The 222,300-nt window shown below is 73.9% G+C and carries 205 protein-coding genes, 3 pseudogenes and 1 riboswitch (1 of these 209 only partly in view); of the genes and pseudogenes, 99 read left to right on the top strand and 109 right to left on the bottom strand.

Annotated elements, in window-relative coordinates; translation table 11 throughout:
- Positions 1 to 188 precede the first annotated feature (188 nt).
- Genes amaB through ACZ4M8_RS14075 form a run of 3 tightly spaced genes read right to left on the bottom strand, consistent with a single transcriptional unit; the run spans position 189 to position 4,462 of the window.
- Positions 189 to 1,730: an L-piperidine-6-carboxylate dehydrogenase gene (amaB, locus tag ACZ4M8_RS14065; RefSeq protein ID WP_467606780.1), complete on the bottom strand. Its 1,542-nt coding sequence runs from the start codon at positions 1,728 to 1,730 to the stop codon at positions 189 to 191.
- A complete protein-coding gene (gene hglS / locus ACZ4M8_RS14070; protein WP_467606782.1) occupies positions 1,727 to 3,127 on the bottom strand; it encodes a 2-oxoadipate dioxygenase/decarboxylase in 1,401 nt (466 codons plus the stop codon). The genes amaB and hglS overlap by 4 nt, the downstream gene beginning before the upstream one ends.
- A gap of 21 nt (positions 3,128 to 3,148) precedes the next feature.
- Complete coding sequence (locus ACZ4M8_RS14075) at positions 3,149 to 4,462, bottom strand: NAD(P)/FAD-dependent oxidoreductase (protein ID WP_467606785.1); 1,314 nt, start codon at positions 4,460 to 4,462, stop codon at positions 3,149 to 3,151.
- Positions 4,463 to 4,809: 347 nt separating this feature from the next.
- Here ACZ4M8_RS14075 and ACZ4M8_RS14080 point away from each other — a divergent pair, with 347 nt between their 5' ends.
- Complete coding sequence (locus ACZ4M8_RS14080) at positions 4,810 to 5,772, top strand: LysR family transcriptional regulator (RefSeq protein WP_467606787.1); 963 nt, start codon at positions 4,810 to 4,812, stop codon at positions 5,770 to 5,772.
- A gap of 53 nt (positions 5,773 to 5,825) precedes the next feature.
- Here ACZ4M8_RS14080 and ACZ4M8_RS14085 read toward each other — a convergent pair whose 3' ends face one another.
- Both ACZ4M8_RS14085 and ACZ4M8_RS14090 read right to left on the bottom strand, forming a co-directional pair.
- Positions 5,826 to 6,551, bottom strand: a complete 726-nt coding sequence (locus ACZ4M8_RS14085) for a FadR/GntR family transcriptional regulator (RefSeq protein ID WP_467608005.1) — start codon at positions 6,549 to 6,551, stop codon at positions 5,826 to 5,828.
- 97 nt (positions 6,552 to 6,648) lie between these two features.
- Positions 6,649 to 7,077 carry an STAS domain-containing protein gene (locus ACZ4M8_RS14090; RefSeq protein WP_467606789.1) on the bottom strand — a complete coding sequence of 143 codons (429 nt, stop codon included), beginning with the start codon at positions 7,075 to 7,077 and terminating at the stop codon, positions 6,649 to 6,651.
- A 496-nt stretch (positions 7,078 to 7,573) separates the two neighbouring features.
- Here ACZ4M8_RS14090 and ACZ4M8_RS14095 point away from each other — a divergent pair, with 496 nt between their 5' ends.
- The 4 genes from ACZ4M8_RS14095 to ACZ4M8_RS14110 all read left to right on the top strand — a co-directional run bounded on the left by ACZ4M8_RS14095 (position 7,574) and on the right by ACZ4M8_RS14110 (position 11,639).
- Positions 7,574 to 8,335 carry a DeoR/GlpR family DNA-binding transcription regulator gene (locus ACZ4M8_RS14095; RefSeq protein WP_467606790.1) on the top strand — a complete coding sequence of 254 codons (762 nt, stop codon included), beginning with the start codon at positions 7,574 to 7,576 and terminating at the stop codon, positions 8,333 to 8,335.
- A gap of 115 nt (positions 8,336 to 8,450) precedes the next feature.
- Positions 8,451 to 9,830: an ABC transporter substrate-binding protein gene (locus ACZ4M8_RS14100; protein ID WP_467606792.1), complete on the top strand. Its 1,380-nt coding sequence runs from the start codon at positions 8,451 to 8,453 to the stop codon at positions 9,828 to 9,830.
- Positions 9,811 to 10,782: a carbohydrate ABC transporter permease gene (locus ACZ4M8_RS14105; RefSeq protein ID WP_467606794.1), complete on the top strand. Its 972-nt coding sequence runs from the start codon at positions 9,811 to 9,813 to the stop codon at positions 10,780 to 10,782. The genes ACZ4M8_RS14100 and ACZ4M8_RS14105 overlap by 20 nt, the downstream gene beginning before the upstream one ends.
- Positions 10,779 to 11,639 (top strand): carbohydrate ABC transporter permease, encoded by an 861-nt coding sequence (locus ACZ4M8_RS14110; protein ID WP_467606797.1) that lies wholly within the window; start codon positions 10,779 to 10,781, stop codon positions 11,637 to 11,639. Before ACZ4M8_RS14105 ends, ACZ4M8_RS14110 begins: the two co-directional genes overlap by 4 nt.
- Before the next feature lie 18 nt (positions 11,640 to 11,657).
- On the opposite strand, the gene ACZ4M8_RS14115 is transcribed toward ACZ4M8_RS14110, so the two are convergent.
- Positions 11,658 to 13,748 (bottom strand): SpoIIE family protein phosphatase, encoded by a 2,091-nt coding sequence (locus ACZ4M8_RS14115; protein WP_467606798.1) that lies wholly within the window; start codon positions 13,746 to 13,748, stop codon positions 11,658 to 11,660.
- Positions 13,749 to 14,071: 323 nt separating this feature from the next.
- On the opposite strand from ACZ4M8_RS14115, the gene ACZ4M8_RS14120 reads away from it, so the two are divergent.
- The 3 genes from ACZ4M8_RS14120 to proP all read left to right on the top strand — a co-directional run bounded on the left by ACZ4M8_RS14120 (position 14,072) and on the right by proP (position 17,772).
- The gene (locus ACZ4M8_RS14120; RefSeq protein WP_467606799.1) at positions 14,072 to 15,610 is read left to right on the top strand and encodes an AMP-binding protein; all 1,539 of its coding nucleotides are present in this window, start codon (positions 14,072 to 14,074) and stop codon (positions 15,608 to 15,610) included.
- A gap of 121 nt (positions 15,611 to 15,731) precedes the next feature.
- Complete coding sequence (locus ACZ4M8_RS14125) at positions 15,732 to 15,971, top strand: hypothetical protein (RefSeq protein ID WP_467606801.1); 240 nt, start codon at positions 15,732 to 15,734, stop codon at positions 15,969 to 15,971.
- Positions 15,972 to 16,263: 292 nt separating this feature from the next.
- On the top strand, positions 16,264 to 17,772 hold the full coding sequence (gene proP, locus ACZ4M8_RS14130) for a glycine betaine/L-proline transporter ProP (protein WP_467608008.1): 1,509 nt from the start codon (positions 16,264 to 16,266) through the stop codon (positions 17,770 to 17,772).
- 72 nt (positions 17,773 to 17,844) lie between these two features.
- Here proP and ACZ4M8_RS14135 read toward each other — a convergent pair whose 3' ends face one another.
- Both ACZ4M8_RS14135 and ACZ4M8_RS14140 read right to left on the bottom strand, forming a co-directional pair.
- Positions 17,845 to 18,039, bottom strand: a complete 195-nt coding sequence (locus ACZ4M8_RS14135) for a CsbD family protein (RefSeq protein ID WP_467606802.1) — start codon at positions 18,037 to 18,039, stop codon at positions 17,845 to 17,847.
- A gap of 86 nt (positions 18,040 to 18,125) precedes the next feature.
- Entirely contained in the window at positions 18,126 to 18,920 is a 795-nt protein-coding gene (locus tag ACZ4M8_RS14140) for a 3-hydroxybutyrate dehydrogenase (RefSeq protein ID WP_467606803.1), read from the bottom strand.
- A gap of 265 nt (positions 18,921 to 19,185) precedes the next feature.
- Here ACZ4M8_RS14140 and ACZ4M8_RS14145 point away from each other — a divergent pair, with 265 nt between their 5' ends.
- Positions 19,186 to 19,737: a hypothetical protein gene (locus ACZ4M8_RS14145; protein ID WP_467606805.1), complete on the top strand. Its 552-nt coding sequence runs from the start codon at positions 19,186 to 19,188 to the stop codon at positions 19,735 to 19,737.
- 60 nt (positions 19,738 to 19,797) lie between these two features.
- Here ACZ4M8_RS14145 and ACZ4M8_RS14150 read toward each other — a convergent pair whose 3' ends face one another.
- A complete protein-coding gene (locus ACZ4M8_RS14150; RefSeq protein WP_467606806.1) occupies positions 19,798 to 21,036 on the bottom strand; it encodes a glycoside hydrolase family 43 protein in 1,239 nt (412 codons plus the stop codon).
- A 346-nt stretch (positions 21,037 to 21,382) separates the two neighbouring features.
- On the opposite strand from ACZ4M8_RS14150, the gene ACZ4M8_RS14155 reads away from it, so the two are divergent.
- Positions 21,383 to 21,817: a VOC family protein gene (locus ACZ4M8_RS14155; RefSeq protein ID WP_467606808.1), complete on the top strand. Its 435-nt coding sequence runs from the start codon at positions 21,383 to 21,385 to the stop codon at positions 21,815 to 21,817.
- A gap of 108 nt (positions 21,818 to 21,925) precedes the next feature.
- Here the strand turns inward: ACZ4M8_RS14155 and ACZ4M8_RS14160 are convergent, their stop codons facing one another.
- The 3 genes from ACZ4M8_RS14160 to ACZ4M8_RS14170 all read right to left on the bottom strand — a co-directional run bounded on the left by ACZ4M8_RS14160 (position 21,926) and on the right by ACZ4M8_RS14170 (position 23,975).
- Positions 21,926 to 22,417: an NUDIX hydrolase gene (locus ACZ4M8_RS14160; protein ID WP_467606809.1), complete on the bottom strand. Its 492-nt coding sequence runs from the start codon at positions 22,415 to 22,417 to the stop codon at positions 21,926 to 21,928.
- Between the two features lie 64 nt (positions 22,418 to 22,481).
- Positions 22,482 to 23,087, bottom strand: coding sequence for a hypothetical protein (locus ACZ4M8_RS14165; protein WP_467606812.1), 606 nt, complete (start codon positions 23,085 to 23,087; stop codon positions 22,482 to 22,484).
- 90 nt (positions 23,088 to 23,177) lie between these two features.
- Complete coding sequence (locus tag ACZ4M8_RS14170; RefSeq protein ID WP_467606814.1) at positions 23,178 to 23,975, bottom strand: glutamate racemase; 798 nt, start codon at positions 23,973 to 23,975, stop codon at positions 23,178 to 23,180.
- Between the two features lie 137 nt (positions 23,976 to 24,112).
- Here ACZ4M8_RS14170 and ACZ4M8_RS14175 point away from each other — a divergent pair, with 137 nt between their 5' ends.
- Complete coding sequence (locus ACZ4M8_RS14175) at positions 24,113 to 25,261, top strand: glycosyltransferase (protein WP_467608011.1); 1,149 nt, start codon at positions 24,113 to 24,115, stop codon at positions 25,259 to 25,261.
- Positions 25,262 to 25,276: 15 nt separating this feature from the next.
- Here the strand turns inward: ACZ4M8_RS14175 and ACZ4M8_RS14180 are convergent, their stop codons facing one another.
- A complete protein-coding gene (locus ACZ4M8_RS14180) occupies positions 25,277 to 26,665 on the bottom strand; it encodes a TerD family protein (RefSeq protein WP_467608014.1) in 1,389 nt (462 codons plus the stop codon).
- A 285-nt stretch (positions 26,666 to 26,950) separates the two neighbouring features.
- Here ACZ4M8_RS14180 and ACZ4M8_RS14185 point away from each other — a divergent pair, with 285 nt between their 5' ends.
- The 4 genes from ACZ4M8_RS14185 to ACZ4M8_RS14200 all read left to right on the top strand — a co-directional run bounded on the left by ACZ4M8_RS14185 (position 26,951) and on the right by ACZ4M8_RS14200 (position 31,816).
- Complete coding sequence (locus tag ACZ4M8_RS14185; protein ID WP_399094508.1) at positions 26,951 to 27,394, top strand: DUF6643 family protein; 444 nt, start codon at positions 26,951 to 26,953, stop codon at positions 27,392 to 27,394.
- A 66-nt stretch (positions 27,395 to 27,460) separates the two neighbouring features.
- Positions 27,461 to 28,285 carry an MOSC domain-containing protein gene (locus ACZ4M8_RS14190; protein ID WP_467606817.1) on the top strand — a complete coding sequence of 275 codons (825 nt, stop codon included), beginning with the start codon at positions 27,461 to 27,463 and terminating at the stop codon, positions 28,283 to 28,285.
- 258 nt (positions 28,286 to 28,543) lie between these two features.
- The gene (locus ACZ4M8_RS14195) at positions 28,544 to 29,146 is read left to right on the top strand and encodes an Rv1733c family protein (protein ID WP_467606818.1); all 603 of its coding nucleotides are present in this window, start codon (positions 28,544 to 28,546) and stop codon (positions 29,144 to 29,146) included.
- A gap of 231 nt (positions 29,147 to 29,377) precedes the next feature.
- On the top strand, positions 29,378 to 31,816 hold the full coding sequence (locus tag ACZ4M8_RS14200; protein WP_467606819.1) for a right-handed parallel beta-helix repeat-containing protein: 2,439 nt from the start codon (positions 29,378 to 29,380) through the stop codon (positions 31,814 to 31,816).
- Here ACZ4M8_RS14200 and ACZ4M8_RS14205 read toward each other — a convergent pair.
- Entirely contained in the window at positions 31,786 to 34,230 is a 2,445-nt protein-coding gene (locus ACZ4M8_RS14205) for a hypothetical protein (protein WP_467608015.1), read from the bottom strand. The genes ACZ4M8_RS14200 and ACZ4M8_RS14205 overlap by 31 nt on opposite strands.
- A 264-nt stretch (positions 34,231 to 34,494) precedes the next feature.
- On the opposite strand from ACZ4M8_RS14205, the gene ACZ4M8_RS14210 reads away from it, so the two are divergent.
- The 3 genes from ACZ4M8_RS14210 (at position 34,495) to ACZ4M8_RS14220 (ending at position 36,972) form a co-directional block, all read left to right on the top strand.
- On the top strand, positions 34,495 to 35,127 hold the full coding sequence (locus tag ACZ4M8_RS14210) for an AAA family ATPase (RefSeq protein WP_467606821.1): 633 nt from the start codon (positions 34,495 to 34,497) through the stop codon (positions 35,125 to 35,127).
- Positions 35,128 to 35,309: 182 nt separating this feature from the next.
- The gene (locus ACZ4M8_RS14215; RefSeq protein ID WP_467606823.1) at positions 35,310 to 36,155 is read left to right on the top strand and encodes a DeoR/GlpR family DNA-binding transcription regulator; all 846 of its coding nucleotides are present in this window, start codon (positions 35,310 to 35,312) and stop codon (positions 36,153 to 36,155) included.
- A 334-nt stretch (positions 36,156 to 36,489) separates the two neighbouring features.
- Positions 36,490 to 36,972, top strand: a complete 483-nt coding sequence (locus tag ACZ4M8_RS14220) for an SRPBCC family protein (protein ID WP_467606825.1) — start codon at positions 36,490 to 36,492, stop codon at positions 36,970 to 36,972.
- Positions 36,973 to 37,156: 184 nt separating this feature from the next.
- Here ACZ4M8_RS14220 and ACZ4M8_RS14225 read toward each other — a convergent pair whose 3' ends face one another.
- Positions 37,157 to 38,332, bottom strand: coding sequence for a PLP-dependent cysteine synthase family protein (locus tag ACZ4M8_RS14225; protein ID WP_467606827.1), 1,176 nt, complete (start codon positions 38,330 to 38,332; stop codon positions 37,157 to 37,159).
- A gap of 241 nt (positions 38,333 to 38,573) precedes the next feature.
- Here ACZ4M8_RS14225 and ACZ4M8_RS14230 point away from each other — a divergent pair, with 241 nt between their 5' ends.
- From ACZ4M8_RS14230 to ACZ4M8_RS14250, 5 genes are all read left to right on the top strand, one after another.
- Positions 38,574 to 38,861, top strand: a complete 288-nt coding sequence (locus ACZ4M8_RS14230; protein WP_399097325.1) for a hypothetical protein — start codon at positions 38,574 to 38,576, stop codon at positions 38,859 to 38,861.
- A gap of 347 nt (positions 38,862 to 39,208) precedes the next feature.
- Positions 39,209 to 39,715 carry an ATP-binding protein gene (locus ACZ4M8_RS14235; protein ID WP_467606829.1) on the top strand — a complete coding sequence of 169 codons (507 nt, stop codon included), beginning with the start codon at positions 39,209 to 39,211 and terminating at the stop codon, positions 39,713 to 39,715.
- Positions 39,716 to 39,830: 115 nt separating this feature from the next.
- Complete coding sequence (locus ACZ4M8_RS14240; RefSeq protein WP_467606830.1) at positions 39,831 to 40,475, top strand: TetR family transcriptional regulator C-terminal domain-containing protein; 645 nt, start codon at positions 39,831 to 39,833, stop codon at positions 40,473 to 40,475.
- Positions 40,476 to 40,509: 34 nt separating this feature from the next.
- A complete protein-coding gene (locus ACZ4M8_RS14245) occupies positions 40,510 to 41,094 on the top strand; it encodes a DUF4865 family protein (RefSeq protein WP_467606831.1) in 585 nt (194 codons plus the stop codon).
- On the top strand, positions 41,091 to 42,065 hold the full coding sequence (locus tag ACZ4M8_RS14250) for a phosphotriesterase family protein (RefSeq protein ID WP_467606833.1): 975 nt from the start codon (positions 41,091 to 41,093) through the stop codon (positions 42,063 to 42,065). Before ACZ4M8_RS14245 ends, ACZ4M8_RS14250 begins: the two co-directional genes overlap by 4 nt.
- 65 nt (positions 42,066 to 42,130) lie before the next feature.
- Here the strand turns inward: ACZ4M8_RS14250 and ACZ4M8_RS14255 are convergent, their stop codons facing one another.
- Together ACZ4M8_RS14255 and ACZ4M8_RS14260 are read right to left on the bottom strand one after the other, a co-directional pair.
- Positions 42,131 to 42,520 (bottom strand): PPOX class F420-dependent oxidoreductase, encoded by a 390-nt coding sequence (locus tag ACZ4M8_RS14255; protein ID WP_467606835.1) that lies wholly within the window; start codon positions 42,518 to 42,520, stop codon positions 42,131 to 42,133.
- A 533-nt stretch (positions 42,521 to 43,053) separates the two neighbouring features.
- Positions 43,054 to 44,289 (bottom strand): ROK family protein, encoded by a 1,236-nt coding sequence (locus ACZ4M8_RS14260; protein ID WP_467606836.1) that lies wholly within the window; start codon positions 44,287 to 44,289, stop codon positions 43,054 to 43,056.
- Positions 44,290 to 44,692: 403 nt separating this feature from the next.
- Here ACZ4M8_RS14260 and ACZ4M8_RS14265 point away from each other — a divergent pair, with 403 nt between their 5' ends.
- Together ACZ4M8_RS14265 and ACZ4M8_RS14270 are read left to right on the top strand one after the other, a co-directional pair.
- Positions 44,693 to 45,454 (top strand): maleylpyruvate isomerase family mycothiol-dependent enzyme, encoded by a 762-nt coding sequence (locus ACZ4M8_RS14265; protein ID WP_467606839.1) that lies wholly within the window; start codon positions 44,693 to 44,695, stop codon positions 45,452 to 45,454.
- A 459-nt stretch (positions 45,455 to 45,913) separates the two neighbouring features.
- On the top strand, positions 45,914 to 46,564 hold the full coding sequence (locus ACZ4M8_RS14270; RefSeq protein ID WP_467606840.1) for a LysE family translocator: 651 nt from the start codon (positions 45,914 to 45,916) through the stop codon (positions 46,562 to 46,564).
- 94 nt (positions 46,565 to 46,658) lie between these two features.
- Here ACZ4M8_RS14270 and ACZ4M8_RS14275 read toward each other — a convergent pair whose 3' ends face one another.
- Positions 46,659 to 47,402 (bottom strand): TetR/AcrR family transcriptional regulator, encoded by a 744-nt coding sequence (locus ACZ4M8_RS14275; RefSeq protein WP_467606842.1) that lies wholly within the window; start codon positions 47,400 to 47,402, stop codon positions 46,659 to 46,661.
- Positions 47,403 to 47,654: 252 nt separating this feature from the next.
- On the opposite strand from ACZ4M8_RS14275, the gene ACZ4M8_RS14280 reads away from it, so the two are divergent.
- Positions 47,655 to 48,095 carry a nitroreductase family deazaflavin-dependent oxidoreductase gene (locus ACZ4M8_RS14280; RefSeq protein ID WP_467608017.1) on the top strand — a complete coding sequence of 147 codons (441 nt, stop codon included), beginning with the start codon at positions 47,655 to 47,657 and terminating at the stop codon, positions 48,093 to 48,095.
- A gap of 294 nt (positions 48,096 to 48,389) precedes the next feature.
- Here ACZ4M8_RS14280 and ACZ4M8_RS14285 read toward each other — a convergent pair whose 3' ends face one another.
- Positions 48,390 to 49,610, bottom strand: coding sequence for a geranylgeranyl reductase family protein (locus ACZ4M8_RS14285; RefSeq protein WP_399094451.1), 1,221 nt, complete (start codon positions 49,608 to 49,610; stop codon positions 48,390 to 48,392).
- Positions 49,611 to 49,793: 183 nt separating this feature from the next.
- Here ACZ4M8_RS14285 and ACZ4M8_RS14290 point away from each other — a divergent pair, with 183 nt between their 5' ends.
- Complete coding sequence (locus ACZ4M8_RS14290; RefSeq protein WP_467606845.1) at positions 49,794 to 51,155, top strand: M20/M25/M40 family metallo-hydrolase; 1,362 nt, start codon at positions 49,794 to 49,796, stop codon at positions 51,153 to 51,155.
- Positions 51,156 to 51,319: 164 nt separating this feature from the next.
- Here ACZ4M8_RS14290 and ACZ4M8_RS14295 read toward each other — a convergent pair whose 3' ends face one another.
- Positions 51,320 to 52,357, bottom strand: a complete 1,038-nt coding sequence (locus ACZ4M8_RS14295; RefSeq protein ID WP_467606847.1) for an NUDIX hydrolase — start codon at positions 52,355 to 52,357, stop codon at positions 51,320 to 51,322.
- Between the two features lie 549 nt (positions 52,358 to 52,906).
- Between ACZ4M8_RS14295 and ACZ4M8_RS14300 the strand changes: the two are divergent.
- A pseudogene (locus ACZ4M8_RS14300) lies at positions 52,907 to 54,056 on the top strand (glycoside hydrolase family 27 protein); the annotation flags it as partial.
- Positions 54,057 to 54,113: 57 nt separating this feature from the next.
- Here the strand turns inward: ACZ4M8_RS14300 and ACZ4M8_RS14305 are convergent.
- Together ACZ4M8_RS14305 and ACZ4M8_RS14310 are read right to left on the bottom strand one after the other, a co-directional pair.
- The gene (locus ACZ4M8_RS14305) at positions 54,114 to 56,117 is read right to left on the bottom strand and encodes a serine/threonine-protein kinase (RefSeq protein WP_467606849.1); all 2,004 of its coding nucleotides are present in this window, start codon (positions 56,115 to 56,117) and stop codon (positions 54,114 to 54,116) included.
- 246 nt (positions 56,118 to 56,363) lie between these two features.
- Entirely contained in the window at positions 56,364 to 57,332 is a 969-nt protein-coding gene (locus ACZ4M8_RS14310) for an ROK family protein (protein WP_467606851.1), read from the bottom strand.
- Positions 57,333 to 57,476: 144 nt separating this feature from the next.
- Here ACZ4M8_RS14310 and ACZ4M8_RS14315 point away from each other — a divergent pair, with 144 nt between their 5' ends.
- Positions 57,477 to 58,520, top strand: coding sequence for a LacI family DNA-binding transcriptional regulator (locus ACZ4M8_RS14315; RefSeq protein WP_467606853.1), 1,044 nt, complete (start codon positions 57,477 to 57,479; stop codon positions 58,518 to 58,520).
- Between the two features lie 3 nt (positions 58,521 to 58,523).
- On the opposite strand, the gene ACZ4M8_RS14320 is transcribed toward ACZ4M8_RS14315, so the two are convergent.
- Positions 58,524 to 58,967 (bottom strand): tautomerase family protein, encoded by a 444-nt coding sequence (locus ACZ4M8_RS14320; protein WP_467606855.1) that lies wholly within the window; start codon positions 58,965 to 58,967, stop codon positions 58,524 to 58,526.
- A gap of 165 nt (positions 58,968 to 59,132) precedes the next feature.
- Between ACZ4M8_RS14320 and ACZ4M8_RS14325 the strand changes: the two genes are divergently transcribed.
- A complete protein-coding gene (locus ACZ4M8_RS14325; protein WP_467606858.1) occupies positions 59,133 to 60,077 on the top strand; it encodes a LysR family transcriptional regulator in 945 nt (314 codons plus the stop codon).
- 215 nt (positions 60,078 to 60,292) lie between these two features.
- Here ACZ4M8_RS14325 and ACZ4M8_RS14330 read toward each other — a convergent pair whose 3' ends face one another.
- On the bottom strand, positions 60,293 to 61,576 hold the full coding sequence (locus tag ACZ4M8_RS14330) for a DUF6986 family protein (RefSeq protein ID WP_467606860.1): 1,284 nt from the start codon (positions 61,574 to 61,576) through the stop codon (positions 60,293 to 60,295).
- Between the two features lie 270 nt (positions 61,577 to 61,846).
- Here ACZ4M8_RS14330 and ACZ4M8_RS14335 point away from each other — a divergent pair, with 270 nt between their 5' ends.
- Positions 61,847 to 62,368, top strand: a complete 522-nt coding sequence (locus ACZ4M8_RS14335; protein WP_467606861.1) for a DinB family protein — start codon at positions 61,847 to 61,849, stop codon at positions 62,366 to 62,368.
- A gap of 80 nt (positions 62,369 to 62,448) precedes the next feature.
- Here the strand turns inward: ACZ4M8_RS14335 and ACZ4M8_RS14340 are convergent, their stop codons facing one another.
- From ACZ4M8_RS14340 to ACZ4M8_RS14355, 4 genes are all read right to left on the bottom strand, one after another.
- Positions 62,449 to 63,411, bottom strand: a complete 963-nt coding sequence (locus ACZ4M8_RS14340; RefSeq protein ID WP_467606862.1) for an electron transfer flavoprotein subunit alpha/FixB family protein — start codon at positions 63,409 to 63,411, stop codon at positions 62,449 to 62,451.
- 69 nt (positions 63,412 to 63,480) lie between these two features.
- On the bottom strand, positions 63,481 to 64,266 hold the full coding sequence (locus tag ACZ4M8_RS14345; protein WP_467606864.1) for an electron transfer flavoprotein subunit beta/FixA family protein: 786 nt from the start codon (positions 64,264 to 64,266) through the stop codon (positions 63,481 to 63,483).
- A 212-nt stretch (positions 64,267 to 64,478) separates the two neighbouring features.
- Entirely contained in the window at positions 64,479 to 64,985 is a 507-nt protein-coding gene (locus tag ACZ4M8_RS14350; protein WP_467606867.1) for a flavin reductase family protein, read from the bottom strand.
- A 225-nt stretch (positions 64,986 to 65,210) separates the two neighbouring features.
- Positions 65,211 to 65,543: a TlpA family protein disulfide reductase gene (locus tag ACZ4M8_RS14355; protein WP_467606869.1), complete on the bottom strand. Its 333-nt coding sequence runs from the start codon at positions 65,541 to 65,543 to the stop codon at positions 65,211 to 65,213.
- Between the two features lie 312 nt (positions 65,544 to 65,855).
- Between ACZ4M8_RS14355 and ACZ4M8_RS14360 the strand changes: the two genes are divergently transcribed.
- Complete coding sequence (locus ACZ4M8_RS14360) at positions 65,856 to 66,572, top strand: lysophospholipid acyltransferase family protein (protein ID WP_467606872.1); 717 nt, start codon at positions 65,856 to 65,858, stop codon at positions 66,570 to 66,572.
- 42 nt (positions 66,573 to 66,614) lie between these two features.
- Here the strand turns inward: ACZ4M8_RS14360 and ACZ4M8_RS14365 are convergent, their stop codons facing one another.
- From ACZ4M8_RS14365 to ACZ4M8_RS14380, 4 genes are all read right to left on the bottom strand, one after another.
- Positions 66,615 to 67,190: a transglutaminase-like domain-containing protein gene (locus ACZ4M8_RS14365; RefSeq protein ID WP_467606874.1), complete on the bottom strand. Its 576-nt coding sequence runs from the start codon at positions 67,188 to 67,190 to the stop codon at positions 66,615 to 66,617.
- Between the two features lie 79 nt (positions 67,191 to 67,269).
- Positions 67,270 to 68,361, bottom strand: a complete 1,092-nt coding sequence (locus ACZ4M8_RS14370) for a threonine aldolase family protein (RefSeq protein ID WP_399094412.1) — start codon at positions 68,359 to 68,361, stop codon at positions 67,270 to 67,272.
- Positions 68,340 to 69,101, bottom strand: coding sequence for an SDR family NAD(P)-dependent oxidoreductase (locus ACZ4M8_RS14375; protein WP_467606876.1), 762 nt, complete (start codon positions 69,099 to 69,101; stop codon positions 68,340 to 68,342). Before ACZ4M8_RS14375 ends, ACZ4M8_RS14370 begins: the two co-directional genes overlap by 22 nt.
- 68 nt (positions 69,102 to 69,169) lie before the next feature.
- Positions 69,170 to 70,567 carry a DUF6421 family protein gene (locus ACZ4M8_RS14380; RefSeq protein WP_467606878.1) on the bottom strand — a complete coding sequence of 466 codons (1,398 nt, stop codon included), beginning with the start codon at positions 70,565 to 70,567 and terminating at the stop codon, positions 69,170 to 69,172.
- A 599-nt stretch (positions 70,568 to 71,166) separates the two neighbouring features.
- On the opposite strand from ACZ4M8_RS14380, the gene ACZ4M8_RS14385 reads away from it, so the two are divergent.
- From ACZ4M8_RS14385 to ACZ4M8_RS14400, 4 genes are all read left to right on the top strand, one after another.
- Positions 71,167 to 71,850, top strand: coding sequence for a glycerophosphodiester phosphodiesterase (locus ACZ4M8_RS14385; RefSeq protein ID WP_467606880.1), 684 nt, complete (start codon positions 71,167 to 71,169; stop codon positions 71,848 to 71,850).
- 287 nt (positions 71,851 to 72,137) lie between these two features.
- Positions 72,138 to 72,995, top strand: a complete 858-nt coding sequence (locus tag ACZ4M8_RS14390; protein WP_467606883.1) for an ABC transporter substrate-binding protein — start codon at positions 72,138 to 72,140, stop codon at positions 72,993 to 72,995.
- The gene (locus ACZ4M8_RS14395; RefSeq protein ID WP_467606884.1) at positions 72,992 to 73,882 is read left to right on the top strand and encodes an amino acid ABC transporter permease; all 891 of its coding nucleotides are present in this window, start codon (positions 72,992 to 72,994) and stop codon (positions 73,880 to 73,882) included. The genes ACZ4M8_RS14390 and ACZ4M8_RS14395 overlap by 4 nt, the downstream gene beginning before the upstream one ends.
- Entirely contained in the window at positions 73,879 to 74,643 is a 765-nt protein-coding gene (locus ACZ4M8_RS14400; protein ID WP_467606887.1) for an amino acid ABC transporter ATP-binding protein, read from the top strand. The genes ACZ4M8_RS14395 and ACZ4M8_RS14400 overlap by 4 nt, the downstream gene beginning before the upstream one ends.
- 168 nt (positions 74,644 to 74,811) lie before the next feature.
- On the opposite strand, the gene ACZ4M8_RS14405 is transcribed toward ACZ4M8_RS14400, so the two are convergent.
- Complete coding sequence (locus ACZ4M8_RS14405; protein ID WP_467606889.1) at positions 74,812 to 75,345, bottom strand: GNAT family N-acetyltransferase; 534 nt, start codon at positions 75,343 to 75,345, stop codon at positions 74,812 to 74,814.
- 264 nt (positions 75,346 to 75,609) lie between these two features.
- On the opposite strand from ACZ4M8_RS14405, the gene ACZ4M8_RS14410 reads away from it, so the two are divergent.
- From ACZ4M8_RS14410 to ACZ4M8_RS14425, 4 genes and pseudogenes are all read left to right on the top strand, one after another.
- Positions 75,610 to 75,996 (top strand): VOC family protein, encoded by a 387-nt coding sequence (locus ACZ4M8_RS14410; protein ID WP_467606890.1) that lies wholly within the window; start codon positions 75,610 to 75,612, stop codon positions 75,994 to 75,996.
- A gap of 225 nt (positions 75,997 to 76,221) precedes the next feature.
- Positions 76,222 to 76,965: a DUF5134 domain-containing protein gene (locus ACZ4M8_RS14415; RefSeq protein WP_467606892.1), complete on the top strand. Its 744-nt coding sequence runs from the start codon at positions 76,222 to 76,224 to the stop codon at positions 76,963 to 76,965.
- A 242-nt stretch (positions 76,966 to 77,207) separates the two neighbouring features.
- A complete protein-coding gene (locus ACZ4M8_RS14420; RefSeq protein WP_467606894.1) occupies positions 77,208 to 78,143 on the top strand; it encodes a M56 family metallopeptidase in 936 nt (311 codons plus the stop codon).
- Between the two features lie 406 nt (positions 78,144 to 78,549).
- Positions 78,550 to 78,957, top strand: a pseudogene (locus ACZ4M8_RS14425) (phosphatase PAP2 family protein); the annotation flags it as partial.
- A 331-nt stretch (positions 78,958 to 79,288) separates the two neighbouring features.
- On the opposite strand, the gene ACZ4M8_RS14430 reads toward ACZ4M8_RS14425, so the two are convergent.
- The gene (locus ACZ4M8_RS14430) at positions 79,289 to 79,801 is read right to left on the bottom strand and encodes an HAD domain-containing protein (RefSeq protein ID WP_467606896.1); all 513 of its coding nucleotides are present in this window, start codon (positions 79,799 to 79,801) and stop codon (positions 79,289 to 79,291) included.
- 545 nt (positions 79,802 to 80,346) lie between these two features.
- Here ACZ4M8_RS14430 and ACZ4M8_RS14435 point away from each other — a divergent pair.
- Genes ACZ4M8_RS14435 through ACZ4M8_RS14445 form a run of 3 tightly spaced genes read left to right on the top strand, consistent with a single transcriptional unit; the run spans position 80,347 to position 83,814 of the window.
- Positions 80,347 to 81,012 carry a helix-turn-helix transcriptional regulator gene (locus ACZ4M8_RS14435; protein ID WP_399094374.1) on the top strand — a complete coding sequence of 222 codons (666 nt, stop codon included), beginning with the start codon at positions 80,347 to 80,349 and terminating at the stop codon, positions 81,010 to 81,012.
- Between the two features lie 32 nt (positions 81,013 to 81,044).
- Positions 81,045 to 81,764 (top strand): Pvc16 family protein, encoded by a 720-nt coding sequence (locus tag ACZ4M8_RS14440; protein WP_467606898.1) that lies wholly within the window; start codon positions 81,045 to 81,047, stop codon positions 81,762 to 81,764.
- A complete protein-coding gene (locus ACZ4M8_RS14445; protein ID WP_467606901.1) occupies positions 81,754 to 83,814 on the top strand; it encodes an ATP-binding protein in 2,061 nt (686 codons plus the stop codon). Before ACZ4M8_RS14440 ends, ACZ4M8_RS14445 begins: the two co-directional genes overlap by 11 nt.
- A 68-nt stretch (positions 83,815 to 83,882) precedes the next feature.
- Here the strand turns inward: ACZ4M8_RS14445 and ACZ4M8_RS14450 are convergent, their stop codons facing one another.
- The gene (locus ACZ4M8_RS14450) at positions 83,883 to 85,271 is read right to left on the bottom strand and encodes an RICIN domain-containing protein (RefSeq protein WP_467606903.1); all 1,389 of its coding nucleotides are present in this window, start codon (positions 85,269 to 85,271) and stop codon (positions 83,883 to 83,885) included.
- 322 nt (positions 85,272 to 85,593) lie between these two features.
- On the opposite strand from ACZ4M8_RS14450, the gene ACZ4M8_RS14455 reads away from it, so the two are divergent.
- The 13 genes from ACZ4M8_RS14455 (at position 85,594) to ACZ4M8_RS14515 (ending at position 100,411) form a co-directional block, all read left to right on the top strand.
- Positions 85,594 to 87,198, top strand: a complete 1,605-nt coding sequence (locus tag ACZ4M8_RS14455) for a phage tail sheath family protein (RefSeq protein WP_467608020.1) — start codon at positions 85,594 to 85,596, stop codon at positions 87,196 to 87,198.
- A gap of 121 nt (positions 87,199 to 87,319) precedes the next feature.
- Positions 87,320 to 87,763 (top strand): phage tail protein, encoded by a 444-nt coding sequence (locus tag ACZ4M8_RS14460; protein ID WP_143944641.1) that lies wholly within the window; start codon positions 87,320 to 87,322, stop codon positions 87,761 to 87,763.
- Positions 87,763 to 88,263, top strand: coding sequence for a hypothetical protein (locus ACZ4M8_RS14465; RefSeq protein ID WP_467606906.1), 501 nt, complete (start codon positions 87,763 to 87,765; stop codon positions 88,261 to 88,263). The genes ACZ4M8_RS14460 and ACZ4M8_RS14465 overlap by 1 nt, the downstream gene beginning before the upstream one ends.
- Entirely contained in the window at positions 88,260 to 88,418 is a 159-nt protein-coding gene (locus ACZ4M8_RS14470; RefSeq protein WP_345091290.1) for a DUF6760 family protein, read from the top strand. Before ACZ4M8_RS14465 ends, ACZ4M8_RS14470 begins: the two co-directional genes overlap by 4 nt.
- A 1,985-nt stretch (positions 88,419 to 90,403) precedes the next feature.
- Entirely contained in the window at positions 90,404 to 92,131 is a 1,728-nt protein-coding gene (locus ACZ4M8_RS14475) for a hypothetical protein (RefSeq protein ID WP_467606909.1), read from the top strand.
- A gap of 51 nt (positions 92,132 to 92,182) precedes the next feature.
- Positions 92,183 to 92,620: a phage tail protein gene (locus ACZ4M8_RS14480; RefSeq protein WP_467606912.1), complete on the top strand. Its 438-nt coding sequence runs from the start codon at positions 92,183 to 92,185 to the stop codon at positions 92,618 to 92,620.
- Positions 92,620 to 93,351, top strand: coding sequence for a CIS tube protein (locus ACZ4M8_RS14485; RefSeq protein ID WP_467606915.1), 732 nt, complete (start codon positions 92,620 to 92,622; stop codon positions 93,349 to 93,351). The genes ACZ4M8_RS14480 and ACZ4M8_RS14485 overlap by 1 nt, the downstream gene beginning before the upstream one ends.
- Positions 93,348 to 95,285: a VgrG-related protein gene (locus ACZ4M8_RS14490; RefSeq protein ID WP_467606917.1), complete on the top strand. Its 1,938-nt coding sequence runs from the start codon at positions 93,348 to 93,350 to the stop codon at positions 95,283 to 95,285. The genes ACZ4M8_RS14485 and ACZ4M8_RS14490 overlap by 4 nt, the downstream gene beginning before the upstream one ends.
- Positions 95,285 to 95,743, top strand: coding sequence for a GPW/gp25 family protein (locus tag ACZ4M8_RS14495; RefSeq protein WP_467606920.1), 459 nt, complete (start codon positions 95,285 to 95,287; stop codon positions 95,741 to 95,743). The genes ACZ4M8_RS14490 and ACZ4M8_RS14495 overlap by 1 nt, the downstream gene beginning before the upstream one ends.
- On the top strand, positions 95,743 to 97,701 hold the full coding sequence (locus ACZ4M8_RS14500; protein ID WP_467606922.1) for a putative baseplate assembly protein: 1,959 nt from the start codon (positions 95,743 to 95,745) through the stop codon (positions 97,699 to 97,701). Before ACZ4M8_RS14495 ends, ACZ4M8_RS14500 begins: the two co-directional genes overlap by 1 nt.
- The gene (locus ACZ4M8_RS14505) at positions 97,698 to 98,270 is read left to right on the top strand and encodes a phage tail protein (protein WP_467606924.1); all 573 of its coding nucleotides are present in this window, start codon (positions 97,698 to 97,700) and stop codon (positions 98,268 to 98,270) included. The genes ACZ4M8_RS14500 and ACZ4M8_RS14505 overlap by 4 nt, the downstream gene beginning before the upstream one ends.
- Complete coding sequence (locus ACZ4M8_RS14510; protein WP_467606926.1) at positions 98,267 to 99,634, top strand: NADase-type glycan-binding domain-containing protein; 1,368 nt, start codon at positions 98,267 to 98,269, stop codon at positions 99,632 to 99,634. Before ACZ4M8_RS14505 ends, ACZ4M8_RS14510 begins: the two co-directional genes overlap by 4 nt.
- Before the next feature lie 195 nt (positions 99,635 to 99,829).
- Entirely contained in the window at positions 99,830 to 100,411 is a 582-nt protein-coding gene (locus tag ACZ4M8_RS14515; RefSeq protein WP_467606927.1) for a TerD family protein, read from the top strand.
- A gap of 67 nt (positions 100,412 to 100,478) precedes the next feature.
- On the opposite strand, the gene crcB is transcribed toward ACZ4M8_RS14515, so the two are convergent.
- The 3 genes from crcB to ACZ4M8_RS14530 are packed head-to-tail and all read right to left on the bottom strand — an operon-like array spanning position 100,479 to position 101,679.
- Positions 100,479 to 100,856: a fluoride efflux transporter CrcB gene (gene crcB, locus ACZ4M8_RS14520; RefSeq protein WP_467606928.1), complete on the bottom strand. Its 378-nt coding sequence runs from the start codon at positions 100,854 to 100,856 to the stop codon at positions 100,479 to 100,481.
- Entirely contained in the window at positions 100,853 to 101,197 is a 345-nt protein-coding gene (locus tag ACZ4M8_RS14525) for a DUF190 domain-containing protein (protein ID WP_467606931.1), read from the bottom strand. The genes crcB and ACZ4M8_RS14525 overlap by 4 nt, the downstream gene beginning before the upstream one ends.
- The gene (locus ACZ4M8_RS14530; RefSeq protein WP_467606933.1) at positions 101,194 to 101,679 is read right to left on the bottom strand and encodes a fluoride efflux transporter FluC; all 486 of its coding nucleotides are present in this window, start codon (positions 101,677 to 101,679) and stop codon (positions 101,194 to 101,196) included. Before ACZ4M8_RS14530 ends, ACZ4M8_RS14525 begins: the two co-directional genes overlap by 4 nt.
- A gap of 780 nt (positions 101,680 to 102,459) precedes the next feature.
- Between ACZ4M8_RS14530 and ACZ4M8_RS14535 the strand changes: the two genes are divergently transcribed.
- A complete protein-coding gene (locus ACZ4M8_RS14535) occupies positions 102,460 to 103,917 on the top strand; it encodes an APC family permease (RefSeq protein ID WP_467606935.1) in 1,458 nt (485 codons plus the stop codon).
- 111 nt (positions 103,918 to 104,028) lie between these two features.
- Here the strand turns inward: ACZ4M8_RS14535 and ACZ4M8_RS14540 are convergent, their stop codons facing one another.
- Positions 104,029 to 104,949, bottom strand: a complete 921-nt coding sequence (locus tag ACZ4M8_RS14540; protein WP_467606938.1) for a M56 family metallopeptidase — start codon at positions 104,947 to 104,949, stop codon at positions 104,029 to 104,031.
- Positions 104,949 to 105,332: a BlaI/MecI/CopY family transcriptional regulator gene (locus ACZ4M8_RS14545; RefSeq protein WP_467606940.1), complete on the bottom strand. Its 384-nt coding sequence runs from the start codon at positions 105,330 to 105,332 to the stop codon at positions 104,949 to 104,951. The genes ACZ4M8_RS14540 and ACZ4M8_RS14545 overlap by 1 nt, the downstream gene beginning before the upstream one ends.
- 219 nt (positions 105,333 to 105,551) lie before the next feature.
- Here ACZ4M8_RS14545 and ACZ4M8_RS14550 point away from each other — a divergent pair, with 219 nt between their 5' ends.
- Positions 105,552 to 106,166 carry a phosphatase PAP2 family protein gene (locus ACZ4M8_RS14550; protein ID WP_467606942.1) on the top strand — a complete coding sequence of 205 codons (615 nt, stop codon included), beginning with the start codon at positions 105,552 to 105,554 and terminating at the stop codon, positions 106,164 to 106,166.
- 48 nt (positions 106,167 to 106,214) lie between these two features.
- On the opposite strand, the gene ACZ4M8_RS14555 is transcribed toward ACZ4M8_RS14550, so the two are convergent.
- From ACZ4M8_RS14555 to ACZ4M8_RS14565, 3 genes are all read right to left on the bottom strand, one after another.
- On the bottom strand, positions 106,215 to 106,985 hold the full coding sequence (locus tag ACZ4M8_RS14555; protein ID WP_467606944.1) for a DUF6197 family protein: 771 nt from the start codon (positions 106,983 to 106,985) through the stop codon (positions 106,215 to 106,217).
- Between the two features lie 200 nt (positions 106,986 to 107,185).
- A complete protein-coding gene (locus ACZ4M8_RS14560) occupies positions 107,186 to 107,920 on the bottom strand; it encodes an aspartate/glutamate racemase family protein (RefSeq protein WP_467606946.1) in 735 nt (244 codons plus the stop codon).
- 110 nt (positions 107,921 to 108,030) lie between these two features.
- Entirely contained in the window at positions 108,031 to 109,548 is a 1,518-nt protein-coding gene (locus ACZ4M8_RS14565) for an NCS1 family nucleobase:cation symporter-1 (protein ID WP_467606949.1), read from the bottom strand.
- A gap of 433 nt (positions 109,549 to 109,981) precedes the next feature.
- Here ACZ4M8_RS14565 and ACZ4M8_RS14570 point away from each other — a divergent pair, with 433 nt between their 5' ends.
- The 5 genes from ACZ4M8_RS14570 (at position 109,982) to ACZ4M8_RS14590 (ending at position 113,891) form a co-directional block, all read left to right on the top strand.
- On the top strand, positions 109,982 to 111,058 hold the full coding sequence (locus ACZ4M8_RS14570; protein WP_467606950.1) for a TerD family protein: 1,077 nt from the start codon (positions 109,982 to 109,984) through the stop codon (positions 111,056 to 111,058).
- A 223-nt stretch (positions 111,059 to 111,281) separates the two neighbouring features.
- Entirely contained in the window at positions 111,282 to 112,157 is an 876-nt protein-coding gene (locus ACZ4M8_RS14575) for an ATP-grasp domain-containing protein (RefSeq protein ID WP_467606951.1), read from the top strand.
- 119 nt (positions 112,158 to 112,276) lie between these two features.
- The gene (locus tag ACZ4M8_RS14580; RefSeq protein ID WP_467606954.1) at positions 112,277 to 112,726 is read left to right on the top strand and encodes an ATP-binding protein; all 450 of its coding nucleotides are present in this window, start codon (positions 112,277 to 112,279) and stop codon (positions 112,724 to 112,726) included.
- 253 nt (positions 112,727 to 112,979) lie between these two features.
- Positions 112,980 to 113,327 (top strand): ArsR/SmtB family transcription factor, encoded by a 348-nt coding sequence (locus tag ACZ4M8_RS14585; protein WP_467606957.1) that lies wholly within the window; start codon positions 112,980 to 112,982, stop codon positions 113,325 to 113,327.
- A gap of 69 nt (positions 113,328 to 113,396) precedes the next feature.
- Entirely contained in the window at positions 113,397 to 113,891 is a 495-nt protein-coding gene (locus tag ACZ4M8_RS14590) for a peptidylprolyl isomerase (RefSeq protein WP_450958094.1), read from the top strand.
- Positions 113,892 to 114,022: 131 nt separating this feature from the next.
- Here ACZ4M8_RS14590 and ACZ4M8_RS14595 read toward each other — a convergent pair whose 3' ends face one another.
- Both ACZ4M8_RS14595 and ACZ4M8_RS14600 read right to left on the bottom strand, forming a co-directional pair.
- Positions 114,023 to 115,018, bottom strand: coding sequence for an SDR family NAD(P)-dependent oxidoreductase (locus tag ACZ4M8_RS14595; protein WP_467606958.1), 996 nt, complete (start codon positions 115,016 to 115,018; stop codon positions 114,023 to 114,025).
- Between the two features lie 63 nt (positions 115,019 to 115,081).
- On the bottom strand, positions 115,082 to 116,593 hold the full coding sequence (locus ACZ4M8_RS14600; RefSeq protein WP_467606961.1) for an aminotransferase class I/II-fold pyridoxal phosphate-dependent enzyme: 1,512 nt from the start codon (positions 116,591 to 116,593) through the stop codon (positions 115,082 to 115,084).
- A gap of 331 nt (positions 116,594 to 116,924) precedes the next feature.
- On the opposite strand from ACZ4M8_RS14600, the gene ACZ4M8_RS14605 reads away from it, so the two are divergent.
- A complete protein-coding gene (locus ACZ4M8_RS14605; protein WP_467606964.1) occupies positions 116,925 to 117,344 on the top strand; it encodes a PPOX class F420-dependent oxidoreductase in 420 nt (139 codons plus the stop codon).
- Between the two features lie 114 nt (positions 117,345 to 117,458).
- Here ACZ4M8_RS14605 and ACZ4M8_RS14610 read toward each other — a convergent pair whose 3' ends face one another.
- The 3 genes from ACZ4M8_RS14610 to ACZ4M8_RS14620 all read right to left on the bottom strand — a co-directional run bounded on the left by ACZ4M8_RS14610 (position 117,459) and on the right by ACZ4M8_RS14620 (position 120,254).
- The gene (locus ACZ4M8_RS14610) at positions 117,459 to 118,100 is read right to left on the bottom strand and encodes a CBS domain-containing protein (protein ID WP_467606965.1); all 642 of its coding nucleotides are present in this window, start codon (positions 118,098 to 118,100) and stop codon (positions 117,459 to 117,461) included.
- Between the two features lie 114 nt (positions 118,101 to 118,214).
- A complete protein-coding gene (locus tag ACZ4M8_RS14615; protein WP_467606967.1) occupies positions 118,215 to 119,213 on the bottom strand; it encodes a YdcF family protein in 999 nt (332 codons plus the stop codon).
- A 198-nt stretch (positions 119,214 to 119,411) separates the two neighbouring features.
- Complete coding sequence (locus tag ACZ4M8_RS14620; protein ID WP_467606968.1) at positions 119,412 to 120,254, bottom strand: dienelactone hydrolase family protein; 843 nt, start codon at positions 120,252 to 120,254, stop codon at positions 119,412 to 119,414.
- A 376-nt stretch (positions 120,255 to 120,630) separates the two neighbouring features.
- Here ACZ4M8_RS14620 and ACZ4M8_RS14625 point away from each other — a divergent pair, with 376 nt between their 5' ends.
- Both ACZ4M8_RS14625 and ACZ4M8_RS14630 read left to right on the top strand, forming a co-directional pair.
- On the top strand, positions 120,631 to 121,866 hold the full coding sequence (locus ACZ4M8_RS14625; protein WP_467606970.1) for an MFS transporter: 1,236 nt from the start codon (positions 120,631 to 120,633) through the stop codon (positions 121,864 to 121,866).
- A 49-nt stretch (positions 121,867 to 121,915) separates the two neighbouring features.
- Entirely contained in the window at positions 121,916 to 122,587 is a 672-nt protein-coding gene (locus ACZ4M8_RS14630) for an NIPSNAP family protein (protein WP_467606971.1), read from the top strand.
- A 48-nt stretch (positions 122,588 to 122,635) separates the two neighbouring features.
- On the opposite strand, the gene ACZ4M8_RS14635 is transcribed toward ACZ4M8_RS14630, so the two are convergent.
- Positions 122,636 to 123,151, bottom strand: coding sequence for a 2,4'-dihydroxyacetophenone dioxygenase family protein (locus tag ACZ4M8_RS14635; protein WP_467606973.1), 516 nt, complete (start codon positions 123,149 to 123,151; stop codon positions 122,636 to 122,638).
- Between the two features lie 96 nt (positions 123,152 to 123,247).
- Positions 123,248 to 123,937 carry an NTP transferase domain-containing protein gene (locus ACZ4M8_RS14640; protein ID WP_467606976.1) on the bottom strand — a complete coding sequence of 230 codons (690 nt, stop codon included), beginning with the start codon at positions 123,935 to 123,937 and terminating at the stop codon, positions 123,248 to 123,250.
- 381 nt (positions 123,938 to 124,318) lie between these two features.
- Between ACZ4M8_RS14640 and ACZ4M8_RS14645 the strand changes: the two genes are divergently transcribed.
- Entirely contained in the window at positions 124,319 to 125,581 is a 1,263-nt protein-coding gene (locus ACZ4M8_RS14645; protein ID WP_467606979.1) for a glycosyltransferase, read from the top strand.
- Positions 125,582 to 125,794: 213 nt separating this feature from the next.
- Here the strand turns inward: ACZ4M8_RS14645 and ACZ4M8_RS14650 are convergent, their stop codons facing one another.
- Complete coding sequence (locus ACZ4M8_RS14650) at positions 125,795 to 126,700, bottom strand: helix-turn-helix transcriptional regulator (protein WP_467606981.1); 906 nt, start codon at positions 126,698 to 126,700, stop codon at positions 125,795 to 125,797.
- Between the two features lie 106 nt (positions 126,701 to 126,806).
- Between ACZ4M8_RS14650 and ACZ4M8_RS14655 the strand changes: the two genes are divergently transcribed.
- On the top strand, positions 126,807 to 127,367 hold the full coding sequence (locus ACZ4M8_RS14655; protein ID WP_467606982.1) for a quercetin 2,3-dioxygenase: 561 nt from the start codon (positions 126,807 to 126,809) through the stop codon (positions 127,365 to 127,367).
- A gap of 267 nt (positions 127,368 to 127,634) precedes the next feature.
- Here ACZ4M8_RS14655 and ACZ4M8_RS14660 read toward each other — a convergent pair whose 3' ends face one another.
- Entirely contained in the window at positions 127,635 to 128,777 is a 1,143-nt protein-coding gene (locus ACZ4M8_RS14660; RefSeq protein ID WP_467606983.1) for an FAD-dependent monooxygenase, read from the bottom strand.
- Positions 128,778 to 128,952: 175 nt separating this feature from the next.
- Between ACZ4M8_RS14660 and ACZ4M8_RS14665 the strand changes: the two genes are divergently transcribed.
- Both ACZ4M8_RS14665 and ACZ4M8_RS14670 read left to right on the top strand, forming a co-directional pair.
- Positions 128,953 to 129,288 carry an ArsR/SmtB family transcription factor gene (locus tag ACZ4M8_RS14665; protein ID WP_467606986.1) on the top strand — a complete coding sequence of 112 codons (336 nt, stop codon included), beginning with the start codon at positions 128,953 to 128,955 and terminating at the stop codon, positions 129,286 to 129,288.
- A gap of 17 nt (positions 129,289 to 129,305) precedes the next feature.
- Positions 129,306 to 129,519, top strand: a pseudogene (locus ACZ4M8_RS14670) (IS5/IS1182 family transposase); the annotation flags it as partial.
- A gap of 563 nt (positions 129,520 to 130,082) precedes the next feature.
- On the opposite strand, the gene ACZ4M8_RS14675 reads toward ACZ4M8_RS14670, so the two are convergent.
- From ACZ4M8_RS14675 to ACZ4M8_RS14695, 5 genes are all read right to left on the bottom strand, one after another.
- Positions 130,083 to 130,331 carry a response regulator transcription factor gene (locus tag ACZ4M8_RS14675; RefSeq protein WP_467606988.1) on the bottom strand — a complete coding sequence of 83 codons (249 nt, stop codon included), beginning with the start codon at positions 130,329 to 130,331 and terminating at the stop codon, positions 130,083 to 130,085.
- Between the two features lie 416 nt (positions 130,332 to 130,747).
- On the bottom strand, positions 130,748 to 131,647 hold the full coding sequence (gene dapA / locus ACZ4M8_RS14680; protein ID WP_467606990.1) for a 4-hydroxy-tetrahydrodipicolinate synthase: 900 nt from the start codon (positions 131,645 to 131,647) through the stop codon (positions 130,748 to 130,750).
- Between the two features lie 276 nt (positions 131,648 to 131,923).
- On the bottom strand, positions 131,924 to 132,730 hold the full coding sequence (locus ACZ4M8_RS14685) for an alpha/beta fold hydrolase (RefSeq protein ID WP_467606992.1): 807 nt from the start codon (positions 132,728 to 132,730) through the stop codon (positions 131,924 to 131,926).
- Positions 132,731 to 133,474 carry a thioesterase II family protein gene (locus ACZ4M8_RS14690; RefSeq protein WP_467606995.1) on the bottom strand — a complete coding sequence of 248 codons (744 nt, stop codon included), beginning with the start codon at positions 133,472 to 133,474 and terminating at the stop codon, positions 132,731 to 132,733.
- Between the two features lies 1 nt (position 133,475).
- A complete protein-coding gene (locus tag ACZ4M8_RS14695; RefSeq protein ID WP_467606996.1) occupies positions 133,476 to 134,672 on the bottom strand; it encodes an MFS transporter in 1,197 nt (398 codons plus the stop codon).
- Between the two features lie 229 nt (positions 134,673 to 134,901).
- Here ACZ4M8_RS14695 and ACZ4M8_RS14700 point away from each other — a divergent pair, with 229 nt between their 5' ends.
- The 12 genes from ACZ4M8_RS14700 (at position 134,902) to ACZ4M8_RS14755 (ending at position 146,386) form a co-directional block, all read left to right on the top strand.
- The gene (locus ACZ4M8_RS14700) at positions 134,902 to 137,649 is read left to right on the top strand and encodes an AMP-binding protein (RefSeq protein ID WP_467606998.1); all 2,748 of its coding nucleotides are present in this window, start codon (positions 134,902 to 134,904) and stop codon (positions 137,647 to 137,649) included.
- A gap of 19 nt (positions 137,650 to 137,668) precedes the next feature.
- Positions 137,669 to 137,932: a phosphopantetheine-binding protein gene (locus ACZ4M8_RS14705; RefSeq protein ID WP_399094238.1), complete on the top strand. Its 264-nt coding sequence runs from the start codon at positions 137,669 to 137,671 to the stop codon at positions 137,930 to 137,932.
- A gap of 26 nt (positions 137,933 to 137,958) precedes the next feature.
- On the top strand, positions 137,959 to 138,981 hold the full coding sequence (locus ACZ4M8_RS14710) for a hypothetical protein (RefSeq protein WP_467607001.1): 1,023 nt from the start codon (positions 137,959 to 137,961) through the stop codon (positions 138,979 to 138,981).
- Positions 138,978 to 139,913 (top strand): diiron oxygenase, encoded by a 936-nt coding sequence (locus ACZ4M8_RS14715; RefSeq protein ID WP_467607003.1) that lies wholly within the window; start codon positions 138,978 to 138,980, stop codon positions 139,911 to 139,913. The genes ACZ4M8_RS14710 and ACZ4M8_RS14715 overlap by 4 nt, the downstream gene beginning before the upstream one ends.
- Positions 139,910 to 140,179 carry an acyl carrier protein gene (locus ACZ4M8_RS14720; RefSeq protein WP_467607005.1) on the top strand — a complete coding sequence of 90 codons (270 nt, stop codon included), beginning with the start codon at positions 139,910 to 139,912 and terminating at the stop codon, positions 140,177 to 140,179. Before ACZ4M8_RS14715 ends, ACZ4M8_RS14720 begins: the two co-directional genes overlap by 4 nt.
- Complete coding sequence (locus tag ACZ4M8_RS14725) at positions 140,163 to 141,017, top strand: class-II aminoacyl-tRNA synthetase family protein (RefSeq protein ID WP_467607008.1); 855 nt, start codon at positions 140,163 to 140,165, stop codon at positions 141,015 to 141,017. Before ACZ4M8_RS14720 ends, ACZ4M8_RS14725 begins: the two co-directional genes overlap by 17 nt.
- Positions 141,011 to 141,724, top strand: a complete 714-nt coding sequence (locus tag ACZ4M8_RS14730) for a 4'-phosphopantetheinyl transferase family protein (RefSeq protein WP_467607010.1) — start codon at positions 141,011 to 141,013, stop codon at positions 141,722 to 141,724. The genes ACZ4M8_RS14725 and ACZ4M8_RS14730 overlap by 7 nt, the downstream gene beginning before the upstream one ends.
- A complete protein-coding gene (locus ACZ4M8_RS14735) occupies positions 141,721 to 143,142 on the top strand; it encodes an NAD(P)/FAD-dependent oxidoreductase (RefSeq protein ID WP_467607013.1) in 1,422 nt (473 codons plus the stop codon). Before ACZ4M8_RS14730 ends, ACZ4M8_RS14735 begins: the two co-directional genes overlap by 4 nt.
- Before the next feature lie 12 nt (positions 143,143 to 143,154).
- Complete coding sequence (locus tag ACZ4M8_RS14740; RefSeq protein WP_467607015.1) at positions 143,155 to 143,745, top strand: pyridoxamine 5'-phosphate oxidase family protein; 591 nt, start codon at positions 143,155 to 143,157, stop codon at positions 143,743 to 143,745.
- Positions 143,742 to 144,542 carry an SAM-dependent methyltransferase gene (locus tag ACZ4M8_RS14745; RefSeq protein ID WP_467607018.1) on the top strand — a complete coding sequence of 267 codons (801 nt, stop codon included), beginning with the start codon at positions 143,742 to 143,744 and terminating at the stop codon, positions 144,540 to 144,542. The genes ACZ4M8_RS14740 and ACZ4M8_RS14745 overlap by 4 nt, the downstream gene beginning before the upstream one ends.
- 9 nt (positions 144,543 to 144,551) lie before the next feature.
- Entirely contained in the window at positions 144,552 to 145,847 is a 1,296-nt protein-coding gene (locus tag ACZ4M8_RS14750; RefSeq protein ID WP_467607019.1) for a cation:proton antiporter, read from the top strand.
- Between the two features lie 206 nt (positions 145,848 to 146,053).
- Positions 146,054 to 146,386, top strand: a complete 333-nt coding sequence (locus tag ACZ4M8_RS14755) for a hypothetical protein (RefSeq protein ID WP_467607022.1) — start codon at positions 146,054 to 146,056, stop codon at positions 146,384 to 146,386.
- 348 nt (positions 146,387 to 146,734) lie between these two features.
- Here ACZ4M8_RS14755 and ACZ4M8_RS14760 read toward each other — a convergent pair whose 3' ends face one another.
- Positions 146,735 to 147,229 carry a MarR family winged helix-turn-helix transcriptional regulator gene (locus ACZ4M8_RS14760; RefSeq protein ID WP_467607024.1) on the bottom strand — a complete coding sequence of 165 codons (495 nt, stop codon included), beginning with the start codon at positions 147,227 to 147,229 and terminating at the stop codon, positions 146,735 to 146,737.
- 101 nt (positions 147,230 to 147,330) lie between these two features.
- On the opposite strand from ACZ4M8_RS14760, the gene ACZ4M8_RS14765 reads away from it, so the two are divergent.
- Both ACZ4M8_RS14765 and ACZ4M8_RS14770 read left to right on the top strand, forming a co-directional pair.
- Complete coding sequence (locus ACZ4M8_RS14765; RefSeq protein WP_467607026.1) at positions 147,331 to 147,651, top strand: DMT family transporter; 321 nt, start codon at positions 147,331 to 147,333, stop codon at positions 147,649 to 147,651.
- Positions 147,652 to 147,720: 69 nt separating this feature from the next.
- Positions 147,721 to 148,143 carry a DMT family transporter gene (locus ACZ4M8_RS14770; protein WP_467607028.1) on the top strand — a complete coding sequence of 141 codons (423 nt, stop codon included), beginning with the start codon at positions 147,721 to 147,723 and terminating at the stop codon, positions 148,141 to 148,143.
- A gap of 316 nt (positions 148,144 to 148,459) precedes the next feature.
- On the opposite strand, the gene ACZ4M8_RS14775 is transcribed toward ACZ4M8_RS14770, so the two are convergent.
- On the bottom strand, positions 148,460 to 149,833 hold the full coding sequence (locus ACZ4M8_RS14775) for a peptidase C39 family protein (protein ID WP_467607031.1): 1,374 nt from the start codon (positions 149,831 to 149,833) through the stop codon (positions 148,460 to 148,462).
- A gap of 246 nt (positions 149,834 to 150,079) precedes the next feature.
- Here ACZ4M8_RS14775 and ACZ4M8_RS14780 point away from each other — a divergent pair, with 246 nt between their 5' ends.
- Together ACZ4M8_RS14780 and ACZ4M8_RS14785 are read left to right on the top strand one after the other, a co-directional pair.
- The gene (locus tag ACZ4M8_RS14780) at positions 150,080 to 150,664 is read left to right on the top strand and encodes a uridine kinase family protein (protein ID WP_467607033.1); all 585 of its coding nucleotides are present in this window, start codon (positions 150,080 to 150,082) and stop codon (positions 150,662 to 150,664) included.
- Positions 150,665 to 151,143: 479 nt separating this feature from the next.
- Positions 151,144 to 153,021: an AAA family ATPase gene (locus ACZ4M8_RS14785; protein WP_467607036.1), complete on the top strand. Its 1,878-nt coding sequence runs from the start codon at positions 151,144 to 151,146 to the stop codon at positions 153,019 to 153,021.
- Positions 153,022 to 153,071: 50 nt separating this feature from the next.
- Here the strand turns inward: ACZ4M8_RS14785 and ACZ4M8_RS14790 are convergent, their stop codons facing one another.
- The 10 genes from ACZ4M8_RS14790 to ribD form a co-directional block, all read right to left on the bottom strand.
- Complete coding sequence (locus tag ACZ4M8_RS14790) at positions 153,072 to 154,223, bottom strand: hemolysin family protein (protein WP_467607037.1); 1,152 nt, start codon at positions 154,221 to 154,223, stop codon at positions 153,072 to 153,074.
- Positions 154,220 to 155,575, bottom strand: a complete 1,356-nt coding sequence (locus ACZ4M8_RS14795) for a hemolysin family protein (protein ID WP_467607039.1) — start codon at positions 155,573 to 155,575, stop codon at positions 154,220 to 154,222. The genes ACZ4M8_RS14790 and ACZ4M8_RS14795 overlap by 4 nt, the downstream gene beginning before the upstream one ends.
- Before the next feature lie 265 nt (positions 155,576 to 155,840).
- On the bottom strand, positions 155,841 to 156,293 hold the full coding sequence (locus tag ACZ4M8_RS14800; protein ID WP_467607041.1) for a PH domain-containing protein: 453 nt from the start codon (positions 156,291 to 156,293) through the stop codon (positions 155,841 to 155,843).
- A gap of 44 nt (positions 156,294 to 156,337) precedes the next feature.
- Positions 156,338 to 157,186 (bottom strand): ATP phosphoribosyltransferase, encoded by an 849-nt coding sequence (hisG, locus tag ACZ4M8_RS14805; protein WP_143943901.1) that lies wholly within the window; start codon positions 157,184 to 157,186, stop codon positions 156,338 to 156,340.
- Between the two features lie 51 nt (positions 157,187 to 157,237).
- A complete protein-coding gene (locus ACZ4M8_RS14810) occupies positions 157,238 to 157,510 on the bottom strand; it encodes a phosphoribosyl-ATP diphosphatase (RefSeq protein WP_399093985.1) in 273 nt (90 codons plus the stop codon).
- A gap of 228 nt (positions 157,511 to 157,738) precedes the next feature.
- Positions 157,739 to 158,224, bottom strand: coding sequence for a 6,7-dimethyl-8-ribityllumazine synthase (gene ribH / locus ACZ4M8_RS14815; RefSeq protein WP_467607044.1), 486 nt, complete (start codon positions 158,222 to 158,224; stop codon positions 157,739 to 157,741).
- A 49-nt stretch (positions 158,225 to 158,273) separates the two neighbouring features.
- Positions 158,274 to 159,560 (bottom strand): bifunctional 3,4-dihydroxy-2-butanone-4-phosphate synthase/GTP cyclohydrolase II, encoded by a 1,287-nt coding sequence (locus tag ACZ4M8_RS14820; protein WP_467607045.1) that lies wholly within the window; start codon positions 159,558 to 159,560, stop codon positions 158,274 to 158,276.
- On the bottom strand, positions 159,557 to 160,210 hold the full coding sequence (locus tag ACZ4M8_RS14825; protein WP_467607047.1) for a nicotinamide mononucleotide transporter family protein: 654 nt from the start codon (positions 160,208 to 160,210) through the stop codon (positions 159,557 to 159,559). Before ACZ4M8_RS14825 ends, ACZ4M8_RS14820 begins: the two co-directional genes overlap by 4 nt.
- A complete protein-coding gene (locus ACZ4M8_RS14830) occupies positions 160,207 to 160,824 on the bottom strand; it encodes a riboflavin synthase (protein WP_467607048.1) in 618 nt (205 codons plus the stop codon). Before ACZ4M8_RS14830 ends, ACZ4M8_RS14825 begins: the two co-directional genes overlap by 4 nt.
- Position 160,825: 1 nt before the next feature.
- A complete protein-coding gene (gene ribD / locus ACZ4M8_RS14835) occupies positions 160,826 to 161,920 on the bottom strand; it encodes a bifunctional diaminohydroxyphosphoribosylaminopyrimidine deaminase/5-amino-6-(5-phosphoribosylamino)uracil reductase RibD (RefSeq protein ID WP_467608022.1) in 1,095 nt (364 codons plus the stop codon).
- A gap of 180 nt (positions 161,921 to 162,100) precedes the next feature.
- A riboswitch (FMN riboswitch) is annotated at positions 162,101 to 162,231 on the bottom strand.
- Between the two features lie 205 nt (positions 162,232 to 162,436).
- On the opposite strand from ribD, the gene ACZ4M8_RS14840 reads away from it, so the two are divergent.
- Entirely contained in the window at positions 162,437 to 163,243 is an 807-nt protein-coding gene (locus ACZ4M8_RS14840; RefSeq protein WP_467607049.1) for an SDR family oxidoreductase, read from the top strand.
- 90 nt (positions 163,244 to 163,333) lie between these two features.
- Here the strand turns inward: ACZ4M8_RS14840 and ACZ4M8_RS14845 are convergent, their stop codons facing one another.
- Positions 163,334 to 164,695: an ROK family transcriptional regulator gene (locus tag ACZ4M8_RS14845; RefSeq protein ID WP_467607051.1), complete on the bottom strand. Its 1,362-nt coding sequence runs from the start codon at positions 164,693 to 164,695 to the stop codon at positions 163,334 to 163,336.
- Positions 164,696 to 164,998: 303 nt separating this feature from the next.
- Between ACZ4M8_RS14845 and ACZ4M8_RS14850 the strand changes: the two genes are divergently transcribed.
- Positions 164,999 to 166,273: an MFS transporter gene (locus tag ACZ4M8_RS14850; protein ID WP_467607052.1), complete on the top strand. Its 1,275-nt coding sequence runs from the start codon at positions 164,999 to 165,001 to the stop codon at positions 166,271 to 166,273.
- A gap of 60 nt (positions 166,274 to 166,333) precedes the next feature.
- Here the strand turns inward: ACZ4M8_RS14850 and ACZ4M8_RS14855 are convergent, their stop codons facing one another.
- Positions 166,334 to 166,822 (bottom strand): acyl-CoA thioesterase, encoded by a 489-nt coding sequence (locus tag ACZ4M8_RS14855; RefSeq protein ID WP_467607054.1) that lies wholly within the window; start codon positions 166,820 to 166,822, stop codon positions 166,334 to 166,336.
- Between the two features lie 356 nt (positions 166,823 to 167,178).
- On the opposite strand from ACZ4M8_RS14855, the gene ACZ4M8_RS14860 reads away from it, so the two are divergent.
- The 4 genes from ACZ4M8_RS14860 (at position 167,179) to ACZ4M8_RS14875 (ending at position 170,890) form a co-directional block, all read left to right on the top strand.
- Positions 167,179 to 167,607 carry a hypothetical protein gene (locus ACZ4M8_RS14860; protein ID WP_467607056.1) on the top strand — a complete coding sequence of 143 codons (429 nt, stop codon included), beginning with the start codon at positions 167,179 to 167,181 and terminating at the stop codon, positions 167,605 to 167,607.
- A 4-nt stretch (positions 167,608 to 167,611) separates the two neighbouring features.
- Positions 167,612 to 168,292, top strand: coding sequence for a response regulator transcription factor (locus ACZ4M8_RS14865; protein WP_467607058.1), 681 nt, complete (start codon positions 167,612 to 167,614; stop codon positions 168,290 to 168,292).
- A 2-nt stretch (positions 168,293 to 168,294) separates the two neighbouring features.
- Positions 168,295 to 169,599 (top strand): sensor histidine kinase, encoded by a 1,305-nt coding sequence (locus tag ACZ4M8_RS14870; protein ID WP_467607061.1) that lies wholly within the window; start codon positions 168,295 to 168,297, stop codon positions 169,597 to 169,599.
- A gap of 388 nt (positions 169,600 to 169,987) precedes the next feature.
- Positions 169,988 to 170,890, top strand: a complete 903-nt coding sequence (locus ACZ4M8_RS14875) for a serine hydrolase (protein WP_467607062.1) — start codon at positions 169,988 to 169,990, stop codon at positions 170,888 to 170,890.
- Here the strand turns inward: ACZ4M8_RS14875 and ACZ4M8_RS14880 are convergent.
- From ACZ4M8_RS14880 to ACZ4M8_RS14905, 6 genes are all read right to left on the bottom strand, one after another.
- A complete protein-coding gene (locus ACZ4M8_RS14880) occupies positions 170,856 to 171,605 on the bottom strand; it encodes a 4'-phosphopantetheinyl transferase family protein (protein WP_467607063.1) in 750 nt (249 codons plus the stop codon). The two genes, ACZ4M8_RS14875 and ACZ4M8_RS14880, sit on opposite strands and share 35 nt — an antisense overlap.
- On the bottom strand, positions 171,602 to 172,528 hold the full coding sequence (locus ACZ4M8_RS14885; RefSeq protein WP_467607066.1) for an aspartate kinase: 927 nt from the start codon (positions 172,526 to 172,528) through the stop codon (positions 171,602 to 171,604). The genes ACZ4M8_RS14880 and ACZ4M8_RS14885 overlap by 4 nt, the downstream gene beginning before the upstream one ends.
- Before the next feature lie 22 nt (positions 172,529 to 172,550).
- Positions 172,551 to 173,960 carry an aspartate aminotransferase family protein gene (locus tag ACZ4M8_RS14890; protein ID WP_467607067.1) on the bottom strand — a complete coding sequence of 470 codons (1,410 nt, stop codon included), beginning with the start codon at positions 173,958 to 173,960 and terminating at the stop codon, positions 172,551 to 172,553.
- Positions 173,957 to 178,060 carry a Pls/PosA family non-ribosomal peptide synthetase gene (locus ACZ4M8_RS14895; RefSeq protein WP_467607070.1) on the bottom strand — a complete coding sequence of 1,368 codons (4,104 nt, stop codon included), beginning with the start codon at positions 178,058 to 178,060 and terminating at the stop codon, positions 173,957 to 173,959. Before ACZ4M8_RS14895 ends, ACZ4M8_RS14890 begins: the two co-directional genes overlap by 4 nt.
- A gap of 462 nt (positions 178,061 to 178,522) precedes the next feature.
- The gene (locus tag ACZ4M8_RS14900) at positions 178,523 to 179,911 is read right to left on the bottom strand and encodes a uracil-xanthine permease family protein (RefSeq protein WP_467607071.1); all 1,389 of its coding nucleotides are present in this window, start codon (positions 179,909 to 179,911) and stop codon (positions 178,523 to 178,525) included.
- A 165-nt stretch (positions 179,912 to 180,076) separates the two neighbouring features.
- The gene (locus ACZ4M8_RS14905) at positions 180,077 to 180,532 is read right to left on the bottom strand and encodes a phospholipase (RefSeq protein ID WP_467607073.1); all 456 of its coding nucleotides are present in this window, start codon (positions 180,530 to 180,532) and stop codon (positions 180,077 to 180,079) included.
- Positions 180,533 to 180,727: 195 nt separating this feature from the next.
- On the opposite strand from ACZ4M8_RS14905, the gene ACZ4M8_RS14910 reads away from it, so the two are divergent.
- Positions 180,728 to 181,429: a DUF5995 family protein gene (locus tag ACZ4M8_RS14910; RefSeq protein WP_467607074.1), complete on the top strand. Its 702-nt coding sequence runs from the start codon at positions 180,728 to 180,730 to the stop codon at positions 181,427 to 181,429.
- A gap of 101 nt (positions 181,430 to 181,530) precedes the next feature.
- Here the strand turns inward: ACZ4M8_RS14910 and ACZ4M8_RS14915 are convergent, their stop codons facing one another.
- From ACZ4M8_RS14915 to rpe, 9 genes are all read right to left on the bottom strand, one after another.
- A complete protein-coding gene (locus tag ACZ4M8_RS14915; protein WP_467607075.1) occupies positions 181,531 to 183,222 on the bottom strand; it encodes a flavin monoamine oxidase family protein in 1,692 nt (563 codons plus the stop codon).
- 86 nt (positions 183,223 to 183,308) lie between these two features.
- Positions 183,309 to 184,112, bottom strand: a complete 804-nt coding sequence (locus tag ACZ4M8_RS14920; protein ID WP_467607077.1) for a carbon-nitrogen hydrolase family protein — start codon at positions 184,110 to 184,112, stop codon at positions 183,309 to 183,311.
- A 275-nt stretch (positions 184,113 to 184,387) separates the two neighbouring features.
- Positions 184,388 to 184,843, bottom strand: a complete 456-nt coding sequence (locus ACZ4M8_RS14925; protein ID WP_399093924.1) for an Lrp/AsnC family transcriptional regulator — start codon at positions 184,841 to 184,843, stop codon at positions 184,388 to 184,390.
- Between the two features lie 10 nt (positions 184,844 to 184,853).
- Positions 184,854 to 186,320, bottom strand: coding sequence for an amino acid permease (locus ACZ4M8_RS14930; RefSeq protein WP_467607079.1), 1,467 nt, complete (start codon positions 186,318 to 186,320; stop codon positions 184,854 to 184,856).
- A gap of 358 nt (positions 186,321 to 186,678) precedes the next feature.
- Positions 186,679 to 188,142, bottom strand: coding sequence for a GuaB1 family IMP dehydrogenase-related protein (locus ACZ4M8_RS14935; protein WP_467607082.1), 1,464 nt, complete (start codon positions 188,140 to 188,142; stop codon positions 186,679 to 186,681).
- Between the two features lie 90 nt (positions 188,143 to 188,232).
- On the bottom strand, positions 188,233 to 188,679 hold the full coding sequence (locus ACZ4M8_RS14940; protein ID WP_467607084.1) for a barstar family protein: 447 nt from the start codon (positions 188,677 to 188,679) through the stop codon (positions 188,233 to 188,235).
- Positions 188,676 to 189,131, bottom strand: coding sequence for a guanyl-specific ribonuclease (locus ACZ4M8_RS14945; RefSeq protein WP_467607085.1), 456 nt, complete (start codon positions 189,129 to 189,131; stop codon positions 188,676 to 188,678). The genes ACZ4M8_RS14940 and ACZ4M8_RS14945 overlap by 4 nt, the downstream gene beginning before the upstream one ends.
- A 189-nt stretch (positions 189,132 to 189,320) precedes the next feature.
- Complete coding sequence (locus tag ACZ4M8_RS14950; RefSeq protein WP_467608025.1) at positions 189,321 to 190,310, bottom strand: sugar-binding transcriptional regulator; 990 nt, start codon at positions 190,308 to 190,310, stop codon at positions 189,321 to 189,323.
- 204 nt (positions 190,311 to 190,514) lie between these two features.
- Complete coding sequence (rpe, locus tag ACZ4M8_RS14955; RefSeq protein WP_467607087.1) at positions 190,515 to 191,195, bottom strand: ribulose-phosphate 3-epimerase; 681 nt, start codon at positions 191,193 to 191,195, stop codon at positions 190,515 to 190,517.
- Positions 191,196 to 191,389: 194 nt separating this feature from the next.
- Between rpe and ACZ4M8_RS14960 the strand changes: the two genes are divergently transcribed.
- On the top strand, positions 191,390 to 192,835 hold the full coding sequence (locus ACZ4M8_RS14960; RefSeq protein ID WP_467607089.1) for a glyceraldehyde-3-phosphate dehydrogenase: 1,446 nt from the start codon (positions 191,390 to 191,392) through the stop codon (positions 192,833 to 192,835).
- A gap of 175 nt (positions 192,836 to 193,010) precedes the next feature.
- Here the strand turns inward: ACZ4M8_RS14960 and ACZ4M8_RS14965 are convergent, their stop codons facing one another.
- The gene (locus ACZ4M8_RS14965; protein ID WP_467607092.1) at positions 193,011 to 194,444 is read right to left on the bottom strand and encodes an RsmB/NOP family class I SAM-dependent RNA methyltransferase; all 1,434 of its coding nucleotides are present in this window, start codon (positions 194,442 to 194,444) and stop codon (positions 193,011 to 193,013) included.
- Positions 194,445 to 194,601: 157 nt separating this feature from the next.
- Positions 194,602 to 195,540, bottom strand: coding sequence for a methionyl-tRNA formyltransferase (gene fmt, locus ACZ4M8_RS14970; RefSeq protein ID WP_467607095.1), 939 nt, complete (start codon positions 195,538 to 195,540; stop codon positions 194,602 to 194,604).
- 377 nt (positions 195,541 to 195,917) lie between these two features.
- Here fmt and ACZ4M8_RS14975 point away from each other — a divergent pair, with 377 nt between their 5' ends.
- On the top strand, positions 195,918 to 196,460 hold the full coding sequence (locus ACZ4M8_RS14975; RefSeq protein ID WP_467607097.1) for a hypothetical protein: 543 nt from the start codon (positions 195,918 to 195,920) through the stop codon (positions 196,458 to 196,460).
- A 135-nt stretch (positions 196,461 to 196,595) separates the two neighbouring features.
- Here ACZ4M8_RS14975 and ACZ4M8_RS14980 read toward each other — a convergent pair whose 3' ends face one another.
- Together ACZ4M8_RS14980 and ACZ4M8_RS14985 are read right to left on the bottom strand one after the other, a co-directional pair.
- A complete protein-coding gene (locus ACZ4M8_RS14980) occupies positions 196,596 to 198,725 on the bottom strand; it encodes a primosomal protein N' (protein WP_467607099.1) in 2,130 nt (709 codons plus the stop codon).
- A 342-nt stretch (positions 198,726 to 199,067) separates the two neighbouring features.
- The gene (locus tag ACZ4M8_RS14985; RefSeq protein ID WP_467607101.1) at positions 199,068 to 199,325 is read right to left on the bottom strand and encodes a hypothetical protein; all 258 of its coding nucleotides are present in this window, start codon (positions 199,323 to 199,325) and stop codon (positions 199,068 to 199,070) included.
- 477 nt (positions 199,326 to 199,802) lie between these two features.
- Here ACZ4M8_RS14985 and ACZ4M8_RS14990 point away from each other — a divergent pair, with 477 nt between their 5' ends.
- The 3 genes from ACZ4M8_RS14990 (at position 199,803) to ACZ4M8_RS15000 (ending at position 201,832) form a co-directional block, all read left to right on the top strand.
- Positions 199,803 to 199,931, top strand: a complete 129-nt coding sequence (locus ACZ4M8_RS14990; RefSeq protein ID WP_467607103.1) for a hypothetical protein — start codon at positions 199,803 to 199,805, stop codon at positions 199,929 to 199,931.
- Complete coding sequence (locus tag ACZ4M8_RS14995) at positions 199,928 to 200,575, top strand: maleylpyruvate isomerase family mycothiol-dependent enzyme (RefSeq protein WP_467607105.1); 648 nt, start codon at positions 199,928 to 199,930, stop codon at positions 200,573 to 200,575. The genes ACZ4M8_RS14990 and ACZ4M8_RS14995 overlap by 4 nt, the downstream gene beginning before the upstream one ends.
- A 219-nt stretch (positions 200,576 to 200,794) precedes the next feature.
- Positions 200,795 to 201,832 (top strand): EamA family transporter, encoded by a 1,038-nt coding sequence (locus ACZ4M8_RS15000; RefSeq protein WP_467607108.1) that lies wholly within the window; start codon positions 200,795 to 200,797, stop codon positions 201,830 to 201,832.
- Here ACZ4M8_RS15000 and metK read toward each other — a convergent pair.
- From metK to pyrR, 13 genes are all read right to left on the bottom strand, one after another.
- Complete coding sequence (metK, locus tag ACZ4M8_RS15005; protein WP_467607110.1) at positions 201,829 to 203,037, bottom strand: methionine adenosyltransferase; 1,209 nt, start codon at positions 203,035 to 203,037, stop codon at positions 201,829 to 201,831. The two genes, ACZ4M8_RS15000 and metK, sit on opposite strands and share 4 nt — an antisense overlap.
- Positions 203,038 to 203,282: 245 nt before the next feature.
- A complete protein-coding gene (gene coaBC, locus ACZ4M8_RS15010) occupies positions 203,283 to 204,524 on the bottom strand; it encodes a bifunctional phosphopantothenoylcysteine decarboxylase/phosphopantothenate--cysteine ligase CoaBC (protein ID WP_467607111.1) in 1,242 nt (413 codons plus the stop codon).
- Between the two features lie 139 nt (positions 204,525 to 204,663).
- Entirely contained in the window at positions 204,664 to 204,936 is a 273-nt protein-coding gene (rpoZ, locus tag ACZ4M8_RS15015) for a DNA-directed RNA polymerase subunit omega (RefSeq protein WP_005319902.1), read from the bottom strand.
- Positions 204,937 to 205,008: 72 nt separating this feature from the next.
- Positions 205,009 to 205,626 carry a guanylate kinase gene (gene gmk / locus ACZ4M8_RS15020; RefSeq protein WP_399093877.1) on the bottom strand — a complete coding sequence of 206 codons (618 nt, stop codon included), beginning with the start codon at positions 205,624 to 205,626 and terminating at the stop codon, positions 205,009 to 205,011.
- A 37-nt stretch (positions 205,627 to 205,663) separates the two neighbouring features.
- Positions 205,664 to 205,987: an integration host factor, actinobacterial type gene (gene mihF, locus ACZ4M8_RS15025; protein ID WP_399093874.1), complete on the bottom strand. Its 324-nt coding sequence runs from the start codon at positions 205,985 to 205,987 to the stop codon at positions 205,664 to 205,666.
- Positions 205,988 to 206,185: 198 nt separating this feature from the next.
- Positions 206,186 to 207,046: an orotidine-5'-phosphate decarboxylase gene (gene pyrF / locus ACZ4M8_RS15030; RefSeq protein WP_467607114.1), complete on the bottom strand. Its 861-nt coding sequence runs from the start codon at positions 207,044 to 207,046 to the stop codon at positions 206,186 to 206,188.
- The gene (locus tag ACZ4M8_RS15035; RefSeq protein WP_467607116.1) at positions 207,043 to 208,149 is read right to left on the bottom strand and encodes a quinone-dependent dihydroorotate dehydrogenase; all 1,107 of its coding nucleotides are present in this window, start codon (positions 208,147 to 208,149) and stop codon (positions 207,043 to 207,045) included. Before ACZ4M8_RS15035 ends, pyrF begins: the two co-directional genes overlap by 4 nt.
- 85 nt (positions 208,150 to 208,234) lie before the next feature.
- Positions 208,235 to 211,543 (bottom strand): carbamoyl-phosphate synthase large subunit, encoded by a 3,309-nt coding sequence (carB, locus tag ACZ4M8_RS15040; protein WP_467607117.1) that lies wholly within the window; start codon positions 211,541 to 211,543, stop codon positions 208,235 to 208,237.
- Positions 211,536 to 212,675, bottom strand: coding sequence for a glutamine-hydrolyzing carbamoyl-phosphate synthase small subunit (gene carA, locus ACZ4M8_RS15045; protein ID WP_467607119.1), 1,140 nt, complete (start codon positions 212,673 to 212,675; stop codon positions 211,536 to 211,538). The genes carB and carA overlap by 8 nt, the downstream gene beginning before the upstream one ends.
- Entirely contained in the window at positions 212,672 to 213,265 is a 594-nt protein-coding gene (locus ACZ4M8_RS15050) for a PH-like domain-containing protein (RefSeq protein WP_467607120.1), read from the bottom strand. Before ACZ4M8_RS15050 ends, carA begins: the two co-directional genes overlap by 4 nt.
- Positions 213,262 to 214,548 carry a dihydroorotase gene (locus ACZ4M8_RS15055; protein WP_467607122.1) on the bottom strand — a complete coding sequence of 429 codons (1,287 nt, stop codon included), beginning with the start codon at positions 214,546 to 214,548 and terminating at the stop codon, positions 213,262 to 213,264. The genes ACZ4M8_RS15050 and ACZ4M8_RS15055 overlap by 4 nt, the downstream gene beginning before the upstream one ends.
- 2 nt (positions 214,549 to 214,550) lie before the next feature.
- Positions 214,551 to 215,534 (bottom strand): aspartate carbamoyltransferase catalytic subunit, encoded by a 984-nt coding sequence (locus ACZ4M8_RS15060; RefSeq protein ID WP_467607125.1) that lies wholly within the window; start codon positions 215,532 to 215,534, stop codon positions 214,551 to 214,553.
- 98 nt (positions 215,535 to 215,632) lie between these two features.
- The gene (pyrR, locus tag ACZ4M8_RS15065; protein WP_467607127.1) at positions 215,633 to 216,277 is read right to left on the bottom strand and encodes a bifunctional pyr operon transcriptional regulator/uracil phosphoribosyltransferase PyrR; all 645 of its coding nucleotides are present in this window, start codon (positions 216,275 to 216,277) and stop codon (positions 215,633 to 215,635) included.
- Positions 216,278 to 216,504: 227 nt separating this feature from the next.
- On the opposite strand from pyrR, the gene bldD reads away from it, so the two are divergent.
- Positions 216,505 to 217,005 carry a transcriptional regulator BldD gene (bldD, locus tag ACZ4M8_RS15070; protein ID WP_030278578.1) on the top strand — a complete coding sequence of 167 codons (501 nt, stop codon included), beginning with the start codon at positions 216,505 to 216,507 and terminating at the stop codon, positions 217,003 to 217,005.
- 216 nt (positions 217,006 to 217,221) lie between these two features.
- Here bldD and nusB read toward each other — a convergent pair whose 3' ends face one another.
- From nusB to aroB, 6 genes are all read right to left on the bottom strand, one after another.
- On the bottom strand, positions 217,222 to 217,656 hold the full coding sequence (gene nusB / locus ACZ4M8_RS15075) for a transcription antitermination factor NusB (protein WP_467607130.1): 435 nt from the start codon (positions 217,654 to 217,656) through the stop codon (positions 217,222 to 217,224).
- Between the two features lie 2 nt (positions 217,657 to 217,658).
- A complete protein-coding gene (gene efp, locus ACZ4M8_RS15080; protein ID WP_399093844.1) occupies positions 217,659 to 218,225 on the bottom strand; it encodes an elongation factor P in 567 nt (188 codons plus the stop codon).
- A gap of 63 nt (positions 218,226 to 218,288) precedes the next feature.
- Positions 218,289 to 219,395 carry an aminopeptidase P family protein gene (locus ACZ4M8_RS15085; protein ID WP_467607132.1) on the bottom strand — a complete coding sequence of 369 codons (1,107 nt, stop codon included), beginning with the start codon at positions 219,393 to 219,395 and terminating at the stop codon, positions 218,289 to 218,291.
- Between the two features lie 107 nt (positions 219,396 to 219,502).
- Positions 219,503 to 220,432, bottom strand: a complete 930-nt coding sequence (locus ACZ4M8_RS15090) for a Pro-rich N-terminal domain-containing protein (protein ID WP_467607134.1) — start codon at positions 220,430 to 220,432, stop codon at positions 219,503 to 219,505.
- 306 nt (positions 220,433 to 220,738) lie between these two features.
- Entirely contained in the window at positions 220,739 to 221,179 is a 441-nt protein-coding gene (aroQ, locus tag ACZ4M8_RS15095) for a type II 3-dehydroquinate dehydratase (protein WP_467607136.1), read from the bottom strand.
- A gap of 73 nt (positions 221,180 to 221,252) precedes the next feature.
- Positions 221,253 to 222,300, bottom strand: the 3' portion of a protein-coding gene (gene aroB, locus ACZ4M8_RS15100) for a 3-dehydroquinate synthase (RefSeq protein ID WP_467607138.1). 44 nt of this gene lie beyond the right edge of the window; the window shows 1,048 of its 1,092 coding nt (coding positions 45-1,092); its start codon lies off the right edge, out of view — the gene reads right to left on this strand; the stop codon is at positions 221,253 to 221,255.

The following is a 222,300-nucleotide window of genomic DNA, read 5'->3' on the forward strand; positions in this document are numbered from 1 at the left end:
CGGCCCGGGGTCCGGGGCGGGCCGAGCGCCCCGGGCCCGCTGAACGCCGCGTACCCCGGGTCCGCCGCCGTGCGGGCGGCCGTACGGCGGCGGGCCCGGCGTGTCCCGCGGCCCCGGGGCGGGCCGCCGCGCGCCGGGCGGGCCGCCGCGCGCCGGGCGGGTCCCCGCCCGCCCGGTGCGCGGGGCCGTCACAGGAAGGTGACGCCCTGGGCGAGCGGGAGCGCGTCGGAGTAGTTGACGGTGGTGGTGGCGCGGCGCATGTAGCCGCGCCAGGCGTCGGAGCCCGATTCGCGGCCGCCGCCGGTCTCCTTCTCGCCGCCGAACGCGCCGCCGACCTCGGCGCCCGAGGTGCCGAGGTTGACGTTGGTGATGCCGCAGTCGGAACCGTCGGCGGCGAGAAAGCGCTCGGCCTCCCGCTGGTCGCGGGTGAAGATCGCGGCCGACAGGCCCTGCGGGACGGCATTGTTGAGGGCGATGGCCTCGTCCAGGGTGCGGTAGGTCAGCGCGTAGAGGACGGGGGCGAAGGTCTCGGTGCGGACGATGCCGGTCTGCCGGTCCATCCGTACCAGCGCCGGGCGGACGTACGCGGCGTCCGGTGCCTCGCGGGTCAGGCACGGCTCGCCGCCGGCGAGGACGGTGCCGCCGTCGCGGCGGGCGGCGGCCAGCGCCGCGTCCATGGCGTCGCGGGCGGCGCGGTGGACGAGCGGTCCGACGAGGGTGCCCTCGGCGAACGGGTCGCCGACGGTCAGCCCGCGGTAGGCGTCGGCGATCCGCGGCAGCAGGCTGTCCGCGACGTCCTCGTGGACGATCAGGCGGCGCAGGGTGGTGCAGCGCTGTCCCGCGGTGCCGGCGGCGGCGAAGACGATGCCGCGGACGGCGAGGTCGAGGTCGGCGGAGGGGGCGACGACGGCGGCGTTGTTGCCGCCCAGCTCCAGCAGGGCCCGGCCGAAGCGGGCGGCGACGCGGGGTGCCACGGCGCGGCCCATCCGGACCGAGCCGGTCGCGCTGAGCAGCGCCACCCGGGGGTCGTCGGCGAGGAGCGCGCCGAGGTCCGGGCCGCCGAGCAGCAGCTGGTGCAGGCCGTCCGGCGCGCCGGTGTCGGCGGCGGCCCGCTCCAGCAGGGCGGTGCAGGCCAGGGCGGTGAGCGGGGTGAGTTCGGAGGGTTTCCAGACGACGGGGTCGCCGCAGACGAGGGCGAGCGCGACGTTCCAGGACCAGACGGCGACGGGGAAGTTGAAGGCGGAGATGACGCCGGTGACGCCGAGCGGGTGCCAGGTCTCGGCGAGGCGGTGGCCGGGCCGTTCCCCGGCGATGGTGCGGCCGTGGAGCTGGCGGGAGAGGCCCACCGCGAAATCGCAGATGTCGGTCATCTCGCGGACCTCGCCCAGCGCCTCGGAGCGGATCTTGCCCGCTTCGACGGTGACCAGGTCGGCGAGGTCGTCCCGGTGGGCTTCGAGCAGCGCGCCGAGCCGTTTGACGAGTGCGCCGCGGCGGGGCGCGGGGACGGTGCGCCAGGTGTGGAAGGCGCGGGTGGCGGCGGCGAGCGCGGCCTCGGCCTCGTCGGCCGAGGTGGCGGGCAGCGTTCCCAGGGTGTGGCCGGTCAGCGGGGTGCGGGCGGTGAGCGCGGCGCCGGGCACGGCGGCGGCCGGGTCGAGGGCGGTGGGGGCGCCGCAGCGGGCGAGGGCCGCGGCGGCCCGGTCGCGGAGGGCGTCGGTGGTGGGGTGGCTCATACCAGCTCCTCGGGGGTCGGGGCGAGGCCCAGGGCCCGGCGGGCCCGGCGCAGAGTGGTGAGGCTGCGGTCGGCGTAGCGGGCGAACGGGTCGTGGACGGGGCGGTCGAGGGCGGCGGCGAGACGGCCGGCGTCGTAGGGGGCGGCGGCCCTCTCGGCGGTGCGGGTGGTGTCGCGGGTGAGGTTGGAGCGGAAGATCCCGGCGGCGGAGCGCGGCAGGAAGTCCTCGTAGACGATCGGGCGGGCGGTCAGCCAGCCCTGGTCGAGGAGGGCGGCGAGACCGTCGGGCGGGCGGCGGCCGTCGCGGGGGCGGGTGAGGGCGGGGGCGTAGGTGAAGAACGCGAGGCCGTCGGCGGCGAGTTGGCGTTCGGTGCGGGGGAAGCCGGCCTCCCAGACGGCGCGGGCGGTGGCGGCGTGGTCGGCGGCGGTGCCGCCCGCCTCGGCGGTGCGGCGGTCGGTCTCGGCGGTGAGGGCGTCGTAGCGGGCGCGTCCGGTGCGGGTGAGGGCGATGCCGCGGGCCTCGACCTCGCCGAAGCGGACGCGGAGGGTGCCGTCGGTGACGCGGCCGTCGATCTCGCGGAAGGCGCGGGGTTCGGCGAGCGCCCGGAAGGACGTCTGGCGGAGCAGGACGTCGGGGCCGTCCCAGCGGGGCGGGCCCTGGATGCGGTCGATCATGGTGATGCCGTGGGCGGTCATCCGGCGGTAGAGCGCGTCGATGTCCAACACGCGCGGGGTGAGGTGGTTGAGGTGGGTGGTGGTGACCCCGCCGATGTCCGCGGCGACGGCGCTGACCTCGGACAGCTCCTCGTACCAGGCGCGGTCGACGGGCTCGGCGGAGAGCGCGAACGCGTCGGTGGCGAGGGTCAGGAAGCGGTCGGCGTCCGTGTCGGGCAGGCCGCCGGCGTCCTCGGCGCGGGCGGCGAGGGTGAGGAGTTCGGGCGGGAAGAGGGTGCGGCGGCCGAGGAAGGCGGCGAGGCGGCGGGCGAGATCGTCGTCGAAGAAGCGGCGGTCGTCGGGGGTGAGCAGGGAGGTGAAGACGCGGAACGGGTTGCGCTCCAGCTCCTCGGCGTCGAGGGGCCGGAAGGCGGTGGAGACGACGGGGACGGCGCCGGGCCCGTCGCGCAGGTCGTAGAAGCCGACGGGGTGCATGCCGAACGCGGCGAAGATCCGGGCCGCCTGGCGGAGTTCGTCCGGGGTGCCGACGCGGATGGCGCCGTGCCGTTCGGCGGTGACGCGGTCGAGTCCGCCGAGGTGTCCGGGGTGCCCGTCGCGGTGCACGGTCTCCTCGTTGATCCGCGCGGTCACGTCGAGGAGCGTGGTGTACGCGGGGACCTCCGCGCCGTACACGGCGGACAGGCGGCGGGCGAAGGCGGCGCGGAGCCGCCAGGTGGGGACCATACGGGAGCCTCCAGGGGACGGTCAGATGATGTGGGCCTCGGGGCGGGCGGGCGCGGCGCCGTCGAAGCGGGCGGCGGAGAGCGGGGTGACGTCGAGGAACGGGGTGCGGCGCAGGTACAGGTCGCGGACGATCTCGCCGACGGCGGGTGCCTGGAGGAAGCCGTGGCCGGAGAAGCCGGTGGCGTAGAGGAACCGTCCCTGGTGGCCGCAGGCCCGTTCGGCCTCGCCGATCAGGGCGTTGCGGTCCGGCGTCATCTCGTAGAGCCCGGCCCAGCCGTCGCGGACCGGGAGGGAGGCGAGGGCGGGGGCGCGGCGGGCCGCGGCGGCGCGGAAGGGGGTGAGCCATTCGCGGGTGAAGGCGCGGTCGAAGCCCGGAGGCTGGGCCGGGTCGGAGAGGCCGAGGAGGAGGCCGCCGGCGGTGTCGTTGTGGAAGTAGAGGGTGGAGCCGAAGTCGAGGGTGAAGGGGATACGGGGCGGGGCCGGGTCGAGCGGTCCGGTGAGGGCGATCTGACGGCGCAGCGGGGTGACGGGCAGAGGTGCCCCGGCCATCTCGCCGACGGCGGCGGACCAGGCGCCGGCGCAGCAGATCAGGACGGGGGTGCGGACGGTGCCGTGCGGGGTGTGGACCGCCTGGAGGCCGGGGCCGGCGGCGGTGTCGACGGCGGTGACCGGGCAGTGGGTGCGCACGCGGGCGCCGAGGCGGCGGGCGGCGCGCAGATAGCCGGTGACAGCGGCCTCGGGGCGGGCGTAGCCGTCGGCGGGCGAGTAGGCGGCGGCGACGAGGGTGTCCGGGTCGGCGTACGGGCACAGGGCGTGGGCCTCGCGCGGGGTGATCAGGCGGCTGGGGACGCCGAGGGAGTTCTGGAGGGCGATCCCCTCGGCGAAGAGGTCGCGTTCGGCGGCGCTGCCGAGGAGGAAGAGGTAGCCGGAGTGTTCCAGTCCGATGTCGGCGCCGGGGCGGCGGGCGAAGTCGCGCCAGGCGTCGAGGCTGCGCTGCCCGAGGCGGATGTTGAGCGGGTCGGAGAACTGCGCACGGACGCCGCCGAGGGGTTTGCCGGAGGAGCCTGCGGCGGGGCGGTCGCGTTCGAGGAGGAGGACGTACCCGGCGCCCGCCTCGGCGAGGTGGAAGGCGATGGCCGCGCCGATGACGCCGCCGCCGACGATGACGACGTCGGCCTGGTCGGGGAGCGGCCCGGCGGGTCCGGGGAGCGGGGCGGCCGGGTGGCGGGCAGGAGCGGCGGGGCCGTGGGCCTCCGGTCCTTGGCTGTGTGTCGGTTCGTGCCGCCGGTCCGGTTCCTGATCCGGGGTCCGGGGCAGGTCTGCGGTGGGAGCCATCGGGTCGCCTTCCCGTCGTCCGGTACCTGAGAGGGGTGCGGTGGTGCGGGAGCGGTGCGCCGCCGGGTGGCGCCGCCCGGCGGACCCGGGGCGGCGCCGTGGCGCTCCCGGGTGCCTCGATGGTGGCGCCCCGGGCGGCCGTACGTCCATGGAGAGTTGCTCCAGGTGATCTTTGAGCGGTGCTGTGCGGTCGGCCGGGCGGTACGTGGTCCGTGTGGCCCTCGCGCCGTGCCGGGCGGTCGGCCGGACGGCGGCCACGTGGTCGTCGAAACCGTGCCGCGCGGCCGGTGCGTGGTGGCGTCCGCGCCCTCTCCCCCGGCGGGGCGCGCGCCCGTAGATTTGGCGCCATGGAACTTCCGGGCCCGCAGCTCAGAACGCTTCTGGAGCTGGCCCGCGGCGCCACGATGACGGCGGCCGCCGCGGCGCTGGGGTACACGCCCGGGGCGGTGTCGCAGCACATCGCCGCGCTGGAGCGGGCCACCGGCTCCCGGCTGGTGCGGCGGGCGGGCCGCCGGGTGGAGCTGACCGACGCCGGGCGGACCCTCGCGGTGCACGCCGGGCGGATCCTCGCGGCACAGGCGGAGGCGCTGGCGGCGCTGGAGCGCGGCCGGGGCGAGGTGGCCGGGCGGCTGGTCCTGGGGGTCTTCGGCAGCGCCGCGGCGGCGCTGCTGCCCCCGGCGCTGCACCGGCTGCGCGCCCGCCACCCGGCGGTACGGGTGGTGAGCCGCGAGGTGGACGTGGACCAGGCGTACGCGGAGGTGGGCGCGGGCCGGGTCGATCTGGCGCTGGGACTGGACTATCCGGACGCGCCGCTGCCGCGCGACGGCAAGGTGGAGCTGGTACGGCTGCGCACCGAGCGGTTCGCGCTGGCGGTGCCGTCCCGGTGCCCGCCCCCGGAGGCGGCGCAGGGCACGCTGCGGCTGGCGCGGACGGCGGAGCTGGCGTGGATCCTGCCGGCGCCCGCGTCGCACTACGGGCGGGCGGTGCGCACCGCGTGCCGCCGCGCCGGTTTCGAGCCGCGGGTGGCGCACGAGGTGACCGATACGGCGGTATCCCTGGCGATGGTCGCGGCGGGGCTGGGGGTGGCGCCGGTGACGGAGCTGATGCTGCGGCTGCGGTCGGCGGGGGTCACCGTGGTGCCGCTGGCGGACGCCCTGGAGCGGCACCTCGTGGTCGCCGTGGACGCGGTGGCCCGGCACCGCCCGCCGGTCGCCGCGCTGATCACGGCGTTGGGCGACCGCACGTCACCGCCGGACGGGCCGGGGCCGCGGGAGGCGGAAGCGGAGGGGGCGGGCGGCGCACCCGGGTGAGGACCGGGACCGGCCACCACGGCCACCGGCCGTCAGCCGACCGCCGTCAGCCCCTAGGCCCGCCCCGCCGCCGCCCGCGCCGCGGCGACCCGTCCCCGTACCGGCGCGTAGTGGGCTCCGATCGCCGTGGCGAAGGCGCCCGCGTCGCCGGAGCGGGCGGCGTCGGCGATGGCGCGGTGGGCGGCGAGGGTCCGGCGTTCGTCGTCGAGGGCGGCCATGCCGAGCTGCGGGCCGACGGTGGCGTAGCTGTCCCAGAGCACCTGGGTGAGCTGGCTGATGAGGTCGTTGCCGAGGGGCTCGACGAGGAGGGCGTGGAAGGCGCGGTCGGCGGCGGCGAAGCCGTCGCTGCCGGCGGGGTGGCGGGCCATCTCCGCGACCAGACCGTCCAGTGTGTCGAGGTGGGCGGGGGTCAGGGCGGTGACGATTCCGTCGGCGTTGCCGCGTTCGAAGAGTTCCCGGACGTCGACGAGGTCGGCGTAGGCGCGGAAGGCGTCGTCCGGGCTGAGCAGTCCGCGGAAGGTCATGCTCTCGGCCAGCGCCGACAGGCCCAGCCCGCCGACGTACGTGCCGTGACCGTGGCGGACCTCGACGAGGTCGAGCGCGGCGAGCGACTTGACCGCCTCGCGGACGCTGGAGCGGCTGGCGCCGAGGGTGGCGCAGAGTTCGGACTCGGTGGGCAGCGGGTCGCCGGGGCGCATCCGGTGGGTGAGCATGTGCCGTTTGATCCCGTCCGCGACCTGCTGGCGGAGCGACGACCGTCCGCGGCGCGGCTGCGCCACCTCAGCACCCGGCACCTGATGCCCCTCTCCCCGTTGCGGCCCGGCGCAGCGTATCAACCGCGGATGACGTGGCCGGGGCCGTGCGCCGGGGGCCCGGTCAGGCGGGGGCCGGGGCCCCGGGGTGCTGCGGGCCCTCCGGCTCCGGGGGCCAGACGGGGCGGCTGGCCTGCGGGACGGCCGCGAGGGCGTGGCCGACGGTCGGGTAGCAGGAGAAGACGCCGAGTGACTGGGTGCCCACCAGCAGGCGCAGCATCCGCATGCCGAGGGAGGCGAGGAGGAGGCGGCCTTCCAGACGGCGGCAGAGCCATTCCAGGGCCAGCAGGCAGCTCAGGCCACGGGAGTCGCAGAAGCGCAGCGCGGTCAGGTCGAGCACGAGGAAGCGGTGTCCGGCGGAGACGACGGACCGGGCCTCGGCGAGAAATGCCTGTTCGGTGCGGAGGTCCAGCTCCCCCGTGACACGCAGCACCGCGCACTCGTCCGCCTGGACGAGCGCCGTGACCGCCAGCGACCGCATCTCCGCACTCATGCCGTCCAGCGTAAGCGGCCCGGCCGCGGGCCCCGCCGCCGCGGCCGGACGGGCGCCCGGGGCGTACCCCGGCGGGCGGGCCGGGGTGCGGCGGTGCGGGCGGGTGTTCCGCCGCCGCTCAGAGCCGGTCCCGGGGCGTACCGAACCCTTGACATGAGTGATCATTCAGCGCCTTCGATGATCTTTTACGTTCATTCGGGAGCGATTCGGTCAGCCGGTCCGGCCGGAATCCATCGGGGTCCGTGCACCCGCAGATGCCCGCGGACCGTCCGGAGCGGCCAAACGGGCAGCGACCGGCCGACACCGCCGCCGACAGGCGGAACAGCACGGGCAGAAACGGGCAACTTTTGTCACCCTGCGGGCAGTCAGGGGCCCCGGAACGGTTGCTATAAACCTCGGGCGGGCAGAAACGGGCAGGTCCATGACCGAACGGATCGGCCGCGCGCCCCCCCTGATCCGTGCCCGAGCGGGCCGACGTACAGCGCAGGAGTGAGCCATGAGGGCCGAGGAACGCCAGCACCGGATCCTCGTGCTCGCCCGGCAGACCGGCCGGGTGGAGGTCGCCGACGCGGCCGAGGAGTTCGGCGTCGCCCGGGAGACCGTCCGGCGGGACCTGAGCGAGCTGGAGCGGCGCGGCCTGGTGCGGCGCACCCACGGCGCCGCCTACCCGGTCGAGAGCGCCGGGTTCGAGACGACGCTGGCGCGGCGGGAGACCCAGCAGGTCCCCGAGAAGCGCCGGATCGCGGCGGCCGCGGCCCAGCTGCTCGGCGAGGCGGAGACGGTCTTCGTCGACGAGGGGTACACCCCGGAGCTGGTCGCCGGACTCCTCCCGGCCGACCGGCCGCTGACCGTGATCACCCCGTCGCTGCGCACCGCCTCCCTGGTGTCGGCGAACGAGTCCGCGACCGTCCTGCTGGCCGGCGGCCGGGTCCGCGCCGGGACGCAGGCGACCGTCGGCTCCTGGGCGCGGGACATGCTCGCCCGCTTCGTCATCGACCTGGCCTTCCTCGGTGCCAACGGCATCTCCCGTGAGCACGGTCTGACCACGCCCGATCCGGCGGTCGCCGAGGTCAAGGAGCAGGCCGTGCGGTCCTCGCGGCGGCGGGTGCTGGTGGGGGTGCACAGCAAGTTCGGGGCGAGCAGCTTCTGCCGGTTCGCGCGCATCGGGGACGTGCACACCGTCGTCACCGACGCCGGGCTGTCCGCGCCGGAGGCCCACCGCTACTCCCTTCTGGGGCCGCAGGTGCTGCGGGTCTGACCCCCGAGCGCCCGGCCTCACCCCGTCCCGCCGCGGCCCGCCGGCCGCCCCTCCCCCCGTGCGGGCCGTCGCGTCCCCGGGCGCGGCCGCCCGGACACGTCCAGAAAGGTACGACGTGAGAGCACGCTCCCCCGGAATCCGCCGGCTCCGCACGGCGGCGGCACCGGCCGCCGTCGCCCTGGCGCTGGCGGTCACCACCACCGGCTGCTACCGCGGCGCCGGTGACACCGGCAACGACGACCGCGACACGATCAACGTCCTGATGGTCAACAACCCGCAGATGGTCGATCTCCAGCGGCTGACCGCCCGGCACTTCACCGCCAAGACCGGCATCACGGTGCACTTCACCCTGCTGCCGGAGGACGACCTGCGCGACAAGATGAGCCAGGACTTCTCCAGCCAGGCCGGCCAGTACGACGTCGCCAGCCTCAGCAACTACGAGACGCCGATCTACGCCCGCAACGGCTGGCTGACCCCGCTGGGCGAACGCGCCGCGAAAGACCCGGAGTTCGACCAGGACGACATCCTGGAGCCGGTCCGCTCCTCGCTGACCGCGGCCGACGGAAAGATCTACGCCGAGCCGTTCTACGGCGAGTCGTCGTTCCTGATGTACCGCAAGGACGTCCTCGCGGCCGAGGGGCTGACGATGCCCGCGCACCCGACGTGGCGTCAGGTCGCCGCACTCGCCGCGAAGCTGGACGGCGCACGCAAGGGGATGAAGGGCATCTGCCTGCGCGGTCAGCCCGGTTGGGGCCAGCTGGCCGCGCCGCTGACCACCATCGTCAACACCTTCGGCGGCACCTGGTTCGACAAGGACTGGAAACCGCGCGTCGACTCCCCCGAGTTCACCCGCGCCGCACAGTTCTACGTCGACCTGGTACGCGAGCACGGCGAGGCGGGAGCCCCGCAGGCCGGCTACACCGAGTGCCTCAACGACATGCAGCAGGGCAAGGTCGCCATGTGGTACGACGCGACGGCCGGCGCCGGGTCGCTGGAGAGCGACGGCTCCAAGGTCGCCGGGAAGATCGGCTACGTACCGGCGCCGGTGGAGAGGACGAAGAGTTCCGGGTGGCTCTACACCTGGGCCTGGGGTGTGCAGAAGGCGAGCCGCCATCAGGACGCCGCCTGGAAGTTCGTCTCCTGGGCGTCCGGCAAGGGCTACGAGCGGCTGGTGGGCAAGGAGTTGGGCTGGTCGCGGACGCCGGGCGGCAAACGCGCCTCGCTCTACCGCGACCCGGCCTACCGCGAGGAGTCCGGTGCCTTCGCCGCCGCGACGGAGGAGGCGATCCGTACCGCGCGGCCCGACGATCCGGGGGTGCAGCCGCGGCCGGCGCCCGGTATCCAGTTCGTCGGCATACCCGAGTTCTCCGACCTGGGCACGAAGGTGTCCCAGGAGATCAGCGCGGCCATCGCGGGCAAGCGGAGCGTGGCCGCCGCCCTCGCCGAGAGCCGGCGGCTCGCCCAGGAGGTGTCCGATGCCTACACCGACCGCTGAGACCGTGCGGCCGACCGCCGCGTCCGGGGGCGGGGCGCCCGTACGGGGCCCGGCCGTCCGGCGGGCGAAGGAGTGGGCGCGGCGCGCGCCGCTGCTGCCCGCGCTGGTCTTCCTGATCATCGTCACCCAGCTGCCGTTCGTGGCGACGGTGGTCCTCTCCTTCACCCGCTGGAACGCGCTCGCCCCCGACCGCCGCGGCTTCGCCGCCTTCGACAACTACGCCGCGGTCTTCACCGATCCCGCGCTGCGCGCCTCGGTCCTGACCACCGTGCTGCTGACGGTGACGGTGGTCCTGGTCAGCCTGGTGCTGGGGCTGGGTCTGGCGCTGCTGCTGGACCGGAAGTTCTTCGGCCGCGGGCTGGTCCGCACGCTGCTGATCACACCGTTCCTGGTGGTGCCGGTGGCCGCCGCGCTGCTGTGGAAACACGCGCTGTACAACGCGTCGTACGGCCTGTTCAACGGGGTACTGACCGCCGTGTGGCGGTTGTTCGGCAGTGACGGCGCGCCGCAGCCGGACTGGATGACGTCCTCGCCGCTGGCCGCCGTCGAGACGGCGCTGATCTGGCAGTGGACGCCGTTCATGATGCTGATCCTGCTGGCCGGGCTGCAGTCCCGGCCGGCGGACGCGATCGAGGCGGCGCGGATGGACGGCGCCGGGGCGTTCGCGATCTTCCGTCATCTGACGCTGCCACATCTGCGCCGCTATCTGGAACTGGCGGCGCTGCTGGGCACGGTGTACGTGGTGCAGAACTTCGACGCGGTGTTCACCATCACCTCGGGCGGGCTGGGCACCGCCAACCTGCCGTACACCCTCTACCAGACCTTCTACCAGGCCCACGACTACGGCCGGGCGTCCGCGCAAGGGGTGGTGGTCGTGGTGTGTTCGCTGCTGGTCGCGACCTTCGCGCTGCGTACCGTGTCGTCCCTGCTCCGCGAGGAGATCACCCGATGACCACGTCCACCGTGCCCGTCCCCCTGCGGCGCCGGCGCCGCGTCAACGGTCTGCTGGGGCTGGTGGCGTGGCTCGCGGGGATCGCGTTCTTCCTGCCGGTCGCCTGGATGGTGCTCACCTCCCTCCACGGTGAGCAGGACGCGGCGACCAACCCGCCGTCGCTCACCGCCCCGCTGACGCTCCACGGCTACCGCGAGTTCTTCGGCGCGGGCGGCGGCGGGCTCAGCCCCTGGCCGCCGCTGCTCAACTCGCTGACCGCGTCGGTGCTGTCCACCCTGCTGGTGCTGGCGCTCGCCGTCCCGGCGGCGTACGCGCTGTCGATCCGGCCGGTGCGCAAGTGGAGCGATGTGCTGTTCTTCTTCCTGTCGACGAAGATGCTGCCGCTGGTCGCCGGGTTGCTGCCGGTCTACCTCGTCGCGCAGCACACCGGGACGCTGGACGACATCTGGCTGCTGGTCCTCCTCTACACCTCGATGAACCTGCCGATCGCGGTGTGGATGATGCGGTCGTTCCTGGCGGAGGTGCCGGTGGAGATGCTGGAGGCGGCGTCGCTGGACGGCGCGGGGCTCACCACCACGCTGCTGCGGATCGTCGGGCCGGTCGCGATGCCCGGGATGGCGGCGACCGCGCTGATCTCGTTCATCTTCAGCTGGAACGAACTGCTCTTCGCGCGGGTGCTGACCGGGGTGGTGGCGGGTACCTCGCCGGTCTTCCTGACCGGCTTCGTCACCAGCCAGGGACTGTTCCTGGCGAAGGTCTGCGCGGCGGCCACGGTGATCTCGCTGCCGGTGCTGGCGGCCGGTTTCGCCGCCCAGGACAAGCTGGTCCAGGGCCTGTCCCTGGGCGCGGTCAAGTAGGGCGGTGCCCCCGCGCGGTCAGGCGCGCGGGGGCAGCCCGGTGGCGTGGGCGACGAGCAGGGCGACGTCGTCGTGGTCGTGCGGATGACGCAGCCGGGCCAGCAGCTGGTCGCACAGCTCCTCCAGGTCCTCGTACGGGGTGGTGAGCAGTTCGGTGAGGCGGCCGATGCGGGAGTCGATGGCGGTGTCGCGGGTCTCGACCAGTCCGTCGGTGTAGAGCACCAGACGGTCGCCGGGGCGCAGCGGGACGGTGGTCTGCTCGAAGGGGACGCCGCCGACGCCGAGCGGGGCGCCGGTCGGCAGCTCGATGAGGACGGGCCGCGGCCCGGGGCGGACGACGACCGGCGGCAGATGCCCGGCGCTCGCCATCCGGCACTCCCCGGCGTGCGGGTCGTAGACGGCGTAGACGCAGGTGGCGAAGGCGGGATCGAGTCCGGCGGCGGCGTGGTCGAGGTGGCGCAGCACCTCGGCGGGCTCCAGGTCGAGGTCGGCGAGGGCGCGGGTGGTGGTGCGCAGCTGGCCCATGGTGGCCGCCGCGTTGATGCCGCTGCCCATGACGTCGCCGACGACGAGAGCGGTCTTGTCGCCGGCGACCGTGATGGCGTCGAACCAGTCGCCGCCGACCTCCCCGGCGGCGTGGGCCGGCTGGTAGCGGTGGGCGAGGGTCATCCCCGCGGGCCGTGCGGGTGCCTGGCTCATCAGATGCCGCTGGAGGGTCAGCGCGGTGCGGCGTTCGCTCTGGTAGGAGCGGGCGTTGTCGATGCAGACGGCGGCGCGGGCGGCGAGTTCGACGGCGAGCACCACATCGTCCTCGTCGAACGGAAGGTCGTTGCGGACGCGGTAGAGCGACAGAGCGCCGAGGACGTCGCCGCGGGCGATCAACGGGACGCCGAGGTAGGAGCGGAGTCCGCCGCGCGCCAGGGCGGCGGCGCCGCGGGCGTCGGCGGCGATCCGCGGCAGGTCGGCGGGGCGTACGCGGGCCAGGAGCACCGGGCGGCCGGTGGTCACGCACCGGGTGATGACGCGCTCGGCGTCATAGGCGGCGAGCTGTCCGGCCGGGTCGAGCGCCTGCTCCGCCTCGGTGGGGCGGGCGCTGGCGACGGCGAGCGCGCGGAAGCGTACGGGGCCGTCGGGGACGGGCGGGAGGGGGCGGCGGCCGTCGAGGACGGAGTCGAGGACGTCGACGGCGGCGAGGTCGGCCAGTTCGGGGACGACGACGTCGGCGAGTTCCCGGGCGGTGCGGTCGACGTCGAGGGTGGTGCCGACGGTGGCGGAGGCGTCGGCGATGACGGCGAGGCGGCGGCGGGCTCGGGCGGCTTCGGTGGCGGCGCGGTGGTGGTCGGTGACGTCGAGGACCGAGGAGGCCACGCCCAGGACCTGTCCGCCGGGGCCCTCCAGCCGGTAGTGGGAGACGGACCAGGCGTGCTCGGTGCCCGGGTCGTCGGGCGGGCGGCCGACGGTGACCTGGTCCAGGCGCGGGACGCCGGTGGCGAGGACCTCACGCATGCTGGTCATGAGCATGCCGGTGTCCAGGAAGCGCAGGCAGGCGTCGGGGCGCAGGCCGAGCTGGGCGCCGGCGGGCTGGCCGTTGAGACGTTCCAGCGCCGGGTTGACCATGACGTACCGCAGGTCGGTGTCGAGGACGGCGAGGCCGATCGGGGACTGGGCGACGAGGCGGACGGAGAGCGCGAGGTCGCGTTCGGTGCGGCGCAGCAGCTCGCGGTCGCAGGCCATGCCGAGGGCGTAGGAGCGGCCCTCGGCGTCGGTGAGGCGCATGTTGCGGAATTCGACGAGGCGGGTGCTGCCGTCCTTGTGCCGGACGGGGAAGGAGCCGGCCCAGGGGGTGCCCTCGGTCATGACCTGGGCGAAGAGGTTCAGGACCAGTTCGGTGTGTTCGGGCGGCACCAGCAGCTGGGCGGCGGGGCGGCCCAGCGCCTCCGCGGCGCTCCAGCCGAAGAGGGTTTCCGCCTGGGGACTCCACAGCGTGATGCGGCCCCGGTCGTCGAGCACCACCGCGGCCACGCCCAGCGCGTCGAGAAGGCCGCCCGCGTCCGCCGGTACCTCCCCGGCGGGGCCCGTGCCGCCGGGGAACGCGTCGGTCTCCCCCATCCAGGCACTCCTTCCGCCGGGCACGGGCGGCGCCCGGGGCACCGTCCGTTTTCCGCCGTGCTGCGCTGCGCACCATCATCCCTCGCGGGCACCGAGTCGGCCATGGCCAGGCGGTGGCGGCGGCCCGGTGAAGCTGTGCGGCGGGCTCGGGGCGCCCCGTCGGCCGGGGTCGGGGCGCCGCGGAAAGCGTCCGAATCTTGCCCCTCGGATTGGGAGGCGGGGCGGGCGAACCACTACTCTCTTTTTAGTTGCCTCTAGCAACTAATTATCCGCCTTCGCCACCCGCCCGCGCACTCCGCGCCGGCCCCAGGAGGATCCCCCCCATGTCCGCAGCCGCCCCGCCGTTCCGCACCCACGTCGAGGAGAACCTCGACGTCCTCGCCGCCGACCCGGGCCGCGAAATCCTGATCCACCAAGGCCGCCGGATCACCGGCGGTGAGCTGCGCGACCTCGTACACCGCCTGGCCCGCGCCCTGCGCGCCCGGGGCGTGACCCGCGGCGAGACGGTCACCATGCTCAGCGGCAACATCCCCGAGGTCATCGCCGCCCGCTACGCCGCCGGCCTCCTCGGCTGCCGCGTCAACCACCTCTACAACAAGCTCTCCGCCGCCGCCCAGGCCGCCATCATCCGCGACGTCGAGACCCGGGCACTGATCGTCGACCCGCGCCTGACCGAACGCGCCGCCGAGCTGACGGAGCTGGCGCCGGGCCCGGACGTCCTGGTGCTCGGCCCCGCCAAGACCGGCAGCGACCTGCTGGAACTGGCCGCCGCGCAGAGCGCCGAGCCGGTCGCCAGCCAGGCCCGCCCCGACGACATCTGCGCCATCCGCCACACCGGCGGCACCACCGGCCACCCCAAGGGCATCTGCAGCACGTTCGACCAGGGCCGCTGGTCCCGCGACGCCTTCTTCGGCGAGACCACCCCCCGCCAGCTCGTCTGCACCACCCTCGCGCACGCCGCCGGACACCTGGCGGACGCCGTCCTCAACGCGGGCGGCGCCGTCGTCCTCCTCGACGACTTCGACCCCGCCGAGGCCCTCGCCGCCATCGAACGCGAGCGGATCACCCACCTCTTCCTGCTGCCGCCGCTGCTCTACCAGCTGATCGACGACCCCGCCGCGGCGACCACCGACACCAGCAGCCTGACCCACCTGACGTACGGCGGCTGCCAGGCGTCGCCCGCCCGCCTCGCGGACGCCATCGAGCACTTCGGCCCCGTCCTGATGCAGGTCTACGGCCAGAACGAGGCCGGCGGCGTCAGCGTCCTCACCCCCGAGGACCACGACCCGGCCCGGCCCGAGCGGCTCCGCTCGGCCGGGAAGATCATCCCCGGCGTGGAGGTCGCCGTCCGCGACGAACACGGCCGTGACCTGCCCACCGGCGAGCAGGGCGAGCTGTGCGTGCGCTCCGGTATGACCATGCAGGGCTACTGGAAGCAGCCGGAGCTGACCGCCGAGGTCATGCGGGACGGCTGGGTGCGCACCGGCGACGTCGGCTACGTCGACGCCGACGGCTACGTCACCATCGTCGACCGGATCAAGGACATGATCGTCGTGGTCGGCGGCCATGTGTACACCACCGAGCTGGAGGACCTGCTCAACACCCACCCGCAGGTCCTGCAGAGCGCGGTCTTCGGCGTCCGCGACAGCGACCGGATGGAGCGGGTGCACGCCGCCGTCGTCCGGGCGCCCGGTGCGGATGTCGACGAGGCGCAGCTGCGCGCCCTGGTCCGCGACACCCGCGGCGCGATGTACGAACCGGCCCGGATCACGTTCCTGGACGCACTGCCGCTGACCGACGCGGGCAAGCCCGACAAGAAGCTGCTGCGGGCGATGGCGGAGGACACCGCGGCAACGCGCTGACCTCGCCGGGGGAATCGGCCACGCGATCGGCCGAGCAAGGGGTGCCCTCACGTTTCGGGTGCGGTGGCCCGGGGTGATCTGTGAAGCGATCGCATCCACCGCACTCTCGCGAGGAGTCTTCATGCGCATGCGCGCCGCCCTCTCCGCCACCGCTCTCGCCGCCGCTCTCGTCCTCGGTGGCGCCGGTTCCGCCATGGCCGGTGGCGGGGACGACGACCACCACTCCAGCCACTCCACCCACTCCAGCGGCGAGGCCGGGTTCGGCGCCTGCGGCCTCCGCGCCGCCATCGTCAACGGCAACCCGCTCTTCGGCGAGGGCTGCTTCGGCGGCGGCATCGCCTGGAAGGACGAGTGGAAGTAACCCACCGCCCGGACTCCTGAGCGCACCGGGTACACAGGCCGGCCGCCACCCCCGCGGGTGGCGGCCGGTTCGCACGGGCCCACCGGCGGCCGGCCCACGTACGCCGCCCCTCCGACGGGCGACACGCTGCGCCGATGAGACCACTCCGGAATAGGGCATTGCGGGCAATAATCCGTCGTAATGATCCTCTCGACATCGTCATGGACGGGGTGACATGACCCCTGGACGCCGTGCACCGCAGCCCCGGCGGGAGCGGAGCGCCTCCCGCGGCGGCAGTGCCACCAACGACCGTCTGCTCCGCATCCTGCTGCGCCGCCGCAAGAACGCGCTGAGTGCGGCGGACGTCACCGTCGCCGACCGCCCCCAGGTCCGCCGCGCGGTCTCCGCCGCCGCGCTCGGCAACACCATGGAGTGGTTCGACTTCGGCGTCTACGCCTACCTCGCCGGGACGCTGGGCAAGGTCTTCTTCCCCGCCAGCTCCCCCGGCGCGCAGGTGGTCTCCGCGTTCGCGACCTTCGCCGCCGCTTTCCTCGTCCGGCCGCTGGGCGGGCTGGTCTTCGGGCCGCTCGGCGACCGGATCGGCCGCAAACGCGTCCTCGCCGCGACCATGATCATGATGGCGATCAGCACCTTCGCGGTGGGCTTCCTCCCCACCTACGGCGCCATCGGCTTCGCCGCCCCGCTCCTGCTGCTGGTCTGCCGTCTCGTCCAGGGGTTCTCCACCGGCGGCGAGTACGCGGGTGCCACGACGTACATCGCCGAGTACGCGCCCGACAAGCGGCGCGGTTTCCTCGGCAGCTGGCTCGACTTCGGCACCTTCGTCGGCTACTCCCTCGGCTCCGGGCTGGTCACCGTGCTCACCGCGCTGCTCGGCGACGACGGGATGACCGACTGGGGCTGGCGGCTGCCGTTCCTGGTCGCCGGGCCGCTCGGGCTGATCGGCCTGTACATGCGGCTGCACCTGGAGGAGACGCCCGCGTTCCGGAAGGAGGCGGAGGCGGCGCACGAGGAGGCGGAGAAGATCCGCGACGAGGGCGGCGACGACCCCGTCGAGGTGGCCCGGCAGTCCGGCCACGGCCGGCTGAAGGAGATCTTCACCGGCCACTGGCAGGCGGTCCTCATCTGCATGGGCCTGGTGCTGCTCTACAACGTCACCAACTACATGGTCACGTCGTACCTGCCGACCTTCATGTCCGAGACGCTGCACCAGGACGACCTCACCGCGCAGCTGCTGGTGCTCGGCACCATGATCGTGGTGGTCCTCTCCATCACCACCGTCGGCCGCACCTCGGACCGCTGGGGACGGCGACCGGTCTTCATGGCGGGCAGCATCGCCCTGATCCTGCTGGCGGCGCCGTCGATCTTGCTGATCCGCGCCGGCGGCATCCTGCTGCCCGCCTTCGGCTGCCTGATCCTGGGCCTGCTGCTGGTCTGCTTCGCCGGGACCTCGGCCGCCACCCTGCCCGCGCTGTTCCCGACCCGGCTGCGGTACGGCGCCCTGTCGATCGCCTTCAACATCTCCGTCTCGCTCTTCGGCGGTACGACCCCGCTGGTCGCCTCCGCGCTCGTCCAGGCGACCGGCGACACGATGGTCCCGGCGTACTACCTGATGGTGGCGGGGCTCATCGGGCTGGTGGCGACGTTCTTCCTGCACGAGACGGCGGGCAAACCGCTGCGCGGCTCCGGCCCGATGGTCGAGACCCAGGAGCAGGCGCAGCAGCTCGTCGCCCGCAGCCGGACCCAGGCAGGGCGCCGTGCCCGCGACATCTGGATCCGGCTGCGCCATCCCTGGGCGCGCTGACGCCCCGCCCCCGGAAACCGGGGAGCGGGGCTCGGGGGCGGTGCCCGGCGGGCCCGGTCCGCACCCGCGCGGTCAGGAGTCGCCGCGGTCCTTCAGGGCGTCCTTCATTCCCTCCGCCTTCTCCTTGGCGCCGCCCATCGCCTTCTTGGCCTCGCCCTTGGCCTGGTCGGTACGGCCCTCGGCGGCCATCCGGTCGTTGCCCGTGGCCTTCCCGGCGGCCTCCTTGGCCTTGCCCTTCATCTTGTCCATGGCGCCCTTGTCACCCATGCCGCACTCCTCGGATAGCGGGGACACAACGCTCTCCACCGTCCCGCAGGCGGCGGCGGACCGCACCCGGAGAGCGCCGGGCCCGGTCAGTGCGCCGTCCAGCCGCCGTCCAGCGACAGCGACGCGCCGGTGATGAACGCCGCGCCCGGCGAGCAGAGGTACGCCACCGCCTCGGCCACCTCCACCGGCTCCACCAGCCGCTTCACCGCGGACCGCACCAGCAGCACCTCCTCGATCACCCGCTCCTCGGGGATACCGTGCGCCGCCGCCTGATCGGCGACCTGCCCCTCCACCAGCGGGGTGCGGACATAGCCGGGGTTGACACAGTTGGAGGTGACGCCGTGTGCGGCGCCCTCCAGCGCCGCGGTCTTCGACAGCCCCTCCAGCCCGTGCTTGGCCGCCACGTACGCGGACTTGTACGGCGAGGCGCGCAGCCCGTGGACGGAGGAGATGTTGACGACGCGGCCCCAGCCTTCCGCGTACATGTGCGGCAGCGCGCCGCGCAGCAGCCGGAACGGCGCCTCCAGCATCACCGTCAGCACGTCACGGAACGCCTCGGGCGGGAACTCCTCGATGGGGCGGACGAGTTGGACACCGGCGTTGTTGACGAGGACGTCGCAGCCGGCGGCGGACCGCTCGGCCGCGTCGAGGTCGGTCAGATCGAGGGTGCGGGGTTCGACGGTGCCGGGGAGATCTCCGGGGAGCCCGTCGAGGAGGCGGGCCAGGCCCGCCTCGTCACGGTCGACGGCGCGCACGGTGGCACCGGCGGCGGCGAGCCGCAGTGTGCAGGCGCGCCCGATGCCGCCGGCCGCGCCGGTGACCAGCGCCGTCCGGCCACCGAGGTCGAGGGATACCTGTCCGGGTGTACCCATCATGGTCATGGCGGCACTGTACGGTCCGGGCCCGCCGCCCCCCAGGGCGCACCGTCCCCGCCCACGGCCGGGCACCCGTGAACCGGCCACGGTCCGGCGGACGACGTCCCAGGCTCCCCGGTCGCCCGGGGCGTCGCCCGGTACCCGGCCCGGCGCCGTACCTACGGGCCGCCCGGCCCGCACTCACCCGGACGCTCGCCCCGGATGGCCGCGCCGCGCCCGGACTCCTACCGTCCGAAGGTGCAGCACGCCACCGACACCAGGGGGTTCGACCATGCGCCGACTGCTCGCCGTGCCGACCGTGCTGCTCGCCCTCGCCGCCGCGGCGTGCTCCGGCGGCGAGCGGTCCGCGGACACCGCGGCGGCCCGCACCCGCGCGCCGGGCCAGGCGCCGTCCCCGTCCGGCACCGCGCCGACCGTCCCGGGTCAACCGGTGGAGTGCGGGCAGATCCGCGACGCGCTCGGCACCGCGCACGACGTGGCCCTCTACGCGGACCCCGGCGCCGACGGCACGGTGGGCTGCGAGGAGGCCCACGACGTGATGGCCGATTTCTTCCGCCGCGCACCCCAGGACGGCGAGGACACCGCCGCGTCCCTCGCGGTCCGCGGCTGGCTCTGCCGCTACGAGGGCGGCCCGACCGGCACCTGGGTCAGCAGCTGCCGCAAGGACCGCCTGGAGATGCACACCGAGGAGCCCGACAGCCCGCCGTCCGACGAGCCGGGCTCCCCGTCCGACGAACCCGGCTCCCCCGACGAATCCCGGCTCCCGCCGCTGCCCGACGAGTCGAGCACCCCGGTGGACGAGCCATCGACCGAGGAGCTGTGAGCCGGGGCACTCCGCGCCCCCGGCGCTCGGGAAACACGGCCTCGGGCGCGCCGCCGCACCTCACTCGAAGAATTTGAGGCCGAACCCCTTATCCGTATGCGGCCCGGGAACATGGGCGCGCCGGTAGGTGGTGTTGCCCCACCAGACGAACGATCCGGTGTACCAGAAGCGGTTGGCCCACTTGTACTCCATTCCCTTGGGCACCGCGTGGAACATCATCGGGAATTTCCTGCCCGCCGGCGGACTGGTGTTGATATCGCCGTTGAGCAGGACGAAGGTGTGGTGCCCCGGCCCGTCGACGTGCAGTGTCGGATCCCAGCCGGACATCATCGTCTCGCGGTGCGACCCGAAGAGGCAGCCGTTCGACTTGTACCAGTCCCAGACGTACGTCGGGTTGCCGCCCGCCCGCAGCCGCAGATCGGCCAGGCAGTACTGATTGCTCCAGCTGCCGTTGGCGGAATAGACGATGTGCAGCTGCCCCTTCGGATCCTTGATGGCCTCCGGCGCCTCGTTGATGTAGGGATTGCCGACTTTGCGTTCCCATTTCTCGCGGGGCTGCGAGATGACGTACCGCTTACCGGTCGGCGTCACCGGATCCTTCATCCGGGCGATGTAGAGATTCTGCTCGTTGTTGGTACCGCCGGACCAGCCCGACCAGACGAACCAGCGCTTTCCCCCGAAGGTGAACAGCGTGCCGTCGATGGCCCATTTGTCGTCCGGCAGAGCCAGTTTCCTCTCGGCGCCGTATCCGCCGTCCGCGCGGGCGGAGCTGATGACGTACATCCGGTGGGCCGCACTGTGCCCGGCGGTGAAATAGATGTAATAGCGGCCGCCGTCCCGGACGATTTCCGGTGCCCATACGTCCCGCAGGCCGTTCGGGTTCGACCAGACCTTCCTGGCGGGCGCCGAGGCGAGCTTCTCCAGGGAGGTGGACTGCCGGACGACGATGCCCCCGCCCACCGCTTTGACCCCGATATAGGTGCTGCCGACCCGCAACACGCTGGGGTCGGCGCCCCGGACGGCGCCCTGCGCCCGCGTCGTCCTCCCGGGCGCCGCCCCCGGCCCTTCCGCCTCCGCCCCCTGACGGGATTTCCCCTCGGACTTCTCCTCCGTATTCCCCTGGGATTTCTCCTGTGCGGCGGGTGCGCCGGCTTCCTCCTGCGCGGGAGCGGCTTCCGTTTCCCCTTGTGCGACGGGAGCGCTCTGCGTGGTGCCGGACGAGACGGAGGAGAGGGAGAAGGCGGTCGCACCTGCCAGCGCCACGGCGACGATTCCGGCGGAGAGATGTAAAGGCTTCATGGGCTCTTTCCTGGTATGCCCCCGCTTCGGCGTCACACGGCCGAGGAACGCCGGCGAACGTACGGTGCCGGATCAGGGCGCGGCGACGGGAGGCTGTGGAGGTGGGACCTCGGCATACGTGTCCGCCACCGCACCGGCGTACCGGCCGCCTCGGTGGCGGAACGTCTCACCAGAGTCCCGGGGGCCCACGCCCGTGTCAACGTCCGCCTTCCGCACGGAACTTGCTCCGACGCGATGCGGACCGTCCCGTAACCGGTGTGTGACGGAAAGAAGGTTGACCGGCGCCGCCCGCCCATCCCACCGGCCGCGCCGGGAAGAAAGGGACGCGCCCTGTTACTGTGCGCCGATGTCATCGGCCAAGCAGTTCCAAGTCACCTTCGACTGCGCGGACCCCGAGCGCGTCGCCCGCTTCTGGTGCGAGGTATTGGGGTACGTCGTCCCGCCCCCACCGGCCGGATTCGCCACCTGGGGCGCATTCGACCGCTCTCTCCCGCCCGAACGCCAGGGCTCCGCATTCGCCTGCGTCGACCCCGCCGGCGGGGGCCCGCGCCTGTTCTTCCAGCGCGTCCCCGAGGGCAAAACCGTCAAGAACCGGCTGCATCTCGACGTACGGGTCGGCACCGGACTCGTAGGAGAGGAACGGCTCGCCGCCCTCGAAGCCGAATGCGCCCGGCTGACCGCACTCGGCGCGACCCGCGTACGCCTGCTCCGCGCCGACGGATTCAACGAGTCGTGCCTGGTCATGCAGGACGTCGAGGGGAATGAGTTCTGCCTCGACTGAGCGGCGGCGGGGGGCGGGGCCCCGCCCGGCCCCACGGTCGGCGCACACGTCCGGTGTCGCGCCCGCGGTCTCCCGCCGATACGACACCGGACACAGTGTGTGAAACCCCTACGACAGCGCCCGCACCTCGTCCTTCCCCTCGAACCACGCCTCGCCGTCCTCCGCCGCCCGCCGGATGCGGGTCAACGCGAACTCCTCCAGCTCCGGCAGGGCGTCCAGGGCGAACCAGGCCACGTCCAGCGACTCGTCGTCGTTGACCCGTGCCTCGCCGCCGATCGCCCGGCAGCGCAGCGTGGTGTCCATGAACTGGCACACGTCGCCGTTCGGGTACGTCAGCGACGGCAGCGCCTCGACCAGGACGACGCGCTCGGGGACGACCCGGACCGCCGTCTCCTCGAAGACCTCGCGGACCGCGACCTCGGCCGGCTGCTCGCCCGGCTCGGCGATACCGCCGATCACCGACCAGCGGCCGGTGTCCGCGCGGCGGCCCAGCAGCACCCGTCCGTCGTCGTCGAAGACCACGGCGGTCACCCCGGGCAGCCACAGCAGCTGATGGCCGACGGAGGAGCGCAGATCACGGATGAAGTCGGGGGTTGCCATGCCTGAACTGTAGAGGAAGGCCCGCAGCGGGAACGGACGCGCCGCCGCCGGGGGACCGCGTCCGCTAGAGCGTCGCCGTGGGGGCCGGGATGCGGCTGCGGACACAGCGGGCGGCGCCCTCGGCGTCGTCGACGGTGACCGTGAACGTCCGGCCGTCGCGGAGGGTGAGAACCACCGCCTCACCGCGGCGGACCACGATCGCCATGCCCTGCTCGGGACGCCAGCGGTAGCCCCAGCCGCCCCAGTGACGCGGTGTGACCCAGGGCGCCGTCTCGACGCCGACGACGGCGGAGAGCGGGATACGGCGGCGCGGCACCCCGATGTGCCCGCACCGCACCTCCATCTGCTCACGGTCCACCCGCACCGCGACATGGACGAAGGCGAGCGTGCCGAAGAGGACCAGCAGACCGGCCGCGACGCAGCCGACCACCGCCATCACCAGCGGCACCACCGACGACGTCCACCGGCTGTCGACGGCCAGGTGGACACCGAGCGCCAGACAGGCCAGGCCGATCGCCGCCAGCAGCCACTGGACGTGGTTGGTGGCGCTGCCGTGCCACACCTCGGGGATCTCGGCGTGCGCACCGGAGCGCGAGGCGTCGTCGCCGGAGCCGGAGGGGCGGGAGTGCGCGTCGGGGGCGGCTGCCCCGTCGTGGGGGTGGTCCCTCATGCCACGCAGCGTACGCGCCTTCCCGCCCGGGAGCAGCGTGTCGCCCGCCACGTCAGCGGGTCCGGCGGACGGCGCCGTGCGGCGGTGCGGTCAGCGGCGTCCGGCCGGCGCGGCGGCTTCCGGGGCCAGCAGCCGGCCGGCGGGATACGCCAGGGCGACGGGCGGCAGCGCGCCGGGGCGGCCGCTCTCGATCACGTGCAGGGAGCCGGTCGGCGCGGCGTCCGGCGCGGGCCCGGCGCCGATCCGCCGCAGCGCCTGGGCGGCGACCGCGTCGGCCGAGCCGTACAGCGCGAGGGCGGGCGCGCCGGGCTGCTGGAGGGCGTCGCGGATGGCGTCGGCGACCAGCTCGTAGTGGGTGCAGCCCAGGACGACGGCGCGGACGTCGCGCGGGGTGCGGGCGGCGGCGGCCGCGACCGCGTCGGCGACGGCCCGCTCGTCGGCCGCCTCGACGGCGTCGGCGAGACCGGGGCAGGGCACGCCGGTGACGTCCACGCCCGCGGCGAATCGCTCGATCAGTCCGCGCTGGTACGGGCTGCCGGTGGTGGCAGGCGTCGCCCAGATGGCGACCGGGCCGCCGAAGGCCGCGGCGGGCTTGACCGCGGGGACGGTGCCGATGACCGGGATGCCGGGCTCCAGCTCCGCGCGCAGCGCCGGGAGGGCGTGCACGGAGGCGGTGTTGCAGGCGACGATCAGCGCGTCCGGACGGTGCGCGGCGGCGGCGCGGGCGCAGGCCAGGGCGTGCGCGGTGACGTCGTCGGGGGTACGCGGGCCCCACGGCATGCCGTCGGGGTCGGTGGAGAGGACGAGATCGGCGTCCGGCCGGAGCCGGCGCACCGCGGCGGCCGCGGGAAGCAGGCCGGTACCGGAGTCCATCAGCGCGATCTTCACCCGGGCACCCTACTCGGCGGGTGCCCGACTTGTCATACCGGACCGGGCGCTCCGGAGGGGCGCGCCGCCGCCCCGCCGGGCGCCCGCGGCACCCCGCCACGGGGCGCCCCGTGCGGCAGACTGCGGCCGTGGGAGCGATGGAGTGGATCGGTGCCGGATCGCTGGCGGTCTGGCTGTGGCTGCTGCTGGGCCAGGGCTTCTTCTGGCGTACGGACGTGAGGCTGCCCGCCCGTACGGAACCGGAGCGGTGGCCTTCGGTGGCCGTGGTGGTGCCCGCGCGGGACGAGGCGGCGGTGTTGCCGGCGAGCCTGCCGTCGCTGCTGGCGCAGAAGTACCCGGGCCGCGCCGAGATCTTCCTCGTCGACGACGGCAGTACGGACGGCACCGGCGCGCTGGCCCGCGCGCTCGCCGCCGAACGCGGCGGACTGCCCCTGACGGTCGCCTCGCCGGGCCCGGTGGAGCCCGGCTGGACCGGCAAGCTCTGGGCCGTGCGCCACGGCATCGCGCTGGCCCGGGAGCGGACGGACGCGGAGTACCTGCTGCTGACGGACGCGGACATCGCCCATGAGCCGGAGAGTCTGCGGGAGTTGGTGGCGGCGGCGCGGTCGGCGGGGCTGGATCTGGTCTCGCAGATGGCACGGCTGCGGGTGGCCACGTTCTGGGAGCGGCTGATCGTCCCGGCGTTCGTGTACTTCTTCGCGCAGCTCTATCCGTTCCGGTGGGTGAACCGGCCGGGCGCGAGGACCGCGGCGGCGGCCGGCGGCTGCGTCCTGCTCCGCGCGGACGCGGCCGAGCGGGCGGGCGTCCCGGAGTCGATCCGGCACGCGCTGATCGACGACGTGACGCTGGCCCGTGCGGTCAAGGCGTCCGGCGGGCGGATCTGGCTGGGGCTGGCGGAGCGGGTGGACAGCGTGCGGCCGTACCCGCGGCTGGCCGAGCTGTGGCAGATGGTCGCCCGCAGCGCCTACGCCCAGCTGCGCCACCGCCCGTCGCTGCTGCTCGGGACGGTGGGCGGCCTCGCGCTGGTGTATCTGGCGCCGCCCGTGACGCTGCTGGCCGGCGCGGCGGGGGGCAGCGCCGTGGCCGCGGGGTGCGGCGGCGCCGCGTGGGCGGTGATGTGCGGGACGTTCCGGCCGATGGTGCGGTACTACCGGCAGCCGTGGTGGACGGTGCCGCTGCTGCCGTTCACCGCGCTGCTGTACCTGCTGATGACGGTGGACTCGGCGGCGCGCCACCACCGGGGCCGCGGCGCGGCGTGGAAGGGCCGGACGTACGGCGCGCCGTGAGGGCCGCGCCGCCCGTCACTTCTTGGCGGGCGACCACGTCAGTCCCCAGCCGTACGCCTGGTCGACGGTGCGCTGCGGGCTGACGCCCGGCTCCTGGACGAGGTAGCGGGCCTCGCGGCGGACGACGAGTTCACCGCCGGTGTGGGTGATCAGGGCCAGTGCGCAGACCTTCGACGGCACGGTGCAGGCGTCGAGGGTGAACTCGACGGGCGCGCCGTACTGCGGCCGGAGGGTGACGGACGCGGTCAGCCCCTCGAAGCTGCGGGCGCCGGCGTAGACGGTGACGAAGAGCAGGATGCGGCGGATGCGGCTCTGGTGGTCGAGGTTGATGGTGAGGTTCTCGCCGGTGGCCACGGCGCCGGTGCGGTCGTCGCCGTCGAGCTGGATGTAGGGCGGGGCGTGCAGCGCGCCGAAGCTGTCGCCGAGCGGGTGGACCACTCCGGAGCGGCCGTCGGCCAGTTCGTAGAGGGCGCACAGGTCGAGGTCGAGGTCGCCGTCGGGCGGCAGCAGCGCGCCGCGCGCCCCGAGTGCCTCCATCGCCTTGCGGCCGAGCTTCCTGCCGAACCTCTTGGCCGCCCCGGCGCCGGTCCAGTTGAGGTTGACCCGCATCACCCCGCCGGTACCGCCCTGTTCGGTGAGCGAGACGGACGGTGCCTCCTTGGTCAAGGTGACCTTGGTGAGGCTGACGGGCACGGGCGGCGCCGCCGGCGCGGGGCCCGGCTGCGGAGCGGGGGCGGCGGGCGGCGGGGGCGGCGTCCCGGGGGGAGCGGGCGGGGCCGTCGGCGGCGCGCCGAAGGAGGCGGGCGGCGGGGAGACGGGAGCCGGCGGCGCGGGGGCTGCGGGCGCGGGGTTCGCGGGCGCCGGGGCCGCCGGGACGGGCTCCGCCTCGACGCTGATGCCGAAGTCGGTGGCGAGGCCCGCGAGGCCGGTGGCGTACCCCTGGCCCACGGCGCGGAACTTCCATCCGCCCTGGCGGCGGTAGAACTCGCCGAGGACGAAGGCGGTCTCGGTGGTGGCGTCGGCGCAGTCGAAGCGGGCCAGTTCGGCGCCGCCCGCCGCGTCCAGCACCCGGATGTACAGGCCGGGCACCTGCCCGAAGGTGCCGCCGTCGGCCGAGGCGGCGAGCACCACCGTGTCCACCGCGCCCTCCACCGCCGTGAGATCGGCGGCGAGCGTGTCCGTCAGCACCTCACCGGCCCGGCTCTTCCCCTCGTACCGGACGGCCCCCGAGGCGTGGACCGGCTGGTTGTAGAAGACGAAGTCGCCGTCGTCACGGACGCGTCCGGACGCGAGGAGGAGGGCGGAGGCGTCCACGTCCGGTGTCCCCGGCGCGGGGTGCCGGCCCAGCTCGATCCGGACGGCCCCCGCCGTCACCGGAACGTTCCCGCCCTTGAGCATCGCCATCTCGGCACCCTTCTCGCACTTCCGCGTCCCACCGACCTCACCGGACACTCCCGCCCCGCCGGTCACCCCGTCAGTCACAGTTGTTCCCAACCTACTTGGCCGGAAGGAGGTGTGAACGTCCCTCTTCATGTACGAGAAGCGAGGTCTTTACGTCTTTTCTACGGGTGATCTCAACCGATTTTTACGGTTTCTTCCGCATTACGGGCAGGAGGCCGTCACCACCCCGCGAAACAACCCGCATTCCAGGCTCCCCAATCGGCACATCGTGGGCTTAACTTAAGAGGCATGACCTCCCCCCGCTCTACCTACGGCGGCGGCTACTACGCTTCGCCGTCCTTCCCGGACACCCCCATCTACGACAGTCTCGTCGCCGAACGCGGGACGCCGCAGATCGCCCCGATCCGGGTCAACCCGGCGCCGTACGACACCGGATCGTCGTACCTCCCGGCGCTCCCGGCGGCGCTCCCCGCCGCCCCCTCCCATCCTTCGGCCGGGCAGGGCCATCCCGGAGCCGCGGCGCCGGTCGCCCCGCTCCAGCACACGCCCGCGCCGTACATCCCGCAGCAGGCGTTCACCCGCCCGCATCCGGCCGCCCCGCAGCCGCCGCGCCCGCCCATGGGCACCGGCTACGAGGCGATGCGCCCGGCGGCCCCCGTGGCCCCGGCACCGCAGCGCCCGTCGCCGTACGACGACCCGTACGGCCGCCCCTACCAGTCCCGGGGCTACTGACCGGGGCGGGGCACGGGAGCAGCGGTCTCCCTCCCGGCTGTCGGTGGTGGCTGGCAGGATGGGCCCATGCCCGAGCCAACGCTGCGTGCCCTCCATCTGTACCCGGTCAAATCCCTTGCGGGGGCCGGTCCCGGCGAAGCGGTCGTCGAACCGTGGGGGCTCGCCGGGGACCGGCGCTGGATGCTGGTCGACGCCGAGCGGCGGCTGGTCTCCCAGCGGCCGCACCCGAGGCTGGCACTGGCCGCCGCCGAAGGGCTGCCGGGCGGCGCGGTGCGGCTCACCGCGCCCGGGATGGAGCCGCTGACCGTCGAGGTGCCCGAGCCCGGCCGGACCGTCACGGTCGGGATCTGGCGGGACGAGGTCGAGGCGGTCCCGGCGGGCCCCGCCGCGGCCGCGTGGTGCAGCCGGTACCTGGGGACGCCGGTGGAGCTGGTCCACCTCGACGCGCCCGCCGAGCGGCGCCCGGTCGATCCGCAGTTCTCCCGGCCGGGCGACACCGTCTCCTTCGCCGACGGCTATCCGCTGCTGCTCACCACCACCGCGTCCCTCGACGCCCTCAACTCCCTCATCGCCCAGGGCGATCACCCCGACGAGGGCCCCTTGCCGATGGACCGCTTCCGTCCCAACGCGGTCATCGACGGCACCGCCCCGTGGGCCGAGGACACCTGGCGCACGGTCCGGATCGGCTCCGTGGTCCTCGACGTCGCCAAGCCCAGCGGCCGGTGCGTCGTCACCACCACCGACCAGCGCACCGCCGAGCGCGGCAAGGAGCCGCTGCGCACCCTGGCCCGCCACCACCGCGTCAGGGAACGCCCGGTCTTCGGCCAGAACCTCATCCCGCGCACCACTGGCACCATCCGCGTCGGCGACCCCTTCGAGATACTCGCCTGACCTCCGGGCCCCGGCGGCGCGCGGCCGTCCCGCCGTGCGGACGCCCGGCGGCCCGTACGGACGTGTGCCGGTGCGCAGGAGCGGCGCGGCGGCGCTCCGGGGCGGGAGCCGCCGAGTCGGTGCGCGCCCGCGCGTGGTCCGGTCCCCGGCGCCCGGAAGGGCCTCGGGGACGCGCCGGGACGCCGGTCGCAGTTGCCCGAAGTCGCGCACGAGCGGCGCCGGATGGGGTATTCAAGGAGTCGGAGAGGGGGCCCGGTGATGCGATTCAAGCCCGGTCTGCGAGCGCGGTGGCGCAATCCCCTGTGCCGCCGCACCGACCGTATCGAGTCCCTGCTGACCGTCCTCACCGTGCTGCTGATCTGTCTCGGCGCCCCGGTGGCCGGCGCGCAGGTGGGCGCGGCGGTGCACGACACGTTGCTGGTGACGGTCCGGACCCAGGCCGCCCACCGCCATCTGGTGTGGGCCACCGTCGACCGTCTCGCCACCCGCACCCCGATGGACCCCGATCCGGAGACGTCCTCGCGGCGCGACTCCCATCTGCGGGTCATCGCCCGGTGGACGGCGTGGGACGGCAGTCCGCGTACGGGGCGGATCGGGGCGCCCCGGCCCGTCGAGCCGGGCGACCGCTTCCGGATCTGGACCGACGACCGGGGGCTGGTCATCCCCCGCCCGATGGACGAGTCCACCGCCGCCACCCACGCGGCGCTGGCGGGCCTCGGTGTCGCCGCCGGCGCCGGCGGGTTGGCCGAGGGGGCCCGGCGGCTGGCGGTACGGCGGCTGATGGCGCGCCGCTACCGCCGCTGGGACGAAGCCTGGGCGCGGGCGGGCCAGACCTGGGGCCGCGCGGACGCCGGGAACTGACCGCTCACCGCGGCCCGCGGCGCACGGACCGGACGTCCGCGCCGGGCCCGCGCGCTCGCGCCTCCCCCTGCCCGGACGGTGCCCTCCGACCACGTCAACTACCGCCCGCCGGGCGCGCTACGGTGGTGCAGCCAGCCACTCGGCTGGAGCCCCGGCACCCGTATGCGGACATCAGCGGACGGAACCTGCCGGGCCGTCAACAGCCGCACGAGGTGGGGGCACGACAGCACCATGGCACAGGGCTCGGTCCAGGTGACGCACTCCGGAACATCCCGCTGGCGACGCCGCACCGGCGAGTACAGCTCGCTCTCCGCAGCGCTGGAGGCCGCGGGGGACGGTGATGTGCTGACCGTGCCGGCGGGGACGTACCGCGAGAATCTGGTGCTGCAGCGCGCGGTGACGCTGCGCGGTCCCGACGGGGCACGCGGTTCGGTGCGGATCGTGCCGGCCGACGGCGTCGCGCTGACGGTACGGGCCTCCGCGATCATCCACGACCTGCACCTGGAGGCGACGGATTCGGCGTCGCCCGCCGTGCTGGTGGAGGACTGCGCGCCGGAGCTGGTGGGGCTGCGGGTGGTGACCCGTTCCGCGGCCGGGGTCGAGGTACGCGGCGGGGCCCGGCCGACGGTGCGGCGGTGCACGATCGACAACGCCGGAGGCGTCGGCCTGAGCGTGCTGGACGGCGCGGGCGGCGTCTTCGAGGAGTGCGAGGTGGTGGCCGCGGGGCAGGCGGGCGTCGCGGTGCGCGGCGGTGCGCACCCCCGGCTGGAGAACTGCCGGATCCACCACGCCTCCGGTGCCGGTCTGTCGCTGCACGGCGAGGGCAGCGCCCTGGAGGCGGTGGGGTGCGAGATCTACGAGATCAAGGGCACCGGTGTGCAGGTGGCCTCGCGCGCGACCGGGCATCTGACGGACTGCACCGTGCACCGCACCTCCGCCGACGGCGTCACCCTCGACACCGACGCCGTCCTCACCCTCGCCGACTGCGACATCCACGACATCCCGGAGAACGCCGTCGATCTGCGCTCCCGGTCGGTCCTCACCCTGACCCGCTCCACCGTGCGGCACTTCGGACGCAACGGCCTGTCGGTGTGGGACCCGGGCACCCGCGTGGACGCCAACCAGTGCGAGATCCACGACAGTACGGGCGACTACCCCGCGGTCTGGGTGAGCGACGGCGCGACGGCCGTGCTGGACGCCACCCGGGTGCACGATGTGCCCGACGCGCTGTTCGTCCTCGACCGCGGCTCGCGCGCCGATGTCGTCGACTGCGATCTGTCGCAGGTGCGCAACACCGCGGTGTCGGTCAGCGACGGCGCGACGGTGCAGCTGGACGACTGCCGGATACGCGAGGCCGCGACGGGCGCGTGGTTCCGCGACCACGGCAGCGGCGGCACCCTCGCCAACTGCGTCATCGAGGGCGCGCAGACCGGCGTCATCGTCACCAAGGGCGCCGACCCCACCATCGAGGGCTGCACGGTCGGTTCGCCCACCGAGGCCGGGTTCTACGTCTCGGCCGAGGGCCGCGGTACGTTCCAGGGCTGCCGGGTCACCGGCAGCTCCGGCTTCGGCTTCCACATCATCGACGGCTGCCGGACGACGCTGACCCGCTGCCGCACGGAGCGGTGCGCGCGCGGCGGCTACGAGTTCGCCGACGGGGCGGCGGGGGACGGCGCCGGCGGTCCGACCGTCACGGACTGCACGAGCGACGAGAGCCGGACCACGGCGCCCGCGCCGTCCGCCGGGGCCACGCCCACGGTGCAGCAGGCGACGCAGACCACCGGACTGCTGAGCGGGGTTCCCGCGCAGGCCACGGCGGGTACGGCGGCGGCCGCGGAGGCGGCGGAGGAGGCCCCGCGGCGGCCGTCGGAGGAGGTGCTCGGCGAACTCGACACCCTGGTGGGGCTGGAGAGCGTCAAGCGGGAGGTCCGCAGCCTGATCAACATGATCGAGGTCGGGCGGCGGCGGCAGCAGGCCGGTCTGAAGGCCGCCTCCGCCCGCCGCCATCTGGTGTTCACCGGCTCCCCCGGCACCGGTAAGACGACCGTCGCCCGGCTGTACGGCGAGATCCTGGCCTCCCTCGGGGTGCTGGAGCGCGGGCATCTGGTCGAGGTGTCGCGGGTGGATCTGGTGGGCGAGCACATCGGCTCGACGGCGATCCGTACCCAGGAGGCGTTCGACCGGGCGCGCGGCGGGGTGCTGTTCATCGACGAGGCGTACGCCCTCTCCCCCGAGGACTCCGGGCGGGACTTCGGGCGGGAGGCCATCGACACGCTGGTGAAGCTGATGGAGGACCACCGGGACGCCGTGGTGGTGATCGTCGCCGGCTACACCGCCGAGATGGAGCGTTTCCTGGCCGTCAACCCCGGTGTGGCGTCCCGCTTCTCGCGGACGATCACCTTCGGTGACTACGGCGCGGAGGAGCTGCTGCGGATCGTCGAGCAGCAGGGCGAGGAGCACGAGTACCAGTTGGGCGAGGGGTCCGACGAGGCGCTGCTGAAGTACTTCACGGCGCTGCCGAAGGGGCCGTCGTTCGGCAACGGCCGGACAGCCCGGCAGACGTTCGAGGCGATGGTCGAGCGGCACGCGGGCCGGGTCGCGCGGCTCACCGACCCGAGCACCGACGACCTCACCCTGCTCTACCCCGAGGATCTCCCCGAACTTCCCTGACCTTTTGGGGAGTTGTCCTCCTCCGGGATGCCGGTCGGGTCCGGCACCCCGGGCGCCGTGGCGCGTTGCCCCGGCAGGGACGAGGCGAGTCGGGCGAGGAGTTCGCCGCGGACCCGGTCGAAGACGGGATCGGCCTGGTAGTCGCCGTGACCGAGGATCTGGGCGGGCAGCGGGTGCTGAAGGGTGCGCCCCAGGGTCAGCGGGTCGCGCAGCGGTCCCTCGTCGATCCGCTTCGCTTCCTCACCGGTCAGGCGGATCGGGCCGCCGATGGGGTCGGTGAAGCGCCAGAGGTTACGCCAGTCGTCCATCTCGCGGTGCAGCCCGGTGAGGAACGGCGGGCCGAAGAAGGCGGGGAACCAGCGGCCGTACAGGCGCTCCAGCGGTGAGCCGTACGTGAGCAGGGCGACGCGGCTGCGGGTGACGAGGTCGAGCTGCCAGACGGCCGCCGCGGCGAGCACGCTGCCCTGGGAGTGGCCCGAGATCACCAGCCGTCCGTCGTACCGCTCGGTCCAGGTGGCCATCCGCCAGGTGAGGTCGGGGACGGCGCGCTCGGCGTAGCAGGGGGGCGCGAAGGGGTGGGCGGCGCGCGGCCAGAAGGTGCCGACGTCCCAGAGGATGCCGATGGTGCGGCGGGCGGAGCGGTCGCGGTAGGCCCGCCGTCCGGTGGCGAGGAGGAGTACTACCCCGGCCCCCATCAGCCAGGAGCCGAGGGCGGACGCGGTCTCGGCGGCGGCGTGGACGGCGGGCGGGGCGCCTTGGGTGGCGGGGCCGGGCGCGAGGTCGGTGTACCAGGCGCCGAGGACCGCGCCGGCGCCCAGGAGCAGGGTGACGGCGGCGGTGGCGGCGACCAGGACGGGCGCGGAGTCGGTGAGTCCGGCGCGGGCGATGGTCCCGGCGATCTTCCCGGTGAGCCAGGCGTCGGGCTTGGCCCGCGCGTCGTAGAGACCGGGTACGTCGGCGGCGACGCGGCGGCTGACGGAGCGCACCCTAAGCGCGGCGAGCAGGGCGACGGCGATCACGACGAGCAGCAGGACGGGGATGACCGACGCCTGCCAGGAGAGCAGCACCGGCGGCCCGGCCATGGGGGCTCCGATGTCGCCCGGGGTGGCGTCGCCGTCGATCCAGTCGGCGAACCGCTGGGCCGCTCCCCCGGACAGCACGCCGCCGACCGCGCAGGCGAGCAGGGCGACGGCGGGCCCGCCCATGCCGTTCAGTGCGGCGCGGGCGTCGTCGCGGGCGGTGCGGTGCAGGACCCGGGCGGTGAGCACCAGGGCGAGGACCAAGGCGCCCTGGAGGACGGTGAGGGCGCCGAAGGCGGCGGCGCCGGGCAGCGGTCCTGAGGTCGCGGTCATGGGGCGCTGCCAGGCGGCGTACACGGCGGTCAGGGCGAAGGCGCCGAGAGCGGCGTAGGGCAGGGCGCGGACGACGGCGCGGTCCCGGGTGTCGTCGGGCGCCGCCTCGCTGCGGGCGGTGCGGCCGACGACGACGAGGGTGGCGGCGGCGAGCAGGACGAGCAGGACGGCGAGGGCGTCACCGATGGCGGTGAGGGCAGGGGCACCGCCCCGGGCGTCGGTGGTGCGGACGGCGCCGAGCACGGCGGCGGCGACGGTCAGCACGCCCGCCGTGGTGTGGGCGGTGCGCAGCCGGGCCACGACGCGGCGGCCGTACCAGAAGCCGTCGAGGCTGAGGGTGGTGCGCTCGTCGGGCGGGGTGTTGCGGGAGGTGCCGGGGCGGCGGGGAGGCGGGGAGGCCGATTCGTAGGCGCTCCAGGTGCGGTGGGAGAGCCAGGTCAGCAGGGCGATGACGAGGAGCGGCAGGGCGGTGGCGAGGACCAGGCGGCGGCCGGGCAGGCTCCACCAGCCGCCCTGGGCCGGGCTGACGAAGCCCATCCAGGACTTGCCGGCGACGCAGGAGGCCGTTCCCGCGCACTGCCAGGCGGTGAGGTCGAGGGCGACCTCGCAGGCGGCGGCCGCCAGGAGGACGGTGAGGCTGAGGGCGAGGGCGCGGACGAGGACGTCGTAGACGCGCTGGGCGGGGTGGCCGGGCGGGCCCGCGGGGCGCATCCAGTGGGCGAGGTTGGCGACCATGAAGGGGAGCAGGACGAGCCAGAGGGCGCGGGCGCCGTTGCCGGAGGTGAGGTTGGACCAGCAGTACGCCTCGCGTACGGGTGCGTCGCGGTAGTCCTCGGGGCGCTCCTCCGCGTCGGCGTCCTCGCTGCGGCGGTAGCAGGCGGCGGTGTCGTCGCCGGTGATCAGTGTGGTGCGGGGCTCGCCGAGCATGGCCTGTGGTGTGGTGCCGCCGACGCCGTGCACCAGCAGTTCCAGGGCGAGCTGCGGTGGGCGGTCGCCGGTGGTCTTGGTGGCGGTGCGGGTGTGCGGCGGATGGGCGTGTGGTGTGGTGTCCGCGGTCTCCATGGTGTCCCCCCGTAGTCCGAGCGGCGCCGGCGGCGCCAGGTCCTGGTACAAGGATCACCTTTCCCGGCCCCGGAGTTGTGTTCCCTTCCCGAAAGAGTGGAGTTCGTCCGGGTAAATACCCCCGTGGCCCCGGGGAGGCTCGGTTCGGGGCCGTTCACGCGTCACGATCGCCGCGCGGGAGCCGCCTTCCCGGCCGTTCCGCGAGGCGGCCGGTCCGCTCGTCCGCGGCGGACGCGGCGGCGCACGGCGCTCTAAGGTCACCCCATGCTTCTGTGGCTCAACGGCCCTTTCGGGGGCGGCAAAACACAAACGGCGTTCGAGATGAAGCGGCGGCTGCCCGGCAGTGTGGTCTGCGATCCGGAGGAGGTGGGGTTCGGCCTGCACCGGATGACGCCACCGGGCGTGCGGGGCGACTTCCAGGACTTCCCGGCCTGGCGGCAGGGGGTGTACGAGGTGCTCGACCTGGTGCTCTCGCGTCATCCGGGGCCGGTGATCGCCCCGATGACGGTCGTCGAACCGGCGTACTTCGCGGAGACGGTGGGCCGGTTGCGCGAACGCGGCCACGAGGTACGGCACTTCGCGCTGCTGGCGGAGCGCCGGACGGTGCTGCGGCGCCTGCGGGAGCGGGGTGCGGGGCAGGTCCTGCGGTTCGTGACCAGCAGGGAACGGCAGCTGACGCGGGAGAGCTTCGCGGTGCGGAAGCTCGATCTCTGTCTGGAGCGGCTGCGGGGACCGGAGTTCGCCGAGCAGGTGTGGACCGACCGGCTCACCGTCCCGCAGGTCGCCGAGCACGTCGCCGCGTCGGCGGGCCTGCGCCTGGCGCCGAACACCGACGGCCCGGTACGGGGCGGGCTGCGCCGGGCGTGGACGGGGGTGCGGCACATCCGGCTGTACTGAAAGGGCGGCGGTGGCACGTCCGGCCGGGGTGTGCGCGGGCCGTGCCCGCCCCGGCGCCGGAGGGGTGCGGCCGCGGTCCGGCAGCGTTGTCGGTGGCGCGTGCGAGGATGAGGAAAACGGTAGGGACGGACGGCGCCGCGCGGGTGGCGCGCCGGTGAGCTGGGCGGAAGGGACGGGCCGGGGTGAGTGACAACCAGAATCTGCTGGCCGAGCAGCGGCGGGCCCTGATCCTCGAAGAGGTCAGGCGGCGCGGCGGCGCGCGGGTCAACGAGCTCACCCGCAGACTCAGCGTCTCGGACATGACCGTCCGCCGCGATCTGGACGCGCTGGCCCGGCAGGGCATGGTGGAGAAGGTGCACGGCGGCGCGGTCCCGGTCGGCGAGCCCAGTGCGCACGAGCCGGGGTTCGAGGCGAAGTCGGCGCTGGAGCTGAGCGCCAAGGAGGACATCGCGGTGGCGGCGGCCCAGATGGCCGCGCCCGGCAGCGCCATCGCGCTGGCGGGCGGCACCACCGCGTACGCCCTGGCCCAGCAGCTGGTGGACGTGCCGGATCTGACGGTGGTGACCAACTCCGTGCGGGTCGCCGATGTCTTCTACACCGCGCAGCGGGCGACGGCGAGCGGCGGCGCCGGGCCGCGGGCCGGTGCGGCGACGGTGGTGCTGACGGGCGGGGTGCGCACCCCGTCGGACACGCTGGTGGGCCCGGTCGCCGATGCCGCGATCCGGTCCCTCCATTTCGATGTGCTCTTCCTCGGGGTGCACGGCATATCCGTGGAGGCGGGGCTGTCCACCCCGAATCTCGCGGAGGCGGAGACCAACCGGCACTTCGTGCGTTCGGCGCGGCGGGTCGTGGTGGTCGCCGACCACACCAAGTGGGGCACGGTGGCGCTGAGTTCGTTCGCGACACTGGAGGAGGTCGATGTCCTGGTGACCGATGGCGGTCTCGCTCCCGAGGCGCGGGAGCGGTTCGCGGAGCTGCCCTTGGAACTGGTGGTGGCGGGCGAGCCGTGGCCGGACCTCGACGCATGAGGGCGACGTGCGGCCGTGGGCGCAGGTAGCCGGGGCGCGGCAGACGGACGGCGGTGACCGCAGGTCGACCAGGAGCGGGCGCCGTCCCGTTCGTCTCGGCCGCCCCGGCGGTCATGCGCCGCCGGCCCCGGCGGGCACCGTCCGACCGGACCCGGCGGCAGGCGCACACCCGGCTCGCGGGCCAGGGCCTGACCGACCGACCCGCTGCGGCACCGCAGACATCTGCGGCCGGGGCCTTTAGGATCCGCGACGCCGGTCCGTCCGAGGGCCGGCGCGCGCGGGCGCCCGTGGTGTCCGTGCGGCCGCACCGCTCCGTCCGCCGGGAGGCTGCTCCATGCGTCGGCTCCGCCCCGTAGAACTGGACTTCGCCCGGTCCGCGCCGCTGCGGCTGGTCTTCGCCGCCCGGCTCGACGCACCGCCCGCGGCGGTGTACACGGCGCTGGCGGACGACACAGAAGGGTGGGCCCGCTGGTTCACCGGGGTCGCGCGGGCCGCACCGGCGGGCGGGGGCGCGGGCCGGGACGTACGGCTGGCGGGCGGCACCCGCTTCGTCGAAACGGTGCTGGCCGCCCGGCCGGAGGAGCGGTACGCCTACCGCGTGGACCGCACCAACGCCCCGGGGCTCCGGGCCCTGCTGGAGGAGTGGCGGCTCACCCCCGACGGCGGCGGCACCCGGCTGAGCTGGACGTTCGCCGCCGACGGCCCGGCACCGCTGCGCCTGGCCCTGCTGCTGGCACGGCCGGGGCTGGGCCGGGCCTTCCGGGCGTCGGCGCGCGCCCTCGACCACCGGCTCGCCGGGGCGGAGAGCGACAGCTGACGGCCCCGGCCGGGGCCCATCGGGGCTGTCCCTGAGGGGCTGTTTCCCGCCGGGGCCGTCCGGGACTCGCTCGGCGTCGGCCCTCCGGCACCGGGCCGGGACCCGATCCGACCGGTGCCGCGTCCCGGCGTCGAGGCACGTCAAGCCCGTCCCGCCCGCCGCCCGTCACCGGACGGCGGCGCGCTCACGCGGGCCAGGTGCCGGTGGTCAGGAAGGTGTCGAGGGTGCGGGCGTACGGCGCGATGTCCAGGCCCTGGGCGGCGAGCCAGTCGTCCGAGTAGTACTTGTCGAGGTAGCGGTCGCCCGGGTCGCACAGCAGGGTGACGACGGAGCCGGTGCGTCCGGCGGCGTGCATCTCGCCGACGATCCGCAGGGCGCTCCACAGTCCTGTGCCGGTCGAGCCGCCCGCCTTGCGGCCGATGGCCGTTTCCAGGGCGCGGACGGCGGCGATGCTGGCCGCGTCGGGGACCTTCATCATCCGGTCGATCGCGCCGGGTACGAAGCTCGGCTCCATCCGGGGGCGGCCGACACCCTCGATCCGGGAGGGGGTCGTGCAGTGCGCCGTGGCGTCACCGGTGAGCCAGCCGTCGAAGAAGCAGGAGTTCTCCGGGTCGGGGACACAGATGCGGGTGTCGTACTGCATGTAGTGGACGTAGCGGGCGATGGTCGCGGAGGTGCCGCCGGTGCCGGCGGTCGCGACGATCCAGGCCGGTTCCGGGTAGCGCTCCAGGCGCAGTTGCTCGTAGATCGACTCGGCGATGTTGTTGTTGCCGCGCCAGTCCGTCGCCCGCTCGGCATAGGTGAACTGGTCCATGTAGTGGCCACCGGACTCCGCCGCGAGCTGCGCGGAGACCTCGTACACCGTGCGCGGGTCCTGTACGAGGTGGCAGGTGCCGCCGTGGAATTCGATCAGCCGGGTCTTCTCGCGGCTGGTGGTCGCCGGCATCACCGCGATGAAGGGCACCCCGATCAGCGACGCGAAGTACGCCTCGGAGACGGCGGTGGAGCCGCTGGACGATTCGATGACGGGTTTCCCCGGGCGGACCCAGCCGTTGCACAGCCCGTAGAGGAAGAGCGAGCGGGCGAGGCGGTGTTTGAGGCTGCCGGTGGGGTGGGTGGACTCGTCCTTGAGGTAGAGGTCGATGCCCCACTCCTCGGGGAGCGGGAAGCGCAGCAGGTGGGTGTCGGCGGTGCGGTTGGCGTCCGCCTGGACCTTGCGGACGGCTTCCTTGAGCCACTCCCGGTAGTCCGGGTCCGTGTGGTCGACGTCGACGGTCGGCATCGGGGCGTGGGCGGCCTCGTGCGGTGCGCCGTCGGCGCCGGCGTGGTGGGGTGTGTGCGGCTGCTGTGCAGTGCTCACCGGAGCGCTCCTCAGGGGTTGTGAGCCCGGACGAAAAGGCGGGCCGGATTCGACTATAACCACCCCTCATACGCTTCCCACCTGCATAAACGCATCTTTGAGAGGCTCCAAGGAGAGCCTGGACCACAGGTGTTCGGGCGGTCCGGCCCCGAGGGCACTGGTGCGCGGCGCGAAGGCCGTGCACACTGCCCCCATAGGGGGCGGTGAGGGGCACCTGCCCATGGCGAGAAGGTGGTGGGGCATGGCCGAGCCCGAGTTCAACGCGACGGGTGTGCACATCGAACGGTCGCTGCGATCCCTGACCCGGGCCGGGCAGGTGGTGATCCGCGACGGCAGGCTCGCGTTGCTGACGAGTTACGGCAAGGAGATCGACAGTGCGCCGCTCCGGGCCGTCCAGGCGCACAAGCCGCTGTTCGCCGCCCGCGACCGGGCGCTGGCCCGGCTGAACGGCAACCGTTACTCCCTGACCCTGGGCGCGCCCGACCGCTTCCTCGACGCGGTGCAGGCCGCACACGCGCCGCGCGCCTGACACCGCGGGCGACCGGCCCGTCCGCCACGGCGCCGCTGCCGGCCCGGCCGTCCACCGAGCCCGGTCCGGGTGAGAGCCCGCCTCCGGCCGACGACTGCGCCGTTCGGGGTACGGGGTGGCCACAGCGGGCACGGGAGACGGGGCATGCGCCCCATCAGGGGCGCGCCGGGGCGGGTACGGGCGGCGCCCGCGCGAGGTGGCTGCGGTTGCGGGCGGACGACTCCGGGCCGAACCTGGACCTGTATCACTGAGGGTTCACCGGCGATGACGCTGCGGTGTACGGGCATCGCCGGGTTCGGTCTTCGCCCCGCCCCGCGGGACGCCCGGCCTCGTCAGGGAGTCGCGTCGTGATCAGGCAGCCCAGCAGACACTGCACGGTGGAGCTCCAGGCCCTCCCGGCCCGCATCGGACAGGTGCGCCACGTCATCTCGGCCCAACTGCGGTACTGGCACCTCGATCCGCTCATCGATCCGGCCGCGCTCGGCCTCACCGAACTCCTGGCGAACGTGCACCGGCACGCCCGCCCCAGCAAGCGGTGCACCGTCCAACTCTGCGCCCTTGTCGACCAGTTGACGGTCGCCGTGCACGACCACGATCCACGGCTGCCCCAGTTGCGGACCGCGGACACCTGGGAGACCTGCGGCCGCGGTCTCGCCCTGATCGCCGCGCTCAGCGAGAGCTGGGGCGTCCGCCCGGACGGTACGGGCAAGGTCGTGTGGTTCACGCTGCCCGCGCTGCCTCCCGCACTCCAGGAGCCGCCCGTGGACCCACCCCGCTGGAGCCGCACGCCCCTGGAACACACCTGGACGGCAGCCGGCCCACGCACCCGGATACGGGGCGCGGGGGTCGGCTGATCGCTTTCCGGGTACGGGGCGATCCCGAGGCCCCCGGCCACACCGCCGGGCGGTACGGGCAGGAGCCGCCGGCCCCGCGCTTGCTTCTGTAACTACTGGTATGTACATTCGTGGTATGAGGAACTCCGGTACCGGCGACCGCGCCGTCAGCGCCCGCGAGCGGCTCGTACGCAGCACCCAGGAACTGCTGTGGGAGCGCGGCTACGTGGGCACCAGCCCGAAGGCCATCCTGGAGCGCGCCGGCGTCGGTCAGGGGAGCATGTACCACCACTTCGACGGCAAGGCGGACCTGGCGCTGGCCGCCGTCGAGCGGAGCGCCGAGGAGCTGTGGGCGTCGGCCGACGCCTGTCTGTCCGGCCCCGGCACGGCCTACGACCGGATCGCCGCCTACCTGCTGCGCGAACGGCAGGTGCTGCGCGGATGTCCGATCGGCCGGCTGACGCAGGACCGTGACGTGGTGGACAGCACCGAACTGCGCCGCCCGCTCGACGCGCTCTTCGACCGGCTGCGCGCCCGGATCGCCGAGGTGGTCGCCGAGGGCGTACGGGCCGGTGAACTGGCCGCCGGGACCGACCCGTCAGCCGTCGCGGCGACCGTCGCGGCCACCGTCCAGGGCGGCTATGTCCTGGCTCGCGCCGCCGACGACCCGGCTCGCTTCGACGCCTCCGTACAGGGCCTCCTCTCCCTCCTCTCCGCGCGGGTCACCACAGCACCGGCCGCCTCTTCGACCCGCGCCGCCGGGGACCGGTCCGCCCGCTGACACCGCCTTCCCCTTCCAGCTCCGGGAGCCCGCCATGTATGCCATGCAGTACGTCCGTACCCTCCCCGCCGACTACGACATGGAGATCATCCGGCACCGGGTGCGTACGCGGGGCCACCTGCTGGACGACCTCCCGGGGCTCGGCCTGAAGGCGTACGGGATGCGGGTGCGGGGCAGCGGCGGCTCACCGGTGAACGCGTACGCGCCGTTCTACCTCTGGGTGGACCCCCGGGCGATGAATACTTTCCTGACCGGCGACGGATTCCGCGGGGTGATCCGGGACTTCGGGCGGCCGCCGGTGCGGCACTGGCAGGGGCTCTTCCACCGCGCGGGGCCGGCGGCGGGCACCGCACCGCGCTCCTACACGCTGCGGACCGTCCCGCTGTCCGAGGACGCCGATCCCGGCACGTCCTTCGCCGAGGCGCTGGCCGGGCACGAGAGGCTGGCGCGGACCGCAGGGGTGCACACGACGGCGATGGCGTACTCCCCCGCGAGCTGGGAGGTCGCGCACTTCACCCTCTGGGCGGGCGAAGCACCGGACGGTGCGGGCGACCGCTACCAGGTACTGCACCTCTCCGCGCCGGATATCGGCGCGCTGGGCGAGGGGCGGCTGTGGTGACGCGGCCGGCTTCCGGGGCCACGGGGCACACCGCCGCGGTCCGTACGGTGCTGGGCGACATCGCGCCCGAGGCTCTGGGGGTGTGCGACGCGCACGACCATCTCTTCCTCCGCAGCCCGCAGCTGCCGGGGCAGGAGCTCTCCGATCCGGGCGCGGCGGCGGCCGAGCTCGCGGCGTTCCGGGCGGCGGGCGGTGCGGCGGTGGTCCAGTGGACGCCGTACGGCATGGGGCGCGGGATCACCGCACTGCCGCGTCTGGCGCGGGAGTGCGGGGTGCACATCGTGGCGGCGACGGGGCTGCATCAGGCCGTGCACTACGGGCCGGAGCTGCCGGCGAGGGCGGGGACGGACCCCGCGGGACTGTTCGTCACCGAGCTGACCGAGGGCATCGGGGACACCGGGGTACGCGCCGGGATGATCAAGGTGGCGGGCGGTTTCCACGGGTTGGACGCGCACGCCCGCCGCACGATGACCGCGGCGGCCGAGGCGCATCACGCGACCGGCGCCGTGATCGGCGTCCATCTGGAGGCGGGCACCGCGGCGCAGGACGTCGTCGAACTGCTCTGCGACGGGCGGGGCGTCCCGCCGGGGCGGGTGATTCTGGGGCACCTCAACCGCTTTCCCGATCCCGGCGCTCTGCGCCGGGCCGCTCGGACAGGTGCCTTCCTGGCGTTCGACGGGCCCTCGCGTGCCCACCACGCGACCGACTGGCGGCTGCCCGAGGCACTCCGGGAACTGGCCGACGCGGGGTACGGCGATCAGCTCCTGCTGGGCGGCGACACCACGACGGCCGGTGCCCGGTCGGTGAACGGCGGGCCCGGGATGCCGCATCTGCTGCGGCGCCAGCGCCCGTGGCTGGCAGAGGTGTTGGGGACGGAGCTGGTGACGCGGATGCTGACCGGCAACCCGGCTCGCGCCTTCGCCGCGGAGTGGCCGGCGGAGGGTGACGGGCGCGGGGCCGCCGGCTGCTGACAGTGGCCCGGCGAGCGGTCGGGCGGGAGTCCGGAAGGCGGTCGCCGACCGGGCGTGCCCCGGGCTCAGCGGGGGAAGGTGACGGCGATGCCCACATGGGGGCGCTTGCCGCGGCGGAGCAGGGCGCCCCCGGTGTCGAGGACGCGGAAGCGCAGTCCGTACTTGCCGGCCATCGCGCGGCGTACCCGGGCCAGCCCGTCGGGCTCCTCCATGAGGCGGGCGGTGCCCTCCAGGGTGTCGGCGCCCTCGGTGAGGTTGCCCCGCACATCGCACGGGGTGACCGTCACCCGGGCGTCGCGGCGCAGCCGTTTGACCTTCCCGCTGTCGCTCCGCGTCCACACCAGCAACTCGTCCCCCTGCGCGACGGCCCACACCGGGGTCGCCACCGGGGCGCCGTTGCGCCGGTAGGTGACGAGGCTGACGTAAGGGCTGCGGGCCAGGGCTTCGGCGATCATGGCGGAAGCCTACGGCCGGGCGGCGGCGATGCGGTGGCGCCGTGCGCCCGGGGGACGGCCGGGTCGCGGCGGGCGGCACGGCAGGTACGCGTCCACCCCGGGCCGTCCCCGCTCCACCGGCACGGTCCGGAGCGCCGCACCGCAGGACCGGCGGACCCGCGCCCGTGCCTCTCCAACGGCTCCGACTCCCCGGTCCGCCAGGGGCGTTCGACCGGCGTGACCGGACCGTGCGCCCCGTATCCGGCCCCGGGCGGTCCGACCAGACCCACCACTTCGACGGTCCCGGCCACCCCGGCCGTTTCCACTGCTTCGACCGCTTAGGCCCTGTCAACCGCTTCGGCTGCTCGTTCGTCATGTCACACAACGTAACCGAAGCCACTGACAACGCCGCGGGACCGGCATCGGCAACGACCTTGACGGAGAAGGTGCTTGGCGCGCTCACACCTCGCTCACCTGCTCCGTCGGCGCAGGACAGGGCCCGGTCCGCATACGTGAGTGCGCACTGCACTCTCCGTGGCGGTGACCGGCTCCGCCTACTCCCCCTTCCGGCTCTCCTGGATGATCAGCGGGTCGTCCAGCACCGGTTGCCAGGCGAGTTCCGCCGCGCCGACGAGGCTGTTGTGGTCGAGGCCGCAGGGCAGGATCGGGACGCCGCCGCTGCGGCCCCACAGGCTGCGGTCGGCGACGACGGCACGGAGCCGTTCCGGGTCGGCCTCCAGGAGGGCGCGGTGGAGCCCGCCGAGGATGATGCGGTCCGGGTTGAGGATGTTCACCAGTCCGGCCAGCCCCTGGCCGAGCCGGTCGATGAGGAGATCGGCGGCGGCGCGGACGGCGGGGTCGTCGTCGTACGCGGTGCGCAGCAGGTCGGCGGACTGGTGGAGCAGCGAGCCCTCGGGGCCCGGGGGGCGTCCGGCCGCGTTCAGGAAGGCCAGCGGGTCGGCCTCGACGTCCAGGCAGCCCCGGCTGCCGCAGTGGCAGGGGGCTCCTTCGGGGTGCACCGTGAGGTGGCCCACCTCCAGGGCCAGTCCCGAACTGCCGCTGTGCAGGCGCCCGTCGATGACCAGGGCGCCGCCGACCCCGCGGTGCCCGGAGGCGACGCACAGCAGGTCGCGGGCGCCCCGTCCGGCGCCGTGCCGGTGTTCGGCGAGGGCCATGAGGTTGACGTCGTTGCCGCTGAAGCCGAGCGCCTCGGTGACGCCCGGGATCGCGGCGTCGGCGAGCGCGCGCCGGAAGAGTTCCCGTACGGGGGCGCCGGCGGGCCAGGCGAGGTGGAGCGGGTTCAGTGCTTCGCCGTCCGGTTCGGCGACGGCCGAGGGCACGGCGAGGCCCGCGCCCAGGCAGCGGCGGCCGGTCTCCCGGAGCAGCGCGGCGCCCGCGCCGACCGCCTCGGCGAGGACATGGGCCGGGTCGGCGGGGATGGTGCCGCTTCCCGTGGTGGTGGCCACGATGCGTCCGCCGAGCCCCACCAGGGCGACGCGGAAGCCGTCGGCGTGGATCTGCGCGGCGAGCACCACGGGGCCGCGTTCGTTGACGAACAGGCGGTGGGACGGCCGCCCTTGGGAGCCCGCGGAGGCGGTCGGCCGGGAGTCGACGACGATCAGGCCGAGGGCTTCCAGCTCCGCCGCGACGGCTCCGGCGGTCGCACGGGTCACGCCGAGTTCCGCGGTGAGGACCGCGCGGGTGGGGGCGCGTCCGGTGTGTACGAGCTCCAGTGCGGGTCCGAGGGAGGCACGGCCCCGCTCCAGCCTGGTTGTCCGAGTCTGGGTCACGCCCCCATTCTGGCTTTGTATCGCATCGGAACAAAACACGGTGGGGCCCCGCGCCCGATTCCGGTGGGTGCGCACCCACCGGTCCCGCTCGCCGCCGGGCGTCGCACGGCCGACGGCCCCGGCCGGAGCGACCGTCCCGGGGAGGCGGGCGGCGCACACATCGCCCCTGGTGAGACTCGCCGCCCCACACACAAGAACCTCAGAAATCGCCAACGCACCGCCCTCGCCCGGCCGATGAGGACGGCGGTCCCTCGCACCGCACGGGCGAGGCGGGCAAACGTGGGGCGAGAACGGATGAAAAAGACGAAGGCCGAGGTCAGGACCGGGCGTGGGCGGGGGGACGCGGTCGGTCGGCAGGGGGCGCCCGGCTCGGTTGTCAGTGGTGGCTGGCAGACTCGGGCGCATGGAGATCACCGAATTCGTCGAAGCACTGCGGCTGGACGGAGCCCTGCTGGCCGCCGCCGCGGAGGAGGCCGGGCCCGACGCCCCAGTTCCGGCGTGTCCGGAGTGGCGGATGCGCGATCTGGTCGTCCATGTGGGCCGGGTCCACCGCTGGGCCACGGGGTACGTGACCGAGGGGCTGGAGCATCCGTCGAGGCCGGGTGAGGCTCCCGGCCTCACGGACGAGGAGTTGGTGCCGTGGCTGCGCGAGGGCCACCACCGCCTGGTGCTGGCGCTCCACGAGGCGCCGGAGTCCCTCGACACCTGGACGTTCCTGCCCGCCTCCTCGCCGCTCGCCTTCTGGGCCCGGCGGCAGGCGCACGAGACGGCCGTCCACCGCGCCGATGCCCAGCAGGCGCTCGGCGCCGCCCTCACCCCGCTGCCACCCGCCTTCGCCGCGGACGGTATCGACGAGATACTCGCCGGGGTGCACAGCCAGGAGCGCAGCCGGGTACGCACCACCGAGCCGAAGACCCTGCGGGTACGGGCGACGGACGCGGCCGACGCCGAGTGGACGGTCCGCCTGTCCCAGGCCCCGCCCCGCACCCTGCGGACCCCCGGCGGCCACGGCGGCGCGGAAGCGGACGAGCCCGCCGACCTGAGCGTCGAGGGCCCCGCCGAGGCGCTCTACCTCACACTGTGGAACCGCGCACCGTGGGACGCCCTGACGGTGCAGGGCGACGAGTCCCTCGTACGGCTCTGGGAGGAACACGGCGGGATCTGACGGGACGGGAGCCGGGGCCGTCACGGGAGGGCCGACGAGGAGCCGCCGCGCGGTGCGGGCGGGTCGGCGGGAGGCCGTACGGCGGCTCCCGCCCGAGGAACACCGCGTGGCCACCTCCCCCGGATGCCGCGACGGACCCGCGGGCGCCGAAAGGCGTGGCCCCGGGCATCCGTGCGCCTCACGGAGTGCCGGACGGGCACGGTTCCGGAGGGCGCGGGACGGCCTGACCGCAGGGAGACGTACGGCACGCGGCGAATGCGGGCTCGTGCGGCACCTCTGACCACGGAAAGACGTGCCGCACGCTCCGGATGCGGGCCCGTGCGTCACACCTCGCCGCGGGACCAGCGGGACCATTCGGCACATGCCGGCCCCGGGGCCGACGGCGCGGGAAGCGGGGCCACGGCGCATGCGCTCAACTGCTAGGTTGCCCACAGGCGAACGCATGTACGGGGGTGTGGAGTGGTCGGGCCGGAAGCGGTGGCGGGGATCGCGGCGGTGGAGTTCGGCATGGTGCTGACGCCGGGGCCGAACATGATCTATCTGGTCTCCCGGTCGATCTCGCAGGGGCGCCGGGCGGGACTGATCTCGCTGGCCGGGGTGTTTCTCGGCTTCCTGGTCTACCTCGTCGCGGTGTCCGCCGGGATCGCCACCGTTTTCGCGCTGGTGCCGGAGATCTACCTGGCGATCAAGCTGGCCGGTGCGGGCTACCTGCTCTGGCTGGCCTGGAAAGCCGTCCGGCCGGGTGGCCGGTCGCCCCTCGCCACTGAGGAGTTGACGCCCGACAGGCCCCGCAAGCTCTTCCTGGTGGGCTTCCTCACCTGCCTGCTCAACCCCAAGGTGGCCGTCCTCTACATCTCACTGCTGCCGCAGTTCGTCGATCCGGAGCGTGGCCATGTCGGCCTCCAGGGGCTGCTGTTGGGGCTGGTCCAGATAGCGGTGGGGGTCGCGGGCAACGCGTTCTTCATCGTGACCGCCGGCTCCGTCGCCGGGTTCTTCGCCCGGCATCCGCTCTGGCAGCGCCTGCACCGCTACGTGATGGGCACCGCGCTCGCGGGCTTCGCCGTCAAGATCGCCACCGAACGCACGGAGGCAGCGGTCGCCCTGCGCTGACAGCCGTCAGCCGTCAGCCGTCAGCCGTCAGCCGTCAGCCGTCAGCCGTCAGCGCAGAGTGGCACAGGTCGTTCCGTGAGACCGGCCGGCCGGATCAGGCCGTGCCGCTCCGGCCGTTCGTCAGACCCACGCCCTCCGCGAGCCTTCGGGCCGTATGGGCGAAAAAGGCGTCACGGTCCTCGATCACCCGGTTGAACTGGCCGAACACCTCGAAGCTGAGCAGCCCGAAGAGCTGGGCCCAGGTGGCGACCAGGGCAGCCATGACGGGCGCGGGCAGAGTGACCTCCAACTCCGCCATCAGAGTGCACGCCTCGGCCGCGACCGCCTCGGGCAGCGGCACGGACGGCGGATGGAGCGCACCGGCCGCGTGGGCGTCGGCGATCACCGCGATCAGCGCGCGGGCGACCCGCCCGGCGGGCGCCGCCGTCGTCCGCGGGGCGTGGTAGCCGGGGACGGGCGTGCCGTAGAGCAGGGCGTATTCGTGCGGATGGGCCAGCGCCCAGGCGCGGACCCCGCCACAGACGGCGACCCAGCGCTCGACGTGACCGGCCGCGTCCGCGCCGGCCTTCCCCGCCACGGCATCTCCCGCCCCGGGGTCCGCCTCCTCCGCCGCCGCGCCGATCGCGTGGTACGCGTCGAGGATCAGGGCGGTGAGCAGGTCGTCGCGGCTCGGGAAGTAGCGGTAGAGCGCGGAGGAGGCCATTCCCAGGGCGCGGGCCACAGCGCGCAGGGAGAGCTTGGTGGCGCCCTCGGCCGCGAGTTGACTGCGGGCCTCGTCCTTGATGGCCGTGGTGATTTCGCTGCGGGCCCGTTCCCTGGCCCCTCGGATCGCCGTCATGGCAGGAGTCTGCCATCCCTCGGATCACCGCACCAGAAAGCGAACGCCACACCAGAACGAGAGCACTGCTCTTGCAGTACTCGTCCCGCCCGTGCACACTGATCTCAAGCGAGAGCAGTGCTCACTTTTAAGGGTTGCCCCTCCGCACCGACCTGCGGTGACCAGGCCCGCCCGCCCCACATCGACGCGCCGGAAGAGCCCTGCTGCCGCGTCGGACGAGTCCGGAAGAACGTGAACGCCCTGGAGGGTCAGATGTCCCGCTACCTCAAGCCCGGCCGTACGACCGCCCGCTTCAACGCCGCCGTCGGCTGGCTCGCCCGCCGGGGCATCAGCCTCGCCGGCGCGGCGGACCTGTCGGTCCGGGGCCGCCGGAGCGGTGCCTGGCGGCGGGTGCCCGTCAACCCGATGACGTACGGCGGCGCGCGCTATCTCGTCTCCGCGCGCGGGGAGTCCGACTGGGTGCGGAACATGCGCGCGGCCGGTGGCGGGCAGCTGCGGGTCGGCCGCCGCACCCGCCCGTTCACCGCCGTGGAGGTACCGCCGGGCGAGACGCCGGAGCTGCTGCGCGCCTATCTGCGCCGCTGGGGCTGGGAGGTGAAGTCGTACTTCGGCGAGATCACCGCCGACTCCTCCGACGCGGCGCTGCGTGCCGCGGCGCCGCGGCACCCCGTCTTCCGCATCACGGAGTCGTGAACCGCCGGGTCAGCACGGCGAAAACGGCGGAGCGGAAGGCGGCGGAGGGCCGCGGACGGCCGACGGCAGCACGCCGGAGCGCCGGTACCGGATGCGATGCGGCGACGAGGGGCGAGGGCGGCACACCGCCCCGGCTCCCCCGCCCGGCGAAGCGGCGATCCGCCGCCACCGGGCCGACGGGCCCGGCGGACCGGCCGTCCCGAACCCGCCGCCCCCGGCGACCCGGCCAGGGAACCTCCGAGTCCGGTCAGCGCCCGCGCCCCGTACGCCGTCCCCGCCCCGACGGCGCCCCGCTCAGCCCTCCTTGGCCGTCCGGCGGTCCATGACGTCCAGGGCGCGGCGGGCCATCGGGTGGCTGCGGACCAGTTCGCCGAGGGTGGTCGTGCCGCGGGTGATGTCGGCGAACGCCTTCCAGGCGGGGCGGAAGCCGGTGAGGACGGCGTGCAGCAGTCCGGGGCGGCGCGCGAAGACGGCGTGCATCCGGCGGCCGACGCTCATCTCGACGCCGAGCCCCGCCTTGATGGCGAAGGCGTAGTTGAGGGCCTGACGGCGGGCGTCCACGGCGTCGTGCGCCTCGGCGACGCGGGCCGCCCACTCCCCCGCCAGCCGCCCCGAGCGCAGCGCGAAGGAGATGCCCTCGCGCGTCCACGGCTCCAGCAGGCCCGCGGCGTCCCCGGCGACGAGGACCCGGCCGCGGGAGAGCGGCGAGTCGTCGGTGCGGCACCGCGTCAGGTGTCCGGACGAGATCGCCGGTTCGAAGCCCGCGAGGCCGAGCCGGGCGATGAAGTCCTCCAGGTACCGCTTGGTCGCGGCGCCCTCGCCGCGGGCCGAGATCACGCCGACGGTGAGGGTGTCGCCCTTGGGGAAGACCCAGCCGTAACTGCCGGGCAGCGGGCCCCAGTCGATGAGGACGCGGCCCTTCCAGTCCTCGGCGACGGTCGGCGGCACCGGGATCTCCGCCTCCAGACCGAGGTCGACCTGGTCGAGTTTGACGCCGACGTGCGCGCCTATCCGGCTCGCGCTGCCGTCCGCGCCGACCACCGCGCGCGCCAGGATCACCTCACCGCCGCTGAGCACCACGGCGACCGTCCGGCGGTCGGGCACCTCCGTACCGTGCTGCTCGACGCGGGAGACCGCGACGCCGGTACGGATCTCCGCGCCCGCGTCCTTGGCCGCCTTGACCAGGCCCTCGTCGAACTCGGGCCGGTTGATCAGCCCGAACAGCATGCTCCGGGAGCGGCGGGTGCGGGTCAGCTTGCCGTTGAGGGAGAAGGTCACCGCGTGCACCCGGTCGCGCAGCGGCAGCGTGAAGCCGGGCGGCAGGGAGTCCCGGGAGGGGCCGATGATGCCGCCGCCGCACGTCTTGTAGCGGGGCAGTTCCGCTTTCTCCAGGAGCAGCACCCGGCGCCCCGCGCACGCCGCCGCGTGGGCCGCCGAGGCGCCCGCGGGACCGGCGCCCACCACCACGACGTCCCACACCTGCTCGTTGTCCTGGGCTGCCTGCTCGCTGCTCACCTGTGCGCCTGCTCCTGTTCGATTCCGTGCCGGGCCTACCGCCCGCATCCTACGGGCCGCGCTCGGCTCGAACGCCTGTGGGAAGATCGGGGGGATTCAACCCGTACCTCCGGGTCGCCCGCGGCCCCGCAACCCGGTGGATCGCGGGTCCGGAGGAACACACCGCGCCCACAAGGAGCGTCCATGTCTGACAGTCCGCTGGCCCGCACCGTCGCCGCGTTGCAGCCCCGCGCCCGTACCGAACTGGCCGAGCTGGTGGCCTTCCGGTCGGTCGCGGACCCGGAGCAGTTCCCGAAGAGCGAGTGCGAGGCGGCGGCCGGCTGGGTCGCCGGCGCGCTGCGGGCCGACGGCTTCCAGGACGTGGCGCTGCTGGACACCCCGGACGGCACACAGTCGGTCTACGGCTTCCTGCCCGGCCCCGAGGGCGCGCCGACGGTGCTGCTGTACGCCCACTACGACGTGCAGCCGCCGCTGGACGAGGCCGCCTGGGACTCCCCGCCGTTCACCCTGACCGAGCGGGACGGCCGCTGGTACGGGCGGGGCGCGGCGGACTGCAAGGGCGGGGTGATCCTGCACCTGACGGCGTTGCGGGCGCTGCGGGAGCACGGCGGGGTGCCGGTGAACGTCAAGGTCATCGTGGAGGGTTCGGAGGAGCAGGGCACCGGTGGCCTGGAGCGGTACGCCGAGGCGCACCCGGAGCTGCTGGCCGCGGACGCCATCGTCATCGGGGACGCCGGGAACTTCCGCGTCGGGCTGCCCACGGCGACCGCGACGCTGCGCGGGATGACGCTGGTGCGGGTCTCCGTCGACACCCTGGCCGGCAATCTGCACTCCGGTCAGTTCGGGGGCGCCGCGCCCGACGCGCTGGCCGCGCTGATCCGCGTCCTGGACTCGCTGCGTGCCGAAGACGGCTCCACCACCGTGGACGGGCTCGCCGCCGACGCCACCTGGGAGGGGCTGCAGTACCCGGAGGAGGAGTTCCGCAAGGACGCGAAGGTGCTGGACGGTGTCGGGCTGATCGGCGGCGGCACCATCGCCGACCGGCTCTGGGCCCGCCCCGCCGTGACCGTCCTCGGCATCGACTGCCCGCCGGTCGTCGGCGCCACCCCGTCCGTCCACGCGGGCGCCCGTGCGCTGGTCAGCCTGCGGGTGCCGCCGGGCACCGACGCCGCCGAGGCGACGCGGCTGCTCACCGCCCATCTGGAGAACGCCGCACCCTGGGGCGCGCGGGTCGCCGTCGAGCAGGTCGGCCAGGGCCAGGCGTTCCGCGCCGACACCGGCAGCCCGGCGTACGCGTCGATGGCGGCGGCGCTGCGGGAGGCGTACGACGGCCAGGAGATGCAGATCGCCGGTATGGGCGGCTCCATCCCGCTGTGCAACACCCTGGCGTCGCTCTACCCGGAGACGGAGATCCTGCTGATCGGGCTGAGCGAGCCGGACGCGCAGATCCACGCGGTCAACGAGAGCGTCTCGCCCGAGGAGCTGGAGCGGTTGTCGCTGGCCGAGGCGCTGTTCCTCCAGCGGTACGCGGCCGAGCGCGGCTGACGGCCGAAGCCGTACGGCCCCGGGCGGCCGTGAACGGTGCGGGCGCCCGGGGCGTGGTCGCGCTCCGGGCGCCCGGCGGCTCGCGGACCGGCGCGCACCGCACCGCCGCGCGCCGGTCACCGCGCCCCGGGCGCGCCCGCCTGGTGTGACCGCCGCTCCCCGGGTCAGCCGCCCGCCGGAACGCCCCGTTCCAGGAGCATCGGGCAGCCGCGTTCGCGGGCCCGCAGCGCCCAGCGCAGACGGCGGAAGCGGACCGGCGGCAGCAGCGCCTCCGCCTCGGACTCGGTGACGAACCGCCACTCGCGCAGCTCGGCGCCGGGCAGCCGCAGCCCGCGGGTCTGCTGGTCGGTGAGGTGACCGCCGTCGAAGAGCAGCCGCAGCCCGCCGAATCCGGGCGGCTCGGGCGCCTCCCAGTCCAGGACGAGCAGGCGCGGGGTGCGCGGCAGTTGGAGCCCCAGCTCCTCCACGACCTCGCGCAACCCCGCCTGGGTGGGCGGCTCACCGTGCTCGACGATGCCGCCGGGGAACTCCCAGCCCGGTTTGTAGGTGGGATCGACGAGGAGCACGCGGTCGGCGTCGTCGAAGAGCAGGACCCCGGCGGCGAGGGTTTCGGCGGTGGGCTCCGGTGTCTGCACGATGCCGCAGTCGGCCGTGCCGGAGCGCACCGCCTCGGCTATCTCCGCCGCGGTCCGCCGGGGCGTCAGCCGCCCGGTGTCCACCACGTACGCGTCGTCCTTGAGCCAGCTGCGCGCCTCGGCGTACGAGGTGAGGGCGTCCAGGCCCCAGCGGCGGACCTGTGCCGCGCTCGCCCGGTCGGCGGCGGTCTCCTCGCGGTGGGCGATCCGCTCCCGCAGGATCGTTTCCTCCGCATCCAGCAGAAAATGCCGGACCGGAATGCGGCGGGCGGCGAGCGCGCCGAAGATTTCGTCGCGGTATTCCTGCCGCAACAACGTCATCGGGGTCACCAAGGGGCCGGGAACCTCGGTCAGTAGCGCCGCCGCGGTGTCCACGACCAACCGGCGCCAGGCGGGCAGGTCCTGGAGGTCGTCGATTTCCTCCAGGCGCTTGGCGGGCAGCATCATCCGCAGGCCCTGACCGAGGAGTTCGGGGTCGTAGAGCGTGCTCCCCGGAAGCAGGTCGAGCAATTCCTGCGCCGCTGTGGTCTTGCCCGCACCGAACGTGCCGTTCAGCCAGACGATCACGGTGTCCCCTCTTCTCCGGAACCAGATGAGTTGCCCGCACCAGCCTGCCACGGAAAACGCTCGATTCCAGGCCGCGCGCACATCCGGGGACGGTGCGCAGCGCGCGGCGGCGCCATGGACGCGGGGCGCTGCGCGGCCCCCGTGCACGCGCCGGTCGCGAAATGCGCCACGGTGGGGACACCACCTCGTATCCCGCCCCGCGAAGCCCTCGGCAACCAAGCGCTCCCCAACGCTTCCCGGACCGAAACCCCTGCCCGCGCACGGGCGCGGGGAATGCCCGCATCCGCATATGACGGCGGCCATCGCACCGGAATTCCGTACCCCGGCGAGCCGCATCGTTCGCACCGTCCGACCCGCGCATCACCCACGACCGCAGGCCGGTGCGGACGGTCCGCGCGACGGTGCGGGCTCTTCCCGCGGAGTTCCACGCGCTCCACCGTCGCCCTCCACGAGCGACCGGCCCATCGCCCGCCACCCCGAGGACAAAGACCTGGTCACGCGGCGCCTCCCGCGCTCCCTCGCCGCCCGACGGCGGAGCCCCGCGGCCCTCTGCGCGCTGTCCGCCGCCCTCCTCCGCACCGCCTCGCGGCCACTCCCCCGACGGGATTCAACAACGGGAATTCCCCCACCGCGGCCTGGGATTCAACGAGAAAATGGGCAAGAAGATCGCCGCTCTCTTCGTGACCGAAGGACTCAAGGACGCCGGATACGCCTACGTCGATCTCGAAGACTGCCGGGCGATGCCCGCCCGCGGCCCGAAGGGCCGGCTCGTCCCCGGTCCGATCCGATTTCCGCACGGCATCGCGGCGGTCGCCGACCACGTCCACGGCAAAGGGCCGAAGTTCGGCATCTACAGCAGTGCGGGTACCCGGACCTGTAGCGGCATCGGTTTTCCCGGAGCGCTGGGCCATGAGGAATGCGACGCCCGGCAGTTCGCCTCCTGGGGAGTCGACCGTCTCACGTACGACAACTGCAACAACCAAGGTGTGGACGCCCGGCAGCGCTACACCGCCGTGCGGGACGCACTGCGCGCCACCGGCCGCCCGATCACGTACAGCGTCTGCGAATGGGGGGGGAACAAACCGCGGGAATGGGCGGGCGGAGTTGGGGCGGTCGTGGCGGACCACCGGGGATATCGGTGACAACTGGGCGAGCGTGCTGGACATTCTCCAGAAGAATCCGCCGCTCGCCCCGTACGCCGGTTGCGGGCACCGGAACGACCCGGACCTGCTGGAGGCCGGCAACGGCGGTATGACGGACACCGAGTACGTACCGCAGTCACTTCACCCTCCGGGCCACGATGGCCGCGCCGCTGCTCATCGGCACCGATCCGCGCGCCGCGTCCCCGCAGACGTACGACATCCTCCGCGACAAGGACGTGATCGCGCTCGATCAGGCCCGTTGGGCCGGCGGGCGACCGTGCTGGGCAGTAACGGCGGGCGGTGGACGCCGGTCAAGGAACCGGCCGACGGGGACCGGGCCGTCGCACTGTGCAACGCGAGCGACCACGAGCAGCCGATCACCACGGGCGCGGCGGCGGCCGGGCTGCCCGAGGCGCCCGGCTACCGGCTACCGGCTACCGGCTACCGGCTACCGGCTACGCGACCGGTGGCAGCGCACCGACCGGCACACCACCGGCGAGATCACCGTGACGGTCCCCGCGCACGCCACCGCCGTCCACCGGGTGACGGCGCAGCGGGGCGGCTGAGCCCCGTCGGGCCGTGCCGGACGGCTCTCCCGCCCGGCACGGCGGCGGTCAGCAGGTCGGCAGCCCCGGCATCGGCTGGTCGTTGGCGCCGCCCTTGAGGTAGACGACGCTGACGTAGACGCCGGCGTTGCCGCTGTCGTCGTCGGTCTTGGCCCACCAGACGTTGGTCCAGCGGCCGTTGGTCTCCCGGCGCCCCAGATTCGCCTGGCAGTAGAAGTAGTTGGTGCCGCTGTTGAGCACGCCCACCTTCTGACCGGAGGCGTTGTACGAGTCGGCGGTACGCCACACCACGCAGTTGGTCTTCCCGCCGCCCGCCGGGGTGCACGAGGTCTCCGGCGGCGGGGTGCTGTGGCCGCCACCGCCCGAGCCGCCGCCCGGACCGCCGCCGTGCGATCCGCCGCTGTGCGAACCGCCGCCCGAGCCCCCGCCGTGGTGGCCGGAACCGCCGTCGCCCTTGCCCGGGTCGTCGCTCGGGGCGGAGGCGTCGCCGGACGGTTCGCCCGACCGCGACGGCGCGCCGCTCGGGCCCTGCCCGGCGTCGCCCTCGCCCGGGTCGCCGTCGGTGTCCTCGCCGTCGCCCTTGCCGCTCTCCTCGGCGTTCGGGGAGACCGGTGCGCCGGGCTCGGTGGCGCGGCTCGCACTGCCGTCGGTCGGCGTCGGCGCCCCGCCGCCCGCGACGTTCTCCGTCTTGCCGCCGAGCGCCACATACGTCACACCGGCGCCGGTCGCGAGGACCACCAGCACGGCGGCGACGGCGAGTGCGACCCGGCCGCCTCGGCGGGGGCGCGGCAACGCGGCCGTGTCCCGGGCCGAGCGGGACGCCGCCACCGCGCCGACCACCGTCGTCGGCTGGTCGTGCACCGGCTCGGGCGCGCCGGACGGCGGCGGGGCGGCGCTCGCCGCGCCCGGTCCGGAGAGCCAACCGGTGGGCGCGCCCGAGGCGTTGCCGTCGGTGGCCGCGGATCCGGCGGCCGCGTCGAACGCCTTGGGCGGCGCGGGCGGGCCGACCGGCTTGATGTCCGTCGCGGTCGGCAGATGCGGTGCGCCGGGCACGGCCACGCCTCCCGGATCGCGTCCGTCGGCGACCGCCTGGAGCATCTCCCGGGCCTGCGCCGCGTCCGGCCGCTCCGCCGGGTTCTTCGCCATCAGCGCGTGCAGGACGGGCGTGAGCGGTCCGGCCCGCCGCGGCTCGGGCAGCGGTTCGGTGACGATCGCGGTCAGCGTGGAGTACACCGACGTACGGCGGAACGGCGCGCCGCCGCCCTCGACCGCCGCGTAGAGCGTCATGCCCAGCGACCAGATGTCGGAGGCGGGGCTCGGGCCCATGCCCTGCGCGCGCTCGGGCGGAAGGTAGTCGAGCGAGCCGACCAGTTCGCCGCTGCGGGTGAGGTGGGTCTCGGCGCCGTCGCCCGGACCCTCGATGCTGGCGATGCCGAAGTCGGTGAGGACCACCCGGCCGCTGCTGTCCAGCAGGACGTTGCCGGGCTTCACATCCCGGTGCAGCACTCCGGCGCGGTGCGCGGCGTCCAGCGCGTCCATCACCCGGGCGCCGATCGCGGCCATCTCGCGCGGCTCGATACCGCCCCGCCGCCCGACCGCGTCGTCCAGTGACGGCCCGTCCACCAGCTCCATGACGATGACGGGGCGTCCGCCCTCGTCGATGACGTCATGGACGGTGATCACGCCGGAGTGCCGGATCCGCGCCGCGGCACGCGCCTCGCGCTGCATACGGATGCGCAGATCGGCAAGCTCCGGCGCGGAGGCGTCGGTGTAGGCGCGCAGTACCTTGACGGCGACCTCGCGGCCCAGCACCTCGTCCACGGCGCGGCAGACCACGCCCATCCCGCCGCGGCCGATCCGGCCGGTGACGCGGTACCGGCCCCCGAGCAGACGGCCCGTCAGATCGTCGTCGGCGCGGGCCCCGCCCGCGCCCTTCTTCCCGGCGTCCGGGCCCGGTGGCCCCGCCGTCACCTCGTCCGGCCGGGCGGCGCCGTCCCCGCCCGCACCGTTGCCCTCGTCCGCACCGCGCTGTTCGCGCTCCCCCGAAGTCACGTCGCCGTTCCTCCCGCTGCCGCCTGCCCGACGTCACCGCCGGCCGCCTCACTGCCCGCCTCTTGACGTGCACCAGGGTAAGGCGCCCGGGGAGTGCCCGGGACGCCTCCGGAGCCCCGAATCGTCCGCCGGGGGCCCGGAGCCCCCGGCACCCGGCGCGTACATCCGTATACGGAGGGCCGCCCCCGTACCGGACGTACCGGGACGAGAGCGGCGGACCGGCGGGCGTACGGGCCGGACGGGGCGTCAAGGGGCGGGGCGGGGCGCGGCCGCGAAGATGTCGGGACGGGACTGTTGTGCGGCGACGACGGCGGCGCCCACCAGACCGGCGTCGGTGCCCGTCCCGGCGGGGACGACCTTCAGCCCGGCGGTGAAGGAGAGCGTCGCGTACTCCCGCAGCGCCCGGCGCAGCGGCGCGAAGAGCACCTCGCCGGCGCCCGCCACCCCGCCGCCGACGACGGCGAGTTCGACCTCCACGAGCGTCGCGGTGGCGGCGATCCCGGCGGCCAGCGCCTGCGCGGCCCGTTCGAAGGAGCGCCGGGCGACCGGGTCCCCGGCGCGCGCCGCGGCCGCGACCGCCGCCGCACCCGGCGCGTCGCCGGGCCCCGGGCGCCAGCCGTTCTCGCGTGCGCGGCGGACGATGTTCGGGCCGCTGGCGATGCGTTCGACGCAGCCGCGCGCGCCGCACGGGCAGGGGTCACCGTCGAGGTCGACGCTGATGTGGCCGATGTGCCCGGCGTTGCCGGTGGGTCCGAGGTGCGGTCGGCCGCCCAGGATCAGGCCGCCGCCGACGCCCGTGGAGACCACCATGCACAGCGCGTCGGACCGGCCGCGCGCCGCGCCCTGCCAGTGTTCGGCCGCCGCCATCGCCACGCCGTCGCCCATCAGCACGACGGGGAGGTCGCCGGTGAGCGCCCGGACGCCCGCGACCAGCGGGAAGCCGCGCCAGCCGGGGATGTTGACGGGGCTGACCGTACCGGCCGCGGCGTCCACCGGCCCGGCGCTGCCGATACCGACCGCGCCCACCCGCTCCCACTGCGGCGCCGCGGTCAGCTCACCGGTGACCGCGGCGACCGCGCGCATCACCGTGGCGCCGTCCCGGTCGGCGGGGGTCGGCCGGACCGCGCGGACGAGGAGTCTGCCGCGCCCGTCCACCAGGGCTCCGGCGATCTTGGTGCCGCCGATGTCCAGCGCTGCGCTGAGGTCCTTCTGCATCGGTGTCGGTCTCCTGTGGACGCGGGGACCGACGGCGCCGGTCCGGTGTGCGGAGAGGGCCAGTCTTCCGGCACCTGACAACGTTGTCCAGCGACTATGATCGACGGGCCCGCCGACACCCCGCCGCCCGAGGGAGCCCCGCCCGTGACCGATACCGCCCGGGGCGCCTCCCGCCGCTACGGCACCCGTCCCACCATGAAGGACGTCGCGGCGCGCGCCGGAGTGGGGCTGAAGACCGTCTCCCGGGTGGTCAACGGCGAGCCGGGCGTCACCCCGGACACCGAGCGCCGCGTCCAGGAAGCGATCACCGCACTCGGCTTCCGGCGCAACGACTCCGCCCGGATCCTGCGCAAGGGCCGCACCGCCAGCGTCGGCCTGGTCCTGGAGGATCTCGCCGACCCCTTCTACGGTCCGCTCAGCCGCGCCGTGGAGGAGGTGGCCCGCCACCACGGCGCACTGCTGATCAACGGCTCCAGCGCCGAGGACCCGGCCCGGGAGCAGGAGTTGGTGCTGGCGCTGTGCGCGCGGCGGGTCGACGGGCTCGTGGTGATCCCGGCGGGCGACGACCACCGCTATCTCGCGCCGGAGATCGCCGCGGGCGTCGCCACCGTCTTCGTGGACCGTCCGGCCGGGCGGATCGAGGCGGACACCGTCCTGTCGGACAGCTTCGGCGGCTCGCGGGACGCGGTCGCCCACCTCATCGCGCACGGCCACCGCCGGATCGGCTTCATCGGCGACCAGCCGCGTATCCACACCGCGAAGGAACGGCTGCGCGGCTACCGCACCGCGATGGCCGCCGCCGGGCTGCCGGTGGACGGCGGGTGGGTCTCGCTCGGCACGACCGGTCCGGAGCGGGTGGCCCACGCGGCGCGCGCGATGCTGGACGCCCCGGAGCCGGTGACCGCCCTGTTCGCCGGGAACAACCGCGTGACGGTCACCCTCGTCCGGGTCCTGCGGCAGCGCACCGCCCCGGTGGCGCTGGTCGGGTTCGACGATTTCGAGCTGGCCGATCTGGTGAGCCCGGCGGTCACCGTCGTCGCGCAGGACCCGGCCCGGATGGGGCGGACCGCCGCCGGGCTGCTCTTCCGTCGTCTGGAGGGCGCCGACGAGCCGCCGCGCCGCGAGGAGATCCCGACCCGGCTGATCGCCCGCGGCTCGGGCGAGATACGCCCGGAGCGGGGCCGGTGAGCGTCAATTCCCTTGCCCCGTAAGGGCATTGCCTCCGGTGAAGGCCGGGCTCATCCGGACGTCGTAGCCCGTGGCCGGGTCGACGGTGCGGCCGGCGGCCCACCAGTTCTCCGCGGCGGTCTCGACGACGCAGAGGAAGAGGTCCTCCTCCGGGACGCCCGCCGTGTCACGGAGGTGGTCGCGGACGGCGGCGAAGAGCGCCGCCTTCACCTCCGGCGGCCGGGGGTTGAAGAACATCTGCACCGCCAGGGTCCGCTCGCCGCGCGGGATGCCGAAGGCGACCGGCTCGGTCCGGACATTCTCCGGGCTCAGCTCGTGGATGTGGTGGAAGCGGTCGTCCTCCGGTATGCCCAGCACCGCCATCATCGCGTGGTGGACGGCCAGCGAGACGTCGCGGCGGAACGCGGGGGTGGTGCCTTCGCGGAGAAAGATGTTGACCAGAGGCATGGCGGGATCCCGTTCGGGTCGTGGTGACAGGGGGCCGGGCGGCGCTTACGCCGGGGCCGTACGGGCGCGGCGTCCGCGCCGGACCGCCCGTACGTCCCGTACGCTACGGCCGCCAACTCCCCTTCCACCAGCGCATGGTGCGCATGGCGGCTATGCTCACCGCGCATGGATGAGCGCGAGGACGGCCGCCCGGACGGGGGCCTGGACGTGACGCTGGCCGGGCTGCGGGTGGTGCGGGAGGTCGCCGAGCGGGGCACCTTCACCGCCGCGGCGGAGGTACTGGGCTTCACGCAGTCGGCGGTGTCACGGCAGGTGGCCGCCGTGGAACGGGCCACCGGTACGCGGCTCTTCGACCGGCGCCGCGACGGGGTGCGGCCGACCTCCGCCGGGCGCGCGCTGCTGCGTCACGCCGTCGTCGCGCTGGACGCCGTGGACGCGGCCGGACGGGAGCTGCGCGGCGCCGCGGCCGGCGAGGGCGAGGTACGGCTCGGGTACTTCCCGTCCGCCGGGCCGGTCCTCGTGGCCCGCGCGCTGGGGGCGCTCCGGCAGAACCGGTCCCGGCTGCGGACCGTGACCCGGGAGGCGGGCACCCCGGCACTGGTACGGGCGCTGCGCAGCGGACGCCTCGATCTGGCGCTGCTCTCCTCGCGTCCGCCGCACCGCTCCCCCGACACGGACACGCCCGCGCTGCTCGTCGAACCGCTGCTGGAGGTACGGCTGCGGGTCGCGGTGGCGGCGCACGGGCCGTTCGCCGGGCGCGCCGCGGTGACGGCACAGGAGCTGGCCGGGGCGGCGTGGATCACCGGGCCGTCCGGGGCGGACGGCGCGCTGTTCGGGGTGTGGCCCGGCCTGCCGGGGCGGCCCCGGGCCGCGCACAGTGTGCGGGACTGGCTGACGAAGCTGCACCTCGTCGCGGCGGGCGCGGGCGTGACGACCGTTCCGGAGGCGCTCCGTCCGGCGCTGCCGCCGGGCGTGCGGCTGGTGGCGGTCGAGGGCGTCGCCGAGGAGGTACGGCGGGTTGCCGTGGTGCGCGTGCCGGGCCCGGTGCCGCCGCCGGTCGCGGCGGTCGTCCGGGCCCTGCGGCAGGAGGCCGCGGAACTGGCGGGGTGAGCGGGTGGCCGTCCCCGGTGAGCGGCCTCGCGGGCGGGCCCGCTCACCCTCGTGGCGAGCCGCGGCCCCTTCCGGGCGAGTTGCGGCGCGCGGGGCGGGCCACCGCCTCACCCCGGGCCCCGCGACCGGTCACCGCTCACCGGCGGGGCGGGTCACCGCTCACCCCGGAGCCTGCGGACGGGCCGCCGCTCCCCCCGTGGCGGCGGCCCGTCGTCTCATGCCGCGCGGACCGGGCGGCCGGCGAGGGCGTCCAGTTCGGCGCGGGTCAGTCCGGTGAGGCGGGCGACCTCGTCGGCGTCGAGGGCGCCGCAGTCCAGACCGCGCAGCAGGTAGGAGCTGAGCGCCTTGGCGGTGGCGGGTTCGTCCATGACCGCGCCGCCGGCCTTGCCCACGTAGGCGGCGAGCCGGGCGGCGGCCTGCTCCAGGCCCTCGCGGTAGAAGGCGTAGACCGCCGCGTAGCGGGTCGGGAGGTGGCCCGGGTGCATGTCCCAGCCCTGGTAGTAGGCGCGGGCGAGGGAGCGGCGGACGAGGTTGTGGTGCAGGCGCCAGGCCGCGTGGACCTGCTCGGTGGTGCCGACGGGCAGGACGTTGGTGGAGCCGTCGGAGAGGCGGACGCCGGTGCCGGCGGCGGCGACCTGCATGACGGCCTTGGCGTGGTCGGCGACCGGGTGGTCCAGCGACTGGTGGGCGGCGCTGACGCCGCAGGAGGCGCTGTAGTCGAAGGTGCCGTAGTGCAGCGAGGTGGCACGGCCCTCGGCCGCCTCGATCATGCGGGCGACGGTGGCGCGGCCGTCGGCGCCGAGGATCGACTGGGTGGTCTCGATCTGGATCTCGAAGCCGATACGGCCACCGGCCAGCCCGTGCGCCTGCTCGAACGCCTCCAGGAGCCGCACCATCGCGGTGACCTGCTCGGCGTAGGTCACCTTGGGCAGGGTGAGGACCAGGCCCTCGGGCAGTCCACCGGCGTTCATCAGACCGGTGAGGAAGATGTCGAGGGTGCGGATACCGCGGTCGCGGACGGCGGCTTCCATGCACTTCATACGGATGCCCGTGTACGGCGCGGCGGTGCCGTCGCGGTGGGCGGCGGCGACGAGCGCGGCGGCGCGGGCGGCGGCCTCGTCCTCCTCGGCGTCGGACCGGTTGCCGTAGCCGTCCTCGAAGTCGATCCGCAGGTCCTCGACCGGCTCGCGGGTGAGCTTGGCACGGACGCGGTCGTGGACGGGGCCCGCGAGGTCGTCGGGGATGCCGAGGACCCGGGCGAGCGCGGCGGCGTCCGGGGCGTGCGCGTCGAGGGCGGCCAGCGCCTCGTCGCCCCAGGTCCGCAGGGTGGTCGCGGTGAAGGCGTCACCGGGGACGTAGACGGTGTGGACCGGCTGGCGGGTGCCGGGGTCGCCCGGGTACCGGCGGGCGAGGTCCGCGTCGACGGCGGCGAGGGAGGCCCCGATGCCCTCGCGTACGGTGTCCGCCAGGCTGGTCGCCACGGTCTCCTGCTGCCCCATTCGACATCCTCCCGAGGGTTACGCCCGCCCACAGGACAGGCACTTCCGCTTTACGGAATCAATAATCCGTAAAGCGAAGCTATCCGTGGCGGGAGGCAAGGTCAACACCTCTTTTCGCACATCACGGGCCGTCCGGCCCCAGGGCGACGCGGCCCGGTGCCGCCACCGGAAGGCCCAAGGCCCGGCCCCGGCGGCACGGTCGGCCGACCGCCGGTCCATGACGCCGCAAAGTGCCTGGCACGGTACGGCGCGCCCCGGCAGACTCACCCCATGACGACCTGGATCGCACCCTCCGTGGACCGCCGCCCGATGCCCGCCGCCGTCGGTGAGCGCGAGATGCTGCAGGGCTGGCTCGACTGGCACCGCGACACCCTGCTGGCCAAATGCGCGGGCCTGACCGGCGAACAGCTGACCCTGCGCAGCGCGGCGCCCTCCACCCTCAGCCTCCTCGGGCTGGTCCGCCATCTCACCGACGTCGAACGCGCCTGGTTCCGCCAGCGCTTCAACCGCGAGCTGCTCCCCTCGCTCCACATCACGGACGAGAACATCGACGCCGACCACGACGAGGGCACCCCGCACGGCGCGGAGGCCGACCTCGCGGCGTTCCGGGAGGAGACCGCGGCGTGCGACGCGGCGGTGGCCGACCGCGACCTCGACGAGACCTTCTCGGCCCCGCGCGGCCGGGAGCTGAACCTGCGCTGGATATACACCCACATGATCGAGGAGTACGCCCGCCACAACGGCCACGCCGACCTGCTGCGCGAACGGATCGACGGCGCCGCCGGCCACTGACCCGCGCACGGTGAAGGCCCCGTACGCGTGGTGCGTACGGGGCCTTCACCGTGGGCGCGGACCGGCCGGCCCGTGGTGGCTCAGCCCTTGCGGGTCTTGACCTCTTCGGTCAGGGCCGGGACGACGTCGAAGAGGTCGCCGACGACGCCGTAGTCGACCAGGTCGAAGATCGGGGCCTCGGCGTCCTTGTTGATGGCGACGATCGTCTTGGAGGTCTGCATACCGGCGCGGTGCTGGATCGCACCGGAGATACCGGCGGCGATGTACAGCTGCGGCGAGACCGACTTACCGGTCTGGCCGACCTGGTTGGTGTGCGGGTACCAACCGGCGTCGACCGCGGCACGCGAGGCGCCGACGGCGGCACCGAGCGAGTCGGCGAGCGCCTCGATGACCGGGAAGTTCTCGGCGCCGTTGACTCCACGGCCACCGGAGACCACGATCGCGGCCTCGGTCAGCTCCGGACGGCCGGTCGACTCGCGCGGGGTGCGCGAGACGATCTTCGTGCCCTTGGAGGCGTCGGCGATCGTCACGTCGAGCTGCTCGACCGTCCCGGCGGCCGGAGCGGCCTCGGGCGCGGCGGAGTTGGGCTTGACGGTGATGACCGGGGTGCCGGTGGTGACGCGCGACTTGGTGGTGAAGGAAGCGGCGAAGACGGACTGCGTCGCCACCGGGCCCTCGTCGCCGGCCTCCAGGTCGACGGCGTCGGTGATGATGCCGGAGCCGATGCGCACCGCGAGACGGGCGCCGATCTCCTTGCCCTCGGCGGAGGACGGCAGCAGCACCGCGGCCGGGGACACCGCCTCGTACGCGGCCTGGAGCGCGTCGACCTTGGGGGCGACGAGGTACTCGGCGAACTCGGGGGCGTCGGCGGCCAGCACCTTCACCGCGCCGTGCTCGGCGAGGGTGGCGGCGGCGGTGTCCGCGCCGGAGCCGAGGTGCACGGCCACGGGCTCGCCGATGCGGCGGGCGAGGGTGAGCAGTTCGAGGGTGGGCTTGCGGACGGCGCCGTCCACGTGGTCGACGTAGACAAGGACTTCAGCCATGGGGTGACTCTCCTGCGGGAAGAATGAGGGCGGTGACGGGTGGCCGGGTCCGGTGCCCGGCCGGGGGCCTCAGATGAACTTCTGGCCCGCGAGGAACTCGGCGAGCTGCTTGCCGCCCTCGCCCTCGTCCGTGACGATCGTGCCGGCCGTACGGGCCGGGCGCTCCGCGGCGCCGTCGACCGCGGTCCAGGCACCGTCCAGACCGACCTCGTCCGCGTCGATGTCGAGGTCGTCCAGCTCCCAGGACTCCACCGGCTTCTTCTTGGCGGCCATGATGCCCTTGAAGGAGGGGTAACGCGCCTCACCCGACTGGTCGGTGACGGACACGACGGCCGGGAGCGACGCCTCCAGCTGCTCGCTGGCGGTGTCGCCGTCACGGCGGCCGGTCACCTTGCCGCCGTCGACGGCGACCTCGGAGAGCTGGGTGACCTGCGGGACGTTCAGCCGCTCGGCGAGCAGGGCGGGCAGCACACCCATGGTGCCGTCGGTGGAGGCCATACCGCAGACGACCAGGTCGTAGCCGGCCTTCTCGATGGCCTTGGCGAGCACGAGGGAGGTACCCAGCGCGTCGGTGCCGTGCAGGTCGTCGTCCTCGACGTGGATGCCCTTGTCCGCGCCCATCGACAGCGCCTTGCGCAGCGCGTCGTTGGCGTCCTCGGGCCCGACGGTGAGGACGGTGACCTCGGCGTCGTCGGCGGCTTCCTTGATCTGCAGGGCCTGCTCGACGGCGTACTCGTCCAGCTCCGAGAGGAGGCCGTCCACGTCGTCGCGGTCGACGGTCAGGTCCTCGGCGAAGTGCCGGTCGCCGGTGGCGTCGGGCACGTACTTCACACAGACAACGATCCTCAAGCTCACGCCGGCTCTCCTACCTGCTTCGTCTCTTCAGAACTGCCTTGTGCTGGCAGCATAGGCGCCTGTGGGGGCGGCTCCGGGTCGGTTCGGAATCCCCGCGCCGACCCCGATATTACTCACCAGTACATACAGTGTCGTCCCCGGAATCAAGGCCGCTGAACTGTGACCTAGCCAACGGCCCCGACCCGGGGACGACGAAGCGTTACGGGAACTGCTCAGTCACGCAGCGCGTTGAAGCGCCCCTGGTGGTAGAGGAGCGGACGGCCCGGTCCCGCCGGGTCGCCGAGCAGCGGCTGGGCGAGGACGATGCGGTGATCACCGGCCGGGACGCGGGCGACGACCCGGCAGACCAGCCAGGCGAGGACGCCGTCGAGCAGCGGGACGCCCTCGGGACCGGTACGCCAGGAGGTGGCGGGGCCGAAGCGGTCGGCGCCGCTGCGGGCGAAGGTGGCGGCCAGCTCCTGCTGATGTTCGCCGAGTATGTGGACGCCCAGGTGGTCCGCCTCGGCCAGCACCGGCCAGGAGGAGGCGGTGGTCGCGACGCCGAAGGAGAGCAGCGGCGGTTCGGCGGCGACGGAGGTCAGGGAGGTCGCCGTGAAGCCCACGGGACGCTCGCCCCGCGCGGTGATCACCGCGACGCCCGCGGCGTGCTGCCGGAAGACGGAACGCAGCAGGTCGGGGGAGGCGGTGCGGGGCGTGCCGAGATCGGGCGATGCCGTCATGGAATTGTCCTTCTGCTGAGGTGTACGAGCCGTGGCAGGGCCGCCGGCCGCCGTGGCGGGACCGGCAGCTGAGGTGTCGTCGCTGCTCACACGCCCGGACAGCGTGCGCTCGCGGTCCGCAGCAGATCCACGTGGGCGCGTCCGTACAGAAGGGTTCCTGGCCGCATAACGTCAGAGTGACGATGCGTGGTACACAGCGTCAAGGGGCCCCGGGCTTCTGGGAGATCAATCACGGACCGCCTCGCCCAGCGCCGCGATGACATCGGCCTTACGGGGCTGACCGGCGGCGCGGCGCACGATCGCCCCTTCGGCGTCGAGCACCAGGACGGTCGGGGTGCCCGTGATCCGCAGCCGCCGGACGAGACCGAGCCGGGACTCGGCGTCGATCTCGGTGTGGGTGACGCCGTCGACCATGGCGGCGACCTCGGCGAGGGTGCGGCGGGTGGCCCGGCAGGGCTGACAGAAGGCGCTGGAGAACTGGACCAGCGTGGCCCGCTCACCGAGCTCGGCGCCCAGACTCTCCGCGCCGAGCCGTACGCCGTCGTCCTGCTGGGGCACCGTCGGCCTCCTGGATGTGGGATGTGGGATGGTGCGGGCACTCGTCGTCGCAGTGCAGCGCCCGCGGCACCGGAATGATTCCCGCCGCCGCGTCGGCGATTCTCCCCGCCGCGGGGGCGCGGACGGTACGCCCCGGGCGCACGGGGCGCGGGACGGGCGGGGCGTACGTGACGAGAATCTCCCGGTCCGGGTGGCCCCCGTGGTAGCCGCGACGCCTGTGATCGGGCACGATCTGGCGGAAGCCGCTTCTTACGGCTGCGTAGGTTTCCGCCGGGAGAACCCTCCCCGGGCACAGAAATGGGGTCCCCCGACATGGCCGAACTGGTCTATCCGCCGGTGATCGGTGCCGCGCGCACCCTCTTCAAGTCGCTCGACCTGAAATTCGACATCGCGGGGGCGGAGAACATTCCGCAGCGCGGTGGCGCGGTGCTGGTGAGCAATCACATCGGATACCTCGACTTCGTCTTCGCGGGTCTCGCGGCCCGTCCGGCGAAGCGGCTGGTGCGGTTCATGGCCAAGGAGTCGGTCTTCCGGCACAAGGTGTCGGGGCCGCTGATGCGGGCGATGAAGCACATCCCGGTGGACCGCGCGCAGGGTGTGCACGCCTACCGGCACGCGCTGACGGCGCTGCGCTCGGGCGAGGTGATCGGCGTCTTCCCGGAGGCGACGATCTCGGAGTCGTTCACGCTGAAGGGTTTCAAGTCGGGCGCGGTGCGCCTGGCGCAGGAGGCGGGCGTACCGCTGCTGCCGATGGCGCTGTGGGGCACCCAGCGGCTGTGGACCAAGGGCCACAAGCGGGACCTGGGCCGTAACCACTTCCCGATCACGATCCGGGTGGGTGAGCCGATGGCGGCGGACCCGGACGAGCAGGCGGAGAAGATCACCGACCGGCTGCGCTCGCGCGTCCAGGATCTGCTGGAGGCGGCGCAGCGCGCCTACCCGGTGCGCCCCAAGGGGCCGGACGACACCTGGTGGATCCCGGCGCACCTGGGCGGCACGGCACCGGCGGCGCCGGGGGCGCCCGCCTGACGGCTCCGCCCGGGGCCGGCCGGCTCCCGGTCCCGGCACGCCTCAGAAGTCGGTGGGCAGCGTGCGCCACAGTTCGGCCCGGTCGGTGGCCCGCCGCAGGCACTCCAGGACGACGGGGAGCGGTTCGGCGTACAGCACCGGGGAGTCGGCCTCACCGCGCTCCGGGCGGACGGGCCAGGCGAGCTGTTCCCGGTCGGTGCGGAACTGCGCGTCCACGCCCGGTTTGTTGCCGCGCGGGTCCTGGCGCGTCCACTCGCCGCCGGGGAGCTTGAGCGCGATCAGCCCGTGGAGGGTGTCGAGCTTCTGGTAGCAGAGCGCGGCGGGGATGCCCTCGGCGCGCAGCAGGGCGGCCAGGGCGTGGGATTTGGCGAAGCAGATGCCGGTGCGCCGCGCCAGGGCGTCGGAGGCGCGCCAGGTGACGCGCGGATCGTCGGCGTCGTGGGAGTGCGGGACGGTGTCGCGGACGAATTCGAAGGCGGCCTTGGCGTATGTGTATGCGTCGGCGGCTTCGGCACGCAGCAGCGTCGCAGTGGCCCGAACCAACGGGTGGTCGTGGTCGATGGCCTCACTGACCGCCAAGTAGGCCGAGATTTCCGGGGTGTCCTGGATCAGCTCCATGCGCCGGGAGCGTAACGACGCACCCGGCCGACAGTCAATGACTTTCCGGCCGGGTGCATAGCTATTCAGACAGTGACTGTCAGGCGGCGCCGATCTCCTCACGGAGGGCGGCGAGGAAACCGTCGACGTCCTCCTCCGTGGTGTCGAAGGCGCACATCCACCGCACATCGCCGGCCGCCTCGTCCCAGAAGTAGAAGCGGTAGCGCTTCTGGAGGCGTTCGCTGACGGCGTGCGGCAGCCGGGCGAAGACCGCGTTGGCCTGCACGGGATGGAGGATCTCCACCCCGGCGACCTCCCGCACCCCGGCCGCCAGCCGCTGCGCCATGGTGTTGGCGTGCCGGGCGTTGCGCAGCCACAGGTCCTTGGCGAGCAGCGCCTCCAACTGCACCGACACGAAGCGCATCTTGGACGCCAGCTGCATCGACAGCTTCCGCAGATGCTTCATCCCGCGCACCGCGTCGGGGTTGAGGACGACGACCGCCTCACCGAAGACGGCGCCGTTCTTCGTCCCGCCCAGGGAGAGGAGGTCGACGCCGACCGCGTTGGTGAACGCCCGCATCGGTACGTCCAGGGAGGCGGCGGCGTTGGCGATCCGCGAGCCGTCGAGGTGCACCACCATGTTGCGCTCGTGGGCGTGTTCGCAGATCGCCCGGATCTCGTCCGGGGTGTAGAGCGTGCCCAGTTCGGTGCTCTGGGTGATCGAGACGACCTGCGGCATGGCGCGGTGCTCGTCGTCCCAGCCGTACGCCTCGCGGTCGATCAGCTCGGGGGTGAGCTTGCCGTCCTCGGTCGGCACGGTCAGCAGCTTGAGGCCGCCGACCCGCTCCGGGGCGCCGCACTCGTCGACGTTGATGTGGGCCGACTCGGCGGCGATCACCGCGCCCCAGCGGTCGGTGACCGACTGGAGCGCGACGACGTTGGCGCCGGTGCCGTTGAAGACGGGGAACGCCTCGGCCCGCTGGCCGAAGTGGCTGCGTATCACCCGCTGGAGGTGGGCGGTGTACTCATCCTCGCCGTAGGCGATCTGGTGTCCGCCGTTGGCGAGGGCGAGGGCGGCCAGGACCTCGGGGTGCGCGCCCGCGTAGTTGTCGCTGGCGAAGCCGCGTACCTGGGTGTCGTGGTGCTGCCGGGCGTCGGTCTTGCCGGCGCTCACGGCTCGGGGGTCAGCCACAGACGCTTTCCATTCACTTCCCGGGCGGGCCGGCCCCAGACCCCGGCGATGGCCTCGGCCAGCTCCGTGACGTCGGTGAAGCCCGCGAACTTGGCGTTCGGTCGCTCGGCGCGCATCTGGTCGTTGACGAGCGCCTTGACGACCAGGATCGCAGCCGCGGCCCGCGGCCCCTCCTCGCCCCCCGCCTTGCGGAAACCGTCGGCCAGCGCCAGCGTCCATGCCTCGGCCGCCGCCTTGGACGCGGCGTACGCGGCGTTCCCGCCCGTGGGCCTGCTCGCCCCGGCGGCGCTGGTCAGCAGGTACCGGCCGTTCCCGGAGCGCTGGAGCGCCTCGTGGAAGGCGAGGGAGGTGTGCTGGACGGTACGGACGAGGAGGTTGTGCAGCACCTCCCAGTCGTGCAGGTCGGTCTCGCCGAAGGTTTTCGAGCCACGCCAGCCGCCCACGAGGTGGACCAGCCCGTCGACGCGGCCGAACTCCTTCTCCGTACGGTCGGCCCACTCCCGGGTCTGCTCCGGGTCGAGCAGGTCGACGGTGTCGCCGATGACCGTGGCGCCGCCGTGGGCGTAACGGGCGGCGTCGACCGCCTCGGCCAGCCGCTGGGCGTCCGCGTCGCAGCCGACGACGGTGGCGCCCGCCTCGGCCAGCCGCAGCAGAGTGGCCCGCCCGGCGGGCCCGGCAGCGCCCGCCACCGCGATGACCGCGCCCTCCAGCGGCCCCTGGCCGCCCGTCGAAGTACTCATCTCCGTCGCCTCCTCATCCTTCTGGACACCTGGCTGACCTGCGATTTCGGTGGTGGCGTGGGGCACGCTCACGCCGCCGCCGGCATGTCGTGGCCGGCCGTGATGCCCTTGGTGGAAGCGATCACCGTACGCAGCTTCTTGGCAAGGGCCTCGTAGAACATGCTGAGCGGGAACTCGTCGGGCAGCACGTCGTCCACCAGCTTGCGCGGCGGCTGGTCGAGGTCGAGGGCGTCGGGGCCCTTCGCCCAGACCGAACCCGGGTGCGGGGCGAGGTAGGTCGAGACGAGGTCGTAGGCGGCGAACCAGTGGACCAGCTTGGGCCGGTCGATGCCGTCGCGGTAGAGCTGCTCGATCTCTCCGCAGAGCTGGTTCACGACCTTCGGCGCCCGCTCCCAGTCGATGTGGAGAGTGTTGTCCGTCCAGCGTACGACGGAGTGCTTGTGGAGGTAGGCGAAGAGCAGCTGGCCGCCGAGGCCGTCGTAGTTGCGGTTGCGGTCGCCGGTGACCGGGAAGCGGAACATCCGGTCGAAGATCACCGCGAACTGCACGTCACGGGCTTGCGGGTACCCCTCGGCCGCCAGCTTCACGGCCTCACGGAAGGCGGTGAGGTCACAGCGCAGCTCCTCCAGGCCGTACATCCAGAACGGCTGGCGCTGCTTGATCATGAACGGGTCGAACGGCAGGTCGCCGTGGCTGTGGGTGCGGTCGTGGACCATGTCCCACAGGACGAACGCCTGCTGGCAGCGGTCCTGGTCGGCGAGGAGCGCGCGGATGTCGTCGGGCAGCTCGATGCCGAGCGTGGCGACGGCCGCCTCGCTGACGCGGCGGAAGCGCGCGGCCTCGCGGTCGCAGAAGATACCGCCCCAGCTGAACCGCTCGGGGGCCTCGCGCACCGCGATGGTCTCCGGGAAGAGGACCGCGGAGTTGGTGTCGTACCCGGCGGTGAAGTCCTCGAAGGTGATGCCGCAGAAGAGCGGGTTGTCGTAGCGGGTGCGCTCCAGCTCGGCGAGCCAGTCGGGCCAGACCATGCGCAGCACGACGGCCTCGAAGTTGCGGTCCGGGTTGCCGTTCTGCGTGTACATGGGGAAGAGCACGAGGTGCTGGAGGCCGTCGGCGCGCTGCCGCGCGGGCTGGAAGGCCAGCAGGGAGTCGAGGAAGTCCGGCACCCCGAAGCCGCCGTCCGCCCAGCGGCGCAGGTCGGTGGCGAGCGCCTCGTGGTAGGCGGCGTCGTGCGGCAGCAGCGGGGCCAGCTCGCCGACGGCGGCGATCATCCGGTCGACCTCGCGGCGAACCGTTTCCGCGGTGGGTGCGCCGTCGGCGGTCAGGTCGATCGAGCCGTCCTTGGACTGCCACGGCCGGATGGTCTCGACCGCGTCCTTCAGGGCGGGCCATGCCGGGTGCGCGGTCACCGGCTCCGTGGTCGCGGCACTCGCCCGAGCACCCACAGGCGAAAGGATTTCCGTCATGACTGCCCTCCGGCGGTAGATCGTGTGGTGCACCCACCGTAACCAGCCAGGTTCTTCCACTCAAGGGGGGACGGTGAAAATTATTTCGTCCACACCCCTAGATCACGGGGATTTTTCCTGTCACTGCCGGGTGGAGCGACACGTTCTCACCGTATTCACCACCCCGTCGCCCCGCGACGCGGGCCGTTCCGCGGCGGCGTCAGCCCGGTGGGGACGCGCCCACGCGCGGGTGAGCGGGTTCGTCCGCGGCCGGGGCGGACAGATACCCCTGGGCGGGTGTTCAGGGCCGGCGGGCCGGGGCCCCCGCCCGGTGCGGGGCCCGGCGGACGGCTCCGGACGGCGGCCCGGCGGACGGACCGCGGGGGCGCCCGGCGGGGCGCGCGACGGCCGGTCCGCGCCGCTTACGGGGCCCGGTTGAGCCGTTAGGATGTGCGCCATTTCGTACGGCTTTGTGCTCGGGATCGTGGTGGGGGCGGATGCCGGTGCGGGCCGTCGCCGGGGCCGGGCGCCCGGGGCGTTCCGGGGTGCGGGGCCACGGCACCGCCGCGGAGCGAGTGGCGATGTCAGAGCAGTACCGAGCCGACAGAAGCGAGGCAGCCTTGTCCTTTCTCACCATCGGACACCGCGGAATGATGGGCGTGGAGCCGGAGAACACCCTCCGGTCGTTCGTCCGCGCCGAGCGTGAAGGGCTCGACGTCGTCGAGCTGGATCTGCATCTGAGCAAGGACGGCGCGCTCGTGGTGATGCACGACGCGGACGTGTCCCGGACCACCGACGGCAGCGGACCGATCGCCGAGCGGACCCTCGCGGAGCTGCGGGAACTGGACGCCGGGCAGGGCGAGCGGATCCCGGTGTTCGAGGAGGTGGTGGACGCGGTCCAGGCTCCGTTGCAGGCCGAGATCAAGGACGTGGCGGCGGCGCGGGCGCTCGCCGAGGTGCTGCGGGCCCGCGACCTGACCGGCCGGGTCGAGGTGATCTCCTTCCACGACGAGGCGCTGGCCGCCATCCGGTCACTGGTGCCGGGGGTCCGTACCGCGCTGGTCGCCAGCCGGTACGGCACCGATGTGGTGGACCGGGCGCTGGCGGTCGGCGCGGCGATGCTCTCGCTCAACATCCGCCGTCTGACACTGGAGTTGACCGAACGGGCGCACCACGCGGGGCTGCGGGTGGTGGCGTGGACCGTCAACACCCACGACCACCTGCGGCTGGCCCGCGGCCTCGGCCTGGACGGGGTGGTGACCGACCGGCCGGAGATCCGGCGGGCGGTGCGGTTCACGGCGTAGGACGGGCCGTTCCGGGCGGGGCGTTCGGCACGTGGCCCCTCGTGCGTTCGCCGTGTCGGGGCAGAGCGTTCGCCCGCGTGGCTCGCGGGGCGGTTCGCGTCCGGGGCGGGGGCTCGGGCGGGTGGTTCGCGGCGGGGCGGGGGCGCGCCTACGGGTGGCGACCCCCGCCCCGGAACCGCCTTTCCGGGTGAAATCCGCAGTTCACAGGCGTGCAATCTCGTCCCGGCATCCGGACGTTTTCCGCAATGATCTCGACAGACGGCCGCTCGTCCTGTCACTCTCCCGCCATGCGCCTCGCCAACCGCCCCGCCCTGCTCGCCGTGTGTGCCGCCCTGTTGGGCGGCGCCGCCGTCGGCTGCGCGCCGCAGGACACCTCGTCCGCCGCGGCGGGCCCGGCGAGTTGTGCGCCCGGCAAGCTCGACACCGTGACGGCCGGCAAGCTGACCGTCGGGACCGACAAGCCCGCGTACGCGCCGTGGTTCCACGACGGCGATCCGGCGAACGGCAAGGGCTTCGAATCGGCCGTCGCCTACGCGGTCGCCGACCGGCTCGGCTACCCGCGGTCCGCGGTCGGCTGGCGGACCGTGCCGTTCAACAACGCGTTCGCGCCCGGTGAGAAGAAGTTCGACTTCGACATCAACCAGATCTCGATCAGCGCCTCGCGGAAGCAGGCCGTCGCCTTCTCCTCCGGCTACTACGACGTGCGGCAGGCCCTCGTCGCGCTCAAGGGCTCGAAGGCGGCGCGGGCGAAGAGCATCGCCGATCTCAAGGGCGTCCGGCTCGGCGCGCAGGTCGGCACCACCAGCCTCGACGTCATCAACGACACCATCCGGCCCGAGCAGCGGCCCGCGGTCTACCAGAAGAACGACTTCGCCAAGTCCGCGCTGAAGAACGGTCAGGTCGACGCGATCCTCACCGATCTGCCGACGGCGTTCTACATCACCTCCGCCGAGGTGACGGACGCCAAGGTGGTCGGGCAGTTCGCGGCCACCGGTGACGAGCAGTTCGGCCTGGTCCTCGACAAGGGGAGCCGGATCACCGGCTGCGTCCGGAAGGCGGTCGACGCGTTGCGGAAGGACGGCACCCTCGCCGCCCTGGAGAAGAAGTGGCTGGCCGACGCCGCCCACGCACCGGTGCTCAAATGAACCTGACGAAAAGCCCGTCGGGGACCGCCGCCGGGGACGACGGCTACGTCCCGTCCGCGCGGCGGCTGGCACGGGAGCGGTACCGGCGGACCCGGGCCCGCCGCGCCACCGCCGTCGCCGCGCTGAGCACGCTGGTCACCGCCGCCGTGCTGTACGTCGTGATCACCGGATCACCCGGCTGGCAGCGCACCCGCGAGACCTTCTTCAGCGCCGCGTACGCCCGTAAGGCGCTGCCGAAGGTGCTGGAGGGGCTGCTGCTCAATCTGCAGTTGCTGGTGGTGTGCGGCGCGGCGGTGCTGGTGCTGGGGATGGCGCTGGCGGTGGCGCGGACGCTGCGCGGCCCGGTGTTCTTCCCGCTGCGGGCGCTGGCCACCGCGTACACCGACTTCTTCCGGGGGCTGCCGCTGATCATCTGCCTGCTGATGGTGGTCTTCGGCGTCCCGGCGCTGCGGCTCCAGGGCGTCACCACCGATCCGGTGCTGCTCGGCGGGGCGGCGCTGGTCCTGACGTACTCCGCGTACGTGGCGGAGGTCTTCCGCGCCGGGATCGAGTCGGTGCACCCCTCGCAGCGGGCCGCGGCACGGTCGCTGGGCCTGTCGAGCGGGCAGGCGCTGCGGTTCGTGGTGCTGCCGCAGGCGGTACGGCGGGTGGTGCCGCCGCTGCTGAACGATCTGGTCTCGCTCCAGAAGGACACCGGTCTGGTGTCGATCGCCGGGGCGGTCGACGCGGTGTACGCGGCGCAGATCATCGCGGGCAAGGACTTCAACTACACGCCGTACGTGGTCGCGGGGCTGGTCTTCGTCGCCCTGACGATCCCGATGACCCGGCTGACGGACTGGGTGACCGCCCGGATGGACCGGCGCCGCGCCCAGGGAGGGACCGTATGAGCGAGCCGGGTGCCGCGCCGGTATTGCGGCTGGAGGCCGTCCGCAAGACGTACGGGCGGGGCACGGTCGTGCTGCGGGACGTCGATCTGGAGGTGGCGCCGCACACCGTCACGGCGCTGATCGGGGCGTCCGGCTCCGGCAAGTCGACGCTGCTGCGGTGCGCCAATCTGCTGGAGGAGATCGACGACGGGGCGATCTTCCTGGACGGCGAGGAGATCACCGACCCGCGTGCCGACGCGGACACGGTGCGCCGCCGTATCGGCGTGGTCTTCCAGGCGTACAACCTCTTCCCGCACATGACGGTGCTGGACAACATCACGCTGGCGCCGCGCCGGGTCCACGGCGTGGCGCGGGACGAGGCGGAGTCCCGCGCCCGGGAGCTGCTGGAGCGGTTGGGGCTCGGCGGGCGGGCGGACACCTATCCGGACCGGCTCAGCGGCGGTCAGCAGCAGCGCGTCGCCATCGTCCGGGCGCTGGCCTGCCGTCCCCGGCTGCTGCTGCTCGACGAGATCACCGCGGCGCTCGACCCGGAGCTGGTGGGCGAGGTGCTGTCGGTGGTACGCGGGCTGAAGGACGAGGGCATGACGATGGTGCTCGCCACCCATGAGATGGGGTTCGCCCGGGATGTCGCCGATCAGGTGTGCTTCCTGGACGGCGGGGTGGTCCGGGAGCGCGGTACCCCGAAGGAGTTGTTCGGCGCGCCGCGTGAGGCGCGCACCCGGCAGTTCCTGGAGCGGGTCGTCGGTACGGGACGCTGGTAGGAGACCGCGCCGGGACGGGCTCCGTGCGGCGGGTACGCCCGGTGGCACGAGGCGCCGGTGGGGCCTCGCCGGACGGGCCGCGGACGGCGGGTCCGGCGGTGGGAGGCGCCGGTGGGACGGGGACGGCGTACGACGGGCCCGCGGGCGGGCCGCCCGGTGGCGCGGGGCTCAGTCGAGGGGCTTGACCAGCAGTTCGAAGGCGAGGTCGGCGCGCTGCGGGATGCCGAACCGTTCGTCGCCGTAGGGGAACGGGCTCAGCTCGCCGGTGCGCCGGTAGCCGCGCCGCTCGTACCAGGCGATCAGCTCGGTGCGCTGCCGGATGACGGTCATCCGCATCTCCCGGGCACCCCATTCGGCGCGGGCGGCGCGCTCCGCCTCGGCGATGATCACCTTGCCGAGGCCGGCGCCCTGGAGCGCCGGGCGGACCGCGAACATGCCGAAGTAGACGTGGTCACCGCGGTGTTCGAGCTGGCAGCAGGCGATCGGCTCGCCGTCGCGCTCGGCGACCAGCAGCCGGCCGTCCTTCTGGCGCACCACGGCGGCGACGCCCTCGGGGTCGGTGCGCTGCCCCTCCAGCAGGTCCGCCTCGGTGGTCCAGCCCGCCCGGCTCGCGTCGCCCCGGTAGGCCGACTCGATCAGCGCGACGAGCGCGGGGATGTCGGCGTCGGTGGCGGAACGGAAGACGAGTTCGCCGGTGGGCATGGTGCGGGTCCTCTCGGGCGGGCGGTGGCGGTGCGGCGGCCGGGGCCGGGCGCGCAGCGAGACTAGCAAGGCGACACGCCTGTTGAGCAGGGCCTTTCGTCCCGGTACGAGCCGGCCGGACGCCGTGGCCGGGCCGTCATCGGCGCCCGGCCGGCGGACTCCTGGCGTCCGCGCCGACGCGGTACGGGCGGGGCGCGGCGGCCCGGGACCCGCCCGGCGGCCGCGGAGCCCGCGGCCGTCCGCCCCGGCGCGTAGGGTCCGGGCATGGTGCAGGTACTGAGCAGCAGGGTGCTGGTGCGGCCCGCGGATCCCGAGCGGTCCCGGGCCTTCTACGGCGGGACGCTGGGGCTGGAGATCTACCGGGAGTTCGGTACCGGCCCCGAGCGCGGCACGGTGTACTTCCTGGGCGGCGGCTTCCTGGAGGTCTCCGGCCGGTCGGAATCCCCGCCCGGCCGGACGCTTCAGCTGTGGCTCCAGGTGGCGGATGTGGCCGCGGCGCACGAGACGCTGGTGGCGCGCGGTGCGGAGATCCTGCGGCCGCCGGTCCGGGAGCCGTGGGGCCTGGTCGAGATGTGGCTCGCCGACCCGGACGGCCACCGCCTCGTCCTCGTCGAGGTACCCGCCGACCATCCGCTGCGCTACCGGCCCTGAGCTGCGGTTCCGGGCGCCGGGGCCGGTGCGGGGCCGCCCGGTGGCACCGGTGTCCCGGGCCTCCCCGGGGTGCCCGGTCCTGCGCTCCCCGCCTGCCCCCGTGCGCTCCTTTGCGCCCCCGGTGACCTGGGCATCCTGCGGGCGTACGTGATCGGCGTCCGGCCGGGCCGCGGGCCGGCCGCGCCGTACCGGACCGGGGGGGAGGCCGGGGTGCACGGGTCGTCGTTGACGAGTTGGCTGCTGGTGGTGGTGTGCGCGGTGGCGGGCGGGTACTGCCTGTCGCGGGCACGCCACGGCACGGCGGCGCAGCGGTACCGGGCGCGCGCCCAGGCGCTGATGGGCTTGGCGATGGCGGTGATGGCGCTGCCCGCCTCACTGGTCGCGCCGCCGCCGTGGCTGCCGTGGGGGTACGCCGCCGTCTTCACCGCCGCGGCCGTCCGGGCCGTCCGGCTGCGGCACGCGCACCACGCCGTCGACGCGCTGGCGATGGTCTACATGGCGCTGGCGATGACCCCGCTCCTGGCCGCGGACCCGGCGACGGCCGGTACGGCGCCGATGGCGATGCCGGGCGGGCCCGGCGGCGCGACGGCCATGGACCACGCAGGGCACGGCGCCATGGGCGGCCCGCCCCTGGTGACGGGCGCCCTGCTGATCTACTACGCGGGGTCCGTCCTCCTCGCCGGGGTGCGGCTGATACCGGGCGCCGGGGCGGAGCCCGAGGAGACCGTCGCGGTGCCCGTGGGCACGGCGTCCGCGGCGGCTGCGGGGGCGGGCCCGGCGGGCGGCGGCGCGGCGCTCCCGGAAAGCGTCACCGGCCGTCCGGTGGCGGGCTCTCCGGCCGGGCCGCCGGAGGGCGCCGGCGGGTCCCGCGCCGCCCTGGCCGGTCCCGTGCTCCGGCGGGCCGAGGCGTTCGGCGCCTGCCGGCTGGCGATGAGCCTCGGCATGTTCGTGATGCTGCTGGCCCTCTGACCGCGGGGTCCGCCCGTACGGTGCCGCCGTTCGACGGGGCCGTGACGAGACGGGGCGGCGTGGCAGGGCTCCGGCGGGCGCCGCCGATCCGCCGATCCGCCGGGGCGTCGGGGCGTCGGGGCGTCGGGGCGTCGGGGCGTCGGCCGGAAACGGCTGGTGTCACACCTGTGGTGAGGGTGGCGTGCGTCACTTCCGGATCGCCGCCGTACCGTCCGTGAGCGGGGCGCTCATAGGCTGGCCGCATGATGGTCCCCCTCACGCTGATGATCCTCGGCGTGCTGGCCGCGTCCACGGCACCGCGGCTGATGGCCCGTTCGGACTGGCCCGACCGGGAGCCGGTGCTCGCCCTGTGGGTCTGGCAGTGCGTGGTCGCCGCCGTACTGCTCTGCTGCGGGCTGGCGATGGCGCTGAGCGCGGCGGCCGCCTGGGAGGCCGTCCGCGGCCCGGTGTTCGGCTTCGCGCCCCGGGTCGTCGTCGAGGCGTACGCGCTCAACACCTACGGGCCGTGGGCCGGTTCGCTGGCGCTGCTGCTCGCCGGGGGCGGGGTGTGGACGGCGGTGGCGCTGACCCGTGAGGTGCGCGCCGCGCGCGCCCGCCGTCGGCAGCGGCGTGCGGATCTGCTGCGCCGGGCGCCGCTGCTGCCCGGTGAGGAACGCTCCGGCGACCGCCTCGTGGTCCTGGAGAGCGACCGCCCCGAGGCGTGGTGGCTCCAGCGCAGCGCGCCCCAACTCGTCGTCACCACGGCCGCGTTGCGGCGACTGAAGGGGCGTCAGCTCGATGCGCTGCTCGCCCATGAACAGGGTCACGCACGGGCCCGGCACGATCTGCTGCTGCACTGCGCCTCGGCGCTCGCGGCCGGTTTTCCGCAGGTCCCGGTGTTCGCCGCGTTCCGGGATCAGGTGCACCGGCTGGTCGAACTGGCGGCGGACGATGTGGCGTCGCGCCGCTTCGGCCGGCTGACGACGGCGCTGGCGCTGGTCGGGATGAACGAGGACCGCGGGGTCTTCGGGCCGTGCCCGGAGCAGTTGGGGCAGGTGCCGCAGCGGGTGGACCGGTTGCTGGCGCCCGGTGTCCGCTTCTCGCCCGCGCGCCGGCTGCGGATCACCGCGTACGCCGCGCTGGTCCCGGCCGTACCGCTGCTGATCACGTTCGTTCCGGGGCTGCGCGCCCTGACGTGACCGGGCGGCGCCGGGGCCGGGCGGTGCGCCCCGGAGCGAGGCGCGCCACCGCGCCGTACCCGGAGGGGAAATGACGGGGTGCGGTGCCCCGGGGCGGGGCGTGGTGCCGGGCGGTGGTGTCCGCGAAGATCTGCGCATGGCTTCGTCAGAACGGCGCGCGGCGCCGGCTCCGCGCCCCCTCGGCACCTCCCCGTCCCGCCGTCCGTCCCCGGGTTCGGCCTCGGCCGTCCTGGTGGGTTTCGCCGTGCCCGCCGTCGTACTGACCCTGCTGGTCACGGCGGGCTGGGCGCCGCTCTTGGGGCTCGACCGGAGCGTCGCGGACACGCTGCACGCCACGGCTGTCGACGCGCCCGGCTGGACGCACGTCAACCGGATCCTCACCGACTGGGTGTGGGACCCCTGGACGATGCGGGCGCTGCTGGCGGTGGTGGCCGGGCTGCTCGTCCGCCGCGGTGCGTGGCGGCTCGCGCTCTGGGTGGCCGCCACCGCGCTTCTGGGCACCGCCCTCCAGCAGGGACTGAAGGCGGCGGTGGACCGGGACCGTCCGGTGTGGCCGGACCCCGTCGACTCCGCGCACTATCAGGCGTTCCCGTCCGGTCACGCACTGTCGGTGACGGTCGCGGGCGGGCTGGTGCTCTGGCTGCTGTGGCGCCACGCGTGCCGCCCGGCCGTGCGGCGGGCGGCCGTCGCGGCGGTGGCGGTGTCGATGGCCGGTGTCGGCTTCACCAGGGTGTTCCTGGGGGTGCACTGGCTGTCGGACGTCGTCGGCGGCTGGCTGGTCGGCGCCACGGTGGTCGCGGCGTCGGTGACGGCCCACGGGGCGTACGAGCGGCGCCGCGGCGGCGGGCGCGACGCGGGAGCGGACGCCGGTCCGGGCCGTTGAGAGCCACGGGGCGCGGCCGGGGCCCGTGACGGGCCGGGGCTCGCGCCACCGCCCTCGCCGGTCCCCGTACGGTGCCGCGTCACGTACCGGGAGCGTGGCCACCGGGCCCGTACGGTCCCCCGGTCGCACGCCACCGCCGTCGCCGCCGGACATCGCCGCGCGGGGCCCGGCCGGTGGCCGGTGCCGCAGCCGGACGAGGCGGGCCTCGCGAGACGGCCGCGGCACCGGAGCGGGCCGGGCCCCGTACCACCGTCCTCGCCCGTCACTCCCCCCGTGCCCAGGCCCGCAGGGCGGCGAAGTCGTCGTCGCGCAGGCCGGCCGCCGGGTCGATGCGGCGCAGCAGGCACTCACCGCGGTGGTGGTGGGCGATCCAGGCGCGGTCGGGGTCGCCGATCTCGTCGTCCACCCAGGCGAACGGGTGGTCGTCGGCGACGGCGACCAGCCGGCGGGTCTTCCAGTGCACACCGTCGCGGGCGCGGTGCGGGGGCCGGGGCCAGTCCACGTACGGGAGGGCGGGCAGGCCCAGGACGGGGGCGATCCAGGTGTTGGCCTCGGCCCCCCAGGTGCTGGCCCACACCAGGCGGTAGCCGAGGCCCAGCAGCAGCGGGCCGTGCCGGGGGTCGAGGCGTACGGGCAGCGGTGGGTGCGGTTCCGCCCAGCCGGTGGGGCGCATCGGCAGGGTGGTGTATCCGGCCGGGGCCTGCCCGACGGGGGCCTGCCACGGGTTGAGCGGGCCGTCGACGTCGAGGAAGAGGATCGGGCACGGGGCACTCACCCGTCCGATGCTCCTCCCCCGGCCGGGCGGACGCGAGCGCTCCCCGGCGGTGCCCGTCCCGGCCCCGGCACCGGGACGCGGGGCGGGCATTTCCCGGCCGGTTCACCGATTCACCCCGAACTTCGGACAAAAACCGAAGTCGTGCGCACCGTCGGCAGCACGATCATCTTTCCCTCGAAAACGCAATTCCGCTTACGGGGGGAACGGGAGGTCGCAACGGGGCACATCGCGTACCGCAAACCCCGGAGTGACCCCCGCGCGCCGGGGTAACAATTCGCCAGATGACCTAATTTAGCCCTATGGTTCAGGGCCGTTACCTCCGCCCGCGCACCGCCAACACCTGCGGAAACGAGATCGGTTCACCGTCGGACCGCACTTTTCTTCGACAATTGCGTCACAGCTGGACCGGGTGCGCAACCATCCCCGTCTCCCCCTTCATCTCTCCGTCTGATACCACATCAAGTGACGTCATCGTGAGGACACGGATCGGCCGCTGCGGAAATACCTCCGTACCGGCGCGGCGATCGGCACGGGAGGACAGCAATTTGCGCGGCTCATTCAGGACGGCCGTGGAGGAACCCGCACAGCGCATTCCCGTTGTGGTGCACGCACCGGATCCCATCTCCCGGGAAGGGACCATCAGCCAACTGCGCCGCCATGCCATGATCGACCTCGTCGACGAGGCGACCGCGCAGCAGTCGGGCGGCGTCGCGGTGCTGCTCACCGAGTCCCTCGACGAGACGATGCTCGGCTGGCTGCGGCGGCTGGTGCGCAGCGACGGGCTGCACGCCGTGCTCGTGGTGAGTCTGATCCGCGAGGCGGAGCTGCTGGACATCATCGAATGCGGGGTCGGCGCCATCGTCTGGCGCCGTGAGGCCACCGGCAACCGGCTCCTCCAGGCAGTCATCGCCGCCTCCCGGGGCGACGGCGACCTCCCCGCAGATCTGCTCGGACGGCTGCTCAGCCAGGTGGGATCGCTCCGTCCGGGCACGCTCGGCGTCCCGGGCGTGCGCCCCTCGGGGCTCTCCCAGCGCGAGGTCGACGCGCTGCGGCTGGTCGCGGAGGGGATGGACACCGGAGAGATCGCCCGGAAGCTGGCGTACTCCGAACGCACCGTCAAGAACATCATGCAGGGGCTGACGACCCGTCTGAACCTGCGCAACCGCGCGCACGCCGTTGCCTACGCGCTGCGCGAGGGCTACATCTCGTGAGGGCCGTACGCGGCCGACTGGAGCGACACTGAATGATCCACGAAGTGGACGAGGTCATCGAAGGGCTGCTGACCGGCGGGGTGCTCGCCGGCACCGGCATCGAGATAGCCTTCGACGCGCCGACCCGCACCTGGGCGTCCCGGCGCAACTCCCCCACCCTCAACGCCTACCTGTACGACATCCGCGAGGACACCGGGCGGCGTGAGGGCGGCACCATGCCGGTGCGGGACGAGCGGGGCGCCGTGGTCCGCCGCCGGCGTCCGCCGCGCTGGTTCCGGCTGTCGTACCTCGTCACCGCCTGGACCAAGCGGCCGCAGGACGAACACCGGCTGCTGTCGGCGGCCCTCGCGTCGATGCTCCCCCACGAACTGCTGCCGCCCGAGCGGCTGCCGCGCGCGCTGGCGGCGCTCGGACTGAGCGTGCCGCTCGTCGTCGGCGCCACACCGGGCGACGCCCGCTCGCGCGCCGAGTTGTTCTCCGCGCTCGGCGGGGAGCTGAAGCCCTCCGTCGACCTGATGCTGACCGTGCCGTTCCCGGGCTTCCCCGAGTACGACGCGGGTCCGCCGGTCACCGAGGGCGCGGTGGTCTCCGCCCGGGAGCTGGACGGCCCCCTCGCGGACGCGCCCCGCGCGCACCAGCAACGCCACCTCAAGAACGTGGCCCGGCCCGCGTCCCCCGCCGCGCGGCCCGACGGCTCCGGCACCGACGGCACCGACGACTCCGGCACCGCGGAGGCGCCCGGTGAGCGGTGACACCCCCGCCGGCGGCGGACCGGCGCGGACGCTGGCCGGCCGGCTGGCCGCGCTGCACGAGCGGACCGCCGCGCTGGTCACCCGCCGCGGCGCCGACGACCCGACGGCCGACGACCCGCTGCGCGGTCTGTACCTCTCCGACGACGCGGTGCGCCACCGGCTGCACCGCGCGGACGGGGCCGACGCCCCGCCCGCGGAGTGGGCGGAGCCGGCGGACGGCGCGGCGGAGCCCGGCGACCGGCTGGCGGCCCTCGCCCGGCGCCTGGGCCTGACCCCGCTGGACGCCACCGTCCTGCTCATCGCCCTCGCCCCCGACCTGGACCGCGGCTTCGAGCCGCTGTACGCGTACCTCAACGACGACGTCAGCCGGCGGCGTGCCACCACGGGGCTCGCCCTCGACCTGTGCGGGCTGCTCGCGCCGGACGCCGCGGGCGCCGCCGCGCGGGCCCGCTTCCACCCCTCGGCGCCGCTGTCCGCGTACGGCCTGCTGCGCATCGAGGAGAGCGACCGGCCGTTCCTCGGCCGGTCGCTCCGCGTCCCGGACCGGGTCGCCGCCCATCTGCTGGGCGACGCCACCTTGGACGCCGCGCTCGCCGGATACGTCACGGAGCTGCCCGGCGACGCGGCCGACGCGGTGCACGATCCGGCCGATCAGCTCGGCGCGCTGCTCACGGCGGGCCCGGCCACCGTCTACCTGCGCGAGCACCGCGAGGGCGACGGGCTGGCACGCGCCGTGGCCGCGCTGCGGGCCGCGGGCCGTGCGGCGCTGCACTACACACCGCCCGCCGCCCCGCGCGGGCAGCAGCCGTCCGAGCACGGCGCGGCGCCGGACGACCGGGGCCCGGTGGCGGCCCTGCTGCGCGAGGCCCGGCTGCGCGACCACGCCGTCGTCGTCTCCCCGCTGCCGGACGAACCGGGTCCGCTGATCCGGGAGTTGACGGCGGCGGACGTACCGGTGCTGCTGTGCGGCAAGCGGCCGTACGACCCGCTGTGGTGCGCGCACGATCCGCTGGTGCTCCAGGCGCCGCGGACCCAGGCGGGCGCGGTGGACGTCTGGGAGGCGGCGCTCGGCGCGGACGCCGCGACGCCCGGCCTCGACCTGGCGGCCACGGTCGCCGCGTACCACCTCGACGAGGACCGGATCCGGCGCGCCGCCCGCTCCGCGCGGGCCCTGGCGACGCTGGAGGGCACGGCGCTGACCGCAGCGCATCTGCGCGACGCGGCCCGGCAGCAGTCGGCGTCCGGTCTGGAGCGGCACGCCCGGCGGATCCGTCCGGACGTCGGCTGGGGCGATCTGGTGCTGCCGGACGGGCCGCTCGGCCAGCTGCGGGAGCTGGCGCTGCGCGCCCGCCACCGCGACCGGGTCCTGGGCGACTGGCGGCTGAGCGCCGGCGGCGGCCGGGGCCGCGGGGTGCTGGCACTCTTCGCCGGGGACTCCGGCACCGGCAAGACGCTGTCGGCGGAGGTGGTCGCCGCCGATCTCGGCCTGGACCTCTATGTCGTGCAGCTCTCCTCCGTCGTCGACAAGTTCGTCGGCGAGACCGAGAAGAACCTGGAGCGGATCTTCACCGAGGCGGACCGTACGGACGCGGTGCTGCTCTTCGACGAGGCCGACGCCGTCTTCGGCAAACGGTCGGAGGTCAAGGACGCGCACGACCGGTACGCCAACATGGAGAGCGCCTATCTGCTCCAGCGGCTGGAGGCGTTCGACGGCATCGCCCTGCTGACCACCAATCTGCGGGCCAACATCGACGACGCGTTCACCCGCCGTCTGGACCTGGTGGTCGACTTCCCGTTCCCCGACGCCGAGCAGCGGCTGGCGCTGTGGCGGCACAGCCTGACGCACGTACCGTGCGCGGACGGCATCGATCCGGGGCGGTGCGCCCGGGAGTTCGAGCTGTCCGGCGGTTCGATCCGCAGCGCGGTGGTCACCGCCGCGTACGCCGCCGCCGGGCGCGGTGAGCCGGTCACCGACGCCGATCTGCTCACCGGCGCCCGCCGTGAGTACCGCAAGGGCGGACGGCTGGTGCTGGACGACGCCGGCTGGTGACACGGGACGGCGCCCGGCCGGTGAAGATCACCGGCCGGGCGCCGTGGGACGTGGGCCGTCCGGGTCCGCTACTTCTCGATGAGCCAGCCCTGGTCGTCCTCGTCGGTGCAGTTGGCGAGCGTCAGCGCGGTCGCGTCCTTCAGGTCCTCGCCCCGGGCGTAGTAGCCCTTCACGTCCAGGCAGTAGTTGTTGCTGGTGGCGTTGCGGATCCAGATCTGGCCGGTCGCCGGGCGTCGCTCCAGCCACCACACCTGGTTGCCGTCCTTGCGGTGGGTGCAGTTGGACTCCTGGATCAGCGAGGTGTTCGGCGCCGGGACGGGGCCCTGCACGTCGAGGCAGTGGTTGGCGCGGAGGTTACGGACCTGGAAGAGGTCCTTCCCGCCGGGACCCGCGCCCTTCCCGCCCGGCATCAGCTCGAAGCTCCACCGCTGGTTTTCCTCGGTGGGCGAGCCGTTGCAGCCGAACTGCATGACGGTGTGCCCCAGTTCCCCCTCGCTGTAGCCGGTGAGGTCGACGCACTTGTGCGTCGCGCCGTTGCGCAGCAGCACGTTGTGGAGGTGCGCGTACGGGTCCGGCTTCGGCTTGTTGTTCCCGCCGCCTCCGCCGTTGTCGTTCTTCGGCGCCTGCGACGTCTGCTGCGGGCTCGGTTCCTGGGCGGACGGCGACGGCTGGATGGTGTGCGCCGTCTGACCGGGGGCCTTGTCCTGCGCCTTGGTGCTCACGTCCGGCTTGTAGGTCAGCCAGATCATCACGAACGCGATGGCGAGCCCCAGCAGCAGGCTGAACAGCACGCCCAGCCAGCGCGGCAGCAGTCCCGGCTGGAGGTACGTACCGCGGACCGGCAGCGGTTCGGCGCCGGAGCGCTGCACCGACAGGGTGTAGGGGCGGGACTGCGCCGCGCCTGCCCAGATGATCTGCCGCGGCTTGAGCGTGGTCTTCAAGAACGCCGCGCGCCCCGGCTCGATCTGCACGTTCGCCGGGTTGATCTCGTACGACAGCTGATCGCTGTTGTCGTGTCCGCTGACGGACGCGGTGAGCTTGACGTTGCCGAGGTTGTCGATGGCGAGCTGCGGACGGCCGCGGAACCGGCCGGTGACGTTCGTGGGGACGAGTTCGGCGCGGACCTCGCTGAACGGGGTGACGGTGATGTTGCCCTCGGGGACGGTGGTGGCCTCGGGGAACTCCGTCGGGATGATCTGCACACCGTACGGGTGGGGGCCCGCGGCGGCGTCGGGGGTGCGCGGCGGAGCGAAGGTCAGCTCCACGGTGCCCGTGGTGCCCGGGTAGAGCCGCAGGGTCCCGGGCTCGACGGTCGTCCACGGCGCCAGGTCGCCCACCGGGACGCAGCGGTACTCGTCGACGACGTCGCCGGTGTTGCGCAGCCGTAGCCGCACGGTGGTACTGCCGCCCGGGTCCACGGTGGTCGAGGCGGGTTCGAGAGAGGTCCACAGGCTCATACGGCGACCGTATGGCGAGGCCGGGGGGTGTGTCGCAGGACTGGGGGCACGGTCGGCTGCCCCTAGGGACCGGGTCGGCTGCCCTCGGGGCCCGCACGGGGTGCACCCGCGCCCCGGGGCTGCCCCGGAAGCGGACCCACCGCAGGTCAACGGGGGCCTCACGCCGCGTCCGGCGACCCGATGTGCGGGCCCCGGCTGCCCGTTGGGGCACCGGCGCTGCCCCCGCTACGGCCCCGACGGACCTTCCGGACTCCGCGAGGCCACGGCAACAGTGGCGTACTCCACCGTCATACGGTTGTCGTACCCCGAGGAGAACCAGCGCATGCCGTCGTATCTGTCGCCCGGCGTCTACGTCGAGGAGGTCGCCAGTGGCTCCCGCCCGATCGAGGGGGTCGGCACGTCCGTGGCGGCCTTCGTGGGCCTGGCGCCCACGGGGCCTTTGAACGAACCGACTCTGGTCACCAACTGGTCCCAGTACGTGGCCGCCTTCGGCGAGTTCACCGACGGCTACTACCTCGCCCACTCGGTGTACGGGTTCTTCAACAACGGCGGTTCGGCCGCCTACGTGGTGCGGGTCGGCGGCGCTTCCGCCGACGGCGCGCAGGGCTCCGCCGCGCCCGCCGCGGTGCCGGCCGCCGCGGCGCCCGCCGAGCTGACGCCGGGTGAGCCGACCGCTCTGGGCACCTTCGCGGTCCGGGCGCTGGCGTCCGGCACCGGTGGCGGCGCGCTGAGCGTCGAGGTCGCCGACCCGGAGGGCGAGGGCCCGGCCGAGCGGTTCCGGCTGCTGGTCAAGGACGGCGACAAGGTCGCCGAGAGCTTCGACGTCAGTGCCAAGAAGAGCACCCGCAACTACGTCGTCACGCAGGTCAAGGAACGCTCCAAGCTGATCACCGTGCTGGAGGCGGCGCCCTCGTCCCAGCTGGCGCGCCCCGAGAACCAGACGGTGGAGCTGGCGAAGCCCGTCCAGGCGCCGGCGGCCCCGGCGCCCGCCGCCCCGAGCGCGGTCCCGGCCGTCCACCCGGGCCCCGCCGAGTACCTCGGTGACTCCGCCGACCGCACCGGCTTCGGTGGGCTGGAGGCGGTCGACGAGATCTCGATGGTCGCCGTTCCCGACCTGATGGCCGCCTACCAGCGGGGCGCCATCGGCCTGGAGGAGGTCAAGGCCGTTCAGCTCGGTCTGATCGCCCACTGTGAGCTGATGGGCGACCGCGTCGCCGTCATCGACCCGCCGCCCGGCCTCAACGCCCGGGACATCCGGGTGTGGCGCCAGGAGACGGCGGGCTACGACTCGAAGTACGCCGCGGTGTACTACCCGTGGATCAAGGTCTTCGACCCGGCGTCCGGCCAGGCGCGGATGGTTCCGCCGAGCGGTCACGTCTCCGGCATCTGGGCGCGCAACGACTTCGAGCGCGGTGTGCACAAGGCCCCGGCCAACGAGGTCGTACGCGGCGCCGTCGACCTGGAGACCCAGATCACCCGCGGTGAGCAGGACCTGCTCAACCCGGTCGGCGTCAACTGCATCCGGGCGTTCCCCGGCCGCGGTATCCGCGTGTGGGGTGCCCGCACCCTCTCCTCCGACCCGGCCTGGCGCTACATCAACATCCGCCGGTACTTCAACTACCTGGAGGAGTCGATCCTGATCGGCACCCAGTGGGTGGTGTTCGAGCCCAACGACGAGGCGCTGTGGGCCCGGATCCGGCGGAACGTCTCCGCGTTCCTCGTCAACGAGTGGCGTAACGGCGCCCTGTTCGGCTCCCGGCCGGAGGACGCCTTCTACGTGAAGTGTGACGCCGAGACCAACACCACCGAGTCGGTCGACCTCGGCCGGGTCATCTGCGAGATCGGCATCGCGCCGGTCAAGCCCGCCGAGTTCGTGATCTTCCGGCTGGCGCAGTTCTCCAGCGGCAGCGGCGAGCTGGAGGAGTAGGGCCGCCGGGGGCGGGGCGCGGCCCTACGCCGTGCCCCGCCCCGTCCGCACCTGACCGTTCCGTTTTCCGGGGGTCCGGCATCCGCGCCGGTCTCCCCCGACCCAGCACAGAGAGCGACCCATGAGTCTGCAGCCCGGTGATTCCCTCACCTCACACAATTTCGGCCTCCAGATCGACGGCGTCATGGTCGAGTACCTCCAGGAGGTCAGCGGCCTGAGCATCGAGCAGGACGTGATCGAGTACCAGCAGGTCTCCAGCCAGGGCAAGCCCGTCACGAAGAAGCTGCCGGGCGTGAAGAAGGCCGGCACCTGCACGGTCGTGCGCGGTATGACGCAGTCCGCGGCGTTCAACCAGTGGATCACCCAGTCCGTCAACGGCCAGATGTCGACGGCGCGGAAGAACGCCACGATCATGGTCATGGACTACATGAACACCCCGGTCAAGCGCTACAACATGCGCAACGCCTGGTGCAGCAAGGTCGACACCTCCACCGTCAAGGCCGGTGAGGCGTCCGCGCTGACCGAGACCGTGACCATCACCTTCGAAGAACTGGTCATCGAGTAATGCGCCGTACGGCCAACCGGCCCGCGGCCGTCCCCGACCCGGCCGCCGCACCCGCGGCCCCGGGCGGGGACCCCGCGGCGCCCGCCCCCACCGCGGCACCGGCCCCCGCGCCCGCCGCCGAACGGGCACCGCTGCGCACCGAGTTCGAGTTCGAGCTGCCGCGCGGCTACGTCGACGACGCGGGTGTGGTGCACCGCACCGGTTCGATGCGGCTGGCGACGGCCCGCGACGAACTGGTGCCGCTGCGGGACATCAGGGTCCAGGAGAACCCGGCGTATCTGTCGGTGGTGCTGCTGGGCCGCGTCATCACCCGGCTCGGCACGCTGCACCAGGTGCACGACGGGATCGTGGAGAACATGTTCGCCTCCGACCTGGCGTTCCTCCAGGACTTCTACCGGCAGGTCAACGCGGAGGGCCACACCCGGGCCGGGGTGACCTGCCCGCACTGCGAGCAGCCGTTCGAGGTGGAGCTGGGCGGGAGCCGCCTGGGGGAATCGTGACGTACGCGGCCGACCGTATCCACGCGGAGATCGCGTACGTCGCCTACCACTTCCACTGGAGCCTGGAGGACATCCTGGACCTCGAACACGGGGACCGCCGCCGGTACGCCGACGAGATCGCCGCGCTGGTCAACCGCGCGGCGGCGGAGGGCTGATGGGACTCCTCGACAGGCTGCGCGGCCGCCGCGCGGATCTCACGGACGGCACCGCCGCCGCACCCGCCGCGTCCACCGGTCCCGCCGCGGCGCCGGCTCCGGCGGACGCCGCCGCGGAGACCGGGCGGCGCGCCACGGACGGCTGGTCGGCGCTGCCGCCGATCCGGCGTGCCTTCGCCGACCGGGCGGACACCGTCGCCGACCGCGGGTTCGGCCCGTCGCTGACGACGTGGCAGAACCCGTCCTTCACCGGCACCCTCACCCACGCGGTGCTCGACGGCGGGCCCGGCGGGCGGATCTCGCAGCTCTCCGCCGCCCCGGTCCGCGCCGCCGGTGAACCGGCCCCCGAGGTGCCGCAGTTGCCCGTCGCGGGCCCGCGTCCGGCGCCCGCCGGTGCCGTGTCCGACGCGGGCGGCGAGGGCGGCGCGGCGTACGACGACGCTCCGGCGGCCCCGGTCGCGGTGGCACGGGCGACGGGCCCCCAGGTCCGCCCGATGTCCCCCGCCGCCACCCGCCCGGCGTCGCTGACGTCGGCGCCCCGGGCGGGCGCCGCCGGCCCGGCTCCGCGCACCGCGGTGCAGCGCCGGAAGTTGCCGGTGGCCCCGCCCGGCGCGGCGCCCGCACCGGCTGCCCGGCCCGCGGCGACGCCCCGGTCCGCGCCCGCGAACCGCCCGGCGGACGCGCCCCGTTCCGGTACGGACTCCGTACCGGGGCCCGGCGCGTCCGCCGCGGGTGCGGGCCCCGGCGGCTCCCCGGCGGGTGGGGCGGGCACCCCGCTCCCGCCCGCCGCTGCCGCTCCGCCTCCCGCCGCCGGTGCGCCGCCGGTGATCCAGCGGTCGGCGCGCGCCGACCGGACGGGGCCCGGCGCACCGGCCGGGCCGGCGACTCCCCCGGCCGGCCCCGCGCCGTCCCCGGCCGCCCCGGCTCCCGCCCGTGCCACGGACTCCCCCGCGGCGTCCGGTACGTCCCGTACCGCGGACGCTCCGGTCCGGTCCGGTGGGACGGCCGCCCGCCCCGCGGGTGACCGTCCGGCCGGGCTCGCCCGCCCGCTGCCCGTCGTGCAGCGGGCCCCGGCCGCCCCCGCCACGCCCTCCGGCGCCGGAGGGCAGCGATCCGCCCGCGCCACGGGCCCTGTCGGCGCGCCCCTCCGGCCCGGGGCGAGCGGTACGTCCGGTGGTACGCCGGGCGGTGCGGCGCGTTCCGGTGCGTCCGCGCGTCCGGGTGCGCCGACGCCGGGGGCCGGCTCCGGCCGGGGTACGGGGCCGGGTGCGGCCCCTGACAACGGTCCCGCGTCCGGCCCGTCGCCGTCCTCGCCCCCGTCTTCCTCGCCGTCCGGTCCCGTACCGACGTCGGACACCGGTGCGCGGAAAGGGCTCGGGGCTCCGGTGAGCACCGGTCCGTCCGATGCCGTCCCCGTCGCCCGTGCCACAGGGGCGCAGGACTCCGGTGCACGGCGGAGCGGCGGGCCGGGGGCGGACGGTGACCGTCCGCTGACGGTCTCCCGCGCCCTGGCCGCGCCCGACTCCTCTCGTACGGCGGGAACCCCCGCGTCCGCGACGTCCCGCACCCCGGACGGTTCCGGAGCGGGCGCGGCGGCCCGGACGCCCGGCGGCCCGGCCGCGCCGTCCTCCCGGCCGGGTGCGGGCGCGTCCCCGTCCGCTCCGGCGGGCCCCGGCGTCCCGGCGGGCCGGTCGGCTCCCGGCACGCCCGCGGTCCCCGCCGCCGGAGCGGCCTCCTCCGGTGCCGGTACGCCCGCGGTGCAGCGCAGCGCCGTGAGCGGTACGCCGCACCCGGGGCTGGGTGCGCCCCGGGCCACGCGGCCGTCGGCCGCCTCCGGTACGCCTGCCGCACCGGTGCCGTCCGGTGCTCCGGTGCAGAAGCGGCCGGTGGCGTCCGGCACGCCGTCACCGCAGGCACCGGCGGCACCGGCCGTCCCGGCGCCGCCCGCGTCCGCACCGCCCGCCGGGGCTCCGCCCGTGGCTCCGGTGGAATCCGCGCGCCCGGCGCCGCGTACGGCCGCGACTCCGGGGCCGGCGGCCCGCTCGGCGCAGGCCCGTCCGGCCTCCGGCACCGCTTCTCCGGCGCTCTCGCCGTCGCTCGCGCCGGGGGCGTCCGCCGCCGCGGGCCCGGCGCTGCCGGTGGCCCGGCGTACCGCGTCGGCGTCGTCCGGAGCCGGGGAGCCGCGGCGGCGCCCGCTGCTGGGCGCCCCGCTGACCACACCGTCGAAGACCGGGACGAAGCTGACCGGCCCGGCGGCGGCGACGTCCGCCGGGCCGCCCCGCGCCGCCGGTCCGTCGGGCTCCGCGGCCGCGCCTGCGGCCCGTCCGGGGGGTGACGCCGCGCCCGTGCAGCGCGCCGTTGCCGTGGGGCGGCCCGAGGCGGTCCGGCCGTCCGGTACGGGCCCGGCGCCGGCGGAGGGCGGCCGTCCGCCGGGGGACGCGCCTCGCTCCCCGGCAGCGACGCCGGTCGCCCGCGCCGTGACCGGCGCGGCGCCGCCCGCCGTCCGTACCGCGCCGCCGGAGCCGGTGACATCGGTGACGGCACTCGCCGGGCCGGCCGCCCCCGCCGGGCGTCCGGACGCGGTGACCGCCTCCCGTCCGGACCCGGCGGCCGCTTCCGGGCCGTCCGCCCCGTCGGCCGGTCCGGTGGCGACCCGTCCGGCGGCGGCCCTGCCGCTGGCGTCCTCGCGTCCGCTGACCTCGGCGACGGCCTCCGCCGCTCTGCTCGCCGCCCCGGTGCAGCGCCGTACCGCCCCGGTGGCGGCGCCGCTGCGCGACGGCCCGGTCCCGGGCGCGCCCACCGCGCCGCTGCCGCCGCCCCACGCGGGCCGGACGCCGTCGGCACGGCCCGCCGGCGGACCGGTCCCGCCGCCCGTGCCCGGCGCTCCGGCGCCCGGCCCCGGCGCCCCGGCGGCGGGAGGCGCGCCCGCCGCTCCCGTACAGCTGCGGCAGCTCCCGGGCGGTGCGGCGCCCCAGGTTCCCGTCGTCGGTACGGCGCTCGCCGGGCCGCCCGCGGCGGTGCGGTCCGCCGCCGCGGAGCCCGCCGTCCGGCAGGCCGTACCGCTGCGTGCGGCACCGGACGGTCCGGGCGACGCGCCGCGGCGGCCGCCGGTGCCGCTCCCGGCCGCGTCCGGTGCCCGGCCGCCCGCCGTGCAGCGGAAGGCCACGCCGGTGGTGCCGGTGCCCGCGCCCCTCGTGGCGCCGGTGCCGTCCGCCGTACCGCCCGTGGCCGGCCCGGCGCCCGTGACGCGGGCACCGGCGCAGCCGCAGCGGACCGGGACCGCGCCCGCCGCGCCTCCGGCTCCGGCTCCGGCTCCGGCTCCGGCTCCGGCTCCGGCGATCGTCCAACGCGCCCCGGAGCAGGGCGGGTCCGCGCAGCGACCGCGGCTGGAGAAGGGCGGCTCCGACGCGCACGACGCGGCGAAGGCCCGGACCCACGTCACCGCGGAGAGCGCGCCCGCCGAACCGGAACGGGGGCAGGGCCGGGGGCAGCAGCCGCTGCGGACCTCGGCGCGCAACCGCCACCTGCCGAAGGAGAAATCCGCGAAGCGGGCCGCCGAACAGGAAGGGGGCGGGTTCGACGCCCGGAGCCTCACCGACGGGCAGGTCGACGAGCTGGTGCACCGGCTGGTCGGGCTGCTGATCCCCCGCCTGAAGGCCGAGTTCCGCCACGACCGGGAGCGCATCGGCCGACTCCGCGATCCGCGCCGCTGACCCGGCGCACCCCCGCACCGCCCTCACGTCCGTACCAGAAAGGCCGCCCCGATGCCCAGCGATCTCGATCCGGGATCCACCATCTTCTTCACCCTGACCATCGACGGCGAGAGTCTGGGGTACTTCAACGGCTGTGAAGGGCTCGCCTCCGAGGTGGAGATCGAACACCACCAGGAGGGCGGCAACAACGGCTTCGTCTGGCAGCTGCCGTCGCGGGTCACCTTCTCCAGCATCCGGCTGACCCGTCCGCTGACCCCGGACACCTCGAAGGTCGCCGCGTGGATCTCGTCGGTGACCACCGGGGTGCGGCGGCCCACGGCGCAGATCGCGGCGCTGCGGGCGGACGGTTCCGTCGTCGCCCGCTGGGGCCTCATCGACGTCCTGCCGGTCCGCTGGCAGGGGCCGTCCCTGGACCCGGCGAACCCGAGCGTGGCCACCGAGGTCCTGGAGATCACCCACCACGGCTTCACCGATGCGGGAGGTGCGTGATGGCACCGGCTTCCGGCGGCAAGGGCGCGGGCAAGAGCCTGGTCCGCGCCTCCCTCGCGATCCATGAACCGCCGGTCGGCGACAGCCGGGCCCCCGGCGCGCTGATCAAGACGTTCAACTTCGACTTCAACCCCTCGCAGCTGGCGCTCAGTCAGCGCACCGACTGGAAGACGACGCCCGCGCCCGCCGTACGCGACGGCGCGCTCCCGGAGTTCATCGGCTCCTACCCCCGGGATCTCAACCTCGATATTTTCCTGGACTGTTCGGACAAGCCGGACAGCAACGAGGTGCTGAAGAAGGCCGATTCGCTGCTCTTCTGCTGTGAGGTGACGAAGGCGAGCATCGCCGCGAAGCAGCCGTCGACGCCGTGGGTGATCTTCCAGTGGGGCGGGTTCTCCACCGCGCGCTTCACCGCGTACGTCTCCTCCGTCAATGTCTCGTACACGCTGTTCGGCACCACCGGGCTGCCCATCCGGGCCACCTGTCAGGTGCAGTTGAGCGAGATCCCCACCGAGACGGCGGGGCAGAACCCCACCTCGGGTGCGCTCACCGCCCGGCGGGTGCACCGGCTGGTGGCCGGTGACTCGCTGCAGTCGCTGGCGTGGCGGGAGTACGGCAACGCCGGTGCCTGGCGGGCCATCGCCACGGCCAACGGCATCGACGACCCGTCGCGGCTGTCGCCCGGCGTGGAACTGATGCTGCCCGCGGTCGAGGAGGTGACCGGCGCATGACCAAACTCGCCTACTCCAGTGTCATCCACGTCAAGATCGGCGGCTCCCCGCTGCCGAAGAAGCTGCTGCCGTACCTGTCGGACGCCTGGGTGGACCTCGGCTCCGGGGTGCCCGGCGCCTTCCAGCTCACCTTCCGCGACCCGTACCGCAAACTGCTCGGGGCCGCCGGTATCAAGATCGGCACCAAGGTCGTCCTGGCGCCCGTCGCCGACGGCAAGGGCGCCCAGGATCCACTGCTCACCGGCGAGGTGACCGCCCTGGAGACGGAGTACGACGGCACCGGTACGTTCACCCTCGTCCGCGGCTACGACCTGGGCCACCGGATGCTGCGCCAGCACCGTGTCGCCGGCTACACCCGGATGACGGCGGCGGCCATCGCCCGCAAGCTCGTCACCAAGAGCGGCATCACCATCGGCAAGATCGAGTCCACCAAGGGGACGTACGACTTCCTCACCCAGGACAACGTCTCCGACTGGGACTTCCTCTCCCGCCTCGCCGACGAGAACGAGAAGGTGATGTTCCTCGACGCGAAGGGGCGCTTCCAGTTCGTCACCCCGGACCGGGCGTCGGGCGCCCCGCCGGAGAGCACACCGGGAGACAAGAGCCCGTACGTCCTCCAGGCGGGCGTCGACATCCTGCGGTGCCGCTCCGCCGTCGCCGCCGCCGACCAGGTGCCGCGGACCGAGGCGCGCGGCTGGGACGTGCAGAACAAGAAGGCGCTGCGCGAGGGGACCGTCGCGAAGGACAACCCCGGCTTCGCCATCGGCACCACCCCGGGCAAGGCCGCCTCGGCGTTCCCGACCTCCCCGCTCGTCGAGACCAGTACGCCCTACGACCAGCAGGCGCAGGTCAAGCGGGCGGCGGACGCGCTGGCCGACGACGTCACCGCGTCCTTCGCGGAGCTGGAGGTCACCGTGCGCGGCGCGCCGAAGCTGCGGCCGGACACCCCGGTGACCCTCACCGACGTCGGCGAGCCCTTCGAGGGCAAGTACACGGCGACGGGCGTACGGCACGTCTTCGCCTCCGGGCGGCACTACGAGACATGGGTAACCGTCAGCGGACGCCAGTGGCGGTCGCTGTACGGCGTGGCGTCCGGCGGCGGCACCACCTCCTCCCGGCTGCCGTCCGTCGCCAACGCGGTCGTCACGGACGTGAAGGACCCGAAGAAGCAGGGCCGGGTCAAGCTGCGGTTCCCGTGGCTGGACGACAAGTACGTCAGCGACTGGACGCGCACCGTGCAGTGGGGCGGGGTGAAGGGCGGCAGCATCGTGCCGCTGGACGTCAAGGACGAGGTGCTGGTGGCGTTCGACCGGGGGGCGCTGGACCACCCGTACGTCATCGGCGGGCTGTACAACGGCAAGGACAAGCCGGAGAACGGCGATGTGCCGCTGCACGACCGGCTCAGCGGGAAGGCGAGCCGGCACACCGTCGCCGACCGCGAGAACAACCGCGTCGATCTGCTCAGCCAGAAGACCGGGCTGCGCAAACGCGGGGTACGGCTGCGGACCGGGGACGACCGGCTGACCGTCGAACTCGACCGCACCAAGACGCGGATCACCGTCGACAGCAAGGGCAGCGTCAGCATCACGGGCAACACCACGGTGTCCGTGGAGTCCAAGGGCAGTCTGTCCCTGCGGGCGGGCGGGGCGATGAACCTGTTCGCCGGCGGGGCGATGAGCCTCACCGCGGGCGGCGCGATGTCCGTCAAGGGCGGCGCCGACCTGGCGCTCCAGGGTGGCGGCATGTTCAATCTGAATGCGGGCGGGATGGGCACGATCGACGCCGGCGGGATGCTGCACATGGCCGGCGGCGCCGATGTGAACCTGATGGCCGGCGCGGTCATGCAGATCGTCGCGACCGGCAACATGACGATCGGGGCGGCCCAGGTCATGCTCGCGGGCTACGTGACCGTCGACGGGGTACCGGTGATCTGATGCCTGAACAATTCGTCGGATCCGGCTGGTCGTTCCCGCTGCGCATCAGCCCCACCGGGGGGATCGCGCTGGTCACCGGGGAGCGGGAGGTGGAGGAGGCCATCCATCTGGTGCTGGCGACGGCGCCCGGTGAGCGGCCGATGCGGCCGGAGTTCGGCTGCGCCATCCACGACATGGTCTTCGCCCCGATCAACGAGGCGACCGCCGGCCGTATCCAGCACGAGGTGCACACCAGCCTCGACCGGTGGGAGCCGCGGATCGAGGTGCACGACGTGGAGGTCTCCGCCGGTGACGAGCCGGGCGTCCTCTTCATCGACGTGCGCTACACGATCCGTGGCACCAACAACCCCCGCAACCTCGTCTTCCCCTTCTACGTCATCCCCACCCACGACGGCCCCGCGTCCGACTCCGCCTCCGGCCCCGGCTCCGGCGGCCCGTCCTCCGAAAGCGACCGCTGATGGCCCTGCCTTCCCCGAACCTCGACGACCGGCGCTTCCAGCAGTTCGTCGACGACGCCAAGCGCTACATCCAGCAGCGCGCCCCGGAGTGGACCGACCACAACGTGTCCGACCCGGGCGTGACGCTGGTGGAGACCGTCGCGCACATGGCCGACCAGATCGTCTACCGGCTCAACCGCGTCCCGGAGAAGAACCACCTCGCCTTCCTCGACCTCGTCGGCATCACGCTCTTCCCGCCGTCGGCGGCGCGCACGGACCTGACGTTCTGGCTGTCCGCGGCGCAGGACGAGCCGGTGATCGTGCCGCTGGGCACCGAGAGCGCGACGGTGCGGGCGGACAGCGAGGACGCGGTGACCTTCGCGACCGAGCGGGAGCTGACGGTGGTGCCGTCCTCGCTCGCCCACCTCGCGGTGCAGAACGAGGGGCAGCCGGTCACCGACCGGACCGACGACCTCGAAGAGGGCCAGGACCTGTTCTGCTTCACCGAGTCGCCGCGTCCGGGCGACTGCATGCTGCTCGGGCTGAGCGCCGCGGTACCGCACTGCGCGGTGGCGCTGCGGCTCGACAGCCGGGTCGACGGTGTCGGTGTCGACCCGCGGCAGCCGCCGCTGGTGTGGGAGGCGTGGACCGCCGACGGCTGGGCGGTGTGCGAGGTCGACCAGGACACCACCGGTGGTCTCAACCGCCCCGGTGACGTGGTGCTGCACGTACCCGGCGGCCATGTGCTCTCCCGTTCGGGGCGGCACGAGGCGGGCTGGATCCGCTGCCGCGTCACCGAACCGGCGGCCGGCCAGCCCTTCTACACCCTCTCCCCCACCGTGCGGTCGGCGGAGGCGTTCACGATCGGCGGCACCGTCCCGGCGGTGCACGCCGAGACGGTGCGCGACGAGACGCTCGGCGAGTCCACCGGACTGCCCGGACAGCGGCTGCGGCTGGCCCACACCCCCGTCGTCGGCGACACCCCGCCGCTCCACCTCCAGGTCGCCGAGTACGACGGCTGGACGGACTGGGAGGTGGTACCGCACTTCGCGGCGTCCGGCCCCGGCGACCGGCACGTGACGCTGGACGCCACCACCGGGGAGCTGGCGTTCGGCCCGTCGGTGCGCCAGCCCGACGGGACGCTGCGCCACTACGGCATGGTGCCGCCCAAGGGCGCCGTGATCCGGGCCCGCCGCTACCGCACCGGCGGTGGCCGCACCGGCAACGTCGCCCGGGGCGCGGTGCGCGCGCTGCGGGACTCCGTGCCGTACGTCGCCGAGGTGATCAACCGGGAGGCGGCGCACGGCGGGGTGGACGGCGAGACCGTCGAGGAGGCGCGGGCCCGCGCGCCGATCACGCTGCGGGCGCAGGACCGCGCGGTGACGCTGCGGGACTACGAGGAGCTGGCCCGGCGGGCGGCGCCGGAGACGGCCCGGATCACCTGCCTCGCCGGTGACGAGCAGGAGCACGGCGCGTACGCGGTGCGGGTGCTGGTGGTGCCGCAGGCGGTGCCGGACCCGGGCGGGCGGCTGCGGTTCGAGCAACTGGTGCCGGCGGACTCGCTGCTGGAGCGGGTGACGCGGTACCTGGACGACCGGCGGCTGATCGGCACCCGGCTCGCGGTGGGCCCGCCCTTCTACCAGGGCGTCACGGTCGTCTCGACGCTGCACGCGTTCCGGGGCGTGGACGTGGACCGGGTGCGGCGCGAGGCGCACGACGCGCTCTACCGCCACCTCGATCCGCTGACCGGCGGCGCGGACGGCACCGGCTGGCCGTTCGGGCGTCCGGTGCAGGCCGGTGAGGTGTTCGCGGTGCTCCAGCGGGTGCCGGGCGTGGAGCTGGTGGACGAGGTGCTGCTGCACCCCGCCGACCCGCTGACCGGCCGGCGCGGCGATCAGTCGGACCGTATCGACCTCGATCCGTCGTCGCTGGTGTTCTCCTTCGACCACCGGGTCCGGGTCATCGGGGACGCGTCGTGAGGGGCTCGGTCGACGGCCTGGAGTCGTCGCTGCCCCTGGGCCCGATGCTGCCGGCGGTCTTCGCGGAGGACGTGCTGGCGCAGCACTTCGTCGCGGGTCTTGACGAGGTGGTGGCCCCGATCGTCAACGTCCTGGACTGTCTGGACACCTACTTCCGGCCCTCACTGGCGCCGGCCGACTTCACCCGCTGGCTGGGCTGGTGGGTGGGGGCCGACACCGACGGCATCGACGAGAGTGACGCCGCCGGAGAGGCGCTGCTGCGGGCCGCGGTGGCCGCCGCGGCCCATCTGCACCGGGTGCGCGGTACCCGCCGCGGGCTGGCGGAGACGGTGCGGCTGGCGTTCGGCGTCGCACCGGAGATCTCCGAGAGCGGCGCGGCGGCGTGGAGCGCCCGCCCGCGCGGCCCGGCCCCGGGCGAGCGCCGTCCCCGGTTGCACGTCACGCTCCGGCTGCCCGCGCCGACCGCCGCGGACACCCACCGGCTGGACGCCCTCGTGGCGGCCGCCCGCCCCGCCCACATGCCGTACACCGTCGAGGTGCTGACGGCGGAAAGGACCTCACCGACATGAGCAACAGCCCGTCCTCCGGAGCCTCCGGCCAGGACGCGCGCCCCTCGGCCTGCGAGCAGTGCGGTACGCCGCACGAGGCGGGACAGCCGTTCTGCGACACCTGCGGCGCCGTCCTGCGCTGGACGCCCGGCGGCGCCCGCCCGGCACCGTCCACCACGCCGGGCCGGGCGCCGAGCGGCCAGGAAGAGGACACCGCGGACCTGCCGCCCGCCCCGGGCGGTCCGGCCGCACCCGACCGTTCGTCCGGCACCTCGGGCTCCGGCCGGGAGCGGACCGCCGGAAGCGCGGGCACCTCCGGCACCGGCGGTACGGCGGGCTCCGCCGGAACCTCCGGTACGGCAGGGTCCTCCGGGACTTCCGGGACCTCCGGGACCTCCGGGACCTCCGGCACCGCTGGTACGGCGGGTTCCGCCGGGACCGGTGGCACCGCGGGGTCCGAGTCCGGTTCCGCCTCCGGTACCGGTGATTCGTCCGAGGACGAGCGGGCGCGTGCCCGCGCGTTGCTCGTACCGGTCGACGATCCGCAGGGTGAGCAGGAGCGGTCGTCCGTGGCGCCGGTGCTGCCGGGTCAGCCGGTCGCGCAGCGGCCGCAGGTCCGGGCGCCGGGTGAGTACCGGACCGTGGACGGGGTGGCCTGTCCGTGGTGCGGTACGCCCAACCGGCCGGACCGGCACTTCTGCTGCCGCTGCGCGATGCGGATGGCGTCGTCCCCGGAGGGCCCGGTGCGGCTGCCGTGGTGGCGGCGGCTGTTCGACCGCCGCAACCGTGAGCAGCCGTGGGCCGGGGACCGGCCGCGGCTGCGCTGGCAGCTCGGGCGCATCCTGCGGTGGCTGGTCATGGCCGCGGCGGCCGGTCTCGTCGTGTTCGGGCTGTTCCACGTCGACGAGGGCGTCCAGGCGGTCAAGGACCACTTCGCCAAGCGGGCGCTGGTGAACCCGGCGACGTCCACCGCGTCCCGCTCGTTCACCAAGCACGGCCCGGACCAGGCGTTCGACCCGTTCAGCAACACCTGGTGGGGCCCCGGGGTCTCGCCGGGGACCGGGAACTGGCTGGAGGCGAAGTTCTCCGACCCGGTGCGGCTGCTGGACATCGGCATCACGCCCGGTGAGTCCGGCCATGCCGAGGCGCTCACCAAGTCGGCCCAGCCGCACAAGATCACGGCGCTGATCACCATGGACAACGGCCACACCGAGACCCGGGTCATCAACCTCGACCAGGGCAGCGGTTTCCAGCACCAGGCGTTCCGGTACGGGAACGTGATCAAGGTGCGGCTCACCGTGGACACGGCGTACGGGACCGGTCCGGAAAAGCAGGTGGCGATCGCCGCGGTCGAGTTCTTCGGCCCGTCGAACAGCCAGAGCTGACGGCGGTGCGCGCGGGGTCCGTCCGGGAACGGGCGGGCCCCGCGCGGCGTTCCGTCGCCGGGCCCGCGCGCACCGTCCCCGCTTTCTCTACAGTGCTGTAGATTCTGGGTTTCCGCAGCCGGGCCGGCGCGCCCGCGGCACGCCCGTCGTCCGGTGGGCTCCGCCCGGCCCACCGCCACGACAGAGGAACATCAGATGTCCGTAAACCTGAGCAAGGGCCAGAAGATCAGCCTGAGCAAGTCCGACGGCGGCGCGCTCACCCTCGTGCGCATGGGCCTGGGCTGGCAGGCCGCGGGCCGCAAGGGGTTCTGGGCCAAGCTCACCGCCAAGGAGATCGACCTGGACGCCTCGGCGGTCCTCTTCGCCGGCCGGCAGCCCGTCGACGTCGTCTTCTTCCAGCATCTGATCAGCGACGACGGTTCGGTGCGGCACACCGGCGACAACCGCGTGGGCGGCGCCGGGCAGGGCGGTGACGACGAGTCGATCCTGGTCGACCTGGGGCAGGTCCCGGCCAACGTCGACCAGATCGTCTTCACCGTCAACTCCTTCACCGGGCAGACGTTCCAGGAGGTGCAAAACGCCTTCTGCCGGCTGGTCGACGAGACCACCGGTCAGGAGCTGGCGCGCTACACCCTCGACGGCGGCGGTGAGCACACCGCGCAGATCATGGCCAAGGTGTACCGCTCCGACCAGGGCTGGCAGATGGCCGCCCTCGGCTCCCCGGCCCACGGCCGCACCTTCCAGGACCTGATCCCGGCCATCGCCTCGCACCTGTGATCCGCGCGCCGCACCCGGTACGCCGGGTGCGGCGCCCCCGGGCGCGGTGCGGCCGGGTTCGGTGCCCTCAGCCGCCCCAGAGCGCCCCGGCGAGCGTCACGCCCAGGAAGGCCGCGCCGAGCCCGGCGACGAGCTGCGCGACGACGTTGGCCACCGCCAGGAACCGCGCACCGTCCTCGGCCAGCCGCAGCGTCTCGTACGAGAACGTCGAGTACGTCGACAGCGCCCCGCACAGTCCGGTGCCCACTGCCAGCTGCACCTGGGAGGAGGCCGCGCCGGCCGCCGCCGCGCCGGTGACCAGCCCGAGGATCACGCACGCCGCGACGTTGACGGTGAAGGTGCCCCAGGGGAACACCGAGTCGTGCCGGGACTGGACGGCGCGGTCGGTGAGGTAGCGCAGCGGGGCGCCGACCGCGGCGCCGACGATGACGAGCAGCCAGTTCACCGGCGCACCTCGTTCCGCGTGTACCGCAGGGTCTCGCAGACGTCCAGGGTGACCAGGCCGTCGCCCATCACCTCGTCGAGCTGGGGAAGGAAGGCGCGGATGCGTTCCTCGGTGTCGATGAGGACGACGGCGACGGGCAGGTCCTCGCTGAGCGACAGCAGACGGCTGGTGTGGATGACGGCGGAGGAGCCGAAGCCCTCGATGCCGTGGAAGACGGAGGCACCCGCGAGCCCGGCGGCGCGGGCGCGGTGGACGATCTCGACGAAGACCGGCTTGTGGCGCCAGGTGTCGTGCTCCCCGACGTAGACGGTCGCCCGCAGCGCGGAACCGGTGATCCTCACTTCTGCCTCCTCCCGACGAGGCGGCGGGTGACCGCCGCCGCGAGAGTCACGGAGACCAGCGCCGCCACGAGGGTCAGCGCCAGGTAGGCCAGGCCGGTACGGGCCCGGCCGTCGGCCACCAGGCGCTGGATCTCCACGGCGTAGGTGGAGAAGGTGGTGAAGCCGCCGAGAACGCCGGTGCCGAAGAACGGCCGTACCAGGCGGTGGGCGGCCCACACATCGGTGATGATCACCATGAAGACGCCGATGACGGCGCAGCCGGCGGAGTTGACGACCAGTGTGGTCCAGGGGAAGCCGCCGCCCGGGGCGGGCCACAGCAGGGTGGCGCCGTAGCGGGCGCAGGCGCCGAGGACACCGCCGAGGGCGACCACGGCGACGACGGCGCCCTGGCCGCTCAGCGGTGCGCGGCGGCGGGTGGGCGGGGGGACGCCGATGTCGGGGTCGACCGGATCGTCACACACGGGCTCCTGTGCCTTCACCATCTGCCTCTCCTACTCGCGGCGCACCGTCGCCGGGCGCACATCGTCGCAAGTAGGGACCGTTGGCGGCGTGCTGCCGCGGTTGGGTACGGCGGGCCCCACCGCCGTGCGGCGCCCGCGGGCACCGCGTCGCTCCACGGTACCTCCGCTCCGCCGGGCACCCGTACCCGGGATGGCCGGAAAGCGGCCATGGGGAGGGACGGGTCCGTACCGCGCGCCGCACCGGCGCACCGGCCGTCCCCGAGACGGACGGCCTCCCGGGCGCGGTCTCCCGGGCGGGGAGCCGCGCCCGGGAGGCCGGGACCGACGGGAGTGCCTCCGTAGCAGGTCACGGCTTTCCCGGCGGCCGATTGCGGTGCCGGAGGGGGCGGGCGACGGATTCCACAGGCGTCGGGGCGGGCGCGGACGGGGCGCCTTCGCGCGGGCCGGGCGGGCGCCGTGAGCCGTCGCGCCGGAGCCGTACCGGCCGTTCACCGCCCCGCGCTCGCGGCCGCCGGGCAGCTTCCGCCCGGCCCACGGCCCGCACCTCACGCGCCCACCGATTCCGTTCCACGATCATCCGAGCAGCGCCAATACCTCCCCATAACCCCTGACCCGCAACGGATTTCGTCGTCCAGCGAATTCCCTATGAAACCTTGACGCGCCTGCGGGAGGGGGGTTTCATTCGGTCACCGAAACGGCGACCGCGTCCCTGCCGCGTCTTCTCCGCGCTCCTCGGGCCGCACCGCTTCGTGGCACCACCTCTTCGGCACGCTCCTCGGCCGCTCGCACGATGGGACACGGATGACCACTACGCCCTCCACACCCGTTGCCTCCGCGACCCCCGCGGCGGATCCGCATCCGGCGCCCGCCGCCGGGGCTGGCACGGACGCCGCGACCGGCGGAGCACCGAAGCTCAACCGCTCGATCGGCGTGGTGGGCGGCACCCTGCTCACCCTCTCCTGCCTGACACCGGCCTCCTCGCTCTTCGTGATCGTGCCGGACTCCTTCGCGACGCTGGGCACCGGCGCCGCACTCACCCTCGCCATCGCCGCCGTGCTCTGCATCGGCGTCGCCTTCACCTACTCCGAGCTGGGCACGCTGGTCCCCAGCTCCGGCGGGGAGTACGCGATGGTCGGCACGTTGATGGGGCGGCTGGCCGGCTGGCTGGTCTTCGTGCTGTCGCTGATCGTCGTCATGATCGTGCCGCCGATCATCGCGCTGGGCACCGCCGATTACCTGGCGCCGCTGGTCCCTCTCGATCCGCAGTGGACCGCCGCGGGCGTGATGCTGCTGGCCACCGCCATGGGCCTGCTCGATCTGCGGGCCAACGCCTGGATCACCGGGATCTTCCTCGTTCTGGAGGTGGTGGCCGCCGCGGTCGTCGCGTTCCTCGGCTTCAGCCACACCAGCCGCTCCGCGTCCGTCCTGGTCCACCCGGTGATCGCGGCGCCCGACGGGCACAGCACCGCGCTGACCGCGGGCCTGGTGGTGACCGGACTGGCCACCGCGCTCTTCATCCTCCAGGGCTTCTCGACGGCGGTGTACCTCGCCGAGGAGATGGAGAACCCGCGGCGCAACGTCTCCCGTACGGTCCTGTGGACGCTGGGCATCGGCGCGGCGGTCGTCCTCGTACCGGTCGTCGCGATCACGCTGGGCGCACCGGACCTGGCGACGCTGACCTCCGGTGACGTCGCGGGCATGGTGGAGTCCTGGAGCAATTCGGCGGTCGGGACGTTCGTCAGCCTCTGCATCGCGCTGGCGATCGTCAACGCGGCGATCGTGATGGTGATCCAGAACTCCCGGGTGGTGTTCGCCTCGGCGCGCGACGCGGCCTGGCCGGGCGGCGTCAACCGCGCCCTGTCCCACCTGGGGCGGCGCTTCGGCTCCCCGTGGGTGGCGACGCTCGCCGTGGGCGTGCCCGGGGCGGCCCTGTGCTTCGTCAACCTGGACACGCTGAGCGAGGTCACCGGTGTCGCCGTCGCGGCGATGTACGTCTTCGTGGCGCTGGGCGCGCTGGTCGCCCGCCGGGGCGCGCACAAGCACCGGGCGGCCTGGCGGATGCCGCTGTGGCCGGCGGTCCCCGCACTGCTCGTCCTGGTCCTGGTGTGGGTGCTGTGGCAGCAGAGCACGGAGAGCCTGGCGATCACCGGGGGCATCGTCGCGGCGGCGGCGCTGTACTGGGCGTGCTACCTGCGGCCACGCCAGGACACCCACTGGGTCATCTCCGTCCCGGAGGAGGAGGCCGGGGAAACGGCCTGACCGAGGACACCGCCGGGTCCCGGACCGCCTGCCGGGCGCCGGGACCCGGCCGTTCTCTCCCGAGGGTCCGGCCGGGCGGCCCGGTACGCGCCGGCCTCCGGCGCCGGCGCTTCAGGGCCGTTCGCCCTGCGCGACCTCGATGTGGGCGTGCAGCGAGCCGACGGCGCTCAGCTCCGCCGCGCCCGTGCCGGCCATGCAGAGCAGCAGTCCGGCGGCGACGGCGCGACGCAGCCGGGGCGCCGGGCGGGCCTCCGCCCCCCGGCCGAGCAGCGCCGCCACCCGGCGCGGCACCGGCCCGGCGGTGGCGGCCAGGACGGTACGGGGCCGGGGCGCGGGGCCGCCGGCGAGCGCCGCCCGGCCCACCGCGCGGGCGGCCGGCGTCCGGTCGCCGACCGCCTCGGCGGCGGCCTCGTCGGCGATCCGCTCCAGCGCGTACCCGAGGGGTGCGCGCAGACCGCGCAGCGCCGGATGGCAGGTGGCGGCGAGGTCCGCGGCGGCCAGCAGCAGATGGTGGCGGCCGCGCAGATGGGCGCGTTCGTGGGCGAAGAGCGCGGTGCGTTCGGCCGGGTCCAGGGCGCGCAGCATCGCGGTGGTCACCACGATCCGTCCGGGGCGGCCGGGCAGCGCGAAGGCGTCCGGCCGCGCGTCGGGCACGACCGCCAGCTCTCCGCGGGCCGCCCCGGCCCGCTCCCGGGCGCCGCGCAGGTCCGCGCGGTGGCCGAGGAGGCGCACCGTCACCGTGGCCGCGGCCGTGGCGAGCGCTCCGGCGGCCGCCAGCGAGACGCCGACGGTCACGGCGGGCGGTCCGGCCGCGAGCGGGGTGAGCAGCGCACCGGCGGCGGCCACCCACGGCAGGTACGAGGCGCCGGGGACCGTCAGCAGCGCCAGCGCCGCCGCACAGGACGCGGCGAGGCCCAGGGCGACGCAGACCAGCAGCACGGCGGCGCGGTGCGGGCTGAGGGCGCCGGCCAGCCGCCGGGCCGCCGGTACGGCGAGGAACGGCGCGAGCAGCGGGACCGTCACCAGGGACATCACGGCCGTTCCTCCGCGGGGCCCTCGTCGAGCAGCGAGCGCAGCAGCCGTTCGTCCTCGTCGGAGAGCTGGGAGACGAACCGGGCGAGCACCGCCCCGCGGTCCTCGTCCTTGGCCAGCTCCGAGTGCATCCGGCGGGCGGTCAGTCCGGGGGCGTCCTGGGCGGGCGCGTAGGCGTAGCCACGGCCGGAGCGGGCACGGACGACGCTGCCCTTGCCGTGCAGGCGGGTGAGGATCGTGGTGACGGTGGTGCGGGCGAGCGGCACGCCGAGGCTCTGCTGGACCTGGCCGGGGGTGAGCGGGCCGTCCGCCGCCCACAACACGGCGAGCACATCGGATTCCAGCTCGCCGGCGGGCCGCCGTTCCTTCTCCGCGCCGCTCATCGTGTCCGCTCCGCACCGTTCATGGCGTCCAGCTTCCCACAGCGTCGTCTACAGTGACGTAGACGGTCTACAACGGTGTAGACACCGATGCCGTCCGCTCCGGCCCCGGAACGGACGGCGCGCCCAAGAGCCCGTACGCGGCATCCCGCCCGGCCCCCGTCCACCGGTGGCGGACCCGCGGGCCGCCGGGCGCCCCTCCCCCGCTCACAAGGAGCCGCCGTGACCCTTCCGCTCGCCTCCGGCGGGGCGTTTGCCCTCGACGGAGGGCTCTACCTCCGGGTGACCGATCTGGCCGCGCACGCCCCGGCGGCGTGGAACGCCCTGGTGGCGGCGTGGACGGACTTCGGCCTCGCCGCGTTCGCCCTGTGCCTGGCCGCCGCCTGGTGGCGCACGCGCGCCGGGCGGGACCCGGTCCGGATGGCGCGGGTGCTGGCCGTTCCGCCGGCGATCGTCGCCGCGTTCGCCGTCAACGACCTGGTCAAGGCGGTCTTCGACGAGCGGCGGCCGTGCCAGGTGCTGCACACCGTCACCGTTCAGGCATGTCCGGCGCCGGGCGACTGGTCGTTCCCCAGCAACCACGCCGCCCTCGCGGGAGCCGCCGCCGTTGCGCTGTTCCTGGCGGACCGGCGCATCGGCGCGCTCTCGGCGGTACCGGCGCTGCTGATGGCCGCGTCGCGGGTATGGGTGGGCGCGCACTACCCGCACGACGTGCTCGCCGGACTGCTGGTCGGCGCGGTCGTGGCCGGCGCGGTGTCCGTCCCGGCGCGCCGCGCCGCGCCGCTGGTCGAGCGGTTGCGCACCACCCGGCTGCGGCCACTGGTGGCGGCCGCGTGAGGAGGTGAGCGGGCGGCTTCACGGGCCGCCCCACGGCCGGGCGCCCCGTCACTCCCCGGCGGCCAGGGCCCGTCCCCGCGCCGCCGTCACCAGTGCGACGGCCTGTTCCCGGGTGCGGCCGGGGACCGCGTTCCAGTCGCCGATCAGCGCCTGCCAGCCGCGGTGGCGGAGTTCGCCGAGGATGTGGGCGGCGGCGCGGGCGGCGGCGTCCTCGGAGCCGATGCCGAGCGCCACCGCGCCGAGGAGCGCCCCGCAGACACACCGGCGCCCGCGGCGGTCGCGCAGCCGGTGGGGGCGCTGCTGCCAGCCCCAGCTCCGCAGGATCTCGGCGGCGACGGCCAGTTGGGTGCTGGGCGGGGACGACAGGCCCGGACGGCGGCGGTGCGCCCAGTCCGGCAGCGCCCGGGAGAACCGGCCGGGCAGCCGCACCTCCACATCCGGCCGGGTCCCGTGCCGGGGCACCGCGCGCAGCGCCTCCTCGACCAGCTCACCGACGGTGGCGCGGACCAGCCGCCGCGCCACCGGATCGGCGGGCGCGGTACGCCCCCAGCCCGCGGCGACGCCCTCCCACGCGGCCCGTTCCCGGGGGTCCGGGCGTACGGGGGCCGGGGCGGCGGCAGCGCCGGCCGGGCGCGCGGCGTCCGGACGTACGAAGCCCGGGGTACCGGCGCCGCGGGGGCGTACGGGACCCACCCCGGCGCGCGCCCCCGGCCCGCCGCCGTCCGGCCGCGCGGGGCCCGGGGCGGCGTACGGCCCGGATTCCACCAGGCGGGCGGCGGCCCGGTCGAGGGCGGTGACGGTCAGCTCCGGGACGGGCATGAGGCCCCCTTCGCGGTGCGGTGGGATCGGGCGCCGTGGGCGCCACGGCACACCGGAGACCTTATGTCCCGATTTGCAGTTTTTCTCCTTATCGCGGGGCCGTCACCGGGCAGGCCGCCCGTCCGGCCGAGGCCCGCCCGTGGCGACCGGGCGGGCCGCGCGGAGCCGGACGGACGGGCATCCGGGGCCCTCCGGACGCCTCAGCCGCGCCCGCCCGCGGCCGGCGGCCAGGCGCGGAAGTGTTTCGGACGCGGCGGGGCGTAGGTGCGGACCTTGGACGTCCTGAGGCCGAGGCGGACGAGGGATTCGGCGACGGTGACCGCCGCCGCGACGCCGTCCACCACGGGCACACCGGTCCGCGCCGCGACCCGCTCACCCAGTCCGGACATGCCGCCGCAGCCCAGGCAGATCACCTCGGCGCGGTCCTGCTCGACGGCGCGCGCCGCCTCCTCGGCGATCGCCTCGACCGCGGCGGCCGGATCGCGCTCCAGATCGAGCACGGCCAGACCGCCGGCGCGTACGGAGGCGCAGCGGGCGGCGAGCCCGGCGAGGGTGAGCCGGTCCTCGATCAGCGGCACGGCCCGGTCGAGGGTGGTGACGACGGAGTAGCTGCGCCCCAGGAACTGCGCCGTGGCGGCGGCCGCCTCGGTGATGTCGACGACGGGGACGTCCAGCAGTTCCTGGAGCCCCTCGCGGCCGTGCTCGCCGTAGCCCGCCTGGATCACCGCGTCGAACGGTCCGCGGTGGGCGCGGACGGTCTCCATGACGGCGACCGCCGCGAGGTGGCTCTCGTAGTTGCCCTCGACGGACTCGGCGCCGAACGCCGGGGTGAGCGGGACGATCTCGGTACCGGGCGCGGCGACGGCCGCCGCCTGTTCGCCGATGCTCCGCGTCATCGATTCCGTGGTGTTGACGTTGACGACCAGCAGCCGCATGAGGGGTTTCCCGTCTCTGGTGGAGGTTCGGTGGAGCGGGGTCCGGGCCCGGCACGGACCCGGTGCGGGCCGGTACGTCCGGACGTACCGGCCCGCGGTCGGGGGCGCCGTCAGGCGCTGGGCACGGCGATCTCCTCGCCGTCCACGTCCTCGTGGGGACGGCGCGCCCGGCCGGGCATCACCACGTAGAGCACGGCGGCGAGCGCCGCGCCGAGGAACCACGAGAAGCCGGAGAGGGCCGAGAAGGACGGGACGAGCGCGACCACGACGGCGACGGCGGCGGAGGGGACGAGCGCGGCCACCGCGCGCGGGTTGACGCCCGAGCGGTAGGCGTAGCTCGCCCCGGGGTGCTCGGTGTAGAGGTGCGGGACGTGGACGCGGGTGCGGCGGATCAGCCAGTAGTCGGCCATCACGATGCCGAAGACCGGGCCGAGCAGCGCGCCGAGCCCGCCGAGGAAGTACTCGACGACGACCGGGCTGTCGTAGAGGTTCCACGGCAGGATCACCAGGCCGATGACGGCGCTGACGACGGCCGCGCGGCGGAAGTCCAGCCGCTGCGGGAAGAGGTTGACCAGCGCGTAGACGGGGGCGACGAAGTTGGCCATGAGGTTGACCGCGACGGTCAGCACGATGAGCGCCAGTGAGGCCAGGACCAGCAGGAAGGTGTGGGGGATCGTCCGCACGATGTCGTCGGAGCCGGCGATGACCCGGCCGTCGATCCGGAACTGCGCGCCGCTGAGCACGACCACGATGCCCGCGAAGAACATCATGTTGACGGGGATGCCGATGAGGTTGCCGAGCAGGATCGAGCGGTTCGACTTCGCGGAGCGGGTGAAGTCGCAGAAGTTGAGGACGAACGTGCCGTAGATGACCACCCAGAGGGCCGCCGCCTCCAGGATGTGCAGCCCGCGGTCCGCGCCGGTGAAGGGGTGACCGGCGTCCCTCGCGAGCGACCAGTCCGCCTTGGCGAACATCCACCCCGCCAGCGCCGCCATCGTCACCAGTACGGTCGGCGCCGCCACCGCGATGTACCTGCGGATGACATCCATGCCGTAGCTGACGATCAGGACCTGGATCAGCCAGAGCGTCAAGAACGCCACCCAGCCGAGGGCCGGCAGACCCAGCAGCGAGTGCCGCTGCCAGCTCCGCAGTCCGGGCGCGACCGCGACCAGCAGCGCGGTCAGGACGGAGGAGGCGAGATAGGTCTGGATGCCGAACCAGGCGATGGCCACCCCGCCACGGACGAGCGCCGGGAGCTTCGCGCCCCGGATCCCGAAGGCGATGCGGCTCATCACCGGGAACGGCACCCCGGTCCTGGCCCCCATGTAGCCGGACAGGCTCAGCAGCCCGAAGAGGAAGACGGAGGCGAGGGCGAAGGCGGCGAGGATGTCCCAGACGCCCATGCCGAGGGCGAAGAGCCCGATCGCGAAGGCGTAATTGCCCAGGCTGTGCACGTCGTTGGCCCACAGCGTGAAGACGTTGTACCCGCTCCAGCTGCGCCCCGCCTTCTTGGTGGGGGCGAGATCGGGGCTGTAGAGCCGGGGACTGGTGGCCGCCCCGGTGGTGCCCGCGTCCGAGCCCGCGAGCGGCGTTCCCTCCGTGCGCGATGCGTCCTGCGTTGCGGTCACACCAGCCGCCTTTCCAGAAAATTTCCGGTATGCAGAAATCAGATTCCGCTGAAGTGACGGGGACGCTACGGGCGGCTTCCCGCGGCGGTCAAGAGGTGTGCGACAGGAAAAACGCAGGTGGGGTCGGCGGGAACGGACGCACCGGCACAGGCACCGCAGTACGCCGCACCGCCTCGATGGGATACCAAACGCGGAACCGGCCGCGCGCCCCGCGCACGAGACCCCCCTTGTGGCCACCCTCGGGACCTCCGGCCGGACACCGGCGCCCGGCCGGGTCATATCGGTCACCCGCCCCCGCCACCTGGCCGAAAAGGTGCCGGTCAGCGCCGCAGTACGTCACCGACCAGGCATACTTCATGCATTGCGCAATCCGGGAACCATAGGCCCCGGAACCCGAAGGACGCCGTGACGTACGGCAGTTGTGGAGGAAGAGATGACGGTGGCCCTGACCAAGGGCGGCAACGTATCGCTCGGCAAACAGGCCCCCGGCCTGACCACCGTGCGGGTGGGGCTGGGCTGGCGGACCGCGGGCACCGGCTGCGACCTGGACGCGAGCGCGCTGCTCTGCGACGCCTCCGGAAAGGTCCTCTCCGAGGCGCACTTCGTCTTCTTCAACAACCTCCGCAGCCCCGAGGGCTCCGTGGTCCTCTCCCCCGGCGCCCCGGCCGACGGCAGCGGCGACGACGCGCGGCTCGACATCGGCCTCGGCACCGTCCCCGCCACGGTCGCCAAGATCGTCTTCCCGGTCTCGCTCTACGACGCCGAAACCCGCGGCCAGAGCTTCGCGCAGGTCACCGCCGCCCATATCCGGGTCACCGCCCCGGACGGCGCCGAGCTGGCCCGCTACGACCTGCACGGCGCGGGCGGCGCCGAGACCGCCATGGTCTTCGGCGAGCTGTACCGCCACGGCGCGGACTGGAAGTTCCGCGCCATCGGCCAGGGGTACGCCTCCGGGCTCGCCGGTATCGCCCAGGACTACGGCGTCGACGTCCTGCGCCCGGAACCGGCCGCCGCCCCGCAACCGCCCGCGGCGCCGCCCGCGCCCCCGCTCCCCGCGGAGCCCGCCGCCTTCCTCCCGGCGGGACACACCGTCCCGGCCCCCGCGCCCCACCCCGAAACGATCGGAGCCACCGACATGACCTGCTTCTTCGACCCCGCGCACGGCCCCGGCACGACGCCCGTCACGTGGTCGCCGCAGTGGGGTGTGCCCCGTCAGATCACCTCGTGCCCGGGGTGCGCCCAGCGCGTCCGGACCACCCCGCCGCCGTACTACACCGCACCGCAGCAGGGCTACCCCCAGCCCGGCTACCCACAGCAGCCCACGCAGCCGGGGTACCCGCAGGCGGCGCCCGGCCAGCCGCAGCCCGAACAGCCGCAGCAGGGCCGCCGGTTCGGCACCGGCGCGCTCATCGGCGCCGGTGCGGCCGGTCTGGTCGGCGGCGCCCTCCTCAACGAGGCGTTCGACGACGACGAGCCCGATGTGGTCGTCAACAACTACTACGAGGACTGAGCTGGCCGAAGGCCCGCGCGGCGCCCCGCACCACCGCGCCCGCGCCGCCCTCCGACCCGGCGCCGGCGCCCGGCCGCTCCCCCGGCCGGGCGCCGGTCCGTCCCGCCCGTGCCCCCCTCCGGCGACGCGGCGATCGCGCCCCGAATGCCCGCGTAAGATCCGCATGTCAAGGTCAAGGATCTGCCGGGCGGACGGTGGACGTGCGGCGATCGGGGTGGGATCGATGAAGCTCTGCTTCCTGGTGGAGGAGCAGTACCGGCACGACGGGATGCCCCGGGAGGTGATCGCCCAACTCGACGCCTGGGGCCACACGGTGGACATCATCCGGCCCGGCCGCGCCCTGCTGCCCCTGACCTCCGCCGTCACCGCGGGCGACCACGACGCCTGGGTCCTCAAGACCGTCTCCGGCGGCCCCGGACTCACCCTGCTGGAGGCCGCCGCGCACACCGGTCTGACGACGGTCAACGACGTCCGGGCCATCCGCGGCGTCCGCGACAAGGCGCTCGCCGCGGTCATCGCCCGCACCCACGGACTGCCCGTCCCCGTGACCTACGCGGCCGCCCGCGCCGAGGAGTTCGCGCGGATACCCGAGGCGGAGTTCCCGCTCGTCGTCAAGCCCGCCGACGGCAGCTCCGGCCGCGCCGTCCGGCTGGTCCGCACCCCGGACGAGCTGACCGCCGCCGACCCCGCGCCCTCCCCCGGGCTGCTGATCGCCCAGCCCTACGTCCCCAACTCCGGTACCGACCTGAAGGTCTACAGCGTCGCCGGGGAACTCTTCGCCACCGAACGCCGCTCCCCGCTCCACCCCGGGCACGCGGTCCGCGAGCGGTGCGTCCCGCTCCCGGACGAGGTCGCCCGGATGACCGCCGAGACCGGCGCCGCCTTCGGCCTCGATCTCTACGGCGTCGACGTGCTGTACGGCCCCGACGGCCCGGTGATCGTCGACATCAACGACTTCCCCAGCTTCCGTCAGGTCCCGGACGCCGTCGCCCGGGTGTCCGCCGCCGTCCTCCGCCTCGCCCGGCGCGGCTCCGGCGCCCTGACGCCGCCGCGGCTGCCGGTCTCCCTCACCGTTCCGGCGCAGCCCGCGGCCCGCTGACGGTCCGTCCGGCCGCGTCGCACCGCCGGAACACTCCATGAGGATCACTTCGCCGCCGTGAGCTGCTAAATTGCGAAAGTTGGCAATTGATTAGATGCTGTGGTGATGACGTTCGCATCATGGCGCGGCCACCGGGGGACGCAGTGATCGGGGGGCTCGAATCGCTGCGGCAGCGGCATGTGCTGACCCTCCCCACCGTCCCGGCGGCGGTCCGGGTGGCCCGGGAGACCGCCGAGCAGGTCCTCGCCGAGTGGCACATCGGCCCGCACCACCCCTCCGTCGGCCCGGCGCTGCTGATCCTCGCCGAGCTGGTCACCAACAGCGTCCGGCACGCGGCCCCGGTCTCCACCCAGCTCACCGTCGTCTACGCGGCGCGCCGGGACCGCCTGGCCCTCGCGGTCCACGACCGGCACCCCTACCAGCCGACGCTGTACGGCTCGGCGGTCGGCAGCGCCGAGGGCGGGCTGGCCACCGTCATGGAGCTCACCCTCGGTCTGGGCGGCACCGCCGGGGTGCTCCCGGACCCGGACGGCCAGGGCAAGACGATCCGGGTCTGTCTGCCCCTGTGAGCCGCTCCTCGGCGGCGCGTCGCGGGCGGCCGGGCCCCTCACCGGCCCGCCGCCGGTGACCGGCGGGGTTGATAATCTTGGCGATCGCCGAGGTCACCACCGTCGGCCTCCGGTGGCTTCGGTTCCCGCGCGCGTCGGCCGCCCGTCAGCGCGCGGGAGGAGGAGCGCCGATGTCGTCGACGAGCGGATGGACGCGGTACGCCGCGGACGGTCCGGCCGGGTCACCGCGCCGCGCCGGGGAAGTGGGGGCGTGATGAGTACGCCGCTGTACCAACTCAAGGCCGAGTTCTTCAAGACACTGGGGCACCCGGCGCGTATCCGGGTGCTGGAGCTGCTGAGCCGGCGCGAGCACGCGGTGGCGGAGCTGCTGCCGGAGATCGGACTCGAACCGGCGCATCTGTCGCAGCAGCTCGCGGTCCTGCGCCGGGCGAAGCTGGTCACCACCCGGAAAGAGGGCTCGACCGTCCACTACTCCCTGGCCAACCCGCAGGTCGCGGAGTTGCTCAGGGTCGCCCGGAGGATCTTGACGGGGGTTCTCGCCGGACAGGCCGAGCTCCTCGCCGACCTGCGGGCGACCACGGACGAGCCCCCGAAGCCGTAGCTCGCGGCTCCGGGCCCCGGGGCGAGGGTGCCGCACGGGGCGGTGGGCACCGGGTGCCACAATGCCTCCATGAGCAACAACGTATTTTTCGACATCACCATCGACGGCCAGAACGCCGGCCGCATCGTTTTCAAGCTGTACGACGACGTCGTCCCGCAGACCGCCCGCAACTTCCGTGAGCTGGCCACCGGCCAGAACGGCTTCGGTTACGCCGGTTCCGGCTTCCACCGTGTGATCCCGCAGTTCATGCTCCAGGGCGGTGACTTCACCAACCACAACGGCACGGGCGGCAAGAGCATCTACGGTGAGAAGTTCGCCGACGAGAACTTCCAGCTCAAGCACGACCGGCCGTTCCTGCTGTCGATGGCGAACGCCGGCCGCAACACCAACGGCTCGCAGTTCTTCATCACCACCGTCGTCACCTCCTGGCTCGACGGCAAGCACGTCGTCTTCGGCGAGGTCGTCGAGGGCCAGGACCTGGTGACCAAGATCGAGGGCCTCGGCTCGCAGAGCGGCACCCCCAAGGCCAAGATCACCATCGAGAAGTCCGGCATCGTCGAGTAACACCCGCACCACGGCGGGGCCCGCGCCCCGCTGCCGAGCGCGCCCCCGGCACCACGCCGGGCGGCGCGCTCGGCCGTTTCCGGCGCGCGGAACACGTCAATCTCCGGCCGGATCCCGTCGGGGCGCCCGCCTCACCTCGTCCTGCGGGCCCGTTCGTTGAAGCGGTCGGCGGCACGTTCGTTGAGGACACCGAGGACGGCGCGCAGCCGCGGCGCGGGCGGCTGGTCGTCGGCCGCGACCTCCGCGCCGGTCGCCGTCGCGGGGGCGTCGCCCCGGGGCAGCGCGCGGGCGGCGGCGGTCATCAGACGGGTGGTGGTCACCGGCGCGACGCCGTTGAGCTTGGCGCCGATCCGGGCGGCCGGGGTGAGGACGATCCGCGGACGGCGGCGGCGCAACCCGCCGACGATCCGGTCGGCGGCCCGTTCGGCGTCCATGGACAGCAGCGGCAGTCCGGCCAGGGCCGAGAACCACGCGTACTCCCGCCGCCGGTCCCCGCCGAAGTACGCCTGGAGGTGCGAGCCGGTCCGCATCAGCCCCGGGTGCACCGCGGTGACGGTGACGCCGTACGCCGCCTCCTCCGCGTGCAGCCCCGCCGCGAGCGAGCCGACGGCGGACTTCGCGCACGCGTACGGCACCAGATGCGGTACGGGCACCAGCGCGCCCACCGAACCGATCAGCCCGAGACGGCCGCCGACGGGGCTGCGCCGCAGATGGGGCAGGGCGGCGAGGGAGGTGTGCAGCGCGCCGGTGAAGATGGACTCCAGCGCGGCGCGGAAGCCGTCCGGGCCGAGTGCCGTGGCCGGGCCGACCTGGATGATGCCCGCGTTGGCGACGGTCAGGTCGATACCGCCCTCGGCGGCGGCGATCTCCGCGAACCGGTCGTACACCGCCGTCCCGTCGCGGACGTCGCAGACCACCCCGCGCACCGGCCCCCGGGCGGCGCGTCCGGCCAGCGCGACGGCCCGGTCGAGTTCGGCCGCGTCCCGGGCGAGCAGGACCACCCGGCAGCCGTGCTGCGCGAGGCGGCGCCCGAGGAGGAGGCCCAGTCCCCGGGAGCCGCCGGTGACGACGGCGGTGAGACCGCCGATGTCCGGGGCGGGGCGCAGTGCGTCGAGGGCTCTGGTCATGGCTCACCTTCCGGCCGGGCGGCGCCCGGCGACGGGGCGGTGTCAGGAGCGGAGAGGTCCGCGTCAACGGTACGTCGGCGGGGTGCCGGGCGCGCGGTGGGCGGGGCGCTCCGCCACGACGCGCAGGGACCGCAGCTCCGGGTCGACGGCGTCGGGGACGTTCATCCCCGCGGCGACGCCGGTGCGCAGATAGGTGACGACGGGCTCGGTGAGGCGTTCGCCGGGCAGGACGGCGGGGATGCCGGGCGGGTAGGGCGTGAGCATCTCGGCGGCGACGCGTCCGGCGGCCGCCGCGGCGGGGACGTCCTCGGTCGGGCCGAAGAAGGCGTCGCGCGGCAGGCACGCCTGCTCCAGCCGGAGCGCGGCCGGGTCGGGGACCTGTACGGCCGGGGCGGTGGGCAGGTCCGGTGCGGCAGCGGCGGCGGCGCGGAGGGCGGCGAGCAGCGCGTCCGCGGTCTCCTCGTCGTCGGCGTGGGTGAGCTGGGTGTTGATCCGCCGGTGGTCGGCGAGGTGGGCGTCGACCCGGCGGTGGGCGCGCAGCCAGTCGGCGATCTGATAGCCGCTGACGCCGAGACCGGAGACGTCGATGACGACGGGCAGCGGGTCGAGGTCGTCCGCGAGGCCGGGGCCGCAGAAGTCGGCGCGGTCGTTGACGTGCAGCCCGTCGATCGCCTCGATCTCCGTGCGGACGCGGTCGGCGAGGGTGAGGGCCCGGCCCAGCAGCTCGCGGCCGTCTCGGGCCATCTGGCGGCGCCAGCCGTCGAGACCGGCGTAGATCGGGACGGCGGGGCTGGTGGTGTCGAGGAGGTCGGCGCGGGTCTTGAGCAGTGCGGGCTCGACGAGGTCGCCGCCGAGGTGGAAGACGGAGCCCTGTTCCAGGCCGCTGCCCATCTTGTGGATGCTGGTGACGCAGATGTCGGCGCCCGCGTCCATGGCCCAGGACGGCAGGTCGGGGTGGAACGGCAGGTGCGCGCCCCACGCCTCGTCCACGATCAGCGGGCGGCCGTGCTCGTGGCAGACGGCGGCGAGCGCGGCGAGGTCGGCGCAGCCGCCGTACGGGGTCGGGCTGGTGATCAGCGCGCCCCGGGCGTCCGGGTGGGCGGCGAAGGCGGCGGCGAGGCCCGCTGGGGACGGCGGGTGCGCGAGATGCCGCTCGGCGTCCCACCGGGGGTCGAGCCAGACGGGCCGGATGCCGGAGAGGATCAGGCCGGAGACGACGGATTTGTGGGCGTCGCGGCCGATCAGCAGCTTCTCGTGGGGTCCGGCGACGGCGAGCATGGCCGCCTTGACGGAGAGGGAGCTGCCGCAGGTGGAGAAGAAGGTGTGCCGGGCGTGGACCGCCTCGGCCATCAGCCGTTCGGCGTGCTCCAGGACCCGGCCGCGGGTGCGCCGGTCGTCGAGGCCGCCGGAGGCCAGGACGTCCCCGAGGAAGACGGCGTCGCCGAGGACCGCGCGGACCTCCGGGTCGGCGCCCCGGGCCTGTTTGTGGCCGGGCGGGCTGAAGGGCAGCCGGTCCTCGCGGTGGTAGGCGGCCAGCGCCGCCAGGACCGGCGCCTCGTTCTGATCGAGTGACATGGCGCAGCTGTTCCCGGACCGGCGCGGCGTCAATCAGGGCGTAACGGGAGGGACCGGGCCGTGGTGCGTGGGGCCGGGGCGGTGGGCGGCAGCCGTACGCGGTGGGAGCCGGGGCTCCGGGCCGGTTCACGGGAGCGGACCGCGCCGGATGGCGGTCCGGCGGCGGGACGGACAGCATGGCGAGGGCGTCACCTGTGGGAGCCGGGCTTCCGGGCGCGGGGTCCGCAGGCCGGATTCCGGGCACGTACGCCGCTTCCCGGGCGCGGGGCCGCGGACCGGGCCCCGGGCCGTGGCGCTCTTCCGTCCGCCGGACCCGACCGTGAGGTGCCCCGTGTCGAAGCCGCCGCTGCCCGAAGCCGCGACCGCCATGCTGGCGAAGGCCAATCCCGCCGTGATCGCGACCCTGCGGCCGGACGGGCAACCCGTCTCCACGGCCACCTGGTACCTCTGGGACGACGGCCGCGTCATGGTCAACATGGACGAGGGCCGGCGGCGGCTGGCGCACCTCCGCGCCGATCCGCGGGTCACGCTCACCGTGCTCGACGAGGGCAACTGGTACACCCACCTCAGCCTCGTCGGCCGCGTCACCGAGCTGCGGCCGGACGCGCGGCTGGCGGACATCGACCGGCTGTCCCACCACTACCTCGGCACCCCGTATCCCCGGCGGGACCGGGCCCGGGTCACCGCCTGGATCGAACTCGACCGCTGGCACGGCTGGGGCACCCTCAAGGACAGCTCCCAGGCGGGGTGACCTGCGGCGCGTCCGTCCGGAGCGGCCGGGGTGCGGCGCACGGGCCGCCGGCCGGTGCGGCGCCCGGGAGCCGGGCACGGCCCGCCCGGCAGCGGCGGCGGGCGCCGGGCGGGCTCACACCGGCTCGGGCGGCTCCGCCGGCTCCCGGCTCCTGAGGGCGGCGCGGTCGTCGGTCTCGTAGGTGAGGCGGTTGACCACCTCCACCACCCCGTCGACGCTCTCGCACAGGCGCACCGCGACGACCACCAGACTGCGGCGGACGAGGGTGCCGCTGAGCGTCACCGTGCCGTCCGAGACCTCGACGGTGACGGCGGACGGCGGGACGTTCAGCGTGCGGGTCAGCACGTCCTCCAGGATCTCCTCCTGGATCGCGCGGTCGCGCCGCAGGAAGAGCTGGACGAGGTCGCCGCGGCTGAGGACGCCGATGAGCAGCCCCTCGTCGTCGACGACCGGCAGCCGCTTGACGCCCTTCTCGTCCATCAGCCGGGCCGCCCGGATGGCGCTCCACCGGGGGCGCGCGACGACGGCGGGGCTGGTCATCAGCGAGCCGGCGGTGTTCGACGGGGTGCGGTCGATGTGCCGCCGCAGCAGGTCCGCCTCGGAGACGACGCCGAGTGTCCGTCCCGCCTCGTCCACCACCGGTACGGCGCTGATGTCGTACTCGTCGAGCAGCCGGGCGATCTCGCCGAACGCCGTGCCCGGTTGCACGGCGACGGCGCCGGGCGTCATCAGATCGGCGACACTGCGGTGCCTCATCGCGTTCCCATCCCTCCCGATATCCCTCCCAACGGGATATCCGAGGTCCATTGTCGCGCGTCCGCCGCGGCCACCGGGGCCCGTGCCCGCGGGACGGGCCCGCCGCCGTACGCCTCAGCCGCCGTATCCGACGTAGGCGACCAGGGCGATCAGCGCGGCGCAGACGCTCAGGTTGACGGCCTTGTGCTCCCAGAAGACCGCGACGAACTCGCGGAGGGTGGCGCTCGGCCAGAAGTACCGCGCGGTCGGCGAGCCGAGGACCTGGCCCGCGACGCCTGCCTGACGGGCCGTCATGGCGGCGCGGAAGGCATGGAAGTTGTTGGTCACCACGACGCAGCGGTAGCCGCTCGTGGCGGCGGTCATGATCTCGTGGCTGAAGCGCAGGTTCTCCTCGGTGGTCCGGGAGCGGTCCTCCTGCCGGACGTGGTCGGCCGGGGCGCCCTGCTCGACCAGCCAGCGGGCCATCGCCGCCGCCTCGGGCAGCTTCTCGTCCGGGCCCTGGCCGCCGGAGGTGAGGAGGACGGGGGCCGGGCCGCCGCGGGCGAGCTGCGCGTCGTGGATCTCCAGGCCCTTGCGCAGCCGGGAGGCGAGCAGCGGCGGCACCCGCTCGCCGCCGATCAGCCCGGAGCCGAGCACGACGACGTAGTCCACGTCGCCGCGTACCGCGATCCGTCCGTAGAGGAAGGCGTAGGCGAGGAAGCAGAGGAAGAGGAAGGAGACATAGGCGGCGAGCAGGAGGACGGCTATGGCGGCGGGGAGGGCGGGTGAGCCGGCGAGGCGGCCCAGCGAGAGCAGCAGGAGGATCAGGCCGAAGACGGCCACGCCCAGCAGTCCGGAGAGGAGGTTGGCCGGGCGGAGCCCTTCCTTCCTGGCCATGGTGACGCCGTTGGCCAGCAGGAAGCCGCCGAGCGCCACCACGCCGACCACGGGGACGGTGAAGACCAGCAGGTAGACCACGACGGCCGCGCCGAACGGCAGCTGGTGCACCTTGCCGAGCAGCGTGGCCGACAGGCTCAGGAGCGTCAGCCCGAGAAGGACCGCGTTACGGAACCGGCGGCGGTCCTTCCGCACGCTGAGACAGAAGAGGGCGAAGAGCAGGACGGTCGTGATCATGGCGGAAGTATGCAGGTCCGGGACGGTGCGGCGCCGCCCGGCGGCGTACGGGGGCCGGGCCTCGGCCACGCCGGGGCGCCGGGTGGCCGCCGGCGCCCCGTTCCCGGTCGGTGGTCCCGGGAGAGCGCGGCGGCGGACGAGGGGTGAGCGGCGGGCTTGGCGGCCCAGGGGACGCGGGCGGCCGGTCCGCACGGGGCGTCAGCCGTCGCCGTCCGGCCCGGCCGCCCGCGCTCCGCCGGACAGCAGCCGCGTACGGAAGAGGTCGAGGACCTGGTCGAGCGCGGCGCGGGTCGGCTCGCCCGGTGCGTCTATCAGATGTTCCGTCACGACGGAGTGCGGCGGGAGGACGGCGTCGGGGTTGGCGTCCGCGTCGTCCAGTTCGACGGCGACGAACGCGTCCCCCAACTCGCGGCGCAGGGTGGCGAACCGCTCCCCGGGCACGAAGCGGTCGCCGCGGAACCGCATGCCGAGGACCCGCAGGTCGCCGCGGGCGCAGCGGTCCTTGACGACGGCCAGCTCCGCCGGGGAGATGTCGAGGGCGCGGCGGCGCCCCGCGGTGAGCGGCAGCGGCAGCGAGGGCTGCGAGAGGACGGGGGCGAGCAGCCGCTCGTCGGCGGCCATGGCGAGCGCGAAACCGCCGGTGGCGCACATGCCGATCGCCCCGACGCCGGGGCCGCCGCACCGCTCGTGCTCATCGGCGGCGAGCGCCCGCAGCCAGCTGACGACCGGGGAGCTGCGCCCGGTGGCGAACAGGGTGAACTCCCGGCTCACGCACAGCTTCAGCATCGTGGACGCCAGGTACGCCCGGCCGCGCACCGGCGGGCGGGGATCGCGCCCCGGTGTGCCGAACAGGACGGGCAGCACGGCGGTGCAGCCGAGGGCGGCCACCCGGTCGGCGAACTCCAGGACCTTGGGCGTGATGCCCGGTACCTCGGCCATCACGACGACGGCGGGCCCGGTGCCGCGGCGGAGCACCTCCCGGGTGACGCCGTCGTGCGTGAAGGTGGTGCGCTCGTATGCCGCGAGCCCGTGATCCGCCATGTCGTCCTGTCCGTCCGTCTCGTCACCGGGGCCGGGTGCGCGGCGCGCCGGCCCCCGGCGATGCCGGCGGCGGTCCGCCCGTGTCCCGTGTCCCGGTGTCCCCGGTTCCTCCGGGCCGCGGCGCACCTCGCGCCCGAGCGGCACGGTACGCGGTCCGGCGCGGGGCCGGGACGGCGGACGGCCGCGGCGGGGCCCGACCCGGTCGAACGGGGCGGGGCCGGCCGGGAGCCGGCGGGCGCGCCGCCCGCCCCCGCCGCCTCGGCGCGCCGCCCCCGCACCCGGTACGGCAGCCCGCCCGGTGCCCGGGGGGACGGTGCCGGGCGCGTGTGCGGCGTGGCGTACCGCGCCGCCGTGCGCCGCCCGGTAGGCACGTCCCATGGACGAGCACACCGGGCGGCGCGCGCACCAGGACGAGCCGAGCGGCTGGTACAGCGCCGGGGTGGGCGGTGTCGGCGCGGCGAGCTTCTTCAGCGACTCCGGGCACGAGATCGCGACCGCGGTACTGCCCGGCTTCCTCACCTCCGCCCTGCACGCGTCGCCGGGCGCGCTCGGCGTCGTCGAGGGCGTCAGCGACGCGCTGACCGGTCTCGCCAAGCTGGCGGGCGGTCCGCCGGCCGACTCCCCCGGGCGGCGGGCCCGGATCGCCACCGGCGGCTACCTCGGTACGGCGCTGGCCACCGGCGCCCTCGGGCTCGCGCAGTCCGTGTGGCAGGTGGGCGTCCTGCGGGCGCTCGCCTGGACCTCGCGGGGCATCCGGTCGCCGTCCCGGGACGCGCTGCTGGCCTCGCTCGTCCCGCCGCGCGCCTACGGGCGGGCCTTCGGCCTGGAGCGGGCGGGTGACAACCTCGGCGCCGTCGCCGGACCGCTCCTCGCCGCGCTGCTGGTCTCCCTGATCGGCATCCGCGCCACCCTCTGGTGCGCGGCCCTGCCCGGTCTGCTCGCGGCGCTGGCCATCACCTACGCCGGGCGCGAGGCCCGCCGCACCCTCACGCACCCGGCCGCCCGGCGCCGCGTCCGGCTCCGCCTGGGGGATCTGCGGCGCGCCGGGACGGTCCGCGCGCTGCTGCCGGTGGCGCTCTTCGAGACCGGCAACATCGCCGTCACCCTCCTCATCCTGCGCGCCACCCAACTCCTGCACCACGGCGCCCGCGACCTCGCCGCCGCCGCCTCGCTGGCTGTGCTGATCTACGCGGCGCACAACGCCGTCGCCGCCGCCGTGGCCTATCTCGGCGGCCACTGGATCGACCGGGCGGGTCCCCGTACCGCCTTCGCCGCCGGCGGGGTGCTCCATCTGGCGGCGTACGGGACGTTCGCCGTCCCCTGGCACGGCTGGCCGCCGCTGCTGGCCGCCTTCGTGCTGGCGGGCAGCGGTATCGGGCTGGTCGAGACCGCCGAGTCGGCGCTGGTGGCGGGGATGCTGCCGGACGCGCTGCGCGGCAGCGGCTTCGGGCTGCTCGGACTGGTGCAGTCCTTCGGCGACTTCGCCTCATCGGCCGCCGTCGGCCTGCTCTGGACGGCGTTCGGCCCGGCGGTGGGCTTCGCGTACGCGGCCGCGTGGACCGGCGCCTCCGCCCTGGCGGTGGGAGCGACGAGGCCGCGGCGGCGGGCGTGACGGGCGGTCGGTACCTTTGTCGCACCGATCATCTGCGGGAGGGGACGGTATGACGAGGGATCAGCCCGTACCGATCAGCGGCGAGGACGTCGAGCCGGCGCAGCAGGCGCTGCGCTACGAGGTGGCGACCTTGTCCTTCCGGCTGCCCGACGCCGAGAAGGCCGCCGCGGGGGTGCTGCCCTGGGTCGAGGACCCGTGCGCGGAAGGCAGGTTGCTCGGCTGCTGGCAGACGGAGAACGGTCCGCTGGGGCGGCTGACGGTGCTGCGCGGTTTCACCGACGACGCGGAGCTGACCCGGGAACGGGCGCGGGCCCGCGGCAACGACGCGCCGTTCGGCGGCCCCGCGCACCTGACCGACCTGACCATGCAGAGCTTCGCGCCCTTCCCGTTCGTCCCCCCGGTGCGCACCGGCCACTTCGGGCCCGTGTACGAGATCCGGGACTACCACCTGCGCCCGGGAGGACTGCCCGCGACCCTCGCCGGCTGGCGGCAGGCGCTGCCCGCCCGGCACCGCGTCGACCCGTTGACGGTGGCGATGTACGCGCTCGACGGCCCCGACCGGATCCTCCAGATCTGGCCGTTCCGCAGCCTGGACGAGCGGGTCGCCCTCCGCAGGGACCTCTACGCCGCCGGGCTGTGGCCCCCGCCCGGCGCCCCGGAGCAGATCCTCGACGCGACCTCGGTCATCGCCTGGCCGACCGCCTTCTCCCCGCTCACCTGACGGCCCGCGGGCGGGCGGCGGGCCGCCGCGCCGCCCGCGGACCTCCGGTCACAGGTAGAGCGCCCGGTTGACGGGGACGCCCTGTTCCCGGCAGCCGCTCTCGTAGTGGTCGATGAGGCGGAAGACGTCCATCACCTCGGTCACCCGGTCGTGGGCGTCGAGGAATTCCACCGGCCCGTTGAGCCAGAAGACGGTCTTCATGCCCTCGTCGGACAGGAGGGTGTGGGTGCGTCCGGGGCTCTCCCGGACGAAGTCGCCGGGACGGCCGACCCAGTCGTACTCCTGGTAGCGCCAGCTGCCTTCGAGGACGTAGCCGGAGACCGGGCCGCGGTGGCGGTGGCGGCCCAGGGAGCCGCCGGCCTGCACCCACAGCACGTTGGCGGCGGAGTTGCTGCGGATGTCGAACGTCAGGTGCTTGATCATCACGTTCGGGACGAAGGGCAGCCACGGGGAGTCCGCCTCCGCGATGTACCCCTCGGGCAGTGCGTACCGGTCCCGGCAGCGGTCGAGCCTCGCTTCGCTCGCGGCCAGGCTGTCCGCGGCCGGGGGCGGGCCGGTCGTCATGGCGGGGTCCTTCCTGTCGGCGGTGGAGCGGGCCGGTGCCCGCCCGTATTCCTCTACCCGGTGCGGGGCGACCGGACAGGGCCGTCCCGCGGGGTGTCAGCCGACGGCGGTGTTGTAGTTGACCATCCCCTCCACCAGATGGACGGCCGCGCCGGTCAGGGGACTGTCCGCGCCGGCGCGCACCACGTCGGGCAGCCGGTGGGCCTCGTCCTCGGTGACGGTCACCATGCCCCAGAAGGCGTGGAAACCCGTGGGGTCCGACGGCTTCTCGGCCGCCGTCCGTACGGTCAGGGCGCCGTTCTCCCCCGTCACGGCCAGGGCGCCCATCTGCCGGAGCACGGCGGGGTCCCGCTCCTCGGTGGCCACCACGCTCCAGCCCGCCGTCCCGGTCCGGCGCACGGCGGCGAGCAGACTGCCGGAGCTGTCCGCGCCGGTCAGCACCATGTCGGGCAGGACCAGCGCCACCGTCCCGCGCGTCAGCGGCAGGGCGGACCGTATCGCGCCGTCGAGACCGGGCTCCCCGACACCGTCCTGGTAGACGAAGACCAGTTGGAAGGTCTCGGCGTAGCGGGCGAGATAACGCACCGTGTCCAGTTTGTGCGGCCCGATCACCACGACCAGCCGTACGGTGAGCCCGCTCGCGGCCAGCGCGACGACGGCCTCCAGACTGCGGTCGAGCACGGTGACCCCGGGCGCCAGGGAGTGCAGTTCCTTCGGGTACGGCGCCCCGAAGCGCGTGCCGAATCCGGCGCACGGCAAGATGACGGAGACATCGGGGGCAGGCACGGACGGTCCAGGCATCGAGTGGCTCTCACGTTCTGTGGGCGGTCGGGATCCGCGCCTCGCCGGGCGGCGGGCGGCCCGGGGAAGGCCCCGCGACGCGGGCCGGAGGCGCGCTGGGCGCTCACCGTAATCACCGGGGACGGCACCGGGCGAGAACCGGACGGCGATCGGCGACCTCCCGGCCGCGAAGGCGCCCGCCGCCGCCCGGCGCCGGAAGTCGGAGACGGCGGCGCGGAGTTGACCCGCACACGCGTTCCCGTCCGCCCGTAGACTGCTGCCCGCACAGCGGCCGTGTCCGGTACCGCACCGGGGACGGCCCCGTCCCGGGGCCCGGTCCGGCACCGGCCGGAACTCCTGGACGACGAAACGGAAAGAGGCGACGCGATGCGGGTGCTGCTGTCGACGTACGGGACGCGCGGCGATGTCGAACCGCTGGTGGCACTCGCGGTACGGCTGCGGGAGCGCGGCGCGGAGGTGCGGATGTGCGCCCCGCCGGACGAGGAGTTCGCGGTGCGGCTCGCAGGTATCGGCGTGCGGTTGACGCCGGTCGGCCGGCCGGTGGGGGAGCTGATGCGCGGTACGGCACTGCCCTCGGCGGCGGATCTGGCCCGGTACCGGCGCGAGTTGGTCGACGCCCAGTTCGCCGCCCTCCCCGTGGCGGCCGAGGGGTGCGACACGCTGGTGGCGGCCGGTCTGGCGCAGATCGCCGCGCGGTCCGTGGCCGAATCCGCGGGACTCCGCTACGTCTACGTCAGCTACGCGGCGGTCCACCTGCCGTCACCTCACCACGCGCCGCCGCCCCGACCTGGCTGGCCCGCACCGGAGGCCCAGGACAACCGGGCGCGGTGGGAACACGACGCCCGCCTCTTCCACACCGAGTTCGGCGCGACGCTCAACGGCCACCGGGCGGCGCTCGGCCTGCCGCCCGTCGACGACGTCCACGCCCATGTCCTCACCGACCGGCCGTGGTTGGCGGCGGAGCCGGCGCTCGGCCCGTGGCGGAAGACCCCGGGCCTCGATGTCGTCCACACCGGCGCGTGGCACCTGCCGGACGAACGTCCCCTCCCGGCCGACCTGATGGCGTTCCTGGCGGCGGGCACACCCCCCGTCTACGTGGGCTTCGGCAGTGTCCACGCCGCGCCGGAGCTGGCCCGCGCCACGATCGAGGCGCTCCGCGCCCGCGGGCACCGGGTCCTGGTCTCCCGTGGCTGGGCGGGGCTGGGCCTGATCGACGACCGGGACGACTGCTTCGCCCTCGGCGAGGTCAACCACCAGCGCCTGTTCCGTCAGGTGGCCGCCGTGATACACCACGGCGGCGCGGGCACGACGGCGACCGCCGCCCGCGCGGGCGCGGCGCAACTCGTCGTCCCCGCCCAGCTCTCGGACAATCCGTACTGGGCCCACCGGGTGGCGGCGCTGGGGATCGGCACCGCGCTCGACGGGCCGGTCCCCGGCGCCGCGTCCCTGGACGCGGCGCTCGGCGAGACCCTGAGTCCCGGGACCCGGGCGCGGGCGGCGGCGTTGAGCGCCCGGATCGGCACGGACGGGGCGGCGGTGGCGGCGGAACTGGTCCTGGAGGGACGGCACGGCGACGACCGGACGAACGCACCCGGACGCTCCGTCAGGCGAGGTTCAGCGGCTCCCTGACCGTCCTCGTGGACGGCGGCGGCCTTTCCGCACCGATCAGCCGCACACCCTCGGGAATGCGCGGATACCGCTCCGGAATGAGGGCACGCAGGTTCGGAAGCCGTTCCGGCCCCTCCCGTGCCGAACCCGCGGCGTACTCCGTCCGGAGGCGTACGAGGCAGCTGCACGGGGCTGCGCCGGCACAGCCCCCCGGCCGGACCGGACCACCGCGGCTCAGGGCTGCGCCACCGACCGGAACTCGCTCGGTGTCATCCCGGTGTGCTGCCGGAAGAACGAGCTGAACGCGGTCGGGTGGCCGAAACCGATCCGTGCGCCGATCGCGGAGGGTGCCAGCGACGTGTGGACGAGCAGGCGTTTGGCCTCCAGCAGGACCCGGTCGTCGAGGAAGCGCTTGGCTCCGCAGCCCAGCGCCGCCCGCGTGGCGCGGGTGAGGGTCCGGCAGCTGTAGCCGAGCCGCGCCGCGTAGTCCGCCACCCGGTGGGTCCGGCTGAAGTCCTCCTCCACCGCCTCCCGGAAGCGCCGGAACGCCTCGCTGTCGCCGGTGCGCGCCCCGCGCCGCGGGTCGGCGAGGTGGACCAGCCGGACGAGGAGGACGGACAGCAGGTCGCGCAGGGTCTGGAGGTAGGCGTCCAGCGGCAGATCACCGAGGTCGGCGGCTTCCGCGACCAGGGCGTCCAGCAGTCCCAGCAGGGCCGCCTGCCGCTCGGGACCGGGCGTCACGAGCCGCTGGGCCAGATGTTCGCCGTGCCGGATCAGCGCGTCGGTCGCGCCGCCGGGGAACCCGGTCGGGAAGACGAGCACAGCGGCGTCGCACGTCCCGGGCCCGTCGGGGAAGCGGACCACCTGGCCGGGCCACACCCACAGCCAGTCGCCCGCCACCAGCCGGTACCCGGTGAGGTCCACCGAACACCGCAGCTGCCCACCGCGCACCGCGATGACGAGGTGGAACGCGGGCCGCGCGGCCCGCGTGAGGGGCCGTCCCCGCTCGGCGGCACGGCCGGCCAGCGCGGGCAGCCCGAGGACCTCCAGGCCCGGTGGCCGCCCCGGGCCGGGGCGGTAGGCGACAGTCGGGATCCCGCCCGGACCACGGCCACCCGCGATGTGTCCGTTTTCCTTCATCACATGCCCGAGTTAAGCCGGTCACGGCCGCCGGGCGGAAATAGCTTCGGAGGGAACCCGTCCCGCCGGCCCGCCCGCGCGCCGGTGATCTTCCGGAAGGAACCGCATGACCCTTGAGTACGCCACCCGGTACCGCACCCGCTCGCACATCCCGGCGGAGCCCGGCACGCCGTACTTCATCGAGAAGGGGGCGGGTGACCGCGCCCACCTCTTCACCGACCTGATCACCGTCTACGCCGGCGGTGAACAGACCGGGAACACCTTCAACTTCTTCACCTGCGAAGGCCCCAAGGGCGACACCATCCCCGCCCACTCCCACTCCGACACCTACGAGGTCTTCTACGTCACCGACGGGGCCGTGCGCCTGTTCGTCCAGGACACGAAGGGCGAGCAGTACGAGAAGCTGCTCACGGCCGGGGACTTCGGCTTCGTGCCGAAGAACTGCCCCCACGCGTACCGCATCGAGCGCCACCACAGCCGGATCGTGGGGGTGGCGGCAGGCCCCGGCGGCACCTTCGAGCGGTTCTTCGAGACGCTCGGCACCCCGACCGAGGAGTACGGCACGCCCCGCACGCCGTACGTCCCCGACCCCCGTGCGTTCGAGACCGTGCCCCAGCAGTACGACGTGACCTTCCTGCCCGATCACAGGTGGCGCACCGGGAGCTGAACCGGGCGCCGGATCGCGTGCAGGACGCCGAGGAGAGACGCGGTGGGAGTTCCGGGTCCGGCGAGACGGGTGAGGGCGGTGGCGGTGGCGGACGTTTCCGGACAGGGCGCGGGTATTTCCCCGGCGGAAACACCTTCACCTCCACCTTCACCGAGCCTATTCCCACCTCAGGTTGAGGCGTGACGAAGGGCGGAGATGGTCTTCTCGATCTGGCTGAGCCAGCGCGGAGCCGCGCACCGACCGGTGACCGGTCGGTGCGGGCCCGGTCTACCGGTTCGCGGCTTCGCGAGAGGCGATCCGGTTCGTGCGACCGATCGCGCGGCCCACGGCGTTGCGCGCCGCGAGGCCCGGCCGGGTGCGGGGCACCATGAGCCTGGAGAGCGGGCCGACGCGTCGCTGCCGCGGGCCCACCTCACGGCGGAGCCGCGACTCGTAGGCGGTGAAGGCGCGGGCGTGATCACCGGGATGGGCGGCGAGCTCTTCCGCGAGGGCGTACGCGCCCGCCATCGCCATGCTGGACCCGTCACCCAGCAGGGCCGTCGCCGCCGCCGCGTCCCCGAGCAGTACGACCCGTCCGCGGGACCACGAGGGCACCCGGACGGTGGTCAGGGGGTCGAAGAACGGAGCCGGGTGGTCGAGGAACGCCGCTACGAGTTCCGGTGCCCGCCACCGCACGTCGGCGTAGGCGTCGGCCACGGTCTGCTTGTGAAGGGCGATGTTCTTGCGGTCGTGGGGCGCCGCCTGTTCAGCCCGGAAGGTGAAGATCGCGAGCGGGGTGGTCCGCGAGGGGTGGAGGACCAGCATCCGGTCCGGCACGGTCAGCATCGTCATCTCGGTCGGGTCCTCGATGGCGTCGGGTTCCAGCGGGACGGTCGCGCCGTACAGGCCCAGGTCGCTCGCGAACTGCCGCTCGGGGCCGAACACCAGGCGCCGTACGGTGGAGTGCATCCCGTCGGCACCGACCACCAAGTCGAAGCGCCGTGGGGCGGAGCGCCGGAAGGTGACGTCCACCCCGCCTTCATCCTGGTCGAGAGCGGTGACCGTGTCGTCGAACAAGAACTCGGCCTCGGTCCGCGCCGACCGGTGGAGCACCTCGGACAGGTCAGCCCGGGTCACCTCGACCGTCGGCGCCTTGTCCGAGGTGAGCGGGAGTTGCAGGATCCGCCTGCCGCCGGGGTCGAGCAGGGTCAGCGACCGATTGCGGGTGGCGAGCCCGCGGAGCTGCGGAAGGATGCCCATGCGCTCGGCGACCGGGACCGCGGGCCCCTTCACGACGATCGCGCTACCACCGGAGCGCAGCTGCCGGGCGTGTTCGACGACCGTCGGCCGGTATCCGTTCCGGGACAGCCAGTACGCGAGTGCGGGCCCTGCGATTCCGGCACCGACTATCAGCACCTCGGGCTTCTTCATGACGACGACCTCTCGGAGTGTCGATGACCAGGTCCCCGGCGAGCGCCGGGCCGGGGCCCGGGGCGCGGCGGCACAGGGCAGCACAACAACACCCGGGCAAGGTACGAAAGATTTCGTACCTGAGGGGAACACGTCCCTCAGGTACGATGCAAGTCGTACTCGAAGGAGGTGTGCCGTGGCCGGGAGAGACCTGGTCGGCCCGGAGGCCGATGCGCTCGACCTGGGGGCGGTGTTTCGCGCCCTCGCCGACGAGCACCGCCGTTCGGTGATGACGGAGCTGGCCGCCGACCGCAGCGACAGCGAGCGGGGCTGCAACTCGTTCCATCTTCCGATCTCGAAGCAGACCCAGACCCACCACTTCCGGGTCCTGCGCGAGGCAGGTCTCATTGACGAGATCGACTACGGCAACCGCAAAGGCATCCGACTACGACGCGCGGACATCGAAAAGAGATTCCCCGGGCTGCTCACCCTCCTGAGCGCAGAACCCCCGGGCGGTACCGCTCCTCGCTGAACACAGCTGAGCGCACCGGCACCGTGCGAGTTCCCTCCTGGGGACGCCGGGAGATGCCCTCCCCTGGCCGGCGGGCCGCCAACTGCTCACACGCGAAGATCCGTGCACTCGCCGACAGGCCGTGGTCCCCCAAAAACCTGGCGGCTCATGCGCGAACCGCGATGCTCTACCAGCCGTATCACCAGCCTCGTCCAAGCCGCCCTCACCCTGCACCTGGCATGCACAAGCTGAGGGGGAAAAGGCTCACTGCCGGCGCCGCCTCGCAAGGGGCCGCGAAAGCGTCCGCCATCTCCCCGGAATTCCGGCCCGTACGGAACGCCGCGGCATTCAACTCGGCGATATCCGGATTCTTCACGGACTCCGCCGCCGGAGATCCCGGCCCCTCCCGCCGGACGGCGCTCTCTCCACGACAGCGGCCCCGGCGCGAAGAGGTTCCCGCCACGCCCGGCCCCTTCCAGGAGAGGCGGAAATCCCTCAATGCGTCGGTGAACCCGGAACACCCGGAAGCGCCTCGGTCGGCGTCCTGGCAGAAGCACGGGTCCTGCGGGAATTCCCCCGGCGTCGGCAGATCATCACCGTAGGCCGCGGTCGCCGGGGGAAATGGGGAGAACCTTCGAGGAGCGCCGCCGTGCCCCCGCCGCCCTCCGTCCAGGAGCGGCCCCGAGGTTCACGGGTCTCCGCTCGGCGGGCGACCGTGCCGCGCGGAAGATCCGCAGGTCAGGCAGCGTATCTTCCGCTCGGCTTCCCGGGTGCGCAGACGGCGGACCGCTCGGCCGTGTGTGGTCGGCGCCGGTCTACCCGAATCCGCAGGAACAGAGAACTGCATCTTCGTTCAGCAGCCGGTGTGCGTAGGAGACGAGCCCTGCCTGTAAACGGGAGGTGACGCGCAATTTCTGGAGGATCTGGGCGACATGAGCTTTGACCGTCCGCTCCGACACGCCCAGCTTCAGGGAAATGCTGCGGTTCGAGCAGCCTTCCCCCAGCAGTTGGAAAACCTGCACCTCCCGGGCGGAGAGCAGGTGGACCTTCCCCAGCTCTTCCACCCACTCACCCCGAGCCGATTCCCGGTCCCGGCACACTCCGCCGAGCGACGCTGTCGTAGCCGTCGCCTCGTGCCGACAAACCTGCATGACGCCCTCCCCCTTCGACCGTGGCCGGACGCCCCAGTGCAGCTGAGGCACCATCAACCAACTCTAGATGGGCGTTCATATTTGAGGGAAGGTACAACTCCGGTGTGACATATGCCACATGCACACGGGATTCTCGCCGTGCGCATGTTTCATCCCGGAAAGAACGCCTGAGCTGCGGCTCGGTGAAAGCAATGGGCGCACACCACCGGATCACCTCGCCGCAATCCCGGCCCATTGCGCTTCCGGGAAGCCGATTCGGCGTTCCGGGGTTTTACCCGCCCTTTCCGGAAACCCCCGGAAAGACCGCTTTCCCGTGGAGGGGAATCGGCTCAGCCCCGCGGGTGCTCGGTCAGCAGCCCCTTCAGCGTCTCCGACAGCCGGGACGTGATCACCTCGTCCGCGTCCAGCAGCGGTCCGCGCACCGGGCCGCCGGGCAGCCCCGCGGCGTTGAGCAGGGCCTTCGCCGTCACCGTGCCGGGGACACCGCCGTACATCATCGCCTCGATCAGCGGGGTGAGAGCCCGGTGGCGCAGCCGGGCCGCGTCCCGGTCGCCCGCCTCGTACGCGGTCAGCACCGACCTCACCGCAGCCGGTGCGACATTGGCGACGGTGCTCACATATCCCGTGGCGCCGATGGCCAGCAGCGGGAGGTTGAGGTCGTCGCATCCGGAGTAATAGGCGAGATCGGTGGCGGCCAGCACCGAGGAGGACTTCATGAGGTCGTACGCACAGTCCTTGACGCCCCGGACACGCGGATGCTCGGCGAGCCGGAGGAGCGTGTCGGTGGTGAGCGTGACGCCGGTGCGGGCGGGGATGTCGTACAGCAGCACCGGCAGCCCGGTGGCGTCGGCCACCGCGGTGAGATGGCGTACGACGGCTTCCTGCGGCGGCCGCGAGTAGTACGGGCTGACCACCAGCAGGCCGTGGGCCCCGGCCTGTTCGGCCTGCGCCGCGAGTGCCCGCGAGTGGCGGGTGTCGCTGGAGCCGACGCCCGCGACGATCCGCGCGCGGTCACCGACGGTCCCGGCGACGGCGCGGACGAGGGCCGTCTTCTCCGTGTCCGTGGTGGTGGGCGATTCGCCGGTCGTTCCGTTCAGAACCAGGGCGTCGCAGCCTTCCGTCACCAGATGCTCGGCGAGTTCCCGCGCACCGTCCAGATCGAGTTCTCCGGAGGCGGTGAAAGGAGTCACCATCGCGCAGGCGGCGCGGCCGAAAGGGGGAGAGGTCATGGGGGCGATCGTATTGCGGCCCCGGGCCCCGGCCCACAGCACTTTGCGGTCATTTTCCGTGGCCGCCGGCGCTGACCACGGAATTTCCGGCGCCGGCGCCGATGTCCGGGTTCCGCCGGGCGGCGTGTCCCCGGCCGGGAAGGAAAATCGCGCCGACCGGAGCCGGCGGACGGGAATTATTCCGGGTGCGGCGGCCCGGCGGGAAATCCGTGCGTTTCCCGGGGGCCGGCCGCCGCATCCTTTCCCGTTCAGCGGTTCAGCCGGAGGATTTCCCGGTCACAGGGCGAAAACCCGGGAGACGGCATCGGCGAAGGGAACCGGCTGATATGTGGGGGCGAGATGCCCGCCCGGCACCTCCAGTGCCGGCCGGTCCACCGCCCGGGACAGTTCCGTCACCACCCGCCCGTGCCACCGCTCGCGACTGTCGGCGCCGAGCGCCGGGACGATCTGCTCCCGGACCGCGCGGAGCGCGTCCGGGGACAGCCGGTGGGTGACGATCCCGGTGAGTTCCCGGCGCAGATAGACGTCCCACTCGGGGAGCTGGGAGTCGGGAACGCCGATGGCGGCCTGCTCACCGGTGCCGTCGGACAGGACGTGGGCGAAGAAGTAGTCGAACGCGGCGCGGGTGCTCAGCGCGCGGTTGATCTCCACGATGTCCGCGTACCAGGTCTGCCAGCGCTCCGCGTCGTCGAGCAGCGGTACGGCGGGGGGCTCGTGCGCGAGTACCGTGCCCACCCGCTGCGGGCAGCGGACGAGGGTCTCCAGGCCGATCAGCGCCCCGGCGCTGCTTCCGACGATGTGGACGGGCCCCTCGTCGAGGGCGGCCAGCACCGCTTCCGCGTCCCGGGCGTGGTCGGTGACGGAGACGGGCTTGTCGCCCTCGACGGCACTGTGGCCGTGGCCCCGCCGGTCGTAGGTGACGAGGCTGCACCTGCGGGCCAGCAGGCGGATGAGCGGGGCATAGCCGAACGGCAGACCCGTCGCCCCGGGGAGGAGCAGCACGGGTGTGCCGCTGCCGCGCACCGTGACCTGGATCGGCAGTCCTTCCGCCGCCGCGGTCAGTCGCCGTATCCCTGATGCCATTTACGGTTCACCTCGCAGTGCGGGCCGTTTCCGGACCGCCTCGATGGATGTGCGGAGCTGCCGCACGACGTGCTGCGGCCGGTCGTGGAGGTAGAAGTGGCCGCCGGGGTGCAGATGGAGACCGAGGGGACGCCGGCTGCGGCGGTCCCAGCCCCGGAGGCGGTCGGGCGGGGCGATGGTGTCGCCGTCGGCCCCGAAGGCGGCGAGGGGGACGCGGAGCGGCGGCGCGGCCGGGTCCGGGCGCCAGCTGTCCACGATGCGCAGATCGCTCCGGACGGACCGGCCGAAGAGCTGCCAGGCCAGCGGGTGCCGCAGCACCTCGGGAGCGGTGCCGCCCGCGGACGCCAGCCAGCCGCGCAGATCCTCGTCCGTCCAGGAGGACCTGTCGACCGGCTCGCCCAGCGGCGGCGCCCCGCACGCGGACACCCCGAGCCAGACGGGCAGCGGCTCGCCCAGCTCCTGGAGGGTGCGGGTCAGTTCGTACGCCACGATGCCGCCGAGGCTGTGGCCGAAGACGGCGTACGGGGCGTCGCCCGGCCGGGACAGCGGTCCCTGCCGGAGGAAGGCGACCGCCTCGGCGCAGGTGGTCAGCGGGGGGTGGGCGGCGAGGCTCCCGCGGCCGGGGAGGTCGGGGGTGTGGATCTCCCACTCCGCGGGGAGGAGGGGACGCCACTTCTCGTAGTGGGCGCCGGAGCCGCCGGCGTGGTGGAGGAGGAAGAGCCGTAACGGGGCCGGTGACGGCATGTCAGACCGCCGCGGTGTCGGTCGCGGGGGCGGGCGCGGTGGATCCGGCGGCGGGGCGCGCGTTGCCGATGGCCCAGGTGAAGCCCATGGCAACCACGGTGACGACGGCGGCCACCACGAAGGCCCTGCCGTAGCCGAAGAGGTCGGCGACCAGACCGCTGACAGGGCCGGCGGCCATGATGCCGAGGTCCCAGAAGGAGGTCATCGTGCCCATGGCGACGCCCGGTTGCAGGGCGCCGGTGCGGTGCAGGGTGATGGCGCTGGTCGAGGGGTAGATCAGGCCGAGCCCCACACCGGTGACGGCGATGCTGAGCAGCGCCGTGGCGGCGTTGCCGGCGAAGGAGAGCATGAGCAGTCCGGCCGCCTCCACGAGCAGCACCGTGCGGGCCACCCGTACGCCTCCGTAGCGGTCGGCGAGCGGGCTGCCCAGCGCCCTGGTCAGCAGGAAGGCGACGGAGAAGACCACCAGGCCCACCTGCTGGCCGCCGATGTGGTCGTGCGAGAGGTACAGCACCAGCAGGGCGGTGAGGGTGCCGTAGCCGTAGGCGGAGAGGCCCAGGCACAGGCCCGGCAGACCGACGCCCCGGGGGACCAGATCGCGCCAGGTGCGCGGGCGCAGCCTGCCCCGCGCCGCGGAGTGCGGCTGCGGTCGGGTGGAGCCGACGAGGACCGCGGAGAGCAGGGGCAGGACCGTGATCACGCACCAGACCGCCGTGGTGCCGCTGAGGCGGTGCGTCAGAACGGTCAGCAGCGGGCCCACCGAGAGTCCGCCCCACATCGACAGCCCGAACCAGCCGGACACCCGCCCCCGGCGGTTGGCGGCGACCCCGGCGATGACCCACGGCAGCGCGCCGGAGAACAGCGCCGCCTCCCCGACGCCCATGATCAGCCGGCAGCCGACGAGGACGGGGACGTTCGGCGCCAGCAGCTGCCCGACGGCGGAGAGAGTGGTGATCACGGCTCCGGTGAGCGAGACCCGGCGGGCGAGACCGGCGTCCCCGGCACGCCCCGCCATCGGGCGCGTGAGGGCGGTTCCCGCGAAGGCGATGCCCACCGTGAGTCCGACGACCGTGGGCCCGCCGCCGTACTTCTGCACCACATAATTCGGCAGTTCCTGGAGTGTCGCTCCGAGGGCCAGATATCCGAAGAGAACTGCACACCAAAGGCGCCGCACCGGTGCCGTTTCGGGCTGATTCATGTTCGCGATCGTAGTGACACGGCATCACCTCTACAAGAAGCGAAATTCGCCAGGAGTCAAAGACATCGAAAAGCAGGGCATTCGGCCCACCGGTACGGTTGATGAGTTTAGTCCCCCCGAAAAACCTGTCAATTGACCTTTGGGACATGGACGCTCCCGAGACGCTCCCCTAGAGTCCGACGGCGACAGGTCCACTTCATGGATTCAATGGCCAACGGGAGCCTGTGCTGTGATAGGGGAATGGCTTGCCCGCGCCCGCCCGGACCGGGGGATACGGGTGCTCGGCCGGAGTGGCGAATGGATTTTCCGCAGTTGGGCGGAGATCGCCGCGGAGGCGTGGGACACCGCCGAGCTTCTGCGTCTTTCCGGTGTCCGCACCGGAGAAACCGTTTCTCTGGTCATCGACACGCCGGACGTCTTCGCCGCCGCATTCGCCGGGACACTGGCCGCGGGCATGGTGCCGGCCCCCCATCCGCCGAGGTCGTCCTTCCCGGACGCGGCGGCCCACCGGACCCAGCTGGCCGCACTGCTGCGGGTGGCCCGCCCCGCCGCGGTCCTCACCCGGGGCCGGTCCACCGGGCCGGTGCGCGAGGCCGCACGGGAGGCCGGTTCGACGGCGCGTGTCCTCTCCCTCGACGACGGCCGGCCCACCGGCACGGCCGCCCCCTGCTCCCCCGTCCGCCCGGCGGGGGACAGAACGGCGCTGCTCCAGTTCACGTCCGGCTCCTCCGCCGCCCCCAAAGGCGTGCGGATCACCTGGAAGAACCTCACGGCGAACGTGGCGGCCATCCGGTCCTGGCTGCGCTGGGACGAACAGGACGCCTTCGCCCACTGGTTACCCCTCCACCACGACATGGGGCTCATCGGCGGTCTGCTCACACCGCTGGCCGCGGGCACCGATCTGCGGGTGATGACGCCACGTCAGTTCATCCGCGCGCCGGAGCGGTGGCTGGAGTGCTTCGGCCGCCACGGCGCCACCCTGACCACCGCGCCGCCCTTCGGATACGCCTACGCCGCGCGCCGGGTGCGCCCGGAGGCGCTCGACGGGATGGACTTCTCCCGCTGGCGCGTGGCGATCCTCGGGGCGGAGCGCATCGACCCCGCCGCCGTCGCCCGCTTCCACCGCCTGGTCGCGCCGTACGGCTTCCGCGCGGATGCCCTCACCGGCGCCTACGGGCTCGCCGAGTCGACGCTGGTCGTGAGCGGGGTGCCGGCGGGCGGGAAGACCCGCACGGTGCGCCTTGCGGACGCGCCGTTGACGTTCGGGGCACCCGTGACCGTGGCCGGGGAGGGGGTGCTGGGCGAGGACGCCGCGACCGGGACGGGCTGGCTCGCCGGGTGCGGCCCGCCGTTGCCGGGGACGCGGGTGACGGTCGTCGACGAGCACGGCACCCCGCTCCCGCCCGGCACCTTCGGCGAGCTCAGGATCAGCGGTACCTCGCTGTTCGCCGGTTACGTCCCGCGGACGCCGCGGGACGGCCGGGAGCCCGGCGGATTCCGTACCGGCGACTCCGGCTTCCTGCTGGACGGCGAGGTGTTCGTCCTCGGCAGGCTCGGGCACGCGATGAAGGTCCGCGGCGCGCGGGTGCACGCCGAGGACGTGGAGGCCCGCATCCTCGCCTCCGCCGGCGGCCCGGCGCCGCGCTTCGCGGTGACCTTCGGCACCACCCGGGAGTCGGCCGTGGCGGCGGTCTGCGCCGAGGGCGAGGTGACCCCGGAGTGGGCGGACACCGCGGCCCGCTGCGCCCGCGAGGCGACGGCGGGCACCGCGCGCGTCCTGGTCGTCCGGGCGGAGCCCGGTGCGCTGCCCCGTACCACCAGCGGCAAGCCGCGGCGGCGCCGGCTCTGGGAGGAACTCGCCGCCGGCGCGGGCGCCTGGCAGCCGCTGCGCGAGGAGCCGCCGCGGGCTTCCCCGGGAAGCCCGGACGCCTCCGCCGCGCCGCCCGGCCCGGTCCGGGCGGAGCCGGAGGCGGCGGACGAGGACGAGGTGCCGGGGGATCCCGGCCGTCCGTCCGGTGAGGTGGGACTGCCGTCCGCGCGGCAGCTCTACGATCGCTGGGAGGTCCAGCAGTGGAGCGTCGCCCGGGTCGAGGTGGCGCGCGACGCCCCGGCCTTCGCCGCGCTCCGCCCCTACATCCGCGGTGAACTCCTCGGCGCGCTGGCCGAGTTGGAGATCGGCGAGTCCTGCGTCACCCGGACCCTGAGCGCGCTGGCGGACCACGCCCCCGCCGAGGCGGACCGGATCTACCTGTGCACCCAGCTCGCCGACGAGGCCCGCCATGTGCAGTTCTTCCAGCGGTACCTCCAGGACGCCGCCGCGGTGGCGCCCGAGGCCCTGGAGCCGGACGGCGAACTGGGCGGCGCCTCCGGGTACGGGCAGATCTACGCCCCCGTACTGCGTGCGGCCACCGGCGCGGTGCGGGAGGGCGGCGGCGACCCCGCCGCCTGGTACCGGGCGGTGGTCCACTACCACCTCATGACGGAGGGGCTGCTGGCCGCGCCCGGTCTGCGGACGCTGCGCGAGCTGGCCGGCGCCTGCGGGCTGACGGCCCTCGGCGAGGGCCTGACCCACGTCGCACGCGACGAGGCGCGCCACCTGACCTTCGGGGTGTCCGCGGTCCGCGCCGGAGTGCGCGGCGGCCACGCCGGCACCATCGCGGAAACGTACCTGCACGCGCTCGGCGACACGGTCCGCGTCCTGGTGAACCCCGGGCGGCGGGCCACCGGCCCGAGGCTCACCGCCGCGCTCGTACGGCACGCCGCACAGCTGTCGGACCGGTGGGAGGCGTCCCGCCGGCGGATGACCCGGCAACTGGCCGCCATCGGTCTGGGGCATCTGGAGCCCCGCGCGGAGCGGGCGTGGCGATCGGCGCTGGAGACGGCGCTCGACGCCTACGCGGCGAACTGGGCGGAGCCGCATCCGGTGGTCCGCGCCGGTGCCCTGCACAACCCCCGGTCCCATCAGCGAACCTCATGAAGCGGAAGGTGATCCTCCGATGTCACTGTACGAAAAGACCGTCGACCGGGTGCAGGACGTGATCCGGGACATGGCGCCGAACCGTAAGGAGACGGTGTCCAGGGACGAACGGCTCATCGAGGAACTCGGCTACGACTCCATCTCCTTCCTGGAACTGGCCCTGGCCCTGGAGTCGGAATTCAACCTCTTCGAATTCGACGAGGAGCAGGCCGAGAACCTGCTCACCGTCGGAGACGTGTCGGACGTCATCGGCAAGCTCGTCGTCGCCGCGGCCGCCGAATAACCGGCCCGGGTATCCAGGGGATGCATGTGGAAACCATCGATGAGGAAACGGAGCGCTGGCTCACCGCGCTGGACGGCCTCTACGCGGTTCCGGAGGACCACCGGGTCGGCTATTTCGACCGCACCGCCGCCCTCGACACCCTCCGCTGCGGCGAGAAGACGCTCGACGCGTTGATCGCCGCCGGACTGCCGACGACCGGCGAGCCCGGCGACGAGTGGTTCGACCGCTTCGACCTCTTCAACCTCGCACTCGCCTCGGGCTCCGGACAGTCCGTACCGGAGAAGGCCATCGCCTACGCGCTGCGCTGGATGCACGGCGGCCCCGAGACCTGGACGGCCAGGCTCGACTGGAACTTCGTGGTGAACCTCTCCTGCCCGCGCGAGGTCTGCGGCGCCGGCCCGGAATGGACGCACGCCCGGATGCTCCCGGAAGCCGTGGGCGGCGCCCTGCACTCGTGGCAGGTGGAACCGGCCGGCGCGCGGATCGTCGGGGACGAACTGCGCCACACCGGTCCGGGCCCGCTGCGCTTCTCCGGCCACGTCTCCACCAGCGGCGCGCTGATGGACCTCAGGTCGCCGAAGCTGCGGAGCATCGTCGACGACTTCTTCGCCCTGGGCCACCGCTGGGTCCGGCTCCCCGAACCGCTGCAGTGGGAGTACGAGCGGGTGCTCTCGGCGGGGGTGTCGCCCTGCATCTCCGCGAGCCTCTTCCTCCAGAAGGAGTTCGAGGCCGCCGGCTACCGGGCGTTCACCCGGCGGGGCTGGCTGCTGGGCATGCTCGACCTGGCGCACTCCTGGGTCGAGGTCACGGACGACGACGGGGTGACCAAACCGGTCGATCCGATCTTCACCTGGCTCACCGCGTACGCCGCCAAGCCCCACCCCGGCCTCGCCGAGGCGTCCATCGGCTCCCGGATGAACCGCCTGCTGCCCGCGGCGATGGCCGCGGACGGGCTGATGGCCACCCACCGTTGCGGCGGCGAGGCGGTCACCCCGCACCGCAGGACCACCATCCGCAGAACGTCCTCCCCGGAGGGATCCCCCGCATGACCGAGCCGCAGACCGCCACCCGAAACCCCGACTACCTCGCCGAGCTGCCGGACATCCTCGGCGGCGACGAGCGGTTCCGCTCGATCCTGGAGCGGCTGGTCACCCTGTCGGAGCGGGACTACTACGACCCCTTCAAACTGTTCCGGTGGCCCGACCGCATCGACGAGGACGGGTACTGGATGTCCCCCGAACTCCTCACCGTCCACGGCACCGAGGCCGGCTCCCGGCTGACCACCGAGCAGCTCAAGGCGCTCAGCAAGTGGGAGAGCGTCAACTTCTACAGCCTCAACGTGCACGGCATCCGGGAACTGCTCAGCGAGATGGTGGCCCGCATCCACACGCCGCCCTTCGCCGTGGCGTCGGAGTACTTCCACCACATCATCGGCGAGGAGAACGACCACATGTGGTTCTTCGCCACGTTCTGCCTCCGCTACGCGGGCAAGGTCTACCCGGACCGGTCGATGTCGTTCGCCGCGCCCTCCGTCCCGGAGGCGGACACCTTCCTGCTCTTCGCTCGGCTGCTGATCTTCGAGGAGCTGGTGGACGTCTTCAACCAGCGGATGGGCGACGACGAACGGCTCGACCCGACCGTCCGGAAGATCAACAAGGTGCACCACCAGGACGAGTCGCGCCACATCGCCTTCGGCCGGCAGATCGTGGCGCTGCTCCACAAGGACCTGCGGCAGCGGCTCGGCGCGGCGCAGCTCCGGGAGCTGGAGACGTATCTGAAGCGGTACATGCGCAACTCCGTCGAGGGATTGTGCAATCCCGCGGCCTTCCGGGACGCCGGCATCCCGGAGCCGTACGCCGTGCGCCGCGCCGTGCTCGCCGACCCGGGCTTCGACGACTTCACCCAGCGCGTACTGAAGCGCTCCACCTCACACATGACGAGTGAGGGCATCTTCTCGGACGAAAGGATTCCCCGGGTATGACCGACTCCCCGCAGGACACGACGCCGCGCAAGACGGGCGATCTGGTGGTCGACTTCCTGCTCGAACGCCGCCCCGACCTCGGCACGATCGACCCCGATTACGACCTGATCGACAACCGCGTGCTCGACTCCCTCGGTTTCGTCAACTTCCTCTACGTGCTGGAGGAACAGAGCGGCCGCGAGATCTCCCTGGACCAGGTCTCCCCCGAGGACTTCCGCACGCTGCGCCGCATCCGGGAAAGGTTCTTCGATGCCGTACCCGACTGACACCCCGGCGGCGGACACCGCGCGGGCGCCGCTGGCCGTCCTCGGCCCGCGCGAACTCGCCGTCCGTGCCGCGCTGGAGGAGACCGTGCTGGCCTGGGCGGCCGACGCCGGGGCCGAGGCACGCCAGTACCCGCCGCTGCTGCCCACCGCGGAGCTGGCCCGGTTCGACTACTGGACGAACTTCCCGCACCTGGCGTTGCTGGCGACGGGCGCCCGCGAGGAGTGCGCGGACGACCTCACGCACGCGGACCACACCGCCATCGATCCCGCCCTGCTGGGCCCCGCCTCGTACGCGCTGCCGTCCGCGGCGTGTTACGCGGCCTATCTCGATCTGGCGGGGCGGCGGCTCGACGCGCCCGTGAAGATCACCACGGTCGCCACCTGCTTCCGCCGCGAGACCCGTTACGAGGGGCTGCGCCGGCTGCTCGGGTTCAGCATGCGGGAGGTCATCTGTGTCGGTGACCGCGACAGCGTGCTGGCCCACATCGCCGCGTTCAAGGACCGCGTCTCCGGCTTCGCCGGGCGGCTCGGGCTGCCGCTGACGGTCCAGCCGGCGACCGATCCGTTCTTCGAGCAGGACTCCGCCCGCACGCTCATGCAGCGGCTCTTCCCGGTCAAGGAGGAGTTCGTCCACGGGGACACTCTCGCGATCGCCTCGGTGAACTTCCACCGGAACTTCTTCGGCGAGCGCTGCGGCATCCGCCTCGCGGACGGGTCACCGGCGTTCACCTCCTGCGTGGCGTTCGGCCTGGAGCGCTGGCTGGCGGCGCTGTCGGACCGGTTCGGCGCCGATTGCCCGGACCTTCCCGACCGGATCCGCGCCGCGGCCGCGTGCTGACCGCACCGTCCGCCCTGCTCCTGCCGCCGCGCCGCACCGTCCACCGGCTCTTCGGCAGACCCGTCGAGGTGTGGCTGGCCGGAATCCGGCCACGCGTCCCGGCGGCGTCGGCGGGCGCGGCACCCGAACTGACCGCTCAGGAGCGGGACGCCCTGGACGCCATCGGGGACGGGCTCCACCGGCTCCAGCACGCGGGCGGACGCGTCCTCGTCCGCCGGGTGCTCGGTGCCGGACTGGGAGTGCCGCCCCACCGGGTGCCCCTGGCCCGGGACGCCGGCGGACGCCCGTACCTCGACCGCGGCGCGGCGGGAGCGGGGGCGCCGTACGACTTCAGCATCTCCCACTCCGGCCCCTACGTGGCGCTCGCCGTGACCCGCGGTATGCGCGTGGGCGTCGACATCGAACGCCTCGCGGCGCGTGACGCCTCGGCGGCGCTCGCCCGGCGCCTGTTCACCCCGCACGAACGCACCCTGCTGACCCGGCCCGGGAGCCCCCGGCACCTGGCGCGCTGGTACCGGATCTGGACCACGCGCGAGGCGCACGCCAAGGCCCGCGGTACCGGCGTCGGCGGTCTGCGCGATCCGATGACCGGTCACGGCACGCGATGGCAGCGCGGCCATGTCGCCCTGGCCGGTCCGTACACCGGCAGCGTCGTGGCCCTGCGCCCCGGCAGCTTCGACCCACCGACGAGAGAGGTCACACCATGACTGCACAGCCGACCGAACGGACCAAGGTGCTGGTGATCGGTGGCGGTCCCGGCGGCTCCACGGCCGCCGGACTGCTCGCCCGGCAGGGCATCGAGGTCACGCTGCTGGAGAGCGCGGAGTTCCCCCGCTACCACATCGGCGAGTCCATCCTGCCGTCCGTCCTGCCGGTGCTGGATCTGCTGGGCGCCCGCGAGAAGGTCGAGCAGCACGGGTTCGTCCGCAAGGACGGCGCGTACTTCGAGTGGGGCCCGGAGAACTGGGACCTCAACTTCGACCATCTGACGGGCGCCAACCGCCACAGCTACCAGGTCATCCGCTCGGAGTTCGACCACCTGCTGCTGGAGAACTCCAAGGAGCTGGGCGTCGATGTGCGCGAAGGCACGAAGGTGACCGAGATCCTCTTCGAGGGCGAGCGTCCGGTGGCCGCGCTGTGGGCGTCGGCCAAGGACCGTTCGCGCACCGGACGCATCGACTTCGACTACCTCGTGGACGCCTCCGGACGGGCCGGGGTGATGGCGACCAAGTACCTGCGCAACCGGCACTACCACGAGGCGTTCAAGAACATCGGCGTCTGGTCCTACTGGCGGGACGTCACCCCGCTCGACGTCGGCCCGCAGGGCGCCATCGCGGTCTGCTCCGTCCCCTACGGCTGGTTCTGGGCCATTCCGCTGCACGACGGGACGACCTCCATCGGACTCGTCGCCAAGCAGAGCGTGTTCGCCGAGGAGCGTGAGCGCCTGGGCAGCATCGAGGCCGTCTACCAGGACGCCATGGCCCAGTGCCCCCGTATCGCGGCGATGGCCGACGGCGCCCGCCAGGTCTCCGGCGTCAAGGTGGAACAGGACTACTCGTACGTCTCGGAGCGCAAATGCGGTCCGGGCTACTTCCTCGTGGGCGACGCGGCGTGCTTCCTGGACCCGCTGCTGTCCACCGGTGTGCACCTGTCCACCTTCAGTGCGCTGCTGGGCGCCGCCTCGCTCAGCGCGATCCTGGAGGGGGAACTCGACGAGGACGAGGCCCTGGCCTTCTACGAGAAGGCGTACCACCAGGCGTACGAACGGCTGCTGATCGTGGTCTCGTTCTTCTACAACAGCTACAACCGCAAGACGCAGTTCTTCGAGGCGGACAAGCTCACCCGGCGCGAGCGCCACATGCTCAACCTCTACGAGTCGTTCCTCCACATCGTCACCGGCATCGAGGACCTCGACGACACCTCCGACGGCGGCGAGGCCATGAACGAGGTCACCGAGCAGATCGTCCGGCAGCAGAAGATCGCCAACGGCCACAACGAGGCGATGAACGCCATGCCGACCTCACCGCGGGAGGCGGTGGGCGGCCTCTACCTCGAACTGACCCCGCGGCTCCGGGTGCGCCGGGCGGACTCCGCCCCCCGCCCCCCGGCCGAGGTGACCGGCTGAACGGACGGGACGATGGCCAAGGTCTACGAGAAGATCGACCACCAGATCCGCGCCTGGCTGCTCAGACAGCCCATGTTCTTCGTCGCCTCCGCCCCGCTGGCCGCGGACGGACGCGTCAACGTCTCGCCGAAGGGGATGGCGGGCACCTTCGCGGTGCTCGGTGAACACCGGGTCGCGTATCTGGACTACACCGGGACCGGTGCCGAGACGATCGCGCACCTGCGGGAGAACGGGCGCATCACCTTCATGTTCTGCGCCTTCGAAGGACGGCCCAAGATCGTGCGGCTGCACGGCACCGGGCGGTTCGTCCTCCCCGACGACCCGGAGTTCGCCTCGCTGCGCCGGCACTTCTCCAAGGAGAGCACCGGCGGCCAGCGCGCCGTCGTGGTGGCCGACATCGAGCGGGTCAGCGACGCCTGCGGCTGGTCGGTCCCGCTGATGGACCACCACGCCGACCGCACCACCCTGGACCGCGTCTTCGCCAAGCGGGACCGGGAGTACCTCGACACCTACTGGCAGACGACGAACGGCGAGAGCATCGACGGGCTGCCCGCACTGCGCGGCGCGGCAGAGGCCACGCCGCCCTCCGAGGAGGTCCGATGACCGCCCAGCCGAACTGGGTCACCGAAGACGTCGACACCGAGAAGCCCAGCATCGCCCGGCTCTACGACTATCTGCTGGGCGGCAAGCACCATCTGGAGGTCGACCGGGAACTGGGCCGCAAGGCGATCCGGGCCGCTCCCGGCCTCGTCCTGCTGATCAGGGCGAACCGCAAGTTCCTGCGGCGCGCCGTGCGGTATCTCGTCGGGCAGGGGGTGGATCAGTTCCTCGACATCGGCTCGGGCATCCCGGCGCGCGGCAGTGTGCACGAGACCGCCTGGGCGTCCGACCCGGCGGCGCGGGTCGCCTACGTCGACATCGACCCGGTGGCCGTCCGGCACGGGCAGGAGATCCTCGCGGGCGACGACCGTGCCGTCAGCGTCCTCGGTGACTTCTTCGAGCCCGAGCGGATCCTCGGCGATCCGGAGATCCGGAAGGTCATCGACTTCGACCGGCCGGTCGCCGTACTGGTGCTGAACCTGATCCACTTCTTCCCCGACACCAAGGTGCGCCCCGCCCTCGCCGCCTACCGGGAGCGGCTCGTCCCGGGCAGCCACCTCGCGCTGTCCGTCGCGACGGACGACACCTCCGACGCGCTGGCGATCGACTCCCTCTACCAGGAGGAGTACGCGGAGTTCACGCTCCGCTCGCGGGCGCAGATCGAGGCGCTCCTCGACGGGTTCGAACCCGTCGAGCCCGGAATGGTGTACCCGCCGCTGTGGCGTCCGGACGACCCGGAGCACGTCACCGTCAACCCCGAACGCTACAGCTCGGTCGTGGGCCTGGCCCGGAAACCCTGAGGAGTCCGGATGGACGGTCACGTACTGCTGCTGCTCGATCTGGCACTGGTCGTGGTCCTGGCGCGGGTGGGGGGCAGGCTGGCCGAGCGGTTCGGCCAGCCTGCCGTCATGGGGGAGATCCTGCTCGGACTCCTCCTCGGCCCGACCCTGCTGCACGGGCAGATCACCGCCGTGCTCTTCCCCTCCGGCGTCCGCGGGCCGCTGGAGCTGCTCGCCCAACTCGGCGTCGTCCTCTTCATGTTCCTGGTCGGTGCCGAGTTCGACCCGGCGGAGCTGCGCGGGCGGGGCTGGGCCACCGGGAGTCTGGCGGTGACCGGGACCCTGGTGCCGTTCGGCGCGGGTGTGCTGCTCGCGCTGTACGGCGGCTTCCCCGTCCCCGAGGGCAGGACGGCCGGGTTCGTGCTGTTCATGGGCGTCGCCCTGGCGGTGACCGCGTTCCCGGTCCTGACGAAGGTGCTGCACGACCGCGACATGATCCGTACCCCGGTCGGGCGTCAGGCGCTGACCACCGCGGCGGCGGGGGACGTCCTGGCGTGGGTGCTGCTCGCGGTGGCGGTCGCGGCCAACGGCGCCGGGCGCTCCCCGGTGTGGCCGGTGCTCGTCATCCCGTTCGCCCTGCTCCTCTTCACGGTGGTACGGCCGCTGCTGCGCCGCCTGCGGGCGCGGGGCGGCGGCAACGGGCCGGGGCATCTGCGGGCCGTGGTCCTCGCCGGGCTGCTGGCGTCCAGCGCCTTCACCCAGTGGATCGGGCTGGACGCCATCTTCGGCGCCTTCCTCTTCGGCGTCGCCCTGCCCAGGGAACAGCCGCACCTGTGGCAGCGCGATGTCACCGGTACCTTCGGGCAGCTCGCGGCGGTGCTGCTGCCGGTCTACTTCGTGGTGGTGGGCATCGACGTCGATCTCGGCTCCCTCACCGGCGGGCAGTTGGGACAGTTCGGCCTCGTGATGGCCGCGGCGGTCCTGGGGAAGGCGCTGGGGGTGTATCCGGTGGCGCGGCTGCACCGGCTGGACCGCCGTACGGCCGGCACCCTGACGGTGTTGATGAACACCCGCGGCCTCACCGAACTGATCATCCTCGGGGTGGGGCTGCGGCTCGGCCTCCTCGACCACCGTCTGTACGCGCTGCTGGTGGCGATGGCGATCCTCACCACTCTGCTGACCGGCCCGGCACTCGGGATGGTGTACCCGCGCCGCAAGAACCGGCCGGAGCCCGGGACGCCGGGGGCGGAGCCCTCCGGCCCCGAGGACGAGGCGCGGAGCGGCCCCGACGGCAAGGGACGGAAGGGGGCGGACATACCCACCTGACGCACCCCTCTGACGTACCCGCTGCCGGACAGGCCCGCGTTCCGAGGGGAGGAACGGCAGCGGCGCCAGGGGGAGAGCGGCCGTGTACCCGCACAGCACCACCACGAGACCGGTGACGAACAGCCCCGCACCGGGCCCGGACTCCTCCACGACCGCACGTGCCCTACAGTCGCCCTTCACCGTCTTCCACCGATCGGAGAGATGCGATGCCGCCTTCCGGCGCCCCGGAACCGGTACGGCCGGCCCCTGTCACCGCCGAAGAGGCGCTGACCGCCGCTCGGGCCCGGTTCCAGGTCCTGGACCCGGCGGGAAATCCGGCGCCGTTGCATGTGACGGAGTTCGACCTCGGTTTTCTCATCCACGCCGTCATGCCCCCGCGGCCGCCCGACGCTCCCACCCCGCTGGGCGGCAGTCACATGGTGATCGCCAGAAGCGACGGAGCCGTCACCTACGTCCCCAACTTTCCCCCCGACTCCGCCATCGCCCTCTACCGCGGCCTGCACCGCCCACCGGCTGAGACGACCGTCCGGAAAGCCTGACGGAAACGGACCGGGCGGCCCGGTACGGTGCGGCCCGGTGCGGCCCGGTGCGGCCCCGGAAGGGGGACCGGACAGGCCCGCGTCCCGCCGCCTCGGACGCCGCCGGGGGCCGATACCGATAGCTGCGGGTGTCCTTCCGGAGGCCCGGGCGGCCTCCTTCGGAGCACCTTGCCTACCAGCGGGAGCGCGCAGAGGGCGATCAGCATCAGGCCGGTGCGGGTGGCAGCCCACAAGATATTTGTACCGTCAAGCATCTGCTTGACGGTACAAAGCGCCGCGGGCGGCAACCCATCATTGCGCACACAAGAAAGTCGGAGGCCGGCGACACGTACAGCCGGCGCCGAGTCGCTACGCCTGGCCGTGCGCGGCGCGCAGCGCTTGGACCGTCGGGCCGAGATCGGCGTCGGAGCCGAAGGAGTTGAGGGCGGAGGAGAGGACTTCCGCATACGTGGCGCGGGCGTCCTGGTAGCGGCGGCGCCCATCCTCCGTGAGGACCGCGTACACGCCGCGCTTGTCCGCCGGGCACAGGTCCTTGTAGGCGAATCCGGCCTTCTCCAATCTCCCCACCAGGCGCGTCACCGACGACTGCCCGAGGCCGACGCGGTCGGCGAGGTCTTGCATGCGCAACTCGTCCTTCCCGGAGAGGTGCAGGCTCTCCAGGGAGCGGAACTCCGACAGGCCGATCCCGTGCCGGCGCTGCAGGGCCTGGGCCAACTCGCGTTCCACCTGCGCGTGGATCGCGAGGACACGACCCCAGGCCGCCTGGTCGGAGGCCCGCGGAGGTGCGGTGCGGGAGGTGTCCATGAGTGTTCCCTTCAGGTCGGCGTTGACATCAGAGTACATGCACATGCATGCTTCTTCCCATCCCGCCGCACCGCTTCGGGATCTCACGAAGTGAATGTTGTTGCACGTACAAGCAAATGTTTTGATGAAGGGACTCCGTCATGCACTGGCTCTACCTCGCCGTCGCCGTCGTCTTCGAGATCTCCGTGGCCCTGGCCGCAGGCAAGGCCGAAGGGTTCACCAACCGCAAGTGGACGGCCGTGACGTTGATCAGCGGTGCGCTCGCGACGTTCTCACTGAGCAAGGCGCTGCTGACGTTCAACGTCGGTGTCGGCTACGCCCTGTGGACCTCGGTGGCCGGGGTCGGGATCACACTGCTCGGCGCGCTGCTGTTCGGCCAGCGCCTGTCCTGGGGCAAGGCGATCGGGGTCCTCGCGGTCATCGGCGGCGTGGTCGGCCTCCAGCTCAGCGGCGGCGCCTGACCCGAACCCGGCCCCTCTCTTCCGTAACCGACCTCTCCTCGGCACATTCCCCGAAAGGATCCCCTGATCATGTCTGCCAAGAACCAGTCCTCCGCCCGCTCCTGGCTGATGCTCCTCCTCGCCGGCACGTTCGAGATCGTCTACGCGCTCGCCGTCGGCGGCAGCGAAGGCTTCACCGTGCCGACCTGGTCGGCGATCGGCATCGTCTTCTTCCTGCTGACCCTGTGGGCCCTCAGCTCCGCGCTCCGCACCATCGACGTCAGCATCGGATACGCCGTATGGGCCGGGATCGGGGCGGTCGGGGCGGCGGTGCTCGGACCGGCGTTCTTCGACGAGTCCCTGACGCTCGTGCAGTACCTGTGGCTGGGCCTGATCATCGCCGGTGTCGTCTGGCTGAAGCTCGCCGACAGGACGTCCGCCGAGCGGGAGGCCCCTGAGGTTCAGGACGCCCCTGCCGCCCAGGCCCGGCAGCCCCACGCCGTCAACGCCTGACCCGTGACTCCCGGTCCCCGCTGAGACCTTCCCGACCCCACCCCTTCCCGATGCCCGGAAGTAGCGGTCTGCAGCCCAGTGGCTGATCACGGCCGCAGAAGCCCCCGTGCGGACTTGCGTCGCACGGGGCTTCTGCCGTCGGTCGGTGGCGGAACAACACCCCTACGGCGTCCACGATCCCGGCGGTCGCCGGTCCGGCCGAGGCGCGCACACGGACGAGCGCCAGGACGGACGGGAGCGTTGCCGCCAGGTGGTGACGACGACCTTCCAGGGCCACCTCCCGGAGGAGATGTCACTCCACCTGACGGCATGACCGCTACTGGATCCCGAGCTCCCGCAGGACGCGGTGCTGAGTGGGTGCCGGGTCCACCGGGAAGTACAGGTAACACACTCCCCCGCTACCACTCTTGACCTGGCCTTTTGCGTCGTACCGCTTCGTTCGCAGCCAGATGTTCTCGAATTCCCGGCGGCGGTAGACCCGTCGGACCGCCGGGTCGTCCGGGGAGGCGGGGTCGTTGGCGATGACGTCGCCTTCGGGGGTGAAGCCGATGACGGTCATGAGGTGGCCGGCGGTGCCGTAGCCGGCGCCGGTGAGTTCGGGGGCGAGGAAGGACTGGGAGGTGATGACGGGGATGCCGGCGGCGATGAGGCGTTCGGCGTCGGTGAGGGAGGTCAGGCGGGTCACGACGGACTGGAGGCCGGGGTAGGTGGCGGCGTAGGCGGCGTTGAAGGGCCAGTTGCCGCAGCCCTGGTACTGGTTGTCGTAGGTGCGGCGGGCGGCGAGGCAGACCTGGGGGTCGGCGTAGGACGGGTCGACCCAGGCGAGGTCCTCGGGGGCGGGACGGTGGCCCCAGTACTCGATGATCATCTGGGAGGAGGTGGGGCTGCACCACGCCTCGCCGCCGTTGTCGTACTCGGGGTACTGGCCCTTGTGGATCTCCTGGGAGTAGCGCGGGACGACGAGTTCGCGGCCCGCGGCCTCGCCGGGGACGGAGGCCGGGACCTCGAAGCGGGCGGGGACGTCCGAGCCCATCGCGCCGAGCCGGTGGACGGTGGGGGTGGCGGTGGCGCCCGGGGTGCGGTGCAGGGTGACGCGCAGGGCGTACCCGGTGAAGCGGGTGCCGCCCGCCGGGTCGTCGAGCGCGAGGGTGTCGGTGGAGACGCTGCTGCGGCCGTCCTGCTGGCCGTCGACGGAGGTGCGGCGGATGTCGGTGTCGCCGTCGCCCGAGGTCCAGCGGCCCATGACGTACCAGGGGGTGTGGCCGCCGCCGGAGTAGGCGGCGCGGAGTTCGACGGTGAGCCAGGTGCCGGGCGGGGTGTGGGCGTTCCAGGAGGCGATGAGTTCGGTGGCCGGGACGGTGAGGGCGTGGTGGGGTCCGGTCCAGGTGGCGTACTCCCAGGCGGCGGTGCGGCCGGTGTGCGGGTCGTGGTACTCGGCGGTGCCGGCGGGGGTGCGCAGGCGGATGCCGGCGCGGGCGGACGGCGCCGGGCCGGTGCCGTCATGGGTGCCCTGTGCCCAGTCGGCGGCGGTGGTCCAGGCGTGGTACTCCACGGTTCTCCTCGGGCGGGGTGCCCGCGGCGCGGTCCCGGACGCGCCGCGCGGGGCGGCGACCGCGGCGGGGGCCGCCGCCGTGACGGCCGCGGCGAGTGCGGCGGCGAGGACGGTGCGGCGGGGCGCGGAAGGTGTCATCGGAATTCCCCCAGTCGGGTGCGGCGTGCGGAGCGCGAGCGGTACGGACGGGCGGCGGACACGGTCGGGCGGTGCCGGGCGGCGCGCCGGGCACCACGGACGGGCGGGCACCGGACCGTACGGCCGCGGTGCCCGGGGAAGGCAGGGAATCAACTATCGCCGGTGCCGCCGCATTCCGGCCAGCGGTCGTCACGCGCGTCGTCGGGCCGATGTGAGCGGCGGGCGCGGCGTACGTACGCTGGCGCGATGAACGACGCCCTGGTCCCGCTCGCCGCCCGCCTCGCCGCGCTCCCGCCGTCCTGCGGCCCGGTGCGGCTGATCGGGGTGGACGGGCACGCGGGGTCGGGCAAGAGCACCTTCGCCGGGCGGCTGGCGGCGGCGCTCGGCGGCGCGCCGGTCATCCGCACCGACGACCTGGCCTGCCACGCGTGGCTGTTCGACTGGGCCGAGCGGTTCCGGGAGCAGGTGCTGGTGCCGCTCTCCCGGGGCGAGCGGGCCCGGTACGAGGTCTACGACTGGGTGCGCCGGAGGTACGCCGAGGTGCGGGAGGTGGCGCCGGAGCCGGTGGTGCTGGTGGAGGGGGTGGGCGTCGGGCGGCGGGCGCTCCGGCCCCGGCTGGCCTGTCTGCTGTGGATGGAGCTGGCGGACGAGCGGTCCTGGGAGCGGGGGCGGCGGCGGGACGGCCCGGGACTCGCGGAGTTCTGGGATGGCTGGATCCCGGCGGAGCGCACCCACTTCGCGGCGGATCCGTCCCGCCCTCACGCCGACCTGTTGGTGCGTCAGGTGGGGACGGGGTACGAGGTGTCCGAGGGGCCCGGTCCGACAACCTGAAGGAACGTCACCTTCACCGTGTGTCACCACACTTGGGGCGGTACGACCCCCGGGCGATGAGGACCCACCGACTGTCCAACTCGGCTTGACCTGGGGGGCGTACAGGACTTACGTTCTCATTGTGCGGCTCACGGAGTCGCCCGCAGACGCGAAGCCCCCGGTTGTTCCCCCGTGATCGGGGGCTTCGTTCTGCCCTGACACCTCTCTTCGCCGCTCCCGGCGCCCCCTCCCCCTCACCCTGGGTCACCGCCCCGTTCGCGCCGTGTGCGCCCCCGTCTGTCCCCTGTCGCGCTTCCCCTGTCGCCCCCTACGGCCTGCGGCGACACCCCGGGTACCATGCGAGTCGGTGCCACGGCAGGGGCGTGCGAGGGGCCGGTGACGACTGCGGGACGGCGGCAACGCCCGTACGGCGTACGGCACTTCGGGCGGCGCGTGGTGACCGGGCGGGGCACACCGGGGCACGTTCTGTGGGGGATGCGATGGACTTGGGTACACCGGACTCGCCGCCCGCCCCGGCCGAACTCGCCTGGCTGCGCGCGGTCGACGCCTACACCGTCGGCGCGTATCCGCAGGCCGAGGAGGAATTCCGGGCCGCGGTGGAGGCGGATCCGACGATGGCCGACGCCTGGTTGGGGCTGCACGCGCTGCGCGCCGACACCTCGACCGCCCTGCTGCACATGTACCGCCACCGCGACCGCTTCGGCGAGCAGCGCAGCCGCCACCGCCGCCCCCTCAACTCCTGGTACTGGCTGGGCTGGTGGGTTCAGCCCGTGCTGGAGAGCCGCCGCGATCTGCTGCTCGCGCACGCCTCCCACTGGCTCGACGGCCGCCACATCGCGGAGCTGGACCAGGCGCTGGCCGGCTGTCCGCCGGTCGACACCGATCCGCAGGTCCGCTTCCTGCACGCCTGCCGCGCCTACCTCGTCAAGGACTGGGACCAGCTGGTACGCCACACCGAACCGCTGCTGGACGATCCGTCGCTGGGCATCGAGGCCGGGCTGTTCGGCGGGATGGCGCGGGTGCGGCTGGAGATGTACGGGCAGGCGGCGCCGCTGCTGGCGGCCGCGCTGATGCGGTGCCGCAGCGAGCAGCCGCAGCGCAAGGAGTTGCGGTACTGGCTCGCCCGCGCCCACGAGGGCACCGGCCGCAGCGCCGCCGCCCTCCCCCTCTACCGTGCGGTGCACCGCGTCGACCGGGCGTTCATGGACACCGCGGCGCGGCTGGCCACCATCACCCAGGCCGACGGGCTGGAGGAGGGCGGCGATCTCGCCGCGGTACCCGCCGCGGGTCAGCGGGCCGGGCGCGACCCCGATCCGTTCGCCTCGCTCGACACCGTCGACGGCTGGGAGGCACCGTCCGGCGAGACGGGCTTGTCCGAGGCGGCGGACGGCGTGGCGGACGCGGCGACCGCGGCGCGGTACAAGGCGGCGGTGCCGGGGCGGCGCGGCGCCGGGCGGGCGGCCGGGCCCGCCGATCCGGTGCTGTTGGAGCAGGCGCTGGCGGAGTTGGAGCGGATGGTCGGCATGGAGCCGGTCAAGCGGCAGGTGCGGGCGCTCTCCGCGCAGCTGCGGATGGCCGGGCTGCGGGCCGGACAGGGCCTGCCGGTGCAGCCGCCCAAGCGGCATTTCGTCTTCTCCGGCCCGTCCGGCACCGGCAAGACGACCGTCGCCCGCATCCTCGGCCGGGTCTTCCACGCGCTCGGGCTGCTCGGCGGCGACCATCTGGTGGAGGCCCAGCGCGCCGATCTGGTGGGCGAGTTCCTGGGCCAGACCGCCGTCAAGGCCAACGATCTGATCGACTCGGCGCTCGGCGGTGTCCTCTTCGTCGACGAGGCGTACAGCCTGGCCAACACCGGCTACAGCAAGGGCGACGCGTACGGCGACGAGGCGCTTCAGGTGCTGCTCAAGCGGGCCGAGGACAACCGCGACCGGCTCGTCGTCATCCTGGCCGGCTATCCGGAGGGGATGGACCGGCTGCTGGCCGCCAACCCGGGGCTGTCGTCGCGGTTCACCAGCCGGGTCGACTTCCCCAGCTACCGCCCGGCCGAACTGACCGCGATCGGCGAGGTGCTGGCCGAGGAGAACGGCGACCGCTGGGACGACGAGGCCCGCGACGAGCTGCGCAGCATCAGCGCCCACGTCGTCGACCAGGGCTGGATCGACGAACTGGGCAACGGCCGCTTCCTGCGCACCCTGTACGAGAAGAGTTGCGCCTACCGCGATCTGCGGCTCTCCGCCTGGCGCGGCACCCCGGGCCGCGACGACCTCGCCACGCTGCGGCTGCCCGATCTGATCCAGGCGTACGGCGAGGTCCGCTCCGGGCGCGGGCCGGACGCGGCGGGGCCCGCCCCGCTCTGACCCGCGCGGGTGGCGCGGCGGCGGGACGGGCCCCTCCGGCCGGTGTCCGATCAGCCGGTCAGCGCGCGCTCCCCGTCGCGCTCCCCGTCGGGACGCCCTGCGGCCCCGGCGCCGTCCGCGGCGGGAGCCGGGACGGGCGCGGCGGCGTCGCGGGCGCCGTGCGAGGGCGTCGCCGTACGGTGCGCCGGGTCGCGTACCTCGCCGACCAGCATCTCCAGGACGTCCTCCAGGGCGACGAGGCCGAGCACCCGGCCGGTGGGGCCGGCGACCGCGGCGAGGTGGGAGGCGGCCCGGCGCATCGCGGTCAGCGCGTCGTCCAGGGGGAGTTCGGCGCGGAGCGTCGTCATCGGGTGCCAGATCCGCTGCGGCACCGCGCGGTCCCGCTCCTCCAGGTCGAGGACGTCCTTGACGTGGAGGTAGCCCATGTAGGCGCCGCCCGGCGCGCAGACCGGGAAACGGGAGTAGCCGGTGGCGACGGTCAGCTCCTCCACCTGGCGCGGGGTGACCGTCGCGTCGACGGTGACGAGCCGGGCGCGGTCGAGGAGGACGTCGGTGACCGGGCGGCTGCCCAGTTCCAGGGCGTCGGCCAGCCGCTCCTGGTCGGACGGGGCGAGCAGTCCGGCCTGTCCGGCGTCCTCGACGAGGTGGGTGAGCTGTTCGCTGGTGAAGACCGCCTCGACCTCGTCCTTGGGCTCGACGCGGAAGAGCCGCAGCACCCCCCTGGCGCAGGCGCCGAGCAGTGCGGTGACCGGGCGGCAGAGCCGGGCGAAGGCGACCAGCCCCGGGCTGAACCAGAGCGCGGTCCGCTCGGGCGCCGCCATCGCGAGGTTCTTCGGCACCATCTCGCCGATGACGAGGTGGAGGAAGACCACCACGGCCAGGGCGATGGCGTAGCCGAGCGGGTGGATCAGCGGGGCGGGCAGGTGGACCGCGGCGAAGAGCGGTTCCAGCAGCCGGGCGACGGTCGGTTCGGCGACGGCGCCCAGGGTCAGGGAGCAGACGGTGATGCCGAACTGCGCGGCGGCCATCATCTGCGGCAGGTTCTCCAGGCCGTGCAGCACCTGGCGGGCCCGTTTGGAGCCCTCGGTGGCCAGCGGCTCGATCTGGCTGCGGCGGACCGAGACGAGGGCGAACTCGGCGCCGACGAAGAAGCCGTTGGCGAGGACGAGGAGGACGGCGAGGAGGAGCTGGGCGAAGGTCACCGGGCCGCCTCCACCCCGGCGCCGGCGCTCTCCCGGGCGGCGCCCGCGGGAGCCGTCCGCACCAGCCTTATCCGCTCGGCGCGGTGGTGCGCGACCAGCCGTACCCGCAGCCGCCAGCCGTCGAGTTCGGCGGTGTCGCCGGGGGCCGGGATCCGGCCGAGTATGTGGGCGACCAGCCCGGCGACGGTCTCGTACGGGCCGTCGGGGGCCTCCAGGCCGATCCGCCGCAGGGTGTCGACGCGGCAGCCGCCGTCGGCGTCCCAGGCGGGGCGGCCGTCCTCGGCGGGCGCCTGGCCCAGCTCGGGCAGGTCCACCCGGTCGTGTTCGTCGCGGACCTCGCCGACCAGTTCCTCGATGATGTCCTCCAGGGTGACGACGCCGGCGGTGCCGCCGTACTCGTCGACGACGACGGCTATCGGCGCCTCGCTGCGCAGCCGCTCCAGCAGCGGGGCGACCGGCAGCGTCGCGGGCACCTGGAGCGGCGGCACCGCGATCCGCTCGGCGGGCGTACGCAGCCGCTCGGGCGCCGGGACGGCCAGCGCGTCCTTGAGGTGCACCATGCCGACGACCTCGTCGAGGCGGGCGCGGTAGACGGGGAAGCGGGACAGGCCGGTGGCGCGGGTGAGGTTGACGACGTCCTCGGCGGTGGCGGACGTCTGGAGGGCGCTGACCCGGACCCGGGGCGTCATGACGTTCTCCGCCGTCAGATCGCCGAGCGAGAGGGTGCGGACGAAGAGGTCGGCGGTGTCCTGTTCGATGGCGCCGGCCTGGGCGGAGTGGCGGGCGAGGGAGACCAGTTCGCCGGGGGTGCGGGCGGAGGCCAGTTCGTCGGTGGGCTCCACGCCGAGGACGCGGACGAGGCGGTTGGCGACGGTGTTCAGCAGGGTGATCACCGGGCGGAAGAAGCGCGAGAAGGCGTTCTGCGGTCCGGCGACGAAGCGTGCCACCTGGAGCGGCTTGGAGACCGCCCAGTTCTTCGGGACCAGTTCGCCGACGACCATCTGTACGGCGGAGGCGACGAGCATGCCGGTGACCACCGAGATGCCGGAGACGGCGCCGCGGGGCAGCCCGGTCGCGGTCAGCGGCCCGTCGAGGACGGCGGCGAGCGCCGGTTCGGCGAGCATGCCGACGACCAGCGAGGTGATGGTGATGCCCAGTTGGGTGCCGGAGAGCTGGAAGGACAGCTCCCGCAGGGCGGCGACGACGGTGGCGGCGCGGCGGTCGCCGTCGTCGGCGGCCCGTTCGGCGTCGGCCTTCTCGACGGTGACGAGCCCGAACTCGGCGGCCACGAAGAAGCCGTTGGCCAGGATGAGGACGAGCGCTGCGGCGAGCAGCAGGAGGGGGCCGGTCATGCCGCCGCCTCCGTCGTATCCGGGGGGTCGCAGGGGGCGGCGCAGGTACTACAGGACGATCCGTCCATTGCTGGAAGGAGTCACTCCTCAGGTCGCAGTGGCCCCGGGCAGGGGCGGGGCGCGGGGCGCGCCTTGGGGAACAGGGTAAACAGCGGGGCGCGTGTCACGGCAGAGCCACCGGGCGGTCGCCCGGACGGCGGGTCACGCGCCGGCGGGGCCGCCGGTGCCGCGGCTCACGCGGTGGCGGGGCCGCCGGTGCCGCGGCTCACGCGGTGGCGGGGCCGCCGGTGCCGCGGAGTTCGGCGAGGTCGCGCAGGGCGCGGGCGTCGCGGACGGCCTGCCGGCGGGCGATGCCGGGCTGGATGCCCATCGCGGGCAGGCTGGTGCCGTCGGCGAGATCGAGGTGGACCCAGGCGTCGCCCTGGCGGAGGTTGACCCGCAGCACCTGGGCCCAGGCCAGCTCACGGCGGGTGGTGAGGTTGACGACGGTGACGCCCTCCTGCCGCGCGACCACCTTGGGGCGGGCGAGCAGCAGGAGGACGGCGAGCACCAGCAGCCCGACGAAGACGAAGCTGATCCGCTCCCCGCCGGACAGCTTGGGCAGCGCCAGCGCGATGGCGGTGAGCGCCGCGAACTGGACGAGTCCGACGAGGTACAGGACGACCCGGGTACGGGTCGGCCGGAAAGTCACCGGCAGGCTGGGCAGGGGCGCGGACACGTCAGGTTCTTCCGTCAGGGGGAAAGGAGGCGGGCGGCGGGCCGTCAGAGGCGGCAGGCGTGGATGCCGGTGGTGAGGATGGCGCGGGCGCCGAGGTCGTACAGCTCGTCCATGATGCGCTGGGCGTCCTTGGACGGGACCATCGAGCGGACCGCGACCCAGCCCTCGTGGTGCAGCGGGGAGACGGTCGGCGACTCCAGACCGGGGGTGAGGGAGACCGCCTTCTCGACGTGTTCCACCCGGATGTCGTAGTCCATCATCACGTAGCGGCGGGCGACGAGGACGCCCTGCATACGGCGGAGGAACTGGCGGACCTTCGGGTCGTCGGCGGGGGCGCCGGTGCGGCGGATGACGACCGCCTCGGAGGTGAGGATCGGCTCGCCGATGATCTCCAGTCCGGCGTTGCGCAGGGTGGTGCCGGTCTCGACGACGTCCGCGATGATCTGGGCGACGCCGAGCTGGATGGCGGTCTCGACGGCGCCGTCGAGGTGGACGACGTCGGCGTCCACGCCGTTGTCCGCGAGGTGCTTCTTGACCAGACCGGAGAAGGAGGTGGCGACGGTCATGCCGCCGAACTCCTTGACGTCGGTGGCGGTACCCGGGCGGGTCGCGTACCGGAAGGTGGAGCCGGCGAAGCCGAGCTGGAGGATCTCCTCGGCCTGCGAACCGGAGTCCAGCAGCAGGTCACGGCCGGTGATGCCGATGTCGAGCTTGCCGGAGCCGACGTAGACGGCGATGTCGCGGGGGCGCAGGAAGAAGAACTCGACCTCGTTCTGCGCGTCGACGAGGACCAGTTCCCGGCGGTCCTTGCGCTGGCGGTAGCCGGCCTCATGGAGCATCGCCGACGCAGGCTCGGACAGTGAACCCTTGTTGGGGACAGCGATGCGCAGCATGAGGTGCTCTTCTTCCTTCGGTGGGTGGGGTGTTGCGGGGCGAGCGGAGGCTCAGAGGTGGGCGTAGACGTCGTCGAGGGAGATGCCCTTGGCGATCATCATGACCTGGAGGTGGTAGAGGAGCTGGGAGATCTCCTCGGCGGCGGCGTCGTCGGTTTCGTACTCCGCGGCCATCCAGACCTCGGCGGCCTCCTCGACGACCTTCTTGCCGATCGCATGGACACCGGACTGGACCAGCTCGGCGGTACGGGAGGTGGCGGGGTCGCCGGTGGCGGCCTTCTGCTGGAGCTCGGCGAAGAGCTCCTCGAACGTCTTCTTGGACATGGTGCTCCATACCCTAGCGGGCAATGTCGCTGCGGCGCGCAGCGCCTCGGGTGAAGGGTGGTGGTGGGCGACGGGCGGGCGCGCAGCGCCTCGGGTGAAGGGCGGCGGCGGGCGACGGGCGGGGGCGCAGCGCCTTCGGGGTGGAGCGGCGGCCCGGTGGGGCGGGGACGCCCGTGCCTCCGGGGAAGGGCGGTGGCCCGGCGGCCGGGCCTGCGCCGCCGGGTCCCGTCAGCGCCAGGGTTCCGACACCGTCCGCAGGGTGGCGGCGGTGGCGACGGCGGCGGTGACCGCTTCGTGGCCCTTGTCCTCGGTGGAGTCGGCGAGGCCGGCGCGGTCGAGGGCCTGCTGTTCGGTGTCGCAGGTCAGCACGCCGAAGCCGATGGGGACGCCGGTGTCGACGGCGACCTGGGTCAGGCCCTGGGTGACGCCCTGGCAGACGTAGTCGAAGTGCGGGGTGCCGCCGCGGATGACGACGCCGAGCGCGACGACCGCGTCGTAGCCGCGGCCGGCGAGGACCTTCGCGACGACGGGCAGTTCGAAGGTGCCGGGGACCCGCAGCAGGGTCGGCTCGTCGATGCCGAGGTCGGTCAGGGCGCGCAGGGCGCCGCTCACCAGGCCGTCCATCACCTGCGCGTGCCACTGCGCGGCGATCACGGCGACCCGCAGGTCCCGGCAGTTCTTCACGGTCAGTTCGGGTGCACCCTTGCCGCTCACGGTTCTCCTCGTGGTGGTGGTGATGTCGTCGGGACGGTCGGGAGGGGGGTCACCGCTGGTCGCGGTGGTCGAGCCAGGGCAGGTCGTGGCCCATGCGGTCGCGCTTGGTGCGCAGGTAGCGGAGGTTGTGTTCGCCGGCCTGGACGGGCATCGGCTCGCGTCCGGAGACGGTGAGGCCGTGGCGCGCCAGGGCGGCGGTCTTGTCGGGGTTGTTGGTCAGCAGGCGCACCGAGCGGACGCCGAGGTCCGCCAGCATCTGGGCACCGGCCGCGTAGTCGCGGGAGTCGGCGGGCAGGCCCAGCTCCAGGTTGGCGTCGAGGGTGTCACGGCCGCGCTCCTGGAGTTCGTAGGCGCGCAGTTTGGAGAGCAGACCGATGCCGCGTCCTTCGTGGCCGCGGAGGTAGATGACCACGCCGCGGCCGGCGGCGCTGATCCGCTCCAGCGACGCCTGGAGCTGCGGGCCGCAGTCGCAGCGCAGCGAGTGGAAGACGTCGCCGGTCAGGCATTCGGAGTGGACGCGGACGAGGATGTCGTCGCCGTCGCCCAGCTCCCCGGCGACCAGGGCGATGTGCTCGACGCCGTCGACGGTGGAGCGGTAGCCGTACGCGGTGAACTCGCCGTGCGCGGTGGGCAGCCGGGTGGTGGCCTCGCGGCGGACGGTGGGGACGGAGCGGCGGCGGTAGGCGATCAGGTCCTCGATGGAGATGATCGCGAGGCCGTGCTTGCGGGCGAACGGCACCAGCTCGGGCAGGCGCAGCATGGTGCCGTCCTCCCCGGCGATCTCCACGATGGCCGCGGCCGGGCGGAGTCCGGCGAGGCGGGCGAGATCGACGCCGGCCTCGGTGTGGCCGCTGCGGACGAGGACGCCGCCGGGGCGGGCGCGCAGCGGGAAGATGTGGCCGGGGCGGACGAAGTCGCCGGGCTGCGACTCGCCGGAGGCGAGGAGCCGCAGGGTGGTGGCGCGGTCGGCGGCGGAGATACCGGTGGTCACGCCGTGCGCGTCGGTGGCGTCGACGGAGACGGTGAAGGCGGTCCGCATCGACTCGGTGTTGTGCTCGACCATCTGCGGCAGCGCGAGGCGGTCGAGCTCGGGGCCCTCCATGGGCGCGCAGATCAGGCCGCGGCACTCGCTCATCATGAACGCGACGATCTCGGGGGTGGCCTTCTCCGCGGCGAGGACGAGATCGCCCTCGTTCTCGCGGTCCTCGTCGTCGACGACCACGACGGGACGGCCGGCGGCGATGTCGGCGACGGCCCGCTCGACGGGGTCGAGGGAGAGGTCCGCGTCGTCCTCACCGGTGGGCCCGGACTCGTACCAGCTCTGCAGTGCGGTCATGCCGCGGCTCCTTCCAGGGCGGTGGCGGCGCCGGTGCGCGAGCGCAGCCACCAGTCGCGCAGGCCCCACATGACGAGCGCGAAGTAGACGACGTAGACGAGGCCGGAGAAGGCGAGGCCGCTGCTGAAGGCGAGCGGGACGCCCACCAGGTCGACCAGGAGCCAGGCGAACCAGAACTCGACGAGCCCGCGGGCCTGGGCGACCATCGCGGCGAGCGTGCCGACGAAGATGTACGCGTCCGGCCAGGGGTTCCAGGACAGCTGCGGGACGAGGGTGAAGAGCCCGCCGACGGCGGCGGTGCCGGCGGCCGTCCCGGCGAGCAGCAGCCCGCGCTCGCGCCAGCTCGCGAAGCGGACGGCGATGGAGCCGTCCTGCGCCTGCCGGCGGCCGCGGCGCCAGGATCGCCAGCCCCACAGGGCGACGACGATGACCAGCAGCTGCTTGCCGACGCCACCGCTGAGGTGGGCAGAGGCGTAGGCGGCGACGAGGATGACGCCGGAGAGGAACTGCGCGGGCCAGGTCCAGATGGAGCGGCGCCAGCCGAGGGCGAGGGCGGCGAGGCCGATGGTGTTGCCGATCATGTCGGACCAGATGACGTGCTGTCCGAAGAGGGTGAACGCCTCGCCGTTGAGCCAGGTGGTCGCGGTCACCGGAGCGCTCCCCCGGGGGTGGTGGCGCGGTCGCCGAGCAGCCGCTCGACGTACTTGGCGAGGACGTCGACCTCCAGGTTGACCGGGTCGCCGACCTGCTTGATGCCGAGGGTGGTCAGGGCGAGGGTGGTGGGGATCAGGCTGATGGTGAAGTGGTCGTCGGCGGCGTCGACGACGGTCAGGCTCACACCGTCGACGGTGATCGAGCCCTTCTCGACGACGTAGCGGGCGAGCTGCGGCGTCAGCGTGATCTTGACGATCTCCCAGTGTTCGCCGGGGATCCGCTCGGTGATCGTGCCGGTGCCGTCGACGTGGCCCTGGACGAGGTGGCCGCCGAGGCGTCCGCCGAGCGCCATCGGGCGCTCCAGGTTGACCCGCGAGCCGGTCCGCAGCGCACCGAGGCTGGAGCGGTGCAGCGTCTCGGCCATCACGTCCGCGGTGAACTCACCGTCCGCGGTGTCCACGACCGTCAGACAGACGCCGTTGACGGCGATCGAGTCGCCGTGCCGGGCACCGTCGGTGACGACGGGTCCGCGCAGGCGGAAGCGGGAGGAGTCACCGAGGTTCTCGATGGCGGTGACCTCACCCAGTTCTTCGACGATTCCGGTGAACACGTCAGATCTCCTCGTGCGGGGTGGGACGGACGGGGGTGGCGGTGATCCGCAGATCGGGGCCGAGGCGCGCGGTCTCGGTCACATCGAGGCGCAACGCGTCGGCGAGGGTGGTGATTCCGGCGTCGCCGACGGCGGCGGGCCCGGCGCCGAGCAGGACCGGCGCGAGGTAGCCGACGACCTTGTCGACGGCGCCGGCGGCGAGGAACGCCCCGGCGAGCGTCGGCCCGCCCTCCAGGAGGACGGAGCGGACGTCGCGGGCGTACAGCTCGTGGAGGAGGGCGGAGATCCGCAGCCCGCGGCCGCCGGCGGCGCGGGGCAGCCGGACCAGCGGGGCGAGTCCTTCGAGGTGGGCGGCGTCGGCGTCCTCGGCGACGGCGATCAGGGTCGGTGCGGTGCCGTCGAGGACGCGGGCGCCGGGTTTGACGGCCGAGGCGCCGGAGTCGACGACGACCCGCAGCGGCTGGGTGACCTCGTCGTCGGTGAGTCCGGCGACACGGGCACCGAGCTGCGGGTCGTCGGCGCGGGCGGTGCCGGAGCCGACGACGACGGCGTCCGCCCGTGCGCGCAGCCGGTGGACGTCGGCGCGGGATTCGGCCGAGGAGATCCAGCGGCTGGTGCCGTCGGCGGCGGCGATCCGGCCGTCGAGGGTAGCGGCGTACTTCCACAGGACGAAGGGGCGGCGGCGCAGCACGGCGGTGAGCCAGGCTTCGTTGACGGCGGCCGCCTCATCGGCGAGGAGGCCGCCCTCGACCTCGACGCCGGCGTCCGCGAGGGTGGCGGCGCCGCCGGTCGCGGTGGGGTTGGGGTCGGGGACGGCGTAGACGACGCGGGCCACACCGGCGTCGATGAGGGCGCGGGCGCAGGGTCCGGTGCGACCGGAGTGGTTGCAGGGCTCCAGGGTGACGAGCGCGGTGCCGCCGCGGGCCCGCTCACCGGCCTCGGCCAGGGCGTGGACCTCGGCGTGGGGGCCGCCGGCGCGCCGGTGCCAGCCTTCGCCTGCGGTGGCGCCTTCGGCGTCGAGGATGACGCAGCCGACGACGGGGTTGGGGCTGGTGTGCCCGAGCCCGCGGGCGGCGAGTGCGATGGCGCGGCGCATCGCCGCGGTCTCGACGGGAGCTTGCGTGGCCACCGGGTCCTCCTGCCTCTTCGGGCACGGACTCCGGGGCTGCCTGGACGGCAGAAGCGGAAACAAGCCAAGGCGTACACGCCGGAAAACGGGGACCGTCCGGGAAAATCACCGGACGCGCCACCTGCGGCGGTCACCGAAGCTCGCCCGCCGCGCACTGCCTCCCATCCGGACTTTCACCGTCGGTGCAGGAATTTCACCTGCTCAACCGGCCGCTGGCTGCGGACGGGTCGCGGACTGTTACCGCCGGTTCGGAATTACACCGACCCCGGAGTGCGCTGCTGCTTGTTTCAGTACACGGCCAGTGTGCCACGGCTGATCGTCGGCCATGCGGGCGAACCCTGTGGGGTGCCTCACAAGCTTCGCGCCGCACCGGTTTCCCCGGCGTACCGGGTCTGGAATGGATGTCACGCCTACGGCGGACCCACCGCCGCGACGGCGCTCCTCACCCTTCCGATCCCTTCCGACCTCAAGGAATGATCCGCGATGGCGACTCTTCTGGTGACCGGCGGTACGGGCACACTCGGCCGCGCCGTCGTCGGCCGGCTGCTCGACGGCGGCCACGACGTCCGTTCGCTGAGCCGGCGGCTCCCGGCCGGTCCGCCCGTCCCGGGGCTGCGTCCGTACGCGGTCGACCTGCGCGCGGGCGCCGGGCTGGCGGAGGCGGTGGCGGGGGTGGACACGGTGGTGCACTGCGCGTCGACACCGTCGGGCGGGGATGAGGAGGCCGCGGGCCGTCTGGTGGCCGCGGTGCGGGACGCCGGGGTGCGGCATCTGGTCCTCATCTCGATCGTCGGGGTGGGCAGCATCCCGCTCGGCTACTACCGGGCCAAGCGGTCGGTGGAGCGGATCGTCGAGCAGTCCGGCACCGGCTGGACGCTGCTGCGGACGACGCAGTTCCACGATCTGGTGCTCCGGGTGGTGAAGGCGGGCGCCCGCTCGCCGCTGCTGCCGTACCCGGCGGGGCTGCGCGTCCAGCCGATCGAGGTGCGCGAAGTGGCGGCGCGGATGGCCGGGTTGGCGCTCGGCGACCCCGCCGGGCGGGTCCCGGACATGGGTGGTCCGCAGGTGCTGACCGCTCGCGAAGCGGTCCGCCTCACCCTGCGCTACGGGGGCCGGCGGCGCCTGCCGGTCCCCGTGTGGCTGCCCGGCCGCACGATGGCGGGCTTCCGCGCCGGCGAGAACCTGGCCCCCGGCCACGCCGTCGGCGAGCGGACGTACGAAGAGTTCCTGGCGGAGCGGGCGGGGTGGCCGGTCCCGGGGTCGGGGCGGCCGGAGGCAGGCCGCGCGTAACGGTTCCGGGGCCTTCGCGGGGCGGGTGCCGGTCGATGTGCATGCCGGTTCCGTCGTGGCAGGCCGGTGTCCGTGGTGAGGGGGCGGGGGTCAGCGGGGTGGTTCGGGGGTGCCCGGGAAGAGGGCGTTCTGGGCGGCGTCCATCGCGGTCAGGACGGCGCCGCGCAGTACGCCGCGGCCGCCGACCGTCCCGGCCCGGACCTCGGTGGCGAGCGGGGAGATACGGGCGAGTTGTGCGGTGACCCGGGCCGCGAGGTCCGCCCCTCCGGCCCGGCCGATCTCACCGCCGAGCACCACACAGCCCGGGTCGAGGACCGCGCTGACCGAGGCCACCCCCAGCGCCACCCGGGCGGCCAGCTCATCGAGGAAGGCGGCTCCGTCCGGCCGGTCGAGCGCGGCCCGGACCAGCGCTTCCGCGGAGCGGACGGGACCGGCCGGGCCGAGGGCGGAAGCGGGCCCGGCGTCGCCGTCGGCGTCGGCGGGATGGACGGGGTCGGCGGGCCCGGGGACGCGGTCGTGCGGGGCGGCCGCGGGCCCGTGGGCGGGGCCCCGCGGGGCGGGCCCGGCTCCGGGGCCCGCGCTCCGTGGGGCGAATCCGTGTTCCGCCGCCAGGTGGGTGATCGCCGCTGAACCGGCGAGGGAGTGGAAGCCGCCGGCGCAGCCGTGGGACGAGGGGAGGGCGCCGGTGCCGGGGACGGGGAGGAAGCCGATCTCGCCGGTGCCGCCGGAGGCGCCGCGGCGGAGGCGGCCGTCGAGGACCACGGCGGCGCCGGTGCCGTGCCCGAGCCACAGCAGGACGAAGGTGTCCCGGTCCCGGGCCGCGCCGTCGCGGGCCTCCGCCACCGCGGCGAGGTTGACCTCGTTCTCCAGCAGCACCGAGGTGCCGGGGCGGGCGCGCAGCGCGGTCACCACCGCGCGGTGCCAGCCGGGGATCCAGTCCGTACCGCCGATGCGGCCGCTCTCCGGGTCGATCGGACCGGGGGCGCCGACGGCGACGGTGTGCGGTGCGGCGGCGCCCGCGGCGGCCAGGGTCTCGTCGACGGCGCGCAGGGTGGCCCGGACGGCGTCCGGCGGCGGGGTGCCGTCGGCGACGGGCACGGTGTGTTCGGCGCGGAGGTGGCCGAGGAGGTCCGCCACGGCGACGGTGGCGCCGTGGCCGCGCAGGTCGAGGGCGACGAGGTGGGCGTGGTCGGCGACGATGCCGTACAGCCGGGCGTTCGGGCCGCGCCGCCGGGCGCCGGTCTCGCCGACGACGGTGATCAGACCGGCCGCCCGGAGCCGTTCGACGAGGTCGGCGACGGTCGGCCGGGACAGGCCGGTCAGCTCCTTGAGCCGGCTCGCCGTCAGCGGGCCCTCGTCCTGGAGGAGCCGCAGGGCGAGGCGGTCGTTGATCCGCCGTGCGGTGCTCGGTGAGGCGGTACGGCCGGCGGCCGCCGCGCGCGGTGCGTGCATGGCGGGAATCCTTTCATCCGTGTCCGCCCGGCGAACGGCCTGTGGAAAACCCGGAGTTGTCCCGCGGCCCGGCCCCGGGCCCACCGCGCGGACGGCCTCACGGCGGCCCGCGGACGGCTTCGCCGACGCCCTCGGGACCGCGAACCGCATCGGCGCCCCTCGTAGCCGCGGCCGCCCGTTCCGCGAGCCCTCTCCGCGTCGTCTTGCAGTCGCGGCCGCTCCGCGAACCGCGCCCGCGACGGCCCCGGGACCGCGTCCGCAACGCCCTTATTAATAGGCAGGGTTCCTGATAGTTTGCGCGCCATGGTCGGCAACGGTGCCCGCGAAGACGCCTCTCCCCCACCCGCCTCCCCCTCTCCCCCGCGCCCCGGCGCCGCACCGCCGGACCGGGCGCTGCGGCGCGCCCGGTGGGCCATCGCCCTCGTCTTCCTCGTCCACGGCGCGGTGACCGGCAGCTTCGCCACCCGGGTGCCCTGGATCCAGGAACACACCGGCATCGGCACGGGCGAACTCGGCGTCGCGCTGGCCTTCCCCGCGATCGGCGCGTCCTTGGCCATGCCGCTCGCCGGGCGGATCAGCCACCGCTTCGGCGCCCGCACGGCGCTGCGCGGTCTGCTCGCCCTGTGGACCCTGTCGCTGATCCTCCCGGCGCTCTCCCCCGGGCTGTACGCGCTCTGCCCGGCGCTGCTGCTGTACGGCGCGAGCGCGGGCATGTCGGATGTGGCGATGAACGCGCTGGGGGTCGAGACGGAGGACCGGCTGGGGCGGCCGGTCATGTCGGGGCTGCACGGGATGTGGAGCGTCGGCGCGCTGCTCGGCTCGGCGGCGGGCACGGTCGCCGCGCACACCGGTACGGACGCCCGGCTGCACCTGGGCGCCACCGCTCTCGCCCTGACCGCCGTGGGCGCGTTCGTCTGCGGCGGGGTGCTGGATCCGCCGGGCGCGGCGGACGGGCCCGCGCCGCCCCGTTTCACGTTGCCGCCGAGGGCGGCGCTGGCCATCGGGGCCGTCGGGTTCTGCGCGGTGTTCGCCGAGGGCGCCGGTCTGGACTGGTCGGCGGTCTATCTGCGGGACGTCCTGGGGGCGGACGCGGGCCCGGCGGCCGCCTCCACCACGGCGTTCGCCTGCACGATGGCGGTGGCGCGGCTGGCGGGCGACCGGGTGGTGGCCCGCTTCGGTCCGGTGCGGACCGTACGGCTGGGCGGCGCCCTCGCGACCGCGGGCGGTCTGCTGGTGGTGGCCGCCCGTCACCCGGTGGTGGCGATGGCGGGGTTCGCGCTGGTCGGGCTGGGGATCGCGGTGGTGGTGCCGCTGGCGTTCGCGGCGGCGGCACGCAGCGGGCCGGCCCCCGCGCAGGCCATCGCCGGGGTCGCGACGATCACGTACGCGTCGAGCCTGATCGCCCCGTCCTCCATCGGCGGTATCGCCCAGGTGACGTCTTTGACGGTGTCGTTCGGGGTGGTGACGGCGCTGGCCGTGGGCCTGATCGCGGGGGCCCGGGTGCTGCGCGTCCCGGCGCGCGGGGCGGCCGCCGCGCCGTCGGCCGCGGCACAGGTCCCGGCGCCCCCGCAGCCGTGAGGTGCGGGCCGGGGCGGCCGGGGCGGCCCACCCCGGCCGGCCGGACGGCGTTCTCCCCGGTCAGACCGTTGCGCTCGCCGGCGCCTCGTCCTCCGCGGGGCGGAGCAGGTCCATGGCCATCGCACGGGCCCGGTCGGACCACGGGTCGGGGCGCTGGGCCTGCGGGTCGATGCGGACGACCACACGGTGGCCGTGGGCGTACGTCTCGGTGCCGTCGGCGGCGCAGATCCGGAAGCCGTAGGTCAGGAAGGTGCGGCCGATCTTCTCTGTCCAGAGGTGGACGGCGTAGTCACCGGGGAGCGTGATCGGGCGCTCGTAGGTGACCTTCAGCTCCTTGGCCACGATGCAGGTGTCGCTCGGGGCGGTCCAATTGCCGTCGAGGACGAAGCCGTTGCGGCGCCCGAGTTCGGCCCAGGCGCGTTCGGCCAGGACCGGGTAGTGGGAGTTGTGCAGCATCCCCAGGGGGTCGAGGTCGTCGAAGAAGACGGTGACCGGGACCAGTTGGCCGTACGTCACGGGGTCGGCGGACCGGAGGGTTTCAACGCTCATGAGTGGTACTCCCTGACTGCATACGGAGTGGCGAGAAACCACCGTAGACAGCCATTCGGGGGGTTCGGCCGGCAGCACTCCACATTTCTGCAGTCGGAGGGCGTTATGCGGCCCAATTTCCCTATTGACCAGCGGGAACAGAACGCCCATCACGTTCCGGCACCGCGGCGGGGTCCATGGCCTTACCGCTCTTCCCGTCCCAGACTTGGGACTCCCAGGGGTGGCTAGATATATCCCTTACCGAGGAGTATCAGGTGCCTGCGGGAGGGGCCCCGCACGGTCGTCGCGGCCGGGCAGGGGCCCGTGAGCGGACTCCGGACGCCGGGGCTCGCGGGACGCCCCCTAGGGTGGGGCGCATGCCGCTCGTGGAGATCACTTACGCGCCCCGGGTCGACAGGGCGACGCTGCGTCAGCTCTCGTCCGTCCTTGCGCACCTGGTGTCGGTGGCGGTGGAGTGCCCCGAGGAGCCCTACGACGGGGACCTGCGGCCCGGCGATGTGGAGCTGCGGTTCCGGCCGCTCGGGCCGTACGACCGCAGCGGGCTGGACGTGGTGATCGAGGTGCGGTCGAAGTGGTTCGAGAGCCGGGCCGCCAACCGTCAGGAGCGGACGGACCTGCTGCATGACCAGGTGACGGCCGCGACGGGCCTGCGCGAGGTCGGCGTCCACCTCTCGCTGCCGGTCGCGGCGTGGTCCCAGGGCGGGTCACCCCCGGCCCCGCCGGGGGTGACCCGCCCGGTGCCGGCCGGTGCGCGGATGCGGCGGCCGGGGGCGTCAGTACGATGAATCTGTGGCACGCATCGTGCTCGTCGAGGACGACGAGACCATCGGTGACCGCCTCGCCGGGACGCTGCGGGGCCTGGGGCACGACAGCGACTGGTGCCCCGACGCCGCCTCGGCCCGGACCCGCGCGGCCCTCGGGCCGGCCGATCTGGTGCTGCTGGACCTGGGACTGCCGGACGCCGACGGCTTCGAACTCTGCCGGGAGCTTCGGGAGCTGCTGCCCGGCGCGGTCCTGGTGGTGCTGAGCGCCCGTACCGGCGAGATGGACGTCATCCAGGCGCTGGAGTCGGGCGCCGACGACTACCTCACCAAACCGTTCCGCCTCGCCGAGCTGCAGGCCCGGCTCGCCGCGCATCTGCGGCGCGCCGCGCCCGACGGCGCCGGGGCCGCCCGGCTGCTGCGGCACGGGAAGCTGGAGATCGACCGCGCGGCCCGGCGGTGTCTGACCCCCGAGGGGGAGATGGAGCTGCGGCCCAAGGAGTTCGATCTGCTGGTCCGGCTGGTGCTGGCCGGCGGGCAGGCGGTGAGCCGGGAGGAGCTGATGAGCGACGTGTGGGACGAGAACTGGTTCGGCCCCACCAAGACGCTCGACGTCCACGTCGCCGCGCTCCGCCGCAAACTGGGCGGCATGATCCGGATCACGACGCTGCGGCTCCACGGATACCGCCTCGAACCGCCGACGAGCTGACCGTGCGCCGCCGCATCCTCCAGGCGAGCGTCATCGCGGTGGTCTGCGCGGTCCTGCTGTTCTCGGTGCCGCTGGGCGTGGTCATCCTGCGGCTGTACCGGCAGGACGAGGTGCAGGACCTCCAGCAGGTGGCCGCCCGGGTGGCGGTGAACGTCCCGGCCGATCTCCGCGGCCCGTGGGATCCGCTGGAGCTGCCGCCGCTGCGGCCCGGTACGCATGTCGGGGTCTACGACTCCGAGGGCCGCCTCGTCCGGGCGTCCGGTCCGCTGCGCGCCGCCGGTCCGGCGCACGGCGATCTGCCGGTGCAAGAGGCCCTGGACGGCTCGGTCGCCTCGCACCGCGTCGGCAGCCGGGAGGTCGCCGCGGTCCCCGTGGGCACGTCGGAGCAGGTCCGGGCCGTGGTGCGGGTCAGTTTCCCGGCCGACGGGCCGCTGCGCCGGGCTGCCGTGACCTGGGCCGGGATGCTGGCGCTCGCGGCGGTGGCGGTCGGCGTCGCCGTCGCCCTGTCGTTCCGCTCCAGCCGCAGCCTGGCCCGGCCGCTGGAGGAGCTGGCGACGGCCGCGGCGCGGCTGGAGGACGGCGATCTGACGGCCCGCGCCGCCGTCACCGGGCTGCCCGAGGCGGACGACGTGGGACGGGCGCTCAACCGCGCGGCCCAGCGTGTGGCGGAGCTGCTGCGCCGGGAGCGGTCCTTCAGCGCGGACGCCTCGCACCAGCTGCGGACGGCGCTGACCCGGGTGCAGCTGGAGCTGGAGTCGGTGCCGGCCGACGCGCCGCCCGAGGTCGCGCGGGCGGCGCGGGACGCCGCGCTGGCCGCGCTGAGCGACATGGAGGCGACGCTCGGCGCGCTGCTGGACCTGGCGCGGGACGTGCCCGAGCGGGCACCGCTCGACGTGGGCGGGCTGCTGGCGGACGCGAAGCGGCGCTGGCGGGCCGAGCTGACGGCCGCGGACCGGCCGCTGCGGGTGACGGCCGAGGAGGAGCTGCCGGAGGCGGTCGGTTCGGCGCGCGCCGGGCGTCAGGTCCTCGACGTCCTGCTGGCCAACGCGGTGGCGCACGGTACGGGCGCGGTGACGGTGACCGCGCGGGACGCCTCCGGGGTCGTCGCCGTGGACGTGGCGGACGAGGGCCCCGGGCTGCCCGAGGGGCTGGACGTGTTCGCCCGCCGTCAGGAGAACTCTCCGGCCCCCGGCCACGGCATCGGGCTCGCCCTCGCCCGCTCCCTGGTCGAGGCGGAGGGCGGGCGTCTGATGGTCACCCGCCGGTCCCCGTCCGCCCGGTTCACGTGGTTGATCGCGCGGAGCTGACCGCGCGCGTGGGGCGTGAGCGGGGCGGGGCGGGGTGAGCCGCGGTGTACGGGAGGTGTGCGGGAAGGGCCGCCGGGCCCCGCCGGGGCGGGCCGTCGCCGGGCATCCCGCTCCCCCGCCGGGCGGACATCACACCCGTCCCGCGCGGGCAGGTGGCGCACATCACCCCGCTGAGCTGCGGCGATCGTCCCGTTTGCCCTTATCGTCGGCGATGACCGGTCGTGTACGTCCGTCCGTACCCATGGAGGCGGACCGCCGGTATCCGCCGCCTCCCGGTGTGGTCCGGGCAGGCGTCCTTCCCGGGCACTTTGTCCGCCGGTCCGGTCCGGCCGCCGGTTCCCGGCCCGCGGTTCGCGGTGCGCCCGGCTCTCAGCGAAGAGGATGTGCCATGCCCCGTACCCGTCTCTCCCGTCGCGCACGGGCCGCCGCCGTGGCCGCCGGTGTGCTGCTCACCGCGGTCGGCACCGCCGCGCCGGCCCTCGCCGCCACCGGGGGCGGGGCGTCCGGCGGCGCGGAGGGGTCCGCCGCCGTGGGGGGTGAGCGGGTGGTGTGCACGTCCGGGGCGCCGGGCCTCGCGGACACGCTGTCCCGGGACATCGCGGGCGCGTTCCGGGGGCGCGCGGACACCCCGGCGCTGGCCCTCTACGACGCGCCCACCCACACCAGCTGCCGGTTCCGGGCCGGTGCCGCCTTCGACTCGGCGAGTGTGGTGAAGGTGACCGTGCTCGGAGCCCTGCTGCGGCAGGCGCAGGAGGCGCACCGGCCGCTCACCGCCCGCGAGGGGAAGCTGGCCACCGCGATGATCACCCGTTCGGACAACGCCGCGACCAACGCGCTGTGGCGGCAGCTCGGGCCCGGCGGCGTCCGGCACTTCCTGACCCTGGCCGGGATGGCGCACACCGTGCCGGACGACGGGGCGGCCTGGGGGCTGACCCAGATCACCGCCGACGACCAGCTGACCCTGCTGCGGCTGCTGACCCACGACAACGACGTACTCGGGCCCGCCGCCCGCGCGTACGCCCTCGGGCTGATGCGGCACGTCGCCCCCGACCAGCGGTGGGGCGCCCCGGCCGGACATCCGGCGGACGTCACCGCGCAGGTCAAGAACGGCTGGCTGCCGCGGCCCGCCGACGGCTGGCGGGTGCACAGCGTCGGCGCCTTCACCGGCGGTGGCCACGACTACGGTCTGGCCGTCCTCTCCCGCACCAACCGCACCATGGGCTACGGCATCGCCACCATCGAGGCGGCGTCCCGCGTCATCCACCGCGACCTCGACGCCGCCACCACCTGACCGGGCCGTCCGCCCGCTCCCGGTACGCGCAGGCGGCGACGGCCCCCGGCCCGCCGAGCGGCAGATCCACCACCCGCCACGGCCCGGTCCCGGCCGGTTCCGGGCCGGCGCCGACGCGTACCTCGGCGGGCCCGGTGACGAAGCCGGTGCCGACGCCCTTGAGATACGCCTCCTTACGGGCCCAGCAGCGGGCGCAGGCGGCGGGGCGGGCGGCGGCGGTCAGCGCCGCCAGTTCCGCGCGCTCGCCGGGGTGCAGCAGCCGGGCGATCTCCACGGCGGCGGACGGGGACGGCACCGCCGCCGCGTCGACGCCCACCGGCGCGTCCCCGAAGGCGAGGAGGACGGGCCCGCCGTTCCGGGAGAGCGAGAAGTGCAGCGCCGCGTCCGCCACCCGTGGCCGGCCGTGCGGAGCGCCGCAGTGCGGACACCGCTCCCGTACGAACGTCACGTCCGCCGGGTCGCGGTGCAGGTACGCGCCGAGCAGTTCGCGCAGGAGCAGGTGGGCGGCGGTGTAGCGGAGGCGGGCGCGGGGCGGGGCGAGGGCCGCGGCGCGGCGGCGTTCGGCGGCGGCGAGGGGGGCGGTGGGGTCCGGCCCCCGGGCGCGGAGGTATCCGGCGGGGTCGGGCAGCAGCCACACCTCCGGGGGGCCCGGGGGCGGTACGGCGCCGGGGTGCGGGTCGCGGCCGAGGGTGCGGACCGCCGGGGCCCGGTTCATCCGGGGGCCTCACGGCCGCCGCCGGGGCGTGCGGGGGTGAGCGGCCGGGCGGCGGGGGCCCCGCCGCCGGTGCCCGCCGGGACGGGTGGCGGCTCCGCGCCGACCGGGGCGGCGGAGGTCCGGGCCACCACGGTCCGTGGTCCGATCCGGCCGGGCGCGCCCGTCACCGCGGGCTCGGCCGGATCGGCCGGCGAGGCGGACAGCACGGTGCCGGGCCGGTCGTGGAAGGACGACCTGATGTGTACGGTCACCCCGTAGCGGGCCGCGTACTCCACCCCGCGCAGCGCCAGCACCCGGGCGCCGCCGGCGGCCAGGCGCCGCATCGCCGGGTACGTCAGACGGCGCAGCAGGCGGGCGGCGGGGTCGGTGCGCGGGTCGGCGGTGTAGACACCGTCGACGTCGGTGCGGATCTCGCAGACGTCGGCCCCGAGGGCGGCGGCGAGGGCGATGGCCGTGGTGTCGGAGCCGCCGCGGCCCAACGTGGTGACCTCGCCGCTCTCGCGGCTGCGGCCCTGGAACCCGGCGACGAACGGGATCACCCCGCGGTCGAGCGCCTCGCGCACCCGGCGCGGTTCGACGGCGACGATGCGGGCGTCCCCGTGGGCGGTGGTCGTCCAGACCCCGGCCTGCGGGCCGGTGAACGAGCGGGCCGGGACGCCGAGCGCGACGGTGGCCATCGCGGCCAGCGCGTTCGCGATCTGCTCGCCCGCGGTCAGCACCATGTCGAGTTCGCGGGGGACGGGTTCGCAGCTCACCTCGCCCGCCAGGTGGAGGAGTTCCTCGGTGGTGGCGCCCATCGCGGAGACCACCACGACGACGTCGTGGCCCGCGTCGTGCGCCGCGACGACGCGCGCGGCGACCCGGCGGATCCGCTCCGGGCTCCCCACCGAGGTCCCGCCGTACTTCTGGACGATGAGCGCCATGACGGCTCCTTCCCGGGCGGTTTCAGAACGCGGCGCCGGGCCGGGGGCGGCAGACGGCGGTGACCGCGTCGCGGAGGATGGCGCAGGCCGTCTCGACGACCTCGGCGGTGACGTTGAGCGGCGGCAGCAGCCGGACGACGGCGTCGCCGCGGCCACCGAGTTCGGTGATCAGACCGTGCCGCAGGGCGAGCGCCTGGACGGCGGCCGCGGCCTCGGTCGCGGGCCGGCCGTCAGCGGGGTCGGCCAGTTCGACGCCGCGGATCAGGCCGCGGCCGCGGACGTCGCGGACCCAGGGGTGGTCGGCGAGCGGCGCCAGCAGTGCGGTGCACTGGCGGCCACGCGCCCGGACGTTGCCGAGGACGTCGTCGCGGCGCATGATCCGGACGGTCTCCACCCCGGCGGCGAACGCCGGCTGGTCGCCGCGGAAGGTGCCGATGTGCGCGCCCGGCTCCCAGACGTCCAGCGCCGCGTCGTAGAGGATCAGGGCGACGGGCAGGCCGACGCCGCTGAGCGCCTTCGACGCCACGATGACGTCGGGCTCGATGCCGTACTGCTCGAAAGCGAACCAGGTGCCGGTGCGGCCGCAGCCGGTCTGCACCTCGTCGGCGATCAGCGGGATGTGCAGGGCGCGGGTCAGCTCCCGGATCCGGCGGACGAAGGCGGTGCGGGCCGGGACGCTGCCGCCCTCGCCCTGGACGAGTTCGATGAGGACGGCGGCGGGCGACGGAACGCCGCTGGTGGGGTCGGTCAGGGCGCGTTCCAGCTGGTCGGCGCAGCGCCGCGAGCAGCCGTCGGGGCCGGTGCCCTCGGGGCAGCGCCCGGGGCCGCAGTACGGGAAGAAGTGGACGCCGGACATCCCGCCGGGCACCGCGTCCTTCCGGGCCACCGGGCCGCTGAGCGCCGTGGTGGCGTAGGTGGTGCCGTGGAAGGCGCCCTGGAAGGCGACGACGTCCGAGCGGCCGGTGGCGATCTGGCAGAGCTTGACGGCCGCCTCGACGGCGTTGGCGCCGGTCGGCCCGCAGAAGTGGATCTTCGTACGGTGGCGCATCCCGGGGGCCAGCATCGACAGCTGGGCCTGGGTGAAGGCGTCCTTGACCGGGGTGGGGAAGTCCAGGCCGTGGGTGAGGACGCCGAGCTGGCGGGCGGCGGCGCGCAGCAGTTCGGGGTGGTTGTGGCCGAGCGGGAGCACCCCGGCGCCGTCGAGGAAGTCGATGAAGACGTTGCCGTCGACGTCGCGGACGTACGGGCCGTCGCCGTCGGCGAGGGCGATCGGCAGATGGCGCGGGTAGACGCGGGCGGCGGACTCCCAGCGGTCCTGGCGGGCGAGGAGTTCGGCGGAGCGGGGGCCCGGCAGGTCCCCGGCGACGTGCGGGCCGGTCACCGCGCCGGACGGGGAGAAGGTGATCAAAGGGGGTGTGGTGAGCGTGGTCATGGACGGGCTCCGCGGGGGGTGGGAGGCGGTGCGGCGGGCCGGGCGCCGGGGCGGAGGGTGGCCGGGATGCCCCGCCACCGGGTCGCCGCGGGCAGCGTCTCGCCCTTCATCACCAGCGACAGGGCGTCGAGGGACGCGCCGCGGGCGACGCGGGCGTCGTAGAGGACGACGGAGCGGGTGCCCACCGAGGCGCCGCGCTCGACGGTGACGCGGTCCATCTTCATCACCCGGTCCTCGAAGAGGTGGGTCTGGAGGGAGGTGAACGGGCCGACGGCGGCGTCGTCCGCCACGCTCACCAGGTCGAACTCGGTGAGGAAGGTGGTGGCGAGCCAGACCCGGCGGCCGATGCGGGCACCGAGGAGGCGCAGCACGAACGGCGCCCAGGGCGTACCGGTCAGGAAGTTCATCACGATCGGCACCACGAGGTTCTCGTACAGCCCGGTGACCAGTTCGGTGCGGCGCACCCACATGCTCCACAGCGGCTCGACGCGGGGCCGGTAGCCGCCGACGACCAGCCATTTCACGGCCGCCGCGGCCAGTACGCAGGCCAGGCCGACGGTCATCAGCACGAGCGGCATGAGGAAGAAGAGCGCCAGCGGCGTCAGGAGCGCGGCCAGAGCCAGGCCGAGGTGGTATCCGGCGAGGACGGAGAGGAGGCCGAGGGTCGAGGGCAGCGTCACCCTGAAGTACTCGACGGCGAGGCGGGCCAGTACCCGGCCCCGGGTCGGGGCGTACGTCAGCCGTTCGGGGAAGCCGGGGCTGGCCTCGCGGTGCGGCAGGAAGATCGCGGGCGAGCCGAGCCAGGTGGTCTCGGGGGCGATCGGTTCGGCGGGGGCGACGGAGTGGACGCCGAGGAGGCTGTTCTCGCCCGTCCGGCCGCCTCCGGGCAGCAGGGCGCCGTTGCCGACGAAGCTGCGGCGGCCCACCCGCGCGGGCGCCAGGGCGAGGTGCCCGCGGTGGAAGACGGCCGGGCCCACCACGCTGACGTCGGCGAGGAAGCTCTCCGGCCCGACGTCGAGCATGTCGGGGTCGACGAAGGTGACGGTGGCGACCTCCGCCCGGTGCCCGGTGCGGGCGCCGAGGGCGCGCAGGAACGGGATGACGTAGAGGGTGGAGTAGAGCGCCTGGGTGAAGGTCAGACTCATCGCCATCATGCCGTCGCCCAGCCATTTGCGGAGCCCGAAGGCGCTGCGCTCGGGGTGGACGCCGGGGCGGGCGACGGGCAGCACCGCGCGCTTGACGGCGAGGACGGCGGCGCAGCTGGCGAGGACCGTCAGCGGCGCGGCGACCAGGACGGCGAGGACGCCCCAGCCGGTGCCGACGCCGTGGGTGACGGCGATGGTCAGCCAGGCGCCGCACTCGGTGATCAGCAGCGGCAGGAGCAGCAGGAACACCGCGCCGAGCGCGAACCCGGCCACCACCGGGGCGGGCCAGCGGCGCTCGTCCGGGCGGGCGCCGAGCTCCGCCAGCAGCGGCGGCGGGGCGTCCTGCCGGGTGGCCGGCGAGCCCGACCAGTGCTCGCCCGCCGGGACGGTGGTGTCCTCCGGGACGAGGGACTGCTCACCGACCGTGGCACCGTCGCCGAGGACCGCGCCGGGCAGCACCACACTGTTGGTGCCGATACCGCATCCGGCGCCGATCCGGACGGGCGCGAGCCGCAGCCACCCGCCCTCGACGGTGTACACCTCCACGCGGGCGCCGTAGCCGAGGGTGGTGCCCGCGCCGATCTCCACCAGCGACGGCGGTGCGATGACCATCGGCAGACGGCAGTGGCGGCCGATGCGGGCGCCGAGCAGCCGCAGCGCCGGCGGCAGCAGCGGTGAGCCGGCCACCAGCACCAGCGGCGAGAGGAGCAGCAGCTTCTGGGCCAGCCAGAACCGCAGATACATCACGCCCCAGAGCGGATACCGGCCCGGCCGCACGCCCGCCATCAGCAGCCGGCTGCCGGCCATCGGCACCACCAGCAGGGTCAGCACCAGCCACCCCGCCTCCAGCAGGATCAAGAAGGGCACCGGCAAGCTCGCGACGGTGTCCAGGGCGCTGCCCGGCAGCGGCGCGCGGACCGGCAGGTCCCAGCTGTCGCAGATCCGGTACAGCAGGACGACCGCGGCGAACGCGGGCAGCAGCAGCCAGGTGTAGACCCCGGCGACCTGCGCGAGGCCGCAGGCGAACACCCGCAGGGTGGAGTGGCGCAGCGGGGCGGGCGGCGGGGCGGAAGGCTCCGTGGCCTCCGCGGGCTCCGCGGCCGTCCGTGTGGCGTACGCGGCGAGGGAGCGGACGGTGGGGTGGGCGTAGAGGTCCCCCATGGCGAGGGCGCGCAGCTGCGGGTCCTGCCGCATCCGGGAGATCAGCCGGGCGGCGGTCATGGAGTGGCCGCCCAGGTCGCAGAAGAAGTCGTCGTCGGTGGAGACGGCGCCGCCGCCCAGGACGTCCTGCCACAGCGCGGCCATCCGGCGCTCCAGCGGGGTGCGGGGCTCAGCCCGCGGCCGGGCGCGGCGGCCCAGCGGCGGGGAGTGCGGCGCGGGGAGGGCGGCGCGGTCCACCTTGTCGGCGGTGAGCAGCGGGAAGGCGGCCAGCACCTCGACGAAGGCGGGGATCATGTACGCGGGCAGGGTGCGGCGCAGCGCCGCGTGCAGCCGCTCGCGCAGCGCGTCGTCGTCCCCGGCGCTCCCGGTTCGCCCGGTGTCCGGGGCGGGTTTCCGGGTGACGTAGCCGATCAGGTCCTGGGCGGTGCCGTCGCGTTCGCGCGGGACGACGACGGCGTTCTCGACGGCCGGGTCCTGGCGCAGCACCTCCTCGATCTCGCCCAGTTCGATGCGGTAGCCGCGGATCTTGACCTGGTTGTCGATCCGGCCCAGGTACTCGATCTCCCCGGAGGGGGCGAGACGGCCGCGGTCGCCGGTGCGGTAGATGCGGGGCGCCTCGGCGCGGTCGCCGGCCACCGGGTTGGGCCGGAAGCGGTCCTCGGTGAGGTCGGCGCGGCGGACGTAGCCGAGGGCGACGCCCGGCCCGCCGATGCAGATCTCCCCGCTCTCGCCGCGTGCGACGGGCCGCAGCGCCTCGTCGAGGAGGTAGACGCGGTAGCCGGGCAGCGGGGTGCCGATGGTGACCGGCCGGTCCGGGGTGAGTTCGGCGCAGGTCGCCGTCACCGTCGTCTCGGTCGGGCCGTACGCGTTGAGGATGCGGCGGCCGGGCCGCGACCAGCTGCGGACCAGTCCGGGCGGGCAGGCTTCGCCGCTGACCAGGAGGGTGCGCAGGGCCGGCAGTTCCGGGTCGAGGGTGGTCAGGAGGGTGGGGACGCAGCAGAGCACGGTGATCGCGCGTTCGGTGAGGAAGGCGGTCAGCGCAGGGCCGGCGCGGCGCGCCTCCTCGGGCCCGGCGACGAGGGTGGCGCCGGCCATCCAGGCGGGCCAGATCTCCTCCAGCGCGAAGTCGAAGGCGAGGGAGAGGCCCTGGTGGACACGGTCGTGGTCGGTGACGCCGTAGAGCGGGGCGGCGGCGCGGAGGAAGGCGACGATGTTGGCCCGGGAGACGGCGACGCCCTTGGGCCGTCCGGTGGTGCCGGAGGTGTAGATGACGTAGCACTCGTCGGACGGGTCGTCGGGGGCGTCGGGCCGGGTGTCCGGGGCGCGGGCGAGGGCGTCGGCGGCGCGGTCCAGGGCCAGGACGGCGCAGGGCAGCTCCCGGGTGCGGGCGTCCAGCGACGCGGTGGTGACCAGGTCGTGCAGGCCGCAGTCGGCGGCGATGAAGGCCAGCCGGTCGGCGGGGAACGCCACGTCGAGCGGGACGTAGGAGGCGCCGCTCTTGAGGACGCCCAGCAGCGCGACGTAGGTGGCGCAGGAGCGCTCCAGCAGGATGCCGACGCGGCGGCCGGGTCCGGCGCCGCGGGCGCGCAGCAGGTGGGCGAGGCGGTTGGCGCGGCGGTCCAGTTCGCGGTAGGTCAGGGTCTCGGCGGCGCATTCGACGGCGGTGTGCGAGGGGTTGCGGTCGCAGGAGAGGTCGAAGAACTCCGCCGGTCCGCCCACGTCGGGGGGTTCGGGTCCGCCGGGCCGTCGGCTGCCCTGCCCGGTGGCGGCGGAGTGTGCGGTGAACACCGGCATGAGGTCTCCCTCTCGCGAACGGCCCCCGGGCCGCCCGGGACACCACCCGGCCCGGCCCGGTTTCCCCTGACGCTGCCGATGCTACGGAGGGCCGGGCCAGGGCCGGGTGCGGTGCGGGTTAGGGCGGCGTAAACGTTCGCGGAGGCGGCGGACGGCGCCTGACGCCCGGCATGACGTGGGCGGCGCGGGGCCGCCGGAGCCGGGCCGGAACACGGAAGCGGCGCGGGCGGCGGGCGCCGGGACAACGAGGCGGGGCGCACGGCGGGCGCCGGGCGGACGGGCACGCAGCGGGCGGAGCCGGATCCGGGCCGGGCGCGGGCGTGACGGGCCCGGCGCTCTCCCGGGCCGGGCCGAACCGGGCCGGGGCCGGGGCTCCCCGGCACGGACGCGGGCGGGGCGGACGCGGGCCCTCGCCCGTACCCGCCCCGCCCGGCGCACTCCGCGCGAGCGCCCCGCCGCAGGTCAGTCCCGCGTGCCCGGGGCCCCGTCGTCGTACTCCGTGGTGCCCGCGTCGAGGAGCGGGGTGCGGGGCCGGGCGGCGGCGCGGGAGAGCCAGCGCAGGCTGTGATAGCCGGTGAGGACGATGAGCGTGCCCAGGGCGATACCGCCCAGCTCGAAGTGGTCGGTGATCTTCAGGGAGACGCCGCCGATGGCGATGACGATGCCGGCGGCCGCCGGGATGAGGTTCAGCGGCACCGTGAAGTCGACCTTGTTGCGGATCCAGATCTGCGCGCCGAGCAGGCCGATCATGCCGTAGAGGATGACGGTGATACCGCCGAGGACGCCGCCGGGGATCGCGGCGACCACCGCGCCGAACTTCGGGCACAGGCCGAAGAGCAGGGCGAAGACCGCCGCCGCCGTGTACGCCGCGGTCGAGTAGACGCGGGTCGCGGCCATCACGCCGATGTTCTCCGCGTACGTGGTGGTGGCGGGGCCGCCGACCGCCGTGGACAGGACGGTGGCGGTGCCGTCGGCGACGATCGCCATGCCCATCTTGTCGTCGAGCGGATCGCCGGTCATCTCGCCGACCGCCTTGACGTGCCCGGCGTTCTCGGCGACCAGCGCCACCAGGACGGGCAGGGCGACGAGGATCGCGGAGGCGGAGAAGTTCGGGGCGTGGAAGGTCGGCAGGCCGATCCAGTCGGCCTTGGCGACGCCGGAGAAGTCGATGCGGAAGTGATCGGTGATCTTCCCGGAGCCGTCGGCGGAGTGGAGCTGCCCGGCGGTGCGGTCCAGGGCCCACGACAGGACGTAGCCGAAGAGCAGCCCCAGGAAGATCGCGATCCGCGACCAGAACCCGCGCAGCACGACCAGTGCGAGCCCGGTGAAGAGCATCGTCGCCAGCGCCGTCCACTGATCCTGCGGCCAGTACGTCGAGGCGGTGACGGGCGCGAGGTTGAAGCCGATGAGCATGACGACCGCGCCGGTCACCGGCGGCGGCAGCACCGCGTGGATGACGCGGGCGCCCAGGACGTGGATGGCGATCCCGCAGCCGGCCAGGCAGGCGCCGACCACCAGCATCGCGCCGGTGAGGGTCCCGGCGTCACCGCCCTGCCCCGCGATGACGGCGGAGACGCCGACGAAGGAGAGGGAGGAGCCGAGGTAGCTGGGGATCCGGCCGCGCGTCATGAACATGAAGAGGAGGGTCGCCACACCGGAGGCCATGAGGGCGAGCCCCGGATCCAGCCCCATGAGCACCGGCGCGACGAAACACGCCCCGATCATCGAGACGACGTGCTGGGCGCCGAGCCCGATCGTCCGCCCCCAGGTGAGGCGCTCGCCGGGTCTGACCACCTCCCCCGGCTCCAGGTGACGCCCGTCGCCATGCAGCTTCCACCCGAAACCAGCCATGATCACTCTCCACCTCTGCGACGCCCTGCACGTCACAGAGCCGAGGTGATTCATAGTCGAACGATCGCTTCTGGACAAACTGAACGCGGGAAGCGTACGGGTGCAGCCGGGGTGGTACGCCGCACGGCGGGTGGTCCGGGGCGCCCCCGGACCACCCGCCGCGGATCAGTGGCCGAACCGCTTCACGGCCTGGTAGTACGTCCACGCGAGCGCGTCGCAGGAGTTCTTCTTGGCGCCGGTGTAGCGCGTGCAGACCCGGCGCAGATCCGTGTGGAACATGGTGTCGAGGCGGGGCTTGTTCGCCGCGAAGGTACCGGCCGCCTTGTAGTTGCGGTAGCCGAAGTCGTGGTGGGCGCAGGACATCCGGAACGGGAAGCCGAACGGGTTGTCGGGCGAGGAGGAGCAGTAGTCGGTGGACCAGTCGAAGCCGTACGCGGACCACTTCGCCCGGTGCGCGCGGGCGTCGGCCCACTGCGTGTAGCTCGCCGGGCCGGTCTGCGTCCAGCGCGCGAGCACCTGGGGCTTGTCGGCCGGTACGGCCTGGGCGGGGGCCGCCGCGACCAGGGTCGCGGACAGAGCCAGAAGCGGGGCGGTCAGTGCGGCGATGCGCCGTCGGAACATGCCAACCTCCGGTGTCCGGCGCCACGTTGGCGCGCGAGGCGCCCCCGTGCGCCGGAAGTATGCGGTTCTCAAGGGCCGTTGCCCTCCCCGCCGCGGCGGCCGCGGTCACAAGAGGGCGCGCCGGTAATTACCCCGTTCCGGTCAAAGCCACACAGGATCCCGCATTGTTCGCCCGTACGGTGCCACGCTGACCCGATGACGACCACTCAGCGACGCGCCATCGCCGTCCCGCCCGCGCGCGGGGCCCGCGGTCCGGCTGCCGTCCGTGCGCGGCTGCGGGCGACGGCGAACGCCCTGCCGGACGGCGACGGCGTGGCCGTCTTCACCCGCGCCGCGCTCGCGGCGGCGCGGCGGACGCGGGCGGCGGGCCCGTTCGCGGGAGCGGCGGGCGCGGGCGAGCTGGAGCTGCGGCTGATCCGGCGGTTCGCGGCGGCGGTGGACGCGGCGGCCGTCGGGCTGCCGGTCCCGGCGTGCTGGCGGCCGCTGTTCCAGCTGCGCCACCATCCGGGCGTCCGTCCGCTGCAGTTCGCACTGGCCGGGATCAACGCGCAGGTCGGGCACGATCTGGTGCTCGCGGTGGTCGATGCCGCCCAGGCGCTGGGGTGTGAACCGTCCTGGCTGGAGGGCGAGTTCGACCGGCTGGGGGCGGCGCTCGCCGGCCTGGAGGAGTACGCCCGCGACCACCTCGCGCCCGGCCCCGAGGCGCTGGACGTCACCGATCCGCTGACGTATCTGGCCGGGGCGTGGAGTCTGGAGCGGGCGCGGGAGAGCGCGTGGGCGGCGGCGCGGATGCTGTGGGGCGTCCGGCGGGTGCCGGAGTTCGCGCGGGAGTGCGCCGAGCGGCTGGACGCCGGCACCGGCCTGGTGGGCCGCTGCCTGCTGACGCCGCTGGGCTGACACGCCACCGCCCGGACCGTTGGGCGGACGGTCCGGGCGGGGCGGTTCGGGGCCTCCGGACGGGCCGGACCTCCGGAAGAGGGCGGGCCTTCCCGAAGAGGTCAGTCCTCCGGGAGTTCGACCGGCGCGATGGTGTCGTAGACGTCGCCGGGACCGGGGTTGGTGGCGTCGGTGGCGCCGCCGAAGTGGTGCATGACCCCCCACACCGCGTTCAGCGCGGTCTGCACGGCGCCCTCGGCCCAGCCCGCCGTCCAGGAGATGTCGTCCCCGGCGAGGAAGAGCCCGCGCTTGTCCTCGGGGAGGCGGTCCTGCATGAAGTGGGTGAACAGCCGCCGCTGGTAGCGGTAGTGGCCGGGCAGGTTGGCCTTGAACGCGCCCATGAAGTAGGGCTCGTTCTCCCAGGAGACGGTGACCGGGTTGCCGATGATGTGCTTGCGGATGTCGACCTTGGGATAGATCTCGGCCAGCGACTTCAGCATGACCTCCATCCGCTCGCCCGCGTCCAGCGGCAGCCACTTGAGGCTGTCGTCGCACCAGGTGTACGAGAGGCAGATGACGGCGGGCGCGTCGGGGCCGTTGTCGAGGAGGTAGGTGCCGCGGGTCATCCGGTCGGTGAGCGTCATCGACATGACGTCCCGGCCCGTCTCCTCGTCCTTGTCCAGCCAGAACGGCCGGTCCACCGGCACGAACAGCTTGGACGACTCCATGTAGTGGGTGCGCTCCACCGCCGTCCAGTGGTCGATGGGCAGCAGCGCGTCATCGCAGGCGATCTTCGACAGCAGCATCCAGGACTGCGCGGTGAAGACCGCCGCCTCGTACGTGCGGATGTCACCGGCGGCGTCGGTGACGGTGATGCGGTTGCCGGCGGTGCGGTGCAGCCGGGTCACGGCGGGGCGGGGCGCGCCGCCGTGCAGCGAGGCGAGGGAGGTGCCCGGCGCCCAGTGGAGGATCTTGCCGGGCTCGCGCTCCCACAGGCGCAGCGGGAGCTGCTGGCTGCCGCCGACGATGCCGCGGTGGTGGTCGTCCGCCTCGGTGTAGACGACGCGCAGGATCTCCAGGATGGAGTTGGGGAAGTCGGTGTCCCAGCCGCCGGTGCCGAAGCCGACCTGCCCGAAGATCTCCCGGTGGCGGAAGGACTTGAACGCCTCGGAGTCGCAGAGGAAGCCGTAGAAGGTCTGGTTGTCGAGCTTCGCCACGAGGCGGGACCAGATCTCCCGGATGCGGGGCACGTCCCGCTCGCGCAGGGCGCGGTTCATGTCGGAGAAGTCCGCGCCCTCCTCCAGGCAGGCGTTCCAGGCGTCCATGACCTGGTGGTAGACCTCGGGCAGGTCCTCGACGGTGCGGGCGTAGTGCGACTCGCCCTTGAGGTCGACGACGGTCGAGGGGGTGTCGGGGGCCAGCGGGTTGGGGAACGGCCGGGTCGTCAGGCCCACCAGGTCGATGTAGTGCTGGAGGGCGGTGGACGACGGCGGGAAGCGCATCGCGCCCATCTCGGCGGTCAGTGAGGGGTCGCAGCCCTCGAAGCCGACGGTGCGCAGCCGCCCGCCGATCTCGTCCGCCTCGTAGACGACGGGCCTCAGGCCCATCTTCATCAGCTCGTAGGCGGTGACGATGCCGGAGAGTCCGCCGCCGATGACGGCGACCTCCTTGCCGTGCTCGGTCGCCGGGACCTGGCCGAGGCCCGCCGGGTGCGCGAGGAAGTCGTCGTACGCGTACGGGAAGTCCGGGCCGAACATGGTGATCGGCGGCTGGGCGTCCGCGTGGTGGGCGGCGGTGGGCACCGTGGACGTCATCGGGTACGGCTCCTTGCAGGGCGGGGTGGAACGGGGGTGCGGGAGGTGGGGCGGGGCGGCGGGCCCCGGTGCGGCGGGTGCCGGGGTCAGCCGAGGGTGCCGTACAGCTCCGGGCGCCGGTCGGCGAGGTAGGGGTTGCCGTCCCGGGAGGCTCGCAGGAAGGCGGTGTCCGCCTCGGCGGTGATCAGCTGTTCCCCGTGTCCGGCGCGGGCGCGGACGATGCCGTCGGGCCCGGCCAGGCAGCTCAGCCCGACGAACTCGAAGGCGCCCTCCGGCCCGGTGCGGTTGACGTACGCGACGTACAGCTGGCTCTCGAAGGCGCGCACCGGGACGACCGACTCGGCGACGAACTGGAAGGGGTGCATCTGCGCGGTGGGCACCAGCAGCAGGTCCGTGCCGGCCAGCGCGTGCGCCCGGACGTTCTCCGGGAACTCCACGTCGTAGCAGATCAGCAGCCCGATGCGGAGGCCGTCCAGCTCCGCCTGGACGACCGGTTCGGTGCCCGGCGTGAAGTGCGCGTGCTCGAAGTCGCCGAAGAGGTGCGTCTTGCGGTACGTGGCGAGCCGGGCGCCGTCGGGGCCGGTGAGCTGGACGGAGTTGTACACCTCGGGCCCCTCGGGGGCGCGCTCGGGATAGCCGTACGCGATGGCGATACGGTGCGCCGCGGCGATCTCGGAGACCCGGCGGGCGGCGGGCCCGTGGGCGGTCTCGGCCAGGCGGTGGAGGTCGTCGCCGATGGCGTAGCCGGTGACGAACAGCTCGGAGGTGACCAGCAGCCCGGCACCGGAAGCGGCCGCGTCACGCGCGGCGGCTTCGAGGAGCGCCAGGTTGTACGCCGGGTCGCCGGGCCTGCCCGAACTCTGGAACAGGGCGGTGCGCAGCGACGACATGGGACCCCTCGGCGGACGGTTCGCGGTGGACGCATTGACCGTACGGGCCCGCGCTGACCTGCGACAAGGCGCCTCCGTTGCGTCCCGCTGAGCGATTTGTTGCGCGTATCGGGGGCGGGGCGGCGATTCGTTGCGAGGGTGGTTTCGGGGGGGGCGCCGGGGGCCCGTCGAGAGCTGTGGGCCTGCGGAGCCGGGCCGCGCGGCGGGCCGTCACGCACCCGGGCCCGGTGGCCGGGCCGAAGCCGTGGCCACCGGGCCCGGAGGGGCGTCCGCGCTCAGCCCGGCGAGCCGGAACTGAACCGGCGCAGCAGCGGCGAGAGGACGAGGACGGACTTGGTGCGCTCCACGAACGGCTCGCCCGCGATGCGTTCCAGGACGCGCTCGAAGTGGCGCATGTCGGCGGCGAAGACCTGGACGAGGGCGTCCGCGTCACCGGTGACGGTGGAGGCGGACGCCACTTCCGGGTAGCGCGACAGACCGCGGTGGATCGCCTCGGGCGAGGTGTTGCGGCTGCAGTACAGCTCGATGTAGCCCTCGGTCTCCCAGCCCAGCGCCGCCGGATCGACCCGCACCGTGAAGCCGGTGATGGCGCCCTCGGCCCGCAGCCGGTCCACCCGGCGTTTGACCGCCGGGGCGGAGAGCCCGACCTCCTGGCCGATGTCGGCGTAGCTGCGCCGGGCGTCCTCGGCGAGGGCGTGGACGATGCGTTCGTCGAGGTCGTTCAGTCGCACTGCGGGTGGATCACTTCTCTGACGGGGCCAGCCGGGAGCGGCGCATGCCGTACCCGAAGTAGACCACAAGGCCGACGGCCATCCAGATCCCGAAGACCGCCCAGGTCACCGGGGAGAGGCTGCCCATCATGTAGACGCACAGGAGGAAGCCGACCGCCGGGAAGAGCGGCGAGAGCGGCGTACGGAACGAGCGGGGCATCTCGGGACGGGTCCGGCGCAGCACGATCACCGCGACGTTGACGAGGGCGAACGCGAAGAGCGTGCCGATGCTGGTGGCGTCGGCGAGCTGGCCGAGCGGTACGGCCGCGGCGAGCACTCCGCAGAACAGCGAGACGATGACGGTGTTGGCGCGCGGCGCCCCGGACTTCGGGTGCACCTTGGAGAACACCCGGGGCACCAGCCCGTCGCGGGACATCGCGAAGAGGATGCGGGTCTGGCCGTAGAGCACGGTCAGCACCACGCTGGCGATGGCGACGACCGCGCCGGCGGCCAGCAGCACCGCCCAGACGTCCTGCCCGGTGACCTCCTTGAGGATCCCGGCGAGCGCCGCCTCCGAGCCCTTGAACCGCTGCCAGGGCAGCGCACCCACCGCGACGGCGGCGACCAGGCAGTACAGCGTGGTGACGATGAGCAGCGACAGCATGATCGCGCGCGGCAGGTCGCGCTGCGGGTTCCGCGCCTCCTCCCCCGCGGTGGAGGCGGCGTCGAAGCCGATGTACGAGAAGAAGAGGGTGGCTCCGGCGGCGCTGACGCCCGCCATGCCCATCGGCATGAAGTTCGCGTAGTTGCCGGACTTCACGCCCTGGAGCGCGACGCCGCAGAAGAGCAGCAGCGCGACGATCTTGACGGCGACCATGATCGTGTTGGCGCGGGCGCTCTCCTTGGCGCCGCCCAGCAGGAAGACCATGGCGAGCATCACGACCAGCAGCGCCGGCAGGTTGAAGATCCCGCCGCCGCCCGGCGGCTGGGAGAGCGCGTCGGGGATGGTGACGCCGATCGTCCCGGACAGCAGCTCGTTGAGGTACTGCCCCCAGCCCACCGCGACCGCCGCGACGGAGACCCCGTACTCCAGGATCAGACACCAGCCGCAGACCCAGGCGACCAGCTCACCGAGGGTGGCGTAGGCGTACGAGTAGGACGAGCCGGAGACCGGGATGGTGCCGGCCAGCTCCGCGTAGGAGAGCGCCGAGAAGAGCGCGGTGATACCGGCGATGACGAAGGAGAGGATCACGGCAGGTCCGGCGTCGGGCACCGCCTCGCCGAGGACGACGAAGATGCCGGTCCCGAGGGTGGCGCCGATGCTGATCATCGTCAGCTGCCACATGCCCATCGAGCGGCGCAGTGAGCCGCCCTCGCCCTGCCCGCCCTCGGCGACGAGCCGTTCGACGGGCTTGCGCCGCATCAACCGGGTACCGAGGCCACCCGCGAACGGGGGCCGGGGATCGCTGCCCCCGGGGGACGCGCCGTGCTCCAACACTGGGGTGGCTCCTTCATCGCTGCCGGTCGGGGAACGAGGGACGGTGACCGGCGGCGGTCGGCATGCGGGCAGGCGGAACGCACCCGCAGCAGGAGACCGCCGAGCAGACGGTCCCCGCCACTCCACGTACAGCGCTTGACCTTACGGCCCGGCCCTGACCTGCCGTAATGCAGGTTCCTTGCGCAACCACGGCGGAACGTTGCGCACCGCGCGTGGCCCCGGTGGTTCGTTGCGCGCCCACCACCCGATCGTACGGGCGCCGCCCGCCACCACGCGCGCCGGGCGTGGCCTGCGCGAACGCCGCGGGGGCCCCGTGCCGGAACGTTCCGGCACGTGGCCCCCGCGGGACGGAAGGAGGTCAGCTCCAGCTGTCGTGGAGCGGCTTGCCCTCGGCGTAACCGGCGGCGCTCTGCACCCCGACCACGGCCTTCTCGGCGAACTCGGCGAGCGAGGCGGCGCCCGCGTAGGTGCAGGAGCTGCGGACGCCCGCGATGATCGAGTCGATCAGGTCCTCGACACCGGGGCGCGCCGGGTCGACGAACATCCGCGAGGTGGAGATGCCCTCCTCGAAGAGCGCCTTACGGGCCCGGTCGTACGCCGACTCCTCGCTGGTGCGGTTGCGCACCGCGCGGGCCGAGGCCATGCCGAAGCTCTCCTTGTACGGACGGCCGTCGGCGGTGTGCTGGAGGTCGCCGGGCGACTCCAGGGTGCCGGCGAACCACGAGCCGATCATGACGTTGGAGGCGCCGGCGGCCAGCGCCATCGCCACATCGCGGGGGTGGCGCACCCCGCCGTCGGCCCAGACGTGCTTGCCGTACTTCTTCGCCTCGGCGGCGCATTCGAGGACCGCGGAGAACTGCGGGCGGCCCACGCCGGTCATCATCCGGGTGGTGCACATCGCGCCCGGCCCGACACCGACCTTGATGATGTCCGCGCCGGCCTCGATCAGATCGCGGACGCCCCCGGCGGCGACGATGTTGCCCGCCACGATCGGGACCTGCGGGTCCAGCGCCCGGACGGCCCGGACCGCGCTGATCATGGACTCCTGGTGGCCGTGGGCGGTGTCCACGACGAGGGTGTCCACCCCGGCGTCGAGCAGCGCCTTCGCCTTACCGGCCACATCGCCGTTGATACCGACGGCGGCGGCGATCCGCAGCTTGCCGTCGGCGTCGGTGGCGGGGGTGTAGAGGGTGGCGCGGAGCGCGCCCTTGCGGGTGAGGATGCCGACCAGCATGCCGTCCTCGTCGACCGCGGGCGCCAGCTTGCGGTTGGCGGCGTCCAGGCGGTTGAACGCCTCGCGCGGGTCGATGTCGGCGTCCAGGACCAGCAGGTCCTTGGACATGACCTCGGAAACCTGCGTGAAGCGGTCGACCCCGGCGAGGTCGTGCTCGGTGACGACGCCGAGCGGCCGGCCGCCCTCGACGACGATGCCCGCGCCGTGCGCCCGCTTGGGCAGCAGCGACAGCGCGTCGGCGACGGTCGCGACGGGCGACAGCACGATCGGCGTGTCCAGCACCAGATGGCGGCGCTTTATCCAGGTGACGACGTCGGTGACGACCTCGATCGGGATGTCCTGCGGGATGACGACGAGCCCGCCGCGGCGGGCCACGGTCTCGGCCATCCGGCGGCCGGCGATGGCGGTCATGTTGGCGACCACCAGCGGGATCGTGGTGCCGCTGCCGTCCGGCGAGGCGAGGTCCACGCCCTGCCGGGAGCCGACGGCCGAGCGGCCGGGCACCATGAACACATCGTCGTACGTCAGGTCGTACGGCACCGAAGAACACTCTTCGAGGGCACCGTTCTTCGGGTTCAGGAATCGCATACCGCCAGGATACGGGCCGCCACCTGCGGTGATGCGATCATCCGACAGTCCGCCGCGGCGGGCTGTACGAAGCGACGAAACGGTGGCCGGTCAGTCCGCGGCGGGCCGGGCCGGCCCCCGGGTGAGGATCACCGCGAGGCCGGTGTCCGTGTCGCGCCAGTGGGCCACCGCGTCGGCGATGACGTTCTCGACGACGTGCCAGTCCTCGGGTGCGGCGGCCGCGAACTCCTGCCAGCCGGTGATCACCAGCAGCCGCCCGTGGCCTGCCGGGCACCACGACAGATCGGTCAGACAGTCGGCCAGCGCGTCCCAGTTGTGCCCGAACCACTCGGGAAAGCCCAGCTCACGGGCGCAGAGGTCGAGAAAGCCGGCCTTGTCCCGGACACCGGCGAGGTCGAGGCCGGCGCCCTGCCAACCGGCGGCGGCGGCCGCGGCGAGCGCGTCGGCCACCGGACGGCCGGCGGGCCAGGACAGCACGCCGGGCGGGGTGGTGCCGCCGAGGACAGCCGCCAGCGACCGCGGCACGGGGGCGGTCACCGCAGCACCGCCTTGAAGGTCCGGTAGTGATCGGCGGTGTAGTAGATCTCGTGGTGCTCACCGGTGATCAGCCGCCGCGCACCGCGGTCCCGGGCGCCCGGCGTGGGCACCGTGAACTCGTGGTAGTACCCCCGGGCCTGCCGCGGCAGCCGCTTTTCGTAGTTGCCGAAGACGGTGCCGTCCTTGCGGTACGGGTACGGGCCCCCGGCGTCGATCAGCCGCAGCGTCCGCTGCGCCTCGTTCGGCAGCTGCCGCTCCGGGACGGTCGCCATCCCGTCGGCCCACCCCGGCGTCCCGGCCGGACGCGAGGCGGCGGTACGGGTGGCGGACGGCCCCGGGGAGGAGGCGGACGAGGCGTGGCCCGGACCGCATCCGGTCAGGGCCAGCAGCAGCCCGGAGAGCAGCGCCGCGAGGGCGGCGGCCGCCGGACGGACGGAGAAACGGATCTTCATGCGCCGATGCTGTCACAGCGGACGCCGGGGTGCCGCGCCGGTTCCGCCGCCGCGGTACGGACCCCTCGGACACGCGGCACGGGAGCGCGGCGGCCGGGCGCCCGTCCGGGTACGGGCGGCGCTCCCGTGGACGCGCGGGGCCCGGGGCCACCGGCCGGCACCGCGCCGGGCCGCCCCCGGGCGGCGGGCTCAGGCTCCGTCCGGGTCCGCCCGCTCCAGCGCCGGGCGCGGGCCGGGCCCCGTCTCCAGCAGCAGGTGATCGGCGGCGGCGGTGTCCGTGACCAGGCTGGTGACCAGGCCGGAGCGGAGCACCGCGCCGATCGCGGCGGCCTTGCGGCGCCCGCCCGCGATGGCGACGACCTCGGGGATCCGGCGCAGCCGGTCCGCCTCGACGGTGATGCACCGCTCGCCCAGATCGCGGCCGATCCGGCGGCCCTCGGCGTCGAAGAGGTGCGCGGACATCTCGGCGGCGGCGCCCAGCGAGGCGTAGTGCGCGCGCTCGTCCTCGCTCAGCATGTCGTAGACGGTCGAGACGCCGGGCTCCCAGGAGCCGATGGAGACACAGGCGACGGTGACCTTGTCGAAGTAGTCGAACGCGCGGGCGATGCCGGTCTGGCCACGCAGCGCGGCGGCGGTCGCCGGGTCCGGCAGCAGCATCGGCGCGTAGATCGGGTGCGCCTCGCCGCCGGAGACGTCGGCGGCCCGGCGGACCGCCTCGACGGAGCCGCGGTCGGCGGTCCCCGCGTCGTAGACGCCGGTGAGCTGGACGACGGTGCACGGCGGGAGGCGGTGCAACGCGGCGGCCATGTGGATGGTGGAGCGGCCCCAGGCCAGGCCCAGCACATCGCCCTCGGTGACCAGCTCGCCGAGCAGGTCGGCGGCGACCTCGCCGAGGTTCTCCGGGTCGGCGGCGTCCTCGGAGGCATCGGCCGGGGACTCGACGACGACGGCGTGCCGCAGGCCGTAGCGGGCACGCAGCGCGTCGGAGCGTTCGGCGTCCAGCTCGGACGGCACCCGGATCTCGATCCGTACGAGATCACGCTCCAGCGCGGTCTCCAGCACCCGGGCGACCTTGAAACGGCTGACGCCGAACTCCTCGGCGATCTGGATCTTGGACTTGCCCTCCAGATAGAAACGGCGGGCCATGGCCGCGGCCTGCACCAGCTCGGCGGGGCCCATACCGGACTGCGGGCGGCTGGCTACCACGAAAATCTCCCCTGCTGCGCATCTGATCGAGTCTTTGCTCATCCTTGCAGAAACCCACGCCGGACGGGGACCACCACCCTCCTGCCGTGAACGGCCGGTGGCGGTACGGACAACCGCGGGCGGGGCGAGGATGAAAGGAACGGCGGCGGGCCGGCGATCCCGCCCCGCCGCCCGGGGTCAGTGGGCGCAGCCCCAACCCGCCGAGGTCGCGGCCACGGCCTGTTCCCGCAGCTCACGGACTGCCTTGGCCGGATCGTCCGCACCGTAGACGGCGGAGCCCGCCACGAAGACGTCGGCGCCCGCCTCGGCGCACCGTTCGATGGTGGACGCCGAGACCCCGCCGTCCACCTGGAGCCACATCTGGAGCCCGTGCCGGGAGATCAGCTCACGGGTGCGGCGGATCTTCGGCAGCATGATGTCGAGGAACGCCTGCCCGCCGAAGCCGGGCTCCACGGTCATGATCAGCACCATGTCCAGCTCGGGCAGCAGATCCTCGTACGGCTCGATCGGGGTGGCCGGTTTCAGCGCCATGGACGCCCGCGCGCCCTGCGCCCGGATCTCCCGCGCCAGCCGTACGGGGGCGGCCGCCGCCTCCGCGTGGAAGGTCACCGAGCCCGCGCCCGCCTCGACGTACTGCGGGGCCCACCGGTCCGGGTCCTCGATCATCAGATGGAGGTCGAGCGGGGTGTCCGTCGCGCGGCTGAGCGACTCGACGACCGGCACCCCGAGCGTGAGATTGGGCACGAAGTGGTTGTCCATCACGTCGACGTGGAGCCAGTCGGCGCCCTCGACGGCGCGCGCTTCCTCGGCGAGCCGGGCGAAGTCCGCGGACAGGATGCTGGGGTTGATCAAGGCCATGTACCCAGTATGGCGTGCCGTTACGGGGCTTTCGCAGGCCCTCCCGGGGGCCGGTCCGTACGCGCCCGGCCCGCCCGGTCACGGACCGGGGCGCGGAGTCCGCCGTCCGTTCGCCCCCCGGACACCGCCCGGAGGGTCGAAATTGCGTCGGGTTAGCATATGAGCACCGCCTAGCTCGATCGAGAGATAAGCCTGTGACTGTCAACGACGACTCGTTCACCAACTGGAAGAACCGCGAGGAGATCGCGGAGTCGATGATCCCGATCATCGGGAAGCTGCACCGCGAGCGGGACGTGACCGTCCTGCTGCACAGCCGCTCCTTGGTGAACAAGTCGGTGGTCAGCATCCTCAAGACCCACCGCTTCGCCCGGCAGATCGCCGGTGAGGAGCTGTCGGTCACCGACACCCTGCCGTTCCTCCAGGCGCTCACCACGCTCGACCTCGGCCCCTCCCAGATCGACCTGGGCATGCTCGCCGCGACGTACAAGGCCGACGAGCGCGGCCTCGGCGTCGAGGAGTTCACCGCCGAGGCGGTCGCCGGCGCCACCGGCGCCAACAAGATCGAGTGCCGCGAGGGCCGGGACGTCGTCCTCTACGGCTTCGGCCGCATCGGCCGCCTCGTGGCCCGTCTCCTCATAGAGAAGGCCGGTTCCGGCAACGGCCTGCGGCTGCGCGCCATCGTCGTGCGCGGCGGCGGCGCCGACGACCTGGTCAAGCGCGCCTCGCTGCTGCGGCGCGACTCCATCCACGGCCAGTTCCAGGGCACGATCACCGTGGACGAGGCGAACAGCACCATCGTCGCCAACGGCAACGAGATCAAGGTGATCTACGCCAACGACCCGTCGGAGATCGACTACACGGCGTACGGCATCAAGGACGCCATCCTCATCGACAACACCGGCAAGTGGCGCGACCGCGAGGGGCTCTCGAAGCACCTGCGCCCCGGTGTCGACAAGGTCGTGCTGACCGCCCCGGGCAAGGGCGACGTCCCGAACATCGTCCACGGCGTCAACCACGACATGATCAAGCCGGACGAGCAGATCCTGTCCTGCGCCTCCTGCACCACCAACGCGATCGTCCCGCCGCTGAAGGCGATGGAGGACGAGTACGGCGTCGTGCGCGGCCACGTCGAGACCGTCCACTCGTTCACCAACGACCAGAACCTGCTGGACAATTACCACAAGTCGGAGCGGCGCGGCCGTTCGGCGCCGCTCAACATGGTGATCACGGAGACGGGCGCCGCCTCCGCCGTCGCCAAGGCGCTGCCCGACCTGAAGGCGAAGATCACCGGCAGTTCGATCCGGGTGCCCGTGCCGGACGTCTCCATCGCGATCCTCAACCTCCAGCTGGCCCGCGAGACCACCCGCGAGGAGGTCCTCGACCACCTCCGCCAGGTGTCGCTGACCTCCCCGCTGAAGCGTCAGATCGACTTCACCAGCGCCCCCGACGCCGTCTCGAACGACTTCATCGGCTCGCGCCACGCCTCGATCGTCGACGCCGGCGCCACCAAGGTCGAGGGCGACAACGCCATCCTCTACCTCTGGTACGACAACGAGTTCGGCTACTCCTGCCAGGTCATCCGGGTCGTGCAGTACGTCTCCGGCGTGGAGTACCCCACGTACCCGGCACCGGCGGTCTGACCGCACACCCCCGCGGACAGCGCAGCGGCCGGCGAGCGGCCGTGGCCGGTACCCGACCCCCTACGGGATCGCGTACCGGCCACGGCGGCCGCCGGCCGTTCGCCTTTCCGCGGGTGCGGTCGCGCACCGGGAGCGCGCACGGGCGGCGGGCGCCGTGGCCCGCCGCCCGCCGGGCTCAGGCGGTACGCCGCAGCAGCGCCAGATACATCGCGTCCGTACCGTGCAGATGCGGCCAGAGCTGGACGTCGGGGCCGTCGCCCAGCGCCGGGACACCCGGCATCAGCGGGCGGGCGTCGATCCACTCGGCGCCGACCGGGACACCGCCGCGGCCCTTGAGGACGTCGTCGACGACGGCGCGGGTCTCGGCCAGGTGCGGGGAGCAGGTCGCGTAGCCGACGACACCACCGACCCGGACGGCGGCCAGCGCCTGGCGGAGCAGCTCCCGCTGGAGCGGCGCGAAACCGTCCAGGTCCTCCGGGCGGCGGCGCCAGCGGGCCTCGGGGCGGCGGCGCAGCGCGCCCAGACCCGTGCACGGCACGTCGACCAGCACCCGGTCGAAGACGCCCGGCCGCCACGCGGGCCGGGTCCCGTCGGCGGCGATCACCGCGTACGGGCCCGGGTTGCCGTCCAGGGCGCGGGCCACCAGACCGGCGCGGTGCGGCTGCTTCTCGGAGGCCAGCAGCGCCGCCCCGCGCTCGGCGGCGAGCGCGGCCAGCAGCGCGGCCTTGCCGCCGGGGCCGGCACAGCCGTCCAGCCAGCGCCGGTCCTCGCCCTCGACGGGCGCGTTCGCCAGCGCCAGCGCGACCAGCTGACTGCCCTCGTCCTGCACTCCGGCGCGGCCCTCGCGCACCGCGTCCAGCGCCCCGGGCTCACCGCCCTCGGCCAGCCGGACCGCGTACGGCGACCAGCGGCCGGGCAGCGCGCGGTCCTCGCCCGCGGCGGTCAGCAGCTCCTCGGCGGTGGACCGGCCGGGGCGGGCGACGAGCGTCACCTCGGGCCGCTCGTTGTCCGCCTCCAGCAGGTCCTCGATGCCCGCCCGGCCGCCGCCGAGCGCGTCCCACAGGGCGGAGACGATCCAGCGCGGGTGGGCGTGGACCAGACCCAGGTGTTCCTCGGCGTCCTCGTCGTAGTCGGGGGCGATCCGCTCCAGCCAGCCGTCCAGACCGTCCGCCGCGACCTTGCGCAGCACCGCGTTGACGAACTTGGCGCGGCCGTCACCGAGCACCACCCGGGCCAGTTCCACGCTGGCGCTGACCGCCGCGTGGGTGGGGATCCGGGTGCCGAGCAGCTGGTGGGCGCCGAGGGTGAGGACGTCGAGGACCGGCGGGTCCACCTCGCGCAGCGGGCGGTCCACGCACTGCGCGACGATCGCGTCGTAGGTGCCCTGGCGGCGCAGGGTGCCGTAGACCAGCTCGGTGGCGAGCGCCGCGTCCCGGCTGTCGAAGTCCGGGTTCTCGCGCGCCTTGCGCAGCAGGGGCGGCAGGACGAGGTTGGCGTAGGCGTCCCGCTCGTCGACGGCCCGCAGCGCCTCGAACGCGAGGATCCGGACCGGGTCCTTCTGCGGGCGGCGGTAGGGCTTGCTGGGACGGCGACGCGGCTGCTGGCTCACGAAAAGGTGCTCCGGAATACGAGAAAAAGGATGTGTGACCAGCGTACGCGCGGGCCGCGGAGCGCGAGGTCCCCAAGGCGCGGGACCCGGAGCCCCGGGACGCGGAGCCCCGGGACGGCGGCCTTCGGCGGGCCGCCGCCTCCGGGGACGGCCGGGGCTACTCGCCGATGACCTCGCCCGCGTCGATACGGACGCCGCGCGCCCAGTCGGCGCCCTTCATCGGCTTCTTGCCCTGCGGCTGGACCCACAGCAGCTCGACGGCGTGGCTGCCGGTACCGACGTACACGGCCTTCTTGGTGACGGCCAGTTCGCCGGGGGCGAGGTGGAGGTCGGCGTCCGGGCCGGCGGAGGCGGTGGCCATCAGCTTCAGCCGCTCGCCGCGGAAGAGCGTCCAGGCGCCGGGGGCCGGCGCGCAGCCGCGCACCACCCGCTCGACCCGCAGAGCGGGCGCCGACCAGTCCACCCGGGCGTCCTCGACCTCGATCTTCGGGGCGAGCGAGACGCCCTCGGCGGGCTGCGGAACGGCGTGCAGGGTGCCGTCCTGGATACCGTCCATCGTCGCGGCGAGCAGGCCGGCTCCGGCGAAGGCGAGCCGGGTCAGCAGGTCACCGGCGGTGTCCGTGGGGCGGATCTCCTCGGTGAGCACCCCGAAGACCGGACCGGAGTCGAGCCCCTTCTCGATCTGGAAGGTGGAGGCACCGGTCACCTCGTCCCCGGCGAGCACCGCGTGCTGCACGGGCGCCGCGCCCCGCCAGGCCGGGAGCAGCGAGAAGTGAAGGTTGACCCAGCCCTTGGCGGGGATGTCCAGCGCCGGCTGCGGCAGCAGCGCGCCGTAGGCGACGACCGGGCAGCAGTCCGGGGCGATCTCCCGCAGCCGCGCCAGGAATTCAAGATCGCCGGGCTTGGCCGGCTTGAGCACCTCGATGCCCGCCTCCGCCGCCCGCTCGGCGACCGGGCTCGCGACCAGCCGCCGGCCCCGGCCGGCCGGGGCGTCCGGCCGGGTCACCACGGCCACCACCTCATGCTGGTCCGAGGCGATCAGGGCATCCAGGGCAGGTACGGCGACCTCGGGGGTACCGGCGAAGACGAGCCTCATGGGTGGCGCACTACCTCTCACACGCTGCGGAACGGCGCACCAGTCTACGGCCGGGCCCCGCGTCCACCGGGCGCACGGGGCCCGGAACGGCCGCCGGCGGTACGTCCGCACGGTCCGCGCCGGGCACCGCGCCCTCGGCGCCGCGGCCGGCGGCGTACGTCCCGGTGACCGCGGCGGCGCCCGGGGGCGGCGGACAACTCCCCGCGGGCCGGGGGCGTGCGGGGCGCACCGCGCCGTGCTGACGAGCTGTTACGCCCCCACACCGTGACCAGAGCCGCCGCTGCCGCGTTGGTCAAACAGCATTGACCGTTGCCGGGCCGCGGACTCGGCCCGCCTCGTCCTTTTCCCTCATCCACGCCGGTTCGAGAGGCTTTCACATGGCCGACCACGCAACCCACGACGCCCAGGCGCGCGCCAGCCTGCATCTCCTGGTACGCGACATCGAGCGGGTACGCCGGCAGGTGGACGCGTTGCGCACCCTGACCGCACAGCTCGGCAACGTCTACCGGCCGCGCCGCACCGGCCCCTCCGCCGGCTTCGTCGTCTACGGGCGCGCACCCGCCCCCACGGTCCGCCTCGCCCAGGAACTGCGGGACAGCGTCGAAACGCTCGTCACCGCCGCCGTCGACTTCGACCGCTCGCTGGGCTTCTCCTGGGACGCGGTCGGCTCCGCGCTCGGCGTCACCAAGCAGGCGGTGCACCGCCGTTACGGCGGCCGCCGGGCCGCGCAGCACGGCGCCGAGGGCGCCGACACCGCGCACCGCTCCCCCGAGGAGACCACCTCGCGCGCGGTGGCCGTCGCCGCCGGCCTGTCCGGTACGCCGTCGGTGCCCGCGGCCCGCACGATGCCGGCACAGCCCGCCCCCGGCCCCCGCGAGGAGCCCCGCACCGGCGCGCTGCCCGCACCGCGCAACGGCTGACGGTCCGTAACCTCCGGCCGACGGGCGGCGGGCCCCGCTCCGCCACCCGCCCGTGGCCGGGCCGGTGCCGAGGAAGCCCGGCGGAGCGCCCCGGGGCCCGCGAGCGGCGGCCACCGCCGGGCCGCCCGGCGGCGTTCAGCCCAGGTCGGGCGGGTCGATCCGGACCCGGACCGCCTCCCCCTCCCGCTTGACCAGCCGGGCCGCGCGCGCCGCCTTCAGGGCCGCCGCCAGCGCCGTGCCCTGACCGGGCCGTACACGGACCAGCGCCCGCTCCCAGCTCTCGCCCGGCGGCGGATCGCCGGGACGGCGCGGCCGCCCGGGGTCGGTGACCGCAAGCGGCACCGGGCCCAGCACCTCGGCGCCCGGCGGGAGTTCGGCGGAGTCCAGCAGCGCGGTGACGTCGTCGGGGCGGCCGGTGACCGCCGCCATCCGGGAGACCGGGGGGAAGCCCAGCTCGGCCCGCTCCGTCAGCTCGCGGACGGCGTGGCCCACCGGATCCCAGCGCACCAGCGCCTGGACCGGCCGCAGCGTCGGCTCCGCTATCACCGCGAGCGTGCCGCCCGCCTCCTGGCCGCGGACCAGCGAGGCGGCTGTCAGCCAGCGGCGCAGCGCCTCCTCCCCGGCACGCAGATCCGGGCGGCCCAGCAGCGCCCAGCCGTCGAGCAGCAGCCCGGCGGCGTATCCGGGGCCTTCCGCGACCGGCTCGGCGCCCGGGGTGGAGACCACCAGCGCGGGGGCGTCCGGGACCGTCGCCAGGACGTGGTCGCGGCCCGAGGTACGCACCGGCACGGCGGGGAAGGCCCGGCCCAGCTCCTCCGCCGTCCGCCGGGCGCCCACCACCTGGGCGCGCAGCCGGGCACCGCCGCACTCCGCGCAGTGCCAGTCCGCCTCCGCCCGGCCGCACCAGGCACACACCAGGTCCTCGGCGCCCGGCGACTGGAGCGGACCCGCGCAGGCGCGGCAGCGGGCCGGGGTCCGGCAGCGGGCGCAGGCCAGCCGGGGGGCGTATCCGCGCCGGGGGACCTGGACGAGGACCGGGCCGTGCTTGAGCCCTTCGCGCACCACCTGCCAGGCCATCGTCGGCAACCGGGCCGCGCGGGCCGCCTCGTCCCGCGCCTCGTCGCCCTCACCGACCGTACGGACGCGGGGGGCGGCGGCGCGCACCCGTTCGCGGTCGGCGGTGAGCGGGCGGGCCCAGCCGGTCTCGACGAGCTGGGCCGCCTCGACCGTGCAGCTCACACCGCCGAGCAGGAATCCGGCCCGCTCCCCCACGGCGCGCTGGATCAGCACCTCGCGGGCGTGCGGCTGCGGGGCGTGCGGGTCGCTGTGCGCGGCGTCGCCGTCTTCCCAGAGGGCGACCAGGCCGAGACGGTCGACGGGGGCGAACATCGCGGCACGGGTACCGATCACGGCGCGCACCGAGCCGCGGCTGACCGCGAGCCAGCGGCGGTAGCGCTCCTCGGGCCCGGCATCGGCGGTGAGCAGGACATGGCGGCCGGCGCCGATGAGGGCGGTGAGCGCGGCGTCCACCCGGGCGGCGGCGCGGCCGTCGGGCACCACGATCAGCGCGCCGCGGTCCGCGGCGAGCGTGGCGGCGGCGGCGCGGGCCAGCTCGTCGGGCCAGGTGGGGCCGGGCAGCGCCGTCCACACCGCGCGCGGCGCGTCCCCCCGGGCCAGCGCGGCGAGGAAGCCCGGCCCGGCGCCGTACCGCTGCCAACTCCCCGGGTCCGGCGGGGCGTTGGGGGGCGGCGGGGGCGGGGACTCCTTGGCCTCGGCGCGGGCACGGCGGGGCGGGACGGCGAGCTGGACGACGTCGGCGAGGCTGCCCGCGTAGCGGTCGGCGACGGCGCGGCACAGGGCGAGCAGCCGGGGGGTGAGGACCGGCTCCGGGGAGAGGACCTGGGCGAGCGGGGCGAGGACGCCGCGGAAGTCGCTCTCCGCGACGCGCTCGACGATGAAACCGCTGACCAGCTTGCCGCCCTCGCGGCGCCCGCCCTTCTCGCCCGCCCCGAAGCGGACGCGGACCCGCACACCGGGGCGCGCCTCGGCGTCCATGGCGGCGGGGACGACGTAGTCGAAGTAGCGGTCGAGGTGGACGAGGCCCTTGTCCACCAGGACGCGGGCGACGGGCAGTTCGGCGGCGGGCTCGGCGCCGCGCCAGGTGCGCGGCTTGGCGCGGGCCGTCCTCGTCTCCCGCACGCTCGCCCGGATGAGGGCCAGCTGCTCGCCCGCGTCCGCCCCCTGGTGCCCGTCGTCCCTGCTCACGGCATCCAGTCTTAGCAGACGGCACTGACAACGGCGGGCGCGCGAGCCCTTCCCCCGGGCCGGGCGGGACCTATTGCGTACGGTGCCGCGGCCCTCGTGCGCGGGCCGCCGCCCCGAACCTCTGCGGCGCCACTTCAAACATGGGAGCGAAATCGCGTCGTTCCCTTTTCGCCGGAGAGAGCCCCGGTACGCCGGAACAGCCAGGCCGGGGGCCGCCCGGCAGCGCCGGAAAGTCGGCCGGAAACGACGCACCACACCCCTGCACGAGACTTACCGCACAGACAACCGCTTCCCACTTCCGAAAAGCTTCTGCAATAGTCGGACCGGCCGTAAGAAGGTAACTCACGCAACACCACCGAAGTAAATTGGAGGCCCCCTCTCCCCCTTTTCCGCCAGGCCGTTCAACCCCTGATCGGACGACTCCCACACCTCCGCCGGATATACGGATCCCCTTTTCCCTGAAGCCGCCTCCCCTTTCTTCCCGTACGCATTCCCCTCCCGCTTCCCCACACCGGCCACCACACCACCGATCAACCGCGCGCCCACTCGCACGACCTCGTCCCGCCGCTCGTCGAAAGGGAACGGAATGCCGTCGGTCACCTCCTCCGGACCGGAACGGGAGCGGTGCCCCGTCGCCGCGCACCGGCGGCCCGGCAGCCATCCGGCCGAGGCACACCGCACCCCGTACCACGAGGTCACACCGCCCGTGACGCGGCCGTCCGAGAGGATGCGGAGGAGTGCTGATCTCACCTTTCCGTACGGCACGGAAACCGTGTCCAGGCCGGCCGGGACACAGCGGCGGCGGCTCTCGCTCCCGGAGGGCAGGAATTTCCGCGGCCTGAATTGCGAAGAAATGCGCGACACCCTCATGGGCGTGCCACGCCGTGCTCGCACCCGCAATATCACGGTCCGCCGCACGCCTTGAACCACTGTGCCCGCGAAGCGAACCGGCACACGCGTTTCCGCACCGCATTCCCACAGCACGGCGGCGGGAAGATTCGCTCCGGACCAACCGGAAGCCGCCCCTTGCGGCCCGCTCCGGCCTCCCCCGCCCCGCCATTCGCGAAGGAGTCCGCTATGCAATACGCCACCGACCAGCTCGACCAGTGGATCCCCGACCGGCGCGCGGACATCAGCGGTACCGCCGCCCTCCGTACTCCGTACCGCGTCGCGGCGCGCGACGGCTTCGAGGCGGGAATGCGATGACCATCCTGCAGATCCCCGCCGCCACCGATGTGGTGCTCCGCGCCGAACGCGACACCCTCGTCCCGCGGCTGCGCATCCTGCCCGAGGCCGATCTGCGGCTGCCCACCGTCTGCGGCGACCGGACCGTCCGTGACCTCGTCGCGCGCTGCGGCGCCGCCCTCACCCGCCTCGCCGCGGACCCGGCGTACGGCACCGCCCACGAGGGGAGCCACCGCGAGGTCGAGGAGCGCCGCTCCTGGCCGCTCAAGCAGGTCATCGACGAGTTCGAGCAGGGGCTGACGGACGCCGTCCCCGCCATCAGGGCGGCGGGCGGCGCCCAGGACCTGACGGCGCTCGGCATCTGGATGCACGGCGGCGACATCCGTGAGGCGATCGGCCTGGACGATCCGTACCACAGCCGCGGCCACCACGCGGCCCTCACCCTGCTCAGCCGGCACGGACGGGTCGTGCGCACGCCCCGGGTGGAGATCCAGCTGCCCACCCGGCGGCTCACCCTGGGCACCGCCGTGCCCGGACGGCCCACCGCGAAGCTGACCGCGGACATCCCCGACGTCCTGCGGCTCTACACCGGGCGCCCGGTGGCCGCCGACCGCTACCGGCTGTCCGGCGCGACTCCCGGCGAACTCGTCGGCGCGCAGTGGTGAGGAGACCGGGCTGACGACCGCATCGCCCCTGTCACCAGGGGCGATGCGGTCGTCAGGGGCGAGCGCGAGCCCACCGCGCCGCGCGGCGCCGCCCCGCCACACCGACCGGGCGCCCCGGCGGGCCCGGCACGGACCGGCCCGCCGAGACCCACCGGAGCATCCCCGCCGACGCGGCCCGCGCCCGCGGCCCCGAGCACATCCCTGAAAGAGGAGCGGTTCTTGCCACTGTCCACCTTCCTGGGCGCCGCCTTGGTGATGGTCATCTGGGGAACGAACTTCACCGTCATCGACATCGGCCTGCGCTCGTTCGACCCCTATCTCCTGGCGTCGCTCCGCTTCCTGCTCGCCGCCGTCCCCGCGGTCTTCTTCATCAAGCGGCCGAACGTGCCGTGGCGCCCGCTCCTGCTGTACGGACTGTTCTTCGGCATCGGCCAGTTCGGGCTGCTCTTCGCCGGGATGGACCTGGGCTTCTCGGCCGGTCTCGCCTCGGTCGTGATGCAGCTCCAGGCGTTCTGGACGATCGGCCTGGCGGCGGGGCTGCTGGGCGAACGCGTCAGCCCCCGCTTCCTGGTGGGGTTCGTGGTGGCGGCGGGCGGCATGGCTCTGGTCGCCGCCGTCTCCGACGGTTCGGTCACCCCGGCCGGTACCGTCCTGGTCGTCGGCGCGTCGCTGTGCTGGGGCATCGCCAACCTGATCATCAAGAAGGCCCGGCCGGAGAACGCGCTGGCGTTCACGGTCTGGGCGAGCCTGGTACCGCCCGTCCCGCTGTTCCTGCTGTCCCTGGGCCTCGGCGGCCGGGACACCGTCGAGCACTCCTTCACCACCATGGGCTGGGCCGGTCTCGGCTCACTGCTCTACATGGTCTATCCGGCGATCCTCTTCGGCTTCGCGCTCTGGAACCATCTGCTGCGCACCTACCGCGCCTCCCGGGTCGCGCCGCTGACGCTGCTGGTGCCGGTCTTCGGCATGGCGTCATCGGTGCTGTTCCTCGGTGAGCCCCTGGGCGTCCTGAAGGCCACCGCCATCGCCCTGGTGGTCCTCGGGCTGGCCCTCAATCAGTTCGACGTGATCGGCAAGGTGCGCGCCCGGCGGGCGCTGCGCGCCCCCGGCCCCGTACCGGCCGACGTACCCTGCGCCGAAGCCACCGCCGCCGCACCGGGGAGGGCCGGCCCGGCGCGCACGAACGGCCCCGTACCGGAAGAAGATCCGGTACGGGGCCGTTCGGCTGTCCGGGGCGCCCCGGACGGGAGGTCCTAGAGACCCGCCGCCTTGCGCAGCGCGTCGACGCGGTCGGTGCGCTCCCAGGTGAAGTCGGCGTCCGCGCGGCCGAAGTGGCCGTACGCGGCGGTCTCCGCGTAGATCGGGCGGAGCAGGTCGAGGTCGCGGATGATCGCGGCCGGGCGGAGGTCGAAGACCTCACCGATGGCCTGCTCGATCTTGTCGGTGTCGACCGTGGCGGTACCGAAGGTCTCGACGAAGAGACCGACCGGCTCGGCCTTGCCGATGGCGTACGCCACCTGGACCTCGCAACGGGCCGCGAGCCCGGCCGCGACGACGTTCTTGGCGACCCAGCGCATGGCGTACGCGGCGGAGCGGTCGACCTTCGACGGGTCCTTGCCGGAGAACGCGCCGCCACCGTGACGGGCCATACCGCCGTAGGTGTCGATGATGATCTTGCGGCCGGTCAGACCGGCGTCGCCCATCGGGCCGCCGATCTCGAAGCGGCCGGTCGGGTTCACCAGCAGGCGGTAGCCGTCGGTGTCCAGCTTGATGCCGTCCTCGACCAGCTCCTTGAGGACGTGCTCGACGACGAACTCACGGATGTCGGGCGCGAGCAGCGAGTCGAGGTCGATGTCGCTGGCGTGCTGCGAGGAGACCACGACGGTGTCGAGCCGGACGGCCTTGTGACCGTCGTACTCGATGGTGACCTGGGTCTTCCCGTCGGGGCGGAGGTAGGGGATGGTGCCGTTCTTGCGGACCTCGGACAGCCGGCGGGAGAGCCGGTGCGCGAGGAAGATCGGCAGCGGGAGCAGCTCCGGCGTCTCGTCGCACGCGAAGCCGAACATCAGGCCCTGGTCGCCCGCGCCCTGCTTGTCCAGCTCGTCCTCATCGCCCTCGACGCGGTTCTCGTACGCCGTGTCGACACCCTGCGCGATGTCCGGGGACTGCGCGCCGATGGAGACCGAGACGCCGCAGGACGCGCCGTCGAAGCCCTTCTTCGACGAGTCGTAGCCGATGTCGAGGATCTTGTTGCGCACAAGGCTGGGGATGTCGGCGTACGCCTTCGTCGTCACCTCGCCGGCCACATGGACCAGGCCGGTGGTGATCAACGTCTCGACGGCGACCCGGGAGGTGGGGTCCTCCTTGAGGAGGGCGTCGAGAATCGTGTCGCTGATCTGGTCAGCGATCTTGTCGGGGTGGCCCTCGGTGACGGACTCCGAGGTGAAGAGGCGGCGGGACACATCGCTCCCTGGGGTTGCAGCGGCTGCTGGCTGATCATTGGCGGAGGGGTTCGAGAGCTGCGCTCGACCCGATCCGCTGGCCAGTTTATCGGTCGTGTGCGAGGTTCGGACACTCAGTCTCGATTTGTGGATCCGTCGTGACCTGGCACACCACGGCCCACAAGGGGACGATCAGCCGTACGGCCCCGCGGGTCAAGGGGGCCGCCGCCGTGGCGCGAACCCGCGGGGCCGGTGCGGCGCGGGGCTCAGGAGCCGTCGGCGGCGTCCGGCAAACGGCCCGCGACGAGGTCCCACACCGTGTCGGCGAGCGCTTCCTTCGGCCCGTGCGGCACCGGCGTCTCAGAACCGTCCGTGGCGAGGATCACGGCTTCGTTCTCCGCCGACCCGAAGGTCTTGTGCTCCCCCACCTCGTTGACGACCAGCAGGTCACAGCCCTTGCGGGCGAGTTTGGCGCGGCCGTTGGCGAGGACGTCGTCGGTCTCGGCGGCGAATCCGACAACGATCTGCCCGGGGCTGGGCCGATCGGCGGACAGCTCCGCGAGGATGTCCGGATTGCGGACCAGCGTGACCGGTTCCGGCTCCTGCCCGTCCTTCTTCTTGATCTTCCCGGTGGCGTACGTGGCGGGGCGGAAATCGGCCACCGCCGCGGCCATCACCACCGCGTCGGCGTCCCGCGCCGCCGCCAGCACCGCCTCCCGCAGCTGAACGGCGGTCCCGATACGGACGACGTCCACGCCCGCCGGGTCCGGCAGCTCGGTGTTGCCCGCGACGAGGGTGACCCGGGCGCCGCGGGCGGCGGCCGTCGCGGCGAGCGCGTAGCCCTGCCGCCCCGAGGAGCGGTTGCCCAGATAGCGGACCGGGTCCAGGGGCTCGCGGGTGCCGCCCGCGGAGACGACGACGTGCCGCCCGGCCAGGTCCGCGGTGAGCGCGCGCGGACCGCGGGCCAGCACCCGGCGGCACAGTTCGAAGATCTCGACGGGGTCGGGGAAGCGGCCCTTGCCGGTGTCGACGCCGGTGAGCCGGCCGACCGCGGGCTCGATGACGAGCGCGCCGCGGCGGCGCAGCGTGGCGACGTTCTCCTGCGTCGCGGGGTTCTCCCACATCTCGGTGTGCATCGCGGGCGCGAAGACCACCGGACAGCGGGCGGTGAGCAGGGTGTTGGTCAGCAGGTCGTCGGCGATGCCGTGGGCCGCCTTGGCCAGCATGTCGGCGGTGGCGGGCGCCACCACGACGAGGTCGGCGCCCTGCCCGATGCGGACGTGCGGCACCTCGTGGACGGATTCCCAGACCTCGGTGGTGGCCGGGTTGCCGGACAGCGCGGACCAGGTGGCCTCGCCGATGAAGTGCAGACTGGCGGCGGTCGGCACGACCCGGACGTCGTGCCCCGACTCGGTCAGCCGCCGCAGCAGCTCACACGCCTTGTACGCGGCGATGCCGCCGCTGACCCCCAGCACGACCCTGGGCCTCGTGCGCTCCTGCTTGTCCATCGCTTCGTGCTCCCCGAGCTCGGTCCGGATCGCCCCGTGGCGGCGGCCGGCGGCCGTCCGCCCGCGGCGGGTGTGCCCCCATGACACACCAAGGGCCCGGCAGTCGCGCTGCCGGGCCCTCGGTGTGGTGGTGCGGTGCTTACTGCGCGGGGCCCTCGATGGCCTCGGAGGTCAGCAGACCCGCGTTGATCTCGCGGAGCGCGATCGACAGGGGCTTCTCGTGGACGTGGGTGTCGACGAGCGGACCGACGTATTCGAGCAGACCCTCGCCGAGCTGCGAGTAGTACGCGTTGATCTGGCGCGCACGCTTCGCCGCGTAGATCACGAGGCTGTACTTCGAATCGGTGGCCTCAAGGAGCTCATCAATCGGCGGGTTGATGATGCCCTCGGGCGCGGTGATGGAAGAGGACACTCTCTGCCTTCCGAAGGGGTGTGAAGCCGGTGGTGAAGCAAAAACTCTGGCGGGGGCCGGAGATCCGCGGTGTCAGTCCGCGGTCTTTCCGTCCCCATTACGCCGCAGCATCAAGGCTAGCAGCTCACGGCTGACGCCCTCGACGGAGGTGTTGACGAGCGTCATATCGAATTCCTTCTCCGCGGCCAGTTCGACCGTGGCGGCCTCCAGGCGGCGCTCGATCACGTCGGGCGCCTCGGTACCGCGGCCGGTGAGGCGGCGGACCAGCTCGTCCCAGCTCGGCGGGGCGAGGAAGACGAGCTGCGCCTCCGTCATCGATTCGCGCACCTGGCGGGCGCCCTGCAGGTCGATTTCCAGCAGGACGGGCTCGCCCGACTCCAGCCGGTCGAGCACCGCGCGGCGCGGGGTGCCGTAGCGATTACCCGCGAATTCCGCCCATTCCAGGAGTTCACCGTTGGCGATCATCTTGTCGAATTCCTCGTCGTCGACGAAGAAGTACTGAACGCCGTGCTGTTCTCCGGGACGGGGCTTACGGGTCGTCGCCGAAACCGAGAGCCAGACCTCGGGGTGCACCTTGCGCAGATGAGCGACGACCGTGCTCTTGCCGACCCCCGAGGGGCCGGAGAGCACGGTCAGTCGCGGACGAGCGTCCGGGGGCACGGGGGTCGTCCCCCGGGATGTTGCAGCCATGCAGCGATTATTCCAGTTTCCGGGCTGTGCCGGAAAATCAGGAAGCCGAGGCGCTGAACTCCCGCTCCAGGGCGGCAATCTGGTTGGACCCCAGGCCGCGTACGCGGCGGCTCTCGGAGATACCCAGGCGCTCCATGAGCTGCTTGGCGCGGACCTTGCCCACGCCGGGCAGCGACTCCAGCAGCGCGGAGACCTTCATCTTGCCGATGACCTCGTTCTCCTGGCCCTGCTTGATGACCTCGTGGAGGGTGACGCCGGAGTTTTTGAGCCGATTCTTGACCTCTGCGCGCTCCCGGCGAGCCGCGGCGGCCTTCTCAAGCGCAGCTGCGCGCTGTTCAGGGGTAAGGGGCGGAAGAGCCACGCCTACGTCACCTCGGATGTAGAACTGTCGGATACGGACCGGTGTGGAACCTAGTCGCCCCGCACGAGCGGAGCAACGAGCAACGCTCTTACGTGCGGTGCTCTCGTCGGAGACTAGCGGCCGACAGCGCTTGAGTCAGCGAGAACAGTCGAAAAGTCCTGGTCAGACTCTGCCGACCAGGACAAATCGGGACTAAACCTACTGCCGGGCCTCCTGCTGATCGATCGCCGCCCGCACCTCGTCGGCGCACCGGGCCGCCGCATCGCGCAGCGCACCGGCGTCCGGCCCCTGCCGCAGCACCCCCCGGCTGACGCTCGGCAGCACGTTGCGGACCGCGTCCCCGAAGACCGTGGGCAGATCGGCGGGGGTCGCGCCCTGGGCACCGATGCCCGGCGCCAGCAGCGGACCGTTGATCGCCAGATCGAACGCGGAGAGATCGCCGAGGGTGGCGCCGACCACCGCGCCGTAGGAGCCCAGGCCCTCGGCCGTGGCGTTCTCCTCGGCGAGGTGGCCCAGGACGGTGGCCGCGACGCTCCGGCCGTCCTCGCGCACCGCCCGCTGGAACTCCGCGCCCTCCGGGTTGGAGGTCAGCGCGAGCGCGAAAACGCCGCAGCCGTGGGTGGCGGCGAGGTCCAGGGCCGGGCGCAGCGAGCCGTAGCCGAGGTACGGGCTGACCGTGACCGCGTCCGAGAAGAGCGGCGAGGCCGGGTCGAGGTGGGTGGCGGCGTAGGCGGCCATGGTGGAACCGATGTCGCCGCGCTTGGCGTCCATCAGGACGAGCGCGCCGCGCTCGCGCGCCTCGGCGACGGCGGTCTCCAGGACCGCGAGGCCGCGGGAGCCGAAGCGCTCGAAGAACGCGGACTGCGGCTTGAGGACGGCGACCCGGTCGCCGAGCGCCTCGACGACGGTGCGGGTGAAGCGGGCCAGCCCCGCGACGTCGTCGTTCAGTCCCCAGTCGGCGAGGAGGGAGGCGTGCGGGTCGATGCCGACGCAGAGCGGACCGCGCTCGTCCATGGCGCGGCGCAGGCGCGCGCCGAAGGGGGTGGGGGCCTGGGTCATGCGGTCACCTGCTCGTGCTCGGCGCCGACCGCGTCGGCGAGGGTGGCGTACGGGCTGTTGCGCAGCCGGGCGGCGAGGCCCTTGTGGAGCGCGCGGCACCAGAAGGGGCCCTCGTAGATGAAGGCGCTGTAGCCCTGGATCAGGGTGGCACCGGCGAGGATGCGCTGCCAGGCGTCCTCGGCGGTGGTGATGCCGCCGACGCCGACGAGGGTGAGGCGGTCGCCGACGCGGGCGTAGAGGCGGCGCAGCACCTCCAGGGAGCGGTCCTTGACGGGTGCGCCGGAGAGCCCGCCGGCCTCGTTGAGCAGCGCCGGGTCGGACGTGAGCGCCGGGTCGCGGGCGATGGTGGTGTTGGTGGCGATGATGCCGTCCAGGCCCAGTTCGAGGGCGAGGTCGGCGACGGCGTCGATGTCCGCGTCGGCGAGGTCCGGGGCGATCTTGACCAGCAGCGGGACGCGGCGGTCGGTGACGGTACGGTCGGCGGCCTCGCGGACGGCCGTCAGCAGCGGGCGGAGGTGCTCGACCGCCTGGAGGTTGCGCAGCCCCGGGGTGTTCGGGGACGAGACGTTGACGACGAGGTAGTCGGCGTGGGCGGCGAGGCGCTCGGTGGAGGTGACGTAGTCGCCGACCGCTTCCTCCTCCGGGACCACCTTGGTCTTGCCGATGTTGACGCCGAGGGTGGTGCGGAAGACCGGGGTGCGGGCGGCGAGGCGCTCCGCGACGGCGGCCGAACCGTCGTTGTTGAAGCCCATGCGGTTGATCAGCGCGCGGTCCGGGACGAGCCGGAAGAGGCGCTTCTTGGGGTTGCCGGGCTGCGGCTGCGCGGTGACGGTGCCGATCTCGACGTGGTCGAAGCCGAGCATCGCCATACCGTCGATGGCGGTGGCGTTCTTGTCGAAACCGGCGGCCAGACCGAACGGGCCGTGCATCCGGCGGCCGAGCGCCTCGACGCGCAGCTCCTTGTAACGGGGCGCGAGCGCCGCCGCGGCGAAGGTCCGCAGGACGGGTGTGCGGGCGGCGGCCCTGATCCAGCCGAAGGCCAGGTGGTGGGCCTTCTCGGGGTCCATCCGCTTGAAGATCAAGTTGAAGAATGTCTGGTACATGCTGGGGTCCTCGTGGGGCTCCGGGGCGGCGGTGCCCATGACGAGGGGGACACCGGAGTGCGGTGTCCCCCTCGTGGGCCGGTCGTCAGTCGCGGGCGGCGGTCAGGTGCTCCGCGTGCTCCTGGAGGGAGCGGACGCCGACGTCACCGCGGGACATCGCCTCGATGCCCTGGACGGCGGCGGCGAGCGCCTGGACGGTGGTCAGGCAGGGCACGCCCCGGGAGACCGCCGCGGTACGGATGTCGTAGCCGTCGAGGCGGCCGCCGGTCCCGTAGGGGGTGTTGACGATGAGGTCGACGCCGCCGTCGTGGATCAGCTGGACGATCGTCTTCTCACCGTTCGGGCCCTCGCCCTCGGAGTGCTTGCGGACCACGGTGGCGCTGATGCCGTTGCGGCGCAGCACCTCGGCGGTGCCGGAGGTGGCGAGCAGTTCGAAGCCGTGGGCGACGAGTTCCCGGGCGGGGAAGATCATCGACCGCTTGTCCCGGTTGGCGACGGAGACGAACGCCCGGCCCTTGGTGGGCAGCGCGCCGTACGCGCCGGACTGCGACTTGGCGTAGGCGGTGCCGAAGACCGAGTCGATGCCCATGACCTCGCCGGTGGAGCGCATCTCCGGGCCGAGGATGGTGTCCACGCCGCGCCCGGAGGCGTCCCGGAAGCGGGACCAGGGCATGACGGCTTCCTTGACGGAGATCGGCGAGTCGAGCGGCAGGGTGCCGCCGTCGCCGCTCTTCGGCAGCATGCCCTCGGCCCGCAGCTCGGCGATGGTGGCGCCGAGGGAGATCCGGGCGGCGGCCTTCGCCAGCGGCACCGCGGTCGCCTTCGAGGTGAAGGGGACGGTGCGCGAGGCGCGGGGGTTGGCCTCCAGGACGTAGAGGATGTCGCCGGCCATCGCGAACTGGATGTTGATCAGTCCGCGGACGCCGACGCCCTTGGCGATGGCCTCGGTGGAGGCGCGCAGCCGCTTGATGTCGTGGCCGCCGAGGGTGATGGGCGGCAGGGCGCAGGCGGAGTCGCCGGAGTGGATACCGGCCTCCTCGATGTGCTCCATGACGCCGCCGAGGTACAGCTCGGTGCCGTCGTAGAGGGCGTCGACGTCGATCTCGATGGCGTCGTCGAGGAAGCGGTCGATGAGGACCGGGTGCTGGTCGATGAGGCCGGCGTGGCGGGTGAGGTACTCGCCGAGCGACGGCTCGTCGTAGACGATCTCCATACCGCGGCCGCCCAGCACGTAGGAGGGGCGGACCATGACCGGGTAGCCGATCTCCGCGGCGATGGCCTTGGCCTCGTCGAAGGAGAAGGCGGTGCCGTACTTGGGGGCGGGCAGTCCCGCCTCGGACAGCACCCGGCCGAACGCGCCGCGCTCCTCCGCCAGGTCGATGGCCTCCGGGGAGGTGCCGACGATCGGTACACCGTTGTCCTTGAGCGCCTGCGCCAGGCCCAGCGGGGTCTGGCCGCCGAGCTGGACGACGACGCCGGCGACCGGTCCGGCCTGCTGCTCGGCGTGGACGATCTCCAGCACGTCCTCCAGCGTCAGCGGCTCGAAGTAGAGCCGGTCGGAGGTGTCGTAGTCGGTGGAGACGGTCTCCGGGTTGCAGTTGACCATCACGGTCTCGTAGCCGGCGTCGCTGAGCGCGAAGGAGGCGTGGACGCAGGAGTAGTCGAACTCGATGCCCTGGCCGATGCGGTTGGGACCGGAGCCCAGGATGATCACCGCGGGCTTCTCGCGCGGGGCGACCTCGCTCTCCTCGTCGTAGGAGGAGTAGAAGTACGGGGTCTTCGCGGCGAACTCGGCGGCGCAGGTGTCGACCGTCTTGTAGACCGGGCGGATGCCGAGGGCGTGGCGGACCTCGCGGACGACGTCCTCGCGCAGGTCGCGGATGCCGGCGATCTGGGCGTCGGAGAAGCCGTGGCGCTTGGCCTCGGTCAGTATCCCGGCGTCCAGCTGGTCGGCGGCGGCGATCTCGTCGGCGACCTCCTTGAGGAGGAAGAGCTGGTCGACGAACCACGGGTCGATCTTCGTGGCGTCGAAGACCTCTCCGGGGGTGGCGCCGGCGCGGATCGCCTGCATGACGGTGTTGATCCGGCCGTCGGTCGGGACCTGGGCCTTGACCAGCAGTTCGTCCTTGTCGCCCGGCTCGCCGGTGAAGGTGAACTGGCTGCCCTTCTTCTCCAGCGACCGCAGCGCCTTCTGGAGCGCCTCGGTGAAGTTGCGGCCCAGCGCCATGGCCTCGCCGACCGACTTCATGGTGGTGGTGAGGGTGGCGTCCGCGGCGGGGAACTTCTCGAACGCGAAGCGGGGGACCTTGACGACGACGTAGTCGAGCGTGGGCTCGAAGGACGCCGGGGTCTCCTCGGTGATGTCGTTGGGGATCTCGTCGAGCGTGTAGCCGACGGCGAGCCTCGCGGCGATCTTCGCGATCGGGAAGCCGGTGGCCTTGGAGGCGAGCGCCGAGGAGCGCGAGACGCGCGGGTTCATCTCGATGACGATGACCCGGCCGTCCTCGGGGTTGACCGCGAACTGGATGTTGCAGCCGCCGGTGTCCACGCCGACCTCGCGGATCACGGCGATGCCGATGTCCCGCAGGGTCTGGTACTCGCGGTCGGTCAGCGTCATCGCCGGGGCGACGGTGATCGAGTCACCGGTGTGTACGCCCATCGGGTCGAAGTTCTCGATGGAGCAGACGACCACGACGTTGTCGTTCTTGTCGCGCATCAGCTCCAGCTCGTACTCCTTCCAGCCGAGGATGGACTCCTCCAGGAGCACCTCGGTGGTCGGGGAGAGCGTGAGGCCCTGGCCGGCGATGCGGCGCAGCTCCTCCTCATTGTGGGCGAAGCCGGAGCCGGCGCCGCCCATGGTGAAGGAGGGGCGGACGACGACGGGGTAGCCGCCCAGCTCGTCGACGCCCTTGAGGACGTCGTCCATCGAGTGGCAGATGTACGAGCGCGCGGACTCGCCGTGGCCGATCTTGCGGCGGACCTCTTCGACGACCTCCTTGAAGAGGTCGCGGTCCTCACCCTTGTTGATCGCCTCGACGTTGGCGCCGATCAGCTCGACGTTGTACTTGTCGAGCGTGCCGGCCTCGTGGAGGGAGATCGCGGTGTTGAGGGCGGTCTGGCCGCCGAGGGTCGGCAGCAGCGCGTCCGGGCGCTCCTTCGCGATGATCTTCTCGACGAACTCCGGGGTGATCGGCTCGACGTAGGTGGCGTCGGCGATCTCCGGGTCGGTCATGATCGTCGCCGGGTTGGAGTTCACGAGGATGACGCGCAGGCCCTCGGACTTCAGGACCCGGCACGCCTGGGTTCCGGAGTAGTCGAACTCGGCTGCCTGACCGATCACGATCGGGCCGGAGCCGATGACCAGGACGGACTGGATATCGGTGCGCTTAGGCACGCTGGCCCTCCATGAGCGTAACGAAGCGGTCGAAGAGGTAGGCCGCGTCGTGCGGGCCCGCGGCGGCCTCGGGGTGGTACTGGACGGAGAACGCCGGCTGGTCGAGGAGGTGCAGGCCCTCCACGACGTTGTCGTTCAGGCAGACGTGGGTGACCTCGGCGCGGCCGTAGGGCGTGTCCGAGATCTTGTCGAGCGGCGCGTCGACGGCGAAGCCGTGGTTGTGCGCGGTGACCTCGACCTTGCCCGTCGTCCGGTCCTGGACGGGCTGGTTGATGCCGCGGTGGCCGTACTTCAGCTTGAAGGTGCCGAACCCGAGGGCGCGGCCGAGGATCTGGTTGCCGAAGCAGATGCCGAAGAGCGGGGTCTTCCGCTCCAGGACCTCCCGCATGACGGCGACGGGGCCGTCCGCGGTGGCCGGGTCGCCCGGACCGTTGGAGAAGAAGACGCCGTCGGGATTGACCGCGTAGACGTCCTCGGCGGTGGCGGTGGCGGGCAGGACGTGCACCTCGATGCCGCGCTCGGCCATCCGCTGCGGGGTCATGCCCTTGATGCCGAGGTCGACGGCGGCGACGGTGAAGCGCTTCTCGCCGACCGCCGGGACGACGTACGTCTCCTCGGTGGCGACCTGGGCGCTGAGGTCGGCGCCGGCCATCTCGGGGGCCTGGCGGACCTTGGCGAGCATGGTGCCCTCGTCGGGCAGCGCGTCACCGGAGAAGATGCCGACCCGCATCGCCCCGCGTTCGCGCAGGTGGCGGGTGAGGGCGCGGGTGTCGATCCCGCTGATGCCGACGACGCCCTGGGCGACGAGCTGCTCGTCCAGGGAGCGCGTGGCGCGCCAGTTGGACGGGATCCGGGCGGGGTCGCGGACGACGTAGCCCGCCACCCAGATCCGCTGCGACTCGTCGTCCTCGTCGTTGACGCCGGTGTTGCCGACGTGCGGCGCGGTCATGACGACGACCTGGCGGTGGTACGAGGGGTCGGTCAGCGTCTCCTGGTAGCCGGTCATGCCGGTGGAGAACACCGCTTCGCCGAAGGTCTCCCCCACGGCCCCGTAGGCGCGGCCGCGGAAGCTGCGGCCGTCCTCCAGGACGAGAACGGCGGGGATTTTGCTCCCCCTGGTGGAGGTCGTCATCGTGCGCCTTCCGTTTCGGTGTGCTCGGTGGTGCTGGTGGTGTGCGAGGGGCTGAGGCGGTTGATCGCTTCGACCCAGGCGGGGTGGTCGCCGGCCCGGTCGGAGCGGAAACCGGAATCGATCTCCGTACCGCCGTGCGTCCAGGTGACGATCAGCAGACCGCCCTCGGGGAGGACCTTGCCCGCGATGCCCTTGTCGAGGCGGGCGCCACGCAGGGCGTCCGCCGGGATGAAGAAGTCGCTTGCGCCGGGCCGGACGACGTCCAGCCCCCGTTCGGTCAGGGTCAGCTCGACGCGGCTGCGGGTGCCGAGGCCGTGCGCGACGATCCGGTCGAGCCACTGCCCGGCGGTGGTCGAGCCGTGGTAGCGGCCCGACGCCGTCGCGATCGCCTCGCCCAGCTCATCGGGGCTGGTGGGAAGCGCGGGCACATCGCTCTGGAGTGTGCCGCGCCACTTCCAGCCCTGGCGCATCAGCCAGTAGAGGAGCGCGACGAACAGCAGGAGTCCGACGACCCAGCCGATCCGCGCGGCCCAGTCGGTGACCTCGGCGGACTTCTGTGCCGCTGCGGAGGTGAGGAGGTGAGGTGTCACGCCAGCTTCCCGTCGACGACCGTTGCCCGGCCCCGCAGGAAGGTGTGGGTGACGCGCCCCGGCAGCTCACGGCCCTCGTAGGGGGTGTTGCGGCTGCGGGAGGCGAAGCCCGCGGGGTCCACCACTCCACGGTAAGCGGAATCGTGCAGCGTGAGGTTGGCGGGCTCGCCTGCCGAGATGGGGCGGCCGTGGCCGGACAGGCGGCCGATGTCCGCCGGGCGGAACGACATCCGGTCGGCGACGCCGGCCCAGTCCAGCAGTCCGCTGTCGACCATCGTGTGCTGGACGACGGAGAGCGCGGTCTCCAGGCCGACCATCCCCATGGCCGCCGCGCCCCACTCGCAGTCCTTGTCCTCGTGCGGGTGCGGGGCGTGGTCGGTGGCGACGCAGTCGATGGTGCCGTCGGCCAGCGCCTCGCGCAGCGCCAGCACGTCCGCCTCGGTACGCAGCGGCGGGTTGACCTTGTAGACCGGGTTGTAGCTGCGGACCAGCTCATCGGTGAGGAGGAGGTGGTGCGGGGTGACCTCGGCGGTGACCTTCCACCCCTTGGACTTGGCCCAGCGGACGATCTCGACGCTGCCGGCGGTGGAGAGGTGGCAGATGTGGACGCGGGAGCCGACGTGCGCGGCGAGCAGCACATCGCGGGCGATGATCGACTCCTCGGCCACCGCCGGCCAGCCGCCCAGCCCCAGCTCGGCGGAGACCAGGCCCTCGTTCATCTGGGCGCCCTCGGTCAGCCGCGGCTCCTGCGCGTGCTGGGCGACGACACCGTCGAACGCCTTCACGTACTCCAGGGCGCGCCGCATGATGACCGCGTCGTCGACGCACTTGCCGTCGTCGGAGAAGACCCGCACCCCGGCGCGGGATTCGTGCATCGCGCCCAGCTCGGCGAGCTTCTTGCCCTCCAGGCCGACGGTGACCGCGCCGACCGGCTGGACGTCGCAGTAGCCGGACTCCTGGCCCAGCCGCCAGACCTGCTCGACGACGCCGGCGGTGTCGGCGACGGGGAAGGTGTTGGCCATGGCGTGCACGGCGGTGAAGCCGCCGGACGCGGCTGCCTTGGTGCCCGTCAGGACGGTCTCGGAGTCCTCACGGCCCGGCTCGCGCAGGTGGGTGTGGAGGTCGACGAGGCCCGGTAGCAGGATCTGGCCGCCGGCCTCGACGACGCGGGCGCCCTCGGCGCTCAGGCCCGTACCGACCTCGGCGATGAGCTCGCCGTCGATCAGCACGTCCTGCGGCTCGCCACCGAGGATCTTCGCCCCGCGGATCAGGGTCTTGCTCATGATTACTTGCTCTCCTCGGTGCGGGCGGTGGTGGTGAGGGCGGGTTCGTTGCCGCCCAGGAGCAGGTAGAGGACGGCCATCCGGATGCTGACACCGTTGGTGACCTGTTCCACGGCGGTGCAGCGCGGCGAGTCGGCGACCTCGGCGGTGATCTCCATACCGCGGTTCATCGGGCCGGGGTGCATCACGATCGCGTCCTCGGGCATCCGGGCCATGCGCTCGCCGTCCAGCCCGTAGCGGCGGGCGTACTCACGCTCGGTCGGGAAGAAGGCGGCGTTCATCCGCTCGCGCTGCACCCGCAGCATCATCACGGCGTCGGACGCGGCGAGGACGGCGTCGAGGTCGTACGAGACCTCGCAGGGCCAGCTCTCCACGCCGATCGGCACCAGCGTGGGCGGCGCGACGAGGGTGACCTCGGCGCCGAGCGTGGTGAGCAGATGGACGTTGGAGCGGGCGACGCGGCTGTGCAGGATGTCGCCGACGACCGTGATGCGGCGGCCGGAGAGATCCTTGCCGAGCCCGGCGTCCGCGCCGACCAGGCGGCGGCGCATGGTGAACGCGTCCAGCAGCGCCTGGGTGGGGTGCTCGTGGGTGCCGTCACCGGCGTTGACGACGGAGCCGCCGATCCAGTCGGAGGTGGCCAGCCGGTGCGGGGCGCCGGAGTCGTGGTGGCGGATGACGACGGCGTCGGCGCCCATCGCCTCCAGGGTGAGGGCGGTGTCCTTGAGCGATTCGCCCTTGGAGACCGACGAGCCCTTGGCGGAGAAGTTGATGACGTCCGCGGAGAGGCGCTTGGCGGCGGCTTCGAAGGAGATCCGCGTCCGGGTCGAGTCCTCGTAGAAGAGGTTGACGACGGTGCGTCCGCGCAGGGTGGGAAGTTTCTTGATCGGCCGGTCGGCGACCCGGGCCATCTCCTCGGCGGTGTCGAGGATCAGGACGGCGTCGTCGCGCGTGAGGTCGGCGGCCGAGATGAGGTGACGCTTCATCCGGTTTCTCCGTGGTTGAGAAAGGCGTACGGGTATGTCCGCCGGGAGGGCAGGCAGCGGCACGGCCCCGGGCGTACCGGGTCCGTGCGGGGGCCGCGCTAGCGCTCGCCGGTCCGGGCGGGCCGCTCGGCCGACGCGGTGTCGTCGGCGGGACGGGTGCCGAGCAGCACGGCGTCACGGCCGTCCTCCTCGGTGAGCTGGACCTTGACGGTCTCCCGCAGCGAGGTGGGGAGGTTCTTGCCGACGTAGTCGGCGCGGATCGGCAGCTCGCGGTGGCCGCGGTCGACGAGCACGGCGAGCTGGACGGCGCGGGGCCGGCCGATGTCGTTCAGCGCGTCCAGGGCGGCGCGGATGGTGCGGCCGGAGAAGAGCACGTCGTCGACGAGGAGGACGACGCGGCCCTCGATGCCGTCACCGGGGATCTCGGTGCGGGCGAGCGCGCGGGCGGGCCCCAGGCGCAGGTCGTCGCGGTACATGGTGATGTCGAGCGAGCCGACCGGAATCTCGCGGCCGGTGATCTCCGCCAGCTTGGCGGCGAGCCGCCGGGCGAGGAAGACGCCACGGGTCGGGATACCCAGGAGCACCACGTCGTCGGCGCCCTTGGCGCGCTCGACGATCTCGTGGGCGATGCGGGTCAGCATCCGCGCGATGTCCGGGCCTTCGAGCACCGGGCGGGCGGGGGGCTGCGGAGCCACGTCCGGTGCGTGACCGGATGCGCGTACGTCGGAATTGCTTGCGTCCATACGAAACGGACCTCCTTCTCCGCCTCACGGGACGGACCTTAAAGGACGTCGGATGTACCGCCGTACAGGCTAGCAGGGCCGTCCGCGACCCCTCGGGCACCCCCCGGAAAGCCCCTGCTGACCGCCCCGGCTTGACGAACGAGGATTACGCTGCGTAACCTCACAGTGAGTTACCAGCCGCGCGGCGGTGCCGCATATCGATTCGATTCAGGTGTCTGGGGAGCTTTATGTCCAGCGAATACGCCAAACAGCTCGGGGCCAAGCTCCGCGCCATCCGCACCCAGCAGGGCCTCTCGCTCCACGGTGTCGAGGAGAAGTCGCAGGGCCGCTGGAAGGCCGTGGTCGTCGGCTCGTACGAGCGCGGTGACCGCGCCGTGACGGTGCAGCGCCTCGCCGAGCTGGCGGACTTCTACGGCGTGCCCGTGCAGGAGCTGCTGCCCGGCACGACGCCCGGCGGCGCCGCCGAGCCCCCGCCGAAGCTGGTGCTGGACCTGGAGCGTCTCGCCCACGTCCCGCAGGAGAAGGCCGGTCCGCTCCAGCGCTACGCCGCCACGATCCAGAGCCAGCGCGGCGACTACAACGGCAAGGTCCTCTCCATCCGCCAGGACGACCTGCGCACCCTCGCGGTGATCTACGACCAGTCCCCCTCGGTCCTGACCGAGCAGCTGATCAGCTGGGGCGTGCTGGACGCCGACGCGCGCCGCGCGGTCGCCCACGACGACCTCTGAGCCGCTCCCCCGCCGCAGAACCGAGAAACCGCCGTCCCCGGAGTGCCAGGGCGGCGGTTTCGTCGTTCTCCACGGACCGCGAGCGGCCCGTACGGCGGGCGGGGCCGGGCTCACCGGCCCTCGAAGGGGCGGCCGGGCGGCGTGAAGGGCCCGGAGCGCCGTACCGCGCGCTCCGGGCCCTTCACGGATGCCGCCGGGTGGGCCCCGGACGTGCCGCTATCGCGTCTCGCGCCGCAGGCTCGGCTTCAGATCCTTCAGCCGGCCCAGCAGACCGTTGACGAAGGCCGGGGAGTCGTCCGTGGAGAACTCCTTGGCCAGCTGCACCGCCTCGTCGATCACCACGGCGTCGGGCGTCGCGTCCACCCAGATCAGCTCGTACGAGGCGAGCCGGAGGATGTTGCGGTCGACGACGGGCATCCGGTCCAGCGGCCAGTCGACGGAGTAGGTGTCGAGCAGTTCGTCGATGCGGGAGACGTGGTCCGCATACCCCTCGACGAGCTCCAGGGTGAACTCGTTGACCGGCGGCTGCCGCGGGTCGGTCCGGGCGTGCCGCATCCAGTCCGCGAGCACGGACTGCACGTCGGCCCCGCGCTGATCGGCCTCGAAGAGGATCTGGAAGGCGCGCTTACGGGCCTTGTTACGGGCGGCCACGGTTAGCTGTTCACCCGGCCGAGGTACTCACCGGAGCGGGTGTCGACCTTGATCTTCTCGCCGGTCGTGATGAAGAGCGGCACCTGGATCTCGTAGCCGGTCTCCAGCTTGGCGGGCTTGGTGCCACCGGTGGAGCGGTCGCCCTGGACGCCGGGCTCGGTCTCCGCGATGACCAGCTCGACGGCGGCGGGCAGCTCGACGTAGAGCACCTCGCCCTCGTGCTGCGCCACGACGGCCTCGAAGCCCTCCAGAAGGAAGTTCGCGGCGTCGCCGACGGCCTTGCGGTCGACCATGAGCTGGTCGTAGGTGTCCATGTCCATGAAGACGAAGTACTCGCCGTCCATGTACGAGAACTGCATCCCGCGCTTGTCGACGGTGGCCGTCTCGACCTTGACGCCGGCGTTGAAGGTCTTGTCCACCACCTTGCCGGACAGCACGTTCTTGAGCTTGGTGCGGACGAAGGCCGGGCCCTTACCGGGCTTGACGTGCTGGAACTCGACGACGGACCAGAGCTGGCCGCCTTCGAGCTTGAGCACCATGCCGTTCTTGAGGTCGTTCGTGGAAGCCACGGTTGCGGAATCTCCTGGACTGCAGGTGGGTACCGAGAAACCGCCCGCAGCGAGCCCGGTGGCTCACAGGGCGAGCAGCTCCTTGGTAGTGATCGTGAGTAGCTCGGGTCCGCCGTCCGCCTCGGGGCGGACGACGAGGGTGTCGTCGATCCGGACACCCCCACGGCCCGGGATGTGGACCCCTGGCTCGACGGTGACCGGCACGCAAGCGTCCAGTTTACCCATGGCCGCAGGCGACAACTGCGGGTCCTCATCGATTTCGAGCCCCACGCCGTGCCCGGTCCATGGTCCGAGGCGCTCACCGTGCCCTGCGGATTCCAGCAGATGACGGGTCACCCGGTCCACTTCACGGCACTCCACACCCGGCGCCAGCGCCTCCCGGCCGGCCCGCTGGGCTGCGAAAACAAGATCGTAGAGCTCGATCTGCCAGTCCGCCGGGGTGGTGCCGATGACGAAGGTGCGGCCGATCTCGCAGCGGTAGCCGCGGTAGTTCGCGCCGAGACCGACGCTCAGGAAGTCGCCCTCCTCGACCCGGCGGTCGGTGGGCAGATGCCCCGGCCGCCCGGAGTGCGGGCCGGTCGCCACCGAGGTGGCGAAGGCGGGGCCGTCCGCCCCGTGGTCGACGAGCCGGCGCTCCAGCTCCAGGGCGAGATGCCGCTCGGTGCGGCCGACCAGGATCGACTCCAGGAGTTCGCCGAGCGCCTGGTCGGTGATCTCCGCGGCGATACGCAGACAGGAGATCTCGTCGTCGTCCTTGACCAGCCGCTGGGCCTCGACGGCGCAGGCCACATCGGACAGGCGCAACCGCGGCGCGACACGGCCGAGCGCCCGGTGCCGGGCGACGGTCAGATGGTGTTCCTCGACGGCGAGGGTGGCGGCGCCGGTCTTCACCGCCAGATCCGCACCGGCCACGACGGGGTCGCCGCCGCGGGCGGGCAGCACCGTGACGCGTACGTCCTCGGCGGGGCGCCCTTCGGAGGGATCGCCGGTCAGCGGGGCACCGCAGAGGAGCACATCCTCGGCCGGGCCCAGGAGCAGTGCGGCGCCGGCGGGGGCGCAACCGGTGAGATAGCGGACGTTGGCGGGGCGCGAGATCAGGGCGGCGGTGCTCCCGGTCGCCGCGCAGCGGTCCCGCAGCCGCGTGCGCCGGGCCGCGTACAGCTCGGACATATCCTGAGCTTACGGGCGAATCGCCTCGTCGGCCGTCCGGGAGCGGCCGAGCGGGGTACCCGGCCCGGACCGGCCGCCTCCGCCTTCCCCGCGCCGCCGCGGGCCGGTCACCAGCTGGGCGGTGAGGCGAGGCTGCGGGCGAGGACGTCGTCGAGCATCCGCGCGGTGGTGGCGACGTCGTGCTGGGAGTTGTCGATGATCGGCAGGCCGGAGCCGTACCAGCCCGCCATCCGGCCGTGGATCCGGGCCACTTCCTCGTCGGAGAGGCGGCGGTTGCCGCTGCGGCGGGCGTTGCGCTCCAGGACGATCTCCAGGCCGGGCAGCAGCACGATCGGCAGCAGCCCCGGGCCCACATGGCGCTTCCAGCCGCCGAGGCCGACCACCGGGCGGTCGGGGAAGACGGCGTCGTCGAGGATGCAGGAGATGCCGTTGGCGAGGAAGTTGCGGGCGGCGAATCCGCAGGTGCGGCGGGCGAGGCGGTACTGGGCCTCGGAGTGGTCGTTCCACCCCTGCTGCGGGTCGGCGAAGCCGGAGCGCACCCATTCGCGGACGTCGTCGAGGCTGATGTGCGCGGTGGGCACCCGGCGGCAGTCGGCCCAGTGACGGGCGACGCTCGTCTTGCCCGCCCCCGCCGGGCCTATGAGCAGCACGGCGACGGCGGTGTGCGCGGCGTCCGGGACGGTGGTGCCGGGCGGGGGGCTGGGCAGCGCGACGGGGGCGCCGGGCGGCAGCTGGACGTGGCCGGTGGCCCCGGCGGTGCCCGTGGTGTCCGCGACGGGCGGCGCGGAGTGCGGCGCCGGGGCGCTCCACCCCGGCTGCGCGGTGCCCGGATGGCCGGTGCCCGTGGGCGCGGCGCCCGGCTGCGGAGTGCCCGGATGACCGGACCCGGGCGGGACGGTGCCCGGGTGCGGGCCGGACGGCGACGGCGGCGGGCCCGGCGGCACGGAGTGGCCGGGGCCGGGGGTCCAGCTCAGGGTCGCCCCCTGCTCCTGCGTCTGGTGGCGGGGCGGCAGCGGAGCCCCCACTGCGTACTGCATCCGGTGGTCTCCGTCTCGTGGGATCGACTGGGTGCGGTGCGCGGATGCCGGGCGCCCGCCGGGCGGGCCGGTCCGGCGCCGTGGCCGCGGCCGTGCGGTACTGCTGACGAACGGTACCGCCCCCGGCGCTCACGGTGTGAACGGCCGGAGGCGGCGGAAGGTGCCACACCGGGCGTATCCGGAAAATCCCGCCGCCCACCGGGCGCAGCGCCCGGCGAACACGGGTGCGCGACGGCGTCGGCCGGCCCGGGGCGCGCCCGGCCCCGGGCCGGGCCGACGCGGCGGCGCGGCCCGGTCCGGACGGCGTCAGCCGGTCAGTTCCTCGGCGACGGCGCGCAGCGCGAGACGGTAGGAGCCGATGCCGAAGCCGGCGACCGTACCGCTGGCCACCGCCGCGATGACCGAGTTGTGGCGGAACTCCTCGCGGGCGTACGGGTTCGAGATGTGCACCTCGACCAGCGGGGCGGTGCGCTGCGCCGCCGCGTCCCGCATGGCGTACGAGTAATGCGTGAACGCGCCGGGGTTGATGACCACCGGGATCGCGCCGTCCGCGGCCTCGTGCAGCCAGCGGACCATCTCGCCCTCGTCGTTGGTCTCCCGCACCTCGGGCTCCAGGCCCAGCTCCTCGCCGAGCCGGGCGCACTCCGCGACCAGGCCCGCGTAGGAGGTGGCGCCGTAGACGTCCGGCTCACGGGAGCCGAGGCGGCCGAGGTTGGGGCCGTTGAGGACCAGTACCCGGCGGCTCATGCCCATCCCTCGCTCCGCTCGGCCCGGCGTGCGCCGGGGGCGTACCTCTTGACGGCGTTCCCGCTCCGCTCGTTCACGCGGCGATCTCCGCGTGCGCGGCGAGCAGCATGGCCGGGTCCGGGCCCTCCAGGACGGTGGGCCTGGCCAGACCGTCCAGGACGATGAAGCGCAGCCGGTCGCCGCGGGACTTCTTGTCGACCTTCATGGTGTCCAGCAGCTTGGGCCACTGATCGCCGCGGTAGGTCAGCGGCAGGCCGACGGAGCCGAGGACCGCGCGGTGGCGGTCGGCGGTCGCGTCGTCCAGCCGGCCGGCGATGCGGCCGAGTTCGGCGGCGAAGACCATGCCGACGGAGACGGCCGCACCGTGGCGCCAGTTGTACCGCTCGTTCTTCTCGATGGCGTGCGCCAGGGTGTGGCCGTAGTTGAGGATCTCCCGCAGGCCGGACTCCTTGAGGTCCGCGGAGACCACCTCGGCCTTGACCCGGATCGCCCGCTCGATCAGCTCCTGGGTGTGCGGCCCGTCGGGGCGCTTCGCGGCCTCCGGGTCGGCCTCGATGAGGTCGAGGATGCCCGGGTCGGCGATGAAACCGGCCTTGATGACCTCGGCGAGCCCGGACACGTAGTCGTGCACCGGCAGCGAGTCGAGGGCCGCGAGGTCGCAGAGCACCCCGGCCGGCGGGTGGAACGCGCCGACGAGGTTCTTGCCCTCGGCGGTGTTGATACCGGTCTTGCCGCCGACCGCGGCGTCCACCATGCCCAGGACGGTGGTCGGCACCGCGATCCAGCGCACCCCGCGCAGCCAGGTGGCCGCGACGAAGCCCGCGAGGTCGGTGGTGGCGCCGCCGCCGACGCCGACGATGACGTCGCTGCGGGTGAAGCCGGTCTGCCCGAGCGCCTTCCAGCAGTACGCGGCGACCTCGGCGGTCTTGGCCTCCTCGGCGTTCGGCAGCTGGATCGCGATGGCCTCGAAGCCCTGACCGGCCAGATCCTCGCGCAGCGCCTCACCGGTGGCGGCCAGCGCCTCGGGGTGCAGCACGGCGACGCGCTTGACCCCGTCGCCGACCAGGCCGGGCAGCTCCCCGAGCAGCTGCCGCCCGACGAGCACGTCGTACGGTTCGCTG

Source organism: Streptomyces sp. NPDC027185 (assembly GCF_055567035.1).

Excerpts from the sequence above, each read along its gene's own strand:
- ACZ4M8_RS14650 (WP_467606981.1), bottom strand. The coding sequence starts at position 126,700 with ATGAAGGAAAACGGACACATCGCGGGTGGCCGTGGTCCGGGCGGGATC.
- ACZ4M8_RS14240 (WP_467606830.1), top strand. The coding sequence starts at position 39,831 with ATGAGGAACTCCGGTACCGGCGACCGCGCCGTCAGCGCCCGCGAGCGG.
- ACZ4M8_RS14145 (WP_467606805.1), top strand. The coding sequence starts at position 19,186 with ATGCGCCGACTGCTCGCCGTGCCGACCGTGCTGCTCGCCCTCGCCGCC.
- ACZ4M8_RS14910 (WP_467607074.1), top strand. The coding sequence starts at position 180,728 with ATGACGACCACTCAGCGACGCGCCATCGCCGTCCCGCCCGCGCGCGGG.
- ACZ4M8_RS14200 (WP_467606819.1), top strand. The coding sequence starts at position 29,378 with ATGGCACAGGGCTCGGTCCAGGTGACGCACTCCGGAACATCCCGCTGG.
- ACZ4M8_RS14780 (WP_467607033.1), top strand. The coding sequence starts at position 150,080 with ATGAACGACGCCCTGGTCCCGCTCGCCGCCCGCCTCGCCGCGCTCCCG.
- ACZ4M8_RS14155 (WP_467606808.1), top strand. The coding sequence starts at position 21,383 with ATGTCATCGGCCAAGCAGTTCCAAGTCACCTTCGACTGCGCGGACCCC.
- ACZ4M8_RS14995 (WP_467607105.1), top strand. The coding sequence starts at position 199,928 with ATGACCATCCTGCAGATCCCCGCCGCCACCGATGTGGTGCTCCGCGCC.
- ACZ4M8_RS14895 (WP_467607070.1), bottom strand. The coding sequence starts at position 178,060 with ATGCCGGTGTTCACCGCACACTCCGCCGCCACCGGGCAGGGCAGCCGA.
- ACZ4M8_RS14555 (WP_467606944.1), bottom strand. The coding sequence starts at position 106,985 with ATGCCCGTCCCGGAGCTGACCGTCACCGCCCTCGACCGGGCCGCCGCC.
- ACZ4M8_RS14585 (WP_467606957.1), top strand. The coding sequence starts at position 112,980 with ATGAGTACGCCGCTGTACCAACTCAAGGCCGAGTTCTTCAAGACACTG.
- pyrR (WP_467607127.1), bottom strand. The coding sequence starts at position 216,277 with ATGGACGCAAGCAATTCCGACGTACGCGCATCCGGTCACGCACCGGAC.
- ACZ4M8_RS14460 (WP_143944641.1), top strand. The coding sequence starts at position 87,320 with ATGAGTCTGCAGCCCGGTGATTCCCTCACCTCACACAATTTCGGCCTC.
- ACZ4M8_RS14945 (WP_467607085.1), bottom strand. The coding sequence starts at position 189,131 with ATGAAGATCCGTTTCTCCGTCCGTCCGGCGGCCGCCGCCCTCGCGGCG.
- ACZ4M8_RS14685 (WP_467606992.1), bottom strand. The coding sequence starts at position 132,730 with ATGGCATCAGGGATACGGCGACTGACCGCGGCGGCGGAAGGACTGCCG.
- ACZ4M8_RS14515 (WP_467606927.1), top strand. The coding sequence starts at position 99,830 with ATGTCCGTAAACCTGAGCAAGGGCCAGAAGATCAGCCTGAGCAAGTCC.
- rpe (WP_467607087.1), bottom strand. The coding sequence starts at position 191,195 with ATGGCCTTGATCAACCCCAGCATCCTGTCCGCGGACTTCGCCCGGCTC.
- ACZ4M8_RS14185 (WP_399094508.1), top strand. The coding sequence starts at position 26,951 with ATGACCTCCCCCCGCTCTACCTACGGCGGCGGCTACTACGCTTCGCCG.
- ACZ4M8_RS14140 (WP_467606803.1), bottom strand. The coding sequence starts at position 18,920 with ATGACCATGATGGGTACACCCGGACAGGTATCCCTCGACCTCGGTGGC.
- ACZ4M8_RS14750 (WP_467607019.1), top strand. The coding sequence starts at position 144,552 with ATGGACGGTCACGTACTGCTGCTGCTCGATCTGGCACTGGTCGTGGTC.
- ACZ4M8_RS14775 (WP_467607031.1), bottom strand. The coding sequence starts at position 149,833 with ATGACACCTTCCGCGCCCCGCCGCACCGTCCTCGCCGCCGCACTCGCC.
- ACZ4M8_RS14075 (WP_467606785.1), bottom strand. The coding sequence starts at position 4,462 with ATGGCTCCCACCGCAGACCTGCCCCGGACCCCGGATCAGGAACCGGAC.
- ACZ4M8_RS14630 (WP_467606971.1), top strand. The coding sequence starts at position 121,916 with ATGACGAGGGATCAGCCCGTACCGATCAGCGGCGAGGACGTCGAGCCG.
- ACZ4M8_RS14180 (WP_467608014.1), bottom strand. The coding sequence starts at position 26,665 with ATGGCGATGCTCAAGGGCGGGAACGTTCCGGTGACGGCGGGGGCCGTC.
- ACZ4M8_RS14840 (WP_467607049.1), top strand. The coding sequence starts at position 162,437 with ATGGCGACTCTTCTGGTGACCGGCGGTACGGGCACACTCGGCCGCGCC.
- pyrF (WP_467607114.1), bottom strand. The coding sequence starts at position 207,046 with ATGACCCAGGCCCCCACCCCCTTCGGCGCGCGCCTGCGCCGCGCCATG.
- ACZ4M8_RS14885 (WP_467607066.1), bottom strand. The coding sequence starts at position 172,528 with ATGGCGCTCATCGTCCAGAAGTACGGCGGGACCTCGGTGGGGAGCCCG.
- ACZ4M8_RS14990 (WP_467607103.1), top strand. The coding sequence starts at position 199,803 with ATGCAATACGCCACCGACCAGCTCGACCAGTGGATCCCCGACCGGCGC.
- ACZ4M8_RS14920 (WP_467607077.1), bottom strand. The coding sequence starts at position 184,112 with ATGTCGTCGCTGCGCACCGCCCTGTTCCAGAGTTCGGGCAGGCCCGGC.
- ACZ4M8_RS14855 (WP_467607054.1), bottom strand. The coding sequence starts at position 166,822 with ATGAGCGTTGAAACCCTCCGGTCCGCCGACCCCGTGACGTACGGCCAA.
- ACZ4M8_RS14080 (WP_467606787.1), top strand. The coding sequence starts at position 4,810 with ATGGAACTTCCGGGCCCGCAGCTCAGAACGCTTCTGGAGCTGGCCCGC.
- ACZ4M8_RS14580 (WP_467606954.1), top strand. The coding sequence starts at position 112,277 with ATGGCGCGGCCACCGGGGGACGCAGTGATCGGGGGGCTCGAATCGCTG.
- ACZ4M8_RS14610 (WP_467606965.1), bottom strand. The coding sequence starts at position 118,100 with ATGAGGCACCGCAGTGTCGCCGATCTGATGACGCCCGGCGCCGTCGCC.
- aroQ (WP_467607136.1), bottom strand. The coding sequence starts at position 221,179 with ATGAGCCGCCGGGTACTGGTCCTCAACGGCCCCAACCTCGGCCGCCTC.
- amaB (WP_467606780.1), bottom strand. The coding sequence starts at position 1,730 with ATGAGCCACCCCACCACCGACGCCCTCCGCGACCGGGCCGCCGCGGCC.
- ACZ4M8_RS14190 (WP_467606817.1), top strand. The coding sequence starts at position 27,461 with ATGCCCGAGCCAACGCTGCGTGCCCTCCATCTGTACCCGGTCAAATCC.
- ACZ4M8_RS14375 (WP_467606876.1), bottom strand. The coding sequence starts at position 69,101 with ATGAGTACTTCGACGGGCGGCCAGGGGCCGCTGGAGGGCGCGGTCATC.
- ACZ4M8_RS14595 (WP_467606958.1), bottom strand. The coding sequence starts at position 115,018 with ATGACCAGAGCCCTCGACGCACTGCGCCCCGCCCCGGACATCGGCGGT.
- fmt (WP_467607095.1), bottom strand. The coding sequence starts at position 195,540 with ATGAGGCTCGTCTTCGCCGGTACCCCCGAGGTCGCCGTACCTGCCCTG.
- ACZ4M8_RS14530 (WP_467606933.1), bottom strand. The coding sequence starts at position 101,679 with ATGGTGAAGGCACAGGAGCCCGTGTGTGACGATCCGGTCGACCCCGAC.
- ACZ4M8_RS14120 (WP_467606799.1), top strand. The coding sequence starts at position 14,072 with ATGTCCGCAGCCGCCCCGCCGTTCCGCACCCACGTCGAGGAGAACCTC.
- ribD (WP_467608022.1), bottom strand. The coding sequence starts at position 161,920 with ATGCGCCGCGCCATCGCACTCGCCGCCCGCGGGCTCGGGCACACCAGC.
- ACZ4M8_RS14125 (WP_467606801.1), top strand. The coding sequence starts at position 15,732 with ATGCGCATGCGCGCCGCCCTCTCCGCCACCGCTCTCGCCGCCGCTCTC.
- ACZ4M8_RS14905 (WP_467607073.1), bottom strand. The coding sequence starts at position 180,532 with ATGTTCCGACGGCGCATCGCCGCACTGACCGCCCCGCTTCTGGCTCTG.
- ACZ4M8_RS14175 (WP_467608011.1), top strand. The coding sequence starts at position 24,113 with ATGGAGTGGATCGGTGCCGGATCGCTGGCGGTCTGGCTGTGGCTGCTG.
- ACZ4M8_RS14745 (WP_467607018.1), top strand. The coding sequence starts at position 143,742 with ATGACCGCCCAGCCGAACTGGGTCACCGAAGACGTCGACACCGAGAAG.
- ACZ4M8_RS14350 (WP_467606867.1), bottom strand. The coding sequence starts at position 64,985 with ATGACGGCATCGCCCGATCTCGGCACGCCCCGCACCGCCTCCCCCGAC.
- ACZ4M8_RS14545 (WP_467606940.1), bottom strand. The coding sequence starts at position 105,332 with ATGAGCGGCGCGGAGAAGGAACGGCGGCCCGCCGGCGAGCTGGAATCC.
- ACZ4M8_RS14735 (WP_467607013.1), top strand. The coding sequence starts at position 141,721 with ATGACTGCACAGCCGACCGAACGGACCAAGGTGCTGGTGATCGGTGGC.
- ACZ4M8_RS14975 (WP_467607097.1), top strand. The coding sequence starts at position 195,918 with ATGGCCGACCACGCAACCCACGACGCCCAGGCGCGCGCCAGCCTGCAT.
- ACZ4M8_RS15090 (WP_467607134.1), bottom strand. The coding sequence starts at position 220,432 with ATGCAGTACGCAGTGGGGGCTCCGCTGCCGCCCCGCCACCAGACGCAG.
- ACZ4M8_RS14915 (WP_467607075.1), bottom strand. The coding sequence starts at position 183,222 with ATGACGTCCACGGTGCCCACCGCCGCCCACCACGCGGACGCCCAGCCG.
- ACZ4M8_RS14360 (WP_467606872.1), top strand. The coding sequence starts at position 65,856 with ATGGCCGAACTGGTCTATCCGCCGGTGATCGGTGCCGCGCGCACCCTC.
- ACZ4M8_RS14655 (WP_467606982.1), top strand. The coding sequence starts at position 126,807 with ATGACCCTTGAGTACGCCACCCGGTACCGCACCCGCTCGCACATCCCG.
- ACZ4M8_RS14635 (WP_467606973.1), bottom strand. The coding sequence starts at position 123,151 with ATGACGACCGGCCCGCCCCCGGCCGCGGACAGCCTGGCCGCGAGCGAA.
- ACZ4M8_RS14390 (WP_467606883.1), top strand. The coding sequence starts at position 72,138 with ATGCGCCTCGCCAACCGCCCCGCCCTGCTCGCCGTGTGTGCCGCCCTG.
- ACZ4M8_RS14740 (WP_467607015.1), top strand. The coding sequence starts at position 143,155 with ATGGCCAAGGTCTACGAGAAGATCGACCACCAGATCCGCGCCTGGCTG.
- ACZ4M8_RS15035 (WP_467607116.1), bottom strand. The coding sequence starts at position 208,149 with ATGTACCAGACATTCTTCAACTTGATCTTCAAGCGGATGGACCCCGAG.
- ACZ4M8_RS14110 (WP_467606797.1), top strand. The coding sequence starts at position 10,779 with ATGACCACGTCCACCGTGCCCGTCCCCCTGCGGCGCCGGCGCCGCGTC.
- ACZ4M8_RS14695 (WP_467606996.1), bottom strand. The coding sequence starts at position 134,672 with ATGAATCAGCCCGAAACGGCACCGGTGCGGCGCCTTTGGTGTGCAGTT.
- ACZ4M8_RS14485 (WP_467606915.1), top strand. The coding sequence starts at position 92,620 with ATGGCACCGGCTTCCGGCGGCAAGGGCGCGGGCAAGAGCCTGGTCCGC.
- ACZ4M8_RS14575 (WP_467606951.1), top strand. The coding sequence starts at position 111,282 with ATGAAGCTCTGCTTCCTGGTGGAGGAGCAGTACCGGCACGACGGGATG.
- ACZ4M8_RS14090 (WP_467606789.1), bottom strand. The coding sequence starts at position 7,077 with ATGAGTGCGGAGATGCGGTCGCTGGCGGTCACGGCGCTCGTCCAGGCG.
- ACZ4M8_RS14465 (WP_467606906.1), top strand. The coding sequence starts at position 87,763 with ATGCGCCGTACGGCCAACCGGCCCGCGGCCGTCCCCGACCCGGCCGCC.
- ACZ4M8_RS14560 (WP_467606946.1), bottom strand. The coding sequence starts at position 107,920 with ATGCGGCTGCTGGTCGTCAACGTCAACACCACGGAATCGATGACGCGG.
- ACZ4M8_RS14875 (WP_467607062.1), top strand. The coding sequence starts at position 169,988 with ATGCCCCGTACCCGTCTCTCCCGTCGCGCACGGGCCGCCGCCGTGGCC.
- ACZ4M8_RS14335 (WP_467606861.1), top strand. The coding sequence starts at position 61,847 with ATGACGACCTGGATCGCACCCTCCGTGGACCGCCGCCCGATGCCCGCC.
- ACZ4M8_RS14220 (WP_467606825.1), top strand. The coding sequence starts at position 36,490 with ATGCGTCGGCTCCGCCCCGTAGAACTGGACTTCGCCCGGTCCGCGCCG.
- ACZ4M8_RS14770 (WP_467607028.1), top strand. The coding sequence starts at position 147,721 with ATGTCTGCCAAGAACCAGTCCTCCGCCCGCTCCTGGCTGATGCTCCTC.
- ACZ4M8_RS14410 (WP_467606890.1), top strand. The coding sequence starts at position 75,610 with ATGGTGCAGGTACTGAGCAGCAGGGTGCTGGTGCGGCCCGCGGATCCC.
- ACZ4M8_RS14135 (WP_467606802.1), bottom strand. The coding sequence starts at position 18,039 with ATGGGTGACAAGGGCGCCATGGACAAGATGAAGGGCAAGGCCAAGGAG.
- ACZ4M8_RS14950 (WP_467608025.1), bottom strand. The coding sequence starts at position 190,310 with ATGGGCCCCGCCGAGCTGGTGCAGGCCGCGGCCATGGCCCGCCGTTTC.
- ACZ4M8_RS14365 (WP_467606874.1), bottom strand. The coding sequence starts at position 67,190 with ATGGAGCTGATCCAGGACACCCCGGAAATCTCGGCCTACTTGGCGGTC.
- ACZ4M8_RS14325 (WP_467606858.1), top strand. The coding sequence starts at position 59,133 with ATGGATGAGCGCGAGGACGGCCGCCCGGACGGGGGCCTGGACGTGACG.
- ACZ4M8_RS14845 (WP_467607051.1), bottom strand. The coding sequence starts at position 164,695 with ATGCACGCACCGCGCGCGGCGGCCGCCGGCCGTACCGCCTCACCGAGC.
- ACZ4M8_RS14280 (WP_467608017.1), top strand. The coding sequence starts at position 47,655 with ATGTCCCGCTACCTCAAGCCCGGCCGTACGACCGCCCGCTTCAACGCC.
- ACZ4M8_RS14195 (WP_467606818.1), top strand. The coding sequence starts at position 28,544 with ATGCGATTCAAGCCCGGTCTGCGAGCGCGGTGGCGCAATCCCCTGTGC.
- gmk (WP_399093877.1), bottom strand. The coding sequence starts at position 205,626 with ATGGCTGCAACATCCCGGGGGACGACCCCCGTGCCCCCGGACGCTCGT.
- bldD (WP_030278578.1), top strand. The coding sequence starts at position 216,505 with ATGTCCAGCGAATACGCCAAACAGCTCGGGGCCAAGCTCCGCGCCATC.
- ACZ4M8_RS14795 (WP_467607039.1), bottom strand. The coding sequence starts at position 155,575 with ATGACCGGCCCCCTCCTGCTGCTCGCCGCAGCGCTCGTCCTCATCCTG.
- ACZ4M8_RS14570 (WP_467606950.1), top strand. The coding sequence starts at position 109,982 with ATGACGGTGGCCCTGACCAAGGGCGGCAACGTATCGCTCGGCAAACAG.
- ACZ4M8_RS14890 (WP_467607067.1), bottom strand. The coding sequence starts at position 173,960 with ATGACCACGCTCACCACACCCCCTTTGATCACCTTCTCCCCGTCCGGC.
- ACZ4M8_RS14535 (WP_467606935.1), top strand. The coding sequence starts at position 102,460 with ATGACCACTACGCCCTCCACACCCGTTGCCTCCGCGACCCCCGCGGCG.
- ACZ4M8_RS15060 (WP_467607125.1), bottom strand. The coding sequence starts at position 215,534 with ATGAAGCGTCACCTCATCTCGGCCGCCGACCTCACGCGCGACGACGCC.
- ACZ4M8_RS14290 (WP_467606845.1), top strand. The coding sequence starts at position 49,794 with ATGTCTGACAGTCCGCTGGCCCGCACCGTCGCCGCGTTGCAGCCCCGC.
- ACZ4M8_RS15055 (WP_467607122.1), bottom strand. The coding sequence starts at position 214,548 with ATGAGCAAGACCCTGATCCGCGGGGCGAAGATCCTCGGTGGCGAGCCG.
- ACZ4M8_RS14255 (WP_467606835.1), bottom strand. The coding sequence starts at position 42,520 with ATGATCGCCGAAGCCCTGGCCCGCAGCCCTTACGTCAGCCTCGTCACC.
- ACZ4M8_RS14490 (WP_467606917.1), top strand. The coding sequence starts at position 93,348 with ATGACCAAACTCGCCTACTCCAGTGTCATCCACGTCAAGATCGGCGGC.
- ACZ4M8_RS14310 (WP_467606851.1), bottom strand. The coding sequence starts at position 57,332 with ATGCAGAAGGACCTCAGCGCAGCGCTGGACATCGGCGGCACCAAGATC.
- coaBC (WP_467607111.1), bottom strand. The coding sequence starts at position 204,524 with ATGGACAAGCAGGAGCGCACGAGGCCCAGGGTCGTGCTGGGGGTCAGC.
- ACZ4M8_RS14715 (WP_467607003.1), top strand. The coding sequence starts at position 138,978 with ATGACCGAGCCGCAGACCGCCACCCGAAACCCCGACTACCTCGCCGAG.
- ACZ4M8_RS14210 (WP_467606821.1), top strand. The coding sequence starts at position 34,495 with ATGCTTCTGTGGCTCAACGGCCCTTTCGGGGGCGGCAAAACACAAACG.
- ACZ4M8_RS14440 (WP_467606898.1), top strand. The coding sequence starts at position 81,045 with ATGATCCACGAAGTGGACGAGGTCATCGAAGGGCTGCTGACCGGCGGG.
- ACZ4M8_RS14340 (WP_467606862.1), bottom strand. The coding sequence starts at position 63,411 with ATGGCTGAAGTCCTTGTCTACGTCGACCACGTGGACGGCGCCGTCCGC.
- ACZ4M8_RS14245 (WP_467606831.1), top strand. The coding sequence starts at position 40,510 with ATGTATGCCATGCAGTACGTCCGTACCCTCCCCGCCGACTACGACATG.
- ACZ4M8_RS14150 (WP_467606806.1), bottom strand. The coding sequence starts at position 21,036 with ATGAAGCCTTTACATCTCTCCGCCGGAATCGTCGCCGTGGCGCTGGCA.
- ACZ4M8_RS14820 (WP_467607045.1), bottom strand. The coding sequence starts at position 159,560 with ATGACCGCACTGCAGAGCTGGTACGAGTCCGGGCCCACCGGTGAGGAC.
- dapA (WP_467606990.1), bottom strand. The coding sequence starts at position 131,647 with ATGACCTCTCCCCCTTTCGGCCGCGCCGCCTGCGCGATGGTGACTCCT.
- hglS (WP_467606782.1), bottom strand. The coding sequence starts at position 3,127 with ATGGTCCCCACCTGGCGGCTCCGCGCCGCCTTCGCCCGCCGCCTGTCC.
- ACZ4M8_RS14880 (WP_467607063.1), bottom strand. The coding sequence starts at position 171,605 with ATGAACCGGGCCCCGGCGGTCCGCACCCTCGGCCGCGACCCGCACCCC.
- ACZ4M8_RS14400 (WP_467606887.1), top strand. The coding sequence starts at position 73,879 with ATGAGCGAGCCGGGTGCCGCGCCGGTATTGCGGCTGGAGGCCGTCCGC.
- ACZ4M8_RS14705 (WP_399094238.1), top strand. The coding sequence starts at position 137,669 with ATGTCACTGTACGAAAAGACCGTCGACCGGGTGCAGGACGTGATCCGG.
- ACZ4M8_RS14725 (WP_467607008.1), top strand. The coding sequence starts at position 140,163 with ATGCCGTACCCGACTGACACCCCGGCGGCGGACACCGCGCGGGCGCCG.
- ACZ4M8_RS15085 (WP_467607132.1), bottom strand. The coding sequence starts at position 219,395 with ATGTCCGAGCTGTACGCGGCCCGGCGCACGCGGCTGCGGGACCGCTGC.
- ACZ4M8_RS14095 (WP_467606790.1), top strand. The coding sequence starts at position 7,574 with ATGAGGGCCGAGGAACGCCAGCACCGGATCCTCGTGCTCGCCCGGCAG.
- ACZ4M8_RS14320 (WP_467606855.1), bottom strand. The coding sequence starts at position 58,967 with ATGCCTCTGGTCAACATCTTTCTCCGCGAAGGCACCACCCCCGCGTTC.
- ACZ4M8_RS14205 (WP_467608015.1), bottom strand. The coding sequence starts at position 34,230 with ATGGAGACCGCGGACACCACACCACACGCCCATCCGCCGCACACCCGC.
- ACZ4M8_RS14500 (WP_467606922.1), top strand. The coding sequence starts at position 95,743 with ATGGCCCTGCCTTCCCCGAACCTCGACGACCGGCGCTTCCAGCAGTTC.
- ACZ4M8_RS14900 (WP_467607071.1), bottom strand. The coding sequence starts at position 179,911 with ATGGCTGGTTTCGGGTGGAAGCTGCATGGCGACGGGCGTCACCTGGAG.
- ACZ4M8_RS14660 (WP_467606983.1), bottom strand. The coding sequence starts at position 128,777 with ATGAAGAAGCCCGAGGTGCTGATAGTCGGTGCCGGAATCGCAGGGCCC.
- ACZ4M8_RS14380 (WP_467606878.1), bottom strand. The coding sequence starts at position 70,567 with ATGACGGAAATCCTTTCGCCTGTGGGTGCTCGGGCGAGTGCCGCGACC.
- ACZ4M8_RS14510 (WP_467606926.1), top strand. The coding sequence starts at position 98,267 with ATGAGCAACAGCCCGTCCTCCGGAGCCTCCGGCCAGGACGCGCGCCCC.
- ACZ4M8_RS14935 (WP_467607082.1), bottom strand. The coding sequence starts at position 188,142 with ATGCGATTCCTGAACCCGAAGAACGGTGCCCTCGAAGAGTGTTCTTCG.
- ACZ4M8_RS14620 (WP_467606968.1), bottom strand. The coding sequence starts at position 120,254 with ATGGCGGATCACGGGCTCGCGGCATACGAGCGCACCACCTTCACGCAC.
- ACZ4M8_RS14810 (WP_399093985.1), bottom strand. The coding sequence starts at position 157,510 with ATGTCCAAGAAGACGTTCGAGGAGCTCTTCGCCGAGCTCCAGCAGAAG.
- ACZ4M8_RS14455 (WP_467608020.1), top strand. The coding sequence starts at position 85,594 with ATGCCGTCGTATCTGTCGCCCGGCGTCTACGTCGAGGAGGTCGCCAGT.
- ACZ4M8_RS14275 (WP_467606842.1), bottom strand. The coding sequence starts at position 47,402 with ATGACGGCGATCCGAGGGGCCAGGGAACGGGCCCGCAGCGAAATCACC.
- ACZ4M8_RS14540 (WP_467606938.1), bottom strand. The coding sequence starts at position 104,949 with ATGTCCCTGGTGACGGTCCCGCTGCTCGCGCCGTTCCTCGCCGTACCG.
- ACZ4M8_RS14850 (WP_467607052.1), top strand. The coding sequence starts at position 164,999 with ATGGTCGGCAACGGTGCCCGCGAAGACGCCTCTCCCCCACCCGCCTCC.
- hisG (WP_143943901.1), bottom strand. The coding sequence starts at position 157,186 with ATGCTGCGCATCGCTGTCCCCAACAAGGGTTCACTGTCCGAGCCTGCG.
- ACZ4M8_RS14395 (WP_467606884.1), top strand. The coding sequence starts at position 72,992 with ATGAACCTGACGAAAAGCCCGTCGGGGACCGCCGCCGGGGACGACGGC.
- ACZ4M8_RS14480 (WP_467606912.1), top strand. The coding sequence starts at position 92,183 with ATGCCCAGCGATCTCGATCCGGGATCCACCATCTTCTTCACCCTGACC.
- ACZ4M8_RS14450 (WP_467606903.1), bottom strand. The coding sequence starts at position 85,271 with ATGAGCCTGTGGACCTCTCTCGAACCCGCCTCGACCACCGTGGACCCG.
- ACZ4M8_RS14755 (WP_467607022.1), top strand. The coding sequence starts at position 146,054 with ATGCCGCCTTCCGGCGCCCCGGAACCGGTACGGCCGGCCCCTGTCACC.
- ACZ4M8_RS14405 (WP_467606889.1), bottom strand. The coding sequence starts at position 75,345 with ATGCCCACCGGCGAACTCGTCTTCCGTTCCGCCACCGACGCCGACATC.
- ACZ4M8_RS14690 (WP_467606995.1), bottom strand. The coding sequence starts at position 133,474 with ATGCCGTCACCGGCCCCGTTACGGCTCTTCCTCCTCCACCACGCCGGC.
- ACZ4M8_RS14785 (WP_467607036.1), top strand. The coding sequence starts at position 151,144 with ATGGACTTGGGTACACCGGACTCGCCGCCCGCCCCGGCCGAACTCGCC.
- ACZ4M8_RS14330 (WP_467606860.1), bottom strand. The coding sequence starts at position 61,576 with ATGGGGCAGCAGGAGACCGTGGCGACCAGCCTGGCGGACACCGTACGC.
- ACZ4M8_RS14760 (WP_467607024.1), bottom strand. The coding sequence starts at position 147,229 with ATGTACTCTGATGTCAACGCCGACCTGAAGGGAACACTCATGGACACC.
- ACZ4M8_RS14230 (WP_399097325.1), top strand. The coding sequence starts at position 38,574 with ATGGCCGAGCCCGAGTTCAACGCGACGGGTGTGCACATCGAACGGTCG.
- ACZ4M8_RS14105 (WP_467606794.1), top strand. The coding sequence starts at position 9,811 with ATGCCTACACCGACCGCTGAGACCGTGCGGCCGACCGCCGCGTCCGGG.
- ACZ4M8_RS14165 (WP_467606812.1), bottom strand. The coding sequence starts at position 23,087 with ATGAGGGACCACCCCCACGACGGGGCAGCCGCCCCCGACGCGCACTCC.
- ACZ4M8_RS14600 (WP_467606961.1), bottom strand. The coding sequence starts at position 116,593 with ATGTCACTCGATCAGAACGAGGCGCCGGTCCTGGCGGCGCTGGCCGCC.
- ACZ4M8_RS14860 (WP_467607056.1), top strand. The coding sequence starts at position 167,179 with ATGCCGCTCGTGGAGATCACTTACGCGCCCCGGGTCGACAGGGCGACG.
- ACZ4M8_RS14265 (WP_467606839.1), top strand. The coding sequence starts at position 44,693 with ATGGAGATCACCGAATTCGTCGAAGCACTGCGGCTGGACGGAGCCCTG.
- ACZ4M8_RS14625 (WP_467606970.1), top strand. The coding sequence starts at position 120,631 with ATGGACGAGCACACCGGGCGGCGCGCGCACCAGGACGAGCCGAGCGGC.
- ACZ4M8_RS14765 (WP_467607026.1), top strand. The coding sequence starts at position 147,331 with ATGCACTGGCTCTACCTCGCCGTCGCCGTCGTCTTCGAGATCTCCGTG.
- ACZ4M8_RS14115 (WP_467606798.1), bottom strand. The coding sequence starts at position 13,748 with ATGGGGGAGACCGACGCGTTCCCCGGCGGCACGGGCCCCGCCGGGGAG.
- ACZ4M8_RS14645 (WP_467606979.1), top strand. The coding sequence starts at position 124,319 with ATGCGGGTGCTGCTGTCGACGTACGGGACGCGCGGCGATGTCGAACCG.
- ACZ4M8_RS14160 (WP_467606809.1), bottom strand. The coding sequence starts at position 22,417 with ATGGCAACCCCCGACTTCATCCGTGATCTGCGCTCCTCCGTCGGCCAT.
- ACZ4M8_RS14615 (WP_467606967.1), bottom strand. The coding sequence starts at position 119,213 with ATGATCACGACCGTCCTGCTCTTCGCCCTCTTCTGTCTCAGCGTGCGG.
- ACZ4M8_RS14720 (WP_467607005.1), top strand. The coding sequence starts at position 139,910 with ATGACCGACTCCCCGCAGGACACGACGCCGCGCAAGACGGGCGATCTG.
- carA (WP_467607119.1), bottom strand. The coding sequence starts at position 212,675 with ATGACGACCTCCACCAGGGGGAGCAAAATCCCCGCCGTTCTCGTCCTG.
- ACZ4M8_RS14590 (WP_450958094.1), top strand. The coding sequence starts at position 113,397 with ATGAGCAACAACGTATTTTTCGACATCACCATCGACGGCCAGAACGCC.
- ACZ4M8_RS14420 (WP_467606894.1), top strand. The coding sequence starts at position 77,208 with ATGATGGTCCCCCTCACGCTGATGATCCTCGGCGTGCTGGCCGCGTCC.
- ACZ4M8_RS14495 (WP_467606920.1), top strand. The coding sequence starts at position 95,285 with ATGCCTGAACAATTCGTCGGATCCGGCTGGTCGTTCCCGCTGCGCATC.